The following is a 227,804-nucleotide window of genomic DNA, read 5'->3' on the forward strand; positions in this document are numbered from 1 at the left end:
GCCGAGGTCGAGCGTGACCTGGAGAGTCTAGAGCGGCGTATCGAGGAGGCACCCGAACGGCTGGCGGCGCTTGAGGAAGCGCTGCGCCAGAGTGAAGAAGGCGAGTCGCACAATCTAGCTGAGCTCGAGGGGCTGAAGATGCCGGCCGTCGAGCAGCGCCTGAGCGACGCCACCCGAGTGCTGCAGTCGACCCAGGATACCCTGACCAGTGTGCAGAGCCAGTTGCTGGGGGCCCAGACGCTGCCGGAGCGGGCGCAACAGGCCATCACCGAGGCCAATCGGGAGATGGATGAGGCGAGGGTCAAGCTCGAAGACCTCAATCGTCGTGACGTGCCGGAAGATGCCCCCTTGCGGGTGGCGGCGCGGGCGCGCCAGGCTCTGGCCGAGGCTCAGCTCGAGCTGCACCAGCGTCAGCTCAATACCAATACACGTATGCGTGAGGTGCTGCAGCAGCGCCTCGCGCTGTTGAAACTGGAGGCGGCAAGCGAGGAGGCCTGGGTCTCCGCGCTGCAGGGTCGGCTCGATCGACTGCGCCGCGAGCAGACCGAGCGGGCCATCGCCGAGGCGGTACGCGATGAGCCAGAGGCCATCTCACGGCATCCGGTGATTCAGGCGGCCCAGACCACCAACCGTCAGCTCTCCAAGGACTTGCTCAACGCCACCTCGCGAGCCAACGATCTGGTGCGTGACGGACTCGAAGTGCGTCGCCAGCTCGAACGGGTGCGTCGCCTGCAGCAGGGGCTGACCCAGAACATCGAGGCGGTGCGCGGCAGTGTACTGTTGTCGCGCATCCTGCGTGAGCAGCGAGGATCGCTGCCCGAAGTGCAGCCACGGCCGGGCCTGCGTGACGAGATCGCCGATGTACGCCTGGCGCAGTTCGAACTCGACAGCGAACGCGACGCCTTGCGCTCCCCGGAGGCACTGGCAAGGGAGGTGTTGGCGCAGGCCGAGGTGGACGAGCCCGAGCCCCTGGTGGAGCCGCTGGTGCAACTGTTCAATTCTCGGCGTGAGCTGATCAGCCAGCTAGAGCCCACCTACGGTCAGATCCTCACGGCTGCCATCGATATGCAGCTCAACCAGCAGCAGTTGCTCGACATCAGTGCGCAGTTGCGCACCAGCATCGACGAACAGCTGTTCTGGGTGGCTAACGCCAGGCCCATCGATCTCGGCTGGCTGATGAAGATCCCCCAGAACCTGATGATGGAGTGGCGGGAAGGCGAGTGGCGCCAGATCCTGCCTCACAACTGGCGCTGGCCGGGGCCTGGTGCCTGGGTAGCGGTCCCGGTACTGCTGGTGGTGTTGCTGCTGCTGGCGCTCAGGCGCGCGATCATGCGTCGCCTGGTCACCCTGCACGACCAGATCGGTCGACTTCGCTACGATTCTCAGCTGCATACGCCCAAGGCGGTGGCATTGAACGCCCTGGTGGCCGCACCGGGACCGCTGTGCCTGGTGGCCTTCGGCCTGCTGTTGACCCTCGGTGGCTCCGAGGTGGCAGCGGATGTCGGCTACTCGGTACTGCAGCTTTCACTGGCCTGGGGCGTGGTCGCCTGGTCGCGTCGCCTGCTGGTCAGCGACGGCGTGGCGACACGTCATTTCCACTGGCCGGTCAAGTACGTGGGCAAACTGCGCTGGTGGCTCTTGTGGCTTGGCGTCAGCATGGCGCCGGTGCTGCTGATCGCGCCGCTTGCCAGGGACGCTGCGGTGACCTTCAACCAGCGCCCGCTGGGGCTCGGACTGTTGCTGCTGGGTCTGATTGGGATGAGCGTGGCGCTCAGCAAGCTGATCATGGCCCACACCCCCTTCTTCGGGGTGAAGCTCTTTCGTCTGGTGCTGGGGCTGGCGCTGGCGATGGTGCCGGTGGTGCTGGGTGGTGCCGTGCTTTATGGCTACGTCTACTCGGCGTTGAGTCTGGTCAGCCGCTTCGTGATCTCGTTGTACCTGCTGGGCGTGTGGATCCTGGTCGAGGCAGCGGTGGTCCGCGGATTGGCGGTGGCTGCCCGACGCCTGGCCTATCGTCGTGCGCTGGCTCGCCGGCGAGCCCTGGCCCAGGACGACAACGACCGTGGCCTCGATATCGTCGAAGAGCCGCCGCTGGATATGGAGCAGGTCAACCAGCAGTCGCTGAGGCTGTCCAAGCTGCTGCTGACCATCGGCTTCGCCGCCTTGCTGTATCTGGTCTGGACCGATTTCCTCGGGGTCATCGGCTACCTCGATAACGTCACCCTGGTGGAAGGCGCCACCGGAGAGGGTGGCGAGGCGCTTGAGGACAACCTGAGTGTCGGCGACGTGCTGGTGGCCTTGTTCATCGCCGGGGTGACCATGATGCTGGCGCGCAACCTGCCGGGTCTGCTCGAGGTGATGGTGCTGTCGCGCCTGGAGCTCAAGCAGGGCAGCGCCTACGCCATCAGTTCGCTGTTGTCCTACACCATCGTCGGCACCGGTACGGTGATGACCCTGGGCGCACTCGGGGTGTCATGGGCCAAGTTGCAGTGGCTGGTAGCGGCGCTTGGCGTGGGTCTCGGTTTCGGTCTTCAGGAGATCTTTGCCAACTTCATCTCGGGTCTGATCATCCTGTTCGAGCGGCCTGTACGCATCGGTGACACCATTACCCTGGGCAACCTCACCGGCACGGTGAGCCGGATTCGTATCCGCGCGACCACGGTGACCGACTTCGATCGCAAGGAGATCATCATCCCCAACAAGACCTTCGTCACCGACCAGCTGATCAACTGGTCACTGTCGGACAGCGTGACGCGGGTGACGTTGAAGTACGGGGTCAGCCACGACGCCGATCGCAGCCTGGTGCATCGCCTGCTAGAGCAGGCCGCCGAGGAGAACGAGCGGGTGCTGTCCGATCCACCCCCGGAGATCTACTTCATGGCCTACACCGCCAGCACCATGGAGTACGAACTGCGCATCTACGTGAATGCCCTGGGGGATCGACTGCTGGCCACCGACGAGCTCAACGGCCGCATCGGCGACATGTTCTCCGAGCATGGCATCCGTATCGCCTTTGACCAGCTCGATGTGCACATCCGCCGCTCGGGGCAGCGCGACGTGTGGAAGGGCGTGCATCGGGTCAAGAGCGACCCTCAGGAAGGCCACCCGCCCCCCGGGGCAAAGGGTGACCCGGGTGACGTCGGTATCGGGGATGGCGGCGGCAGCGATGGGGGCGGAGACGCCGGCGGGCGCTGAGGGCGACCGAGCGCGGTCGCTGGCGAAAGGCTACATGGTCTGCTGTAAGGCTCGTTGCTAGCGCCGGCGGGCCTGTAGCAGAAACTCGCGGTTGCCATCGCCGCCGAGGATCGGACTTTCCTGCCAGTGCAGGATCTCGAAGCCGACCGAGGCGCAGCAGTCGCGGATGCGCTGCTCGACCTCGGCGTAGCGGCGGGGGTCGCTTACCACGCCTCGCTGATCCACCGCACCAGGCCCCAGCTCAAACTGGGGCTTCACCAGCGACAGCAGCAGGGCGTCCCGTGCCAGCAGCGTCGCCAGTTCCGGCAGGATCAGCGTCTGCGAGATAAAGGACACATCCATCACCGCCACCTCCGGCTGCCCTATCCGCTCCATCAGCGTCGCCAGTTCGCGGCTTTCACTCAGGTGGCGTGCGTTGAGCCCCTCCAGGCAACTGACGCGGGCGTCGCCCCGCAGGCTATCGTCGAGCTGTCCGTGGCCTACCTCGATGCCGATGACGTGGCGCGCACCGGCGGCCAGGGCGCAGTCGGTAAAGCCCCCGGTGGACTGGCCCACATCCAGTACCAGGCGGCCGTCCAGTGACAATTCCAGCGCCGAGAGCACCGCCTCCAGCTTGAGCCCGGCGCGGGAAACGTAGCGCTCCTCCGGGTCCTCGGCGACTACCAGAGCGAGGTCGTCGGGGCACTTCTCCCCGGGGCGTGTCAAAACCTTGCCGTCATCCCGGCGGGAGACACGGCCGTGGCGGATCAACCGCTGGGCGCGGGTGCGAGAGCGAACCAGGCCCTGGCTGACGAGGAGTTGGTCGAGACGTGGCATGGGGTGTTCCTGTGGCGCCTTGGTCGGGCTGTCTGGAGTTCAGGCAGAAAATGCCGGCGCATTATGCCACGGTGACGCTGCGTAGGGCGCGCACACCAGTCTCAAGCGCTATGAGCCGTCCACCACAGCCGTCCCCGCAGCTTTCCATCATATTCTGTCAGTTTCTACTCGCTAACCTGTTGTCCGCCTCTGGCTGGCACTCGTCTCCTTTCGACACCGACTAGTTTCGACACCGCCTAGGCTCTCACTACGTCGGGGACTAACCATTTTTAGCGCCACCTTCCGGTCGAAATGTCCAAGATCGCAGGCTATGCTGAAAATCAGCAAGTTTAATTAGGATCGCACAAGGCGACAGGTTCTGTGCGGAGTTGCGACAAGTGGCGGCGAGACAAGCAGTACGGCGAGGGAATGCTGTTCGAAAGGCATCATCGGGTGACAAGACAAAGCCATAACCTTGGCTTCTAGTACGTCATGTCACACCACGCGCAGCACCCAGTTCCAGCCTACGAAACTTGTGATATTTCCCCGCCAGAGAGTGATGACGTCGCCACCGTGATGTTCAGGGAAGGGACTTGCACGGATGGCATGTCCCCCCGGTAGGGTGCCCGAACGGTTTGTGTCGCCGCTCCCCACCGCTATCTCTCCGCCACCTGATCAATAACGATTGACTGCACTATGGGGAGGCCAGCAAGGGCCTCCTGACTGGTGCCGTAGTGCTCGCATCGAATCGTGGATCAAGTCTGTATATAAATACAGTTCATCAGTCTGCGCGCGGAACGCATGCATGGAATGACGAAAGTGAGTGCTCACTTTTTCGGCAGAGTCTCAAGATTCTGGCTTGAAAAGCAAGATGATAGAGAAAATGGCGATGCGATATTCTGCATGGTTACCGGGAAAAATGAGCATGCACACTTTTTGATTTCAAGACCTGATGGGTCCATAAATCGAACCGTGAGTTTTCAAGTGGATAAACAAAGATTTTGCGGGATCAGTCGCGGAAAATTCGAGCATGCATACGATTAAAAATGTTATATGCCTTTGAAGTTTTGGAGACCAAATGGATGTTCTCATTGCGCAAGAGATCGAGTTGCATCAATATGAAATACGTCAAAGTAAAACGGATATTGAGCGTCTAATCCATCCTAGTTTTGTGGAAGTCGGTAAATCAGGTGCGAGTTATGATTTCGACTCAATCATAGAAATGATGGAAGGTGAGGAATCCTCAAGCACTCGCATACATTCACAGAGGTATGAATGTATTCAGCTAGAACCTTCCGTCCTACTTCTGAGGTACGATTCAGCTCTGGTAAGTGAATTTGGCGAAGTTAGTGATTTTGCTAAACGTTGTTCAATTTGGGCATTTACCGGTACTTGCTGGCAACTCAAGTATCACCAAGGTACACCGTGCTCGCCGTTCGAGTTAGAATATAATTGAAGCTTAAGAGTACGGACATATAACAAAGCGTTCAAGAGGGACTCTCAACGCTTGGCGTTTTTAGGTTGTATCGGTTCTAGTGATTACGGCACAATGGTTTAGGTTGGGTGGTAGGCGTTGTTCACCCCTTAACGCGGCGTTAGAGTTTTAGGAGAGGCATGAGCATTCCCACTGATTTAGAGATTCTAAATACAGTTTATCGTTTATATTATTCAAGCTATGTTTCTTTCGAAGGTAGTGACGAGACTCGTGGTTCGAAAATCTATGTACCGGTGGATTGTAGGAAGATTGCTAACGAACTGAGAGTAGATGCCGATATCGTTTTTGGTCGGTTGTACTACCATTTAGATAAGAAGTACGGTTATAATCGAGAAGATGGGAGCAGTGTTCATCTTTTCGCTATTAAGGTCGGGAAAGATGCGAACTGTGTTAACTTCCCACTTATGAGTTCAGTATTGGCCGGACTTCGCCAGGAGCGAGGTAGATTTTGGATCGGGACTGTCATTGCCATACTTGCTTTGATCGTTTCATCCGTATCTTTAACCGTTTCAATCACACAGATGGAAAACTCTAACAAGTCAATGCAGACGACCGCTGAAGCGGCGTATGATTGAGGCGTTAGTCATATGGAAGCAACTCTGCGAATCCCACAGAAAACCGATTATGAGGCTATTGCTTCCTGGGTAGTCGATGAAAAGGCTTGTGCTCGCTGGGCTGGTCCATTGGTGCCGTTTCCGTTTGCGCCGGAGAGATTGCCTGAACTACTCAAGACGGAGGAATGCTTTAGCTACTGCTTGTCCACTAGCAACCGCAAGTGTATTGGTTTTGGTCAGTTTTGGGTGGCGGAGCAAGGTGCGGTGCACATAGGCAGAATAATTATTTCACCCGAAGCTCGGGGAATAGGTGCAGGTCGTCTACTGTGCGAGAAATTGATCGAAAAGGCGATTCGGTCAACTGGTGCCGCATACGTTACTCTTCGTGTATATCGGGATAACAATGCTGCGCGTTCTCTATACGAGAGCCTTGGCTTCTTGATTGTGGAATCAGAATCTACGGGCGACCTGTTGTTCATGCGTGCAGTGACTAACAAGACACGGAAGGTGGACGCGTGAGACGCGCCGCTTCGTTTTTGCGTTAGGCCGCACGGATGCGTACTGCTCGCTGGAGGCAATGAATGACCACATACAACGGTGGTTGTCTATGTGGTGCCATTCGAATTACGGCATCAGGCCCGCCCTATCGGGTCGGCCTGTGCCATTGTCTTGACTGCCGCAAGCACCATGGTGCCCTCTTTCACGCTTCGGCCGTTTTTCCCAGAGACGCAGTCATGATCGATGGCGAGACAAGAAGCTATGAGGAGCGTCATTTCTGCCCACAATGTGGCTCATCGGTCTATTCGTGCAGCGCAGATGAAATCGAGGTCAATCTAGGTTCGCTGGACTTTCCAGATCAACTAACCCCGACCTACGAACTCTGGACGAGCCGTCGAGAGTCTTGGTTGCCGGCGTTTCCATCTGTCCGGCACTACACCCAAGATCGTGACCCCACGAGCCGTGTTGAAGAATAGGCCGCCGATGAATCGTCGCGCTTCTTTTCACAATCATCAAAGGTTGAGCCAGTGTGGCCTAACCAGTTGCTGCAGGGGACGTTTGACCCGGCACCCGCTTTGCTATCGCAAAGCGCAAATGCCCCTGAGTTCATGTGTTAGGCTCCATGAGCCACGGAGGAATTGAGTGGAAATCAAGTGTATTGCAGGCTTTGCATCAATTACCAAAGACCCTGCGGCAAGTTCGTCCTTGTATGAGGATGCGCTAGGTCTGCCGCTAGAAAAGATGGACGATTATCGCTTCATGGATAAATTCCCAGGAGCGAATCATTTCGGGGTATGGCCCCTCGCTATGGCGGCCAAATCTTGTTTTGGGCAGGAGGAATGGCCTGACCATGTTCTTGAGCCGACAGCTACAATTGAATTTGAGTTGGCGAACGCAGCTGCAGTGGAAGCGGCAGTGAAAGAATTGAAGGAAAGGGGGCAGGAGTTCGTTCATGAATCCCGGACTGAACCCTGGGGGCAGACAGTTGCAAGGTTTATGAGCCCCGAGGGAGTGTTGGTAGGTCTGAGTTATGCGCCATGGCTTCATGAATAAGAGCCTAACCATAGCATCAACGCGGACTGGCTTTTCCGCTGACGCTGAAAAGCCAACCGGTTACGCTGGGCGTTATGCAGAAGGAGAGTGACAATGCAGTGTCCAAAGTGTGGATCTTTAAAGATTGACAAGCGGAATTATGGAAAGCGAGCCGGCGCTACCATCGGGGGGATGGGTGGAGCAGCCGGTGGGGCGGCAACCGCCGTTGCTGGCGCTGCTGCAGGAGGAAAGGCAGGTGCGGCAGTTGGCGTGATTGCTGGCCCTCTTGGTGCGGCAGCGGGAGCCTCGATTGGAACAGTGGCGGGAGCTATCGCGGGTGCCTTGGCAGGAGGCACAGTAGGTGCCACGGCTGGAGCGATGACGGGCAGGGCAGTAGACGAGAATATTCTCGATAATTTTAAGTGTTTGAGCTGCGAGCACGCATTTAATGAGGCTTAGTTGCGGTGTGACAAGTGGCTGAAGCCGCAAGAAGGTTGAGCACTTCCCATTCCTTCCATGTTGTGGTCGACATGTCGGTTATCTTTTCGATATGGAGTAAACTCGCCTAACCACCGCGTGAACGCGGGCAAGCTTTGTCGCTGCGCTCCATATTTCGCCGGTACGCTAAACGTCAAGCAGTAGGGGGAATTGTGTACGCAAATGTGTCCGGTTACGGAATCATCCTGAACTCCGAAAACTATTCGGATAGCGTTGCTTTTTATCGCGACCTATTTGGTCTTCCTCTGCTGTTCGAAAAAAATGATGATGGCTTTAAACTAGCCTGTTTCGAGTATGGAAGCGGTTACCTGATGGTTGAACAGGGGGGCAAGGCGAAGAAGGGAATCAAGTCGCCAAAAGAGTGCAGTTTCAAGTTGCGGTTCAACGTTGATGACCTGGAAGATGCGCTGAGGGAAATTAGGTCATTGGGCATCGAAGCTTCTATTACCGAGAGTGCATGGGGAAGAACCATCAATATCAGTGATCCTGATGGCAACCGAGTTGGAGTTCGGGATGAGTCCGGCTTTGTGCAACAGATCACTGCATAACGAATCGCGTCAGTACGGGGCCATTGGCTGCCACTGAAGTGGCGTCGCTTTGCTCAGCGTTATACGCAAAAGTGGAGAGGTGAATGTCGAAAGAGTTATTTTTTCCAGTTGTGGAAACTGAACGATTGGTACTTAGGCCTATAGCAATTGAGGACGCGGACAGCCTGCTGGGAATTTTCTCTGATCCTGAGGTCATGCGGTATTGGAATACTGCGCCTTGGGAAACCCTTCAGGACGCCATTGACTTCATCAATGCGAGTAATGATGCGATGCGACGTCAAACATCGCTCGTACTTGGCGTATATCTGAAGTCTACGGGTGAGCTGGCTGGTAAATGTATGTTGTTCAGCTATGACACGGAATCTAGGCGTGCCGAGATCGGATTTGGGTTGGGTCGCTCTGCTTGGGGAAGGGGTTACATTGGTGAGGCAGGCGAGGCATTGATTCAGTATGGTTTCAATTCATTGGGGCTACGGCGAATTGAGGCAGAGATCGACCCGGACAACCAGTCCTCTGCAAAAGCGCTAGAGAGACTCGGGTTTTCCCGAGAAGGCTTGTTGAGACAGCGTTGGGAAGTCAACGGCATTGTCTCTGACTCGGCGATGTATGGTCGACTGGCAAGCGACCCATCAGCAATGGCTAGCTGAGAATTGCACGTGGCAAGCGCATGATGGCGACGTTAATGAGCTAGACGACCTTGAATCCAGACATTCATGCACCGGCAGGCCCGGCAAGCCGAGTCGGGTGGCGGCGAGGGTAGCAGGTCCTCTGACACCGTGTGTTCGGTGTCTGTTGTGTCTGGACGACGATTCAAAAAGGTTTACACAGGTAGAAGGAAGGGCACTGGCCCGGACTTGGCGGAAGGAAGCACTCTTCCGCCAAGTCCGGGCCAGTGGCGTTTTAGACGCCCTCGTCGGCCTGTAGGCCACCTGCCGGGATGCGGTCGGCGCCCCAGCTTTCCTGAATCATGGCGACGACGCGGTCGAGTTCCTGCTGGTCGACCTGGGCCAGTTCGCCGTGCTCCAGTGGGTCGTAGTGGTAGATGTACAGACGCGAGGCGAACTGCTCGAAGGGCAGAGAGGCCTCGCCAAAGCGTTCTCCATGGCTGGAGGTGCTGACCTTTACGCCCATGCCCCAGTCCTGGCCGCTATCGTTGTTGGGGTTGAAGAAGTAGATGCGCATCTGTCCCGACGGATCCAGCGAGGCCCGCAACACGGTGATGGCATGCCAGCCGATGAAGCGCCCGGCGCTGTCGGTGACGGCGATGCCGGCGGGCTGGGGGTGAATCAGCGGCTGGTTACCGTTGTAGTAGGGGTGGTAGCTCGCATAGAAATGGCGCAGGAAGGTGTCCAGGTCGGTGAGCTGGCCGGTGGCCACGTCGACATTGATACGAAACCCGCGTCCTGCCCACCAGCCATGGAACTCCGGGTTGACCCAGCGGTGGGGATCACCCTCGCGGCCCAGGCAGCGACGCCCCATCTCGGCGTAGATACGGTCCAGGTGCGGCACCACCAGCAGCGACACTGGATCAAGGTCCAGCGGCAGGGTCTGGGCGACGCCGGAGATGCTCTCCTGAGACGAGATCGGCTGGCCTTCGAAGTGCATCAGGATCTCATCGTCGCGGGCGGCCCAGGCTACCATCTGCAACAGATAGTCCGGGTCGTTGTAGGCCCACATGGAGAGCGCCCGTGCCGACTGGCAGGTCGGATTGTTGCCCTGGCCGACCCCCAATGGAAGGCCCAGCATGCACAGCACTCCTTCCATCAGGCGGGCCCGGTAGGACACGCCATCACCGAAGGCGGCGTGGAGTCGCGCCTCGGACCAGTCGGATAGCTTGAGGCCAAGCTGCCGCCACAGTGCCGGCGCCACCGGTGGCTGGTAAAGGATGCCACGTTCCAGGGTCAGTGCCAGCCCATAGACGGCCTGGGCGGTCTCTGGATAGATGGCGGTGCGCACCATGGTGTGGACCAGATCGCAGTAGCACAGCAGGCAATCGCGGCCGGTGGACGAAAGCCCCAGCGCCTCGGACAGCAGGTTGTCACCAAAGTCGAGCAGGTGGCGCAGCAGCACCGGGTGATAGGGCGAGACCAGGCCGGTGTCGTGCATCGCCCTGGCAAAACCGCTGGCTTCGTACTGCAGGCCTCTCGCGTCCATGCTGGCTAGTCGTTCGCGGTAGACTTCGATGCCGGGGTCCTCACGGCAGCCCTGGGTCGGGCCAAACAGCGAGCTGACGAGGCGGTCCGCGCCCTGGCCACTGGCGCCCAGGTCGATCTCGGGGTTGGCCTGACACAGGGCGATCTGGGTGATCATCTGCTTGACCGGATCGACCTGGATCGGGCGCTGCTGCAGGATCCGCCAGATCTCGCTGATCAGCTCGTCGATGACGTGTTCGTAGCCGATGCGCTCGGCCAGGTACTGAAACAGCTGGCGGGGAATCTCGGCCAGACGGCCCTGGGTCTCACGCTCTGCCTCCGACGGGGCGGAAAACAGCAGCGGCAGATTGATCGCCATGACCTGGGTGAGGTAGTGGTGGGCCCCCTCATCGGAAATGAGGTGGTGGCGATAGCGTCCCTTGGCGACTGCCAGCATGCGCAACTCGCTCAAGGCCTCGATGACCACCAGCGAACTGTCGGCGCTCTTGAGCGACTGGGTGGTCAGGGAGGGGATCAGAATATGCGGGCTGGCCCAGTCCGATCCCAGAAACAGGCCTGCCTGTTCGAGGGTTTCGGCGCGCTGCTCGATTTCCGCGCAGCCTCCTGGCTGCATCAGCACACGGCGGCAGGTATCGATGACCCGAGGCAGCTTGGCCGGTTTGGCGAACTCCCGGGACTCGCCAAGGCTGGCGATCGCATCGTCCAGCTTGGTCAGCAGGCCCCGAAGCTTGTCGTTATCCGCGGGGGATGGAGTGTCTGGGTTGGTCACACCGGCTCCTTGTCGTCCTGAAGTTGGCTCCCGGAGGAGTTCCGGCAGCAGTCCCTACATCAGGGGGTCGAGTCGTGTCACGTCGAGCGGACGACGCCAGTATACGCATGCTCGGGCGGCGGCGTCGCCAATCCGGCGGCGCTGCCCCGACGGGGCAGCGCTTAACAGGCAGGCCTAGATGTAGTAGTCCTCGTCTTCCTGTGCCTTCAACAGGTCGCGCAAGGTATGGGCGTCGTCGCCCTTGAAGTAGACCAGGCCCCAGTGGGTACCGAAGGCGGTACGCTTGGTGACGGTCTCTTCCAGCGGCGCGGTCAGCTCGTGTGACTCGAAGTAGGGGTGGTCTTCCACCGACTCCGGGATTTCCAGGCGGCTGACCACACGGCGGCGCGGATAGACCCCGAAACAGCCGGCGAAGCCGTTGGCGTCGACCACTTCGCGCGGGAAGAACTCGGCGACTTCCTCGGGCGTGGTCTTGGGGTCGAACACCAGCATGCTGGCCTGGTAGGCGTTGAAGCCATAGACCCGCTCGAGCAGCTCGAACACCTTGAAGCCGGGCGGACGATAGGCCACTTCGCCGAAGTACATCTCGCCATCGCTGGTGACGAAGTACTCGGGGTGGATCAGGCCGAAATCGATGTCGAAGGCCTTGATCAGCTTCTCGATCTGCACGCGGATCTGCTCGCGGTAGCGCTCAAGCTCCGGCGAGGCCGGCACGAACACCGAATAACCCAGGGTCACGTACTCGGAGATGTTGAGAAAGGCGATCTTGCCATCATGGATCCAGGCCTCCACCGCGAACTCCCAGCCATCCAGGTGGGATTCCATCAGCACCGGAAATTCCTCTTCCGGGATGGTGTCGACCTCGTCGGGTGTACGGATCACCCGGTGGCCAAGGCAGCCAGCCTTGTCGAAGGCCTTGAGGTGGATCGGGTCGTTTGGGTCACCGTCGAGCTTGAGCAGGGTCTGGTTGACCCGCTTGAGGAAGCGGATGACGTCCTGGTGGTCGTGGGCTTCCTCGAAGATGCCGACGCGAATACCGCCGAGCTGCGCACGCCGCTTCATCAGGGCCTTGTCACGCAGCAGCAGCGACTGGCCGTAGAGGCGCGGATTGTCGAGTAGCACTGAGTTGATCGCTCCGGCCCACTCCACGGTTTCCTCGAATAGTGGAATGGACACGTCCACGCCCATGTCGCGCAGGGTCTCGGCGATTTCCAGCGAGCGGTCGTTGAGCCGTTCGAAGTTCCAGGAGACGTAGGGGATATCGTGCTGCTTGCAGTAGTCCTCGGCCCAGTCCGGGGCCACCACAACGTAGCGACGGTCGAAATTCTCGGCGGCCTCGATGGCGTTCAGGCTCCAGCCGAGTAGTGCGATGTAGCCTTTGTTGGGATCCTTGTTCATGCAGCGCCTCCTTGGAATGGGCGTTGGTGGGCGTAATGGTGCTGGTTGTTCGTGGTCGTCATCCTCAAAAAGTGACGCCTGGTGAGTATGAGCTCCCAGGCGTTAAGGTGCTTCCACCATACAGCTTCAGTGTAGAAGTCTCACATTTCGAGCGCTGCATGACTGTTGAGGCAAAGTCTACTGGGTTTACCCTTGTGGCCCGGGCATGACCTTGGTATAGTGCCCGCGTCCTGAGCAAGAGGCTGATTTTTCAGGCCTTGCCCGGTGACGTTTTCAGGCAGTCGACACTTCCTTGTTGTCGAGCTCGCCTCGCTGTGGTGGCCCTGTCGGTCCTCCCGCAACGCTAGACCGCAAACCCCGCCAGGCCCGGAAGGGAGCAACGGTAGTGGTGGACGCGTGTGCCGGGATGTGGCTGTCGGGGCCGCCTCCATTTCAGGCCATGCCTTTGATCCTGCAGGACCTTCTGCCTCATTGATCCCGCTGTTACACAACAGTGGTGCAAAGAGGCGGTACAAAGATGCCTGGATCAGAGCGTCCCGTGGCCCGCAACACCCTCCCTTCGTGCAATAGCTGCACACCCTCCAAGCGTTCCAGCGCCAGGCCTCCCAGCGCTCCCTATCTGTTCAGATCCCGTCACGGCATCCGGTACTTTCGCGTTGTTGTGCCGTAAAGGGCGCGGCAAGCCATAGGCAAGACCGAGATACGCCGTTCGCTAAGGACTCGCTGTCGTCGAGAAGCAATGGTCGCCGCGGCTGCACTACTGCTGGAGAGCCATGAACTGCTGACCCGGCACGCAGCCAACGAGGGCGATGACAAGGCTTGTGGTGGCGTGGTGCCTCTGGCGGCAATGACCAAGCCGACACCGATTCGCAGCGCAGGACCAGCAGAGCCAGTCGATCCGGGCTTATCAGAGCTTCTCGAGAGTTACCGCCGGCATCAGCAACGAGAAGGCGTCAGCTTCAAGACGCTGGAGGTGTTGTCCGGCTATTCAATGGGACCTTAAGTGGGACTGATCAGAGTCTAGCGCCTGATCGGATAACCAGGGGCCGCGTCGTCGTATGGCGGGTATAAACTGCAGGCACTTGACGAAGGTAATAAATGCAAGATGTCGGCGTGATTGGGACGTTCGCTTTTTCTTTAATTTAGGAACGTTTCTGCAGGTTGGTTCTGCATAAAACCAGCCATCTTGTTGCGGCTGCCGGCTGTACTATGATCCCTTGTCTGAGCGATGGCGCAGGGAGCGCTGCATATGTTCAATCCAGGGGATGGGGCAATTTTCGTTGGAGACTACAGCTCGCACGGTGGAAGAGTGGTCTCCGGTCAAGCGAATTACATTGTCCACGGGAAGCAGGTTGCTGTTGTTGGTGATATGGTCGCATGCCCGGTCAAGGGGCATGGTGTCTGCCCTATTGTCGAGGGGCACCCTACCATCACGGTCAATGGTAAATCTGTTGCCTTTGATGGCTGTCACACGGCCTGTGGGGCGACCCTGATTTCTTCCATGAATGGCGTGCATGCACTGGGGGATGATCGTCAGCCTTCCGCACAAGCCCATTACGACTCAGTGGTGTCACAACGACGACAGTACCCTGGTGCTGGAATCCGGCAGTCCTTCGCCAATACGGAACCGGCTGAGGCTCCCTGTAACCATCCTGACCAAGCACTGGACCTGGCTGCGTACATCGTAGACGAGATTCAGCGAAATACCGTGTCCCGGCCAGGCCGGATGATGTCAATCTGGAACGGGCAGAGCAGAGTGCTTTTCGTTGAAGGGTTCACCAAAGAGCTGAATGGCATGAGCGGCGAGTATCCCTCGCTGGCGAATATCCGTAACTTCCTGATGCCAAAAGTTCCTAGTAGGGCATTCGCTCTTGCCCTGTGGACGTTGATGGTGAGGGAAAGGGCTGATTGGGATCATAAAAGCAGGATCAGCAATAATGAAGATGGTGATTTCTCATCACTCGGTAAGTCCTCCTACCGATGGCACCACAAATACGGTGAATATGAGTGCTACTACGATATCTGGGCGAATATCCACTACGGCTACGTCAGCCTGTACTGTGGCTTTTCTGAAGGGCTGATGCTGGAAGGTGCAGGACTTGAGCAGGTGGGCTCCGACACTCTGCATGATGACCAGGACGTCACTTATAGATCGGAGATTCCTGGTTGGTGGCTCAGTCTGCGTAAGTTTGACGATGTGACAGATAACCTCTCAGTACGTTTAGGGTTCGAGCTATACCATGAATATCCTGAACCTTCCTCACTCACGGCTGACATCGTGATGCAGAAAGTAACCTCAGCGCCTTACCCAATAAGGGTGGCTTCAAAAGTACGTCACGACTGTGCATTAGCCAGAAGCCGGAGAATATAAACAATGAAAAAGAGAGTCGTCGGGGGTGTCGTACTGCTGCTTGTTAGTAGCCTGTTGGTGTATCTATGGCCAAGCCCCCCCCCGATGACGTCTTGGCTAAGATGGAAGGGATACTGGTTAAATTGGAAGAGATGTATGAAGGTGAGATGATCTTGATACGGTCGTATAATGCGGAACCTGATGGCCTTGATAGTGAAAGGATTAAATGGATTCGGAGAGAAATGCGGGAGGCGGGGTTAGGTATCGTATCACTTAGTTGTTCTGAACATAGTTGCCTATCAGTTTATGATATTGACAGGGGTTTTATTATCTTTGGTGACTATATTTATTACAAATATGATTCTGATAGCATGACCGAAGAAATAATAGTGGATAGCGTGGAGAAGGCGATAGAGGAAAACACTGAGGTTCATTACGCCTTCTGCGAGAGAACCCAAGTCGAACACTGGTTCTACTGTGAGAACAATCATTGATTGTAGGGATGTAACAAGACAAGGAAGCAACTGATATATTGACAGCACTCACCTACGACATCGAGGACATGCCCTCCTTCAAGAAGACATTGAGCAAGTGGCAGAGCCATAAAGTCAAGTATTACACCCAAAGAGTTGATCTTACCCAGCATTGGTATCCACCAATGCTGGGTAAGATCAAGTAGCCTCAGCGCCTTGTCCAACCAGGGTGGGTTCAAAAGTACGTCACGACTGTGCATTAGCCAGAAGCCGGAGAATATAAACAATGAAGAAGAGAGTCATCGGGGGTGTTGCATTACTGCTTGTTAGTAGCCTGTTAGTGCATCTATGGCCAAGACAACCTCCCGATGACGTCTTGGACAGGATGCAGGGGATACTTGGTAAGCTTGAGGAGATGTATGAAGGTGAGACAATTTTTATATGGCCATATACTGCAGAACCCGATGGTCTTGATAGCGAAAGAGTGAAGTGGATTCAAAGAGAAATGCGGAGATCGTGGCTTGCTCGCGTATCATTAAGTTGCTATAGGAGTAGTTGCCTATCAGTCCATTATGTTGGCAATGGATTTGTTGGTTTTGGGAACTCAAAGTATTATAAATATGTTCCCGATGACCTGCTGTACCTGATTGAAGAAGTAATGGTAGAGAGCGTTGAGAAGGCAATAGAAGAGAACACCGAAATTATTTACGGCTTCTGCGAGATAACCGAAGTCGAACACTGGTTCTACTGTGAGAACAATCATTGATTGTAGGGATGTAACAAGACAAGGAAACACCTAATATATTGACAGCACTCACCTACGACATCGAGGACATGCTCTCGCTCAAGAAGGTATTGAGCAAGTGGAAGATCCATAAGATCAGGTATCACACCCAAATAGCTGATCTTACCCAGCTTTGGTGTCCACCAAAGCTGGGTAAGGTCAAGTAGCCTCAGCGCCTTATCCAATCAGGGTGGCTTCAAAAGTGCGTCACGACTGTGCATGAGCCAGAAGCCGGAGAATATAAACAATGAGAAAGAGAGTCATCGGGGGTGTCGTACTGCTGCTTGTTAGTAGTCTGTTGGCGTATCTATGGCCAAGACAACCCCCCGATGACGTCTTGGTTAGGATGCAGGAAATATTAAGCGAACTTGAAGAGATTTATGATGGCCGATACATACGGGTCATGCCATTTTTCACTAAACCTAATAATGGTCTTAATGGTGAAAAGGTCAAGTTGATTCGCAGAAAATTACGTGAAGCTGGGATTAACAGTGCATCATTAAGTTGCTCAGAACGCAGGTGTTTATCAATATACTCGATTAACAGAAGTTTTAATGTTTTCCTAAACTATAGGTATTACGTCTATGACTCAGGCGACCTGCTTGAAGAGGTAATAGTAGATAACGTCGAGAAGGCGATTGAGGAAAACACTAAGGTTCATTACGCCTTCTGTGAGAGAGCTGAAGTCGAACACTGGTTCTACTGTGAGAACAATCACTGATTGTGCCGATGTAACAAGACAAGGAAACAACTGATATATTGACAGCACTCACCTACGATATCGAGGACATGCCCTCCCTCAAGAAGACATTGGGCAAGTGAAAAATCAGCAACATCAAGTACTGCACACAAGTAGTACAGTCGAACATACCATGATCTTCCAAGGTCGTGACCCTATACGTCAACGTAGTTGTCTGTGGCGACCATCTCGCCTGTCCCTGGTTCCCTTCCCGTCTTGGGTGGTCGGGGAGGTGATCTATCTTGTCTTTGATCTGGTGAAAGAGTTTTGGCGTCGCCTCGGGGTTGTCCCTGAAGATATATTCAACAATCCAGGATGCGTCTTCACGCGCCAAGACTGACTACTCAATCTTCACCATTGCGCTTGCTCTGTATCATGGCCTGGATATGGCTCATTTCATCATCGTGTGGGACGCCTTGGCGTGTATCAGCCGGCGCTTGATTGCCTTTGCAATACTTCGCCCAGCATGGTCTCGAACACCCGTGGCTCAAGTGTCTCATTGGCTGATATGGAAGGCACCGTGACGCTTCGCCTGAGCGGGAATGAGGCAATCAGGTTCTGTTGGGGGGCGAGGATGTCAGACCTGGGAGCGGAGGAGTAGGGGGCTATCGCAAGATAGACCGGGATCCAAGGGTGGTTGGCCGCAGCAACGGCGGCAAGCAGTGTGTCGTCCGTCAGATGCGCCGCCTGCGCTGCGATACCAGGAACTTCCTGTTTACACAGCGGAGCGCCTTGCTCGGCGCCCCTACCTGTCTTTCTCGTCTCGGCTCTTCCTCGCCCAGGCGGATACTGCCTTGCCTAGCGGATCTCGCGATCCAGGGCAAAGTAGTCATCGGACTTGAGTTTGGCGATTTCCGCCGAGAGGGTGGATTCTTCGTTGCGCGACAGCAGCACGCTGGCGACGGCGCTCAGCGAACACAGCACCTCCTTGCATTCGGTGCGGGTGCGCTGGATCGACTGGCGTGCCAGCAGCAGGCACATGGCCTGAGCGCGGGCAGGGCGCTTGATCAGGGTGCCGTAAAGGTTACCGATGACCACGCCGCTCAGCTCCTGGTCCTGGATCTCCCGATTGTCGTACTCACGGTAGAAGGCCTCTTCCTGACCGTCGGGGATGAAGTAGTGGATGAACTCCTTGTAGTCGGGGTCGTAGGCGATGCTACTGACGGCGTTGACCAGCTTCTTTTTCAGGGTGGCGTGCTCGGGATCCTGCTCGTCGACCTTGGAGAGCCGGCCGGCAATCTTGACCGCGCCTTCGAGCTCACGCAGCAGGTGGGCGTAGCCTGAGTTGATCTCGTCATGGCAGCGGGCGATATCATCGAAGTCGCTCTTGATGCTGGCGACCATGCCGTCGCCTTCGGGCAGGCTGCCGAGGACAGGGAACAGCAGGTACTTGTGGACGTGGCAGCTCTCGTAGTAGCGCGAGACCTCGTCCTTGAACGCCTGCAGGTATTCGCCGACCTCTTCCAGGTAGTCGTCGTTCTGCTCGATATGCCGCTGGACCGCATCCACACCATCCTGTTTCCACAGCCGGTTGAGGCGTCGTTCGATCTTGCCGGCGTTGGTGATCATGCTGTTGAAGTCTTTTGACAGCTGTATGGTGGTTTCCTGGACCTTGGTCACGGCGATGGCGCGGGCCTGGTCATTGATGCCGACCTCGCGAGCCATGCGCCGCTGACGGTGATTGTCCAGCGTCCAGGACACGAAGGCACCGAGGATCGCCAGACTGGTGGCGATGTCCACGCCAATCGATAGGTTGTCCACTGCGTTGTCTATCCTTTTTAGGGGTTATCGTTATGTGCTGGGAATCGCTTCCGGGGTTACCAGAAGCGATGGCCGTCTCGCGGGCATACTGGTGTAGCCTTAAACAGGTATGCTGAATCGGGCTAATACGATAGTAGTGGTTGTCGATGACGCTTAGAAGCGGAAATCCCGTCGTTTCGATGTGGGTTGTCAGTTTTTTATCAACATGATCGGGAGATTGCATGTCAGACGTCCTTCGTCGGCTCGAGCGGTTGCGGGCGCCAGCCATCGGCCTTGGCTGCATGAACGTGTCCCACGCCTATGGCAGTCCGTTGCCGGAAGCCGAGGCGGTCAGGGTGTTGCAGCACGCTTTCGAGGTGGGCTACCGCCACTTCGATACCGCCACTCTCTACGGCAAGACGGCCAATGAGCGAGTCGTGGGGCAAGCGCTTGCCGGTCGCCGTGAAGAGGTCTTCCTGGCCAGCAAGTGTGGCATGGCCTTCGACCCGGAGATCGGTGCCAAGCGCATCGACGGGCGGCCTGAGACGCTGCGCCGCCAATGCGAGCAAAGCCTTTCGCGACTGAAGACCGATCATCTGGATCTCTACTACCTGCATCGACGGGATCGTCAGGTGCCGATCGAGGAGAGCGTGGGAGAACTTGGACGACTCGAGCAGGAAGGCAAGATCGGCGGGGTCGGGCTGTCCGAGGTGTCGGCGGCGACGCTCAGGCAGGCCCGGCAGGAGCATCCCATCGCGGCGGTGCAGTCGGAGTACTCGGTGTGGACGCGCAACCCCGAGATCGCGCTGCTCGACGCCTGCCGTGAGTCGAATACCGTGCTGGTGGCGTTCAGCCCGCTGGGGCGCGCCTTTCTGACCGGTACCCTGCGTGACCCCGCCAGGCTCGACGAGGCCGACATGCGCCGAGGCATGCCGCGCTTTAGTGCCGACAACTACCCGCGCAATCTCGCCCTGCTGGCCGAGTTCGAGGCGCTGGCGCACCAGCGCGAGTGCACCCCCGCCCAGTTGGCGCTGGCCTGGCTGAGAGGGCAGGGGGCGGACGTGATACCGATCCCCGGATCGCGTACCGCTGCCCACCAGGAAGAGAACCTGGCTGCCGAGGCGCTGACGCTGGATGCTGGCACGCTTGCGCTGATCAACGCCATGATGACGCCGGATCAGGTGGTCGGTGCGCGTTACAGCGAGGCCCAGCAGGCGGATATCGATACCGAGGAGTTTGCAACGGCGCGTGGCGACGGGGATCACTGAAGCGTCGACAGTCCTCGGGAGGAGAAATTTGTTCGGCAGCCACGCCGAACTCTGGTCGAATCCTCCTGTCCACCGTGGCGGGCCGGCGCTATGCTGTTTAGCCCCCTGAATCTGCCGAGAGCCTTCGCCATGCGAAGGCTGGTCGCACAGCCATGCCGCAAGGAGAGACAGCCATGAGCCATTACAAGGTTACCAACCCGGCGACCGGAGAGGTCGAAGCCACCTACCCCGACGCCAGCGACGGCGAGATTCTGAAGGCCGTGGAGTCGGCGCATCAGGCGTATCTGGCCTGGCGTGACGTTACCCCCGCCGAGCGTGCGGCGCTGCTGCACCGGGTCGCCGACCTGCACGAACAGCGTCGTGACCAGCTCGCCGATATCATCGTGCGCGAGATGGGCAAGCCGAAGTCCCAGGCCCTGGGCGAAATGTCGGTGGTGGTGGACATCTACCGCTACTACGCCGACAACGGCCCGGCCTGGCTGGAGCCGGAGCCCATCGTCACCGGCGGCGCCAAGGCCGAGGTGCGCAAGCAGGGACTCGGGGTGCTGCTGGGCATCATGCCCTGGAACTTCCCCTACTATCAGGTGGCGCGCTTTGCCGGGCCCAATGTGCTCAACGGCAACACCATCCTGCTCAAGCACGCCCCCCAGTGCCCGGAATCGGCCAAGGCCATCGAGGACATCTTCACCGAGGCGGGGGCGCCCAAGGGGCTTTACACCAACCTCTACGCCAGCAACGAGCAGGTGGGCGAGCTGATCGCCGACCCACGGGTGCAGGGCGTGTCGCTGACCGGTTCAGAGCGTGCTGGCGCGGCGGTGGCCGAGCAGGCCGGTCGCCAGCTCAAGAAGGTGGTGCTGGAGCTGGGGGGCTCCGATCCCTTCCTGGTGCTGCCCGACGCCGATCTGGAACAGGCGGTCAAGCAGGCGGTGCAGGGACGTTTCGGCAACTGCGGTCAGGCCTGCAACGCGGCCAAGCGGATCATTGTCGACGACGCCGTCTACGATGACTTCCTGGCGGCCTTCCGCGAGGCGGTGGAGCAGATCAAGGTCGGTGATCCCATGGCGGACGATACCGTGATGGGACCGATGTCCTCGGAGCAGGCGCTGACCAACCTGGATGCTCAGGTCCAGGACGCGATCCGCCAGGGCGCGACCCTGGTCACCGGCGGCAAGCGCCTGGATCGCGCGGGCGCCTGGTACGCCCCGACTCTGCTGACCGGCGTGACCCGCGACATGCGCATCTTCCAGGAGGAGCTGTTCGGACCGGTGGCCGTGGTCTACCGCGCCGCCGATCTGGAGGACGCGATCGACCTGGCCAACGACACGCCCTATGGCCTGGGTGCAGTGATCCAGACCTCCAACCCGGAGGGAGCGCTCGAGCTGGCCAATCGTCTCGAGGTGGGCATGGTCCACATCAACGAGCCGCCCGGCAGTGAAGCCGAGCTGCCCTTCGGTGGCGTCAAGCGCTCCGGCTTCGGCCGCGAGCTTGGCAAGGATGGCATGGATGAGTTCGTCAACCGCCAGATGGTGAAGATGGCACGCTGACCCCGGGCCGACATTTGAGCCGACAGCGGGGTGCGCCGCTGAACCAGGACCCGCCAAGTTCGCTTGGCGGGTTCTTGCGTTCAGGAGGGCTCGATCCGCGAGGATAAATCAGGATGCCAAGGCTAGTGCCAGTGTCTATGGTGACGCCATGGGCCCTTGTCCGCGGTTGAATCGAGACGGCGGCTCGTATCCAGGGAACCTCGCCGTCGTCGAGCTTTCCAATGACCATCGACCAAGGAGGAGTGCGATATGAATGCCAAGTACCTGCTCGACCAACTGATGAAACAGGCCGGCGGTTCGTCTTCCGGCGGTTCGTCTTCCGGCAAGGGCGGCTTCGACGTGCAGGGGCTGATCAACAGCGTCTCGTCCCAGCTTTCCGGGGGATCGTCGTCGTCCAGCGGTGGCGGCGGCATGGACATGAAGAGCCTGCTCGGGGGCGGCGCGCTGGGCATGCTGATGGGATCCAAGCGCGGCCGCAGCATGGGCGGCAAGGCGATCAAGTATGGCGCCATCGCCGGCGTCGGCATGCTGGCCTGGAAGGCCTGGCAGAAGTCCCGTGGCGGTGATGAGGCCACCCCCGCGTCTCAGGGGGCTCAATCCGGTGAAGGAGCTCCGCTGGAGGAGCTCGGCGGCGAGGCCCAGGAACGGCGTAGCCTGGAGGTATTGCAGGCGGTGATCATGGCGGCCCGGGCCGACGGCCACATCGACGCCCAGGAGCGCGCCCTGATCAGCGAGCAGATTCAGCAGCTCGGGGCCGATGATGAGTTGCATGCCTGGGTCGAGCGTCAGCTCCAGGCGCCGCTGGACGCCCATGCCCTTGCCAGTCAGGCCGACTCGCCCCAGGCGGCGCGGGAGATGTACCTGGCAAGCGCCGCCGTGATCGACGACCAGAATGCCATGGAGCGTGCCTGGCTGGACGAGCTGGGCACTGCGCTGTCGCTGGACGAGAACGTGCGTCGCGAACTGGAACGCCAGCTGGAGGGGCAGGGCTAGGCTAGGGCCACGCACGACTGCTTGAGAAGCCCTCGGACAAGCAAGCCCTGACAAGAGCCCTGACAGAAAAGCCTCTTGATGATGAAGCCCGGCGCCGGTCGCCGGGCTTCCCTTGTTGACGGGCCTGGCGGCACAATGCGTACGCCCGATTTGCGCTGAAGGCGTTGTCGGTCACCCCGTCGCCGGTCAACAAAAGGAATAATGCAAGCATGCAGGTGTACCACAGTGAAGCGACCAAGCTGCGTCGTGCCAGGACCGAACTCCACGATGGCCAGCTGATGACCCCCTTCGAGTGCCCCGAGCGGGTCGACCTGGTGCTCGCACAGCTCCGTGACAGCGGTGTCGGACCGGTCGCCGCACCGAGGGAGCACGGCCTGGCGCCGGTGCTGGCGGTGCATGATGCAGCCTACGTCGAGTTTCTCTCGACCTGCTGGGATGAATGGCAGGCAGCCGGTCACGGCGGCGAGGCCATCCCTACCATCTGGCCGACGCGTACCATGCGCGAGGATCGTATTCCCGGCCATGTCGGTGGCAAGCTTGGTTACTATGCGCTCGGTGGCGACACCTCGATTTCCCCCGGTACCTTCGAGGCGGCGATGGCCAGCAAGGACGTGGCGCTGTCGGCCTACGAGCACACCGCTTCCAGCGGCCAGCCGAGCTTTGGCCTGTGCCGCCCGCCGGGTCATCACGCCGCCAGTGATCAGTTCGGCGGCTACTGCTTTTTCAACAATGCGGCCATCGTGGCCCAGCGTGCGCTCGACGATGGTCACGCTCGGGTGGCGATCCTCGACGTCGACTTCCACCACGGCAACGGCACCCAGCAGGTCTTCTATGGCCGTGACGATGTCCTGACCCAGTCGATCCACGGCGACCCGGACCAGTGCTTTCCCTACTATCTCGGCCACGCCGACGAGAAGGGCGAGGGGCCGGGGCTTGGCTACAACGTCAACTATCCGTTGCCGCCGGGTACCGACTATGCCACCTGGCGCGAGCGCCTGGAGCTTGCCCTGGCCGAGATCAGCGACAAGCAGGCAAGCCTTCTGGTGGTGTCGCTGGGTGTCGATACCTTCGAAGGCGACCCCATCTCGAGCTTCCGCCTCAAGAGCGATGACTTCCTCGACATGGGGCGGCGCCTGGCAAGCCTGGGCCTACCCACCGTCATCCTGATGGAGGGCGGCTACGCGGTGGAAGAGATCGGCGTCAATGTGGCCAAGGTGCTTCAGGGCTTCCAGGGCGCCTAGGCTTTCAGAGGGCGGCGTTCAGTCTCGCGACTCGACGTCTGCCTGGGGCGGCGGATGGATCACCCGCTCCGGTGCGGGTGGTGGTAGGCGAAGGGATGCCCCGGGCCGCGAATACAGCCCCTTGAACAGCTTCAGCCCAAGCCACAGAAACAGCAGCGGAATCACTAGGGTGCGCATCACAAACAGCGCCATCAACTGGAGGATGGCGTTGGTGCCCGATTCGATCCGGCTCTGAATGGCGCTGATGCTGAGGCCGTCGGTGAGGGCTCCGATGCGCTCGGCCAGGCCGTCGAACAGACCTTCGTCCGGGTCCTCGCCCGCCAGGCGGCGGCGCAGGGTATCGCGTTCGCGGTCCACTGCGGCGAGCTCGGCGAGCTGGCCCTCGCGCTCGTCGGTGAGCCCGGCCAGGCGCTGTCGCCGTTGGCCAAGCTGCTGTTCGAGGCGCTCGATCTCGGGGTTGTCGTGGAAGGGGTTGAGGCGCTCGGTCAGACTCAGCCGGGCGGTCAACAGCGACAGCCGACCGCGACTCTGTTCCACCGCGTCCTCGGCCTTGCCGATCTGTCGATTGGTCTCGATCAGCGATTCGCGCAGTTGCTGGCGCCGCTGGTCGGTATCGGACATCTCGGCCTCAAGCCGCTCGCGCTGCTGTGGCGTCAGGGCATCGCCGGCCTCTGCCAGGCCGGTGGCCTGGACCTCTTCGGACAGGCCCTGGACCTCGGCCATGCTGGCGCTGGTGCGCTCATCGAGAAAGGCCTGATCCACCAGGGTGCTGGCCACCAGTGTCATCAGCAGCAGAAACCGGCCGAGTCCGATCAGTGCGAAGGCCTTCCACGCCAGTGGCGTCAGCCGCCAGTCTCGCCACAGGCACAGGATCAGCAAGGCCCCGGCCAGGCTCAGGGCAATCTTGAACATCAGAGAGCCGGTGATTTCCAGCAGCAGGGTCTGGCCGATCAGTGAGCCGATGGCCAGCTTCATCACGCTGGCGTAGTCCTCCACCAGGTCGTTGAAGGGGTCCAGCGCCTCGAAGGGATGGGTCGACACGCCAACGCCCATCTCGGTCGACTGCAGCACCGAGATGCCCGCATTGAGCCCCCGGGCCGCAGCGAAGGCGAGCAGCGCCTGGGTAGTGGCGCCCTCGACCTGACGCTGGGTCGCACGATCGAGCACATCGAGCCAGGACAGTGCCATCACCGCGACGATGGCCAGCGTCAGCAGTACCTTCAGTCGCCGTGAGGGCGAAAGCCGTCGCTTCGCGGTGGGGGGCGTCTCATAGGAGGTGGGCGCGGAGTCAGACATGAAGGGTCCTGTGGCAATGGAAGGCGGGACGCTACCGTCGGTTGGCTGCGGGTACCTCTCACCAGTGGCGGATGCGAGCAACGCCAGACGGGCGCACAGGTGTGAGGTGCCGCTTCAACGGCGTGAACCCCCTTGGCCTTTGCGCCCAAGGCCCCACCCGGTAGAATGCCACGACCATCGGGCGGGAAACACCGTCGCGTGACCGCCACGCCGCCTCGCTCCCGCCGCGTTGTCTCAGCGGGTCGCCTGGCCCAAAGCCCAGCCGCAGGAAAGAACGTTCAATGAGCTATCAGGTACTGGCCCGCAAATGGCGGCCTCGCACCTTCCATGAACTGGTGGGGCAGGAGCATGTCCAGCGGGCGTTGGTCAATGCCCTGGACCAGGGCCGCCTGCACCATGCCTACCTGTTCACCGGGACCCGAGGTGTCGGCAAGACGACCCTGGCGCGTATCCTGGCCAAGTGCCTCAATTGCACCGACAAGGGAGAAGGTGACGACGGCGTGACCTCGACCCCCTGTGGCCGTTGCGATAGCTGTCAGTCCATCGACCAGGGCCGCTTCGTCGACCTGATCGAGGTCGACGCCGCCTCTCGGACCAAGGTCGAAGACACCCGCGAGCTGCTCGACAATGTTCAGTACGCGCCGACCCAGGGTCGCTACAAGGTGTACCTCATCGATGAGGTGCACATGCTCTCCACCAGCAGTTTCAATGCGCTGCTGAAGACCCTGGAAGAGCCGCCGCCCCATGTGAAGTTCCTGCTGGCGACCACCGATCCGCAGAAGCTGCCGCCGACGGTGCTGTCGCGCTGCCTGCAGTTTACCCTCAAGCATATGCCGCCGGAGCGTATCGTCGGCCACCTGTCCAAGGTGCTGGAAGCCGAGCAGGTACCCTTCGAGGAGTCTGCACTGTGGCTGCTGGGCAAGGCCGCCGCCGGCTCCATGCGCGATGCCATGAGTCTGACCGACCAGTCGATCGCCTTCGGCCAGGGTGAGGTACGCCACGCCGACGTCGCCGCCATGCTCGGTACCCTCGACCATCGCCACGTGCTGGCGCTGATCGAGGCGCTGGCCGAGGTGGACGCCGCGCGGCTGCTCCAGGAGGTGGCGAGCCTGGCCGAGCAGGGCCCGGACTTCGGCGCGGTGCTCGACGATCTGACGGCGGTGCTGCACCGCCTGGCGATCGGTCAGATGGTGCCGTCGGCGCTGGACAACGGCCACGGCGACCGTCAGGCGCTGCTTGAGCTGGCCGGACGCTTCGCCGCCGAGGACGTGCAGCTCTACTATCAGATCGGAGTGCAGGGGCGTGCCGACATGGCCCACGCCCCAGACCTGCGTACCGCCCTGGAAATGACCCTGCTGCGGATGCTGGCGTTTCGTCCCCAGGGCGTGCCCAGGCCCGCCCGGACGCCGCTGCCGATGCGCGGCGAGGCAGCGCCGCAGGCGGGTTCAGCGTCTACCGCGCAGCCTGACTCTAGGAGCGAACCGCAGCCCGAAGTTAAGACACAAGTTCAGAGCCAAGCCCAGAACCAAGCCCAGAACCGAGCTCAGCCTCACGGCCAGGTTCAGACTCAGCCCGAGGCTCAACCTCACGTTCAGCCCGCACCGCAGCCTGAACCACAGCCCGAGCCTGGTGCGCCATTCCCGTCCGAGACCCAGGCGCAGACGGCGGCGCCGGTCGAGGCCAGTGTCGATGCCGCGCCGGCGCCCGTCGATGGGCCTGCGCCCATGCCGGGTGAGGCGCCAGACAGTCGCGATGATAGTGGTGGCGAAGCCGACTATCGTGCGAACAACCACGCCAGTGACGTGCCGCCGCCCTGGGAGGGCGGTGCTCCCGAGGACCCTACGCCGGGCGCTGACGCGCCCACCGCCGTCGCCAGCGAGCCGGTCGGCCTGGCCGAGACGCCGTCCGCCGAGGCCCAGGCCGGGCAAGCGATGGCGTCCACACAGGACCAGCCGCTCCCGACCGAACCGCACCCGGTTGAACCGCACCTGGCCGAAACGCCTGCGGTCGCCGGGAGCGAAGCGAGTAGCGAAGAGCCCAGCCCTGAGCCAAGCTTTGGGCCAAGCGCAGAGCCCAGCCCCGAGCCAAGCCTTGAGCCCGACGCCGAGGTCGAGGAGAGGGCGGCCGAGGCGATGGTCGACGAGGCCTCGCAGCACCAGCAGCACGCCGCAGAGCTCGCCGCCGGCGAGACTACCGCGACGTCGACAGGGGCGCTGACTCACAGCGCTTGGCTGGCCCACTTCGATGATCTTGGCGTGTCGGGCCTGACCCGTAACCTTGCCGCCCACTGCGTGGTGGCCGCCGACGACGGTGAACGGCTACATCTGCATCTGGACCCGTCGCAATCGGCGATGAACGCCGAGGTTCACCAGAACCGGATTCGCGATGCCCTCGAGGCTCTGGGGTATCCCCGTCGACTCGAGATCGAGGTGCGTCAGCTCGACACCAGCGTCGAGACCCCGCGGCAGATGGCCGAACGCCTGGCAGCGGAACGCCACGCCGAAGCGGTTGAGGCCTTGAAGCGTGATCCCCATATTCAACAATTGCAGCAGACATTCGGCGCCAGGCTGGTGGAGTCCACCGTGACCCCCGCCGGCGAGACCCGCAAGGCCAGACGCTGAGCGTCTGCGCCTGACAGTTTAAAACGAGAGGATCGGACCATGATGAAAGGTGGAATGGGTAACCTGATGAAGCAGGCCCAGGAAATGCAGGACAAGATGCAGCGGGTCCAGGAAGAAATCGCCAAGGCCGAGGTGCTGGGTGAAGCCGGCGCCGGCATGGTCAAGGTGACCATGAACGGCCGCCATGACGTCAGCAAGGTCGAGATCGACCCGTCGGTGATGGAAGAGGACAAGGAACTGCTCGAGGACTTGCTGGCCGCTGCGGTCAACGACGCCGTGCGCAAGGTCGAGACCAGCTCCAAGGCCAAGATGGAAGAGGTGACCTCGGGCCTCAACCTGCCGCCCGGCTTCAAGATGCCGTTCTAAGCCGACCCTGACGCGACTCGGGCCAGCGACTGGCCCGGGCGAGAGTGTATCCGCCGGACGCAGTGTTTGCCCGGCGCTGGACGAGTTTGCCCATGAGTTTTTCTCCCCTGGTCGAGCAATTGATGGACGCACTCCGCGTGCTGCCGGGCGTCGGGCCCAAGACCGCCCAGCGCATGGCCATGCACCTGCTGGAGCGCCAGCGTGAAGGCGGCCAGCGTCTGGCCGAGGTGATGCGTGAGGCGGTCGAAAGGGTAGGCTACTGCCAGCGCTGCCGGACCCTGACCGAAGAGCCGCTGTGCGGGCTTTGTCAGAGCGCGCGTCGGGACGACAGCCTGCTGTGTGTGGTCGAGTCGCCGGCGGATATGCTGGCCATCGAGGAGGCCGGCGGCTTTCAGGGACGTTACTTCGTGTTGCACGGCCACCTGTCGCCGCTGGACGGTATCGGGCCCGAGGACATCGGTCTCGATCAGCTCGAGACCCTGATGGAAGAAGGTCTGATCGAGGAGGTGGTGCTGGCGACCAATCCCACCGTGGAAGGCGAAGCCACCGCCCACTATATCGCCACCCAGATCCAGCGCCACGGTGCACGTCTGTCGCGTCTGGCCTATGGTGTTCCCATGGGGGGTGAGCTCGAGTACGTCGACGGCGGGACCTTGAGCCGCGCCTTTTCCGGTCGCCTGCCCTTCGACAGTGAATAAGTCGGGCGAACGTTGTTGCCTCAAATGGATGCTTGAATGCCTGTAATCCCTGATATTCGATGGATCGATAGCGCCGACGCTCTCGACGACGCCTGCCAGGCGCTGTCCCAGGCACCGGTACTGGCGCTGGACACGGAGTTCTTTCGCGAGAAGACCTTTCACCCGGTTCCCGCACTGATCCAGATCTACGGTGGCGACGCCACCTATCTGATCGACCCGCTGGAGGTCGCCTGCACCGAGCGTTGCCGGCAACTGCTGACCAATGACGCCTTGAAGCTGCTGCACGCCAGCAGCGAGGACCTCGAGGTATTCGGCCACTGGGCCGGGGTCGCGCCGACGCCGCTGGTCGACACCCAGGTGGCCCAGGGGCTCCTGGGCGAAGACGCCGCCATGGGCTACCAGCGGCTGGTGGAGTTCTGGGTGGGCGAGACGCTGCCCAAGGAAGAGACCCGTTCGAACTGGCTGGAGCGCCCCCTGAGCGATTCCCAGCTGAGCTACGCGGCGCTGGACGTGGTCTACCTGCTGATGGTGTGGCAGCACCAGCGTGAGTCGCTGGAGCGCCACGGTCGACTCGAGTGGGTGCTGGAGGACTGCACCGACCTGGTGGCCCAGTCGCAGCGCTCCAGCGAAAGCGACGGCCAGTGGTACCTGCGCCAGCGTCAGCTATGGCGGCTGGCCCCGCGTCAGGTCGAGGCCTACCGTCTGATGACCACCTGGCGCGAGGGCGAGGCCCGGGCCAGGGACCTGCCGCGCAACTGGGTGATCCAGGATCGTGTGCTCTACGCCATCGCCGAGAAGATGCCGGCCAACCGTCATGACCTGGCGGCGGTGGAGGGCGTCAAGCCGACCCTGATCAAGCGAGAGGGCGACAACCTCTTGGCGATGGTCAAGCAGGCCGCTCACCGAGAGGCCTCGGAGCTTGCGCCTGCGCCGCTGGCACCGACCTTGCCGCCGTTCAAGTCGCGCATGAAGGCGCTCAAGAAGGTGGTCAATCTCGACGCCGAGTCGCTGGGCGTCGCCCCCGAGGTGCTGCTGCGCCGGCGTGAGCTGGAAGCCCTGGTCACCGCCAGCCTGCGCAACCAGCCGCTGCCGCTGCCCGGTGGCTGGCGTGGCGAGCGGCTCAATGAGCGCCTTGAAGGAGCCCTGGGGGAGTTGGCCCAAGCCGGCTAGAAAGAAGGACTCGACCAGGCTGACGAAACACTAACAGCAACGACGAGGCGTCCGATAAATCGAAAGGACGCCCACCAGACCGACAGGGCAGCCCAGGTGGCGCCCGATGAGACCGACATGACGACGATGCAGGGCAAGATGCTGTGCGAGATTTTCAAGAGCTCGCGCAAGGACGAGATGTAATTGTCAGAATGTCTGTAAACTGTTGATTAGAAATGGAAAGCCGGTTCTGTAAACCCTTGTAATCCATAAAGGTGATACAGAATGGCCTACCTAGTAAGAGATCGACATGGTACGTTCTACCTGAGAATGGTTCTTAATGACAGCCAGAGAAGCCTCTACGGCAAGAGGGAACTGCGCAGGTCATTAGGGACCAAACTCAAAAGGGAAGCCCTCAGAAGGCAGCCTGAAGCGTTTCTACAAGCCCTCTCGATGCTTGGGGAGGGTTCTCCTGTACGCCCTCCTAAGAAGCCCGCCAAGACGGATAAGAGACTTCTCTTGTCTACCCTCCTAGCAAAGCATGAACATCATCAGACTCTATCAGCGGTCCTCCCAAGCACCATATACAAGACTCAGTATGCTGTTAAGCTCCTCATTAGCCTTACACGAGATAAACAGGTAGATCGTTACACCAAGAATGATGTACGAACCTTCAGGGATAAAGCTTTGAAGCTTCCTAAGAAGGGGTATCCTGACCAGACCATATCTGTCACCACCTTCAACAATTACTGTTCTAATATCATTTCTTTCTTCAGTTGGTGTGAAAGGGAAGGGTATGTTGATAGCAATGTCTTTAGAGGCATCAAGATAAAGCGTAAGCAACAAGCATCCTCTTACCGTGATATATTCACCAGAGAAGACCTTAAGAGGATCTTCCTAACACTGGAAACAACACCTAACATTAGACCAGATAGATATTGGGTTCCTTACATTGCTTACTATACAGGCTGTAGAATCAATGAAGCATGTATGTTAAGCAAAGATGATATTTACAAGGTCAATGATGTATGGTGTATTCACTTCAGAGAAGATAAGCCTTACCAGAGACTGAAGAATGGTTATTCAGAAAGGTTAGTACCAATACACCAAGAACTGATTAACACTGGATTCATGGATTATGTTTCTTCTGTCAAGGATGAAAGGGTATTCCCTATGTTGAGAATAACCAAGAGTAATTCATTCTCCGCACAGTTATCACAGTGGTTTGGTAAGCTTCTTAGAAGCCTTGATATTGGTCCCAATAAGACTTTTCATAGCTTCAGACATACAGTAAGCCATTGTCTCAAGACAGAAGGTGTTGATGTATCCCTTGCAGCAGCCCTGTTAGGGCATTCTACTAATTCCATCACCTATGATATATATGGTAAGCGTTTGAATGATCCTAGAAGTCTGGTAGAGGTAGTTAATAAGATACCTTCACTACAGGATAGGGCTTAATATAACCCTAGAAGCTCCTATAAGGCTTTCTAAGCAACGATATATCCCAGCATGATAAATCACCCATGTTAAGTATAGAAACGCTTAGAGAGCCTTATAGAGAGTTTTAGAGCTATATAGGGTATTTTATACCCGTCAGGAATTCTAACACTGTAGGTAATAGGGTAATTCAAAAGGATATCTGGTGAAATGCGGGGAATTTATACCTCAAAAACGACGATCTATTCTGAGATGGTAAATTATGCCTCTTGGAAGATAGCAACAGAAATAGGGTATAGAATTGCCTAGAAATGGTTTTATAGGTTATTGGTAAGACATGTTGAAGGCTTGTCTCCGACAGGGACACAACAGGAGATACCAAGGGTATAAGAGTCTTAGAAGGATTCTTCTAATGGAACACGATGGTTGATGACATACAACCGTGTTCACCTTCTAAGGTGTTCTTAAGTATATTTAGAAGTATCTCTACAGATCACTGTCGTTAGACACGGTACTGTAGGTGTCTTCTAAGCAATCCTAAGAGAGACTTTCTAAGAGGGGAGGGGATTATATCCTGTTTCCCTCCCTTTTCTTCTAGTGTCCTCTCTAGTCCGTGGAACATCGTGCTAAGGTACTTGGCGTAAGCCATAGCTTTAGCAGAACCTTCCAAGAATCTTAAAACCTTATTACCCTTTCTAGGGATGTAGCATTTTTCACTTCTGACGAGATCGTGCTTATAAGTGTTTGTAAATAGACGCTAAAATTCACTATCTTCCAAGTACACTCTTCGTAAGGCTGAAATTCCAAAAGGCGGTTGTAGCATTTTTGAGGTGTCCTAGAAGGGTATTCAACAGATGAGAATCGTTATTAACTGTTGACAGAATACAATCTCTTCTGTACATTGACGGGTATAACGCGTAATAAAAGTATTGACAGATTTACGTTGTGACTGTTATGATATTCATAGATAAAAGAGAAAGAGTTAGCATCTAGCGTAAGAAATCTATTGACAATATTATGATATTGCCATATACTAATGACTAGATAGCGGTAAAAAATTAAACACCAGTCAACCAGATGATGTCTTCAAAAGGGGACTACATTCTGGTTATTCTTGTGTCTGAAATAAACTAATCGAGAATCTTTATCATATACACTGTGACTAGCCATCACTGGTGGGAGATTCCTATGCCATAAAAACTACAGGAGAGATTAACAATGAAAGTACAAGTTTTATCAGCAATCATGTCTTATGGGAAGTCCACTTCTGCAATCAAGATGATCAGTTCTGAGCCTGACAATTTCTACTTTGTCATGCTGCCATATCTTGATGAGGTGAAGCGTTACCAATGCGAAGAGAAGGGCGCTAACCAGTATCTTCCTGAAGGTAACAAGCTTGTTGAACCGTGTGATGAGAAGACAACCAAGTCTCAAGACCTTCTGAATATCCTTAAGCAGCGTCAAGGATCAGTGGTGACTACTCATGCGATGTTTGAGAATCTTACTCAAGAGCACTTCAACAGCATTAAGAATCTTCCCATGCGTCGTGGTGAGAAGGTGCTTGTACTTGATGAAACAATTGACCTTGTTAAGCCTGTCAATGACAACCGCCTTAGCAGTAAGGCTCTTCAGGCTGATGTAGAGAATGAATACATCATTGTTAACGAAGACACTGGCAAGGTTCAGTGGAACTCTTGTAAGGAATTTGAAGGGAATCAAGGTGCATATCATCACCATGAGCATCTAAAGAACCTTTGTGACACTGGTATGCTTTACTTCATTGAAGGTCGTTACGTGGTGATGGAAGTAAGCATTAATTTCCTTGAGTGCTTTGATCGTGTATTGGTCCTTACCTATCGGTGGGAATCATCCATCATGGCAAATTACCTCAAGGTCCAGGGTGTTGATGCTGAAATTCTAGACCTTGATGAAGATCGTGTTCTGGATATTTACAAGTACATTGCCGATCATCTGGTTATCCCTGATGACTACAGCATTGAAGAGTATCGTCTTAGCAAGGAAGGCATGAAGAACAATGTTGGTCCTATCCGTAGTGAGATCAACAAGCATATCAAGCAAGCCATGAAAGACTATGAGATTGGCCTTGATGAAACCTTGTTCACCACCTTCAAGAATCCAGATGGTGAGAGCACTATTGATTGGCTTAACACTATCAAGATCGGACAATACACCAAGCTGGACTCACAAGGTAAGGAGGTTCCTGCTTGTTTCCTGTCTCATACAACGCTTGGAACGAACGAGTACCGCCATTGTAGGTTGATGGTGTATGGCCTTGATAAGCGCATTCAACCGGCTGTACAGAGCTATTTCAGTCGCAATGGTTCATCTATGCCTGCTGCTGAATGGGAGCTTTCCAGCCTTATCCAGTGGCTTTTCAGGGGCTGTATTCGGGATCAGCAGAGTGGCAAGGAAATGATTGCAGTAATCCTCTGCCCACGTATGCGCAAGATGGCCCAAGACTGGCTTGAAGGAATCAAACGCCAAGTACGTGAAGGTAAGGTTGCTAAGGCTTCAGAAGCTATCAGCATTGATTCGAAAACACGGCGTACCAAGATGCAACAGTTTAACAAATGGAAAAAGAATAATCCCGGTGGTGAATCATTCAGTTTTGATGACTACTTAATCTATGGTGGTCCAAAGCTTAAGAGGATGCTTAAAGAAGCTGCCTAAGAAACATCCCCTATGAGTTGTGGGGTGTGGGGAATCGACTTATAGGGGAACCTAACAATGATGAATATCACAAAGAAAGAGATGTACAAAGCAACAGCAGTAATGGATGACACTGATGAAATTTACTCGTTATCTAAGGATTATAGGCACCTAAATCGTTCTGGTGCTCCAAAGTTCAGTAAGCCAAAGTACCAGCTTATCAAAGCTTTGATCAGTAAAATCTCCTACGAAAACGTAGTAGAGATCGAGGTTAAAGAACTTTGTGAGATGTTGGGCACTGATAGATCAAATCTTCATAGGCGTCTGAATATCGCTGGAAGCCTAATCGAATACGAATCATGCCGAGATAACAAGGAGATTGAGAAAGGTCAGTGTAGAATCCATATCAATCCAAATTATGCTTGGAAGGTGTCATATACGAAGTCTCGTGAACAAGCGATTAAAGAATGGTATCTCTTCAAAGACCTGTCAGAAGAGAGCAAGACAGACTTCTCAATCAATCCCGCCTATGTTGCTTTGAAAGACCTCAAGGTCTCTTAAGATTAGCCCTTTAGGCTATGCGGAGAATTGCCCACCAACTGCCAGGGTAGTTTTCAGCGTCCATTCTGCGTCCTCCTAAGCGCTATATGGGCACCTATTCAAATTTGAGAGCATGGTTCGTACTGGATAACAGGTTGTAAGAATCATGCCAGCCGTCGAACAGCCATGCTTTCAATGTGAACTATAAAGTCTGAGTAATCCTTGTGCGCTGGGCAACAGTCCTCGCCAATTTAAGGTGCTTGGCAGGGATGGCTTTATAGTTTGAAGTGGAGAGCCTTCCGTTCAGTTGCGGGGTAGGCTTTCGGCGTGCATTCGAGGGTGAGGCATCCTTACATGCACAACCTATTCAAAATGTTCTGTTAGGTTTTTTATCCTCCTACTAACAGAGCTAAAGCCGTCCTAAGTGGCTCTTAGGGCGCACCCTTCCAAAGATTAGCCTGATTGGTCTTGCTATCAATCCTCCTGTTTCACTTCGGTGATTTTCGGCAGAGATCCTTTTATTCCGTGTCTTCATAGGCGGGGGTCTCTGTCACCTTTTTGTCAGGACTTATCAGGGTGATCGTTTAAAGAAAGCCATATAAAAAAATAATTCTATGGAGAATTGAAGCAATGAACAAACAGAATATCTATATCTCACGTCAAGATGCCTTGCGACTTGGTTTCAAGTTCTATATCGGTGGGTTTTGCAAGAACTGCCAGCAGAATAAAACCATCCGTTATACCTGCAATAGCTGCTGCGTAAACTGCAATGGAAAGAAGAAGGGGGAAGAATGATGGATTACAACGCATTCGAAGGCATTCCCGATGCCATCATCTTCCTTTGTATGGTCTGTGATCAAAAGCCCCTTGAAGGTCTTCCTGTTGGTGTTAAATGCCTTGGTAAGAAGCGCTATGCGCCTTTCTACGTTCTTCCAAGTGGTAAGCACCATGTTGTTAAGAAGCCCCGTTGTAGGACTCCTGAAGACGCTCATAAGTATTACCAGTGGCTCATCCTCGATGCTGGGCAACGTTCGCTAGGTCAGTGGAAAGAAGAACCAACGTTCAATCTTCATCTCGCCAATTATATCTTGCACGGGATTCTTGAACCGCTTGCTAATGACTGGGAAGCGGGTAGGGAGACAGTATATGGCTAAGAGCGATTTTGAATTCACACCCTGCGAAGAGTGCCCATATTCATCAGTTGAAGATATTGGTGCGCTAGTTTTTATGGATAAACATTTCTCAGTGCCTGCTACAAAGGGCACTTTTGATTTTCTATCGCATCTATTCAACCACCACCCCTACGATCTACATTTTTTGTATTTGAAATCTCAGGAATACTACATGATTGAGAATTCGCAAAAGCGTATGTCCTTTGAACGATACGTAGCAAAAGTTCGACGGGGTTTAGAACAATACCAAGAGGAGCATAATGGCTAATTTTAGAACACTATCAACAGAACAAACACGCGTAGCAGACCTTACCAATGAAGTTATTGAGCTATCGCGTAAAGAGCTATCTCTCGATAACGCTTTCAAGACATTCTTTGAGATGGAGCAGAGCGAGCCTGTTCTTAATGCAGCCTTGATGTACCTCAAGAGTCTGCTGAACCGTGACTTCGAACTTGTCCCACATAAAGATTCAACAAATTTTGAAAAGAAAGTGGTGCAGGAGATCAATGATAGCTTTGACAACCTAGAAAGCTATACCAAGCGAGAATTTGTCGGAAATATTTTATCGTTTCTATCATATGGATGTGCCTTGTTCGAGTGTACATACAAGCGAGAGGGTGGAGTAACTTCAGTAAAGAATCTTACCCCTATTCGCGTACAGGACGTTGCTAAGTGGAGCTTCGACCAAGGTAAACTCGCCAAAGTAAAAGTAAACAATCCTTATGATGGTTCAGACATCATCGAATCTTTTAACTTTGAGCCCGTAGAAGTCAGAGGTGATAAGCTGGCATTCTTTAGGCTGTTCCCCTCTACAGACCGACCTTTGGGCTGCTCACTGCTCCAGTCTGCCTATGTTCCTTATAAGTCAAAGTCAGTGATTTCTCAGTATCAACTTATCGGAATTGCGAAATCATTCGGCAATACACTCTTGCTGAAGGCTCCTTCAGAGTATCTGAATAGTTATCTGACCAACGAAGGCGATGCAGATCAAGCCCAGTATATGCAATATCTGCTTGAGAGTATGGAGCTTCTTCATTCTGGTGCCCGTTCATACGCTGCTATGCCAAGTGACGTTAACCATGGTGGCCAATCAGAGTTTGATATTTCAACAATCTCAAAGATTCAAGCGAACGACTATACAGCAGACAGCACTATCGAACGATTGAACAGCGAAATGTTGATGAGTTTGATGGCAAATATTCTAGAGCTTGGTAATGGTGCCTCAGGTAGTTATTCTCTAGCTGAAGAAAAATCAAATATCGTGGCGCTCTTCGTGAAAACAATTCAAGCAACAATCTCTGATCAGCTTCTTAAGGTGATTAAGAAGTGCTTTGAATTGAACAGTCTCGACTATAAGCATCTTCCAAAGATTAAGTTTGAGAATGTCGAAGACCCTGACTTTGAGACAGTTTCCAAGTACTTCAATCGTCTAGCCATGGCAGGTCTAATTACTCCTGATCAGAATATCGAATCTTATCTTCGTGAAGTCGGCAATGCTCCGATGGCAGATTATTCAAAGACTCTCAATACAGAGAGTTCTGCTGATCCTGTTGAGCGGGCTGATGAGGAGAAGCAACTATGATTGATCCAACTTCAGACGTAGGGCGAATCAGACTTCTAACAGGTGATATTGACGAGCCTTACTACTTCGAGGATGACATTTACCTATATTACCTTAATGAGGGAATGTCAGAGCTTGAGGTTGCTATTGAGATAACCAATAACATCATTGCTTATCTAAGCCTTTCTCCAACACGCGAGAGAACGGGAAGTATTGAGGTATACCAACAGAACCTTACCTTCCTACAACAGCGCCTCAAGGACATGGAGAAAGATAACCAAGCGAAGAACAAAATCATTCCAGCGATTATCAACCCTGGACAAAAATCATGGTGTTGGCTTGATGAACTCTTTCAAAACAATAAGGGGTAAGGTTATGAGCATGATGGAATACATGCGTCAGTTTAGCGCATTCAAACAAGAGAAAGAGCTTGAAGAAGCTACACAAGCTGCCGAAGAGGCAGATCGGGAGTTCCTACGAGACAAGCTTATCAAGTTCGTCTACAAAGATGAAATTGTCGATCAGGTACTTCCTGCTATGGAACTTCTTCATCAGTACGAATTATCGGATTCAATTCTAGAGCTTCTTGCTTTCAAAGAATCTGAAATCCAGAAGCTTGTAGAACACAAAGAGTTCTTTGAGCAACAAACTTCCGAAGCTGACCATGAACTAGATGCGGAAGCTGAAGAAGAGCAGGATCTTGTTGATCTTGTTGACCAATATCTTAACGATAAATACAGCAATTGAGGTAATTAAAATGGCTAAAGTAGAAAGTAATATCGGTCGTAACGGTCCGAGTTTTATTATTGAAATGGGTGGTGAGCATGACGTAACTATGCGTCAGGTCGTCGTATCTGCTGACTTCAGTGAGGGCGACATTATCGAGAGCCCCAGTAGTGCTGTCTCTGCCACTTCGGATTCTGTTATGGGCATCGTCACCAAGGATTGTGTATCCGGCGACACCGTTTCTGTTCTCTCCAATGGACAGCCTACCACCGTGGATGGCTACAAGCTGGCGTATGGAGACGCCGATGAAGGCACCGTGAATGACCTCCTGCGAGCAATGCAGATTGTCGTCGTAAAGCTTTAATCACAAATAAAAATAGGAATCAATATTATGAGTATTCTGAGTAACACTGAAGTAGTTGATCGCACAGCCAGCATCGCAAAGGTGAAATCTCTGCCCACCCTCATCGGTAGCTTGGGCGTCTTCGGCTCTACACAGCTTGTCGGCAGCGACAGTATCCAGTTTGACGTTCAACAGGACGGCTCTCTGTACGTACTCGAAGACCATCTAATGGGCGTGCAAGAGAAGAACAGCACCACTGATACCAAATACGACATCCATACTCTGCCACTGATGCATCAGAGCGTTTCCAAGGCGCTTACCCGTCAGATGCTGAGCGGTGTTCGTGCATTTGGTCAGGAAGGTGAAGAACAGCTTTCACGGGCTATTGCTACCGAGCTTGAGAAGCAATCTAACCACCTGGACCTGACCAAAGAATATCTGATGGCTTCCGCGCTGATCAAGAATCAGGTCTCTTCCAACGTGCATGGGGTAGTGGACTTCTCTAGCGAGTTCTCCATCAGTCGTCCTACCGAAGACCTTACCGATGCGAACCTGCTTGGTGGTCTGCGTAGCGCTATGAAGAAGGCGCGAAGTGGCGTGAATGGTCGTGGCCTTGTGCAGGGCTATACGGCTCTGGTTTCCGAGCAGATGTGGGAATTTCTAGTCACTTCTAACGCCCTTAGCGAGACCTATCAAAATGGTCAGGCGTTCCCGAATGGCAATCCTCTGCTGCTGAACATCCCCGAGCTTAACGGGCATAGCGTGTTCCGCTGGGGAAATATCGACTTCATCCTCTATGACCAGACCTTCCAAGATCGTGCTGGTAACGTCGATCAAGTTCTTGCCGATGATACTGGTGTGATGTTCCCGAAGGTCACTGGCGGCAGCCTTGGCAGCTTCTTCGCTGGTCCCTCTAGCCGTATCGACTTCCAGTCTGCACCTCTGGCAGAGCGCTATGCATACTCGCAGATGGGTGCCAAGCGTCAGCATGTAGATGTCGAAAGTGAGAGTAATTGGCTACCCCTGATCACTGCGCCCGGAGCCGTGGTTGATCTGAGCTTTACTGCTGCTTGATCTTAAGTATCTAAAGAAAGGGGTGGGGCGCTTGCCTTGCCCCTTTTTTATTTGGAGGTATGAAATGGCTAATAACAAAAAGGAGCGTCCATATTCCCTAGCAATTGATCAGGACACTCTTTCAGATATTCCTTGTATTGCGCCACTAAGCGATAAACAAGAAAGCTTTGTGAATTGCAAGAGTAATTTTGTCTTTTATGGAGGTGGCCAGAACGCTGCAAAGACTTACTACAGTATCATGAATCTTCTAGTAGGCGCTGTTGACGATGAATATTTTACAGCAACGGTTATCCGTGATTCGTTGAGAAAGGTCAAGCAGAGTGGTGGACTATGGGATATGTCTAAAAAGCTTTTCCCTAAGTTCTCTGCGACCTCTAACGGCGTCGAGTATACGTTCAAATTCCCTATCGGTAGCTCTATTAAATATGGACATCTACAAGCCGGTAAAGCTGAAGAGCTACACCAGGGTTCTAACAATACAATGATTGTCGTTGATGAGATTTGTGATCCAGATATTACCGAAGATGACATCCTCTATCTGCTTAATCGTCTTCGTGGTTCATCTCGTCAAGCCAAGCAAATGAAGGCTACTGGGAATCCATCTTACCACTCATTTATGCGGGTATGGCTTGAGAAAGCTGGCTATGTTGACCCTGAGACAGGTTTTGAGATCCCCGAAAAGAACGGTAAGGAAGTCTTTTTTTCGGTAGTTAATGGTGAAGTGGTATTTGCTGATACCAAGAAAGAAATGAAAGAGCGCTTTGGCGAGGTCGCTGCTAAGAATGCGATGACCTTCACAGCGATACATGCTCGTATCTATGATAATCCTTTCGCTCTGAAATACGATCAGATGGCAGTCACTACTATGGAGAATTTCAAGCCCGATGAGCGCGACAGGCTTCTTCATGGCTGCTGGAAGAGTACTGATCATAAAGGCTACATCAAGAAAGAGATGTTTCACCTTATCGACCGTTCAGATGTACCTCTTACAGGTAACTTGGTAGAGGTTAGGGCTTGGGATTTCGCAGCCAGTCGTATTGGTGAGAATGGTGAAATGTCTCCTGATGCTACTGTGGGAATTAAAGGTAAGTACAGTCCTGACACTGGTGATATTTACATTACCGATATGGTTAGGATGTTCGAGTCTTTTGCAGTGGTTGAAGAAGTCATGCTTAGGACCGCTAGGGAAGATGGTAGACAGTGCGTTGTTAGTATTCCTGTAGATTCTGGTGCAGCAGGTAAACAGGTTGCGCTGCAAAGAAAAGCGAAGCTTCTCAAGTGCGGTAGCAAGACAGTACTCCAAAAGACAAGCAACTCTAAGATAAATCGTGCCATTCCCTTCATCCAAGCGGTACAGGAGGGCAGAGTACATGTTGTTCGTGGAGTCTTCGAAGATGACCAATGGCGAGAGCTTGAGTTATTCGATGGATCACGTTCAACAAGGTCAAGAAAAGATGATGTACCAGATAGCTGTGCGGACCTCGTTAACACCTTTCTCGATAAGCTAGTGATCCAAAGCAACGTCAAGATTGGTTCTGATCCTTCGGCACGTCAGAGGTTGAGCAGACTTGGCGGAAAAACACTACTTTGAGAGGTGAATTATGAGTAAGAAAATCGCATCGCTCTATGCTGATCTTAGCTATAGGGTTGACTATAAGGGGCTTCGACAGTTCCAGAAAAACCTAGAAAGCGCGAATAAGAAAGTCAGGGAATACGAAAAGAAACTTCATGACAATACCACCAAGCGTACCAAAGGCCAAATTGCAGGGTTGGTAGCTATTGAGAAGCGTCTGAACAGTCAGCGCGGAAAGCTTTATCAGCTACGCCAAGACTACATGAAGATCAATCGTGAGTACCACGCTGGTAACGTCTCCCTGGAGCGTCGTAACAGGCTGCTTGGCGAGATGAATACACGAATGCGTAGCCTCAGAAAGGCCAGTGTCGAAGCGAATACAGCCTTTAATCATGTGCGTTCTGGTGGAGCTTCTAGCGTTGCTGCTGGTAGGTCAGGTATTGGGCACTCTAGGGCAGCTACTATGGGTGCGACCATGGGCGGCGCTGCGAGGATGATGTCTGGACCAGCTATGGCGGGTGCTGCTGCTGCTGTGGGTACAGGTATGGCAATGTACTCGTCTAACGAAGCCTACCAGCGTCTTGAGTCTGTCAGGGCATCATTCACCGCTCTAGAAGGCTCTGTACAGGGTGCTAGCGAGCGTCTTAAGGATTTGTACGGCGTTGCTCAGTACTTCGGGCAGAGCTTTATGGGAGTAGCCGAAGGGTATCGCTCATGGTCTAACGCCCTAAAAGGCTCTTCTGTAGAGGGGCAGGCTATGGAGATGTTCACGCAGATGACTGCATGGGCAACCAGCATGGGTCTCTCACAAGATCGTGTTGCTTCTGTGCAGCTCGCACTAGGGCAAATCGGTGCAAATAATTTTTTGCAAGCTCAGGAAGTCAATCAGCTCACCGAACATGGTGTTTCTCGCCAAATGCTTGCAGAGTCTATGGGAATGACCATCCCTGAGTTTATGAATCAAATGGAAGCAGGAGCGATAAGCGCCCAAAAGCTTTTGCCAAGTTTGATGAATTTGATGGTAAGTCGTGCCAACGTAGGTGGTGCGCTAGATAGCAGGCGTACCAGTACAGCGGCAGAGCAACAGCGAGCAGGAAACGTTGCTTTTCTCTCAAATGCTACCGTGAATAAGCATGGTCTTGATAGCGCTATGCGTTCAATCTACACCGGGATGCAAGAGTCTCTTGGTAACATGAATAAGTTCTTTGAAGAGCTTGGTGAACTGTTTGACTATCTTGGTCCTATTGCTCGTGATCGTCTAAATGCCTTTGGCAATCTTTTGAATAGTATCGGTAATCTTTCCGAATCATTTGACGGAATTGACTTCGAAAATCCGCTTATGAATACCGCTGATGTGATGAATGACATTTCAGTATGGGTCAATAGGGTAGCAGATATTATCGACACCATTAGGTCTGATACATCTTGGGAAAGCAAGGTCAGTGGCATCTCAGATATTCTTGTAGATCACCTACAGGACATCGCAGAGAGATTTATCAATGGAGTGATCAACAAGATCAACTATGTACTACCGCCAGCTATGGAGTTAAGTCATGTGAGATTTGGGCCTTCATCAGGTTCCCTCTCTGCGGATATGCTGATGCTTAGTCCTAATGCTATCCAAGGTCTTTCTAGCAACATGGAACGTGCTAGACAAGCTATCGCGCCAATGCTTAATGCTCAAGGTGGTATCAGTGATCCTAATCAGGTTCCTTTCGGACCACCTATCGACCGCAATGGTCAGCCTATGAATGGTACAACCAACGTCTATCACCAGACCATCTCACCAACTCTAGAGATCAATGGTGCAAGTGATGTTGATAGCATCAAAGAAGAAATTTCTAACCATTGGACAGAGATTGTTCGTACTACAGCAGTATCTGGCACGATCTTAGAGAGGTAAACAATGCATATCAAGATTCTCTATGCTCTTGTAGCAACACTGTTCCTAGTGATTGGTCATGGTGCTTACACTGACCATCAAGATAATATCCTTCAACATGACTGGACAGATGGTGATGAGGTCTTCCAGAGTCAACAGATTGAAGAGATATTCGATAGGTTGTCAGTGTTGGAGCATGAATAGCGTTTGTTACATTAAGTGGTAAGTAGCTTGTAAGGGTACTGGTTAGTGACTAACTATCATTGATCAATACCCTTTGTTAATACCTTTAATAGTCGTTACATGTAAGGGAAGAGTGGTTCTATAGAGTATAAATAATATATATTGGGCTTGTCCCATAAAAATTGTGCGATTCAATCGATAATAATTGCTATCCAGTGTTGATGAGTCTTGATGAGTTATTAACAGAAATATCCCCAGTTTTTGCCAGTACCTTCGGCAGTAGGGGAGAGGTGCTTACCAACTGTTCTAAGCATGTGAGCTTTCTTATTTAACATAACAAATATTATTGGAACTGGTTTCGAGGTCTTTGCTACTACTTGAGAGGGTGTGGCAAGCAATTTCTATAGATTATTCTGTTACATTGCCAAGGGTTTTTAGATTCTTTGGTAAGGATGGCGTAGATTATGGAAATGGTTTCTAGAGGGGGTATTCGTGGGGGATTAACCCAAGTATAGGAATGGTTGAAAGCTGCTGTCGCATACAATGCTATACTGCTTAGTATATTTAGAGGAGGGTGGGGATGGAAATAGAAATTGATATTGACAAAGTGTCATCAGATTTGTCGCATAAAAGGACAGTGAGAGATTTCGCTGTCAGATACTATAAGTTTTCAAAGCTTGAAGGTGTTCTGCCTTGGTCTCTAGCTTATATTGCTAATAAAGTCTCTTTCGATACTTTCTTAGATGACCCTACTAGGGCATATATAAAATTCTTTCTTGAGGATGATCTGTTTTTGCAGAAATCTCAAGTTAAGCTGTCTCTTCTAGGATTGAAGAAAGAAATCATAAGATCGGAGGACTTTGTTGGTCAATTATTCCTGACAAAGCTTATCCAGTCATATGCCTTTGCTAAAGTTTGGTCTGATAGGGCAGTAAAGGATGCGAATGTTCTTTTGAGTGCCAAAGATAGTTTGATTGTTTACGACGAATTCGGTGATAGGCATGATTCTTCGTGGAAGGATCATTTATCATCATATGCCGAAGATAAATATCTAGATCGAATTTCCAGATTTTTAAGCAAAAACTTTAGAGAGGCGCGCATCTTTGCTTATAAAGTAATCGGTAATAATGTTGTTTATTCTATGCATGATTATTATGAATGCACTAAGTTTGATTATTACAAAACATGCTGGATAGAGTTTGCTTGTGAGTTAGTGGAGCGACAAAATTATAGTGACGACTTGATTCATGAAGATTCGATCCTATCTACAACTAACTCTAACAATATGCTTGAAGTGATGTCAGGCTGGGAATTTGAAAAGTACCTTGCTGCGCGTATTAATAATGAAACTACTATGCATGCCGAAGTGACCAAGGGTTCTGGTGATCAAGGTGCAGACTTGATAGTAAAGGGAATAGGCTTGTCAGCAGTTATTCAGGCGAAGCACTATAGTTCTAAAATCGGTAATAAGGCGGTTCAAGAGGCATTTTCAGCTAGACAGTATTATGGAACTGGTCTTGCAATTGTTGTTGCTAATGCTGGTTATACAAAATCAGCTTGGCAATTGGCAGAAAAGACAGGTGTTCTAGCCATGACAGAAGCGTCAATCCTCGATTTGCTCAAGGTTTTGTCGCGGTAGTGACCATGGCAGGGGCTGTACGAAGACTTGGGCAGCCCCCTATAGGTCTCTTGGTAGGGGGGAGTGTTGGGGACTAACCGTCATATTCAACTGAATATCCCACTGAATAGACCCCCTGCAAGGGTAACCGTCAGGGGGCTTTGTAGACTTCCCTATCAATCGCGGTAGGTCTCTACCACTACGCACTGAACATAGTCACCTACAACATCGTCAACGAGAACTACACAAGGATAAGTATCACCTCCATCATCGGGCTTTAATATCCAGTGATCAGAATCAATTGGCGATATATAACGGGCACCTACCTGAATATTGTTTGGGAATAAGCTCTTATGAATACTGGTTGTATCCCCTACATTCAGACGTACAGAGGAATGAACACCGTTCTCGTCAATGGGCATCTGGAATATCCTTATTGCCATGCATGAACCTGTAAATTAGGCAATGAGGATCAATAGGGATAGGTAGACCTTGGTAGGTGCTGGGCAGCATCCCTCTACAGGTCTCTTGGTGATCCACTTTGGTGATCCACTTTGCGCAGGACGATAGGGAGGGTCATTCAAAAGGTGACATGGTAAAATGCCCTCATAGGATCGGTGTTATCCATACGAATCAACAGGTTAATCTTAGTAGACCGACATGACGACGATGCAGGGCAAGATGCTGTGCGAGATCTTCAAGAGCTCGCGCAAGGACGAGATGTATCTCTACGTGGACAAGCGCGAGGGGCTCAAGCGGGTCCCCGAAGCGCTGATGGAACGCTTCGGCACGCCGGTATCGGTGATGACCATGATCCTCACCGCCGACAAGGCGCTGGCGCGCGCCAGCGGCGCCGAGGTGATGGCGGCGATCGAGGAAAAGGGGTTCTATTTTCAGATGCCGCCGGCCAAGGACGAGTATCTGCTGGACCTGTATCGCACCCCCACCGAAGCCCGCTACTGACGTGATGGCCGAGCTGAGAGAACGTTTCTGGGAGCGCTACGCGCTCGATGAGCTGACCCAGCAGGAATGGGAGGCGCTGTGCGATGGCTGCGGCCAGTGCTGCCTGCGCAAGCTCGAGGACGAGGACACCGGCGATCTGGCGGTGCTGGGCCTGTCCTGCCGGCTGCTCGATACCCACAGCTGCCGCTGCAGCGACTATGACAATCGCCTCGCCAAGGTGCCGGACTGCACCCAACTGACGCCCGAGCTCGCCCACCAGTTCAAGTGGTTGCCGCACTCCTGCGCCTACCGACGGCTGGCCGAGGGGCGCAAGCTCGCCGGCTGGCACCATCTGATCTGCGGTGATCCCGAACGGGTCCACCGCAAGGGTATCAGCGTGCGCAGCTTCGCCATCCCCGAGACCGAGGTGGACGAGGCCGACCTCGAAGACCATATCATCGCGGTGATCCCGGTCGAGGGCTGAACGCCTCTTGTGGCAACGCCACCTGCAATCTCTGATAGCGACCTCCTTCGGGAGGTCGCTTGCGTTGTGGCATGCCCTCGGCACCTGGCGTGCCGTCAGCCCGCCGCCATGGCCTCGATCAGGGCGTCGCGAAACGCTTGGGCTGGCGGCGACAGCGCTCGCTTGCGGTCCCAGGCGAAGCCCACGTCCATGGTCGGGATGGGGTCGGCCAGGTCGATGTGCTCGATGCGTCGGCCCTCCAGCGACCAGGGCCGATAGACCATGTCCGACAGGATGCTGACGCCCGAGCCGCTGGCGACAAGGGAGCGCACCGCTTCCACCGAGGATGTGCTGAACAGGGTCTGTGGACCGAGTCCCGATGGTGCCCAGTAGCGCAGTGCGGTCTGCTCGGCCTCGTCGACGTTGAGCATGATATAGGGCTCGCGGGCGACGTCGGCCAGGCCAACGTCGCGCCTGCCGTGAAGAGGGTGGTGGCTGGCGACCCACAGGCGGCGGGGCGATCGGATCAGCAGGTGCTGGGCCAGCGGGGCACCCGGTTCAAGGTTGGAGATCAGCATGATGGCCAGATCGAAGCGGCCGCCGAGCAGGCCGGCCTGGATCGTCGGCCTCGAGGCCTCGTGCAGGCGTACCGTCACACCGGGATAGCGACGTTGAAACTGTGCCAGCAGCGGCGGAAGAAAGTAACCCGCCACGGTATAGCTCATGGCCAGATCGAGGCGTCCCTCCAGCGTCGGCGAGTGCACCCGGGTCGAGTCGAAGGCCTCGTCCACCGCCTGGAAGACGTGTCTGACCCGGTCGAGAAAGCGGGTGCCTTCGCGGGTCAGCACCATGCCCTGGGCCTGTCGGTCGAACAGCTTGACGCCCAGCTCGTCCTCGATTTCCCGCACCCCGGTGGTGATCGACGACTGGGACACGTTCAGGTCCACCGCGGCCTGGGTCACCTTGCCGCTTTCCGCCACCGCCACGAAGTAGCGCAGCTTGCGAAGGGAAGGACTGCGCGCCATGTGACATCTCCCTCAAGTTCTGTTGTTCGAGCCTGTTGTTCGGATTTTTTGATAATGCCAAACAAGAATTGGTATTTCCAATCAGTGGCGTCTCTCATATACAACGATGGAACACCCGCGAGGAGACCCACAATGACAACACTGGACCTCAATGCCGACATGGGGGAAGGCTTCGGCGCCTGGCGCATCGGCGGAGACATCGACGATCGCATCATGGCCGGCATCAGTTCCGCCAATATCGCGACCGGCTTTCACGCCGGCGACCCCACCATCATGACCCATAGCCTGCGTCAGGCGGCGAAGCACGGGGTCGCGGTGGGGGCCCACCCCGGATTTCGCGATCTGGTCGGCTTTGGTCGCCGGCATATTCACGCCGCCGCCGATGAACTGGTCAATGACGTCATCTATCAGCTCGGTGCCCTGCGCGAACTGGCCGCCCGGGAAGGGCTCGGCCTTCATCACCTGAAGCTTCACGGGGCCCTGTTCATGCACGCGGCCAGGGACGAGGGCTTCGCCACGGCGCTATGTCGCGCACTGATGACCATCGACGCCAATCTACCGATCTACTGCCTGGCAGGGTCGGTGATCGATCGGGTCGCCGAGGCCGAGGGCATCCAGCGCGTCCACGAGTTCTACGCCGATCGTGACTACGACGATCAGGGTTCCATCGTCTTTGTCCGCCAGGTGCAGCGCCTCGACCCCGAAACGGTAGCCGAGAAGGTGCTGCTGGCGGCCCGCGAGGGCGTGGTCGAGACCGCCAGCGGCAAGCGTGTACCGGTCAGCTTTCAGTCGGTGTGTCTGCACAGCGATTCCCCCGGGGCGCTGGAGATGCTCGACGCCATCCGTCGCCGACTGACCGATGCCGGCATCGAGCTCAAGGCTCCCTGAGCCTGCGGCCGCCTGGCCACAGCCATCTTCGCCTTGACCGTGTTCAGCGCAATCCAATTCCAATGACAAGCGAGAGACCTCATGTCCCAGCAAACACAGCAAGCTCCCTTTCCCGGCGTCTTCTATCGCCGTCCCTCGCCCGAGGCCGAGGCCTTCGTGTCCCCGGGTGATAGCGTCCAGGCCGGCGACACCATCGGCCTGCTCGAAGTGATGAAGCAGTTCTGCGAACTCAAGGCCGAGGTGACAGGCCAGATCGTGTCCATCGAGGTGGACGACGGCGATGTGCTGGAAGCCGGTCAGGACATTCTGGTCATCGACGATTCGGAGGGCGAGGCATGAACGCGACCCGACTGTTGATCGTCAATCGTGGTGAGATCGCCGTGCGGGTGGTACGCGCCGCCCGCGAGCTCGGTCTGACCAGCATCGTCACCCACAGTGAGGCCGACGCCGACAGCCTGGCGGTCAAACTGGCCGATGAGGCGGTCTGTATCGGCCCGGCCCAGGCCGCCAAGAGCTATCTGAACATCGAGGCGATCCTGGCGGCAGCCCGGGAAGTCGGTGCCGAGGCGGTCCATCCCGGCTACGGCTTCCTGTCGGAGAGCGCCGACTTCGCGCGCCGTGTGGTCGAGGCCGGCATGATCTTCGTCGGCCCCGACGCCGAATTGATCGAGCGCATGGGCAACAAGGCCGAGGCCAGGCGCACCGCACTGGCCGCAGGTGTTCCGGTGGTGCCGGGGTCGCCGTCGGCGGTGGCCGACGTGGAGGAGGCGGTGAAGGTCGCACTCGAGGTCGGCTATCCACTGCTGATCAAGGCCGCCGCCGGCGGTGGCGGGCGCGGCATTCGCACCGCTGCCGACGAGGCGGAACTCCGTGCCCAGCTGCCGCTGGCCCAGAGCGAGGCGCGAGCCGCCTTCGGTGATGACAGCGTCTATCTCGAGCGCTTTATCGAGCGTGCACGGCATATCGAGGTGCAGATCCTGGCCGACGGCGAGCGCGCGGTGCACCTGTACGAGCGGGAGTGCTCGTTGCAGCGACGGCGCCAGAAGGTGTTCGAGGAAAGCCCATCGCCGGCGCTGGACGAGGCCGCCCGCGAGCGCCTCTGCGCCTCCGCGGTGGCGCTCGCCGAGCACGTCGGCTACAAGGCCGCCGGGACGCTTGAGTACCTGTACGACGATGACAGCGGTGAGTTCTTCTTTATCGAGATGAATACCCGCATCCAGGTGGAGCATCCGGTCACCGAGATGATCACCGGTGTCGATCTGGTGCGGGCGATGCTCAGGGTATGCCTGGGTGAGCCGCTGGGGGTGGCCCAAGACGATATCGCGATACGTGGCTGGGCCGTGGAGATGCGTATCAACGCGGAAGACCCGGACAATGGCTTCTTTCCGTCGCTGGGGCAGGTCGAGCGACTGACCTGGCCCACCGGCCCGGGGGTGCGCGTCGACAGCGCCCTGTACGAGGGCTACAGGATGCCGCCGTTCTATGACTCGCTGGTGGCCAAACTGGTCGTCTGGGACGAGGATCGCGCCTCGGCGCTGGTCCGTGCCGGTCGTGCCCTCGACGAATTCACGCTGGAGGGCTTCACCACCACGGCGGGGCTGCATCGTCGGCTGGTGGAAGACCAGGCAGTACGTCGCGGCGACTTCCATACCGGCACCCTTGAGCTCTGGCTGGACACAGCATCGGCGGCGTCAGCGCCATCAGTACAGGAGAAAGCGTCATGAAGCCATCCACCCAGCGTGACCCCGGGCAGGCCAAGCCCGCACGCTACAGCGCCGCTGGAGACGAGTTCCTGTTCGTCGAACTGTCCGAGGCGATGAACCTGGAAGCCTTCTTTCGTGGGGTGTCGATCACCAGTCGGCTTGCCGAGCGCAAGATCCCCGGGGTGACCGAGATCTGTCCCGCCAACGCCTCCTATCAGGTGCGCTACGATCCCGCCCGGCTGCCGCTGTCACGCTTGATCGAGACTCTGGAGCAGATCGATGCCGAGGTGCTCGGCCAGCAGGTGCAGCGCCTGGAGACCCGGGTGGTGGAGGTGCCGGTGCTCTACAACGACCCCTGGACCCACGAGACGCTGATGCGCTTTCGCGATCGCCACCAGGACCCGTCAGGCACCGACCTGGAGTACGCCGCCAGGATCAACGGCTTTGCCAGCGTCGATGGCTTTATCGAGGCCCACAGCGCCAGTCCCTGGTTCGTGTCCATGGTGGGCTTCGTCGCCGGCCTGCCGTTTATGTACCAGATGGTGCCCCGTGAGCGCCAGATCGAGGTGCCCAAGTACGTGCGGCCTCGTACCGATACGCCCAAGCAGACCGTTGGCTATGGCGGCTGCTTCAGCTGTATCTACTCGGTGCGCGGCGCCGGGGGCTATCAGATGTTCGGGGTGACCCCCATGCCGATCTACGATCCCAGCGGCAGCCAGCCCCACATAGATGACTCGATGATCTATTTCCGTCCCGGTGACATCGTCAAGCATCGGCCCGTCGATCGCAGCGAGTACGACGCCATGGTGGCCGCTGCCGAGGCCGGACGATTCCGTCCTAAAACTGCGCCATTCGTGTTCGACCTGGATGAATATCGCGAGGCCCCTGAAGCCGTGGCCCGTCGCGTCGAGGAGGTGCTCAATGAGCATTGAAGTGATCAAGCCGGGGCTTGCGACCTCGGTCCAGGATGCCGGACGCGCCGGTCATTACCACCTGGGCATTCCGCCGTCCGGCGCCATGGACCAGTTCGCCATGCGCTCGGCCAACCTGCTGCTGGGCAACGCCGAGGACGCCGCGGTGCTCGAGTGCGCCTTGATGGGACCGGAGCTGCGCTTTACCCAGGCCTGCCGTATCGCCACCGGCGGCGCCGAGATGGTGCCGAAGATCGATGGCCAGCCCCATCCCAACTTCGAGGTGCTCGAGGTGCCAGCGGGCAGCGTGCTGAGTTTCGACTTCGTGCGTGCCGGGGCGCGGCTCTACCTGGCGGTGGAGGGCGGCATCGATGTGCCCGAGCGTCTGGGTAGCCGCAGCACCTACGCGCTCGGCGCCCTCGGTGGCTACGAGGGGCGTCCGCTCAAGGCGGGCGATGTGCTGCCCGTCGGTCAATCGAACGCCGCAACCCGCGCGGCAGTCGGTCGGCGTCTTCCCGAGGCCTTTGTGCCGCGCTTTGCCAAGCACTATGAGCTGCGCGTTGTGCCTGGACTTTACGACCACCTGCTCGAGGAAGAGGCGAGGGAACGCTTCTATCAGGAGGACTGGAGCGTGGCCTCGGAGGCCGATCGCATCGGCTATCGCTTCAAGGGCGGTACACCGCTTCGGTTCATCGAGCGAGAGCCGCCCTTCGGAGCCGGTGACGACCCGTCCAACATCGTCGATGCCTGCTATCCCATCGGCTCGATCCAGGTGCCCGCCGGCAGCGAGCCGATCATTCTCCACCGAGACGCCGTGTCCGGCGGTGGCTACGCCATGGTTGGCACGGTGATCAGCGCCGACATGGATCTGGTGGGCCAGATTCAGCCCCATCAGAAGGTGCGCTTCGTGGAGGTGTCCCTCGAACAGGCGCTGGAGGCGCGCAAGGCCTACGCAGGGCGCCTGGAGGCGCTGCGTCAAGCACTGGGCGATGCCCGGGACCAGGCCCTCGGCCAGGCGCTCGACTAGCCGGCTGAAAAGGATCGAAGGCAAGAGCCTGAGTGCTTCGATCCCGTCTCACTTATTCCCGCAATTGCCACTTTGCCCGGCGGAGCCAGACGTCTCCGCCCGGGCTCCCCTTGCCCGGAATGTCACTCGAGCCCTGCCATCGAGGTATGGGCTGACTCTTCTGTCCAAGGGGCTTCGTCCAACCACAACAACAGCACGAGGCAACAACCATGAACGACACGACATCCCGCGAGAAGGGTGGGCAAGGCGCCGGCGACTTCGCCGACCGCCCCATGCCCCTGGATCAACGCATGCCCAGAGGCAATCTGATGATGGCCTGGTGGGCGGTATGCAGCGCCATCTTCTACATGGTGGTGGCCGCCGCCATGGCCCGCAGTTACGGCACCACCAACGCGCTGATCGGGATCGCCCTGACGGTGGTCTGCTACGGCGTCATCAATGCGGTGATCAGCCGCTATGCGATACGTACCGGGCTGACCGTGGCGCTGTTTTCCCGGGTCCTGTTCGGTCATCTGGGAGCGATGATCGCGACCCTGATCTTTTTTGCCACCGCGCTCTACTACGCGGTATTCGAAGGCTATGTGATGGCGCTGGTGCTGTCCGAGTGGTCGCCCTCGCTCGGCATGGCCAGCGCTACCCTGATCGTGGTGGTGGTCGGAGTCTCGCTGATCTTCGGCAGCGTCCAGCACTGGCTCGACAAGTTCAACGGCGTGCTGCTGCCGGTGTACATCGTCGGCATGCTGATCGCTGTGGGCATGGCGATGGCCGAGTTCGGCTATCCCTCCGGCTGGCTCTCCCGGGTGCCTGAAGGAGGCGCCAGTCCCTTCGGCTGGCTGTCCACCTTTGCCTACTACATGGGGGTCTGGGTGCTGATGATGTTTACCTTCGACTACGCCCGCTTCGGTCGCGTCGAGGATAGCCGCTTCCATGCCCGCGTCACCTTCGGCATTCCCTTTTATCTGATGACCTTCGTGTTCAGCGGAGTGGTGGGGATCCTGCTCGACGCCTGCCTGCCTACCGACGGCCTGTCGGAGGCGTCCATCGTGCTGGGACTGCTCGAGCTCATGGGGCTCGGTGGGCTGGCGCTGGTGTGGGTGACCCAGAGCCGTATCAATACCGCCAACTTCTACCTGGCGACGGTCAATCTCGAGGCCTTCGTCGGCAAGCTCACCGGCCTCAAGCTCAACAAGATCCTGGCCGGCTGTCTGGTGGGCGGGCTTGCCTACCTGCTGATGCGGGCGGACGTGTTCAGCTACCTGCTGGCGGCCCTGGCCTATCAAGGCGTGTTCGTGGTGGCCTGGGTGGGGGTGGCACTGGCCCATATCCTGTCGCCGGAGGGGCGTCTCGAGGTCGACCTGGACGCTGACATCAGCGCCTTCAACCCTGTGGGGCTGGCGGCCTGGGCCCTGGCAGCGATTGTCGGCATCGCGCTGATGCTGTCGCCGAGTCTGGCCGGAGCCTCGGCACCGCTGACCTTTGTGGTGGCCTGGGGGATCCATGTCCTGGGGCGTGGTCTGGCCAGGCATGGAGCCACCGCCGCCTGACCGGCTAGATAGGGAAACGACAGCGCCGGGCCTCGTGAAGAGGCCCGGCGCCTTGTCGGCAAAGAGGGCTTCGCCGAGTGTTGGCGATCAATTGCCGCTGTGGCTAGCGTCCGTCTGCCGGTCGTCGCCTTCTTCTTCTGTGCTTTCTCCTTCGTTGTCAGCCCGGTCGTCATCGCTACCTTGCGGTGCGGCAGCCGTAGAGGCTGCGTCGGGGTCGACCGCTGGCTCTGAGCGCTCGCTTTCCATCGCTTCTTCCATCTCGCCTTCCATGTCACCTTCGAGAGACCCCGACATGGCCCCCTCACCGGTGAACAGCGGACGGGCGTCATCGAGGCTGTTGAAGTCTTCGATCAGGACGGTGGCTTTCTCGGCCTCGCCTTCGTTGCCTTCGGCTTCGACGTAGCTGCTGCCGTCGAAGCGCAGGTGCAGGGCCTGAGCCGGCTGATCGGCGGCCAGGTGGCGCTTGACCACCAGGTCTCTCCAGCCCTCGTGAGAAGCTTCGCCAAGCTGGATCGGAGGCTGGGTGGTGGGCTGGGCGCTGATGACGCGGTAGGCGTCGTCCTGGGCTTCGAGGATCAGGGTATCGCAACCCCCGGTGCCGCAGACCATCGGGCCGACCACGTGGACCACGGCCTCGTCCTGACCATCGTCGTTCAGGTCACTCCAGCCGACCAGGTAGCGAATCTCGCCGAGCTGGGGATCAAAGTTGGCGCGCAGGGACTGCTCCAGTGCCTCGCGGCGATCCGCCTGGCTCATCTCCGAGATGTCGTCGCCTTGTTCGCCGCTGGTGTCGTCTTCACTGGCTGAGTCCGCGCTCTCGTTGCTGCCGCCACCGTTACCGGAGGTGACGTTTTCGCTCTGCTGTGACGCGCCCTCGGACGTCTCGGAATCGCTGTCGTCGGAGCAGCCGACGAGGGAGGTGCCGAGCCATAGCGCAGCGGTGAGGGCGAGCATCGGTTTGGCGTTCATGAAATTCCTTATTCTGAAAGTGGCCGCTAAAGCGGCCAAGGGCGTCCAAAGGTGCGGTCAGGCCTGCGGGCTCTCGTCGGTGGAGCAGGGATGGGGCCTTGGTGATTCGACCGGAGAGTTGTCCATCAGGTCCGCATTCACCAGGTCTGCATCCAGCAAGTCCAGGGCCCAGAGCACGAAGGCATCCTGGCGTGCCCCTTCGCGCCAGGCCTTGAAACGACCCGAGGCGCCGCCGTGACCGGACGTCATGTCGGTCTTCAATAGGGTTGTCCGGTTGGACAGTGCCGCCTGCTCGGTGTTCGCCAGGCTCAGGCGTGCGTAGAGCTTGGCCGGCTCCCAGTAGGGCACACGGCTATCGTGCCAGCCACCCTGGAGGAATACCGGCGGCCAGGCCTCGGCATCGAGGTTGTCCAGCGGTGAATAGCTGCCGATGCGTCGGGCGTCGGCGGCGTGGCTGGGATTGCCCCATTCGGTGTACTCCGCCGTGGTCAGCGGCAGCTCCGGGTTTTCCATGGTACGCAGGACGTCCACAAAGGGCACATCGAGTACCGCCGCGCAGAATGCCTGTGGCGCTCGATTGAGGCTGGCGCCCACCAGCAGACCGCCGGCGCTGGCGCCGTAAGCGACGATACGCTGGGGATTCGATACACCCGCGTCGACCAGGGCGTCACGTGCGGCCAGGAAGTCCTCGAAGCTGTTGGGCTTGTGCTCGAGCTTGCCGGCCAGGTACCAGGGCTCGCCGCGCTCACCGCCGCCTCGCACGTGGGCCACCGCGAAGGCCGCGCCACGCTGGAGCAGTTCCAGTCGGGATACCGAGAACCATGGGTCCAGCGCCTCGCCGTAGGCACCGTAGCCATACAGCAGCGTCGGCAGCGGCTGGTTCGCCAGGTCCTTGCGGCATACCACTGACACCGGCACCCGCTCGCCGTCGTGGGACTCGGCCCACAACCGTTGGCAGTGCAGGTCTTCCGGTGCCAGATCGCCGTGCAGAGGCTGCCGCTTGAGCAGTCGGCGCTCGCCGCTATCAAGATCCAGCGACCACCAGCTTGGCGGGGTGCAGAAGGATTCCTCGCGCAGGCGCAGTACCCGGTCGTCGAAGTGTGGGCTGTCGCCGAGCCCCAGGCTAAGCGGTGCGGGCGAGCAGGGCAGGGGGGCGTCGAGGGTGACGCTGTGGTCGCTGTCGAACTCGAGCCGACGCAGGCGCACCTGGGCCTCGAGGTGGTCGCGCTCGGCGATCACCAGGCCCCAGGCGTAGGCATCGACACCCTCCAGGGTGGTCTCCTGGCGATGGGGCACCAGTACTCGCCGCTGACCGGAGCGGTCCTCGTCCTCCACTTCCAGCTGAAAGTGCACCAGCCCTTCGTTGTGCAACACATAGAAGTGACCGGGACGATGATCGAGGGCGTACTCAACGCCCGGGCGACGGGGCTGAAAGCAGTGCGGGGGAGTCGCTGGCGCGTGGGCCGGAACCAGATGGGTCTCGCTGGTGTCCTTGGAGGCCGACTCGATGGTCAGCCAGGCCCGCGATCGGGTCTTGCCCAGACCGATCCAGAACTCGGCGTCGTCCTCGCGCAGGACCAGCTCGTCGGTCTCGACCCTGGCGTCTGCGCTGGCCGCATCCAGCGACAGGCTGAGCCGCCAGGCGCTGTCGGGTCGCTGGGTGGCGTCGTAGCGGGTGAACAGCAGGGTCTGGCCGTCCTCGGCCCAGCACAGCTCAGGGCCGATGTCGTCCAGCAGTCGATGCTCGGCGCCATCGGGCAGGCGCTTGATGAACAGGCGATAGGTCTCGTCACCCTGGGTGTCCTCGGTCCAGGCCAGCCACTGCTCGTCCGGGGACAGCGCCATGTCACCGAGTTCGAGGAAGGTGTGCTCCTGCGCTCTGGCCTCGAGGTCGAAGAACACCTCGCGCGACTGCGGGGCATCGTTGGGGTGGCGCCACCAGACCGGATAGTCGGCGTCGGCGGCGGTCTCGCTCCACAGGGTGAAGTGGTCCAGGCGACTGGGCAGCCCCTTGACGGCCAGCTCTCGCCGCGCCAGGTGGCCCTGGTAGAGCCGCTCGATCAAGGATTCCAGAGGGGCGAACCAGGCGTCGGCCTGGCGGTTGGCGGCCTCGAGAAAGTCACTCACGGCGGGGTCGTCGCGATTCTCGAGCCAGTGCCAGGCGTTATCGTCCTGACGCGTGAAGTCCAGGGCAGGGCCCCGAGTTGCTGCGGCCGGTGCATTTGGCGGCTGTGCTTTCATGGTGCGAGATGTACCATACTCAAGAGAAATTTCATCTGTGCGCGGCGCGCACGTCAGGTTGGAGCATGCAATGTTGATTTCGGATTCCATGTCCACGCTGTGGTTGATCTATGGCGCATTGTCGCTGGTCGTACTGTTGGCTGGCTACCTTGGACTGGCTTTTTTACCGCGCCTGCCACGCCTGGTGCTGACCTGGGCAGTGGCCGGCGTGATGTGGATGCCGTCGATGTTCGAACTGCCGTTGATCGAGGAAGGCCAGGTCTACAGCGGTCAGGCGCCGGCCATCATGGTGGCAGCGGTCGCCTTCATGGACGGCAACAATGGCGTGCTGGTGCCGGCGGCCACGCGCGTCATCGTCGGCGCGGCGATCGGTGCGCTGTTCGGACTGGCACTGTGGTGGAGTGGCCGTCGTCGCCGTCTGCGCAAGGCCGAGGCCGCTGCAGCGGCGCGTGACCAGGACGCAGAGGCTCATGGGACGTCGCGTGAAGAAGGGCGGGAGCGTCAGGAGCCGGTGCTCGGCTAGAAACTGCTGGCGACGTCGCTCTGGCCACCGTGAACGGTGAACCATCGATGAACACGTCGAAGGGGGATGTAAAAGACGTCCACCGCCCACGGCCTGGAGATTCCGGGCAAGTTCCAAGGAGGACACATGGCCAAGCGGGGCCAGCAACGCTGCGGGAAAGGGGTAATGATGGCGACAATCGTGGCGTTGTGCCTGTCGCCGCTGACGGCGCTTGCCCAGTCGGTGACTGGGCAAGCGGGCTCGGATGAGCCACCGGACGTTCGCGTCGTGGTGGACGTGTCCGGCAGCATGAAGACCAATGACCCCAATCGCCTGGCAGGCAGTGCGCTGGACATGCTGGTGGCGCTGTTGCCGAGTGGTGTCAGCGCCGGCATCTGGACCTTCGGCGAGTCGATCGACAATCCGTTGCCTCTGGGGCAGGTCGACGCCCAGTGGCGCGAGCGGGCCTTGGCGCTGCCGCCGGCGCTGGAACAGTATCAGCAGCATACCGATATCGAGGCGGCGCTGCGCACCGCGGCAGCAGCCGAGGGTGACGGCTGGCGCCACCTGGTGTTGCTGACCGACGGGGTGATCGACCTGTCGCCGGGCAGGGGTGCCAAGCCCGACGTGGACCTTGCCTCTCGCCAACGCCTGGTCGAGGCGATGGTGCCGGACCTGGCCAACCAGGGGGTGGCCATCCACGCCATCGCCTTTTCGCCAGGCGCCGACGTTGCCCTGGTCGAGCGACTGGCGCAGCGCACCGGGGGACTGGCGGCGGTGGTCGAGACACCGGACGCCCTGTTGGGCGCCTTTCTCGATATCGTCGAGCGCATCTTCCCGGTGGATCAGGTGCCGCTTGAGGACCGCCGTTTCACCGTCGATGCCGGCGTCGACGATTTTTCCGCGTTGATCTTCCATGACCCCGGCCAGGGAGAGGTGACCCTGGTGGCGCCGGACGGCACCCGTTACACCCGCGACACCGCACCCGCAGAGGTGCGCTGGCAGCGGGAACCACGCTTCGACCTGATCCGCGTACCCGACCCCGCCCAGGGGGAGTGGCGGATCGAGGGTCCTCTGGCGGCGGACTCGCGGATTACCGTCAACAGCGATCGCCACCTGGTGACGGAGGCGCTGCCCGCGACGCTGTATTCCGGCTTCGAGGTGCCGTTGGCGGTGCGTGTCGAAAGTGACGGCGAGGTGACGGTGCCCGAGGGGCTCAAGGTGACGGCGGAGCTGTCCGGCGAGGCGGTGGACGGCCTGCAGATCCTGGCGCTTGGCAACGATGATGGCGTGTTTCGCGGGCGGCTGCCGTCGCCGTCGGGCACCGGCGCGGCTGAGCTGGTGATCACCGCCGAGGGCGAGGACTTCCATCGCCGACGGGTGCAGGCGGTCAATGTGCTGCCGGCCGTCGGCGCGGCACTGGATGAATCCGGGCGTCGGGTGACGCTGGTGGCCGAACATCCGCGCCTTGGCCACGACAACACCCGCTTCGAGGCCGATCTGCTGGGCCAGTCGCTGGAGGTGGCCCCGGCAGACGCCAGGCGCTGGAGCCTGGAAATTCCGCCCCAGGAGGATGAGGTCAGCCGTCCGCTGCGGATCTCGGCGGTGGCGACGATCGACGGCAACGAGACCCGCTGGAACCTGCCGCCGCTGTGGATCAATCGCGATGGCGAGGTGGCCCTGGATCGGGCGCTGGCAGGCCCCACCCTGTCCGGTGAACGCTTCGCCGAAGCCAGTGAGCGACAGGCCGAGGAGGAGGCTGGCGAGGCGCTGGCCGACCAGTTTGTGGCGTTGGTGAATGAAGGCCCCGAGCGGCTGGTGCAGTGGTGGCGCGAGGGAAGGCCTGGTCTTGAGCCCGCCCTCGAGCGTGCTCGACATGATCCGCGCAGCTGGCTGGTAGCCGCTATCCTGGCGGTGGTGGTGATCGCCTGGCTGTTGTGGCGTCGCCGGCGCACTCGCCTGGCTGCGGCCGGGTCAACAAGAGAGGAACCCCATGTGTGAGCTTCTGGGCATGAGTGCTAATGTGCCCACGGATATCTGTTTCAGCTTTACCGGCTTTCTGCATCGTGGCGGCGGCACCGGCCCCCACCGTGACGGCTGGGGCATCGCTTTTTACGAAGAGGGGGGCTATCGCGAATTTCGCGACCCTCATCCTTCGGTGCACTCGCGAATCGCCCGGCTGATCTGTGAATACCCGATCAAGTCGAATATCGTCATCAGCCACATCCGCCAGGCCAATGTGGGTGGAGTGAAGCTGGCCAATACCCATCCGTTCGTGCGCGAGATGTGGGGGCAGCCCTGGTGCTATGCCCACAACGGCCAGTTGTCCGGCTGGGAGACGCTGGACCTCGCCAGCTATCGACCGGTGGGGTCCACCGACAGCGAGCACGCCTTCTGCCACCTGCTGGGTGAGCTCCGGCGGCGCTATCCAGACCCGCCGGAGGATCGTCGCGGTCTGTGGTCGTCGCTGCACGAGCTGTGCGAGAAGCTCAGAGGTCTGGGCGTCTTCAACCTGCTGCTGGCCGACGGCGAGTACCTGTACACCTATTGTTCCACCAAGCTCGCCCATATCACCCGCCGCGCGCCCTTTGGCGAGGCCAACCTGTCGGACGCCGAGATGGTGGTCAACTTTGTCGAGCACACCACCCCCGACGATGTGGTCTCGGTGCTGGCCACCGAACCGCTCACCGACAACGAAGAGTGGGTGCGCATGCAGCCGGGTGAGCTGCTGGTGTGGCGGGAAGGCGAGATCGTGGCCCGTTATCTAAGCGATGAATAGCGGGTTTTAAACGAAAGTTTGAATCAGGCGTATTACAGTCGCTGCGGGACTGGGCTATGGTAGCCAGTGTCGACACCACAATTTGATAATAAGAGGGGACCTGGTCCCCCGAATGGAGAACGCCCATGAGTGAGAACGCCGCTGCATCGATCGTTCGGGGGGAGGCCCTGGAAGGGCTCGATGACTATCATTCGGTGATGGATATCTTCCACCGCTCCGTCAAGCGCTACGACGAAAAGGTGGCCTTCTCGTGCATGGGCAAGTCCCTGACCTACGCCGAGCTTGACCGGCTGTCCGGTGATTTCGCCGCCTGGCTGCAGCACGAGACCAACCTTGAGCCCGGTGATCGGGTGGCGATCCAGTTGCCGAATCTGCTGCAGTTCCCGGTAGCGGTGTTCGGTGCCATTCGCGCCGGCATGGTGGTGGTCAACACCAATCCGCTGTACACCGAGCGCGAGATGACCCACCAGTTCAAGGATTCCGGCGCCAAGGCGATCCTGATCCTGGCCAACATGGCAGACAAGCTCGAGCGGGTGCTGGACAAGACCGACATCGAGCATGTGGTGATCACCGAGATCGGTGATCTGCACGACTTCCCCAAACGACCGCTGATCAACTTTGTGGTCAAGTACGTCAAGAAGATGGTGCCGCGCTACTCGATCCCCAAGGCGGTCGGGTTGCGTCAGGTGCTCAAGCAAGGCGCCTCCCTCGAGCACCGTGAGGTAGAACGCGAACTCGACGATATCGCCGCGCTGCAGTACACCGGGGGGACCACCGGGCTTGCCAAGGGCACCATGCTGACCCACCGCAATCTGGTGGCCAACATGCTTCAGGCCAAGCAGATCATCGGGGGTGGCTTGAGCGAGGGTAGTGAGGTGGTGGTCGCGCCGCTGCCGGTCTATCACATCTATACCTTTACGGTGAACTGCCTGTTCATGCTGGAAGGCGGCAACCATTCGCTGCTGATCACCAATCCGCGGGACCTCGATACCTTTATCAAGGAGCTCTCGAAGACGCGTTTCACCGGCTTCGTCGGGCTCAATACGCTGTTCAATGCGCTATGCAATCGTGACGACTTCAAGGCGCTGGACTTCTCCCACCTGCACCTGACCATCTCCGGTGGCATGGCGCTGACCAAGGCCGCGGCCAAGCGTTGGGAAGAGGTGACAGGCTGCCCCATCGCCGAGGGTTACGGCCTGACCGAGACCTCGCCGATCGTCAGCTTCAACCCGGTGGAGGCGATACAGCTGGGCACCATCGGCCGCCCCGTCGCCGGCACCGAGCTCAAGCTGTGCAACCCTGACGGTGGCGACCCCGAGCCGGGCGAGCCGGGCGAGCTGTGCGTGCGCGGCCCCCAGGTGATGAAGGGATACTGGAACCGCGATGACGAGACGGCCAAGGTCATCGATGCCGATGGCTTCTTCCACACCGGTGACATCGCGGTCATCCAGGACGATGGCTACGTGCGTATCGTCGATCGCAAGAAGGACATGATTCTGGTGTCCGGCTTCAACGTCTATCCCAACGAGATCGAAGACGTGGTCGCGGCCCACCCCAAGGTGGTCGAGTCCTGCGCCGTCGGGGTGCCCGACGATACCAGCGGCGAAGTCATCAAGCTGTTCGTGGTGGCCAAGGACAGCTCCTTGACCAGTGACGAGCTGCGCGCCTGGTGCAAGCAGGAGTTGGCCGGCTACAAGGTGCCCAAGCTGGTGGAGTTTCGTGACGAACTGCCCAAGACCAACGTCGGCAAGGTGCTCCGGCGCCAGTTGCGTGACGAAGGCAGCACCGAAACCGGGACCGGCACCGACGGCTGACGCCCGCCGACAAGGTCCGGGGAAGGGCAGGGGCCGGCGATTGGCCCTTGCCTTGGCTGCGGCGTTACAATAGCGCCCTTTGCGTTGCGGGAGCCTTCCCGCCCCGCGTCCGTGCGACGCGGCGCCCATGATCCACCCGGAGCCTTCGACCCCAACGTGAGTAGTTCTACGCCCACCGCCCAGCAAAACGCCGACGACGCCTCTCGCCTGAAGTTTCTGACCGAAGGACTGGAACAGGTGATGCTTCGCGATCGCCCGACGCTGGCCAAGCGTCTGGCCGGTCTCGAGCGTCGTCGACGCGACGGCAAGCCCATCGACCGGGGACTCAAGGAGGTCGAGCACCACTGGCAGCGCTCCCGTCAGACCCTGGCCTCGCGCCAGGCGCGCCCGGTCACGCTCGACTATCCCGAGCAGCTCCCGGTGGCGGCGCGGCGTGCCGATATCCTCAAGGCACTGGAGTCCCATCAGGTGGTGGTGGTGGCCGGCGAAACCGGCTCCGGCAAGACCACCCAGCTGCCCAAGCTGTGTCTGGAGCTGGGGCTTGGCCGTCGCGGGCTGATCGGCCACACCCAGCCGCGGCGCCTGGCGGCGCGCTCGGTGGCGACCCGTCTGGCAGAAGAACTGCAGGTGCCGCTGGGCGAGCAGGTGGGTTATCAGGTCCGCTTCACCGACCAGACCAACGACGACACCCTGGTCAAGCTGATGACCGACGGCATCCTGCTGGCGGAAACCCGCCAGGATCCGGACCTGCGCCGCTATGACACCCTGATCATCGACGAGGCCCACGAACGCAGCCTCAATATCGACTTCCTGCTCGGCTACCTCAAGCGCCTGCTCGATCGCCGCCCGGATCTCAAGGTCATCATCACCTCCGCCACCATCGATGTGGAGCGCTTCAGTCAGCACTTTGCCAGCCGAGACCAGGACGGCGGCGTGCGCCCTGCTCCGGTGGTGGAGGTCTCGGGTCGTACCTACCCGGTGGAGGTGCGTTATCGTCCGCTGATTCGCGACGAAGATGACGAGGAAGACCGCACCCTCAGCGAGGGTATCCTTCACGCGGTGGAGGAAATCGAGACCATCGAGCGCGAAAAGCGCTGGTTCCATGGTCCCCGCGATATCCTGGTGTTTTTGCCCGGTGAGCGTGAGATCCGCGAGACCGCCGACGTGCTCCGGCGCGCCGATCTCAAGAGCACAGAGATACTGCCGCTCTACGCCAGGCTTTCTAACGCCGAGCAGAACCGCGTGTTTGCTCCCCACAGCGGGCGGCGCATCGTGCTCGCCACCAACGTGGCCGAGACCTCGCTGACGGTGCCGGGTATCCGCTACGTGATCGACCCGGGGCTGGTGCGCATCAGTCGCTACAGCTATCGCGCCAAGATTCAGCGCCTGCCGGTGGAGGCGGTCAGCCAGGCCAGCGCCAATCAGCGCAAGGGCCGCTGCGGCCGGGTGGCGGAAGGCGTGTGCATCCGTCTGTATGACGAAGACGACTTCCTGGCGCGCCCTGAGTTTACCGATCCGGAGATCCGGCGCACCAACCTGGCCTCGGTGATCCTGTCGATGCTGTCGCTGAAACTGGGCGACATCCAGGACTTTCCCTTCGTCGATCCACCTGACTCGCGCTTCGTCACCGATGGCTTCAAGTTGCTCTATGAGCTGGGTGCGGTCGACGACAACAGCCGCCTGACGACATTGGGGCGACGGCTGGCGCGACTACCCATCGATCCGCGCCTGGCCCGCATGGTGCTGGCCGGGGTCGAGCAGCAGAGCCTACGCGAGGTGCTGATCGTGGTCTCGGCGCTGGCGGTGCAGGACCCGCGTGATCGACCCTCCGACAAGCGCGAAGCTGCCGATCAGGCCCACCGCCGCTGGCAGGATCCGGATTCCGACTTCGTGGCCCTGCTCAATCTGTGGCACGGCTTCGAAGCCGCCCGAGAGGAACTCTCGGGCAACCGGCTGCGTCGCTGGTGTCGCGATAATTTCCTGAATTACCTGCGCCTGCGCGAGTGGCACGATACCTTCCGCCAGTTGCGTCAGCTGCTCAAGGACATGGATATCCAGGTGCCGTCGGCCAGGCCCGCCATCGCCGCCGAAGGTGAAGATGACGATGGTCAGGCCAAGGAGCGAAAGCGTCAGCAGACGGTGGCCATGCACAAGGCGCTGTTGACGGGTCTGCTGAGCCATCTGGGCACCCTGACCGAGAACCGCGAGTATCTTGGGGCGCGCAATCGCAAGTTCATGATTCATCCGGCATCGGGGCTTTCGAAGAAGTCTCCGAAGTGGGTGATGGCGATGGAGCTGGTCGAGACCTCGAAGCTGTTCGCGCGCAGCGTGGCCAAGGTCGAGCCACAGTGGATCGAGCCTCTGGCGGGCCATCTGGTCAAGCGCAGCTACAGCGAGCCCCATTGGGAGATGAAGCGGGCCCAGGTGGTGGCCTTCGAGCAGGTCACCCTGTTCGGGCTGCCGATCGTGGCCCGGCGCAAGGTCCACTATGGCCCCATCGCCCCGGTCGAAAGCCGTGAGCTGTTTATCCGCCGGGCGCTGGTGGAAGGCGAGTTTCGCACCAAGGGCGAGTTCTTCGCCCACAACCGGGCACTGATCGACGAGGTCGAGGACCTCGAGGATCGCGCACGGCGGCGCGACATTCTGGTGGACGAAGAGCAGCTATTCGACTTCTACGACGCTCGCCTGCCTGAGGATATCGTCAACGGCAAGGGCTTCGAGGCCTGGCGCCGCAAGGCCGAGCGCAGTGACCCTGAGCTTCTCAAGTTCGACCGTCAGGCGCTGCTGGCACGGGAGGCGGATGACGTCACCGGTGACGCCTATCCTGACGAGCTTTCGATCGACGGTGTGCGCTATCCGCTGGCCTATCACTTCGCGCCGGGGGCCGAGGATGACGGTGTGACCATGACGGTGCCGGCGGCGATGCTGTCTCAGCTGTCGTCGTCTCGCCTCGAGTGGCTGGTGCCGGGATTGCTCCGGGACAAGTGCATCGCCCTGTTGAAGTCGCTGCCCAAGTCGATACGCCGACAGGTGGTGCCGATACCCGACTGGGTCGACGCGGCGCTGGAGGCACTGGTACCCGGGGACGGCAGCCTGACCGAGGCGCTCGGTGAATTTCTGCGGGTCAAGACCGGGCTGCGCCTATCGCCGGACGACTGGCGCCTCGATCAGCTCGAGCCCCACCTGGTGATGAACCTCAAGGTGGTCGACCACAGCGGCAAGGTGCTGGGCCAGGGCCGCGACCTGCGGGCGCTGGAGCGGCGTTTCGAGGCTGCCGCCAGTCAGGGTGCCCGGGCGCTGGCCAAGAGCGTGGAGAGCCAGTCCGAGCTGTCGGGCTTCCCCGAGCAGGCATTGCCGGAATCGCGGGTGACCTCCCAGGCCGGGATTCGTGTCGAGGCATTCCCGGCGCTGGTGCCTTCGTCGAGCGGGCTCAGCCTCGAGCTGTTCGATCATCCGGCCAAGGCCCATGAAGCGCATCGCCGCGGGGTGGTCAAGGCGGCGATGGAACGGCTGCCAGATCAAGTGAAGGCTATCGAGCGTACCCAGGGACTGTCGACCTGTGCTCTATTGTTCGCCAAGGTAGGCAGCAAGCGTGCACTGACCGAAGATGTGGTGACGGCCGTCTTCCGGCAGGTCGTGGCGGTGGACCCGCTGCCGCGCAGTGCCGAGGCCCTGGAACAACGCATTCAGGCGGTTCGCCAGGATATCGTTCCCCATGCCGACAAGCTGGTGGGGGTGCTCAAGCCGGCACTGGAGGGACATCTGGCGGTGACAAAGGCGTTGAAGGGTAACCTGAGCCTGTCGCTGGCGCTGGTATACAGTGATCTCAAGGCACAGATGCAGCGGCTGGTGTACCCGGGGTTCGTGACCGACGCCGGTGCCTGGCTCGAGGCTTATCCGCGCTACATGGAGGCCGCCCAGGTGCGCCTGGAGAAGGCCCCGCGCGAGCGCATGCGCGACCAGATGCTGATGCAGACGGTGCAGGACTTCGAGACGCGCCTCGAGACGCGTCGACAGGCCGAGCACCGAGGCGGCGTCGAAGATCCATCGCTGGTGGAGTTTCGCTGGTGGATCGAGGAGTTGCGGGTATCGCTGTTTGCGCAGCAGCTGGGTACCGCCATGCCGGTATCGGAGAAGCGCCTGGAGAAACGCTGGGCGGAATTGACCGGGCGGGGGTAAGGCCCCCGCGCCAAAGATGACGAAAGTGAGTGACCGCCCCGGGCGGTCGCGATCGACCGGCGGCACCGAGGTGCCGCATGAAGGAGAAGGGCATGACCCCAGCGAAGGTGCTTATTACCGGCAGCGGCCTGTATACCCCGGCCAACGCCATCGACAACGACGCCCTGGTGGCGTCGTACAACGCCTGGGTGGATGCCGAGAATGCCCGCCACCGCGAGGCGATCGAGGCCGGGGAACGTGACGCCCTGGCCCATTCCAGCAGTGAATTCATCGTCAAGGCCTCGGGTATCCACAGCCGCTACGTGCTGGACGCAGAGGGCATCCTGAATCCCGAGCGCATGCGCCCGAAGCTCGACGAGCGCGACAACGACAGCCCCGGCATCCAGTGCGAGATGGCGCTGGCCGCCTCGCACGAGGCGCTGGCCGCAGCGGGGGTCGAGGCCGCCGACATCGACCTGGTGATCGTGGCCTGCTCGAACCTGGAGCGCCCCTATCCGGCGGTGGCGGTGGAGTTGCAGCGTGCGCTGGGCACCGGGGGCTACGCCTTCGACATGAACGTGGCCTGTTCCTCGGCCACCTTCGCCATCGACAACGCCGCCAATGCCATCCGCTCCGGCGGCGTGCGCCGCGCCCTGGTGGTCAACCCCGAGGTGTGTTCGGCACACCTGAACTTCCGCGACCGTGACAGCCACTTCATCTTTGGCGACGCCTGTACCGCCCTGGTGCTGGAAAGCGACCAGGTGGCGACAGCCGAGACACGGTTCGAGGTGCTCGGGACCCGACTGGTGACGCAGTTTTCCAACGCCATTCGCAATAATGCGGGCTTTCTCAACCGCGTCACCGACGCCGACCCCCAGGCAGCCGACAAGCTGTTCGTGCAGGAAGGCCGCAGGGTCTTCAAGGAAGTCTGCCCGATGGTGGCACAGTTGATCCGTGACCACCTGGAGAGCCTGGATATCGCGCCTGGTACGCTGTCGCGGTTATGGCTGCATCAGGCCAATCGACACATGAACGATCTTATCGCACGACGGGTGCTGGGCCAGGAGCCTGCTCCGGATCAAGCGCCGATTATTCTTGACCGTTACGCTAATACAAGTTCTGCCGGTTCGATCATCGCGTTCCATCTGCATCATCAAGACCTGGAACCGGGCGCTACCGGGGTGGTGTGTTCCTTCGGCGCGGGCTACAGTGCGGGCTGCGTGGTGATTCGCAGGGACTGAGGCCGACCCTCCGGGGAACCGACAGCTGACTCGTCGGCGGAACCAGACGACTGCCGTACGCAGAGGCGTCGTCGCTGACGCTACCCGGAGTCCAACCCCGGACAACAGCGCCGATAGATTGACGATCGTGACAAGGACAGGCAAGGGAGGCAGTCGAACGATGAACGCGAACTACAGCGGTGCCCTGGGCAAGGGCATGCAGAGGGGTGTCCTGGTCATGGCCGTCGCCCTGGCGGCAAGTGGCTGCGCCAGCAGCGGCGTATCCAGCGAGCCCAATCCAGCGGACCCCTGGGAGGGCTTCAATCGCAGGGTCTTCGCCTTCAACGATGTGCTGGATCGCTATGCACTCAAGCCTGCCGCCCAGGGTTATCGCTACGTGACCCCGGACCCGCTCGAGCGCGGTGTCAGCAACTTCTTCGACAACCTCGGCGAAGTGCGCACGGTGCTCAACAGCCTGCTGCAGGGCAAGGGTGCCAATGCCGGCAACTCGAGCATGCGCTTTCTGATGAACACCACCTTCGGTCTGGGTGGTCTTCTGGATCCGGCGACCCACGCCGGCTTTATCGCCGACGAGGAAGACTTCGGCCAGACTCTGGCTGCCTGGGGCGTGGGCGAGGGGCCCTTCGTGGTGCTGCCGTTCCTCGGCCCCAGCACAGTGCGTGACACCAGCGCCTTGCCGGTCGACTGGTACACCTACCCGCTGACCTACGTCGAGGACGACACCGTGCGCTACTCGCTACGCGGTCTCGAGCTGCTCGACGCGCGTGCCAGCCTTCTCGATCAGGAGGATCTGATTCGCGGTGATCGCTACAGCTTCATTCGTGACGCCTGGCTACAGCGTCGTCGTTTCGAGGTCACCGATGGTGAGCTTGGTGACGACAGCTTTATCGACGATGGCTTTGACTACGACGAAGATGCCTTCGCCGAGTAAGGTGGCATCTGCATGCAAGCAGCCAAACCTCTGATCGGGGTAATCGACCACCCGGGCGAGCACCGCGACGCCCTGGTGGACGCGATTGCTCGCGACGGACTTGCGGTCTTTGCCGCCGCCAGCGCCGATGAGCTTCCCGGCTCCACGGCGCTGGTGGTAGCACATTCGCTGGCGGTACCGAGTCGCGAGTGGATGGTGCTGGCCGAGCGCTGGCCCACCCTGGTGGTCAGCGAGGACCGGCGAGACGACGATCTGCTCAAGGCCGTTGACGCGGGCCTTGTCGACTACGTGATCGACCCCTTGCGCCATGCCCATCTGCTCAGGCGGATGATCCGGCGTGTGGTGGACGTCAATCGTCTGGCCCGGGAGCGCGAAGAGGATCGAGCGCGACTGGAAGAGCTCAACGAGAGCCTGGAGACCCACCTGGCGATGCTCCGGCTCGACCAGCAGGCCGGCGGCCAGATCCAGCGTCGCATGCTGCCGCCGAGGCCGCAGCAGCTGGGGGCGATCGGCTGTGACTACTGGCTTGCGCCCTCGTTGTATCTGTCAGGCGACTTTCTCGATATCCAGGCGTACAATGAGCGCTATACATTATTCTATTTCGCTGATGTGTCGGGCCACGGAGCCTCGTCCGCCTTCGTGACGGTGCTGCTCAAGTATCTGTTCAATCGCTGGCAAGGCGAGTGGGACGGTGAGGCACCCGAGGCATTGCCGCCGCGCTGGCTGTCCCAGTTGAATCGGGAGCTGCTGGACACGGGGATCGGCAAGCACGCCACCCTGTTCGTCGGCGTGATCGACCAGCAGAAGCGCTATCTGCACTATTCTCTCGGCGCGCAGCTGCCGATGCCACTGTTGAAGTCCGACGAGGGCGTCACCACGCTGGCGGGAGAGGGCATGCCGGTCGGATTGTTTCCGGAGGTCAGTTATCCGGCACTGGGATGTGACTTGCCCGATGACTTTTCGCTCTGGCTTTGCTCCGATGGAGTGCTGGAGTGCTTGCCGGGGGACAGTCTCGAGGCGCGCCTTGACGATCTCAGGCAGCGGGTCGAAGACAGCGATTCCCTGGATACGATGCGTCGGGGGCTGGCCCTGGGGGCGCTCTCCAGCGATGAAGAAGCGCTGGAGGACCCCACCTCGGGGCGCGAAGAGCTGCCCGACGACTTGACGATCATGTTGGTGAGCGGGTTTGGCGATGAAAGTGCATGAAGGTCGACTGAAGGCGGCATTCGAGGCCGGTGTGTTCGTCCTGAAGCTATGTGGCGACGTGCGCCTGACCCTGTGTGCCACCCTGGATCTCCAGGCCCAGCAACTGGCCGACACGCCGGGACTCAAGGCGGTGATGATCGACCTGCGCGAGGCCAGCAACGTCGATTCCACGGCGCTTGGCTTCCTGGCCAAGGTGGCCATGGCGCTGCGCGGCAAGCTCGAGCAGGCGCCGACCATCGTGGCCGACAATCCCGACGTCAAGCGGATGCTCGAGGTGATGGGCTTTGGCGCTTTCTTTACCTTGCTGGAGCGTCCCATCGCCGAGGTCGACGACTTCGAGGAGCTCCCCGAAGTGCCCGCCGATGAAGAGGGGCTGCGGGAGCGCATCCTCGAAGCGCATCGTATCCTGATGCGCATGAACGAGCATAACCACGAACAGTTCCAGCCTCTGGTCGAGATGCTCGAGGCCCAGAACGACGCTTCGCACAAGGCCTGATCCCGCCCGTGCCGGGCCTGACGTCGACGCGCCGAAGGCGTGTTCAGCAGAAGGCGCCGAAGGCGTAGAAAATGGCGAACTCCGAAAGCGGAAAGCGGTGTCAGATCGCCGCAAGCTGGCAACCGCATAATGCAAGAGGGCGATCCATGGATCGCCCTCTTGATCATCTGCAGCCAGGCCCAGCCAGGCTTGCCGGTGGTGCGCCCTTGATCATCCCTGGCGCAGTTCGGTCAGCAGGCTTTCCAGCTTGCGCTGATCGGCCATGAACTTGCGGATGCCTTCGGCCAGTTTTTCGGTGGCCATGGCGTCTTCGTTCATGGCCCAGCGGAAGTCGTCTTCGGTCTGGGGCTCCGGTGCGCTGGTCTCGGCGTCGCTGCGGACGAGGCGGCGTTCGAGAGCGCCTTGCTGACCGTGCAATTCCTCGAGCAGTGCCGGCGAGATGGTCAGACGGTCGCAGCCGGCCAGCGCCTTGACCTCGTCGGTGTTACGGAAGCTCGCGCCCATCACGATGGTCGAGTAGCCGTGGCCCTTGTAGTGGTCGTAGATGCGCTTGACCGATTGCACGCCGGGATCGTTGTCGCCGCTGAAGTCGGCCTCCGGCTGCTGGGCCTTGTGCCAGTCGAGGATGCGGCCGACGAAGGGCGAGATCAGCGTGACCCCGGCGTCGGCGCAGGCCTGGGCCTGGGCGAAGCTGAACAGCAGCGTCAGATTGGTGCGGATGCCTTCTCGCTCCAGCGTCTTGGCGGCACGAATGCCTTCCCAGGTGGACGCCACCTTGATCAGGATGCGCTCGGCGCCGACGCCTTTGCGGGCATAGCGCTCGATCAGTGAATGGGCGCGGGCCAGGGTACCTTCGGTATCGAACGATAGCCGTGCGCTGACCTCGGTCGACACATACCCAGGCACCAGCTCGCTGATCTCGCTGCCGATGTCCACCGCCACGGCGTCGAGAGCGTCATCGATGTCGTTGGCCTCCTTGGCGATGGCGGCCAGGCGGGCGCGACGATCGGCGTGGCTGGCGGCCTGCAGGATCAGCGACGGGTTGGTGGTGGCGTCGGTGGGCTGGAAGCGACGAATGGCGTCCAGGTCGCCGGTGTCGGCGACCACCGTGGTCATCGCCTTCAGTTGGGTCAGCAGATCGTCTGCCATGTGGCAATCTCCGTAGTTGGGCGGTGGTGAGCTGGACCTACTGTACCAAGGCGTCGATGTGGACAACAGCCGCAGCGGCGTCACGATCAACCCGATGACAATTTTTCAAACCTTGTTCTTCATGGAGCGCCTGTGTCCCTGAATGCCCGGCGTGTCGCCCTGCTGGTGGCCGCCAATACCGCCCTTGCCCCCTTCGCCATCGACGCCTACCTGCCGGCCATGCCGGCGCTGGCCGAGTCGGTGGGGGCCAGTGTTCATCACACCGAGCTTTCACTCAGCGTGTTCATGGTCGGTTTTGCCGTGGGCCAGCTCACTTGCGGGCCGCTTTCCGACCGCATCGGACGCAAGCCGGTGCTGCTGGCCGGACAGATCCTGTTCTTGATCGCCAGCCTGGTGATCGTCAGCGTCGATTCGTTGACGGAGCTTCTGGTCTGGCGCTTTGTCCAGGCGCTGGGCGGCGGCGCCTGCGTGGTCAATTCCGCCGCGATCGTGCGCGACTGTTTCAGTGGCCGCGAGGCGGCCAAGGTCATGTCGACCATGGCGATGATCCTGATGCTGGCGCCGCTGGTGGCGCCGATGGTCGGTAGCCTGCTGCTGTACCTGGCCGACTGGTGGCTGATCTTCGTCTTCCTGGCGGTCTATGCCGCCTTCCTGATGTGGCTGCTCGGGGCCTTTCTGCCGGAGACCCGGCCTGCAGGGGCACCGGTGGCCTCGCCCCGTCAGGTGCTGCGCAACTACGCAAGTGTGCTGACCGATCGCCAGGCCATGGGCTACATCCTGGCGGTGGCGGCGTCCTTCGCCGGCATCTTTGCCTTCGTCACCTCGTCGCCGTTTCTCTATATGCAGCACTACGGGCTGTCGCCGGCGGCCTATCCCTTTGTCTTTGGTGCCAATGTGGTGGTGATGGCGCTGTCCAACCGGGTCAATATTCGCCTGCTGCGTCGGCGTACACCCCAGCAGAACCTGCGCCTTGGTCTCGCCATTCAGCTGGTCGCCGCCAGTGGCCTGTTGGTTGTAGTCGCCACGGGGACGGACTCGCTGTTCACTGTGGTGCCTCTGGTGATGGCGTTTCTGGGCGTGGTGGGGCTGATCTCGCCCAACGCCATTTCATCGCTGCTGGAGCGGTTCAGTCATATGAGCGCTACCGCCACGGCGCTGCTCGGCAGTATCCAGTTCAGCAGTGCAGCACTGTCCGGTGCCCTGGTCACCGCCTTTGAAATCGACTCTGCCTGGCCCATGGTGATCGCCATGGTCACGGTGGCGTTGATCGGCAACGTCGGCCTGCGCGTGCTCGCCGGACGTCCGCCTCGGGTCGAGGAGGCGGCGTCATGATGGCGTCGTTGCTGGCCGCAGTGCAGGACTGCGCAAGGGAGTGGTGGGTGCTCAGCGAGCTGACCCTCGGCTCGTGGCTGTGGGTGGGGGCAGTACTGGCGTTGGGGACCTTCGTCCAGCGTACCACCGGCTTCGGCATGGCGGTGGTGGGGGCGCCACTGATCCTGTTGAAGGCGCCGTCCCTGGTGCCGGTGGTGCTGGTGGTCTACGGCTTTCTGGTGTCCTGTCTGGTGGTACGCCGCTATCGCCGGGAAGTCGCCATGACCGATATCTCCATGGCCCTGGTGGGCAAGGTGCCGGGAACCCTGCTCGGGGTCTGGCTGTTGCTGGTGGCACCCATGGCGACGCTGGAGGTGATGATCGCCAGCATCGTGCTGTTTGCGGTGGTGGTGACGCTGTTCAAGCTGCGCCTGCCGGTCAACCGCTCGTCACTGTTTGGTGCTGGTTTTCTGTCGGGAGTGTTCGGTGCCGTGGCGGCGATCGGCGGACCGCCCATCGTGCTGCTGATGCATGGCATGCCGATGGACCGCCTGCGGGGCAACCTGGCGGCGTTCTTTCTTATCTCGTCGTTGATGACCCTGGCGAGCCTGGCCGCCGTGGGCAGGGTGCCGCTGTGGCTGTTGGGCGTGAGCCTCAGTTTCATGCCCATGGTGGTGGCGGGCCACGCCCTGGGGGCGGTGCTGGCGCCGAAGTTGCCTCGGCGAGTGTTGCAGGCGGCGTCCTTGACCCTGTGCGCCGCGGCGGCATTGGGGCTATTGATCAGCTGACCCGGTTGTTTCATGTTGTCGCTATCGAAGCGACACCAGATTGGCCGTCCGGCGCAAAGCCGGGCGGCCTTTTTTTGCGGCAGTTTCTTTTGTGTCCGCTCAGGTTGCCGTCGGCTGTAAAAGCGTGGCAATGACCGGGGTCGCGGTGACAGGGCCGTGACGCCGTCATGACATGGCCGGGCAGGAGGAGGGGCAGGGGGGAAGCGTAAGAGGTATCGGGAAGGCGTCAACCGGAGTGTGCTGTCATGAAGCTGTCATTTTTCTGCGGCATTGTGTGTTTCGCGAAGGTTGACCATCTCATCATCAGGAGCTTTCTCCATGAACCGCATCCTCAAGACCACCGCTATCGCCGCCGCCGTCATGGGCGTGGTGGGTGTCGCTCAAGCCCGCGATCAAGTCCGTATCGTTGGTTCCAGCACCGTCTACCCGTTCTCGAGCTACGTGGCCGAAGAGTTCGGTGCCACCACCGACTTCCCGACGCCGGTCATCGAGTCCACCGGCTCCGGTGGCGGCATGAAGCTGTTCTGCTCCGGTCTGGGTGACGATACCCCGGACATCACCAACGCCTCGCGTCGCATGAAGACTTCCGAGTTCGAGACCTGTGAAGCCAACGGTGTGACCGACATCACCGAAGCCTTCATCGGCTATGACGGCATCGCCTTCGCCCAGTCCGGCGACAACGAGGCGATGGACGTCACCCGCGAGCAGATCTTCCTGGCGCTGGCCGCCAAGGTGCCGGTCGATGGTGAGCTGGTCGACAACCCCTACACCAAGTGGAGCGACATCGATTCCTCGCTGCCGGATCGCGAGATCGCCGTCTATGGACCGCCCACCACCTCCGGTACCCGTGATGCCTTCGCTGAGCTCGTGATGGAAGCCGTTTCCGAGGACATGGAGGCCTACGGCGGTGAAGGTTACACCGACGTGCGCGCCGACGGTGCCTTCATCGACGCCGGCGAGAACGACAACCTGATCGTTCAGCGTCTGGCCGAGAACACCGATGCCTTCGGCATCTTCGGCTACTCCTTCCTGGAAGAGAACGCCGACACCCTGATCGGCTCCAGCATCGACGGCGTCGAGCCGACCCCGGACGCCATCGGCAGCGGTGAGTACCCGGTGTCTCGCTCCATGTTCTTCTACGTGAAGAACCAGCACGCCGAAGACGTGCCGGCCATGTACGAGTACGCCAACATGTTCATGAGCGAGCAGATGGTCGGTGACCTCGGCTACCTCAAGGGCATCGGCCTGATCCCGGCGCCGGAAGACGAGCGCGCCGAGGCTCGCAGTGCCGTCGAGAACCACGAGACCCTCGAGCTGGCCGACCTGAAGTAAGGGACACGGTCCTGATCACGCCGGCCGGCATCCTGCAACGGGTGTCGGCCGGTACACGTTCCGGCAAGCCTATGCTTGCTTGAGCACAGAACCCCGAGAGACACCCATGCAGACCAATCAACTCCTGGCGATGTTCAGCGGCTCGCTGCTTCTGCTCGGTCTGATCGCCTTCTTCCTGGCCCGCGGCAAGGCCGCCAGAGTCCGAGCCTCCGGCACCTCCATGTACGCCCAACCCGATCAGTACGGCTGGTTCACCGTCATGTCAACGGCGGGTCCGGCGCTGGTAGTCGGTGCCGTGGGTGGCTTCATCATGCTGCTCGTGGGTGCCGAGATTCCGCCGCTGCTGCTGCTGGCCAGTTGCCTGGTCATCGCCTGCATCGGCCTGGTGCTGGGCGTGGCGATGGTGCGCCCCGACTTCCACGCGCGTCAGGCGATCGAGCGGGTCATCCGCTTCTTTCTTGCCGGCGCGGCCCTGATCTCCATCTTCACCACCCTGGGGATCCTGCTGTCCATCGTCTTCGAGGCGATCCGTTTCTTCCAGATGCAGAGCTTCTGGGACTTTATCACCGGCACCACCTGGAACCCGGGTGCCAGCTTCCTCGAGGCCGCCGGTCGCGCCGAGGAAGGGGCCAGTGCCGCCAAGTTCGGTTCGGTGCCGCTGTTCGCCGGTACCTTCATGATCACCTTCATCGCCATGCTGGTGGCGATTCCGATCGGTCTGCTGGCGGCCATCTACATGGCCGAGTTCGCGCCGCCCAAGGTGCGCACCATCGCCAAGCCGGTACTCGAGGTGCTGGCCGGCATTCCGACCGTGGTCTACGGCTTCTTCGCCGCCATCACGGTGGCGCCGATCATCGTTGCCGTGGCCGGGTTCTTCGGTCTCGAGGCCTCGTTCAACAACGCCCTGGCCCCGGGCATCGTCATGGGCATCATGATCATTCCGTTCATCTCCTCGCTGTCCGATGACGTCATCAACTCGGTGCCCAACAGTATGCGCGAAGGCTCGCTGGCGCTGGGCCTGACCAAGGGCGAGATGATTCGCGACATCGTGGTGCCGGCAGCCCTGCCGGGCATCATTTCGGCCTCGCTGCTGGCGGTGTCCCGGGCGCTGGGCGAGACCATGATCGTGGTGATGGCGGCAGGCATGCGCCCCAACCTGACCTTCAATCCGCTGGAAGACATGACCACCGTGACCGTGCGCATCGTCGCCGCGCTGACTGGTGACCAGGAATTCGCCAGTGCCGAGACGCTGTCGGCATTCGCACTCGGACTGATGCTGTTCGTGGTGACCCTGAGCCTGAATCTGGTGTCGGTGATCATGATCCGTCGCTTCCGCGAAAAGTATCGCGTCAACAACCTGTAAGCCGTGGAGCCAAAGCCAATGAGACAATCCTTCGATGACATCAGCGCCCAGCTCCGCGCTCGCCACCGCAGGTCGGCCCGACTGAAGTGGGCGTCCATGGGAGCACTCGGCCTTGCCGGCCTGTTCCTGGTGCTGTTCTTTGCCGACATGCTGGTCAAGGGGCTGCCGGCCTTCCAGCAGGCCCAGATCCAGGTCGAGGTGGACTACTCCGAGCAGGCCAGCCAGATTCCCCTGGCGGCGGTTCAGGAAGACGTCCGCCCGCTGGTCAGTCGCGGCTATCTGCGTCTGATCCCGGGTCGCATGGAAGATAACCCGGACCTGCTCGGCACCACCCGCATGGAGTGGGTGCTGGCCGACGGCCAGGTGGACCAGTACCTCAAGGGCCACCACGCCAAGCTCAGCAACAAGGAAATGGCGGTGGTCGATCGGCTGAAAGAGGATGGGCGGGCCGAGCTGCGTTTCAACTCGACCTTCTTCTCCAGCGGTGACTCCAAGATGCCCGAGCTCGCCGGTATCGCTTCGGCGGCCATGGGCACCGTGCTGACTCTGCTGGTGACCCTGGCAGTAGCCTTTCCCATCGGCGTGATGACGGCGGTCTACCTGGAAGAGTTCGCGCCGGACAACCGCTTTACCCAGTTGATCGAGATCAACATCAACAACCTGGCGGCGATTCCCTCGATCCTGTTCGGTCTGCTGGGCCTGGCGATCTTCATCAACTTCTTCGGCGTGCCGCGTTCCTCCCCGGTGGTCGGTGGCCTGACCCTGGCGCTGATGACCCTGCCGGTGATCATCATCGCCACCCGGACCGCGCTTCGCAGCGTGCCCGACTCCATCCGTCATGCCGCCTTCGGCGTCGGCTGCTCACGCTGGCAGATGGTGCGCGATCACGTCCTGCCGGTGGCGCTGCCGGGCATCATGACCGGTTCGATCATCGGCCTGGCTCAGGCCATGGGCGAGACCGCTCCGTTGATCATCGTCGGCATGGTGGCCTTCATCCCCGATGTGACCAACTCCTTTACCGAGGCGGCCACCGTGCTGCCGGCACAGATATTTACCTGGGCGGGCGAGCCTGACCGGGCCTTCATCGAGAAGACGTCGGGCGGCATTCTGGTGCTGCTGTCGATCCTTATCACGCTCAACGCCACCGCGGTGGTGCTGCGCAAGAAATTCGAGCGGCGCTGGTAAACCGGCCCCCAAACAGGATACGTTGCCATGAACATGAAAGTTGCCCAGCGCGGAGAAAGCGTGATGAAGCAGGACCAGCCCGGCCAGCCGGTCACTCGCAACGAGGATGCCAACCACGAGTTGAGCATTCGAGTGAACGACCTGAATCTGTGGTACGGAGACTTCCACGCGCTGAAGTCGATCGACATGGATCTGTACCAGAAGAACGTGACCGCCCTGATCGGCCCGTCCGGTTGCGGCAAGTCGACCTTCCTGCGTTGCCTGAATCGCATGAACGATCTGATCCCGAGCGTGCGCGTCAAGGGCCTGATCGAGATGGACGGCCGCGACGTCTACGAGCCCAAGATGGACGAGGTCGCCCTGCGGCGTCGGGTCGGCATGGTGTTCCAGAAGCCGAACCCTTTCCCCAAGTCGATCTACGACAACATCGTCTATGCCCCGAAGATGCATGACCTGGTCAGCCGCAAGGCCGACCAGGACGAGCTGGTCGAGCGCGCCCTGCGTGACGCCGGCCTGTGGGAAGAGGTCAAGGACAAGCTGCACCAGCCCGGCACCTCGCTGTCCGGTGGCCAGCAGCAGCGTCTGTGCATCGCCCGTGCCATCGCGGTACAGCCGGACGTGATCCTGATGGATGAGCCGACCTCGGCGCTGGACCCGATCTCCACCGCCACCATCGAAGACCTGATGGACAAGCTCAAGCAGCAGTACACCATCATCACCGTGACGCACAATATGCAGCAGGCGGCTCGTGTCGCCGACTACACGGCGTTCTTCCACCTGGGAGAGGTCATCGAGTACAACGACACCAAGACCATGTTCTCGACCCCGCATACCAAGAAGGCCGAGGACTACATCACCGGTCGTTACGGCTAGGCCGAGAGGCGTGCGTGGTAGCGTTCACCGCGGTAGCAAAGGGAGGCCTTCGGGCCTCCCTTTTTACTACCTGTGAACCGGGGCCAGTAGCCGTGGTGGTCCGCTCTGGTGTCAGGATTGGGGTCAGGGTCAGGGTCAGGGTCAGGTGCAGGGGACTGGTGTCAGGGGGCTGGTGTCAGGAACTGGCAGGCTGGCGGCGGACGTAGGCGGCGACACCACGCATCGACCACAGTCCCAGCACCGGTCCGGGCAACAGTAGCCACAGCACGCTCAGTTCGTGCTCCTGCCACAGGCTGGCACCGAGCCAGATGCCGGGCAGGGTAAGGGTGAAGCCGATGGCGTTCATCACCGCCAGGGTCGCGCCGATGTGTGCCCTGGGGGCGGTGGCCGAGGCCAGTGACGAGAACTGGGCCGAGTCGGCGATGACGCTGAAGCCCCAGAGGTACAGCAGGCCCAGCAGTAACAGGGGGCTGGCCTGACCAAGCCAGGGGTAGATCAGGCACAGGGCGCCGGAGGTGGCGAGCGCCAGGTTGGCGGCGCTGGCGCTGCCGTGGCGTCGACTGAGGGCGCCGGCCAGGATGCAGCCCAGCGCCCCCACGGCGATGACCGAAAAGCTCAGCCAGGGCGCCCAGTCGGCTGGCGCCTGAAGGCGCGTGACCTCACGGCCGACCAGGAAGGGCACCAGCAGCCAGAAGGCGTAGAGTTCCCAGCAGTGGCCGAAGTAGCCGCCGGCGACGCTGAGAAAGTGGCGATCACGAAAGGCGGCAAGGCCATCCTTCAGCCTGGCGCGAGACGCGTTTGCTGGCAGGTGCGGGCCGTCGCCCAATAGCGCCACGGCGATGCCACCGGACACCGCCAGGGCCGAGGACAGGATCAGGGTCCAGGCCCAGGGGAGGTCCAGGGTGGCGCCGCGCAGCAGATGGGGCATGGCCGTGCCGAGTGTCAGCATGCCCACCAGCCAGGCCAGGGCGGCCCCGGTGTGACGCGGGGTCCAGCCGATCACCAGCTTCATGCCCAACGGGTAAATGCCGGCCAGGCAGAGCCCGGTGGCGAAGCGCAGCAGCAGGGCGAGGGCGTGGTGCTCGGCAACGGTGATAAAGGCGAGATTGACCAGAGCGCCTGCCAGGCTCGCGCTCAGAAAGATGCGGCTGGCACGGTAGCGATCGGCGAGTCCGCTGGCGGCGATCGTCAGGGTGCCGACGATAAAGCCGAGTTGCACTGCCAGGGTCAGGTGGCCGATTTCGGCCTCGCGAATGCCGAGGTCGCTTCCCAGCGAGGCGGCAACGCCGTTGATGCTGAACCACAGCGATGTACCGCACCACTGTGCCAGCACGATCAGCGGCAGGGCCAGGCGAGAGCGCTCCATGCGTGAGTCCTGTTGTGGATCCAGACCTGAGGTCAAAAAAGATGGCCGGGAGCGCCTGTGGGCGCCCCCGGCCATGCTGACCGCTTATCGGCGTGGAAGGCAAGCGTCGCGCCTGCCTTTCAGACTACGACGTTGGCTAACCAGGTCTCGACGTCAGTCGATCAGCTCTCGGCCTCAGTCGATCAGTTCCACCGCCACGGCGGTGGCTTCACCGCCGCCGATGCACAGGCTGGCGATCCCTCGTTTTCCGCCCTTGGTGCGCAGGGCGTGGATCAGGGTGGCGATGATCCGCGAGCCAGTGGAGCCGACGGGGTGACCCTGGGCGCAGGCGCCGCCGAAGACGTTGACCTTGTCGTGGGGTAGTCCCAGATCGTCCATGGCCATCAGGGTGACCACGGCGAAGGCTTCGTTGATCTCGAACAGATCCACATCGTCCACCGACCAGTCGAGTTTCTTCATCAGTGACTCGATGGCGCCCACCGGGGCAATGGTGAACTCGCTGGGGTGGCGCGAGTGGGTGCTGTGGCCAAGCATGCGGGCCAGCGGGGTGGCGCCGAGGCGATCTGCCGCTGCCCGGGTGGACAGGATCAGGGCAGAGGCGCCGTCGGAGATGGAGCTGGCGTTGGCTGCAGTGATGGTGCCGTCCTTGGCAAAGGCCGGCCTCAGGGTGCGAATCTTGTCCAGGCGAGCCTGGAAGGGTTGCTCGTCATGCTCGACCAGGGTGTCACCCTGACGGCTGGAGACCGTGACGGGGGCCATCTCGGCGGCCAGGTGGCCGGCCTCGGTGGCCTGCATCGCCCGCTCCAGTGAAGCGATGGCGAAGTCGTCCATGCGCTCGCGTTCGTAGCCGCGCTCACTGGCGACCTCCTGGGCGAAGCCACCCATCAGCTTGCCGGTCTCGGCGTCCTCCAGGCCATCGAGGAACATATGGTCCTTGAGCTCGCCATGGCCCAGGCGGTAGCCGCCACGGGCCTTGGTCAACACATGGGGGGCGTTGGACATGGACTCCATGCCGCCGGCCAGCATGACCTCGGCGGTGCCGGCCTTGATCAGGTCGTGGGCCAGCATGGTGGCCTTCATGCCCGAACCACAGAGCTTGTTGATGGTGGTGGCGCCGCGGTGGTCGGGAATGCCGGCCTGGCGCATGGCCTGACGGGCCGGCCCCTGCTTGACCCCGGCCGGCAGCACGCAGCCGAAGATCCCTTCTTCGATGGCGTCTGCCGGAATCCTGGCGCGCTCGATGGCGGCACGAATGGCGCAGGCGGCCAGTTCGGGGGCGGTCTGACTGGACAGGGAGCCCAGCATGCCGCCCATGGGGGTGCGGGCAGCGGCAAGAAAGACGATATCGGACTGACTCATGGCGTGACTCCTGAAACTTTTGCATGTCGATTCTGCGATCGAGCGGCAAGGTGTTGTGTTTGTGTGGGCCGTGGACACGGCGCTGTGATGTCAGTGTGGTTCAGTCCCCGGGGTTTCGCTCGCGACGCGAATCGCGTACGACAAGGTCAGCAAACGACGTTGACCCCGAGGGTGGGCTATGCTTTTCTCAACGAAACCAAGCAAGCGCTAGTGTAACTGTCGATGAATGTAATGAATGACTCGCCCCGTCGCAAGGAGCTGACCCGGCTCGCCGCTCAGCTGTTTGTCCAGGAAGGCTTCGATCGCACCACCGTGCGCATGCTGGCACAGGAAATGGGGATCAAGTCAGGAAGCCTCTTTCACCACTTTCGTGACAAGCAGGAGATTCTTGCTGCGGTCATCGAAGAGGGCACCCAGAACGCCTTGACGTTGGCTCGAGCCGCGCTCAAGGACAGTGCGCCCGACCCCTTGTCCAGGCTGCATGCCATGGCGCGGGCCCATCTGGATACGCTGTTGACCGACCGCAACGCCCACGTGGTAGCGCTGTATGAGTGGCGGCGCCTCGACGACGGCGCTCGGGACCACCTGACCCACCTGCGTGACGCCTACGAGGCGCTGTGGAACGAGGTGCTGGATGACGCCATCGCAGCGGATCTGGTCACCGGCGATCGTGCCCTGGTTTCGCGCTTTGTGCTGGGCGCCCTGAACTGGACGGTGCGCTGGTACGACCCGGACGGACCGCGTGACCCCGAACAGCTGGCCCACGAACTGGTCGTGATGATCACCCGCCGTCCTTGATCTGCCGAGGACAAGGTACCGACGGCCCGCTGTGATGGAAAGCTGGGGCGCGCCGTGTGCCTGGTAGTCGGTTCTGCTCGTCTTTTCTCTTTTTCTGCTGTTCTCCTCTTCCCATTCCCGCGTTGTCGTTGCCTCGATGAGGTTCATCCTTTCGCCGAGGGCGCGGGCACGTCCGTCGTGCTCGGTCGGTGCGGTACTTCGAGGTATTCCTAGACGATGGTCTAGCGCACTCTTGCTTGTGTCATGACGTTGAAGCCTCTAGCTTCAACCCTAGCGCTTGCTAGGTTGACGCTTACGTCAACGGAATATTGCTGCCGGGGTCACCCTGGAGAGCTTCATCAACAATCACAACGCAAGAGGCCCGTCATGAGCCACGTCACGCCCGTCGATGCCGAGAGCTATCGCGAGACCTTCGACATCCAGCAGGTGATCGATCGTCTGGACGACCACCAGGATGGATATCTCAACGCCTATCATGCCTGCTGTGGTCGACATCTAGGGCAGGGCAGAGGCGACGTCCTGGCGCTGGTGCATGAGGACACCGCCGGTCAGGTGAGCCGGTTGACCTATCGTGAGCTCGACCAGCAAAGCGCGCGTCTGGCGGGCTGGATGGCGGCTCGGGGGCTGGGTGTCGGTGACCGTATCGCCTGCATGCTGCCGCGTTCGCCGCAACTGCTGGTCGCCGTGGTGGCGACCTGGCGTCTGGGTGCGGTGTACCAGCCGCTGTTTACCGCCTTCGGGCCGGATGCGGTGGACTATCGCCTGGGACGCGCCGACACCCGCCTGGTCATCACCGACGCGGCCAATCGTCACAAGTTCGACGGCCTGGAAAGCTGTCCCCCGGTGCTGGCGCTGGGTGGGGCCAGCGAGACGCATCCGCAGGACCTATCCTGGGATGAGGCCTTGGCCAGCGAAGCGCTCCAGGACTCGCCGCCGCGGCTGTCGCCGGACGCCCCCTTTCTGCAGATGTTTACCTCCGGCACCGTCGGCAAGCCCAAGGGGGTGGCGGTACCGCTGTCGGCCATGCCGGCCTTTGCGCTGTATATGGAACTTGCCGTCGACCTGCGCCCCGAAGACCGCTTCTGGAACATGGCCGATCCAGGCTGGGCCTATGGCCTCTACTACGCCATCGCCGGGCCGCTGCTGCTGGGCGTCACCACCCACTTCTGCGAGGCGGGGTTCAGCGCCGAGGGAGCGCTTGCCTTCATGCAGCGCCATGACATCACCAACTTTGCTGCGGCGCCCACCGCCTATCGGCTGATGAAGGCCTCGGGTCTGTTCGACAATGCCCATGAGACGCTGTCGCTGCGCGCGGCGAGTTCAGCGGGCGAGCCGCTCAATACAGAAGTGGTGAGCTGGGTGGAGTCGGCGCTGGGCTGTCCGGTGATGGATCACTACGGCCAGACCGAGACCGGCATGACCTGCAACAACCACCACCGGCTCGAGCACCCGAAACACATCGGCGGCATGGGCGTACCCATGCCCGGCTACCGCCTGGTGATCCTCGATGCCGAGTACCAGGAGTTGCCCCCCGGTGAGCCCGGCGTGCTGGCGGTGGATATCGAGCGCTCGCCGGCGCACTTCTTCCCGGGCTATACCTGGCAGGAGAAGCATCCCTTCGCCGAGGGTTACTACCTGACCGGAGACGTGGTGGTGCGCAACGAGGACGGCAGCTTCCAGTTCGCCGGGCGCGACGACGACATCATCACCACCGCTGGTTATCGGGTCGGCCCCACCGACGTCGAAAACTCGGTACTGACCCACCCCGCGGTGGCGGAATCTGCGGCAGTGGGGCAGCCGGACGAGATCCGCGGCGAGATCATCAAGTCCTATGTGGTGTTACGTGACGGCTTCGAGGCCAGCGATGCCCTGGCCGACGAAATTCGTCAGCAGGTGCGAGAGCGCCTGTCGACCCACGCCTTCCCTCGGGTGATCGAGTTTGTCGATGAGTTGCCGAAGACCCCGAGCGGCAAGATTCAGCGCTTCAAGCTGCGAGCCGATGCCGCCGAAAAGGCCTGAACGAGCCGTCGGTATGGTGTCGGGCCAGGCATCCAGATAGACGTTTTTACCTTACGCCCCGAGCGAGTGCTCGGGGCTTGTTGCATGATTGATCAGGAGAATTCGCATGCGTATCGAGAACGCGACCTTTGTCATCACCGGTGCCGGCTCCGGCCTTGGCTCCGCCTGTGCCGAACGCCTGGTGGCCGCCGGTGGTCGAGTCGTGCTGTGCGACTTGAGCGAGGGCGTGCAGGACCAGGCCAGACGTCTGGGCGACGCTGCCATCGCGGTGCAGGGCGATGTCACCTCGGCGGATGACATCCAGGCGGTGATCGACGCGGCCCAGGCCCACGGTGACGGCCTTGCCGGAGTGATCCACTGCGCCGGTGTGGTCAGTGTGGCCAAGCTGGTGGATCGCCACGGCAACCCGGCCGACCTCGACGCCTATGCACGCACCGTGCAGATCAACCTGGTCGGGACCTTCAACGTCATGCGCCTGGCGGCGGCGGCCATGAGCCAGAACCCGCCGGGAGACGACGGTGAGCGTGGGGTCATCATCAATACCGCTTCGGTCGCCGCCTTCGATGGCCAGGTGGGGCAGTGCGCCTACAGCGCCTCCAAGGCGGGGGTGGTAGGCATGAGCCTGCCGGCCGCCAGGGAACTGTCGCGTCACGGCATCCGGGTGATGGCGATCGCGCCAGGCGTGTTCGAGACGCCGATGATGGCGGACATCCCCGAGGATGCCGTCGCCGCGCTGTCCCAGGCGGTGCCTTTCCCCAAGCGGCTGGGCAAGCCCGATGAATTTGCCCGCCTGGCGGAGCAGATCATCACCAACAGCATGCTCAATGGCGAAGTCATTCGCCTGGATGGCGGTATTCGCATGCAGTGAATCCTGCCCTGAAACGAACGCTTGACTTAGAGGGCGGTCGTCGCTACTTTCAAACACATGTTTGAAAGTGCGTCCTGGCGAGGTCCATCGCAGGCGCAGCCACCGAATCCAGGAGTGCCCCATGCCCGACTATCAGGCCCCGCTGCGCGACATGCGCTTCGTGATGGACGAACTGTTCGACTACCCGAGCCATTATGCTCGTCTTCCTGCCGGGGATGATGTCTCGCCCGACGTGGTGGCGGCGATCCTCGAGGAGGGCGCGCGCTTCGCCCGCGAGGTGCTGCTGCCTCTCAACCAGAGCGGTGATCGCGAGGGCTGTCGTCTCGAAGGTGGCGAGGTCAAGGCGCCGAGCGGTTTTCGCGAAGCCTATCGACAGTACGTGGAGGGTGGCTGGCCAAGCCTTGCCGCAGAGCCCGAGCACGGTGGCCAGGGCCTGCCGCCGTCACTGTCGATGCTGCTGTCGGAGATGATCTGTGGCTCGAACCTGGCCTGGGGCATGTATCCGGGTCTGTCCCACGGGGCGGCAGACGCGCTGCGACACCACGGCACCGAAGAGCAGCAGCGTGTCTACCTGACCAAGCTGGTGGAGGGGAGCTGGACCGGCACCATGTGCCTGACGGAGCCCCACTGCGGTACCGACCTCGGGCTGATCAAGACCCGCGCGCTGCCCCAGGATGACGGCAGCTACCGCATCAGCGGGACCAAGATATTCATCTCCGCCGGTGAGCATGATCTGGCCGACAACATCCTTCACCTGGTGCTCGCCAAGCTGCCGGATGCACCCGAGGGATCCAAGGGCATCTCGCTGTTTCTGGTGCCGAAATTTCTGCCAGATGGCCAGGGCGAAGCGGGGGAGCGCAACGGCGTGGTGTGCGGCTCTCTCGAACACAAGATGGGCATCCACGGTAACGCTACCTGCGTGATGAACTTCGACGGCGCCACCGGCTACCTGATCGGTGCGCCGAACAAGGGTCTGGCGTGCATGTTCACCATGATGAACGCCGCGCGTATCGGGGTCGGTATCCAGGGCCTGGGGCTCGCCGAGGCGAGCTTCCAGAACGCCCTGGCCTACGCCCGGGATCGACTGCAGATGCGCGCGCTGTCGGGCCCCAAGGCACCCGAAAAAGCCGCGGATCCGATCATCGTCCATCCGGACGTGCGGCGCATGCTGCTGACCCAGAAGGCTATCGCCGAAGGCGGCCGGATGCTGGTGCTGTATACCGCCCAGTTGGTGGACGTGGTCGAGCAGTGTTCGGCCGGCGAGGAGCGCGAGCGGGCCGAGACCCTGCTGGGCCTGTTGACCCCGGTCGTCAAGGCGTTCCTGACCGAGCTTGGTTTCGAGGCCACCAATGAAGGGGTACAGGTGTTCGGCGGCCACGGCTTTATCCAGGAATGGGGCATGGAGCAGATGGTGCGTGATGCACGCATCACACGGCTGTACGAAGGCACCACCGGGATCCAGGCGCTGGACCTGCTGGGACGCAAGGTGCTGATGAACCAGGGCGAGAGCCTGAAGGTCTTCACAAAGGAGATCCACAAGTTCTGTCAGGCCAATGCCGACGACGAGGCCATGGCGCCCTTTGTTGGCCCGCTGGCCAAGCTCAACAGTCAATGGGGCGAGCTGACCATGGGCATCGGCATGAAGGCCATGAGCGATCGTGAAGAAGTGGGGGCAGCCTCGGTGGACTACCTGATGTACTCGGGCTACGTGACCCTGGCCTATCTGTTCGCCCGGTCGGTCAAGTGCGCCCGGGAAGCGCTGGCGGACTCGCCCAGCGACGCCAGCTTCTACCAGGCCAAGATCCACACCGCGCGCTTCTACTTCGAACGGCTGTTGCCGCGCACCCGTACCCACGCCGCCCAGATGCAGGCAGGGGCCGAGGGCCTGATGGCGATGGACGCGGAAAGTTTCGGCCTTGGATTCGAGGTGTAAACGGGACTGCCTGTCGACACGATGTTTTGCTGAGCTCTCTCGATCGGGTGACTGATCGTTGATGGGCGGCGAGCCTGGCTCGCCGCCCTTTTTTTATCGTGGCGAAGCGAGTCCGGGGAGGCGTCTGTCGGAGCAGAAGACTGAGACACTTCATTAGCCGCCATACGGGTTTCATGGCATGATGCGTCGATACGCATATTCTTATAGTGAAGGTGATGCAAGACTCTCTACACCTGTCGATTCTCGCCAAGGAGGCATCATGAGCCGCCACCTGGGATTGGGGGTCAAGTCGTTACTTATCCCGTTGTTGTCCTTTCTGGTCGCACTGGTGCCGGTGCTGTGGATCGGCAGCCACGCGCTTCAGGACGTCGAGCGCCACTTCGGACAACGCTTCGCCGAGCAGTACAGCCAGCTGCATACCCAGCGCATGCTGACGCCTCTGTCCACCGAACTGGCCCTGGCCAGGCGCTTCGGCGATCTGACGGTCACCCGCGAGTGGCTCTCGGATATCGACAACGAGGAACGCAAGGCCCGTTTCTTCGCCGAGTCCGAGGGATTTCGCCAGCAGTTCGACGGTGACGACTACTTTGTGGTGCATCACGACAGCCGCCAGTTCTACTTCAACGACGGCAAGATGAGTCCGAGCCGTGCCCCCCGCAACCAGCTGTCACGCAGTGACAGTGAAGACAGCTGGTACTTCCGCATGATGGACAGTGGGGCGCCTACCCGGGTTCAGGTCGCCTATAGTCCGGCGCTGGACATCACCCGGGTGTGGATCAATGTTCGCGTCGACGGCGAGAACGGGCCCCTTGGCATGGTCGGTGGCGGCCTCAATTTCAACCGCCTTCTGGCCAGCAGCTTCGACGATCAGCCGTTGGGTGTGGCTTCCTTCCTGCTCGGCCGCGAAGGTCGGGTGCTGGCGATGGCAGAGGACGGAGAGCTCCAGGCGACCGACTTGAGCCAGGTCGATGAAGGCGGCGGCGTGCTTGATGCGGCGGTCGAGGATCCCGAGGCCCTCGCCGAGATGCTGGCATCGGCCCGAGAGAGCGGCGGAGAGGTAGAGACCCGCACCCTCGAGTGGTCCGGTGAGGAGCGAGTGGTGGCGGTCAGCTACATGCCGGAGCTCGACTGGTGGTTGGTGTCGGCGGTCGATCCCTACGCCGCCACCTTGCTGGAAAAGCGTTGGTTGTGGCCGCTGATGTTCGCCCTGGTGGCCAGCCTCGGGGTGGTGCTGCTGGTGGTGGTGATCGCCCTGCGGCGGCTGATCGTCAACCCGATGCGTCGCCTCAGTCAATCCGCCCAGGCGCTGGCCCAGGGCCGTTATGACACCAGGCTCGACAGTGACCGCGGTGACGAGATCGGCGATCTGTCACGCGATTTCCAGCGCATGGCCGATCAGGTTCAGGCCCATACCGAGGAGCTCGAGGAACGCATCCGTCAGCGCACCATGGATCTCACCCTGGCCAATCGGCAGATGAGCGAGGCCAAGCGTCAGATCGATGATTCCCTCGACTGCGCTCGGGTATTGCAGCAGGCGATCCTGCCCAGCCGCGACATGCAACGCTGCGCCGGGCTAAGGCACGGCGTGCTGTGGAGTCCCAAGGATACGGTCGGCGGCGACATCTTCGTGTTCCGGGACTTCGGTCATGACCGCGGCTATCTGCTGGGGGTCATCGACTGCGCGGGACACGGCGTGCCCGGCGCCCTGATGACCATGCTCGCCCGTGCGGCCTTCGACAACTCGGTCAACCAGGTGGGGCCCGAGAATCCGGCGGGTATCCTCGAGGAGATGGACCGGCGCATTCGCCGCACGCTCGAGGCCGACAGCGATGCCCACGGCGTGACGCCGCACATGGATGCGGGGCTGGTGTGGGTCGGCGCCGACCAGCAGCAATTGACCTTCTCCGGCGCCAAGCTGGATCTCTATGCCACCGATGGCCAGCGCCTGGAGGTACTGGCCGGTGGCCGACGCGCCCTGGCGTTCAAGCGTCGTGGGGAGTTCACCAATCAAACGTTGGCACTGGTACCTGGCTGGTCCTGTACGCTGTGCAGTGACGGCTTCCTGGATCAGGCAGGCGGCGAGCACGGGTTCGGCTTCGGCAGGCGGCGTTTCGAGGCCATGCTGCTGGAGCACGCCGGGCTCGATCCCAGGGCACAGGTCGCGGCCTTCCTGGATGCGCTGGCGCGATTCCAGGGCGAGGCGCACCAGCGAGACGATATCACCCTGCTGTGCTTCCAGCCGGCGGTCGAGGACGAGCAGGACGGCACCGCGTCCGCGACGTCCAACATTCACCACGGTCACGATGAGGGAATTCCATGGACCTCTTGACGCTGCGCGACCAATTCGACAAACAGCGCGTGCTGCTAAGCTTCAATGGCCCGATTTCCCATAGCCTGATCGAAGAGATCGGCAAGGCCATTCGCAACTACCTCAACAACGAATCTGCGGCACCATCGGCGGCGATGGACGTGTTCTCGACCTACATCGAAATGACCCAGAACATCAGCCATTACGCCACCGCCATGGGCTATGACGAACAGCGGGCCACCGCCACCGTTGCGGTGGCGCGGGGCGAGCAGGGGCACTATCTGGTGTCGGCGGGCAACGTGGTCGAGCATGCCGATGGCCAGCGTCTGATGGCGACCGTCGAGGAACTCGGTGAGATGGACGCGGTCGAGCTCAAGCGATGCTACAAGCAGCAACTCAGAAAGCCGCGTGAAGACGGCTCCCGGGGAGCAGGGCTGGGGTTGATCGACATGGCGCGCAAGTCCTGCCAGCCGCTTCAGTCGAACCTGACGCCGCTCTCCGATCAACAGAGCTTTTTCTGCATCACCGCCACTATCTGACGGAAAGTCGAGAAAATGATCAACGACATTGCGATTGACGGGACCCAGTCGACCCCTGACATTCGTTCTGACTGGGACGCCGGAACGCTGACCATGCGTGGCGATTCCTATCCCGAAAACACCTTCGAGCTCTACAGTGGCGTGCTGAACTGGGTAGATCACTACCTGCGAGACGGCGAGAGCCCCCTCGAAGTGTGCCTGGAACTGGTCTACCTCAACACCAGCTCGGTCAAGGCGATGATGGACATCTTCGACCTGATGGAGGAGGCTCACCTGGAAGGCAAGGCCTGCAGCGTGGATTGGCGCTACGATGTCAGAAACGAACGCATCGCCGAGCTGGCCGAGGAGTTCAAGGAAGACTGCAGTTTTCCGTTTGCGATCACCCCCGTCGAGGATCCCAGTTCATGACCGAAAGGGATCGTCAGCTGCTGCGGGACATCGAGGCGCTGCTGGCCTCGTCCGAGCATCAGGACAATCCACTGAAGGCACCGCTCGAAGCGCTCTACCGGCGGCATACCGAGCAGCTTGAGCGGCTAGAGCGCATGGCTGCCATTTCCGATGGCTTTCAGCGCAACGTCAAGAGCGACCTGTCCACCGCCGAACGCCGGCTGGAGCGACAGCAGCGTCGCCAGCACAAGCTGTCACGCATCGCCGATGGTTATCAGGAGCTGCTGTTCGAGCGCAAGCAGACGCTGGAAAGCGAGGTCATGCTCGATCCATTGACCAAGATCCCCAATCGTCGTGGCCTCCACACCGAGCTGCGTCGACTGATGGCCGCCTCCAGCCGACAGCAACGCCCTTTTACCCTGGCGATGGTGGACATCGACCACTTCAAGCGCTTCAACGACGAGCATGGGCATGATGTCGGCGATCAGGCGCTGCTGGTAGTGGCCAAGGTCCTCGACGACACCCTGCGTGGTGGCGATATCGTCGGTCGCTGGGGGGGCGAAGAGTTTCTGATCGCCTTGCCCGGCGCTTCGCTGTGGGCGGCTGAACCCCTGTTCGAGCGGCTCCAGGCCAAGCTGCGTACCACCCAGGTGGTGAGCGACGACCCCCTGACGCTGACCGTCAGCATCGGCGCGGCGGAGCACCGTCATGACGAGACCTACGAGCAGACCATGAATCGCGCCGACCAGGCGTTGTATCAGGCCAAGCGCAATGGGCGAGATCGCTGGGAGGCCGCCGAGTGACGGGCGTTCTGACTCAGCATCAGATGGTGTGTCGGCGTTGGAGGTTGCGCGGGTCCGGACCTGGCAGGCAGGAGGTGCCGGCAGCATGCTGAGGGTGTCCGAGAGGCTGTGGCTTGCGTCGATCGGCAAGGAACACTGTGACGCTCTGTGGCACGCCATCGACGCCAGCCGGGAGTCGTTGAGGCCCTGGCTGCCATGGGTCGATGCGACCCGCGAGCCGGGAGATTGCGAGGTCTTCGTCACCGCTGCCATGGCCGAGCGGCGTCTCGGCACCGCTCGACACTTTGTCTTGCTCGAGGACGACGAGCTGATCGGCGTCGTCGGCTTCAACCGCATCGTCGAGCGTCACCGCTGGGCGTCGCTGGGCTATTGGCTGCGCAGCGACTTCCAGGGTGGGGGGCGGATGACGCAGTCCGTGGCAACCCTGGTGGAATGGGGTTTCGACGAACTCGAGCTTCATCGACTCGAGATTCGTTGTGCCGAAGGCAATAGCCGTAGTCGCGCTATCCCCGAGCGACTCGGCTTTCGGCAGGAAGGCGTGCTGCGCGAGTGCGAATGGGTCGGCGGACGGGCGCTGTCCCATGTGGTCTATTCGCGTCTTGCCGGTGACCCCGCGCCGGGCTGACGGCCTCGCCTTCAGGCCCAGCGTTCCTCGGCGGTAAAAGCGACGGTAAACCAGCGGCGCTCGGGGGGAATGCTCAGTCGTGAGGATATCTCCTCGCGGATCTCGTCCATCTCTACCATGCCGCGCCCGGCGGCGAAGTTCGGCGCGGTGACGATATGAATCTCGATAAAGTGGCCCCGGCCACTCTTGGCCACATGACTGTAGTAGTGGCTGAGACCCTCTCTTTGCATGATCTCCTTCATCGCCGCGTGCACCTCACGATCGATGGCGCTGGGTGCCATCAGCAGGATGTCCTTGGCGGCTCGCCGAATGATGTTGATGGGCACCGGCATGAACACCAGGGTCAGCACCACCAGCAGCGCTGAATCGACGTAGGGTGTCCAGTGGTCGAGCGCGGTACCTTCCAGCATAAGGGCGATCACGAAGGCCACCAGCAGCGCGCCGGTGATCAGCGCCGCCATCAGCCAGTTCTTCTGATCGATTCGCAGAAACTCGGAGTTGGCCCTGCGATTGATCTTCTTGAGATACACCGCCATGGTGCTGCAGATCACCAGCACCACGGCGGCGTAGAGGGTGGCCGCGCCGAAGGCGAGGGCGTGGCCGCCGCCCAGCAATTCCCGCAGCGCGTTGAGAAAGGCGTAGAAGCACAAGAGCAGCAGAATGCCACCGTTGAGCGCCGCCACCATCGGCTCGAAGTGCCAGAAGCCATGCTGGAAGCGTGAGGTCGCCTCGCGCACGACCAGCCGCGATACCGCCAGCGCAAGCCCCGACATGGCGGCGTCAATGGTGGAAAAGACGCCATCGAAGAGGATCGACTGGGAGCCGGCCAGCAGGCCGAAACTGACCCCGAGCAGGGCGACGCCCAGGGTGGTGATGATCGAGAGCGACAGGGCCCGTTGTTCGAGTCGTGAATCCATGATCCGATGCAGTGTCGAGGAAAGCTCGACTATAGGGGCTGGCGTCGTTTGGCACCAGCCGGGGCGTTCGCGTCGGCTATCACAGGGCGTGGATCAACAGGGAGAACACCATGAGCAACAATCTCTACGCCAGGGCAGAGTGTGGCTGCGGCGCCATTGCGCTGCTGGTCGCCGGTGAACCCGAGGCCGTCGATCCTCGCCTGAGGCTGGCCTGGTGGCCGGAGACAGCGCTGCAGTTGACGCAAGGGGCGGACTGGCTCGAGCTCACGGATGAACGGCGCGGAGAGCATCGCTTGCTGGTGGAGAGTTGCCGCCGCTGTGGTGACCGGCTCATGGTCTCACGGGAGGGCTGGGTCGAGACGACGCTTGAATGGGTGGAGAGGCTGGGGCTGGAGGTATCGACGCTCCGTGCCAGTGATGCACTTCGAGAGAGCTTCGGGCATGCACGCCCCGTTGACTGAGTCGTCGTGATATCCGCCCATGGGCGCTCGCTGCCTGCGCGGTGAAGGGATCAAGGGTGCGCGTTGGCGAGGGAGGGGTAGCCCAGCAACTGCCCCAGGCGCTCGGCGTGAAGCGACAGCCAGTCGGGGTCGATCGGCCCCCAGTCATCGATGCGATAGTGACCGATATTGTGAGGCTTGCCTGGCTGATGCTCGAAGCGGCAGCGGATATCCAATTCCTCGAGGGCGGCGAGGGTGTCCTGAGCGGTACGTCTCGGCATGCCGGTGGCGGCGGTGATGGCCGGCACGCTATCGATGCCGGTGGCCACCAGATGGGCCAGGTAGAGGCGTCGATAGAAGCTGGTGCGGGTCTTGCTGAGGCTGGTCATGGGCTTTCGCTATCTCGTCAGGGGCCTTTGGTACCGATGGTTCAGCGTCACGTAAAAGCGCGGCCAGTGCAACAGAGGTTCGAGACTTTGATGCACGTCACAGGCGTGCCTGCCGGCACAGGCTAGAGTGTGGCGACACCGGGCGGTGCTTCATGAACTTCGTCATGGAAATGATTCTTGAAGCGCGAACGGTTCTCGCCATTTTCTATCCCGAGGTTCTCGCATGTCTGCATCGCCGATCTTTGACCGCTCCGCCCTGGCCGCCCTGGCCACCACCCTCTGTCTTGGTGTCTTTTCCAGCAGTGCCTCGGCGCTGGAGTATCCGATCGGCGAGCCCGAACTGGTCAACGGCATGGAAGTCGCCGCGGTCTACCTGCAGCCGGTGGTCATGGAGCCTGCCGGTGAGCTGGCCGCTGCCGAGGCCGATATTCATCTCGAGGCGGATATTCACGCCCTCGAGGACAACGACAACGGTTTTCCTCCTGGCGCCTGGATTCCTTTTCTGCACATTGACTATCGGTTGCAGAAGGAAGGCAGCGACAGTGTGATCGAAGGTAGCCTGATGCCGATGATCGCCAGCGACGGCACCCACTATGGTGTCAATGTGGCGCTCGAGGGCATGGGGCGCTATCACCTGAGCTTCCACATCGAAGCGCCGCACCTGATGCGTCACATCGACAAGGAAACCGGCGTGGCACCCTGGTATGCGCCCTTCGACGTCGAGTACGACTTTGTCTACGCCGGCGTGGGCAAGAAGGGCGGCTACTGAGAGGAGGCGGTCATGTTGCTGCTACGTCGTTCCCGTCTCTCGGGCGCGCTGATCACGGCGCCGTTGGTCGCGCTGTCGCTGATGACGCTGTGCGCCACCTCTGGTCAGGCAGAAGCCGGAGCGCTGCCTACCTACCGGTTGACCCTTGTTGACGGCAGGCTTGATCCCGTCGAACTCGAGGTCGTCGCCGGGCAGCGGTTCAAGATCGAACTGCATAATGCCGGAAGTACGCCGGTGGAATTCGAGAGTCGCCGGCTTCGCCAGGAAAAGGTGATGGGTCCCGGCGTTCACTCCTTCGTCGTGGTCCACCCGCTGAAGCCGGGGCGTTACGACTACTTCGACGAGTTTCACCTGCCCGATGCCCAGGGCGTGATCATCGCTCGGGAAGCCTCCGAGGAGGCACACCCATGAACGAAGCGGCCTTTATCGTGGTCCTGCGCGAGAGCCTGGAGGCCATCCTGGTGGTCGGCCTCGTCTACGCCTGGCTCGCCCGAGAGGGGCGTCGCGATGCCTTGAATTGGCTGTGGGGCGGTGTCGCGGCGGGTATCGCCCTGGCGGTGGTGCTGGGTGCTGTGCTGATGGGAGTAGGGCGCTGGTTGACCGGTGACGCCCAGACCCTGTTTCAGACCGCCATGTCGGCGCTGGCCGCCGCGTTGATCGTGCAGATGGTGGCGTGGATGCGCCGTCGCGGCGCCTCTTTCAAACGCTCCATGGAGTGTGACGCCATGCTGTGTCTGTCGCGCTCACGGCTGTGGGGCATTGCTACCCTGGTTGCCCTGGCGGTGGCTCGGGAAGGCGCCGAGACCCTGGTGTTTCTGTACGGTCTGGGTCTGGCCCAGTGGCGAGGCGGACAACTGACCTCCTTCGCCCTGGCCGCAGGTCTCGGCTTTGTCACGGCGGCTGCCTGCTTCGTGATGCTGCAGTGGTCCTCGCGACGACTGGCCTGGCGCGGGTTCTTCCGGGCCAGCGAGATCCTGCTGCTGCTGGTGGCGGCGGGCCTGTGGGTGGCGGCGCTCGAGCGTCTGATGAATCTGGGCTGGTTGCCGGTCGGGATCGATCCGCTGTGGGACACCAGTGTCTGGCTGGATGATGGCCAGGGAGTCGGCGGACTGCTGGCCAGTATCGCCGGTTACCGTGCCTGGCCTTCCTCGACGCTGGTGCTCGGCTACCTGTGCTATTGGGGCCTCGTCTACTGGTGGGTGGGCGGGCAGCGCCCGTCCCACAATGTCGTCGAGGGAGCGGTGTCGTGAACGAGGCGGCGGCAGTGCCGGCAACAGGGACGGCAACAGTGACGCCAGCAGTGATGCCAGAAGCCAGCGATCGCCGCTGCGGGTCTGTCAAGGACACTCGGCCAACCGTGGCTGAGAATCGGCATCCAGGCGCCCGCAAGACCCGACGCTGGGCGCGTCTGGGAGCCTGGCTGAAGCATCATCGGCGCTGGATTCTGACACTGCAGTGGGCCGTGGTGGCGTTCTACGCCGTGCTGCTGCTGGTGCCGCCCTTGTTGCCCCTGCCGAACCATGAGGCACGCATCCTCGATCACCTCACGGTGTTCGCCGAGTTCGTGTTCTGGGGTATCTGGTGGCCCTTTGTCATGGTCAGCATGGTGGTGGCGGGGCGGCTATGGTGCGGGATGATGTGTCCGGAGGGTGCCATCACGGAAGCCGCCAGCCGTGTCGGCATGGGCCGGGCGATACCGCGCTGGATGCGTTGGGGTGGCTGGCCGTTCGTGGGCTTCGCCATGACCACGATCTATGGGCAGCTGGTCAGCGTCTACCAGTATCCCAAGGCCGCGCTGCTGGTGCTGGGGGGCTCGACCCTGGCGGCGGCCGTGATCGGTCTGGTCTACGGAAAGGGCAAGCGCGTCTGGTGTCGCCATCTGTGTCCGGTCAGCGGCGTCTTTGCGCTGTTGGCCAAGCTGGCGCCGTTGCACTACCGCGCCGACCCCGAGGTGTGGACCGAGCACGGACGGCGCCAGCGCCGGCGCGAGGTGTCAAGAAGCCGGGCTCCGGACTGCCCGGTGCTGATCCCGCTGAAGCAGCTGGACAGCGCCAGTGACTGCCATCTGTGCTCGCGTTGTTCAGGCTACAAGGATGCTATCCATCTCGAGCTCAGGGCGCCCGGCATCGAGGTGGTGTCGCCACCGCCTCAGCGACCCGCGACCCTGTGGGAGTTCGTGCTGGTGGTGTTCGGCCTGCTGGGAATCGCGGTGGGGGCATTCCACTGGTCGGCGAGCCCCTGGTTTGTTGCCGCCAAGCAGCAGGCGGCCGTCTGGCTCTATCAGCACGGTTGGGGATGGCCGCTGGAAACCAGCGCACCCTGGTGGCTGCTGACCCACTATCCCGAACACAACGACGTCTTCACCCTGCTCGATGGAGCCCTGCTGCTGGGCTATATCGGCGTGACTACCCTGGTGCTGGGGGGGCTTGTCTCGCTGTCGCTGTCGCTGACCAACCGTCTGCTTGGCCGCTGGCGCTGGCAGCGCCTGTGGCACCTGTCCTACGCCCTGATACCCCTGGCCGCGGTCGGCGTCTTCCTGGGCCTGTCGATGACCACCCTGACCCTGCTGCGAGGCGATGGCCTGCTGATCCACTGGGCCAATGACGCCAGGGCGCTGTTGCTGGGGCTTGGCGTGCTGGCAAGCGCGGGGCTTGGATGGGGCATCCTCGGACGCTACGCCAGTGGCCCGCGTCGACTCGCTGCCATGCTGCCCATGCTCGCCGCCCAGGCGCCGGTGATCGGCGCCTGGTGGCTGCTGTTCTGGGGCTGGTAGAACGTGGTAGAGAGCCAACCATCGCCGCCCCTGTCCACTCATTATGCGTTTGCGGTGAAAGGTGCCCGTCCCTGGTAAAGCGGGGCCGCAATGATCTGGCGCATCTCGTCATCCGAGGTGATGCACTTTATGCGTTTGCTGTGAAAGGAGCCTTCATGGCCTTGATGATCTGGCGCATTTCGTCATCCGAGGTGATATAGGCAGGCGGGCTGGTAGAGAGCGAGCCAGCGCCGACCCTGACTATGCAGAAAGAAACGGCGCTTTCATTGCGGTGATGATCTGGCGCATTTCCTCATCCGAGGTGATATAGGCAGGCATGGTGTAAAGCCATCTGCCGAAGGACCTCAGCCACACGCCCTGTTCACGGGCGATGGCGGCGGCGCCTTTCAGCGCTTTACTGTCGTGCACCTCGATCACGCCGGTGGCGCCGAGCACACGGATGTCGGCCACCGCAGGGTGGGCGCGCAGGTCACTGTCGCCGGCGAGTTCCTGCACAAGGATGGCGTTGAGCCGAGCGATACGGCCCAGATAGTCGTCCTCCTCGAAGACCCTGAGGCTTTCCAGTGCCACGCGACAGGCCAGCGGATTGCCCATGAAGGTCGGGCCGTGCATAAAGGCGTGAAGCTCGCTGTCGCCGATAAAGGTGTCATGGACACGGTCGTTGGCCAGGGTCGCCGCGTGGCCAAGGTAGCCGCCGGTCAGCCCCTTGGACAGCACCATGATGTCCGGACTGACACCGGCATGGTCGGCGGCGAACATGCGCCCGGTGCGGCCAAAGCCGGTGGCCACTTCGTCGAACACCAACAGCACGTCGAACTCGTCACACAAGGCGCGAGCACCCTTCAGATAGTCCGGAGAGGTCATGTTGAGGCCACCGGCGGCCTGCAGCAGGGGCTCCATCAACAGCGCGGCGATCTCGTGGTGGTGGGCTTCCAGCACCGCTCGCAAGGCGTCGAGGTCGGCGGCGACCTGCTCTGGCGTGGCCGTATAGGGTGCCGTCGGCGCCGGGGCGAAATGGTGCTTCGGAAGAAAGCCGGAAAACAGCGAATGCATGCCCTCTTCGGGGTCACACACCGCCATGCAGCCGGCGGTATCACCGTGGTAGGCCTTCATCAGCGACAGCATGCGGTGCTTGTTGGGGCGGCCGCGCAGATGGTGGTACTGCACCGCCATCTTCATCGCCACCTCCATGCCCACCGAGCCGCTGTCGGAGAAGAACACGTGGTTGAGGCCCTCTGGCGTGACGCGAACCAGTTCCCGGGCGAGCTGGTCGGCGGGATCGTGGGTCAGTCCCCCAAGCATCACGTGACACAGCGTGGCAGCCTGCTCCTGAATCGCCTTGACCAGCCGTGGATGTCCGTAGCCGTGGATCATGCACCACCAGGAGCAGGTCGCGTCGAGCAATGATTCGCCGCTGTCCAGGGTAAAGCGGGTGCCCTGGCCGCCGACTACCCGGGGGGCAGGGGCCTGGGTCTTGAGATGGGCGTAGGGATGCCACACCGGAGAGGTCATGTCGGCTCCTGAAGGACGCTTGGTGGTAAACTGAGTGACGAGTTAAAAGTTTACCACTGCTGCTGCTACCGTCGCCAACGCCAGCGCTCGTACCCGGAAAACCGGGGTAGAGCGGGGCAGGCGAGGGCACAAGGAAGAGCGGTGCTTTTTCAGGGATGCTGGGCTCAGGGATGCTGGGCTCGGGGATGCTGGGCTCAGGGATGCTGGGCGTCGACACGTTCGAGAAAGCGTTCGAACAGGAACGCCTCGTCGTTTTTCAGCGAGCGACTCAGGCAGTCGATGAACTCTCGGCGCGGATAGGTGAAGATCCGCGGCGCCTTGTAGGCATCCAGATCGATGGCGATCACCTCTCCGTCGACGACCAGGAAGTTCTCGGTGTGCAGGCCACGACAGTGGATACGGTCACGGTACAAGGCTTCGAGAATGTCCAGGTAGCGGTTCTGCAGTTCCGGCGAGTCGAGGACCAGCTGTTTGAGCGCGATGCCGTGCACGTTGGCGGTGACCAGGCGATAGCGCTCTGCCGACAGGATTTTCGGTGTGGCGATACCCAGTCGCTCCAGTCGGCCGGCGACATAGCGAAAATTGTGGCCGGGGTAGCGCCGGATGCCCAGGCGGTAGCGCCAGCGATCGCTGGTCTTGGGCGTGAAGGTCTTGATGAAGGCGTCCTGGTCCGGATCGTAGTGGACCTCGGTGTACTTGCCGGTCTGGATCAGTTGCATGGCGTCCTTGGCAGGCAGGGGGTGGCGGTCAAAACAAGGAGAGGGAAGACGTCAGGCGTCTTCGTCGAAGCGTGCGTCGAACAGTGCCTCCAGAGCGTCCAGCACCGCGTCCGCGTCCTTGCCTTCGGCCTCCAGGGTCAGTTCCGTTCCGCAGGGGGCGGCCAGCATCAGCAGCGACATGATGTTGGCGGCGTCACCCGAGCGGCTGCCATGGTGGACGGTGACGGTGGCGTCAAAGGGTTGGCAGCAGGTGACCAGGCGTGTCGCGGCGCGTGCATGCAGGCCACGACGATTGGTCAGGGTCAGGGTGCGTCGGGCCACGCCTAGAGTCCTCCGCTGTCCAGTCGGCGTTGCTGGCCGAGTTCGCGGTGGCGTAGACGGACGCGGGGATGCTGGTCGGCCAGGGCCGAGGCGATTCCCTCGGCCAGGTAGACCGAACGATGCTGTCCTCCGGTGCAGCCCACCGCCACGGTGAGGTAGCTGCGCTGGCTTTGCTGATAGCGCGGTAGCCAGGTGCGCACCCAGGCGAGAATGTCGCGCTTCATGTCGGCGACGTCCTGATAGCGTTCGAGGAAGTCGATGACGCTGGGATCGCAGCCATTGGCATCACGCAGCGATGGTTCCCAGTAGGGATTGGGCAGACAGCGGGCATCGAACACGATGTCTGCATCCGGCGGCACGCCACGCTTGAAGCCGAAGGACTCCACGGTCAGGCTCAACTGGCCGCTGCGGTGGTCGGCGACCTGTTCGGCGATGCGCGAACGCAGTTCGTGCACCGACAGGCGAGAGCTGTCGATGACCAGATCGGCCAGGTCTCGAATACCCGAAAGGGCCTTCTGTTCGGACTCGATGGCTTCCGCCAGGGTCATGTCGCTATCACGGGTCAGGGGGTGACGGCGCCGCGTGTGGGAATAACGCTCGAGCAGAATTCGCGCATCACTGGTCAGGTAGACCACCTGGCAGTCGATCGGACTCTGCTTGAGGGACGCCAGCTGGGCGGGGAAGCGTTCCAGTGCCTCAGGCAGGTTGCGGGCGTCGACGCTGACGGCGATACGGCGGGAATGACCGTTTTCCAGCTCGTCCACCAGGGCGCCCAGCAAGGTCGCGGGAAGGTTGTCGATGGCGTAGAACCCCAGGTCCTCCAGGGCTTGAAGGGCCACGGACTTTCCCGAGCCGGAGCGACCACTGATGATCACGAGCTGCATGTCCTGTCTCCTTGGGCAGGCGTCCATTGCTGATGGCCTAGGCAAGGCCGCGATCAGGAGGGAGTGTCGTCCCCTGGCGCCTGTTGGCGGATGGCTTCCTGCAGGCGCTCGTGAAGCTCGCGCTGGGAGCTGGCGTGGCGCAGACGGTGACGTGTGTCGGCGTCGTTCATGACGCCGGCGACCTGGCCGAGCAGGGCGAGATGGGCGTCGTCGGCCTCTTCCGGTACCAGCAGTACGAACACCAGATCGACGGGCTCACCATCGATGGCATCGAAGTCGACAGGTTCCGCGAGTTTGAGGAAGCCGGAGATGGGCGCCTTGCAGTGGGGGTTGCGGGCATGGGGAATGGCGACGCCATTGCCTATGCCGGTACTGCCCAGGCGCTCACGTCCGATCAGCCGACTGAAGACCTCCTGGCTGTCCAGGCTCGGGGTGTTCTGCGCAATGAAGGTGCTGAAAAACTCCAGCACCCTCTTCTTGCTGCCTCCCGGGACATCGAACAATGTGCGCTCGGGAGGGAGAATGGCTTCCAATGTCATGAGAGTCAGCGAATTCCGGCGCCTTGGGCGCGGGCTTGGGATTTTTCCTTGTGCTTGACCAGCTGGCGGTCCAGCTTGTCGGCAAGGGCGTCGATAGCAGCATACATGTCGCCGTCCTGCGCTTCGGCATGCAGGTCGGCACCGGCGGCGTGAAGGGTGCAGGCGGCCAGCTGGCGTTCCTTTTCCACCGAGAGGGTCACCTGGACGTTGGTGATGTTGTCGTAGTGGCGCTCCACACGGGTGAGCTTCTCTTGTACGTAGTCACGCAGGGGATCGGTCAATTCGACGTGGTGGCCGGTGATGTTGACTTGCATGACAGGCTCCTTGCTCTTTCGGGTGGTGGCTTGATTGTAACCCTTTTTCCGATCCTGCAAACCCCCTCGACGCTACGCAGAAAGACGCAGATGTCATGCGAAATTTCAAGTGCTTGCGCTTTCCCGATAACTAGGCTAGCGACGCCGCAGCGCAAGGCCTCAGCGCAGTCGCTTGCGCTCGCTGGAAGACGGAATATTCATGGCTTCCCGGTACTTTGCCACGGTGCGTCTGGCGACATTGACGCCGTCTTCCGCCAGCAATTCCACCAGTTTGCTGTCCGACAGAGGTTTGCGGGCAGGTTCCTTTTGAATCAACGATTTGATCATGGCGCGGATGGCGGTACTGGAATGGGCGTCGCCATCCTGGCCGACCTGGCTCGAGAAAAAATACTTCAACTCGAACACGCCGCGAGGCGTGTGCACGAACTTCTGGGTGGTCACGCGGGAGATGGTGGACTCGTGCATCTCCACCTTGTCTGCGATATCGGCCAGCACCAACGGTTTCATGGCCGCTTCTCCCTGCTCGAGGAAGTCGATCTGACGCACCATGATTTCCCGGCCGACCTTCAGTAAGGTGTCGTTGCGGCTGGACAGACTCTTGATCAGCCAGCGCGCCTCCTGCAGGTGGTCCTTGAGGAACTGGTTGTCCTGGCTCTTGTCCGCGCGCCGAATCAGTGCAGCGTAGTCGGGCTGGATGCGCAGTCGGGGCATTGCATCCGGGTTGAGTTCAACGCGCCAGCCCTCTTCGGTGTGGCGTACCACCAGGTCGGGTATGACGTAGTCGTTATCGCTGTCACCGAACTGGCTGCCGGGACGTGGGTCGAGGCTCCGGATCAGCTCGATGACGCTGTCGAGTTGGTCGTCATCGAGTCCTAGTCGGCGCTTCAGCAGACGTCGGTCGCCGCTGGCCAGCGCCTCGAGAAACTGTCTTACCAGTCGTCCGGCCTGGGGCAGCAGGACGGTATCGCGAGGCAGGCTATCCAGTTGCAGCATCAGACACTCGCGCAGGTCGCGGGCGAACACTCCGGTCGGTTCGAACTGTTGCAGCCGAACCAGCACCGCCTCCACCTTGGCGAGGGGAGGGGGGCGACGACCGTCTTGCTCGAGCCCCTGGGCAATGTCATCCAGTGTCTGCTCGAGATAGCCGTCGGCGTTGACCGCGTCGAGCAGGCTCTCGGCGATCAGGCGCTCCTGGTCGCTGACGTCGAGCATCGCCAGTTGCCAGCTCAGGTGGCTGTGCAGTGACTGGGAGCTTGCCTGGCGCTCGAAATCCGGCGCCTCGCCACTGCCGGCGGGGGTGGTGCCCAGGTCCTGGTAGGTGTCGGACCAGTCGCTGTCCACACTGAGTTCCGAGGGAATCTGATCCGCCCAGTCATCTTCCACGGCTTCCCTGGTCTGCTGTTCGCCGAACTCGTCCTCGAGTTCGAGCATGGGGTTGGCCTCCAGCGCCTGCTGGACCTCCTGGCGCAGGTCCAGGGTCGAAAGCTGCAGCAGGCCGATCGCCTGTTGCAGTTGCGGGGTCATGGTCAGCTGGGTACCGATGCGCAGCTGCAGTGACGCCTTGAGGGCCATGGGTCGGGATCCACCAGTGTTGTCGAAAGGCTTTACCCTAACGACGAGTCATCAGACATGCAAGCATCTTGCCAAGTTGGTGTTTTTTGACCTGTGGGAGGGAGTGTAAAGGTCGATGTGGAACAACTTGGTAGGGGGGAGGTGCTTCTTTCGAGGGAGGCCCTGTGTGCAAGGTGAGGCCGACCCTTTCGGGGCCGGCGGTTGGATGCTGATGCTGGCAAGTGTTGCGGCCGCTTGATGCGACTGCGACTGCGACTGCGGCTGTCGGGCGGCCCTGCGGTCTAGAGGCGGAAGTTCTCGCCCAGGTAGACCTCCTTGACGCGCTGGTTGGCGAGGATGGACTCGGCGCTGCCCTCGGCGATGATCTGGCCGTCGCCGACGATGTAGGCACGATCGCAGATATCGAGGGTCTCGCGCACGTTGTGATCGGTGATCAGGACGCCGATATCGCGGGCCTTGAGTTGACGAATGATGGACTTGATCTCGCCCACCGAGATCGGGTCGACCCCGGCGAAGGGTTCATCGAGCAGGATAAAGGCCGGCTCGGTGGCCAGGGCGCGAGCGATCTCGACCCGGCGCCGCTCCCCGCCGGACAGGCTCATGCCGGGGTTGTCACGAATATGGCTGACGTGGAAATCCTCGAGGAGTTGCTCGAGACGTGCTTCTCGGCCCTCGCGGTCGAGGTCCTTGCGGGTCTCGAGGATCGCCATGATGTTGTCGGCCACCGACAGCTTGCGAAAGATCGAAGCCTCCTGAGGCAGGTAGCCGATACCGGCCAGCGCGCGCTGGTGCATGGCCGCGCGGCTCAGGTCCCGATCATCGATGCTGATGCTGCCGGCGTCGGCTCTGACCAGGCCGACGATCATGTAGAAGGAGGTGGTCTTGCCGGCCCCGTTGGGGCCCAGCAGACCGACGATGCTGCCCTGCTCGATCGACAGGCTGATGTCCTGGACGACGCGACGCTTCTTGTAGCTCTTGGCCAGATGGCGAGCGTGGAGAGTCTTCATCAGTTTCCTTGGCTTTCCGGCTCGAGGGTCATGCGAATGCGCTGTTCGCCCTGGACGCCCTGGGCGCTGGAGCGGGCCTGGACCACGCGGCGATCGAGGAAGTACTCCAGATAGGCACCGTCGAAGGTGTCATTGGCCTTGTGCAGCTCAGCCTGGTCGATCAGCTCCATGCGGCGTTCGGCCACGTGGTAGATCACCTTGCGGCCCCAGCCCTTGACCACCGGTTCTTCCGGGGATGGCTTCTGCTCGAGGTAGGCACGTGAGCCGGTCGCGGTCGCCAGTGACAGTTGTCCCTGGTCGTTGCGCTGGATCTCGACGCGTTCGCCGGTGAGGATCATGCTGCCTTGCACAATGCGCACGTCGCCGGTATAGACCGCGGTACCGGCGCGATCATCGAGATCCAGCTGGTCGGCCTCCACCTGAATCGGTGCGCTGCGATCACTTTCCAGCGCCAGGACACTGCTGCCGGTGGCGCCGGCGGCCAGGCCAAGGGCCAGGGCAAGCAGGAGGGCGGGACTTGGACGCATCATGGAAGGGGCTCCTTATTGAGGCTCTGGCGGATGATGACCGGTGACATTGTCGGTCAGGCGAGCGGTATTGTCATGGATCCAGGCGTCGAAGCGCTCCCCTTGCATCTGTTGAGGGGGTTGGCGTAGGACGGCTGGCGTTTCGCTCCAGACATGGCCACTGTCGCTGTCGTAGACCAATACCTCTGTATCAAGCTGCCAACGCTCCGCGGGGGCCTCGAGATGGGCGTCGCCCGACAGGGTCAGGGGGTTGCCGTCCGGACCCAGTTCACCGTTGTCGGCGTCGGCGATCCACTCTCGGCCGCTGTCGTCGATCAGCGCAAGGTCCGGCTGGTCCACCCGGGTGATGTCGTCGAGCGGTGTGTGCACAAGGCGTGGCGTATCGATGCGCTGATGGGGGGTGCCCTGGGCATCGAAGCGGGTCAGGCGGGCATCCACCAGGTAGTAGTCGGGCTCGCCGGCCTTGTCATTGGGTACCAGGTCGGGGACGTTGCTCTCGCGGGGGTCGAGCAACGTCAGGCCGCCACCGAGTACCAGCAGCAGGATGACCAGCCAGAAGCGAAAGCCTGGACGCAGTGCGCTCAGTTTCATGTCAGCGGTCCGTTGCTCAGGTAGCTGTCGATGATATCGTCGAGGCGGCCCTGGGCCATCAGCAGGGTGTCGGTGATCTCGCGCACCGCGCCATGTCCGCCGGCAACCTGGGTGACCCAGTCGGCGTGCTGACGAAGGTAGCAGGGGGCGCCTGGCACGGTGATGCCGACCGCACTGCGATGGATGCAGGGCAGATCCGGCAGGTCATCGCCGCAGTAGGCGACCTGGTCGAGGGTCAGGCCCAGCGAATCGCACAGCGATTCAAGGGCGGGCAGCTTGCGCTCGACCCCTTGCTGTACGTGCTCGATGCCGAGTGCTCTGGCTCTCTGGGTGACCATGGGGGAGCTGCGCCCGGTGATCAGGGCCACCTGGATGCCGGCGCGCTTGGCCAGCTTGAGGCCGTGGCCATCCAGGGTGTTGAACGCCTTCAACTCGGAGCCGTCGGCGTGGAAGTACAGTCGACCATCGGTCAGTACGCCGTCCACGTCCAGCGCCAGCAGCTTGATGTGGCGCAGGCGCTCCACCAGATCCGGCGCGAGGGAGGCGAGAAGCTCGTGAGACATGACGGCGTTCCTTGTAAAGGGATAAATGAGGCTCAGATGACACCGGCGGCCAGCAGGTCGTGCATATGCAGTGCACCGACTGGGCGCTGCTCGTCATCGACCACCGCCAGGGCGGTGATCCGGCCTTCTTCCATCAGCTTGACCGCCTCCGCCGCCAGGGTGGCGGGGCCGATGCGTCGCCCGGGGGTGGTCATCACGTCATCCACGGTAAGCGAGCTGAAGTCCTGATGGCGATCCAGGGTGCGGCGCAGGTCGCCGTCGGTATAGACCCCGGCCAGGGTGCCGTCGGGGGACACCACGCAGGTAAAGCCAAGGCCCTGGCGGGTGATCTCGAGCAGGGCGTCGCGCAGCGGTGAGCCAGACGGCACCGAGGGCAGGCGGTCGCCGGTGTGCATCAGATCGGCCACGGTCAACAGCAGTCGCTTGCCCAGGCTGCCGCCCGGATGGGACAGGGCGAAATCCTCGGCGGTGAAGCCGCGGGTCTCGAGCAGCGCCACCGCCAGGGCGTCGCCCAGCGCCAGCGCTGCGGTGGTCGAAGAGGTCGGGGCCAGGTCCAGCGGGCAGGCCTCGCGCTCGACCCCTGCGTATAGATGGGCCTCAGCGTGGCGGGCCAGGGTCGACTGTGCTCGGCCGGTCATGCTGATCAGTGGAATGCCCATGCGCTTGAGTAGCGGCAGCAGGGCAGTGACCTCGGCGGTTTCGCCGGAGTTGGACAGTGCCAGGACGACGTCGCCGGGCGTGATCATGCCCAGGTCACCATGACTGGCTTCACCGGGATGGACAAAGAAGGCCGGCGTGCCGGTGCTTGCCAGGGTGGCGGCGATCTTGCCGCCGACATGTCCCGACTTGCCCATGCCGGTGACGACCACCCGGCCGCGGCAGGCCAGCAGCAGTTGGCAGGCACGGTCGAAGTCGCCGTCGAGACGCCCGATCAGGGCGTCGATGGCGTCACGTTCCAGCTCCAGGGTGCGTCGTGCGATATCGCGGACGCTCAGGGTCGGCGTCTGCGCCGAGGAGGGGTGTTTGCTCATGGCCATGATTGTTGCCGTTTACTGCCGTTGTCACAAGGGGCCTGCCGCGACCGAAAGGCCGAGCCAGGTCAGATAAAGCGCATAGGTGCAGGCCAGCAGCGCGCCGATCCAGCGCCCCAGGCGCCCGCGGCGTTGCCACAGCAGCAGCGCCGCCAGCAGCAGCGTCAGGCCAAGCATTACCGGAAAGTCGCGGCCGGCGGCAGCGGGATCGGTGGCTCCCGGCGCCAGCAGCGCCGGTACCGGCAGTACCGCAAGCATATTGAACAGGTTGGAGCCGATGACGTTGCCGATGGCCAGATCGTGGTGGCGCTTCAGCGCGCTGGCCACGCAGGCGGCGAGTTCCGGCAGGCTGGTGCCGATGGCGACGACGGTCAGACCGATCACCAGCTCGCTTACGCCAAAGGTGCGTGCCAGCTCAGTGGCGCCCCAGACCAGGGCTCGGGAGCTGGCGATCATCACCGCCAGGGTCAGCACCAGCCAGCCGATGGCCTTGCCCAGTGCCATGCCGGGAATGTCGTCGGCCATCTCCTGTTCGGCCTCGTCGGCGCGAAACAGCCACCACAGGCTGAATACCAGCAGCGCGATCAGCAGGGCCGCGTCGAGGCGATCGAGGCTGCCATCGGCCAGGGCGTAGCCGGCGAGGCCGGTGGCGCCCAACAGCAGTGGCAGCTCGCGGCGCACGATGGTGAAGCGCACCGGGATCGGCACCACCAGTGCAGTCACGCCCAGTACCAGCGCGATGTTGGCGATATTGGAGCCCAGCGCATTGCCGGTGGCCAGGTCGGGGGCGCCATCCAGCGAGGCCATCACCGAGACCACGATTTCCGGGGCAGAGGTGCCGATGGAGACGATGGTCATGCCGACCAGCATGATGCTCATGCCGGCGCGGTAGGCGGTGGCGGCGGCGGCGCCGACAAAGCGATCCGCGCTCCAGAGCAGGCCCACCAGGCCCAGGGCGACGACGACAGACGGTAACAGCATGGAGAACGACTTGGTTGCAGAAAGGGCGCCCATTGAACCCTTAGATAAACCTGCGCGCAAGCGCGCAACCGGGGCACTGGCATGCTGCATTTGAGTTAAGATACGATGTTCGAAAACCGAGCGCGGCTCAAGGCGCTCTATTCTCAAGGTTCGGGCTCAGGTCTGGCCAGGCGTCGAATCCGAGGATTCGGGGCGGGCGTCCGGTCTGAACCGCCGGTTCACGGTGATACTGACTCTATAGGGACTGCGATGACGGCTTCCTCCTTGGTGGAGGTGGAGAATCTGCATTTCACGCGCGGCGACAGGGATATCTTTCGCGGCGTGGATCTCTCCATACCCCGCGGCAAGATCACGGCCATCATGGGGCCAAGTGGCACCGGGAAGACTACCCTGCTGAAACTGATCGGGGGGCAGCTCAACCCCAGTGGCGGACGCGTCCTGATCGATGGTCAGGACGTCCATCGCCTGTCGCGCAAGGATCTGTTCCAGATGCGTCGGCGCATGGGCATGCTGTTCCAGAGTGGCGCGCTGTTTTCCGATCTCAGTGTCTACGAGAACGTGGCCTTTCCGCTGCGGGTGCACACCGATCTGCCGGAAAGCATGGTGCGTGACGTGGTGCTGATGAAGCTCGAGGCGGTGGGGCTGCGTGGGGCCAGGGACTTGATGCCAGCAGAGCTGTCCGGCGGCATGACACGGCGTGTGGCGCTGGCGCGGGCGGTGGCGCTGGATCCTGAATTGATTCTCTACGACGAGCCCTTCGTCGGCCAGGATCCGATCTCCATGGGTGTGCTGGTCCAGTTGATTCGGCGGCTGAATCAGGCGCTGGGCTTGACGGCGGTGGTGGTCTCCCATGATATCAAGGAGACCCTGTCCATCGCCGACTACGTCTACGTGGTCGCCGACGGGCGGGTCATGGCCCACGGCACGCCGGCGTCGCTGGACGTGGAACAGGACGCCCGAGTCAGTCAGTTCGTGCATGGTGAGCCGGACGGCCCTGTGCCGTTTCACTACCCGGCCAACGATTTTCACGATGACATTCTGGGCCAGGGGAGCCGTCCATGATCGAACGAATCACCCATATGGGACGGCGCGGCTGCGACCTGCTGGAGGCCGTCGGCCGGGCCAGCATCTTTCTCGGCCAGTCCATGCTGGGGCGCCCCTCGGCAGAAGGGTTCAGCCTGTGGGTGGCCCAGGTCTATGCGGTCGGTGTGCTGTCGTTGGCCATCGTGCTGGTGTCGGGGCTGTTCATCGGCATGGTGCTGGCGCTTCAGGGTTACACCATCCTGGTCGGGTTCGGTGCCGAGGACGCGCTCGGCCAGATGGTGTCGTTGGCCCTGTTGCGTGAACTGGCGCCGGTGGTGGCGGCGCTGTTGTTCGCCGGGCGCGCGGGCTCGGCATTGACCGCCGAGATTGGCCTGATGAAGGCCACCGAGCAGCTGACCAGCATGGAGATGATCGGCGTCGATCCGCTGCGTCGTATCGTGGCGCCACGCCTGTGGGCGGGGTTCGTCTCGCTGCCGCTGCTGACCATCGGCTTCAGCGTGGTCGGCGTGTACGGCGGCTACCTGGTCGGGGTCGAGTGGCTCGGGGTGTTCGAAGGCTCGTACTGGGGCAACATGCAGGCCAGCGTCGGCTTCTTTACTGATATCGGCAACGGCGTGGTCAAGAGCATCGTGTTCGCCATAGTGGTCACCTGGATTGCCGTGTTCCAGGGGTATGATCTGGTGCCGACCTCGGAAGGTATTTCGCGGGCCACCACCCGTACCGTGGTGTATTCCTCCCTGGCCGTGCTGGGCTTGGATTTCGTTCTTACCGCCGTGATGTTCGGCGGGCTTTCCTGATTCTGCGGAGACTGTCCATGAAGCGCAGCAAGACGATGGAGTTTGGTGTGGGCCTGTTCATGCTGGCCGGTATCCTGGGGCTGGTATTCCTGGGGCTCAAGGTCAGCGGCCTGGACCTGCAACGTGCCGACGACACCTACGAGCTCCGGGCCAACTTCGCGAATATCGGTGGGCTCAAGCCGCGGGCACGAGTGACGATGGCCGGGGTGACCGTGGGACGGGTAGAGAGCATCGAGCTGGATACCGAGTTCTACGATGCCGTGGTGGTGATGTCGCTGGACAGCTCCCTGGCCGGCAAGCTGCCGGATGACAGCACCGCGGCGATCCTTACCTCGGGCCTGCTTGGCGAGCAGTACATCGGGCTGTCGGTCGGGGGATCACCGGAGATGATCGCCGAGGGTGAGGCGATTCGTGATACCCAGTCCGCGCTGGTGCTCGAGGAACTGATCCAGCAGTTCGTGTCCAATCTGACGAAAGACTGATCCGGCAGTTTCCGGAGATACAAGGAGGCAACCCATGACCCGTTCTTTGCCCGCAATGGTTCACCTGCGCCGCTGGTTGATGGCGCTGATGATGGTGCTGGCCAGTCTGCCGGCCATGGCCCAGCAATCCCCCGAACAGCTGATTCGCGACAGCGTCAATGATCTGATGGGGATGATCGGCGGCCGAGAGGCCTACTTCATGGACCGTCCCGACGAGCTCAAGCAGATGGTCGACGAGAGTCTGCGTGGCGTCGCCGACTTTCGCTACATCGGCGCCAGTGTGATGGGCCGCTACTTCAACAATGCCACGCCGGAGCAGCGTTCGCGCTTCGTCGAGGTGTTCAAGCAGACCCTGCTCGACACCTATGCCAAGGGCCTGGTGACCTTCGAGTACAAGGAAGTTCGCGTGCTCGATAACCAGTCCGCCTCACGCTATGACGATCAGGACAGCGTCGAGATGGAAGTGGTGGCCACCGATGGCACCATCTACCCGGTCAACTACACCCTGCGCAAGTCCAACGGCCAGTGGCGGGTGGTCAATGTCATCGTCAATGGCATCAATCTCGGTCTGACCTTCCGCAACCAGTTCGATCAGGCCATGCGTGACCACAACCGTGACTACGACGCCGTGATCAACAACTGGTCGCCGGATGTCGGCGTCGACGAACTGGAGCGCGGTGCGTGAGCGTGTTGATGGAAGTGGCGTCGGCCCGCCTGCTCGAGGACGGAAATACACTCCGGGTGTGTGGCAAGGTCGACTTCGACGGGGCCGCGGACATGGCCGAGGCAGGCCGTGAGTGGCTCCAGAGTCGGGCATCGGGCACCTCGGTGTGCCTCGACCTGAGCGAGGTGGAGCACGTCTCCAGCGCGGCGCTGACCATGATGCTCGAGTGGGCGCGTACCATTCGTCGGATCGGGCTGTCGCTCAACAGCATCAAGCTGTCGGCGCAGCTCAGGCAGTTGACCGAGCTGGCCGGTCTGGATGATCTGTTGCCTTCCAGCACCGTTACCGCCTAGCGGCGGTTGTCTGGCTGCTGGTGTCCGTGATGCGTCTGGTTCGACGTCTGAATCCAGCGCCTTGATCTGGGCTGCTCGTCCTCGCCGCTAGCCCTTCCGGCACCCCCGACCACCGCAAGGTGGCCGGGGGTGTCTTTTTTGTGACGGATGTATAGGTGGAAACCTCGCTGCGTCATCGCCAAGCGCGCCGCTTTTCTTTACCATATGCCCTTTGAGTTTTTTCGGGACGTCACGGCGAGGCCGTGGGCGTCTCCCGTCATTGGTCTGGTCAAGGAGCAGGTGCATGCAACCCAGCGACGTCAAAGCGCTGCTCGAGAGCCGTGTCGACGGCTGTGAATTTCATATCCAGGGTGAAGGCTGCAACTTTCAGGTGATTGCGGTGGGCGAACGCTTCGCCGAGCTGTCACCGGTCAAGCGTCAGCAGGTCATCTATGGTGCGCTGTCCGAGGAAATCGCCTCCGGCGCCCTTCATGCGGTCAGCATCAAGACCTATACCCCCGCACAGTGGCAGGCTGCCGCCGAAAACACCGGAGCCTGATGGTACCGCCTTCATGGACAAATTGATCATTACCGGCAACGGACCCGCCGAGGGCGACGTCTGGGCCAGTGGCGCCAAGAATGCAGCGCTGCCCATCCTGTGCGCCACCCTGCTGTCCGAAGAGCCGGTCACCATCGGCAATCTTCCCCATCTGCAGGACATCACCACCACCCTGGAACTGCTCGGCCACATGGGCGTGCAGGCGGTGATGGGCGAAAAGATGTGCATTCAGCTCAACGGAGCCCAGGTCAGCGATTGCCACGCGCCCTATGAGCTGGTCAAGAAGATGCGCGCCTCGATCCTGGTGCTGGGACCGCTGCTCGCCCACTTCGGCAAGGCCGACGTGTCGCTGCCGGGCGGGTGCGCCATCGGCTCGCGTCCGGTGGACCTGCACATTCGTGGCCTCGAGGCCATGGGTGCCGATATCCGGGTCGAGGGTGGCTACATCCGTGCTACCACGCCGGGCCGCCTCAAGGGCGCCACCATCTTCTTCGATACCGTGACCGTGACCGGTACCGAGAACCTGCTGATGGCCGCGACCCTGGCCGACGGCACCACGGTGCTCGAGAACGCCGCCAAGGAACCCGAAATCGTGGATCTGGCCGAATGCCTGATCAAGATGGGTGCCGATATCCGTGGTCACGGTACTGACACCATCACCATCGAAGGGGTGGAGCGGCTCCACGGGGCTCGCCACGACGTCATGCCGGACCGTATCGAGACCGGCACCTTCCTGGTCGCAGCGGCGCTCAGCCGTGGCCGCGTTCGGGTGCGTCGTACCCGTGCCGACATTCTCGAGGCGGTGCTGGCCAAGCTCGAGGAGGCGGGGGCCAGGATTACCACCGGTGAGGACTGGATCGAGCTGGACATGGAAGGGCGCAGGCCCAGGGCGGTCAATATCAGGACCGCTCCGTATCCGGCCTTTCCCACCGACATGCAGGCCCAGTTCGTGGCCATGAATGCGGTGGCCGAGGGCTCCTCGCGAGTGGTCGAGACGATCTTCGAGAATCGTTTCATGCACGTGCAGGAGTTGAACCGCATGGGCGCCAACATCGCCCTGGAAGGCAACACTGCCGTCATCGAAGGCGTCGAGCATCTGTCCGGTGCACCGGTGATGGCCACCGATCTGCGCGCTTCGGCCTCACTGGTGATCGCGGCGATGATGGCCAAGGGCGAGACCCTGGTCGATCGTATCTACCACATCGATCGCGGCTACGAATGCATCGAGGAAAAGCTCCACCTGCTGGGTGCTCGGATCAAGCGCGTCCCGGGCTGAGCTTTCTTCGCCCAGCCGGCTCGGACTGCCCGAGCCGGCGCGGGGAAACACGCCACATTGACTTCCAACCCGACAACCGGGCGAGACCATGAGCAAGCAATTGATAGTGGCGCTCTCCAAGGGGCGCATTCTCGACGAGACGCTGCCACTGCTGGCGGATGCCGGCATCCGGCCCGCCGAGGACCTGGGCAAGAGTCGCAAGCTGTTGTTCGACACCAATCTGCCAGACGTCAAGCTGGTGGTGATTCGTGCCACCGATGTGCCGACCTATGTGCAGCTGGGGGCGGCGGACCTGGGGGTGGCCGGCAAGGATGTGCTGCTGGAGCACGGTGCCGAGGGGCTGTATGAGCCGCTGGACCTCAATATCGCGCGTTGCAAGCTGATGACGGCTGGTATTCAGGGTGCCGAGCCCGCCCGTGCCCGGCGTCGGGTGGCGACCAAGTTCGTCAATGTGGCGCGGCGCTATTACGCCGAGCAGGGCATCCAGGCCGAGGTCATCAAGCTGTACGGTGCGATGGAGCTGGCGCCGCTGATGAACCTGGCCGACGAGATCGTCGATATCGTGGATACCGGCAATACGCTGCGTGCCAACGGTATGGAGCCACGGGAACTGATGGCCCATATTAGCACCCGGTTGGTGGTCAATCAGGCCTCGATGACCATCAAGCATGATCAGATCAAACCGCTGCTGCGCCGCTTGAGCGACGCCGTCGAGGCGCGGCGGCAGGCGGCAAGCTGAGCGCACCAGCCAACGGAACCCGAGGGTTCTCAACGTATGGCCAAGACAGAAGCGGAGATTTCCGACATGAGCCAAGACACGCCCCTGGTGGCCCGACTCTCGACCCGGGACGAGGATTTCGAGTCCCGTCTCACCGACCTGCTGGCGTGGGAAGGCGTGTCGGACCATGGTGTCCAGCAGGCGGTCTCCGAGATCATCAGCCAGGTGCGTCGGGAGGGGGATGCCGCCCTGGTGGCGCTGACCTGTCGCCTCGATCGCCTCGAGGCCTCGAGCATGGCGGATCTGACCCTGGGGGCTGATCGTCTCGAGGCCGCCTACGCGTCTCTGCCCGACGACCAGCGTCAGGCGCTGGCCACCGCCGCCGAGCGTATCCGCGTCTACCACGAACGCCAGAAGCCCACTTCCTGGCAGTACACCGAAGACGACGGCACCGTGCTGGGGCAGAAGGTCACGCCGCTGGATCGCGCCGGTATCTACGTGCCCGGCGGCAAGGCCGCCTATCCCTCATCGGTGCTGATGAACGCTGTGCCGGCCCACGTGGCGGGAGTGCGGGAGATCATCATGGTGGTGCCCACGCCCGACGGCGTGGTCAACGATCTGGTGCTGGCGGCGGCGCATCTAGCCGGGGTGGACAAGGTGTTTACCCTGGGCGGTGCCCAGGCCGTGGCGGCGCTGGCCTATGGCACCGAAAGCGTGCCCAGGGTCGACAAGATCGTCGGGCCGGGCAACATCTATGTGGCCACCGCCAAGCGCGCGGTCTTTGGTCAGGTGGGGATCGACATGATCGCCGGGCCTTCCGAGATCCTGGTGGTGTCCGACGGCCAGACCGATCCTGACTGGCTGGCCATGGACCTGTTCTCCCAGGCAGAGCACGACGAAGACGCCCAGGCGATCCTGGTCAGCTGGGACGTGGAGCATCTGGCGGCGGTGGAAGCGTCCATGGAACGGCTGCTGCCGACGCTCGAGCGCGAAGCCATCGCCGGGGCCTCGCTGCGTACGCGCGGTGCGCTGATCGCCTGTCGTGACGAGGGCGAGGCGCTGGAGTTGATCAATCGCATCGCGCCGGAGCACCTGGAGTTGTCGGTGGAGCACCCGGAGCGACTGGCGGAGCAGGTGCGCCACGCCGGAGCCATCTTCATGGGACGGCATACCGCAGAGGCGCTGGGCGACTACTGCGCTGGTCCCAACCACGTGCTGCCGACCTCGGGTACGGCGCGCTTCTCGTCACCGCTTGGCGTCTATGACTTCCAGAAGCGCTCTTCGATCATTCACTGCTCGCCACAGGGGGCGTCTACCCTGGGCAAGACCGCCTCGGTGCTGGCTCGTGGTGAATCGCTGACCGCCCACGCGCGTTCGGCGGAGTACCGCATCAAGGATTGAAGCGACGCAGGGCCGGTGGTCGTTGTGACCGAGCGCCCCCGGCCCCAGACAGGCATCCAGACATGAAAAGGCCCGGAGCAATTCCGGGCCTTTTCATGTCTGGACGGTGGGGCACGCTTGGACACTGCTTCTGCGTTACCCACCTCGGGGTGCGTCTCAGGGGGCTGACTGGCTGCTGCCGGTCTGCTGCGACTGGGATTGGGGCGTGGGGCGCTCGCCGACTTCCAGTTCCACCTCGATCGGCTTGCCGTCGCGGGCGACGCTGACGGTCAGGGTGGTGCCGGGAGCCACCGCAGCGATGTCGCTCATGGTCCGACGCGGATCGATCACCGCGCGACCGTCGACCTCGAGCAGTACGTCTCCGGGTTTCAGTCCCGCCCGGTCGGCCGGTCCCTGGGACACCACGCCGGCGATGATTACCCCGGCTGGCGCCTGCAGGCCGAAGGAAGCGGCCAGTTCCTGGTTCAGCTCCTGGGCCTCGATGCCGAGCCAGCCGCGGATGACCCGGCCGTGGGTGACCAGCTCGTCGAGGATGCTGCGGGCCAGGTTGGCCGGGATCGCGAAACCGATACCCTGGGAGCCCCCCGAGCGGGAGAAGATGGCGGTGTTGATGCCGACCAGGGCGCCGTCGGGGTTGATCAGGGCGCCGCCGGAGTTGCCCGGGTTGATCGCCGCATCGGTCTGGATGAAGTCCTCATAGGCGTTGAGTCCCAGATGGCTGCGACCGGTGGCGCTGATGATGCCCATGGTCACCGTCTGGCCGACCCCGAAGGGGTTGCCGATGGCCAGCGAAACGTCGCCCACCGCGACCTTGCGCGAGTCGGTCAGCTCGATCACCGGCAGGTCGCCGAGATCGATCTTGAGTACCGCCAGGTCGCTTTCGGGATCGGTGCCGATGACCCGGGCCAGGGTCTCGCGGCCGTCGCGCAGCGCCACCTGGACCTGGTCGGCGCCGCTGATCACGTGGTGGTTGGTCAGCACGTAGCCGTCCTCGCTGACGATGACGCCGGAGCCAAGGCTCGAAAGCATGCGTTGGCGCGACGGCACGTCATTGTTGCCAAAGAACTGGCGGAAGAAGGGGTCTGACATCAGCGGGTGGGTTTCCCGTTCCACGACCCGCGAGGAGTAGACGTTGACCACCGCGGGCGCGGCCTTCTCCACTGCCTCGGCGTAGCTCACGGGGCCGCCACGGCGGTCCAGCGGCGCAGCCTCCTTGACCTCGGGGGCAGGACGTTGCGGTGCCTGCTGCTCGGTGGTTGTCGCTGGTGGCGTGGCGGGAACTACCGTCAGGCTGTCACCGCTCGGTGACGGTAGTCTGCCGAGCCGTTCGGGGAAGGCATTGATCAGCACGATGGCGAGCAGAATGCCGATGAGGACCGGCCAGATATAGGTCGAGAGGGTGCGTCGCATGCGGCGATGATCCTTGGCGCTTGGCAGTGAGGCGGTCGCGGGCCGGCGGGGCGGTGCGTACAATGTGCGCCATTGTAGCATCGCCAACCTGATGCTTGTTTGGAGCTATTTCAGGAGATCTCATGATAGACCGCGACGAACTGGTATCGGCCTGCGAGCAGCTGCTGGAGGCCCGGCGCTTCAAGGACTACACCGAGAACGGGCTGCAGGTGGAGGGCGCACGCACGGTCACCCGTGTGCTCTCCGGCGTCACCGCCTGTCAGGCGCTGCTTGACGAGGCGGTGCGCTGGCAGGCCGATCTGGTGCTGGTGCACCACGGCTACTTCTGGAAGAACGAGCCGGTGGCGGTTACCGGCATGAAGCGCCGGCGGCTGTCGACTCTGCTGGCCAACGACATCAACCTGCTGGCCTACCACCTGCCATTGGACGCCCATCCCGAGCTTGGCAACAATGCGACCCTGGCGCAGCGCCTGGGGTGGACGGTGGAGGGAACGCTGGACGCGCCCATGGGCGAAGGGCTTCTGTGGCACGGTCGGCTGGAAAGGCCAATGGGCGTTGCCGAGCTGGCTGCCCAGGTAGGAGCGTCGCTGGCACGCGAGCCGTTGGTGATCGAGGCGCCTGGTACCGAGGCGGTGAGTCGAATCGCCTGGTGTACCGGCGGCGCCCAGGACATGATCATCCCGGCCGCCGAGGCCGGTGCCGAGGTGTTCGTTTCGGGCGAGATATCCGAGCGCACAACCCACCTGGCGCGGGAGATGGGGATCCACTATCTGGCAGCGGGTCATCACGCCACCGAGCGCTACGGCGTCCAGGCGTTGGGTGAATGGCTGGCGCAGCGCTTTGGTGTCGAGCACCGCTTCGTCGACATCGACAACCCTGCCTGAGCAGCAAGCGCCATCGACCGCTTGTGTCGCTGCCAACGCCAGAGCCCGCACCAGTGTGCGGGCTCTGTCATGGCGGGGTGGTCAGTAACGTGGCGGGCGCGGTTCTGCGTTCTGGTCGTCATTGGCCTGGCGCAGACCGAAGTCCTCTGACAGGGTGCCGCGGTTGCCGTCGGCGTAGTCCCGCGGAATGGCGATATCATCGCTGGTCTCGCCGGGTTCGCTGGGCGGTGTCACCTCGCCGCCGATGGCCTTGCTGCCAAGCTGGCGCGCCGACTCGTGAAGTTGGCGCTGCAGGGTGAGGGCGTCATCGCAGACCTGCCGGGCCAGGTCGTCCATCTGTTGCAGGTGGTCGTCGACACCGTCTTTCCACTCGGTCAGCTGGCGTTCCCGTTCGGTCAGCTTGAGGCGCAGCCTTTGGGCACTGCGTGCGCCGCCGTTGAGCAGGTGGTAGCCCAGTGCGCCGAGTCCAATTCCGGCCACCAGGCAAGCCGCCGCCAGGATCATGTTGAAGTTGCTTGGTTCCACGTAGTTCTCCCTGAGCTCTTTCGGACGACCCGCGGCCGCCGCCGGCCTGGCCGACGGCCCATTATAGAGGCGTTGGCTCATAAAGGGTCAATGGCCTGGGGCCTCCCTTGTCGTGCTGGCGTGATGCGCTGTTGCCGGTCGCGGCCTGGGACCTGCCATTCCTGTGTGGTCTGCGTATAATGCGGCTCCGAACTTGTTGACAGTCAGGACGCTACATGAGCTCTTCCCCGTCGAGCAGTGGTCGGCCAGAAACTCCGCTGGAACGCTACCGGCGCGACCTCCAACGTGATGATTTCACGGAGGATGCCGCCCAGGCCAATGCCGTGGCGCATCTGCAGCGACTGTATGACGAGCTGGTGGCAGCGCCCAAGGCCAAGGCGCCGGCGGCGGCGCGCGACGGCTGGGCGTCGAAGGTGAAGGGCCTGTTCGGGCGCAAGGAGGAAGAGCAGGAGCCGGCGCTGCCAGCCATCTCCGGGCTCTATTTCTGGGGCGGCGTCGGTCGTGGCAAGACCTACCTGGTCGACACCTTCTACGAAGCGCTGCCGTTTCCCCAGAAGATGCGCACCCATTTCCATCGCTTCATGCAGCGTGTCCACAACGAGCTGGATCACTGCAAGGGCGAGAAGAACCCGCTCCGGCTGATCGCCGGCAAGTTTGCCGAGGAGGCGAGGGTGATCTGCTTTGACGAATTCTTCGTCAAGGACATCACCGATGCCATGATTCTGGCCAATCTGCTCGAGGCGTTGTTCGAGCGCGGTGTGGTGCTGGTCGCCACCTCCAACATCGTGCCGGACGATCTGTACAAGGATGGCCTGCAGCGCTCTCGCTTTCTGCCGGCCATCGATCTGCTCAAGCGCCACTGTGAGGTGGTCAACGTCGATTCCGGCGTCGACTATCGACTGCGGGCGCTGGAGCGCGCCGAGATCTTCCATTCGCCGCTGGACGAGGCGGCGGATCAGGAGCTCGAGCGCAGCTTTCGCGAGATCGCCGGTCAGGCGGGGGAAGAGCAGGTGCCGGTGGAGATCAACCATCGCATCCTCAAGGCGCGTCGACTGCACGAGGACGTGGTCTGGTTCGACTTTCTCGAGCTGTGCGACGGGCCGCGCAGTCAGAACGACTACATCGAGCTGGCTCGCGAGTTCCACACGGTCCTGGTGTCCTGTGTGCGGCGCATGGACGCCGCCACCGACGATCAGGCCAGGCGCTTCATCAACATGGTCGACGAGTTCTACGACCGTGGCGTCAAGCTGTTGATGTCCGCCGAAGCGCCGGCAGAGGCGCTCTATGAGGGTGGCAAGCTGGAGTTCGAGTTCGAGCGCACTCTGTCCAGGCTTCAGGAGATGCAGTCCCGGGAGTACCTGGCGCTGCCCCACAAGCCTTGAGCCGACGGTGATTGCGTGTGTCCGAGGGGGTGACGGCACGCTTTCGCTCATGTAGAATGCGCGCTCGCTCGACCGTTGTGGCGGCATCGTCCGGATTTCCGGGTGCCGCGCAACCAAGAAAAATAGGGATGATCTCTTCGCGGCGTGGTCTCGCTGAACACCTGTCGGGTGTCCACAACACGACGAAAGGGATCCAACACATCGAATTGGTGATTTCATCCATGAAGACGTTCAGTGCTAAGCCGCAGTCCGTCCAGCGCGACTGGTATGTCGTCGATGCCGCGGACAAGACGCTCGGTCGTCTGGCTACCGAAATTGCTCGCCGCCTGCGTGGCAAGCACAAGCCGGAATACACTCCTCACGTTGATACCGGCGACTACATCGTCGTGATCAATGCCGAGAAGGTTAAGGTCACCGGCAACAAGGCCAGCGACAAGATGTACCATCGTCACACCGGTTACCCGGGTGGCCTGCGTTCCATGACCTTCAGCCAGCTGATCGACCACGCTCCCGAGCGTGTCATCGAAGGTGCCGTCAAGGGCATGCTGCCGAAGGGTCCGCTGGGCCGTGCCATGCACGCCAAGCTCAAGGTCTACGCCGGTTCCGAACATCCGCACGCTGCCCAGCAGCCGCAAGAACTGAACATCTGAGGGGATCTTCGCCATGACACAGCAGTATTACGGTACCGGGCGCCGCAAGACCTCAACCGCGCGCGTCTTCCTCAAGCCGGGCACCGGCAAGATCACCGTCAACAGCCGTGACCTGAACGAATACTTCGGTCGCGTGACTGGCCGCATGGTGGTTCGCCAGCCGCTGGAACTGACCGAGACCCTCGGCCAGTTCGACGTCTATGTCACCGTCAAGGGTGGCGGCGGCAGCGCCCAGGCCGGCGCCATTCGTCACGGCATCACCCGTGCCCTGATGCAGTACAACGAGGACTTCCGTCAGCCGCTGCGTGCTGCCGGCTACGTCACTCGTGACGCACGTGAAGTCGAGCGTAAGAAGGTCGGTCTGCGCAAGGCGCGTCGTCGCCCGCAGTTCTCCAAGCGTTAATCACCCACGCTTGCCGATCAACAACGCCCGGGCCATTGGCCCGGGCGTTGTCGTGTCCGGGGTTCGAAAAATTGTGTGCTGTAGTGCTCTGGTGGTGGGGATCATCGGGTCGCCTGGCGGCGCTTGTTTCCCTCGTTAATCTGTCATCGTCTATGCCTTTTGAGCCGCCCTGTCCCTCAAGGCGAACAGGCACAGTGGTATAAAGTTGTTCCACGTCAATTGTCTGGGGCTTGCGCAGGGGGTCTGGGTCAGCCGGCTTCTTGTGCCGGTGGGGGGGATTTCCTAACATACAATCCACTTGTATCCGTGGTCACGGACATTCAAGGGGCCGTGAAAACAACAACGGATAAAGTCTGATGGGAGAAACCAGATCATGGCAGACAACGGCGTGAACAAAGGGCGACGCCGTTTCCTCGTAGGGGCGACCTCCGTAGTTGGAGCAGTCGGCGCCGTCGGGGTAGCGGTACCCTTTGTGGCTTCCTGGCAGCCTAGTGCCAGGGCTCGGGCGGCGGGTGCGCCCGTTCAGGCGGATATTTCGAAGCTCGAACCCGGGCAGCGAATGACCGTCGAGTGGCGGGGCCGTCCTGTATGGGTCATCAATCGCACGCCGGAGATGATCGAACGTACCGAGGCGTTGACCGACGAGGTGCTGGCAGACCCGGATTCCGCCAAGCCGATGCAGCCGGACTATGCCGGCGGTTCGCTGCGCTCCATTCGGCCCGAGATCGGTGTGCTGGTTGGCATCTGTACGCATCTGGGCTGTTCACCGCTGTTCAAGCCGGAGCCCAACGCCGAAGGCGTCGGTGTCGATGACTGGCCCGGTGGCTTCTTCTGCCCGTGCCATGGTTCGCGCTTCGACCTGGCGGGCAGGGTGTTTCGCAATGTGCCCGCTCCGGTGAACCTGGAAGTTCCACCCTACTACTTTGTCAACGAGTCGGTCATCGTGGTCGGCGAAGACGGGGAGGGCGCATAATGGCGAATCCCAACAAGGCCAAGGCCGAACGCGGTTTCATGCGCTGGGTCGATGATCGCTTCCCCGCCACCCAGATGTGGCAGGAGCATCTGTCCGAGTACTACGCGCCCAAGAACTTCAACTTCTGGTACTTCTTCGGCTCCCTGGCGCTGCTGGTGCTGGTCAATCAGATCCTCACCGGTGTCTGGCTGACCATGAGCTTCAACCCCAGCGCCGAGGGTGCCTTCGCCTCCGTCGAGTACATCATGCGTGATGTCGAGTACGGCTGGCTGATCCGCTACATGCACTCCACCGGCGCCTCGGCGTTCTTCCTGGTGGTCTACCTGCACATGTTCCGCGGCCTGCTCTATGGCTCCTACAAGGCGCCGCGCGAGCTGGTGTGGATCTTCGGCATGGCGATCTACCTGGCGCTGATGGCCGAAGCCTTCATGGGCTATCTGCTGCCCTGGGGACAGATGTCCTACTGGGGTGCCCAGGTCATCATCTCGCTGTTCTCCGCCATCCCGAGTATCGGTCCCGACCTGGCCCAGTGGGTGCGCGGTGACTATCTGATCTCCGGGATCACGCTGAACCGCTTCTTTGCCCTGCACGTGGTGGCGCTGCCTATCGTGATACTGGCGCTGGTGGTGTTGCACATCATTGCCTTGCACGAGGTGGGGTCCAACAATCCCGACGGCATCGATATCAAGGCCAAGAAGGACGAGACCGGCAAGCCGCTGGACGGCATTCCCTTCCATCCGTACTACACGGTGAAGGATATCGTCGGAGTGGCGGTGTTCCTGTTCGTGTTCTGCGCGGTGATCTTCTACTTCCCCGAAGGCGGCGGCTACTTCCTCGAGAAGCCCAACTTCGAGCCGGCCAACCCGCTGAAGACGCCGGATCATATCGCCCCGGTGTGGTACTTCACGCCCTTCTACGCGATCCTGCGCGCCATCACCTTCTCGCTGTTTGGGCTGGACGCCAAGTTCCTCGGGGTCATCTTCATGGGGGCGGCCATTGCGGTGCTGTTCGTGCTGCCCTGGCTCGACCGCTCTCCGGTGCGCTCCATGCGCTACAAGGGCTGGATCTCCAAGGTGATGCTGGTGCTGTTCGCGATCAGCTTTGTCATCCTCGGGGTGCTCGGGGTGCTGCCGCCGACCGGCGCCAGGACACTGCTGGCCCAGATCTGCACCGTGATCTACTTCGCCTTCTTCGTGTTGATGCCCATCTATACGCGGCTGGAGAAGACCAAACCCGTTCCTGAAAGGGTGACTGGCTAATGAAAAAGCAACTGTTCGCACTGCTCTTCGCGCTGGTCCCGCTTTGCTCCTTCGCCGCGGGTGGCGAGGGGGTGCACCTGCGCAGCATGTCGCCGGATCTGGAGAACCAGGCCTCGCTGCAGAACGGGATGAAGCTCTACGTCAACTACTGCATGGGCTGTCATTCCCTGGAGTACCAGCGTTTCTCCCGCGCGGCCGAGGATCTGGGGATGCCCCAGGATCTGGTCGAGGACAATCTGATCTTCTCGCCGGAACTGGGGTACAACGACCAGATGCACAAGGCGATGAGCGCCGAGGATGCCGAGGTATGGTTCGGCAAGGCGCCGCCGGATCTGACCCTGGAAGCCAGGCTGCGCGGCACCGACTGGATCTACAGCTATCTGCTGAGCTTCTATCGTGACAGCGAGCGTGCCACCGGGGTCAACAATGTGGTGTTCCCGGCGGTGGGCATGCCCAACGTGCTCGAGCCGCTGCAGGGGGTGCAGGAGAAGGTCTGTGCAGCCTCCGACCATGCGGTCGGTGACGCCGAACTCGATCCGCTGACCGGCAAGTACCAGTCCTGCGAGACCCTGCAGGTGACGTCGCCGGGCAGCATGGAGCCCAAGGAGTTCGAGCAGGCGGTGTATGATCTGACCAACTTCCTGGCCTACGTGGGCGAGCCGTCCAAGCTGCATGCCCAGGCGTTGGGACCGAAGGTGCTGATCTTCATCCTGCTGTTTGGCATCATCGCCTACTTCCTCAAGCGCGAGTACTGGCGAGACATTCACTGACCGATTGGTCCACCATGGCGGGCGCGGGGTCGATGACCACGCGCCCGTTGCCTTTTCTGGTATCATCGTTGCGCCCGGGCGGACCCGCTGCGGGAGCAAAGATGTGCCCCTGATGCCCCCCCGAGAAGGGGGTTGTCGTGTTATCATCCCGGCTTGAACTGATGCGAGGATTGTTTCATGGGTGTAGTGGCCAAGCGGTCGTCGATGATCTTCTACTCCGGTGGCGAGGACCATTTCAGCCATCGTGTACGGATCGTGCTGGCTGAGAAGGGCGTGGCCGTGGATATTGTCGAGGTGACCGACGACAAGCATCCCGAGGAGTTGGCGGACCTGAACCCTTACAACAGCGTCCCCACGCTGTTGGATCGTGACCTGGTGCTCTACGAGTCCAAGGTCATGATGGAGTATCTGGACGAGCGTTTCCCGCACCCGCCGTTGCTGCCGGTCTATCCTGTCGCGCGTGCCCAGAGCCGACTGTGGATGCATCGTATCGAGCGCGAGTGGTGCCCGATGGTCGATCGCATCCTGTCCGGCAGCAAGAAGGAAGCCGACAAGGCGCGCAAGGAGCTGCGTGAAAGCCTGATCGGTATCTCGCCGATCTTCGAGGACATGCCCTTCTTCATGAGCGAGGAGTTCACCCTGGTGGACTGCTGCCTTGCGCCGATCCTGTGGCGTCTTCCTGCGCTCAATATCGAGCTGCCCGAGAAGCAGGTACGGCCGCTGATGGGCTACATGGAGCGCGTGTTCGCCCGTGATGGCTTCCGTGCTGCGCTGTCCGAGGCCGAGCGCGAAATTCGTCCCTGATGTTTTGCTTGAACGGAATGCCTGAGCCGTGTGTGTCCGGTCGCCACCGGAGTCGCCCGAGTTCCCATTCGCCAACCAAGAGGGCCATATCATGAAGTCGAGCCGTCCCTACCTGGCCAGGGCGCTGTACGAGTGGCTGCTGGATAATGAATTGACGCCGTATATCGTCGTCGATGCGGAGTACGAGAACGTCGAGGTTCCCAGGCAGTTCGTGCAGAACGGCCAGATCGTGCTGAACCTTGGCCCTACCGCCGTGCGTGATCTGGACATGGGCAACGACGTGATTCGTTTCTCGGCGCGCTTCAGTGGCAAGTCGGAGTTGCTGTTTGTACCGCTGCCTGCACTGATTGCCCTGTACGCCCGCGAGAACGGCGTCGGCATGGTCTTTGGTCACGAGCCTGAGCTTCCCGTCGAAGAGGCCAACGACGTCGATGCGCCGGCCCTGGAGAGCGTCAAGGATTCGTCAGAGGAGGAGTCTCCTGCCGCTTCCGATGAGGACGCAGGCGGTGAGTCCGATGGCGGCGATGGCGTGGATGAAGGTGTCGAGAGGTCCAAGCCGCCTCGCAAGGGGCGTCCATCCCTCAGGGTGATCAAGTAAGGCCATCGGGCGCATCGCGCTCTAAAGGTGGTCGGCGGCGAGCTGTCGTCGGCTTGATCTGCTGGAAAAGCGTGACCTCTTCACAAGCGGGACCTCTTCACAAGCGTGATCTCATAAAAAGCGGCGAGCCCTCAGGCTCGCCGCTTTTTTGTGCATCTTTTGCGCTTGAGGGGCGTGCCTTCTTGCGAGGGCACGCCTGTCGCCATCAGTCGATGTAGTCGAATACCTTGACGATACGCTCCATGCCGCCGGCGTTGGATACCACATTGACCGCACGGTCGGCCTCGGCGTGGGTCACCAGGCCCATCAGGTAGACGGTAGCGTTCTCGGTGACCACGGTGATGCGGCCGGAGTCGACCTGATCGCTGGTGGCGAGGGCGGTACGTGCCTTGGTGTCCAGCCAGGCGTCGTTGAGGCGCTGACTGGTGGGCAGGTTGGCCGCCACGCTGAGTTCATTGTGGACCCGGCGAACGTTGCGCACCTGGCTGACGATCTCTTCGGCGCGCTGCTTGAGCTCTTCGCTGGGGACCTGGCCGGTCAGCAGTACCACGCCGTTGTAGCTGTCGACGTTGATCCTGGCGTCCTTCAGGCGTGCATCGACGCGTCCCAGGTTGTGGGCGGCCTTGGTCTCGATGCTCTCGTCCTCGACGGTCGCGCCCAGGGTGCGCTCGCCGTAATCCTCGTCGATGGTGCCGGGGTTGGTCACCGAGGTTACGGTGGTGCAGCCGGCCAGCAGGGCGGACAGCAGCAGGGCGGTCATCAGGGGGCGTGTCGAACGGGAATCGCGTTGCGTCATGTTATTCACTCGCACCAAAGAGTTGTTCGTCGATAAGGTCACACAGGCAGTGGATCACCAGCAGGTGAACCTCCTGAATACGGGCCGTGGAGGTGGCCGGCACCCGGATCTCGCAATCGTCCTGTCCCAGCAGGGAGGCCATGTTGCCGCCGTCCCGTCCAGTCAGGGCCACCACCGTCATGTCACGGTCATGAGCGGCCTGGATGGCCTGGATGACATTGGCCGAGTTGCCGCTGGTGGAAATCGCCAGCAGCACGTCGCCAGGCTGGCCCAGGGCGCGCACCTGCTTGGAGAACACCTCGTTGTAGCTGTAATCGTTGGCGATGGAGGTCAACGTCGAGGTGTCGGTGGTCAAGGCCAGGGCCGGCAGACTGGGGCGCTCGCGCTCGAAGCGATTAAGCAGTTCGGAGGAGAAGTGCTGGCTGTCGCCGGCGCTGCCGCCGTTGCCACAGGCGAGAATCTTGCCGTCGGTGACCAGGCTCTGGACCATCATCTGGCTCGCGACCTCGATGAACGGTGGAAGCACTTCGCTGGCGTAGGTCTTGGTGTCGATACTGTCGTTGAACTGTCCGAGAATTCGGCTCTGGAAATCCATGCTGCCTTCCTGGTCCATGGGGGCTCGCCGGGAGCCCGCTGTGTCAGTTTGCTTCGAATGCACCGGCGATCCACTGGATGTCGAGGCTCGGTGACGAGCCGGTAACGGCCAGGACATCGAAGCGGCAAGGACATGATAGCCCGTTGCGGTGGAGATAAAAACGCGCCGCCTGGATCAGGCGGCGTTGTTTGGTGATGGTGATGGTTTCTGCAGGATGGCCGTGGCGGATGCTGCGGCGGTGGCGCACTTCGACGAACACCAAGGTCTCGCCGTCGCGCATCACCAGATCGATCTCGCCTCCCTTGGCGCGCTGGTTGCGCGAGATCGCTATCAGTCCACGCTGGCACAGCCAGGCCTCGGCGTGACGCTCGATGGCCTGGCCGCGGGCGACGGCGTCTATGGCGTCAGGGCGCCGCATCACCGAGGCCGTCACTGAACACGGGTGCCGGCACGCCGCTGCTGAACTGCGCCCATGGCAGTTCGCGGTAGATGCGGCCATCGCCGGCGGCGCTCAGGGTGCCGGTAGCGCCCTGCATGCGTGAACCCGGCAGGGCCTGGATCTGCGGCATGCGGCGTGCCAGTTCGTAGGCGTCGACGCCCATCGCCATCAGGCGGAAGATGGCTGGCTTGTTCTCGGCCTTGAGCTCTTGATAGGTGTCGTAGAATGGGAGGGCCTCGGCACCGCCCACGGCGGCGTCCGGAATGTTCCAGGGAATATCGGGGAACTGCACGCCGTCGAGGTCGCGGTCCAGGCGCGACTGAGGGGTGCCTTCGTAGAGGTGTGAGGTGGCGTACACCGGTAGATCGGAGGCCGAATAGTATTCCAGTGTCGGCGGCACCTGGCGGGCGAAGTCCGGCAGGGCCAGCAGGAACAGCATGTCCGGACGCGGGTTGCTGATGGCGCGGCGGGTGCTGTCGGTGGCCGAGGCGCCGGGGTTGTAGCGCACTGCCGTGGCGATATCGCCGCCCAGTTCGCTCCAGGTGTTCCAGAAGGCCTCGCCGACCCGCTGACCCCAGTCGTTGTCCGGTACCAGCATGGAGGCGCTGCGGTGGCCGTCCTGCCAGCCGCGGCGGGCCGCCTGGCGGGCTTCGTCTTCTGCCGACAGGCCGTACTCGTAGAGGTTCTTGGTCTGGTTGGAGGCGGACTGGCCGTAGTTCAGCGCCAGGGTCGGCAGGGGCACCTCGGCGCGGCTTTCGAGTCGGGTCACGTCGCTCTTGTCCAGCGGGCCGATGACCACCTGGGCGCCGCTGCTCTGGGCCTGCTGATAGAGTTCGTCGAGATTGCCGTTGGAGGCGTCGAAGAAGCTGAGCTGGGCCCCGTTTCCGCCGCCGTTGACCACATTGGCCTGGTGGCTGCGAATTCCCTTTTCGATGGCGTCGGCGACGCCGGAAAGCGGGCCCGACTCGGGCAGCAGTACCGCGATGCTCTGCACGCTCTTGCCACGCAGTTCACGCAACTGGGTGATCTGGGTAGGCAGGCGACGGTTGGCGGGGTGGTCCGGATTAGCCACGCGCCAGTCATCGAGACGAGCGAATAGTCTCTGGATGTCACCGCCGCTCTGGTTGACCAGGCGGGTCAGCTCGAGCCAGCCGGTGACGATGGCATTGCCGGGCTCTTCAAGTGCCTCGAGCTGGCGGCCGTTGAGTGCGCTCAACTGGTCCCAGATGGCGTCGTTGATGTCCTCGCGGCCGGTGGCGCTCTGCACCTGCATCAGCAGGCGAGCCGACTCGAGTGGTTCGCCCAGCTGGCCCAGCGCCAGCCCCTGGCGCAGGCGCAGCAGATTGGCTTCGTCGTTGGGCAGCTGCATCTCGTCGAGCACGCTGGCGGCTCTGACGACCGCCTGGGGATCGCCCTCACTGTCCCCCAGTTCGGACAGCAGCAGTGCCCACTGACGCCGGCTGTCGCCGGAGAGCTGGCTGTCGTCCAGGCTGTTGAGGACTTCCAGTGCCTGGGGGCGGCGTCCGGAGCGTGCTAGGATGTCGGCCGCCCTCAGCCGGGTCTGCGCCGCTTCGGTGCCTTGTTGCTGGGCGGCTTGCGCCAGTAGTTGGTCCGGGTCGTCGTCCATGGCCCGCTGTACGATGCTCGGCGTGAAGCTGCAGCCGGCCAGCGTGATGGCCAGTACAGCGGCGGCCACGGGGCCGCGAGTCAAAGTCCTCATGAATCCTTCCTTGTCCGTGTTCCGGATGGCAGCCCAGGGAGCCAAGATGTCAGAAGCGAAAGCTGGTTCATTGTACGTGGTCGCCACGCCAATTGGGAATCTGGAAGATCTCAGTCCCCGCGCCGCCCAGGTGCTGGGCCAGGTGGCGTTGGTCGCGGCGGAGGATACCCGCCACAGTGGCCGCCTGATGCGTCATCTCGGTCTGTCGCCGGCGATGATTTCCGTGCACGACCATAACGAGGCGTCCCGAGTCGAGACGCTCAGGCAGCGGCTCGCCCAGGGCGACGACGTGGCGCTGATCAGTGATGCCGGGACTCCCTTGATCAGCGATCCCGGCTACGTCGTGGTGCGTGAGCTCAGGGCGGCGGGTTTTCGGGTGGTGCCGATCCCCGGTCCCTGCGCCCTGGTCACTGCGCTGTGTGCCGCCGGGCTGCCTACCGATCATTTCAGTTTTCATGGCTTCCTGCCGGCCAAGGGTGCGGGGCGGCGAGCGCGCATCGAGGCCTGGAGGAATTCACCCGTCACCCAGGTCTGTTACGAGTCTCCCCATCGTATCCGCGACACCCTGGCCGATCTGGCCGCCGTACTGGGCGAGCGCAGAGTGGTGCTCGGGCGTGAGTTGACCAAGACCTTCGAAACCTTCCTCGACGGCAGCGCCGCGGAGCTGCTGACACTGATGGAGTCTGACCCTGATCAGGCGCGTGGCGAATTCGTGGTGATGGTGGCCGGGGCCTCGGGGCCGGCACCGGACCAGCGAGCGGTGGATGATGAAGCGCTGCTGCGCGCGCTGCTGGCCGAAGGGGTGGGGGTCAAGCAGGCCGCGGCCGTGGCCGCGCGCGTGCTCGGCGGGCCGAAGAAGCAGTGGTACGCCCAGGCGCAGGCGTTGAAGGACGCCGATTGAATCCAGTCCCGGTTCGCTGCCAGGTGGTCGTTAGGACGAGCTATGGGGTGTCCCGGGCCCGTCACGGCAAGGCGGGGATTGAGGGCGTCGAGAGGGCGTCGAGAGGGCATCGGGATCGATCGCCTGAAGAGGCTGGGGGTTGTCCCAGGCCCGTCACGGCAAGGCGGGGATTGAGGGGGTGGCAGGGCACTGGTATGCTTGCCGCGGGAGTTGGCCAGACAGTCGCCGCCGCTTGATGCGGGGGAGGAAAGTCCGGGCTCCATAGGGCGGAGTGCCAGGTAACCCCTGGGCGGCGTGAGCCGACGGAAAGTGCAGCAGAGAGTAGACCGCCTACGTCTCCCTCGGGAGGCCGGCAAGGGTGAAAGGGTGCGGTAAGAGCGCACCGCGCGCCTGGCAACAGTGCGTGGCACGGTAAACCCCACTCGGAGCAAGACCAAATAGGAACCCGTTGGCGTGGCCCGCGCTGGGTTCGGGTAGGTTGCTTGAGGGTAGTGGTGACACTGCTCCTAGAGGAATGACTGTCCTCGACAGAACCCGGCTTATCGGCCGACTCCCCATTTTTCTTGCGCGCTCGGGCCTGGCTCGAGCGGCGCGATCACTAGTTTGTGCGGCCAGGAGTCCAGTGGCGTGAGGGTTTTCCACCGCTGACGGCGCTGACGGCTGGCCGCGCGTAGGAACACCGCCGTCGAACGAGACCCGCATGCCGTCACCTTCCCCTGAATCCTCCGTGCGCGGCTTCGCTCATGAAAGCGTCCTGCTCGACGGTGCCGTCGACGCCCTGGTGCATGATCCCGCCGGCGTATATCTGGATGGCACCTTCGGACGAGGCGGTCATTCCCGCGCCATCCTTTCCCGCCTTGCACAAGACGGCGGCCTGCTGGCCCTTGATCGCGACCCCCAGGCGATCGCCGAGGCGGCCAGCATCGATGACCCACGCTTTACCATCGAACGTGCCGAGTTTGCGCGGCTGAGAGAGGTCGCCCGCGATCACGGCCTGGATGGCAAGCTGTCCGGTATCCTGCTCGACATTGGCGTGTCCTCGCCTCAGCTTGACGATCCCGATCGCGGTTTCAGCTTTCTGCGCGACGGCCCGCTGGACATGCGCATGGACCCGACCCAGGGCGAGAGCGCGGCCCAGTGGATTGCGCGGGTGGGCGAGGCCGAGATGGCTTCGGTGTTCAAGCGTTACGGCGAGGAGCGCTACGCTCGTCGGCTGGCGCGGGCCATCATCGCTCGGCGCCAGGAACGGCCTTTCACCCGCACGGCCGATCTTGCCGAGGTGGTCAAGGCCGCCCATCCCGCCTGGGAGAAGGGCAAGCATCCCGCCACTCGCGTGTTCCAGGCCATGCGTATCGAGATCAACGGTGAGCTCGATCAGCTCGATCAGGCGCTGGAAGCCGCGCTGGAGGCACTGGCGCCCGGGGGGCATCTGGTGGTGATCAGCTTCCACTCGCTGGAGGATCGACGGGTGAAGCGATTTATCCGCGATCACGTCAAGGGCGATACCCAGGTGCCCCGGGGTATACCGCTACGCGACGATCAGATCGCGCGACGGCTGGAGTCACTGGGCAAGGCGATGAAGGCCAGCGCCGAAGAGGTCGAGGCCAATCCACGCTCCCGCAGCGCCGTCATGCGCATGGCGCGCAAGCGCTACTGAGGACCTTCCATGGCTCAAGGACGACTGGATATCAACGCCTTTGGCTGGCCGCTGCCGCGCACCATGTCGCCACGCCTTTTGCTGGTGGTGGCGCTGCTGCTGGCATGCCTGGTGTCGGCGCTGGCGGTGATCAGCGTCAGTCACCAGACTCGCCAGCAGTATGCTCGGCTCCAGGAGCTGGAGCGTGAACAGCAGCAGTTGCAGACGGAGTGGGGGCAGTTGCTGCTGGAGGAGAGCGCCTGGTCGACGCCGTCGCGTGTCGAACGCCTGGCGGTGGAGCGTCTGGAGATGCGGCTGCCCGATATCCATGACATCGAGGTGATCACGCCATGACCGCGGAACTTCCCCGGGGCGTGACACCTCGCCGCCCGCCGCCGATGGAACCGATGGGGCGGGCGCGCTACGTGGTGATGATGACGCTGATCCTGCTGGGCCTGGGTCTGCTGGCCGGGCGGATCGTCGATCTTCACGTCATCGATCGCAACTTTCTTCAGGTGCAGGGGGACGCCCGTACCCTCAGAACCGATCCGATCCCCGCCCACCGGGGCATGGTCACCGATCGTCACGGCGAACCGCTGGCGATCTCGACCCCTGTGGTGACGCTTTGGGCCAACCCCCAGGATCTGCCCGCCGACGACATCCAGCGGTTGCGCCTGGCCCAGGCGCTGGGCCAGGACCTCGATGCCCTCAACGAGCGTATCGACCGCTACAGCGAACGGGAATTCATGTACCTGCGTCGGCGCATGACCCCGGCCCAGGCCGAAGAAGTGCTCAAGCTGCGGGTGCCTGGCGTCCACGCCCGGGAAGAGTACAAGCGCTACTATCCTGCCGGCGAGGTGACCGCCCAGCTGCTGGGGGTCACCAACGTCGATGACCAGGGCCAGGAAGGACTGGAGCTGGCCTATCAATCCTACCTGTCCGGTGAGCCCGGCAAGCGCCGCGTGCTCAAGGACCGCCGTGGACGTCTGGTGCGCGATCTGGAGGTGCTGCAGGAGGCAGAGCCAGGCGGCAACCTGACGCTGTCCATCGACCAGCGCCTGCAGTACATGGCCTACCGTGAGCTCAAGGCTGCCGTGGATGAAAACGACGCCGACGGCGGCGTACTGGTGATGATGGACGCGCGCAGCGGCGAGGTCCTGGCGATGGCCAACCAGCCCTCCTACAACCCCAATAATCGCGCCGGCCTGGACCCCCAGGGGCTGCGCAACCGGGCCATGGTCGACGTGTTCGAACCGGGCTCGGTGATGAAGCCGCTGGCCATGTCGGCGCTGCTCGAGACCGGTCGCTTTCCACGTGACACCGTGGTGGATACGTCGCCAGGCTGGATGCGAATCGACCGCTACACCATCCGCGACGTCTCCAACAATGGCGAGCTGACCCTGGCCGGGATCCTGCGCAAGTCCTCGAACATCGGCATGGCCAAGCTGACCCTGCAGCTCGACGACCCGGTGGTGCCAGATCGCTACCGCGCGCTGGGCTTCGGCCAGGCCCCGGGCACCGGCTTCCCCGGAGAGGCCACCGGCAACATGCCGGCGCCGGCGGTGTGGTCGAGCAGTCAGTGGGCCGCGCTGTCCTACGGTTACGGTCTGTCGGTCACCGCCTTGCAGCTGGCCAGTGCCTATACCTCCATCGCCAATCATGGCGAACGCCTGCCGCCGTCACTGCTGCGCCTCAACCGCGCCGCCCAGGGCGAGCCGGTCATCGAGCCCGAGGTCGCCGACCGCGTCCTGGCCATGATGGATGAGGTGGTGGCACCAGGCACCGGCGCCCGACGCGCGCTGGTGCCCGGCTACAGTGTGGCCGGAAAGACCGGCACCGTGCGCAAGAGCGGCAGCGGGGGCTACGAGCAGAACGCCTACCGGTCGTTGTTTGTCGGGATTACCCCGGTCTCCGACCCGCGCATCATCACCGTAGTAATGATCGACCATCCCCGGGGCGACGCCTACTACGGCGGCGCCATCGCTGCCCCGGTGTTCTCGCGGGTGGCGGGCAGTGCCCTGCGCATCCTCGACGTACCGCCGGATCGCCCCGAACAGGAGGGCGACAGCCCATGACGCAGAAGGCGACGGAATCCGCCATGACCTTATCCCTGGCGCGTCTTGACGACGTGCTGACCCAGTTCTGGAGTGAGCTTGCGCCGAACGCCGCGGTCGCCGGCGAGATGGCGACCTGGCTCACTACCGACAGCCGCGAGGTGTCGCCCGGCGCGACCTTTGTCGCGATCCCCGGCGTCGCCGCCGATGGCCGCGACTATATCGACAAGGCACTGGATGCCGGCGCCTGCCTGGTGCTGGCGGAAGGTCCGCAAGACGCCCCGCCGCGGGTCGATGGTCGCGTATTGTGGCTGCCCGGGCTGCGCGCCCGACTCGGCGAGCTCGCGCGCACCCTGTATCAGGTGCCCGATGGGCTCGAGCTGATCGGTGTCACCGGCACCAACGGCAAGAGCTCGGTGACCCACTATATTGCCGAGCTGTCCCGCGCCACGGGCAGCGACTGTGGCCTGATCGGTACCCTGGGTCACGGTCGCCCGGGTGCCTTGACCCAGGGCATGCTGACCACCCCCGAGCCAGTGGCGCTGCAGCGCCAGCTGGGTGAGCTCGCCGACCAGGGCATCACTCGGGTAGCCATGGAAGTTTCCAGTCACGCCCTGGAGCAGGAGCGGGTGGCGGGCTGTCGCTTCACTGCCGCGGTATTTACCAACCTGAGCCGCGACCATCTCGACTATCACGGCAGCATGATCGCCTACGCCGCCTCCAAGGCGAAGCTGTTCAAGCGCCCGGAGATCAGTCTGGCCGTGGTCAATGGCGACGATCCCCTGGCTCGGCTGATGCTGGCGGGCATCGGCGAGGGCACCCGGGTCCTGGCCTGTGGTGAAGACGATGCCGTCTCGCTCAGGGTGCTGGATGTCGAGCCCGACGTCGGTGGGCAGCGTGCGCTGATCGCCACGCCGGAAGGCGAGAAGGTGGTAGTGCTGCCGCTGCTTGGTCGCTTCAATCTCGACAACGTCCTGCTGGCCATGGCCAGCCTCTACGGTCTGGGTGTCGGCATCGACGAGCTGGTGACTGCCGCCGCGACCCTGACGCCGGTGCCGGGACGGATGCAGGCGTTGACCCGGCCCGGGGCTCCCACCGTGGTGATCGACTACGCCCACACGCCGGATGCGCTGGACAACGCCCTGGCGGCGCTTCGCGCTCACCTGCCCGGACGCGGGGCGCTATGGTGCCTGGTCGGCTGCGGCGGTGATCGCGACAGCGGCAAGCGCCCGCTGATGGCCCAGGCGGCCGCAGGCCAGGCCGATCGACTGGTGATCACCGACGACAACCCCAGAAGCGAGGACCCGGACGCCATTCGCCAGGCGATGCTCGCGGGGCTGGAGGGCCAGGCCCGCCAGCAGGCATGGAACATCGCCGGTCGCGGTGACGCCATCGCCCGTACCATCGCCGAGGCGAGCGCCGATGACGTGATTCTGATCGCCGGCAAGGGACACGAGGCCTACCAGGAGATTCAGGGCGTGCGCCACGACTTCTCCGACCTGGCCGAGGCCGAAGCCGCCCTGGACCAGCGTCGACAGGGGCGGGACCAATGAGCGCGCCTGGGCTCGCGTCGCTGGGGTCGGTGTGCCGGGCGCTGGGTGTCGATGAAGAGGGCCGCGGCCTTCAGGGGCTTGCCAACTCGCCGATAGCCGCCATCGTCACCGACACCCGTCGGGTGGTGGCGGACACGCTGTTCGTGGCCTTGAAGGGCGAGCGCTTCGATGCCCATGACTTTATTGCCAAGGCCCGCGAAGGCGGTGCCTTGGCGGCGGTGGTCGAGCACCCGGTGGACGACCCCTTGCCCCAGTTGGTGGTGGGCGATACCCGCATGGCGCTGGGGCTGCTGGCCCGCGAGCGGCGCCGGGCCTGGGGCGGTCCGCTGGTGGCGGTGACCGGCAACAGTGGCAAGACCACGGTCAAGCAGATGCTGGCGACATTGCTGGCTCGTCAGGGCGAGACCCTCGCCACCCACGGCAACCTCAACAACGATATCGGCGCGCCCTTGACGCTGCTGGCGCTTGCCTCGGATCACCAGAGAGCCGTGGTGGAGCTCGGCGCCAATCACCTGGGCGAGATCGCCTGGACGGTAGCGCTGGCCGAACCCCAGGTCGCCATCATCACCAATGTCACCGGGGCCCACGTCGGCGAGTTCGGTGGCATGGGGCGCATCGCCCAGGCCAAGGGGGAGATTCTCGGCGGACTCGGCCCCGAGGGCGTCGCCGTACTCAACCGTGACGACCGTTACTTCTCGCTGTGGCAGCGCCTGGCGTCGCCCCGTGAGGTGATCGATTTCGGACTGACGCCCGAGGCGCGCCTCCATGCCGGGGAGCTGGTCTGCGATACGCTCGGGCGCTATGCTTTCACGCTGACTTTCGACGCTCAGGTGCTGGGGCGTGTCGAGCTGCCGCTGATGGGCCGTCACAACGTGTCCAATGCCCTGGCGGCTGCGGCAGGGGCGCTGGCCATGGGACTTCCCGCCGCCGACGTGGTGGCGGGGCTTGGCGAGGTGGTGCCGACGCCGGGACGCCTGACCGTGGAGGAGGGGTTACGCGGTGCGCGGCTGCTCGATGATACCTACAATGCCAACCCGGGGGCGATGAAGGCGGCCATCGACGCCCTGCTGGGACTGCCCGGCCCGCACTGGTGCCTGCTCGGCGCCATGGGAGAGCTGGGTGAAGCGTCTGCCGATCTGCACGCAGAGATCGGACGCTACGCGCGGGAACGCGGCATCACATTTCTCGGTACTCTGGGCGAGGCGGCCGAGACCGCCGCCCGAGCCTTCGGCGAAGGCGGGTACCATTTTTCTGATCAGGCGGCGATGGTCCGCCATGTGCGTCAACATCTGCCCGAGGCGGCCAGCGTGCTGGTCAAGGGCTCCCGCGCCGCGGGGATGGAAGGCGTCGTGGCGGCCTTGCGGCCGGATGTTTCAAGGTGAACCTGATACATGTTGCTTTTCCTGGCTGAATTGTTGGCGAACTATCAAAGCGCCTTCAACGTCTTTGGATACCTCACCCTGAGGATGATTCTGGCGACCATCACCGCGCTGGTGCTGTGTCTGTGGTTTGGCCCCCTGATGATCCGCCGTCTGGTGGAACGTCAGATCGGCCAGGCGGTGCGCGACGACGGTCCCCAGTCCCACCTGTCCAAGGCCGGTACGCCGACCATGGGCGGCGCCATGATCCTGATGGCCATGGCCGTCAGTACCCTGCTGTGGGGCGATCTGACCAACCATTATGTGTGGGTGGTGCTGGTCGTCACGCTGGGCTTCGGCGCCATCGGCTGGGTCGACGACTATCGCAAGGTGGTGGAAAAGAACCCGCGCGGACTGCCGGCTCGCTGGAAGTACTTCTGGCAGTCGGTGATCGGCCTGGGCGCCGCCGTGGTGCTGTACCTGACCGCGGCCTCGCCGGTGGAAACCAGCCTGATCCTGCCGCTGCTCAAGGACTTCGTGCTGCCCCTGGGTGGCTTCTACATCCTGCTGACCTACCTGGTGATCGTCGGCTCCTCCAACGCAGTCAACCTGACCGACGGCCTCGACGGCCTGGCGATCATGCCTACGGTGATGGTCGCCATGGGCCTTGGCGTCTTCGCCTACGCCAGCGGCAACGCGGTATTCTCCGAGTACCTGCAGATTCCAATGATCCCCGGTGCCGGCGAGCTGGCGGTATTCTGCGCCACCATTTCCGGCGCCGGACTCGGCTTTCTGTGGTTCAACACCTATCCCGCCCAGGTGTTCATGGGTGACGTCGGCGCCCTGGCCCTGGGTGCGGCCCTGGGCGTGGTCGCGGTGATCGTGCGCCAGGAAGTGGTGCTGTTCATCATGGGTGGCGTCTTCGTCATGGAGACCATCTCGGTGATCCTGCAGGTCGGCTCCTACAAGCTGACCGGTCGTCGTATCTTCCGCATGGCGCCGCTGCATCACCACTTCGAGCTCAAGGGCTGGCCCGAGCCTCGCGTGATCGTGCGCTTCTGGATCATCACCGTGGTGCTGGTCCTGCTGGGTCTGGCCACCCTCAAGATCCGCTGAGGTGGCCATGGACGCCAGTCAGGATGTGCGACTGCCGCAACGCCATGTCGTGCCCGCCCACCTGAGCGTGGTGGTAGGGCTCGGCCTTTCGGGGATGGCGATCTGTCGCCATCTCAAGCGTGAAGGCCGCGATTTCATGGTGGTGGACACCCGCGAGGCACCGCCGGGACTCGACGTCTTCCTGGCGGACTTTCCGGGGGTGCCGGTGCGCCTGGGGCCGCTCGATGGATTGGTGCTGGACGACGCGCGGGAGGTGATCCTGAGCCCCGGCATCGACCCCCATCAGGCGTGCTTCGAGGCGCCGGCCAGGCGCATCGATCCAGACACCGGCGAGCCCCGTCTGGTGGGTGAGATCGCGCTGTTCCGGCGGGCCTGTCGCGCGCCGCTGGCGGCCATCACCGGTGCCAACGCCAAGTCCACCGTGACCACCCTGGTCGGCGAGATGGCCCGCGAGGCGGGGCGGCGGGTGGCCGTGGGGGGTAACCTCGGTACCCCGGCGCTGGACCTGCTGGTGCAGGAACCCGAGGCGAATCTCTTTGTGCTGGAGCTGTCCAGCTTTCAGCTCGAGACGACCCCGTGTCTGGGGGCCGACAGTGCCGCCTTCCTTAACCTCAGCGAGGACCACCTCGATCGCCACGGCGACATGGCCGGCTATCGCCGCGCCAAGCTCGCGATCTTTCGTGGTGCCAGGCACGCGGTGGTCAACGCCGAGGACCCCCTGACCTGGCCGGACGAGGCGTTGCCTGCACTGTCACGCTTCGGCGTGACGGCGCCGCAATCCGGCGACGACTGGGGCGTGGTGGAGCACCAGGGCGAGCCCTGGTTCTTCCACGCGGACCAACCACTGTTGCCGGTGGCTCGCATGCGCCAGAGTGGCCGTCACCACCAGGCCAATGCGCTGGCCGCCCTGGCCATGGGGCAGCGTCTGGGCTTTCCGCTGGAGGCCATGGCCCGGGTGCTCGAACGTTTCAGCGGGCTTGCCCACCGCAGCGAGTGGCTCGCCACCATCGACGACGTCGACTGGATCAACGACTCCAAGGGCACCAATGTGGGCGCGACCCTGGCCGCCATCGCCGGACTCGGCCCGACCCTGGATGGGCGTCTGGTACTGCTGGCCGGTGGTGTCGGCAAGGGTGCCGATTTCTCGCCGCTGGCCGCCCCCCTGTCGCGCTACGCCCGTGAGGTGGTGCTGTTCGGCCGCGACGCCGAGGCGCTGGCCCAGGCCCTGAAGGGCGCGGTCGCCATCACCCGCGTCGACGATCTGGACGCCGCCATGTGTCGCGCACGGGAGGTGGCCAGGCCCGGTGATGCGGTGCTGCTGTCACCGGCCTGCGCCAGTCTCGATCAGTTCGTCAACTATCAGGCCAGGGGAGACGCCTTTCGCGCCTGGGTGCAGGATCTTTCCAGCGGAGCCAAGCCATGAGCCGTCTCGCCCGATCTCGCCAGCGCCTCGGTGCCCTGCGCGAGCGTCTTTCCACCCGCGACCATGCCTTCGATGGCTGGCTGGTGGTGGCTACGCTGTCGCTTCTGCTGATCGGCTGGGTGATGGTGACGTCGGCCTCCACCGAGGTGGCGTCGAGCCTGACCGGCAACGCCTGGTACTTCAGTATTCGCCACGGCATCTTCGTGCTGGGCGGGTTGACCGTGGGGTGCCTGGCGCTGCGCGTCCCCCTGGCCTGGTGGAAGGCCAATGGCCCGCTGCTGCTAGTGGTGGGACTGGTGCTGCTGTTGCTGGTACTGCTGGTGGGGCGCGAGGTCAACGGCAGCCGCCGCTGGCTGTCGATCCCCGGGGTGCCCTTTAATCTACAGGCCTCGGAGGTCGCCAAGCTCTGCTTGATCGCTTACATGGCGGGCTATCTGGAACGCTTTCTGCCACAGGTCAGGCGTCAGTGGGGGGCCTTTCTTCGCCCCTTGGTAGTGGTCGGAGTGGTGGCCGTGCTGCTGATCCTCGAGCCCGACTACGGCGGTGTGGTGGTCATGACCAGCTGCGTCATGGGCATGTTGCTGATGGCCGGGGCGCCCTGGGGGCGCTTTCTGCTGTTGTTCGTGCTGGTGGGAACCCTGGGTGCCATCCTGGCGGTGGCCGAACCTTACCGCATGGCGAGACTGACAAGTTTCATCGATCCCTGGGCGGACCAGTTCGCCAGCGGTTACCAGCTGACCCAGGCGCTGATCGCCTTCGGTCGCGGCCACTTGATCGGCATGGGCCTCGGCAACAGCGTACAGAAGCTGTTCTACCTGCCGGAGGCCCACACCGACTTCGTCTTTGCGGTGCTCGCCGAAGAGCTCGGCATGGTCGGCGCGATCGCCGTGGTCGGCCTGTTCGCACTGCTGGTGTGGCGGGCCATGGCGGTTGGGCGTCGGGCCGAGCTTGCGAGGCTACCGTTTGCCGCCTACCTGAGCTATGGCATCGCCCTGGTGATCGGCGCCCAGGCCTTTATCAACATCGCGGTGAGTACCGGCATGTTGCCGACCAAGGGGTTGACCCTGCCGCTGTTGTCCTACGGTGGGTCGAGCCTGGTGGTGAGCTGTATCATGGTGGCGTTGTTGCTGCGGGTGGACATCGAGACGCGCGAGCGCCAGCGTCGGCAGTCGCCGGCGGCGCGGCGTGACCAGGCCCGCGAAGCGCCCAGGAGAACCAAGGCTGCAGGAGTGAAGCCGTGAGTGACACACAGGGAAGGCGAGCGCTGATCATGGCCGGCGGCACCGGGGGGCACGTCATCCCGGCGCTGTCGCTGGCCAGGGGATTGCAGCAGCAGGGCGTCGAGGTGGCGTGGCTGGGTAGTCCCAGAGGTATCGAGAATCGCCTGGTGCCCGAGGCCGGCATAGTGCTTCACCAGATCGCCATCAGCGGCCTCAGGGGCAACGGTCTGGCGGGCTGGCTCAAGGCGCCGGTGCGCCTTGGACGCGCCGTGTGCCAGGCGAGAAGCGTGATTCGCGAGTTCGACCCACAGCTGGTGGTCGGGCTCGGAGGCTTTGCCAGCGGCCCCGGCGGGCTTGCCGCCCGACTGTGCGGCAGACCGCTGGTCATCCACGAGCAGAACGCCGTGGCCGGGCTGACCAATCGTGCACTGTCGCACCTGGCCAAGCGAGTCTACGCCGCCTTTCCCCAGGCCTTCGGTGGCCGCGCCGAGGTCGTCGGCAATCCGGTCAGGGATGACATCGCCGCCCTCGGCGAGCATGCACGTGTGGCCGACCAGATGCGCGGACGACGCCTGCGGCTGCTGGTGGTCGGCGGCTCCCTGGGGGCGCTGGCGCTTAACCAGCAGATGCCCAGAGCGCTGGCCGAGCTGCCCCCCGAGTCGCGTCCCGAGGTGCGCCACCAGGCCGGTAGAGACAAGGACCAGGCGACCCGCGAGGGCTATCAGGCTGCCGGCGTGGAGGCCGAGGTCAGCGACTTTATCGGTGACATGGCCGGCGCCTACGATTGGGCGGATCTGGTGGTCTGTCGCTCCGGCGCGCTGACCGTGGCGGAGCTGGCGGCGGCGGCCAAGCCGGCGCTGTTCGTACCCTTTCCCCACGCCGTGGATGATCATCAGACGGCCAACGCCCAGGCGCTGGTCGGTGCCGGTGCCGCGGCGCTTATTCAGCAGCGTGACATGAATCCTTCGTCCCTGGCCGAACGCCTGGGGACCTTGCTTGAGCCCGACACCCTGGCGGCCATGGCGAGCAAGGCAAGGGCCGAGGCCCACCTTGACGCTGTGGAACGGCTGGTGGCGGGCTGTATGGAGACAGGTTTTGAGTAATTCGACCCAAGGGCCGGTCCCCGGCCAACTGAGCTCATCCGCTGCCACCAAGCCCGGTCTCGGCATGCGGCGCATTCGTCGTATCCACTTCGTCGGCATCGGCGGCGCCGGCATGTGCGGCATCGCCGAGGTGCTGGCCAATCAGGGCTACCAGGTCAGCGGCAGCGATCTGCGTCATTCGTCGGTGGTGGCGCGACTCGAACAGTGCGGCGCCCTGGTGTTCATCGGACACGCTGCCGAGCACGCCGCCGGTGCCGATGTGGTGGTGGTATCCACCGCCGTGGACGCGGACAACCCGGAGCTTGTGTGGGCCCACGAGCATCGCGTGCCGGTGGTACGTCGCGCCGAGATGCTGGCTGAGCTGATGCGCTTCCGTCACGGCATCGCCGTGGCCGGGACCCACGGCAAGACCACCACCACCAGCCTGACCGCCACCCTGCTCGGCGAGGGCGGGCTGGACCCGACCTTCGTCATCGGCGGCAAGCTGACCAGCGCCGGCACCAACGCCCAGCTGGGGCAGGGCGACTACCTGGTGGCCGAGGCGGACGAGTCCGATGCCTCCTTTCTGCACCTGCAGCCGATGGTCAGCATCGTCACCAATATCGATGCCGACCATATGAGCACCTATGGTGGCGACTTCGAGCGTCTCAAGCACACCTTCATCGAGTTTCTGCATAACCTGCCGTTCTACGGTCTGGCGATACTGTGCATCGATGATGACAACGTGCGTGGCCTGCTCGACCGCATCAATCGCCAGTTCGTCACCTACGGCTTCTCCGACGACGCCGACTATCGCATCGAGAACTTCACCCAGAGTGCCGGCGAAGTCCGCTTTACCGCAGTGCGGCCCGGCAACCTCGAGGATCTCGATGTCAGTCTGGCCATGCCGGGCCGTCACAATGCGCTCAATGCGCTGGCGGCGATCGCCGTGGCCAGCGACGCCGGGGTCGACGCCGAGGCGATTCTGCGGGGACTCGCGAGCTTTGCCGGGGTTGGCCGCCGCTTCCAGGTACACGGTCACTTCGCCGCGCCGAACGGTGAAGGTGAGGTGATGCTGGTGGACGACTATGGTCACCACCCCCGCGAGGTGGAGATGGTCATCAAGGCGGTGCGCGATGGCTGGTCCGAGCGCCGGCTGGTGATGGTCTACCAGCCCCACCGCTACTCACGCACGCGCGATCTCTACGAGGACTTCGTCAGGGTGCTGTCCGGCGTCGATACGCTGGTACTGCTCGACGTCTACAGTGCCGGCGAAGCCGCGCTGCCCGGCGCCGATGGTCGCAGCCTGGCGGGTTCCATCCGTCAGCGTGGCGAAGTCGATCCGATCTTCGCCCAGGACAAGGCGGAATTGCCGGCGCTGCTGGCCAAGGTGCTCAGACCCGGCGATATCCTGATTACTCAGGGCGCCGGTGACGTGGGTGGCATCTCCCAGCGTCTGGCGGATGCCCAGCTTCAGTTCGACGAGGTGATCCTGTGACACGACAAGTACAGTCCTACGGCCATGTGGTGGTCATCTACGGTGGCCATAGCGCCGAACGAGAAGTGTCGCTGAACAGCGGTGCCGCCGTGCTGGCGGCGTGTCAGCGCCAGGGCCTTGAAGTGACCGGCTATGACCTTGCCGAGGGCGGCGTCGCCGGGCTGCAGGCGCTGAACCCCGATCTGGTGTTCATTGCCTTGCACGGCAGGGGAGGGGAGGACGGCTGTCTGCAGGGGGCCCTTGAGCTGGCGGGAATCCCCTATACCGGCAGCGGTGTTCTGGCCTCGGCGCTGGGCATGGACAAGCTCAGGACCAAGGCGCTGTGGCAGACCCTGGGTCTGCCGACGCCCGAGAGCGTACTGCTGTCCCCCGAAGCCGACTGGAACGAGGTGGCCGACCGACTGGGTCTGCCGCTGGTGGTCAAGCCGGTCCATGAGGGTTCGACCATCGGCATCAGCATCGTCAACAGCCGTGATGAACTCGAAACTGCCTATCGTGAGGCCGCCACCTTCGATACTCGGGTGATGGCCGAGCGTTTTGTGTCGGGAGACGAATTTACCTTGTCGGTACTTGGCGACAGCGCGCTGCCGGCCATTCGCGTCGAGGTGCCCAGCGGCTTCTACGACTACGAGGCCAAGTACCTGTCCAACGAGACGCTTTACCACCTGCCCTGTGGTCTGGATGCCGAGCAGGAGACCGCGCTGGGCGAGCTGTGCCTGGCGGCGTTCGAAGCGGTGGGCTGTCAGGGCTGGGGCCGCGTCGATGTGATGCGCGACGCTGAAGGTCGGTTCTGGCTGCTCGAGGTCAATACCGTGCCCGGCATGACAGATCACAGTCTGGTGCCCCAGGCGGCGGCCCATGCAGGCATCGACTTCGACGAACTGGTCCTGCGTATTCTCGATACCGCCAGGGAGCGCGGCTGAGATGGCCAGGCGCGGCACCTGGCTTGGCGTCGTGCTGCTGGCTGCCCTGGTGGGCGCCGGTGGCAAGGCGCTGTGGTTGTGGCTGGATCGGCCCATCGAGCGGGTGTCCATCGGTGGTGAGTTGCACCACGTGGACGCCAGCTATCTCAAGGGCCAGCTGGCGCCGCTGGTCAGGGGCCGCACCTGGCTGTCGGTGGACCTGGAGGCGCTGCGTGAGCAGGCATTGCAGGTGGGCTGGCTCAAGGAGGTGCGTATTCGTCGCGAGTGGCCCAATGCACTGACCTTCGAGCTCGAGGAGCAGCGCCCGGTGGCGCGCTGGAACGACGATCAACTGCTCAACGGCGATGGCGAGCCCTTTGTCTTTGCCCCGGTGGAGCCGCCCATGGGACTGCCGGATATGGCGGGACCCGGTGGCGCCGGCCCCGAGGTGCTGGCCTACTTCGATGACCTGGGGCAGCGGCTGGACAAGATGGGGCTCGGGATCGACCAGCTACGTCTGGAAGCCCGCGGCGCCTGGCGCTTTCAGCTGGACAGCGGCGTCTGGATCATGCTCGGCCGTGGAGATCTGGACGCCCGCCTCGGGCGCCTCGAGGCGGCCTGGCGGCGTGAACTGGGTGAGGTCGCGTCGCACATTCGCTACATCGATCTGCGCTACCCCAACGGCGTCGCCGTGGCCTGGCATGGCGAGACGGAGCCGGTCGATGATGAGGCCGCGACTCGCGGTTAACGAAAAGACGGCATGGATCAGACGCGAGAACGGAATTATATGGCGACACTTTTCCGGCCATCGGCAAAGTTTTCTCGGTTTCTTTTGTTTAAATGTGTCCGTATCGTGGAATGAATGTACGCCCCGGGCTGGTCGAACAAGCGCTATTGTTCCTATAATCGTCCCAGGTTTTTTTATAACAGAGGCAGGTTCCGAGGTAACGGAATCCGTTCAAGGAGATTTCCCGGCTCATGGCAGGTCCATCCAACGTGTCCAATATGGTAGTCGGGCTGGATATCGGAACATCCAAGGTCGTCGCGATCGTGGGGCAACCCACCGACGATGGTGGTATCGAAATTGCCGGTATCGGCTCTCATCCCTCCCGTGGCATGAAGAAGGGAGTGGTGATCAATATCGAATCCACGGTCCAGTCGATTCAGCGTGCGGTTGAAGAAGCTGAGTTGATGGCCGGTTGCGACATACATTCGGTTTATGTGGGCATTGCCGGCAGTCATATCAGTTCCATGAATTCCGACGGGGTCGTGGCGATCAAGGAGCGCGAAGTTGCGCCTTCCGATATCGAGCGAGTGATCGACTCGGCGCGGGCCAGGGCCATTTCCGAAGGGCAGCGGGTGCTGCACGTGTTGCCCCAGGAGTTCGCCATCGACACCCAGGGTGGTATCCGTGAGCCGCTGGGCATGTCGGGGGTGCGTCTGGAGGCACGAGTTCATCTGGTGACCGCCGCGCTCAACGCGGTACAGAACATCGAGAAGTGCGTGCGTCGCTGTGGGCTCGACGTCGACGCCATCATCCTCGAGCAGCTGGCTTCCAGTCATGCCGTGCTGACCGAGGATGAGCGTGAGCTGGGCGTCTGCATGGTCGACATTGGCGGGGGCACCACCGATATCGCGGTATTCACCGAGGGCGCCATTCGCCACACTGCGGTGATACCGATCGCCGGTGACCAGGTCACCAACGATATCGCCATGGCGCTGCGTACCCCGGCTCAGTATGCCGAGGAGATCAAGGTCAAGTACGCCTGTGCGCTGACCCAGCTGGCTTCCAGCGACGAAATGATCAAGGTACCGAGTGTCGGCGACCGTCCCGCCAGAGACCTGTCTCGACAGTCGCTGGCCGAAGTGGTCGAGCCGCGTTACGAGGAATTGTTCACCCTGGTGCGCGACGAACTGCGCCGCAGCGGCTTTGAGGATCTGGTCGCCGCAGGGGTGGTGTTGACCGGTGGCACATCACGCATGGAAGGTGTGGTGGAGCTTGCCGAAGAGATATTTCACATGCCGGTCAGGGTCGCTTGTCCGCAGAATGTGAGGGGCCTGGCCGACGTGGTGCGAAATCCGATTTATTCGACGGGTGTCGGTTTGTTACATTACGCTCTACATGAGGCCCGTCAGGGTCGTGTCCACCAGGGGCAGGGTGGCACCATCTCGTCGCAATCGAGACGCGAGGACGTCTCCCGGCGTGGACCAGAGGAAAGGACTCCGGCGCTGGAAAAGATCAAAGGCTGGTTCAAAGGAAATTTCTGAAAGGGCCGCACAAGCGGCTCAGGAGACGGGGCAAATGTTCGAAGTCGTAGATAGCGCGCCCTCAAGCAGCGCGGTCATAAAGGTCATCGGCGTCGGTGGCGGCGGCGGCAATGCCGTCAATCACATGGTCGAGAGCAGCATCGAAGGGGTGGAGTTCATCTGCGCCAATACCGATGCCCAGGCGCTCAAGCGCGTCTCCGCCAAGACCGTGTTGCAGCTCGGCAGCGAGATCACCAAGGGGCTTGGCGCCGGTGCCAACCCCGAAGTGGGTCGTCAGGCCGCGATGGAAGATCGTGAGCGGATCGCCGAGTTGCTCGGTGGCGCCGACATGGTCTTCATCACCGCCGGCATGGGTGGTGGTACCGGCACCGGCGGGGCACCGGTGGTCGCCCAGGTCGCCAAGGAGCTGGGCATCCTGACCGTCGCGGTGGTCACCCGCCCGTTCCCCTTCGAAGGCCCCAAGCGCATGCGCGCAGCGGAAGAGGGCATGAAGGAGCTGTCCGAGCATGTCGACTCGCTGATCACCATTCCCAACGAGAAGCTTCTGTCCGTGCTTGGCAAGAGCGCGACACTGCTGACTGCCTTCAGCGCCGCCAATGACGTCCTGCTGGGTGCCGTACAGGGTATCGCCGAGCTGATCACCAGCCCGGGCATCATCAACGTCGACTTCGCCGACGTGCGCACCGTGATGTCAGAGATGGGCATGGCGATGATGGGCACCGGTGGTGCCACCGGCGAAAATCGCGCACGCGAGGCCGCCGAGAAGGCGATCCGCAGCCCGCTGCTCGAGGATATCGATCTGCACGGCGCTCGCGGCATCCTGGTCAACATCACCGCTGGGCCGGATCTGTCGATCGGTGAGTTCAACGACGTCGGCGCCACGGTGCAGGAGTTCGCCTCCCAGGACGCCACCATCGTCGTGGGTACCTCCATCGACATGGACATGACCGACGAACTGCGGGTCACCGTGGTCGCGGCGGGTCTCGACAATCAGGTGTCACGCCAGCAGAAGCCGGCGGCGCAGCAGCAGGTTCGTCGTCCCGAGGCGCGCCAGCGTCCTCAGCAGAGTGCGATCAATCGCGCCCAGGGCGGCGCCGGTGTGGCCGCAGCGAGCAAGCCAGAGGCGCAGGAATCACCGCGACCGCAGGCCGAGAAGCGCAAGTCTCAGGAGTTGGACGATTATCTCGATATTCCCGCCTTCCTGCGGCGTCAGGCGGACTGATCGAGAGCAGAGTGCGCGAAATTTCCGGGGTGCAGGGATCGAAAGGCGATGTTTTTTTGTTGAAACGTCCGTTTGGTGTTATAGTGAACGGTGTTTGATAACCAACGACTGCCTGGCGACTGCACAATGATCAGACAACGTACCCTCAAGAATGTCATCCGCGCCACGGGCGTGGGACTGCACTCCGGCAAGAAGGTCTACCTGACGCTTCGCCCCGCGCCGGTGGACACGGGCATTGTGTTCGTGCGCACCGACCTCGAGCCGGAGGTCCGCATTCCCGCCCAGGCGTTGAATGTGACCGACACCACTCTCTGCACCGCCCTGTCTCAGAATGGTGAGAAGGTCGCGACCGTGGAGCACCTGATGTCCGCCTTCGCGGGTCTCGGCATCGACAATGCCTACGTCGATGTGAGCGCGCCCGAAGTGCCGATCATGGACGGTAGTGCCGGACCCTTTGTGTTCCTGATCCAGTCCGCCGGGATCCAGGAGCAGAGCGCGGCCAAGAAGTTCATCCGCATCAAGCGTGAGATCAAGGTCAGCGAAGGCGACAAGGAAGCCGTCTTCCTGCCCCATCAGGGCTTCAAGGTCTCCTTTGCCATCGACTTCGATCACCCGGTGTTCGAGGACCAGAAGCAGACCGCCATGGTCGACTTCTCCACGACGTCCTTCGTCAAGGAGGTGTCTCGCGCGCGGACCTTCGGCTTCATGCGTGATCTCGAGTACCTGCGCTCGAACAACCTGGCGCTTGGTGGGAGCCTCGACAATGCCATCGTGGTGGACGACTACCGCATCGTGAACGACGGTGGTCTGCGCTACGACGACGAGTTCGTCAAGCACAAGGTGCTGGACGCCATCGGTGACCTTTACCAGCTCGGTCACAGCCTGATCGGCGAGTTCCGTGGCGTGAAGTCCGGTCACGCGCTGAACAACCAGCTGTGTCGTGCGCTCATCGAGCAGCCCGAGGCCTGGGAGATCGTGACCTACGAGAGCGAAGCCGAATCGGCGCCGATTTCCTACGCGGCACCGGCCATGGCGTGATGCGAGCCTCGGTGATGGCCAGGCCAAGGTTAGCCCCGCAGATCGCCAGTCTTCCGTAGCAACTTGTCTTCGGCCATCACTCGCTTGAACGCCGCCCCTCGGGGCGGCGTTCTGCTGTCTGGGGTTTCATATTCGCGTCATGTTCACGTCGTGTTCGGCGTCACCAAGCGGCGCGGGCAGGGTCGGGAGGCCGCGGCGATTCATGCGCGGGGAACGCCGATGGGGCTAGGCGTCGTCTTTTCCTGAAGGCGACTCGGCGTGGGCCGCCAGGCGCTCCAGGGCGCGCTTGAGTCGCGGATCCTCGACATCGGCGGCGCAGCTCGAGAGCTCGTCACCGGCCTGGGCGGGCAGGCGCCTTACCTGGCGCGGCGCCACCTTGGCCGGGCGCACCGGGCGTACCTTGAGGTGGAAGCCGGTCACCGCCTGGAACTCCGGCAACTGGTGCAGGCAGTCGAGCAGACGCGGCTGTTCGTAGCGCAGACGGGTCAGCCAGGCTGCGCCATCGGTGATCAGGGTCAGGCGGCCGTCACGGAAGCCACCGACAAACAGGTGTTCCGCCAGAGTGGGCGAGAGTTCATTGCGCAGATGCTCCTGAGCGCGCTCGATCAGGCGCGCCATGCGCATCAGTCCGCCCAGTTCGCCGCGGCCCTGAAGAAGCCCTGTCATGGACTGGGCGCGGAACCGCTTAACCTTTATACTCATGTGCTTGTGTCTTGGGATGCCCCAGGATCAATGAATTTGTCGCTCGGCGGCGTTCGTCTGTGGAACGCAGGTGTCATGGCCGTTTGCATGATGGCCGCTCGAGTGATGGGCAGCCGGCATGGCGCCGGCCCGAGACTAGCACGCCAGGGAGTTCCCCGACAGCATGACTGCCATCGACCCACATCGCTGCTGCCCCCGCGAGGCTCGTGCCCGTCGGGTGGCCAGATGGTGGTTGGCAGGGCTGCTGGTGGGCTGCCTGCTGCCGGCGAGCCTGAGCGCCGCCGAATCTCCCCGAGCCACCGAGCGACTGGTGCAGATCTGCATCATGGCGCCGGCGGTCATCCGGGCCCATACCATGCTCAAGGCCTGCCGCCATCGGCTGGCCCGACATCCCCTCAAGACCCTGCCCAAACCATCGTCCCCGTCGGTGGCCTGGGCGGCGCCAATGCTGGTGCCGGTGGCCGCCCTCGACGTGGTGTCCCGCCGGGGTCCTCCTGACATCGCCTGAATTCGATGAAGCGTGACGGTCGCCAATGCCTGGCGGCCTCTTTTTCAGGTTCCAGATTTCAGGAAGTTTCATGATCAATTCTCTGCTGCGTAAAGTCGTCGGCTCCAAGAACGACCGCGACGTCAAGCGCATGTCCCGCCAGGTTCGCGCCGTCAATGAGCTCGAGCCGAGCCTCGAAGCCCTCGACGACGCTGCGCTGGCCGCCCGCACCGCTGAGTTCCGTGAGCGTCTGGCGGCCGGTGAGTCGCTCGATGCCCTGTTGCCCGAAGCCTTTGCCACCGTGCGCGAGGCCAGCAAGCGGGTGATGGGCATGCGTCACTTCGACGTACAGCTGATCGGCGGCATGACCTTGAACCGCGGCCGGATCGCCGAGATGAAGACCGGTGAGGGCAAGACCCTGGTCGCGACCCTGGCGGTGTACCTCAACGCCTTGCCCGGCAAGGGCGTGCACGTGGTCACGGTCAACGACTACCTGGCCCGGCGTGACGCCAACTGGATGCGCCCCCTGTACGAGTTTCTCGGCCTGTCGGTAGGCGTGATCTACTCCGGCCAGACCTCCGAGGAGAAGCGTGACTCCTACGCCTGCGACATCACCTACGGCACCAACAACGAGTTCGGCTTCGACTACCTGCGCGACAACATGGCGTTTTCGCTGGAAGACAAGGTTCAGCGGGAACTGCACTTTGCCATCGTCGACGAGGTGGACTCCATCCTTATCGATGAGGCGCGCACGCCGCTGATCATCTCCGGTGCGGTGGACGAGAACACCGAGCTGTACAAGGTGGTGGATCGGCTCGCCAGGGAGCTCACGCCCTGCAGCGACGAGGAAGATCCCGAAAGCGGCGACTTTACCCTCGACGAGAAGCAGAAGCAGGTCGAGGTGACCGAGCGCGGTCACCACAAGGTCGAGGAGCTGATGCGCGCCCAGGGGCTGCTCGGCGAAGACGACTCGCTCTACGCCGCCCAGAACCTCAACCTGTTGCAGCATATGCACTCGGCGCTGCGTGCGCGCCACCTGTACCACCCTGACGTCGACTACATCGTCAGCGAGGGACAGGTGGTCATCGTCGACGAACACACCGGGCGTACCATGCCGGGCCGTCGCTGGTCCGAGGGCCTGCACCAGGCGGTGGAAGCCAAGGAGGGTGTGACCGTCCAGCGCGAGAGCCAGACCCTGGCCTCCACCACCTTCCAGAACTACTTCCGCCTGTACGAGAAGCTGTCCGGGATGACCGGTACCGCCGATACCGAGGCCTTCGAATTCCGTCAGATCTACGGGCTCGATGTGGTGGTCATCCCCACCAACAGGCCGCTGGCGCGCAAGGACATGAACGACCTCGTCTACCTCAGCGCCGAAGAGAAGTTCGAGGCGATCATCGAGGACGTCAAGGTCCAGGTCGAGGCCGGCCGTCCGGTGCTGGTGGGTACCGCGTCCATCGAGACGTCCGAATACCTGGCCGAGTTGATGCGCAAGTCCGGCATCGACTTCAACGTGCTCAACGCCAAGCAGCACCAGCGCGAGGCCGAGGTCATCGCCCAGGCCGGGCGCCCAGGTGCGGTGACCATCGCGACCAACATGGCCGGTCGTGGTACCGATATCGTGCTCGGCGGCAACTGGGAGGCCGAAGCGGCCAAGCTGGAGAACGCCAGCGACGCCGAGAGAGAGGCATTGAAGGAGGCCTGGCGCGAGCGCCACGAGGCGGTGCTGGCCGCTGGTGGCCTGCACGTCATCGGCTCCGAGCGCCATGAGTCACGGCGCATCGACAATCAGCTGCGTGGTCGTAGTGGCCGCCAGGGCGATCCGGGCTCGACCCGCTTCTTCCTGTCGCTGGAAGACAACCTGATGCGTCTGTTCGGTTCCGAACGGGTGCAGAAGCTGATGCAGGCGCTGGGCCTGGAGCGGGGCGAGGCCATCGAGCACAAGATGGTGTCCAACGCCGTCGAGCGTGCCCAGAAGAAGGTCGAGGGTCGCAACTTCGATATCCGCAAGCAGCTGCTCGAGTACGATGACGTGGCCAACGATCAGCGTCGCGTGATCTACGAGCAGCGCAACGAGATCCTGGCCGCCAGCGACGTCTCCGACAACGTCATGGGCATTCGTGAAGAGGTGCTGGACGAGGCCATCAGTGCCTACGTGCCACCCCAGAGCCTGCCCGAGCAGTGGGATCTGGCGGGGCTCGAGGCTCACCTCAAGAGCGAGTACCAGTTGGACGCGCCGGTGGTGCAGTGGGCCGAGGAGGACGAGCGCTTCCACGAGGAGCAGCTGCGCGAACGCCTGCAGACCCAGCATCGCGAGACCTATCAGGCCAAGGTCGCCATCGCCGGCGAGGAGCTGATGCGGCGCTTCGAGAAGCAGGTCATGCTGCAGGTGCTGGACACCCGCTGGAAGGAACACCTGCAGTCCATGGACCATCTGCGTCGTGGTATCCATCTGCGTGGCTACGCTCAGAAGAATCCGAAGCAGGAGTACAAGCGCGAATCCTTCGAGCTGTTCCAGAACCTGCTGACCAATATCAAGGCCGACGTCACCCGTATCCTCAGTCACGTGCAGGTGCGTGCCCCCGAGGAGGTGGACGCCCTGGAGCGTCAGCGTCGCGAGGCCCTGGCCCGCGAGAGCGCTCAGGCGGCCAGTCGCCACGACGCACCTGCCGCGACGGACGCCGAGATGGCCGACGAGGGCGGCGAGCGTCACGTCAACGAGGTTGCCGATCAGCGCCCGGTGCGTCGAGACGCCCCCAAGGTTGGCCGCAATGATCCCTGCCCCTGCGGCTCCGGCAAGAAGTACAAGCAGTGCTGCGGCAAGCTCAGCTGAGCAAGCCTCGCAACCCATGACGACGGCGACCCCGGGCTTCAAGGCCTGGGGTCGTCTTTGACGCAAGGAGAAAACAATGGCAGTCGGTGACAGCATTTTTCCGGCAATGGGGCCGATCCCCGGGGTTCGCCTGGGCAGTGCCATGGCAGGCATCAAGAAGCCGGGCCGGCGTGATCTGGTGGTGATCGAGGTGGCCCCGGGCGCCAGGGTGTCCGGCACCTTCACCCGCAACGCCTTCTGCGCGGCGCCGGTCCATGTGGCCCGCCAGCATCTGGCCGCGGGCGACGCGGTTCGCTACCTGGTCATCAATACCGGCAATGCCAACGCCGGCACCGGCGAGATCGGCATGCGCGACGCCCACGCCACCTGTCAGGCGCTGGCCGAACTCGCCGAGGTGTCGGCCGACCAGGTGCTGCCGTTCTCCACCGGCGTGATCGGCGAACCGCTGCCGATGGAGCGACTTCTCGGTGGCCTGCCAGAGGCGCTCGACCAGCTCGACGACGGTGGCGACGCCTGGGCTCGGGCGGCCGAAGGCATCCTCACCACCGACACCCGGACCAAGGGCGCGACCCGCCAGGTAACGCTCAAGCAGGGCACTGTCACCCTCAATGGCATCGCCAAGGGGTCGGGCATGATCCGTCCCGACATGGCCACCATGCTGGGTTTTGTCGCCACCGACGCGGCGATCGAGTCCGAGCGTCTTGATGCCCTGCTCAGGGAGGGCGTCAAGCGCTCGTTCAACAGCATCACCGTGGACTCCGATACCTCGACCAACGACGCCTGCATGCTGATCGCCACCGGCCAGGGCGCAGCACTCGCCGAAGACGATGACGAGCGGATATTTCGTCAGGCCCTCGATGAGGTGCTGGTGGAGCTGGCCCAGGCGATCATTCGCGACGGCGAGGGTGCGACCAAGTTCGTCACCCTGGACGTCAGCGGCGCCCTGAGCGTCGAGGAGGCGCGCGAGGTAGCCTTTACGGTAGCCCATTCGCCGCTGGTAAAGACCGCACTGTACGCCAGTGACGCCAACTGGGGCCGTATCCTCGCCGCGGTGGGGCGTGCCCGGGTCGAGGACTTCGATGTCGATCGGGTGACCATCGATCTGGGCGATGTGCGCCTGGTCGAGAACGGTGGGCGTGCAGAGGGCTACAGTGAGGACGCCGGCAGTGCGGTGATGGCGGCAGAAGAGATCACCATTGCCATCGATCTGGGGCGTGGTGACGCTGCCGCGCGGGTGTGGACCTCCGACCTGTCCCACGACTATGTTTCGATCAACGCCGACTACCGCAGTTGATTCCGCATGGGTTCGTCGGCGGCAGATGAATCTCGGCCAGTGAATCGGTATCCTGTGTCGTCTTTTTTGCCTGTCCGGTGGGTAGCGGTGGAGCCGATCCATCGGCGATGCATCAGCGGCAGATGAATCTCGGCGAGCGAATCGGTATCCTATGCCGACTTTTATCGCCCTCCCGACTGAAAACTGGTGCGGGCGTGGCCCGCGAACCGAAGCTGGTATTGTTGAATGAACACTATGGTGAAGAGAAGGGTGCACGTGGCGGCGGCCGCCATCATCAGCCCGAACGGTGACGAAGTGCTGCTGGCCCGGCGTCCTTCCAATGTGGACCACGGCGGCCTTTGGGAGTTTCCCGGTGGCAAGCTGGCGCCCTACGAGACCGGGCTTGAGGCGCTCAAGCGCGAGCTGCACGAAGAACTCGGCATCGAGATTCGTCGCGCCCAACCGCTGATTCGCATCCACCACGAGTACTCCGATAAGCACATTCTGCTCGACGTCTGGCAGGTCAAGGACTTCTCCGGTGAGCCCTTCGGTCGCGAAGGGCAGGCGGTACGCTGGGTGCCCATGGGCGAGCTGATTGGCTATCCCTTCCCGGCCGCCAACCTGCCGATCCTGCGTGCGGTGATGCTGCCCTCGGAATACCTGATCAGTGACGAGGAAGCCGACGAGGACGCCTTCGACGCCAAGCTCGAGCGGGCCCTCGAGGAAGATGGCGTGCGTCTGGTTCAGCTGCGCGCCAAGACCCTCGACGAGGACGCCTACGTGGCCCGTGCGGAGCGTGCCCTGGCGCTGTGCCGTCGATACGGTGCCAAGCTGATGCTCAACGGTGAACCGGAGCTGCTCGAGCGGATCGATGCCGATGGTATCCATCTGACCAGCGAGCGGCTGATGGGCCTGGAGCGTCGCCCCATCGCCGAGGCCAAGTGGTTGGCGGCCTCGACCCACGACAAGGCCCAGCTCGACCAGGCCCACGCCATTGGCTGCGACTTCGTGACCCTGTCACCGCTGCGCACCACTCCGTCCCATCCGGAAGTGGCACCGATCGGCTGGCATGACTTCCAGCAACTGGTCGAACGCGCCGGCATGCCGGTCTACGCGCTGGGTGGCATGACGCGCCACGACGCCAGCCATGCCCGCGCCGTGGGGGCCCAGGGGATCGCGTCCATCCGTGACTTCTGGCGCTAGGGCATTGGCGAAAAGGGCCAGCACCGGCCGTTAGCTACCAGATGCAAGAAACCCCGCCAGGGAGACCTGGCGGGGTTTCTTGCGTTCAGGGGCATGTCGTTCCATTGCCGCGTGGCTCTGTTCTAAAGCTCGACGAGCGTCGGCGCTTTTCGTACAAGCCCTGGGCTTTATGCGAGAAGTCGACGAAGCCCGGCTCTTTGGCGGCAAGCCCTAGTCGCGGTAGCGGCGGGTCAGATCTCCATAGGCGTCGATGCGCCGGTCCCGCAGGTAGGGCCAGATCCGCCGCACGTTTTCGCCATGGTCCAGATCCAGGGTCACCAGCAGGGTCTCGGGCTCGGTGCCGGCGTGGGCCAGCAGCTCACCCTGGGGCCCGGCGACAAAGCTGCCGCCCCAGAAGTCGATGCCTTCGCTGACCGTCGAGTGATCCTCCTCGTGGCCCACCCGGTTTGCGACCAGCACCGGGACACCGTTGGCCACGGCGTGGCTGCGCTGGATCAGCGTCCAGGCGTCCTTCTGGCGCGTCTTTTCGGCGTCGTCGTCGCCCGGCGCCCAGCCGATGGCGGTGGGGTAGAGCAGCAGTTCGGCACCGGCCAGGGCCATCAGGCGCGCGGCCTCCGGGTACCACTGATCCCAGCACACCAGTACCCCGAGCCGGCCCACCGAGGTGTCGATGGGGGTGAACCCTTGTCCGAGAGAGGCGTCATGATCTCCGGGGGTGAAGTAGAACTTCTCGTAGAAGCCCGGGTCGTCGGGGATATGCATCTTGCGGTAGTGACCCACCGCGCCCTTGGCGCCGTCGTAGACCACCGCCGTGTTGTGATAGATGCCCGGCGCGCGGCGCTCGAACAGCGAGCCCATCAGCACGATGTCGAGCTCCGCGGCGAGTTCGGCCAGTCGTGTGCCGGTGGGCCCGTCCAGCGGCTCCGCCAGGTCGAACAGCGCCGGATCCTCGTACTGACAGAAGTAGTGGGTGGCGTGGAGTTCCTGCAGCATCACCAGTCTGGCACCGCGGCCGGCGAGATCGCGGATGCTCGCTTCACTGGCGTCGAGGCTTCTGGCCTTGTCGGGCCAGGCGGGTTGCTGGACCAGGCCCACGGTCAATTGGCGTGTCATCGGCGGTCTCCTTCGGCGGTGGTGGTGGCGGCGGCGAGAGCCCCCTGGGGCCACTGCATGGTCAGGCAGTGCAGGCTGCCGTGTTGAACGATGGCGGCGCTGGCGTCCACCGGGATGACATCCCGGTCGGGGAAGGCCCCGGCCAGGGCGTCGAGCGCCGCCAGGTCGTGACGATCGCCGTAGACCGGCACCAGCACCGCCCCGTTGATGATCAGGAAGTTGGCGTAGGTGGCCGGCAGGCGGTGGCCATCCTCAGCGTCATGGCAGGCGCCAGGCCAGGGCAGCGGTACCAGGCGATAGGGCGAGCCGTCCGCGCGGGTCAGCGCCTTGAGTTCGCGCTCCATGGCGGCGAGCTCGGCGTAGTGCGCGTCGCTCGGATCATCGCAGCGCACATAGGCGATGGTCTGGGGATCACAGAAGCGCGCCAGGGTATCGATATGGCTGTCGGTATCGTCGCCTTCGAGATGTCCGTGGCAGAGCCACAGCACCCGTTGGATGCCCAGCGTCTCGGCCAGCCAGGTCTCGATATCGGCCCGCGACATCGAGGGGTTGCGGTTGGGATTGAGCAGACAGGCCTCGGTGGTCAGCAGCGTCCCTTCGCCATCGGTCTCCAGGGCGCCGCCCTCCATGATCACCGCGCTATCGCTTGTCGCGCAGGCGATCAAGCCGGCATCCTTGAGCTGGCGGGTCAGGGTGTTGTCGCGATCGGCCGGAAACTTGCCGCCCCAGCCGTTGAAGCCGAGGTCATGGAAGGTAACGCCGTTGCCGTCACCGGTCGCCAGCGGGCCATGGTCCCGGGCCCAGGTGTCGTCGGCGTCGACCACGGTCAGGCGCAGACGCTCGGGTGCCGCGCCTCGGGCCAGCAGGCGGCCTGACAGCGCCTCGCCGGTGTCACGGTCGGGCACCCCGATGATCACGCTCTGATAACGACTGATGATCAGGGCGAGCTGCTCGAGCATCGCCTCGATGGCGGGCAGCGTCGGCGCCCAGTCGCTGTCGCGGCGGGGCCAGGTCAGCTGGACGGCATCCTGAGGGTGCCATTCGGGTAGCAGGCGGGGCATGGGTGATGTCCTGGGGCCAAGAAACGGCGAAATGTAGGCGGCTGTGACCGAAGATGCAAGGATCTCGCAATTCCTCTGCCGTGGCGATGCAGTCGCTCGCAAAAAACCGTACCATGACGGCCCGCCGACAAGGAACGAGTCCATGCTTGATCGATTGCCCTTTCTGATCGGGTTGCGTTATGTGCGAGCCAAGCGACGCAACCACTTCATTTCGTTCATCTCGCTGACCTCCATGCTGGGTCTTACCCTGGGCGTGGCGGTGCTGATCCTGGTGCTCTCGGTGATGAACGGCTTCGACCGGGAGCTGCGCCAGCGGGTGCTGGGCATGGTGCCCCACACCCAGATCGAACAGGCCGGTGGGATGACCGACTGGCAGCCCCTGGCCGAGCGCCTGACCCAGCGCGAACATGTCATCGGGGCGGCGCCCTATATCCAGCAGCAGGGCATGTTCTCGGTGGCCGGGCGCAATCAGGGCGCCATGGTCAACGGCATCGAGCCCGAGTGGGAGAGCCGGGTGTCGATCGTCGACGAGAACATGTCGCGTGGCTCGCTGGACGACCTCAAGGCAGGGGAGTGGCACATCGTGCTCGGCTCCATCCTCGCCAACAACCTCAACGTCGACGTGGGGGACAGCGTGACCCTGCTGGTGCCGGAGGCCTCGATCACCCCGGCAGGCGTCTTCCCCAGGCTCAAGCGCTTCACCGTTAGCGGCATCTTCAGTGTCGGTGCCGACCTGGACGCCAACCTGGCCTACGCCAACATCGAGGACATGCAGACCCTGGCGCGCATGGGGGACAGCATTGGCGGGTTGCGTCTGGAGCTCGACGATCTGTTCCTGGCCGGTCAGGAGACCCAGGCCATCGTCAATGAGCTGGGCGGTGGCTATCGCGGCTACGACTGGACCTTCACCCGGGGCAACCTGTTCCAGGCGATCCAGATGGAAAAGCGCATGATCGGCCTGCTGCTGACCGTGATCATCGCCGTGGCTGCCTTCAATATCGTCTCGACCCTGGTGATGGTGGTGACCGACAAGCACGCCGACATCGCCATCCTGCGGACCATCGGTGCCACCCCGGGTTCGATCATGGGCATCTTCATGGTCCAGGGTATCGCCATCGGGGTGATCGGTATCGTCATCGGGGTCGCGCTGGGTATTCTGCTGGCGCTGACGGTGTCCGATATCATTGCCTTCGTCGAGTCGACCCTGGGTATCCACTTCCTCGACGCGGGGGTCTACTTCATCAGTGACCTGCCGTCCCAGCTGATCTGGAGCGATGTCTATCAGATCGTGGGGGCCGCCTTCGTGCTGACTTTCCTGTCCACCCTGTATCCGGCCTGGCGCGCGGCGCGGGTCCAGCCTGCCGAGGTGCTGCGCTATGAATGATTCGGTAATCGCCAAGCCTGGTGTCGAGGCGTCGACCCCCGCCGGCAACGATCTGATGCTCGAGTGCCGCGAGTTGTCCAGGGTCTACGATGAAGGTCCCGCCGACCTGGTGGTGCTCGACCAGCTCGAGCTCAAGGTGCACGCCGGCGAGCGAGTCGCGGTGGTCGGCAGTTCCGGCTCCGGCAAGACCACCCTGCTCAACCTGCTCGGTGGCCTCGACAGCCCCAGCGCCGGCGAAGTACGGGTGGCCGACACCGTGTTGCACAAGATGGGCGACGCCGAGATCGGGCGCTTCCGCAATCGCCACATCGGCTTCGTCTACCAGTTCCACCATCTGCTGGCGGAGTTCTCGGCGCTGGAGAACGTGGCGCTGCCGTTGATCATTCGCGGTAGCCGCAAGCGTGACGCCGAGGACAAGGCGCGTGCTCTGCTGGACAAGGTAGGGCTGGGCCCCAGGGCCGAACACAAGCCCGGCGAGCTGTCCGGCGGTGAGCGCCAGCGTGCGGCGATCGCCAGGGCCTTGGTCACCGATCCCAGCCTGATGCTGATGGACGAGCCCACCGGCAACCTCGACAAGCACACCGCCGCCAGCATCCTGGCGCTGATGGATGAGCTTGCCGCCAGCGCTCGCTGCGCCTTCGTCATCGTCACCCATGACCCGGCCCTGGCCGCCCATCAGGACCGCGTGCTGAGACTCGACAACGGCAAGCTGCACGCCGAGTAGGTCTTTCGCAGCGTCCAGAAGAAGCCAGAAGAAGGCCCCGATGCAATCGCATCGGGGCCTTCTTTCGTAGGGGATTGCTTGTCCGGGCTTTCTCGGCAGACCAGCGGGAACGGCGCCGGGCCGAGCAGGGCCTTTTGCGCAGGCTGAGTCAGGGCGGCTGGGGCAGTGTGGCTGGGTCGATGCGGTTGAGTCAGTGTGGTTGGTTCAGTGCGGCTGGGTCCTGCGGCGTCGCCGGCGCGCGCGTGCCTTCCAGCTGCGTGCCACCTGCCAGCGCCACAGCAGGCGTATCACCAGGTTGGCCAGGCCGCCGACGGCGATCGCCGCCACAAGCGAGCCGATCAGCAGGGACGGCAGGATGTCCAGCAACTGGGACTGCAGCCAGTCGGTGGTCAGCCGATGGGGCGCCTCCAGCGCCGGGCGTTGCATCAGCCAGGCGCCGAGACAGTAGTTGGCGTAGAAGATGATCGGCATCGTCAGCGGGTTGGTGATCCACACCAGAGCCACCGACAGCGGCAGATTGCAGCGTCCGACACGGGCGCCGAGGGCGGCGACGACCATCTGACACGGGATCGGCAGCAGCGCGCTGAACAGGCCAACGCTGAAGGCGTTGGCCACGCTGCGGCGCGTCAGCACCCACAGGGCGGGGTCGGCGATCAGGTGCGCCATGAAGCGTAGCGAGCGCTGCCGGCGCAGGGCGTCCGGCGAGGGCAGATAGCGCTTGAGTAGTCGACGCGGCATGGCGAATCAGCTCGAGGCTGCGGATGCGTGGCTATTATCCATACAAGCCGCCGCCCTTGCCATGACGTCGGCCAACGATGGGCATGCGTGACGCCGTCGACAGGCTGTCGGGCTTCGGGGCCCCAAGCCTCCAGGGCTCCAGAGAGAGGGCGATGGAATCTGACGAAAACTCGCAACGATCGATGCGTCGGCCGTCAGGCCGCCTCTGGCAAGGCACCTGTTCTCTCTCGCTGGCATGGGCGCTGGCCCTGGGCAGCGTCCTTGGAGGCGCCGGTCTGACGCTGCCCGAGGCCGCCCTCGGCCTGAATCTGCTGACAGCGGCGGCACTGGTATCACTGGCCTTGCGCCGGACGGCGGCGCTGCTGGTGTGTCTGGCCGGGCTGTGGGTGCTTGGCTGTCTGTTGCAGCAGCAGGCGGCCCGCTTGCCCTCGGGGCTTGCCGGGGTGCCGCTGACGGTCGAGGGGCGGGTGTTGGCAAGTCGCCAGAGCGATGGCCTGCAGCGTCTGACCATGAGGGTCGAGAGCTGCCGTCCGCTGGAAGCCGGACTGCCTGACTGCTCGGGACTCGAGCGGATACGGGTCAGTCGCTATAGCCCCATGGACGGCGAGGTCGGGGCCGCGTCGGCAACAGCGCACACGATGATGGCCGTCGGTGAGCGCTGGCGGTTCGATGTACGACTGCGCCCACCTGGTGGCCTCGCGAATCCCGGGCGCTTCGACTATCGCCGCTGGCTGTGGCGTGAAGGGATTCACGCCACCGGATCGGTCCTCGCACAACCGCCGCCGCAACGCTTGGCCGCCGCCCCCCAGGACCCACGCCGGGCGTTGCTGCGACAGCTCGATGGCCAGCCGCTGCATGAGACGACGCAGCGCTGGCTGGCGGCCTTGACCCTGGGCCGTGGCGAGCGGCTCGAGGCCGATGACTGGGCGCTGCTCAACGCCACCGGGACGACCCATCTGGCGGTGGTGTCCGGGCTGCACGTGGGCCTGGTGGCGGCGCTGGCGCTGACCCTGTCGCGACTGGTGGCGCGGTTGATTCAGCCGGGGCGCTGGCGGCTTTTGCGTTGGCCGTGGCTGGCCGCCGCAACGGCCACCACCGGCTTTGTCTGGCTGGTCGGCGCCGAACCGCCGGCGCTGCGGGCACTGGTGATGGTCCTTATCGCCCTTTGGGTGGCCGGGGGGCGGCATTCTCCTTCGCCGTGGCAGGGCTGGGCACTGGCCTGGGCGGTGGTCGTGCTGTGGGATCCTTTGGCGCTGTGGCGCCCCGGGCTTTGGCTGTCCTTCGGTGCTGTAGCCCTGCTGATCCTGATGTGGCAGGGCAGGCAGGTGCCGTCCGGGCTCAAGGGTGCCTTGGCGGCGCTATTGCGTACCCAGCTGTTGCTGGCGCTACCCATGGCGGGTCTGGTGCTGCTGGCGATGGGTCAAGTGGCGCCGTTGGCCCCCTTGGCCAATCTGCTGGCGGTGCCCCTGGTGACGCTGGTGCTGGTGCCGCTGGGGATGCTGGGCTGGGTGCTGTCGACGGTGTCGTCTGAGGCGGCGATGGCGAGCTGGTGGCTGTTCGAAGCGGGCCTTGAGGTGATGCTGGCGTCGTTGCGGATGTTCGCCGAACTGTCACCCGGTCAGTCACTGCGAGAAGGAGGGCGCTGGACGCTCGGCATTCTGCTGCTGGGCCTGGGCGCGCTGCTGTTGCTGCCTGGCCTGGGTGCCGGGCTGCGATCAGCAAGCCTCCTGGCACTTGTTGCGGCCATGGCGATGATGCCGGCCTTCGGTGGCAGGCCTGGACCGGGCGAGGTACGGCTGATGGTCTGGGACGTGGGGCAGGGGCTGATGGTGGAGCTGATCACCGCCCGTCATCGACTGCTGTACGACAGCGGTCCTCGCTTTCGCTCCGGCTTTACGCCGCTGGCGTCCATCTGGGCATCTCCGCAAGCCTTTGACGAGGTGGTGATCAGCCACGCCGACCAGGACCACGCAGGAGGACTCGCCAGCCTGGTGCGTGATCATCGGGTGGCTCATTGGTGGTACCCCGAGGGCGAGACGCTGGCGCTGTCGGCGCACACGCCGCGACACCCTTGTCATGCCGGGGAGGGGTGGCGCTGGGACGGTGTCGACTTCACCTTTCTGTGGCCGCCTGCCTCGGCCGGCAGCGCAACGGCAAGCGACGTTGCCGGGCATGGCAGCAATGATCGCTCCTGCGTGCTGCTGGTGAGTACCGCCGGTGGCAGCGTGTTGCTTACCGGCGATGCGGGAAAACGCGTCGAGCGCTTCCTGATCCCGCGCTTGCCGCTGGCGCCTGCGGTTCTGGTGGTGGGGCATCATGGCAGCGCGGACAGCACCGGCGAGGCCCTGGTGACGGCCAGGCCGCCCCGCCTGGCGGTGATTTCCCGCGGTGCCTACAATGGCTTCGGTCATCCTGCCGACCAGGTGGTGCGTCGCCTGCGACGCGTCGGCAGTTGCCTGATGGACACCGCTGTGGATGGGCGAGTGAACATCCTCCTGTCGCAGGTCGGGATAGCGGCGGCGCAGGGTATCCATCCCCGTCTGACCGGTGGCGGTGTCGAAGGCCCCTGCCATGGGGTAGAATCGCGGCACTGAATCTCACTGCCCTGTGTGTCGGCCGGCCAGGAGCGACGCCGCGTCCGCTGTCGGCGGCAGACGGCCGTGCGGGTCCTGGTGATCGCCACCTGGACCATCCGCGGCGGCCAGACAGGACCGATTCCCTCGCAACTGGAGCCAACGTGATCGAATACTCCGGCTGGACGCTCTACAAGCGTCTTCTTGGTTACGTCAAACCCTTCTGGAAGTCCTTTCTCGTCGCCGTGGTCGGCTACGCCATCTACGCGGCGTCCAGTACCGCCCTGGCCGAGATGATGAAGCGCCTGATCGATGGCATCCAGAATCCCGACGCCGCCTTTCGTCTGTTTCTGCCGCTGTTCGTCGTCGGCATGTTCGGCGCCAGGGGTGTCGGCACCTTTCTCGGCACCTACTTCATGAGCAACGTTGCACGCAACATGGTGCACGCGCTGCGCTGTGACGTCTTCAACCATATGCTGCGCCTGCCGGGGCGCTTCTTTGACAATCATTCTTCCGGCCACCTGATCTCGCGGGTGACCTACCATGTGGAGCAGGTGACCGGCGCAGGCACCAAGGCGATCACGGTAATCCTCCAGGAGGGCCTGTTTGTACTCGGCCTGCTGGGCTATCTGCTGTGGACCAACTGGATGCTGACGCTCTTGTTCATGGCAGTGACGCCGCTGATTGGTGGCGTGGTGAGCTACGCCAGCAAGCGCTTTCGGCGCATTTCCAAGCGCATCCAGCGCTCCATGGGGGACGTCACCCACGTCGCCTCCGAGGCCTTGACCGGCTACCGCGTGGTGCGTACCCACGGCGCCGAGAAATACGAGATGGGGCGCTTCCACGACGCCAGTGAAGTCAACCGTCGCCAGAGCCTGAAGGAGGCCCTGACCAAGGCCACCAGCACTCCGGTCATCCAGATGCTGGTGGCACTGTCGCTGGCGCTGCTGGTGTGGCTTGCCATGTCACCGGCGCTGATGGACAACATGACGCCGGGCGAATTCGTGGCCTTCATCACCGCCGCCTCGCTGATGGCCAAGCCGATTCGCTCGCTCAGCGAGATCAACGGCACCATCCAGAAGGGTATCGCTGCCTCCAGTGAACTGTTCGGGCTGCTCGACGAGCCTGAGGAACGCGACACCGGAACCCTGATGCCCGAGCGCCTGCAGGGGCGGATACAGCTCGAACAGGTGCGCTTCGCCTACGGAGACGATCAGCCCGAGGTGCTCAAGGGCATCGACCTGGACGTGCGCAAGGGCGAGATGGTAGCCATCGTCGGCCGCTCGGGCAGCGGCAAGTCGACCCTGGTCAGCCTGTTGCCGCGCTTCTACCGACCGACGGGCGGGCGTATCCTGATCGATGGCACCCCCATCGAGGAGTACCAGCTGACGGCGCTGCGACAGCAAATTGCGCTGGTGTCCCAGCAGGTGACGTTGTTCAACGCCACCATCGCCGAGAACATTGCCTACGGGGTCCCCGATGCCGATCCTGCTGACATCGAGGCGGCGGCCCGCGCCGCCCATGCCCATGAGTTCATCGAGCGCATGCCCGGCGGCTACCAGGCGCTGGTCGGAGACAACGGCGTGATGCTCTCCGGTGGTCAGCGTCAGCGCATGGCGATCGCTCGGGCGATCTTCAAGGATGCTCCCATCCTGATCCTCGACGAGGCGACCTCGGCGCTGGACACCGAGTCCGAGCGCCATATCCAGGCGGCCCTGGAAGAGGTCTGCAAGGATCGCACCACCCTGGTCATCGCCCACCGCCTGTCGACCATCGAACGGGCCGACCGCATCCTGGTCATGGAGCAGGGCGAGATCATCGAGCAGGGCTCCCACGCCGAGCTGCTGGAACGCGACGGCGGTGCCTACGCCGCGTTGCACCAGCTGCAATTCCAGGAGGCGTAGATGGGGCTTGGGCAGCGCTGGCTCGAGGCGGCCTATCGTGGGGCTCCCTGGCTTGCCGTCCTGCGGCCGCTGGAGGCGCTCTATCGCCGCGAGGTACGCCGGCGAGCCGACGCCTTTGCGCGTGGCGACAAGCCGGTGTGGCGCGCTTCGGTACCCGTCATCGTGGTCGGCAACCTGACTCTCGGCGGCACCGGCAAGTCGCCGCTGGTCGCCTGGATGGGGCGGCACCTGGCTGAACGCGGCTTTCGCCCCGGGATTCTGTCACGGGGCTACGGTGGCAAGGCCGATGGCTACCCGCTGCACCTTGCCGCCGATACACCAGTAGCGGCCAGCGGCGATGAGCCGCGAATGCTGGCCGATCAGACCGGACTGCCGGTGGTGGTCGACCCGGACCGCCCGCGTGGGGCCCAGTGCCTGATCGATGCCGGTTGTGACGTCATCGTCACCGACGACGGTCTTCAGCACCATGCCCTGGGGCGTGATCTCGAGGTGGTGGTGGTGGACGCCAAGCGAGGCTTCGGCAACGGGCGCTGCCTGCCGGCAGGGCCGCTGCGCGAACCGCTGGAGCGGCTGGAGCGCATCGACGCGCTGATCGTCAACGGCGAATCGTCGAGCGCGCTTGCCGCTGACGGCTTCACCATGCAACTGGAGCCCGCCTGCTGGCGCAGGGTCGGTGACGACGAGCGGCGTCCACTGACGCCGCTGCCTTTCGCCACGCCGGTCACCGCGGTGGCAGGGATCGGTCATCCGGAGCGTTTCTTTACCACCCTGTCGGAGCTGGGAGTCGCCCATCGACCGGCCCCCTTTTCCGACCATCACCGGTTCAGCCCGGCCGACCTGACGACCAGCGACCAGCGACCTGTGGTGATGACCGCCAAGGATGCGGTCAAGTGTCGAAGCTTTGTTCCCGACGATTGCTGGGCCCTGGATGTCGAGGCTAGACCCGAGGCGTCCTTCGTGGCCTGGTTCGATCGGCGAGTGTCCGCCTGGCGAGGCACCGACGATGCGCAGGTCGCTCATGATACCGGGATCGCGCAGCGGCAGAGTGACTGAGCACTGCCGCCGAAGGCTCAAATTCAACAGGAGAAACGATGATGGACAAGGAACTACTGGCGATGCTGGTGTGCCCCCAGTGCCAGGGCAAGCTGCGCTACGACCGCGATGCCGGCGAGCTGTGCTGCCAGTTCGATGGCCTGGCCTATCCGATCCGTGACGGCATCCCGGTGATGCTGGTCGAGGAGGCGCGGGTCATGGAGGTCGACGAGACCCTCAAGACCAACCCCGGGCGGGGCACCTCCAGCACGGACGAGACGTGAAGGAGCGCTAGACGATGCAGGATTTTATCGTTGTCATACCGGCGCGTTACGGCTCGAGTCGTCTGCCCGGAAAGCCGCTGGCAGATATCGCCGGCCGACCCATGGTCGCCCGGGTCTGGGATCAGGCCCGGCGCTCCTCGGCGAGCCGAGTGGTGATCGCCACCGACGATGCGCGCATCGAAAGCGTGATGCTCGAGCTGGGCGCCGAGGTAGTGATGACCCGCGAGGACCATACCACCGGGACCGATCGGCTGGCGGAGGTGGTCGAGCGCCTGGCGCTGCCGGACGAGGCGGTGCTGGTCAACGTCCAGGGGGACGAACCGCTGTTGCCGCCCGAACTGATCGATCAGGTGGCGGGGCGCCTGATGCGCGACGAGGGCGCCTCGGTCGCGACCCTGGCCGAGTCCATTGGCGACGTCGATACCTTGTTCAACCCCAATGTGGTCAAGGTAACCCGGGCCGCATCGGGCAGGGCGCTGAGCTTTTCTCGCGCCCCGATGCCCTGGGACCGGGAGGGCTTTCGTGAGCCTCCGACGCTGCTCACCACCGACGCTTGGCTACGCCATATTGGCCTCTATGCCTATCGAGCGAGCTTTCTGCGGGCCTTCAGCCAGTGGCTGCCGGCTCCCATCGAACAGCTCGAACAGCTCGAGCAGTTGCGTGCGCTGCACTATGGGCACGCCATCCAGGTGGCGCTGGCCGAGCAGACGCCCGGGGCGGGGGTGGACACCGCCGAGGATCTTGAGCGGGTTCGCGCCCATTTCGGCGGCCAGCAGACGTCGCCGGACCAGTGAAGGCCAACGATCAGGAGACAAGCATGCGGGTACTGTTCGTATGTCTGGGCAATATCTGCCGCTCGCCCACCGCCGAGGGGGTAGTGAGGCAGCGACTCGAGGAGCACGGTCTGGCGGACCGGGTGGTGCTGGATTCCTGCGGCACCGGGCCCTGGCACGTAGGTGAGCCACCGGATGCCCGCGCCCAGCAGGCCGCGCGCAAACGGGGTATCGACCTGTCGGCCCTGCGCGGTCGCCAGCTCGAGGCCGCCGATTTCGAAACATGTGACTACCTGCTGGCGATGGACGCCGACAACTTGAGCGTGCTCGAGCGCCAGGCGCCGGCGAATTGCCAGGCCCATATCGGCCTCTTGATGGAGCTCGCCGGGGAGCCCGGCGTTGCGGTGCCGGACCCCTACTACGAGGGCGGTTTCGATGGCGTCTACGCGATGATCGAGCGTGCCGCCGATGGCCTGGTGGCCACCTTGTCGCAGCGTCTGGGGGCGTCCTCTTGAGGCCCGTCATAGGCCTCGATCAGGACTTGACCCGAGCCAATACCCTGGGGCTGCCCTGTGTCGCCGAAGAGGTCGTCGACGTCTTCAGTCGTGATCAGCTCGCCTCCCTGATCAGGCAGGTCGGAGACCGCCGATTGACCCTGCTCTCCGGCGGCAGCAATCTGATTCTGCCCGACTATCTGCCGGGGATGACGCTGCGACCGCGGCTCGATTACTGGTGGGTCGAGCGGCGCGGACAGGATGCGCTGGTGCATGTCGGTGCCGGGGTCAACTGGCATCGACTGGTCATGGCGCTGGCGTCGAAGGGGTGGTGGGGCATCGAGAATCTGGCGCTGATACCCGGGCACTGTGGTGCGGCACCGGTACAGAACATCGGTGCCTATGGGGTCGAACTGGCCGATGTGCTTGAGTCGGTGACCCTGGTCCATCGCGACAGTGGTGCGGTGGAAAGCTTGCCGGCTGGTGCCTGTGGCTTCGGCTATCGGGAGAGCCGCTTCAAGGGGGAGTGGGACGGCAAGGTCATCATCACCGACCTCACCTTGAGGGTCAGCCGTCACGGCGCGCCGAAGCTTGGCTACGGCGATCTGGCGTCCCGGGTGGGGGAGAACCCCGGCCCTCTGGCGGTGGCCGAGGCGGTCTGCCAGGTGCGCCGCGAGAAGCTGCCCGACCCAGAGCAGCTCGGCAATGCCGGCAGCTTCTTCAAGAATCCTGTGGTCGAGGCAGCGCGTGCCGGGGCGCTGCGTGAGAGCTATCCGGGTATGCCGGCCTATGAACTGGAAGACGGACGGGTCAAGCTGGCGGCGGGGTGGCTGATCGATCAGTGCGGCCTCAAGGGCTGGCGACAGGGTCACTTTGGCGTCCATGATCGTCAGGCGCTGGTGCTGGTGCACCACGGTGGCGGCAATGCCACGGAATTGCTGGCGTTCGCCGACCAGGTGTCCGCGCGGGTCGCCGAACGCTTCGGTGTGACGCTCGAACGAGAGCCGCGTCTGGCCTGACCAGCATCTGGCCTGATTAGTAGCACCTGACTTGGCCAGCACCTGACTTGGCCGGCGCCGAAGGCGCTGTGTGACTATCGAAAGCGCATAAATGAAAACGCCCGCGTCCTTGGACGCGGGCGTTTTGCTTTCCGGCGAGTGATCAGCTGTTGTGGCCGTCACTTGCCTTTTCGGCCTCGAGCTTGCGACGCTCGCGCGGGTCGTTGTGGGCCCGGCGACGGCGACGGCGGCGAGGCGCCTGGCCATCATCAGTGGCGCCACTCAAGGCGTCGTCTTCTGCCTTGGCTTCTGTCCTGGCGTCGTCGGCCTTGGCGTCAGCCTTGGGCGCCTCGGCTTTCTCTTCCGCCTTGGTATCGGCCTTGGGTGCCTCCGCTTTCTCTGCAGCTTTCGCTACGGCTTTCTCTGCAGGTTGGGCGTCAGCCTTGGGAGTCTCGGCCTTTGGCGTCTCGGCCTTGGCTTCGGCTTTCGGCTCGGCTTTCTCTGTAGGCTTGGTGTCAGCCTTGGGAGTCTCGGCCTTTGGCGTCTCGGCCTTTGGCGTCTCGGCCTTGGGGACCTCAGCCTTGGCTTCGGCTTTCGGCTCGGCTTTCTCGTCAGCTTTCTCTGCAGGCTTGGTGTCAGCCTTGGGGGCCTCAGTCTTGGGAGCCTCGGGCTTGGGAGCCTCAGCCTTGGCTTCGGCTTTCGGTTCGGCTTTCTCTGCAGGCTGGGCGTCAGCCTTGGGAGTCTCGGCCTTGGCTTCGGCTTTCGGCTCGGCTTTCTCTCCAGGCTGGGCGTCAGCCTTGGGAGCCTCGGCCTTGGCTTCGGTCTTCGGCTCGTCCTTCTCTACGGGCTTGGCGTCGTCCGACTTGGGAGTCTCGGCGTTGGCGACGGCCTTGTCGTCAGCCTTGGGAGCCTCGGCTTTGGCACCGGCCTTGGCGTCAGCCTTGGCAGTCTCGGCTTTGGCATCGGGCTTGGCGTCAGCCTTGGGGGCCTCGGCTTTGGCATCGGCCTTGGCGTCAGCCTTGGGAGCCTCGGCCTTGGCGTCAGTCTTGGCGTCAGCCTTGGGGGCTTCGGCTTTTGTTTCGCCTTTTGTTTCGGCTTTTGCTTCAGGCTGGGTCTGTTCGGCCGTAGCTTCCGTAGCGCTTGCCTGGCCCGCATCGGGCTGAGCTTCCTGAGCCGCGGCCGCTTCCGCCTGCAGGCGTTGCTGCTCTTTCAGCGCCTCGGGGTTGATGGCCTGCTTGCGGCTCCGGTTGCGCGGATTGTTGCGGGTGCGCTTGGGCTTGCTGTCCTTGGCAGCATCGCTGCTGGCAGCATCTGCCTGCTGCGTTTCACCGCGGCTGGCCGAACGGGGCGACTTGTTGTCGTCGCTCTTGCGGCTATCCGGCTGGCGGCTTTCCTGTTGACGACCCTCCTGCTGACGACCCTCTTGCTGACGTCCTTCAGCCTGGCGGTTGTCCTGCTGACGATTGTCGTCACGGCGAGAGCGCTGGCGGTTGTCGTTGCCGTCATTTCTGTCGGCTCGAGTGTCTGCCTTGCTGTCGGTGCGTGTGTCGTTTCGAGTCTCGCTGCGGCCGTCGCTCTTGGCGGCCGGCTGGCGGCGATCCTGCTGGCGACGGTCCTGGCTGTTGCCATCGCTACGGTTGGATCTGTTGCTGCTCTGACGCTGGCCGTTCTGGCTGCCACCACGGCGATTGCGCTGTCGCGTGTCGCTACCGCGCTGCTGGCCGCTGTCGCTGCGCTGTTGGGCGCCGCGCTGAGCATTGTCGTCGCGACTCGGGGACTGAGTGCGAGTGCTGCTCGAGCCTTGGCTGCCGCTCGCGGCGCCGTTACTGGTTTCTTCCTCGCCGCCGAGGAAGCGAGCGAAGCCCTTGACCAGTCGACCGAACAGGCCGGCGTTCTGAACCGCCTGACGAGACTCTGCGGGGCTCTGACGGCCTGACTGGCGATTAGCCTGAGGGCTGCTCTGCCTGCGGCTGGACGACGAGGCCTGGCGACCGGATTGAGCGCCCTGAGCGCTGGGCTGACGACTGGGCTGTGCGGGCTTGTCCTCGCTGGCGGCCTCTTCCTGGCTCAAGGAAGCGGGGGCAGGGGCGTTGTGGACCACGCTCTTGACCGCGGCTTCGGCGCGTTGCACCGGCTTGCCGAAGGCGGCGTCGGGCTCCTTGCCGACCTCGGTGTCGGTGGACAGCTCGAAACTGGAGGCGTTGGCGGTGCCTTCCTCGTCGACGTGGTCGTCGCGCAGACGCTGGACGTCGTAGTGGGGGGTGTCCATGTCCGGGCTTGGCAGGATGACCACGCGGACGCCCTGGCGACGCTCGATATCGGCCAGGATGGCGCGCTTCTCGTTAAGCAGATAGGTAGCGACAGGCACCGGCAGGATGGCGCGGATCTGAGCGCTGCGCTCCTTCATGGCCTCTTCTTCGATCAGGCGCATGACCGACAGCGAGAGCGAACGCACGTCACGGATGGTGCCCTGGCCGTCACAGCGGGGACATACCACGCCGCTGGTTTCGCCGAGGGACGGGCGCAGACGCTGACGCGACATTTCCATCAGGCCAAAGCGCGAAATACGGCCGATCTGTACCCGGGCACGGTCGAGCTTGAGGGCGTCGCGAGCGCGGTTTTCGACCTCGCGCTGGTTGCGTGCTGGCCCCATGTCGATGAAGTCGATGACCACCAGGCCGCCGATGTCACGCAGGCGCAACTGGCGAGCGATCTCGTCGGCCGCCTCCAGATTGGTCTGCAGCGCAGTCTCTTCGATGTCACTGCCGCGTGTCGCTCGCGCCGAGTTGATGTCGATGGACACCAGTGCCTCGGTGTGGTCGATCACGATGGAGCCGCCGGAGGGCAGCTTCACTTCACGCTCGTAGGCGGTCTCGATCTGCGACTCGATCTGGAAGCGCGAGAACAGCGGCACCTCGTCGGCGTACAGCTTGATCTTCTGCTGGTAGGACGGCATCACCTGGCGAATGAAGGCCAGCGCCTCCTGGTGCACCTCGGGGCTGTCGATCAGTACCTCGCCGATATCCTGGCGCAGGTAGTCGCGCATGGCGCGAATGATGACATTGGACTCGCGGTAGATCAGGAAGGGGGCGGCGCGCTTGCCGGCTTCCTCGGTGATGGATTCCCACACCTGTACCAGATAGTCGAGGTCCCACTGCAGCTCTTCGGGCGACCGACCGATACCGGCGGTGCGCACGATCAGGCCCATCTTGTCGGGCACGCTGAGCTGGCCCATGGCTTCCTTCAGCTGGGCGCGTTCCTCGCCCTCGATGCGACGCGAGATGCCGCCTGCGCGGGCGTTGTTGGGCATCAGCACCAGGAAGCGGCCGGCCAGGCTGACAAAGGTGGTCAGGGCGGCGCCCTTGTTGCCACGCTCTTCCTTGTCGACCTGAACGATGACTTCCTGACCTTCCTTCAGTACTTCCTTGATGCTGGGGCGGCCGGAAGGCTCCTTGACGAAGTACTCGCGAGCAATTTCCTTGAGGGGCAGAAAACCGTGGCGTTCGGCGCCGAAATCGACAAAGGCGGCTTCGAGGGAGGGTTCCACGCGGGTGATCTTGCCGCGATAGATATTGGCTTTTTTCTGTTCCCTGGCACCGGATTCGATGTCCAGGTCGTACAGGCGTTGTCCATCCACCAGGGCGACACGCAGCTCTTCGGGCTGGGTCGCGTTGATGAGCATCCGTTTCATGTTGTCTCGCAATATGGGCGCGCCGGAGGGCGCCCATGGGCAACGGCAAGGGTGAACCGTTGGTGCAGCGTGCTTGTGCTCAGCGCATGTCGCGGAAGCTGCGCCCGGCCGCGACGTTACTTCATCAGGAACGTCACGGCATGATCATGTTGAGTACGGGGCGGAGGGAGGACGTGTCTCGGTGGGGCCTTGCCCATCCGGTCCTGCCGTCACCGCCAACACCTGGCATTCATCGATTCACCGCTGCCGGCCTCCGGCACGGTGTTGTACGTCTCCCGGCGACGGCCCACCCCTTCGGAAAGGTATCCAGCTGGGGTGGAGCGCGCCGGGCTCGGTGTTGTCACTTGACATCGGCGGCGGGACCTCTGTGGGTCGTCGCGGCCTCTGTGGCAAACGCTGTGTCAGTCACGTTTCGCTCGGGCCTGCGTGTCTAGTCGTGCAGGCGCTTGCAGGGGTCAATCGGACCCGGGGAGCGAACAAGCAATATAACAGCAATGCCAGGGGTCAGCAATTGGCGACAAGCTGCGCTAGAATGGCGCTTTATTGCGGGTTTCGAGTGGGGTGACAGCGTGGCCGAAGGGCGTGAAGTGCAGTGGGTGGAAGTGACCGAAGGCCAGGTCGGCCAGCGCGTCGACAATTTTCTGATGAGTCGCCTCAAGGGCGCCCCCCGTTCGCTGGTGTATCGCATCGTGCGCAAGGGTGAGGTGCGCGTGAACAAGAAGCGGGTCAAGGCGGATACCCGTCTGGCGCTTGGCGATCTGGTGCGTATTCCCCCGCTCAAGCTGGCACCGCAGGAGGCAGTGCGCGAGGTCAGCGATAATCTGCGTAATCTGCTGGTCGGCAGCGTGCTGCTGGAAGGGCCTGACTGGATGGTCTTGAACAAGCCGTCGGGACTGGCGGTGCACGGCGGCAGTGGTGTCAAGATCGGACTGATCGAGGCGCTGCGGCAGGTGCGCGAGGACCTGGACTTCCTGGAGCTGGTGCATCGGCTGGATCGGGATACTTCAGGGTGTCTGCTGCTGGCCAAGTCCCGGCCGGCGCTGCTTGCGCTGAACCAGTCGCTCAAGCAGCACAAGATGAACAAGCAGTATCTGGCGCTGGTGGCAGGCCGCTGGCCAGCCCGTCGGGATTTCGTCAGTGCCCGCCTGGATCGCTACGACGCCGGCAACGGCGAGCGTCGAGTCAGGGTCGATCCGCAGGGCAAGGTGGCTCGGACCCGCTTTGGTGTGCGTGAGACCTTTGCCCGTGCAACCCTGGTGGAGGCGGAGCCGATCACCGGGCGTACCCATCAGATTCGCGTCCACGCTGCCCACGCCGGACACGTGCTGTTGGGCGACGACAAGTACGGTACCCGAGAGGGCGCTCGCCTTGGGCGCGAACTGGGGCTGGATCGCCTGTTTCTGCATGCTGCCTCGCTGACCTTCCCCGAGCCGACCAGTCAGCGGCCGGTGCAGATTCGCGCTCCCCTCGACGATGCCCTGGAAACTGTGCTCGACAAGGCTCGGCGGCGACAGTGAAAGATGTCGCCGGCGGCCTTGCCTGGTGCCCGCCTTGTGGCAAGAAAGACTGAAATTACAGTGCGCTAAATGAGCAAGTGTGGGTGAATCGCTGTGTCTGGCGGACGTGGTGAGCCCGCGCTGGGCAGGCGAGCCAGGTTGCCAAACGATCGTCCTCGGCCAAGGATTCAGGTAAGGCATCGGCGGTTTGTGCCGGCGATGCGCCCATGAGTCTTCGGAGGGTAGGACGGTCATGCGTGTCATCAGCGAAAGAGAACAGTTTCCCGGTCACGACGGCAACCAGCTGGCGGCGAGGTTCGACCGGCCGGAGGTGGGTGAGCCCCAGGCGGTGGCGATCTTCGCCCATTGCTTTACCTGTACCAAGGATATCCTCGCCGCCAAGCGTATCGCCGCACGACTGGTGTCGCGGGGCGTGGCGGTATTGCGCTTCGATTTCACCGGTCTTGGTCATTCCGAGGGTGAGTTCGCCAATACCCATTTCAGCTCCAACGTCGATGACCTGGTGGCCGCCGCCAAGCATCTCGAGGGGCGTGGGCTGTCGCCGTCTCTGCTGGTCGGTCATTCGCTGGGCGGCGCGGCGGTGATCGCCGCTGCCGAGCGACTGCCCGGGGTCAAGGCGGTGGCCACCGTCGGGGCGCCTTACGACCCGGCTCATGTGGTGCATAACTTCGGCTCGAACCTCGACGTCATCGAGCGCGAAGGGGAGGCCGAGCTGGTCCTGGCGGGTCGTCCCTTTACCATCCGCAAGGCCTTTATCGAGGATCTCCAGAGTCAGCGTCAGCACGAGCGCATCGAGAACCTGGGGCGTCCGCTGCTGGTGCTGCACGCGCCCAACGACGAAACGGTGGAGATCGAAAACGCCTCGGCCATCTTCACCGCCGCCCGTCATCCCAGAAGCTTTGTTTCGCTGGATGACGCCGATCATCTGCTGACCCGGCCCCAGGACGCCGAGTACGCCGCCGAGGTCATCGTCGGCTGGGCGTCGCGCTATCTGGGCCTGGAGGCGCCGAAGCCCCCCGCGGGAGCGCCTGAAGGCGTCACCCGAGTATCCGAAGCCGATCCTGCAGGCTTTCGCCAGGACGTGGTCGCGGGTGCGCACCACCTTCTGGCCGACGAGCCGCTTTCCTACGGTGGGACCAATCTCGGTTTTACGCCGTACCAGTTGCTGGCGGCGGCGCTCGGCTCCTGCACGGCGATGACCGTGCGCAGCTACGCCAGGCGCAAGAAGCTGCCGCTCGATGATGTCACCGTGGACGTCTCCCATGACAAGATTCACGCCAAGGATTGTGGCGAGTGCGAGGCGACCAGTGGCAAAATCGACCACTTCGAACGTGTCCTTTTCCTGACGGGGGATCTCGACCAGGAGGCCCGCGACAAGCTCTTGGCCATCGCTGACCTGTGTCCGGTGCATCTGACGCTGGAGGGCAAGGCCAGGGTGGTGACTCGGCTGGCAGACTAGTCCTGACGGGCGCAGGCCGCTGTCACTGCTAGTCGTGGCGTCTGGTTCTCTGGTGCTGCGCCGAGCCGGTCTGCGTGCTTGAGTGACCCATCATCGGGGAAGAGGCATTTATCCATGGGCGATGGCGTGGACGCCGTCGTCTCTCGAGGAGTTGTCTCTTGCGCTATGACCTGACCATCTTTGACTGGGATGGCACCCTGATGGATTCCATCGCCCGGATCGTATCCTGCATGCAGGCGGCTGGCCGCGAGGCCGAGTGGGGCGAGCTGGGGGAGGGCGAGATTCGCGATATCATCGGTCTCGGCCTGCCGGAAGCCATCGCCACACTGTGTCCGGGTATCCAGCCGGAGCAGGCCGAGCGTTTGAAGGCACGCTATGCCTGGCACTTCGTCGAGGGTGATGCCACCCCGGTCACCTTCTATCCCGGCGTCGAGGCGGGTCTGGCCTCGCTATCCTCGACCTCGGCGCTGGCCGTGGCCACCGGCAAGAGCCGTCGCGGGCTCGATCGTATCTTCCGCCAGAGCGACACCGGTCGCTTCTTTCGTGCCAGTCGTACCGCCGACGAGACGCGTTCCAAGCCGGATCCCCTGATGCTGGTCGAGCTGCTCGAAGAGTGCGGCGTCGACGCCTCCCGCGCCGTCATGATCGGCGATACCGAGTACGATATGGAAATGGCGCGTGCCATCGGCATGCCGCGCATCGCTGTCTCGTATGGTGTGCACGATGTGCAGCGGCTGTCGCGCAGTGAGCCGCTGCTGGTGGCGGATCGCTTCGATCAGGTGCTGGATCATCTGGCTGGCTGAATCGCGTCGATCGTCTGGCAAATCGTTTTCTATTCCTGGTTGTCGCCAGGCTTGCAAGGAGTGGTGGGATGTCGGATACCCCCAAGGATGACCCCTGGACCCAGGGGGAGATGTCGTCTTCCAGCGGCAAGGGAGCGGCTGCGGCAGCCGGCGGTAGTGGGCCGGACAAGAGCGGCGGCAGCGGGCCGGCTGAACCCGGCGGCAACGGGCCGGTTGGATCGTCCGGCGGCAGCGGGTCGGCTGAACCCGGCGGCAGCGGGCCGGCTGAACCCGGCGGCAGCGGGCCGGCTGGATCGTCCGGCGGCAGCGGGCCGGCTGAATCGTCCGGCGACAGCGCCGAAGTATTGCGGGAGCGCCAGCGCCTTGCCCAGATCGAGAGCATGGACCGCTGGATCCAGAGCGTACTGGTCGAGCAGCGGCGCAGTCGGCGCTGGAAGCTGTTCTTTCGTTTCGCCTGGCTGGCGCTGCTGCTGGGAGTGGCGGCGCTGGTGGGCTTTGCACTGCTGATGGTGCCTGGCGATGAGCGAGAGCAGGCCAGGCATCTTGGGGTGGTCAAGGTCGACGGTGTGATCGATAGCGAGTCGCCGGCCAATGCCGAGCGCCTGATCGAAGGTATCGAAGCCGCCTGGGAGTCGCCCAGCAGCGCCGCGGTGGTATTGCATATCAACAGTCCGGGCGGCAGTCCGGTGCAGTCCCAGCGGGTCTACAAGGCGGTGATGGCCCTGCGCGAGCGCGGCGACAAGCCGATCGTCGCGGTGGTCGAGGACCTGGGGGCCAGCGGCGCCTATTACATGGCGTCTGCGGCGGACGAGATTGTCGCTGCGCCGTCCAGTCTGGTCGGCTCTATCGGCGTCATCTACGCCGGCTTCGGGCTGGAGGGGGCCATCGATGACCTGGGTGTGGAGCGGCGCGTCTTCACCGCAGGCGACAACAAGGCCTTTCTCGATCCCTTCTCCGAGATGCGTCCCGAACAGCAGGCGTTCTGGCAAGAGGTGCTGGATACGACCCATCAGCAGTTCATCGATGCGGTCAAGGCAGGGCGCGGTGATCGTCTGGCCGATGATCCCCGGATCTTCAGCGGCCTGATCTGGACCGGAGAGCAGGCGCTGGAGCTGGGCCTGGTGGATCGCCTGGGTACCCTGGACGAAGAGGCCCATGAATGGCTCGACCAGCCACGAATCAAGGACTACACCCCATCCCAGGACCCCTTCGACCGCCTGGCTCGGCGCTTCGGTGTGGGCGTGGCCCAGTGGATGGGGCTGCCGCAGGCGTCATCGCCGGTGCGTTATCAGTTGCCCTGATCGCCGTTCGCGACATCGGTGGCGGATGCCGCCAGGGGGTCGGCGCCAGCCTCGCGCAGCCACCGGCACAGCAGAATCAGAGGGAGGCCGATCAGACTGTTCGGGTCGTCACCCTCCAGGCGCTCGAACAGGGTGATGCCGAGACCCTCCATGCGAAAGCTGCCAGCGCACTGAAGCGGCTGCTCGCGGGCGACGTAGGTGCTGATCTCGGTGTCGGTGAGACGGCGAAAGACCACGTCATAGTGCTGGTAGCCGACCCAATGGCGATGCTCGGCGGTGTCGAGCAGCGCCAGTCCGGTGACAAAACGCACCCGTTGCCCCGAGAAGGCTCGCAGTTGTGCGCAGGCGCGCTCCTGGGTGTGGGGCTTGCCCAGGATCTGGTCGTCGAACAGGGCTACCTGGTCGGAGCCGATGATCAGGTGGCGCGAGTAGGCGTCGGCCAGCGCTTCGGCCTTGGTCAGCGACAGCCGCTGCACCAATGATGTGGGCGTCTCGTCCGTGCCGCGGGTCTCGTCGATGTCCGGGCTCGCCCAGGAGAAGGGCAGGCCCAGCCGTTCAAGCAGTTCGCGGCGCCAGGGTGAGCTGGAGGCAAGCACCAGTGGGGTCATGCGTCCTTCCTTGCAATGTGTGGAGTCGTGTCGGGGAGGCCCGCTATGGGCAGGTTGTGCTCGTCGGGTTCGAGCGGATCCCGGGACATGGTAACCTATTGAGCACAGGGCTTTGACAGGGGCGGAACGAGTGCCTATCATTGCGCGCCTATGTTGACCTCACGATTGCCCGGCCGGGTCGAGCCCTACAAGCTCGCCGCCCAAGCCGAACACCTCGAAGGCCTGGTGGCGCTGGCCGACATGAGCCGCCTGACCGAAGAGGTCGGCGCTCAACAGGGCGATGCCAGCGCCTGGCTGGAATTCGCCATCGACGCTCAGGGGCGTCGGGTGATCCGGGGGCGCCTGGAGGCCGATCTGCAGCTGCCGTGTCGCCGCTGCCTCGAGCCCATGGCCCAACATGTCACGAGCGACTTCCTGCTCGGGCTCGTCAGCAGTGACGACCTGGCCGCCGATCTGCCGAGCACCCATGAACCGGTGCTGGTGGAGAATGAACAGCTGGACCTGCTGGGCGTGGTCGAGGATGAACTTATCCTCAGTCTGCCCCAGGTGGTCTACCACGACGAGTCAGAGTGTCCTGTCTCGCGCGACCAGCTGAGCAGCGGGGCGGATGCCGAAGTCTCGGAAGCGCCCTCTGGCAGTCCCTTTGACGTGCTCAAGCGCCTCAAGGGCAACACCGATACCTGATCGATTTTTTGTGGAGTGATTTCCCATGGCAGTTCAGCAGAACCGTAAGACCCGTTCCAAGCGCGGCATGCGTCGTAGCCACGACGCCCTGAGTGCACCGACCCTGTCCCAGGACAAGGAGACCGGCACCACTCACCTGCGTCACCACGTCTCCCCGGACGGTTTCTATCGCGGTCGCAAGGTCGTCGACGTATAAGTTGACGACGCCTCGATAGCGCCTGGCCGCCGGGATGCGGATTGCCGTAGATGCCATGGGCGGGGACAAGGGTCCCCGCGCCACCGTGGCGGGGGCGGCCAGGGCAGTCATCGAGGACCCGCAGCTCGACATTCAGCTGTTTGGCCCTGCGGGCCTGCTGGATGACGAGATTTCACGCCTGCCGCGGCCTCTGGCCGCGGCGGCGTCGCATCTGCACCTGTGTGACGCACCCGATATCATCCCCGCCGATATGCGCGCCTCTCAGGCGCTGCGCCGAGGTCATGCTTCAAGCATGGCTCGCATGCTTGACTGTGTGGCGGCGGGTGAGGCCGATGTCGGCGTCAGTTCCGGCAATACTGGCGCCTTGATGGCGCTGTCGCGCCGCGCCCTTGGCATGGTTCCGGGCGTGCCGCGCCCGGCCATCAGTACCGCGATTCCGACGCGAGGCGACGGACGCTGCTATTTGCTTGATCTGGGTGCCAATGTGGATGTGTCGGCGGAGCGCCTGGTGGACTTCGCCCTGATGGGCGATATCATGGCGCGCCACGTCGACGGTCTGGCGGCTCCGCGGATTGCCCTGCTCAACGTTGGGGTGGAGTCGACCAAAGGCTCCTTGGCGGTACAGCAGGCCGATGCGGCACTGCGCCAGGTGGCCGGGATCGACTATCTTGGCTTTATCGAGGGCGATGGCGTGTTTGCCGGTCAGGCGGACGTCGTGGTCTGTGACGGCTTTGTCGGCAATGTGCTGCTCAAGGCCAGCGAGGGCCTGGCCAAGATGCTGGTCGGTCGCGTCCAGGCGACCTTCGAGGCGCACTGGGGGAGTCGGCTGGTGGGGATGCTGGCCCGTCCAGCGCTCAGACGATTGAAGAGTGAACTGGATCCGGTTCGCTACAACGGCGCCAGCCTGCTGGGGCTGGCGGGTATTGTGATAAAGAGTCATGGCAGCTGTGACGCTCAGGGTTTTTACTACGCCCTGAAGCGCGCCTCCCAGGAGGTCAGCCGTGACTTGCCGAGCCGGCTGGAGGCCGAGCTCGACCATCGTCGTCCATCTTCCGGTCCCTTGTCAGGGGGCAGTGTGGATATGGATGATGGCCAACAAGAGCTATAGGTGATCAAGATGACTCAACCGCTTGCCCTTATCTTCCCTGGGCAGGGGTCGCAACAGGTCGGCATGCTGCGCGATCTGGCCGAACGCTACAGCGTGGTGAGGACGACCTTCGAGGAGGCCTCGGAGGCGCTGGGTTACGACCTGTGGCAGGTGGTCCAGGAAGGTCCTGCGGAGGCGCTCAATGCCACCGCCTGCACCCAGCCGGCACTGTTGGCCTCCAGCGTGGCGATCTGGCGCGTGTGGCAGGAACTCGAGGGCCCGCGCCCCGGTGCCATGGCCGGCCATAGTCTCGGCGAATACAGCGCCATGGTGTGCGCCGGCGCGCTTTCCTTTGCGGAAGGGGTTCGTCTGGTTCGCCTGCGCGGCGAAGCCATGCAGCAGGCCGTGCCGGCCGGGCAGGGCGCCATGGCAGCGATTCTCGGTCTGGACGACGCGGCCGTCGAGCAGGCCTGCGCCAAGGCGGCCGACGGGGACGTGGTCTCTGCTGTCAACTACAATGCTCCCGGGCAGGTGGTGATCGCCGGCAGCAAGGCCGCCGTGGATCGTGCCATCGCCGCCTGTCAGGAGGCCGGGGCCAAGCGCGCGATGCCGTTGCCGGTATCGGTGCCTTCCCACTGTGACCTGATGCGGCCGGCCGCCGAGCGGCTAGAGCAGGCGCTTGGTGATATCGAGCTCAAGGCGCCGCGCTATACCGTGGTGCAGAACGTCGATGCCCAGGCCCATGCCGATGTGGCCACCCTGCGCACTCGCCTGATCGAGCAGCTCTACCAGCCGGTGCGTTGGGTCTCCTGCGTCGAGAAGATGGTCGACGGCGGTGCCGAGGTGTTCATCGAGTGCGGGCCCGGCAAGGTCCTCACCGGCCTCAACAAGCGTATTGCCCGGGGCAGTCGCGGACTGGCGGTGAATGATCCCGACAGTCTCAGTGCAGCCCTTGAGCTGGCTCGCGAGATCAACTGATCGAAAGCCTCCTGGCCCGGCGCTGTGCCGGGCGACAACGACGAAGCAATGGAAGTGACCATGACAACCGAGCCTAGAGTCGCCCTGATTACCGGGGCCAGCCGCGGTATCGGCCGTGCCATCGCCCACGAGCTGGGGCGGCAGGGTCGCATCGTGATCGGCACCGCCACCACCGATGCCGGTGCCGACCGCATCGATGCGGACCTCAAGGAGCAGGGGTTTCAGGGCGCAGGGCGCCGCCTCGACGTCACCGATCCGACCAGCGTCGAAGCACTGCTGAAGTCGATCAACGACGAGTTTGGTGCGCCGACCATCCTGGTCAACAATGCCGGTATCACCCGTGACAATCTGCTGATGCGAATGAAGGAAGATGAGTGGGATGGTGTACTCGACGCCAACCTCAAGTCGGTCTTTCGCCTCAGCAAGGCGTGCCTGCGTGGCATGAGCAAGGCCCGTTGGGGCCGTATCGTATCCGTCAGTTCGGTGGTCGCCACCATGGGCAACGCCGGCCAAAGCAACTATGCTGCCGCCAAGGCGGGCATGGAAGGCTTCACCCGGGCGCTGGCGCGCGAGGTGGCCTCCCGTGCCATCACCGTCAACGCCGTGGCGCCTGGCTTTATTGCCACCGACATGACCCAGGCGCTGTCCGAGGATCAGCAGACGATGCTCAAGGGGCAGGTGCCTCTGGCGCGTCTGGGGCAGCCCGAGGAAATCGCCGCGGCGGTCGGGTTCTTGACCAGCGATAGCGCAGCCTATATCACTGGCGAAACCCTGCACGTCAATGGCGGGATGAACATGCGCTGAATGCGCTTCCTGCGTGTGTTGCGTCGACCCGAAGGGGTCTATAAACTACCCCGCAGTTTACTTGCGGAATTAACCAGCTGGTCATCAGAACGGCTAACGTGAACGACTGGAGTATGTCTAAATGAGCACCATCGAAGAGCGCGTGAAGAAAGTTGTGGCAGAGCGCCTGAACGTCAAGGAAGAAGATATTCAGAACTCCTCTTCCTTCACCGAGGACCTGGGCGCTGATTCCCTGGACACCGTTGAGCTGGTGATGGCGCTGGAAGAGGAATTCGATACCGAAATTCCTGATGAAGAAGCCGAGAAGATTACCACCGTTCAGGAAGCGATCGACTACGTCAACGCCAACCAGTAAGACCGGCTCGGTGTTCCGAGTCAGTCTGCCGGTGGCGGCGATGGCCGCTTGCTGAAAGGCGGGGATGCAATCCCCGCGGAAGCCGTCCTGGTTCGCCAGGGCGGCTTTTGCGTGTCCAGGCCTCGAAGGCAGGGTCCTGTGCCAGCCTTCCCGGTAAAGCCTCGGCGCCGGGGGGAGCACAGCGGCCTGTGTCTCGGGTATAATGCGCGCAACCGACGGTCCTCCACAGTTGGGCCGTAACTTTTTGGATGTCTGGAGGAAAGCTGATGTCTCGTAGAAGGGTAGTGGTGACGGGCCTCGGCCTGGTCACACCGGTGGGCAACACCGTCAAGGAAAGCTGGGACAGCATCCTGGCCGGCAAGAGCGGTGTGGCGCCCATCGAGCACTTCGATGTCAGCGGCTTCAACACGCGCTTCGGCGGTTCGGTGAAGGACTTTGATATCAGCCCCTACCTGAACCCCAAGGATGCCAGGAAGATGGACCTGTTCATCCAGTACGGTATTGCCGCGGGGGCTCAGGCCATCGAGGACGCCGGTATCGAGTGCACCGAGGAAAATGCCGATCGCATCGGCGTGGCCATCGGCTCGGGGATCGGTGGGCTGCCGATGATCGAGCACAACCACAACGCACTCAACAAGAGCGGCGCCCGGCGTATCTCGCCGTTCTTCGTGCCCGGCTCCATCATCAACATGATCTCGGGCAATCTGGCGATTCAGCACGGCTTCCGTGGTCCCAATATCGCCATCACCACCGCCTGCACCACCGGTACCCACAATATCGGCTACAGCGCCCGCACCATCGCTTACGGCGACGCCGACGTGATGGTCTGTGGCGGTGCCGAGATGGCGACCACACCGTTGGGGCTGGGCGGCTTCTCCGCCGCGCGGGCACTGTCCACCCGCAATGACGATCCCCAGGCGGCCAGCCGCCCCTGGGACAAGGATCGCGACGGCTTCGTGCTGTCCGACGGCGCCGGCGTGGTGGTGCTGGAAGAGTACGAACACGCCAAGGCACGTGGGGCGACCATCTACGCCGAGCTGATCGGTTTCGGCATGAGCGATGATGCCTACCACATGACCCTGCCGCCGGAAGACGGTCGCGGCGCGGCGGCCTCCATGGCCAACGCGATCAAGGACGCCGGCATCGACGCCAGCGAGATCGACTACATCAACGCCCACGGCACCTCGACCGCCGCCGGTGACCTGGCCGAGAGCCGGGCGGTGGAGAAGGTCATGGGCAGCGCCGCCGAAAGCGTTGCGGTCAGCTCCACCAAGTCGATGATCGGCCACCTGCTCGGCGCCGCCGGTGCGGTGGAGGCGGTCTTCAGCATCCTGGCGATTCGTGATCAGGCGCTGCCGCCCACCATCAACCTGGACAATCCCCAGGAAGGGTGCGTGCTCGACTACGTGCCGCATACCGCCCGCGATGCCAAGGTCGACGTGACCCTGTCCAACTCCTTCGGCTTCGGCGGCACCAATGGCACCCTGGTGTTCAAGAAGGCCTGATGGATGAATAGGCCGCCCGAGCCGACATTGCCCCTGAGTGATCGGGGGCTGGCCTACGGCGATGGCCTGTTCGAGACGGTGCTGGTGCGCGATGGCACGCCGCTGTTGTGGTCTGAGCACCTGGCACGACTGCTGAAGGGCTGCCGGGTGCTCGACCTGCCCCCGCCCCGTACAGAGGCCCTGGCATCCGCCCTCGCTGGCGCGGGGCCGGGGCTTGGTGTGCTCAAGCTGGTCTACACCCGGGGCAGCGGTGGACGGGGCTACGCGCCGCCGGCGTCCTCAGACCCCAGGCTTGAGGCGGTGTGGTCGAGCTTCGCACCCGATCAACAGCGTTGGGCAGCCGGGGTCAGGGTTCGTCGCTGCCGCCTGCGCCTGGCACGCCAGCCCGTGCTGGCCGGGATCAAGCATCTGGCCCGCCTCGAGAACGTGCTGGCACGAGCGGAGTGGCGGGATCCCGACATCGCCGAGGGGCTTCTCGAGGATGATCGGGGCCAGCTTGTCGAAGCCACCGCCATGAACGTGTTCTTTCTCGCCCGGGGCGCCGAACAGGTATCGACCCCGCCGCTGGATCAGTGTGGCGTGTCAGGTACCCTGCGGGCCGCCTTGCTGGAACAGGGCGCGGTGGTGGAGGCGCCGTTGCTGGCCGACGAGCTTTCGTCCTGCGAGGCTGTATGGCTTGGCAACAGCGTCCAGGGGGTGTGGCCGGTCGCGCGGCTCGACGACAGCGAAGGGCAGCCCCAGCATGGCTGGGAGCTGAGTGATGTCCATCGCGCCTTTCAGCACCGAGCCCACCGCCTGCTGGGGTATGCCGGGGCCGACTGAGTCACCCGGGCGCTTCCGGCCGGGGTGCCTGCATCCGCTTTGCCGTACTATTCTGACCGCTTCAGACAAGCGCCGTGCGCCGGCGCGACCAGACTAAGGAACTTCCATGCGCACCGCGCTCAAGGTCTTGCTCACTCTTGTCGTCATTGCCGCTATTGGCGGCTACGGCGCTTATCACTATTGGCAGACGCGTCTGCAGGCCCCGATCACCCTCGATGAACCGATGCTCTACGAGGTGCCGCCCGGGGCCGGTTTCAATCGGGTGGTGGATGATCTCGAGGCCCAGGGTGTGCTGGCCGACGCCTGGGCCTTCAAGCTGTTGACGCGAGTGGAGCCTGATCGTGTGCCGTCGCTGAAGGTCGGCGAGTACTCGCTGGAGCCAGGCATGAGTGGCATGCAGGTACTCGATAAGCTCGCCAGCGCCGAGGTGGTCACCTACAGCGTGACCATTCCCGAGGGCTGGACCTTCCAGCAGATGCGCGCGGCCCTGGCCGAGGCCGAGAAGCTGGCCCACGCCAGTGCCGAGATGAGCGACGACGAGATCATGACGGCGCTGGGCCACGAGGGCGAGCATCCGGAAGGGCGCTTCTTCCCCGATACCTACACCTACCACAAGGGGGTGGAGGATCTGGAGATTTTGCGCCAGGCCAATCAGAGCATGGAAGCCCTGCTTGAGGAAGTGTGGGCCGATCGCGCCGAGGATCTGCCCATCGATACGCCGTATGAGGCGCTGATCATGGCCTCGCTGATCGAGCGTGAGACCGGCGCCCCCGAAGAGCGGCGTCAGATTGCCGGGGTGTTCAAGCGCCGCCTGGAGCGTGGCATGCGGCTGCAGACCGATCCAACGGTGATCTACGGCATGGGCGATCGCTTCGAGGGCAATATCACTCGGGCCGACCTGCGCGAGGCCACCCCCTACAACACCTACGTGATCGATGGCCTGCCGCCGACCCCGATCGCATTGCCGGGGCGGGCTGCACTGGAGGCCGCCGTCGACCCAGAGGAGGGCGACACGCTGTACTTCGTCGCCAAGGGAGATGGCACTCACCACTTCTCCCGCACGCTGCGTGAGCACAATAACGCCGTCAATCGTTATATTCGGCGCCGTTGACGCGGACGTCTCCCGAACCAGGAGTGGTATCCATGACGCAGACACAACCGGCCGAGCCCACCTCTGGCGCGCGCGGGCGCTTCATTACCCTGGAGGGCGGAGAAGGCGTCGGCAAGTCCACCAACCTGGCCTTCGTGGTCGCCGCCCTCGAGGCGCGTGGCATCGAGGTAGTACAGACCCGCGAGCCTGGAGGGACGCCTCGGGCCGAGGCCATTCGCGAACTGCTGCTGGCGTCCAGCGACGAGCCGCTGGACAGTGACGCCGAGCTGCTGCTGGTGTTCGCCGCACGGGCCCAGCATCTTGCCCAGCGCATTCGCCCGGCCCTGGAGCGCGGCGCCTGGGTGGTCAGCGACCGCTTCACCGACGCCACCTTTGCCTACCAGGGTGGCGGTCGAGGCCTGCCGTTCGAGCGCATCGTCCAGCTCGAACGTCTGGTCCAGGGAGAACTGACGCCGGATCTGACGCTGTTGCTGGACATGCCGCTGGACGCGGCGGAGCGTCGCCTGGCGGGTCGTCTGGACCGCACCGGCACGCGCAAGGATCGCTTCGAGCAGGAGCGCCGCGACTTTTTCGAGCGGGTGCGCCTGGCCTACCTGGCCCGGGCCGAGCAGGCACCGCAGCGGATGGTCAGGATCGACGCTGACGCCAGCCTCGAAGAGGTGCAGCGGCGGATCGCGCGGGTACTGGACGAGCGGGTGGCGCAATGGACGTGAATAGCAGCGTCGCCCAGCCGCCGATGCCCTGGCTGGCACCGCGCTGGCACGAACTGGTGCGACTGATGGACGCCGGTCGTCTGCCCCATGCCGTGCTGCTGTCGGGCCCCCGCGGGCTCGGCAAGCAGTCCCTGGCCGAGGCACTGATTGCCCGCGCCCTGTGTGCCCGTCCAGGAGAGACCGCCTGCGGAGAGTGCCACAGTTGCCATATGCTGGCCTCGGGCTACCACCCTGACCTGCTGCGGGTGGCGCCGGAGGAGGGCAAACGGATGATTCGCATTGACCCGATCCGTCAGGTCAATGGCTTCGTCTCCCAGACCGCTCAGCAGGGCGGGCACCGGGTCATCGAGATCCGTCCCGCCGAGGCGATGAACGTGGCCGCGTCCAACGCCCTGCTGAAGAGCCTGGAGGAGCCGGGGCAGGACACCCTGTTCGTGCTGGTCTCCGACATGCCGTCCCACCTGCTGCCGACGATCCGTTCGCGCTGCCAGCAGTGGACGCTCAAGCCGCCGGAACTCGAAGACTGCCTGGACTGGCTGTCGAAGGAACTCGGTTCCGAGGACGAAGCACGCTTCTGGTTTCGAGCCGCCGGTGGGTTGCCGCTGGCAGCGCGACAGCTGGCCGAGCCGGGCTCGCGGGCGCTGCGTCAACAGCTGCACGAGACCTTCGACGCCCTGGTACGTGGCGCCGAACCGGTGGCCGAGGCGGCCCGGCTGGACCGCCAGGCCATCGATGCCATCCTGTGGTACGGTATCGCCTGGCTGGAGGATCTGATTCGCCTGGGGCTTTCCGGCGAGCCTGAAGGCCTCAGAAACCCCGACCTGGCACCGCTCTATCGTCAGGCGGTGAAAAATGGCCGGGTGCGCGACTGGTTCCGCCTGCTCGACTACGCCCGTGAGCAGCGTCGGTTGCTCAGTGAAGGCGGCAATCCCAACCCGCAACTGGTGCTCGAGGCCTGGCTGGTCCGCTGGGCGGCCCTGTTGCGTTCCTGAGCGACGTCGTGTGCCCAGACGTCCTCCCCGGAGGCTCGCTGGCGTCTCTGATCATCGTCGCCGGTATTCGTCCCTGACATCCGTATTCAAGCCCCGAGAGATCTTCATGTTCGTCGATTCCCACTGCCATCTCGATCGCCTTTCTCCTGATACCCATGGCGGCGATCTGTCGCGGGCCCTGGACGCCGCCCGCGAGCGCGGCGTCCAGCAGTTCCTGGCCATCAGCGTGACCCTCGACGGCGTACCCGAACTGGCCGCAATTCGCCAGGCCCACGACGATGTGGTGATCTCCGCCGGGGTGCATCCGCTGCATCAGGTGGAGCACGAACCCGGCGTTGCCGAGATTGTCGCCTGCGCCAAGGAGCATGGCGCCGTGGCCATCGGTGAATCGGGACTGGACTATCATTACGACAGCGTTCCCGCCGAGGTGCAGCACGAGCGTTTCGCTCGCCATCTGCAGGCCGCCACCGAGCTGTCGCTGCCGATCGTGGTGCATACCCGGGAAGCGAGGGAGGACACGCTCTCGCTGATTCGTCAGTACAGCGATCCCGAGGTCGGCGGGGTACTGCACTGCTTCACCGAGGACCTCGAGATGGCGCGGGATGCGGTGCGCCTGGGCTTTTATATCTCCTTGTCGGGGATCGTCACCTTTCGCACCGCCGAGGCGCTGCGCGAGGTGGCCAGAAAAGTCCCGCTGGATCGTCTGCTGATCGAGACCGACAGCCCCTATCTGGCGCCGGTGCCGCACCGTGGCAAGCCCAACGAGCCGGCCTGGGTGGTCGACGTGGCCCAGTGCATCGCCGACGAGCGGGGAATCAGCGTGGAAGAGGTGGCGATGCAGACCACCGCCAACTTCTACCGGCTGTTTCCCAAGGCCCAGCCGGCCGCCCCGGAGGACCTCAAGCAGGCCCTTCGCGACGCGGGCTTTGTGGACCAGGGCTAAGCGGGCGTTGTGGACCAGGGCGAAGCAGGCTTTGTTGTGAACAGGGCCCATGGCCCCGGTCGGCACGGGCACCGGTCTGTTGGCCGGGCCTTGAGCGATAACTCGACGAGGTAGCCTCCATGCAACTCGATCACATCCTGAACGGCATCGCCGAGCTTGGTGAGCGTCCGCCCTTGTCTGACTGGCAGCCCGAACCGAGCGGCGAGATGGACCTGGTGATCGCCCGGGACGGGCGCTGGATCCACGAAGGCAGTCCGATCCAGCGTCCTGAGCTGGTGCGCCTTTTTGCGCGCATCCTGCGACGGGAGGACGACGGCCACCACTACCTGGTCACGCCTATCGAAAAGTGGCGGATCAGCGTCGAGGACACCGCCTTTGTGGTACTGGAGGCCGAGCAGGCAGACGCTCGGCTGGAAGGCCAGTCAAAAGGCCAGCCAGAAGACCACGTAGACAAGCGCTGGTGGCTGACCACCAACGTCGGCGAGCGTATCGCCCTGGGGCAGCAGCATCGACTATCACTGTCGACGACACCGGCGGGCGAGGAGGTGCCCCAGGTGTGCCTGCCCTATGGCGTGAGTGCTCGACTCGGGCGTAACGTCTTCTACCGTCTGGTCGAGCAGGCCGAAGCGTGCACCGAGCGCGGCGAGCTGGGGCTTACCAGCGACGGCGTGTGGCAGCCGCTGGGACGCCTGGAGGGTGACGCGCACTGATGGCTTCACCTGCATTGGAGCGGCTCGCGCTGACGCCCGAACAACGCTGCGTTGTCGCCCACCCGGCAGGCCACGCCAGGGTCGCGGCGGTGGCCGGAGCGGGCAAGACCACCACCCTGGTGGCCAGGGTGCTGCACCTGCTGTCCCACGGAGTCAGCGCCCGGCGCATGATGGTGCTGATGTTCAACCGCGCCGCCCGGGAAGACTTTCAGCGCCGTCTGGTGGCCATGGCCGAACCCGGCATGGAACTGCCGGAGGTGCGTACCTTTCACTCTCTCGGACATCGCCTGAGTCAGAGCCTGACCCGCTGGGGCGCGCTGCCACGGCGCGAACTGCTGACCGCAGACTGGCAGCAGGAGCGACTGCTGCGCCAGGCGACCCTGGAGGCGTTGGCCCAGGTCGACGAGGATCGCGACGCCGCGCTCGAGCCCGATCGCATCGAGGAACTCGCTCACTTCTGTTCGCTGGTCAAGGCCGAGGTGATCGACCCCCAGTTGCTGTATGAGCGGCTCGAGCTCGGCGAGGGGACTCGCCACTTCGTCGTCGCCCACCAGTGTCTCGAGACCTTGCTGGCCGATCACGGCGTGATGACCTATTCGGATCTGCTGTATCGACCGCTGCTGGCACTCGAAGGTGATCCCGCGCTGCGCCAGCGGGTTCAGGGCTTCCTCGACCATGTGATCATCGACGAGTATCAGGACATCAATGCCGCTCAGCAGCGGTTGTTGGCGGTGCTGGCCGGCGACCAGGCTTCGGTGATGGCGGTGGGTGACGCCAACCAGTGCATCTACGAATGGCGCGGCGCCCACCCGGAGGCCATGCTCGAGAACTTTACCCGGATCTTCGGTGCCGCCACCGACTACCCCTTGTCGACCACCTTTCGCCATGGTCACGCCTTGGCGCTGGCCGCCAATCATGCCATCGCCGGCAACCCGCGTCGCCCGGACCAGCTATGCCTGGCGGCGCCCACCAATCCGCGTACCGAGCTCAAGGTGGCACGGGGCGCCAGTGCCTTCCTCGATGGACTCAAGCGGTGGGTGGAAGCCGGCCGTCGTCTCGACGAAGCCTGTCTGCTGGTACGTAGCTGGACCCTGTCGGTGCCGATGCAGCTGGCGCTGTTGCGCGAAGGCATTCCCTTTCGCCTGGCCCGGGAGGATCGCTTCGTCTTTCGCCTGCCGCTGGTGGAGGCACTGGCCGGCTATCTATCGCTGGCGCTGTCGCCCGAGCAGCTGCGCGACCCTGGCGCGCTGATGCCGATGTTTGCCCAGCCGACCTGCTTCGTACCACGTGAAGTGCTCGCTGGCCTGGTGCAGCGCCTGGCCGACACCCAGACCTGGCCAGGGCCGGGCGACGCGCTGCTGGCGCGACTGAAGCCGCACCAGAAGCGCACCCTCAAGCGTCGCTGGCAACTGCTGTGCGAGCTGCCGAAGCTTGCCCATCTGTCCGCCGACGCGCTGCTCGAGCATGTGGTCGCGGAGGTCGAGGCGGAAAAGGTGCTCAAGCGCGCCGCCTCCCGCCGCGACAAGGGCGAGGAGGACGTGCGCCTGCTCGACGTCCTGATCGAGCAGGCTCGGGAGGTCGGTGACATCGCCACCTTCATCGAGCTGCTGCGGCGCCCGGTGCAGAACCGCGACGAAGGGGTGTTGATCAATACGGTTCATGGCGCCAAGGGCCTGGAGTGGCCGCTGGTGATGGTGGGGGCGGTCAATGAAGAGGACTTTCCCCACTACAGTCGTGACAACCCCCTGTCCCCCGAGCGTCTCGAGGAAGAGCGCAGGCTCTACTATGTGGCCATCACCCGGGCCATCGAACGCCTGGTCATCCTCCACGATGGCGGCGATCATCGTCCCAGCCGCTTTATCCAGGAGAGCGCCTGCCGCGACGCCAGCGCCGTGGCCAGGGCGCTGTACCGATGCGCTGACGGAGCCGACCCCGAGGAGGTGAGCGTCGCCGAGCCGGCACTGGTGGGGCGCTATCTGAATGCCCTGGGGCAGCCGCTGCCGATCAAGGCGCTTGAGCGAGCGCCAGGCAATGGCCATTACCAGGTGGGTGAGCGCATTCGCCACGGCGTCTTCGGTGACGGTGAGGTCGCCTTGGTGGAAGGCGACCCCGCCAATCCGGTCATCGAGGTGCGCTTCGATCGTGCCGGCAAGCGCCGCCTGATCGCCCATCGCGCCCCGATCGAGCGGCTGTCGAGCGCCTGATCAGGGCGCGGGCCACTTGTCGAGACGCGCGAAAGCGCTTCGATACGATAAGGCTCCGGTGCGATAAAGCCTTGCGTCACCAGACAGTGTTCTGACATGAGAAGGAGTTCGTCATGACCCATCCCTTGATCGACGCCGATAGCCTGCGACACGCGCTAGACGGCGACACCCCGCCGCTGGTGCTGGACTGCCGCGTGCGCTTGAACGACCCCGATGCCGGGGCGGCGCTGTGGCGTCAGGCCCATGTTCCCGGCAGTCTGCACCTGGATCTGGACCGTGACCTGTCCGGACCCAGGGACGCTGGCTCCGGGGCTGGCGGACGACACCCCTTGCCGAGCGACGCCGACTTCACCGCGACCCTTCAGCGACTGGGCGTTGCGCCTGAGCGCGAGGTGGTGGTGCTCGATGATGCCGGCGGCCAGCTGGCGGCGGCGCGGGCCTGGTGGATGCTGAGCGAGTGGGCCGGCCACCCGCGGGTGCGCCTGCTCGACGGTGGCCTCGCCGCCTGGGAGAGCATCAATGGCGACTGGGAGGTGGGGGAGGGGGCGCCTCCTGCGCCGTCGCAGTGGACACCCGAATTCGACGACAGTCGTTTCGTCGTCCTCGAGGAGATGGCGTCGACTGCAGCGCTGAAGGTGGACGCCCGGGCCGGTGAGCGCTATCGCGGCGAGGTCGAGCCGATGGACCCCCGAGCCGGGCATATCCCCGGTGCGGTCAACCGCCCCTGTAGCCTCAATCTCGACGACAATGGACGCTTCAAGTCGCCGGAGGCTTTAGCAAGAGAACTGCCCCAGACGTCGCAGCAGGATCCTGGCGTGATTGCCTACTGCGGCTCCGGCGTTACCGCCTGCCATGACATTCTCGCCTATCGCCTGGCGGGTCTGCCGGCCCCGCGGCTCTATGTCGGCTCCTGGAGCGAGTGGAGCGGCGATCCCGCACGCCCGGCCGAGACCGGCCCCGCCACCGCTTCCTGACGCCACTGCTGACGTCCCTTGCTGGCGCCGCCTTGTGGCGTCTGCAGCGGTCCTTCAGCGTCAACACCATCAACGAGCACGGCCCCGTCACCTGGTGACGGGGCCGTGCTCTTTGGACTATCAGCATGGCGCTGAATCAATCATCAGAACCTGGTCGAGGTGGGGCCTGGCTCTCCTGCGCAGCCGGGCCCTGTCGGCTCATCGTCTAGCGGCCGGCCTCGCTGGCGCCTGTCTGGCCAGAGTCTGGGTGGGCGGCTGGGTGGGCGGCATGGTGGCGGCCCTCCAGACGGCTCAGCAGCATGGCGTTGGCGGTATTGCCCATCACGTTCAGAGAGGTGCGGAAGCCATCGGTGAAGCGGTCCACCCCGGCGACGACGGCGACGCCCTCCAGCGGCAGCCCTGCAGCCGACAGCACGGTGCTCATGGCCACCAGGCCAGCGCCCGGCACGCCAGCGGTGGAGAAGGATACCAGCAGGCCGGTGGTAAAGATGGTGGCGGCCAGGGTCAGGGTCACCTCGACGCCGAAAAGCTGCGCCACGAAGAGCGCATTGAAGCCCTGGAGCACGGCGGCGCCGTCGCGTTTGAGGGCGGTCCCGAAGGGCAGGGCGAAGGCGCTGAGCTGGTGTGGTGCACCGTAGGCCCGGGCATTGTTGAGGGCGATCGGCAGGGTGGCGTTGGAGCTGGCGGTGCCAAGGGCAAAGCTCAGGGCCTCGCCGAAGTGGCGCAGGTAGGCCAGGGGCCGGGCACCTGTGATCGCCAGCAGGGCCAGATAGAACACCGCCATGGCGCCGATGGCCGCCAGCAGGCCGATCACGTATAGGCCGAGCTTCAACAGCAGGTCGAACCCCTGGGTGGCCACCACCGAGGCGATCAGCGCGAACACACCGATGGGCGCAAGCTTGAGTACCATCGACAGGATCTTGAGAGTCACGTCGTAGCCGCTCTGCAGCAGCGAGACCAGCGGCCGGCTCTGTTCCGGTAGCTGGCGGGCGGCCACGCCGACCAGGGCGGCGGCCAGGATGATCTGCAGCAGGTTGGCCTCGGCCAGCGCCTCGAAGGGGTTTTTCGGTACCAGGCCCACCAGCCACTGGGCCAGCGGGGTCGGGTCGCGGGCCTCGACGCCGGCGGCCTGAGCGCTGTCCACGCCGAGGCCCGGGGTCAGCCAGGCGGCCATGCCCATGCCGATGGCCAGGGCCACCGCGCTGGTCAGTACATAGAGCATCAGCAGCTTGCCGGCGTAGCGCCCGACGCTTTCGCTGCGATCGACCTGGGTAAAGCTCAGTACCAGAGCGCAGAACACCAGCGGCACCACGATAAACTGCAGAAGGCGCAGAAATACCTGACCCAGCGGGGTCAGCAGTTGGGTATCCAGGACGCCCGCCCACTGGGGCAGGAACAGATTGACGGCGCCGCCGGCCAGGATCCCGAGGATCAGGGCCAGCAGTATTTGACGGGTGTGGGCCATGGTATCTCCCTGTAGCGGCCTCGATCACGGCTGCCCTGTCGCTGTCCCTGGCCCTGGCCTGGAGTTCGGCCGGATAGGCCGATGACAAGGCGGGTGTTCGGCAGGGGGGGGCGATCGATAAGGGGACACACTATTAGGGCTCGGCGATGTCTTGGCAAGAAGCCCAATAGACCGATTTGTTATGACGTTAAGTGTATGCCCTGCAATAAAAAAACGGACGGGGCTGGGCCCGTCCGCTGAGGGTGTTGGCTAACGGGCGTGTCAACGCCCTGGGTCATGGTTGGGCCGCGTTCGGCAGCGACGCGGCCCGCCCGCGATCACATATTGGGATAGTTGGGACCACCGCCGCCTTCCGGGGCGACCCAGGTGATGTTCTGGGCGGGGTCCTTGATGTCGCAGGTCTTGCAGTGGACACAGTTCTGGAAGTTGATCTGGAAACGCGGCTGGCCATCGTCACCCTCAACCACTTCGTAGACCCCGGCGGGGCAGTAGCGCTGAGCGGGCTCGGCGTACTCCGGCAGGTTCTTGTGGATCGGAATTTCCGAATCCTCGAGCTTGAGGTGGCAGGGCTGGTCTTCCTCGTGATTGGTGTTGGACAGGAACACCGAGGAGGGCTTGTCGAAGGACAGCTTGCCGTCGGGCTTGGGGTAGTCGATCTTCTCGAACTCGCTGGCGGGCTTGAGCGCCGCATGGTCCGCAGTGGTGTCGTGGACCCTGGGCAGCTTGCCGCCGAGCAACTGATCGACGAAGTTGTAGGCGCCACCGCCCACGGTGCCGTACTTGTGGATCGCGGGACCGAAGCTGGCGGTCTGCTCGAGCTCCTTGTAGGCCCAGCTGTCCTGCCACCTGGCCTCGAACGCCTTGAGTTCGTCGCCGCCCTCGTTACCGTCCTTGAGCGACTCGAACACGCTTTCTGCCGCCACCAGACCGGACTTCATGGCGGTGTGGATGCCCTTGATCTTGGCGAAGTTGAGGGTGCCGGCGTCACAGCCGATCAGCAGCCCGCCGGGGAAGGTCATCTTCGGCAGGCAGTTGAGGCCGCCCTTGGCGATGGCACGGGCCCCGTAGGCCACCCGCTTGCCGCCTTCCAGGTAGCGCTTGAGCACCGGGTGGTGCTTCATCCGCTGGAACTCGTCGAACGGCGACAGGTAGGGGTTCTGGTAGGCCAGGTCCATGATCAGGCCGACCACCACCTGCTGGTTCTCGGCGTGGTAGAGAAACCAGCCGCCGTGGGTGTTCTTGTCCAGCGGCCAGCCGGAGCCGTGCAGCACCAGCCCTGGCTCGTGCTGTTCCGCCGGTACGTCCCACAATTCCTTGAGACCGATGCCGTAGTGCTGGGGATCCTTGCCCTCGTCCAGGCGGAATTCGCGGATCAGGCGCTTGCCGATGTGGCCACGGGCGCCCTCGGCGAACAGGGTGTATTTCGCACGAAGCTCCATGCCCGGTGCGTAGCCGCCTTTCTCGCTGCCGTCGGCGGCCACGCCCATGTCGCCGGTCAGGATGCCGCGTACCACGCCGTCCTCGACGATGGCGTCCTGGGCGGCGAAGCCCGGGAAGATCTCGACGCCCAGGGACTCTGCCTGTTCGGCCAGCCAGCGGCACAGGTTGCCGGCGCTGATCACATAGCGGGTGATGTCGCCACCGGTGTTGTGCATGCTCTTGGGCACCAGCGCGTTGGGCAGCTTCTGGGCCTTCTCGGCGTCCTTGAGCAGGTACAGCTCGTCACGCACCGCCGGGGTGGTCAGCGGGGCGCCACGCTCCTCCCAGTCGGGGAACAGCTCGAATAGCGCGCGGGGCTCGAGCACCGCTCCGGACAGAATATGGGCGCCCACCTCGGAGCCCTTCTCGACCACGCAGACGGTCAGCTCCTGCTCGGCCTCGTTGGCCTGCTGCATCAGTCGGCAGGCGGCGGCCAGTCCAGACGGACCGGCGCCGACGATGACCACATCGAACTCCATGGTGTCGCGTTCTACTTGTTCTGCCATCGGGTGCTTTCCTCCTCGGCGTGACGTCGGGGTGCCACCAACGTCGTACAGATTTTAAACGGTCGTTTGCTTCACGGTGTGTCCCATGATAGGCATAATAGCGTCGTCGGGTCATCCTTACGATGGTCGACCCTCCCCAATGGTCGACTCGGCATGCGGGGATTGTTGCCAAGGCCCGGCCTGTGGCACATTGAAGGTACGCACCGAGCCCCTATCAAACGCTTGCATGAAACGCATAAGGGCATAGCGAAAAGTTCTCAATCGTGGTGTCCTCTCGGGACACGCGATGCGTAAATCGATGCGGTGCCCGTCACCGCCAACGTGTTGATGGTTCCTTCCTTACATTCAAGGTTCCCCAGATGAACCAAGCGAGGACAACATGAAAGTACTCGTCGCGGTCAAACGCGTCATCGACTACAACGTCAAGATCCGGGTCAAGCCGGATGGCAGCGACGTTGACTTGACCAACGTCAAGATGGCCATGAATCCCTTCTGCGAAATCGCCGTGGAAGAGGCGGTGCGCTTGAAGGAGAAGGGCGTGGCGACCGAGGTGGTGGCGGTGACCGTGGGGCCGAAGGCGGCGCAGGAACAGCTGCGCACGGCCCTGGCGCTGGGGGCCGATCGCGCCATCCACGTCGAGAGCGACGAGCGCGTTGAATCGCTGGGCGCGGCCAAGGCACTGGCCAAGGTGGTCGAGAAGGAAGCGCCGCAGCTGGTCATCCTCGGCAAGCAGGCGATCGACTCCGACAACAACCAGACCGGCCAGATGCTTGCCGCGCTGACCGGCATGGCCCAGGGCACCTTCGCCTCCGAGGTGGAAGTCGAAGGCGAGACCCTCAAGGTCATCCGCGAGATCGATGGCGGCCTGCAGACGGTGTCGCTGAAGCTGCCGGCGGTGGTTACTACCGACCTGCGCCTGAACGAGCCGCGCTACGCCAAGCTGCCTGACATCATGAAGGCCAAGAAGAAGCCGATGGACGTGATGACCCCGGCCGATCTGGGCGTCGAGGTGGCCAGCCGTCTCAAGCTGGTCAAGGTCGAGCCGCCGGCCGAGCGCCAGGGTGGCGTCAAGGTGGGCTCGGTGGACGAGCTGGTGGACAAACTGAAGAATGAAGCGAAGGTGATTTCATGAGCATTCTGGTTCTGGCAGAACACCACGACGGCCAGCTGGCCGACGCCACCGCCCACGTGGTGGCCGCCGCCCAGGCTATCGGTGGTGATATCGACGTGCTGGTCGCCGGTCAGGACGTAGCCGCCGTGGCCGAGGCCGCCGCCAAGCTGGATGGTGTCAGCAAGGTGCGTGTCGCCGACAGCGAGACCTTCGCTCACCTGCTGGCCGAGCCCACCGCCGACCTGCTGGTGGCCCTGGCCGACGACTACAGCCATGTGCTGGCGGCCGCTTCCACCACCGGCAAGAACGTGCTGCCGCGCCTGGCGGCACTGAAGGACGTGGCCCAGATCTCCGAGATCATCGCGGTAGAGAGCGCCGACACCTTCAAGCGTCCGATCTACGCCGGCAACGCCATCGCCACCGTCCAGAGCGAGGACGCGCTCAAGGTCATCACCGTGCGTTCCACCGCCTTCGACGGCGTCGGCCAGGGTGGCTCCGCTGCCATCGAACCGGTCGAGGCGAGCATCGACAACAGCCTGTCGAGCTTTGTCGGTGAAGAGCTGGCCAAGAGCGATCGTCCCGAGCTGGGGGCTGCCCGCGTGGTCATCTCCGGTGGTCGCGGCATGGGCAGCGGCGAGAACTTCAAGATCCTCGACAACATCGCCGACAAGCTGGGCGCCGCCATCGGCGCGTCCCGTGCGGCGGTGGATGCCGGCTTCGTGCCCAACGACATGCAGGTCGGCCAGACCGGCAAGATCGTGGCGCCGGACCTGTACATCGCCGTGGGCATCTCCGGTGCCATCCAGCACCTGGCCGGGATGAAGGACTCCAAGGTCATCGTCGCCATCAACAAGGACGAGGAGGCGCCGATCTTCCAGGTCGCCGACTATGGCCTGGTGGCCGATCTGTTCGAGGCCATTCCGGAGCTCGACAGCAAGCTCTGAGTGCAAGATGTAGAAACGGTGTGCCGGCTAGGCCGGCAACGCTGACAAACGCCGTGGCGGCCAACGCCACGGCGTTTTTATTGGTGGGTGTCTGGCATCGATGTGCATGGCCGCCAACCCCTCGCCAGGCGTGCCGATCCGCTGTCGGACAGGGGCGTCGATGCCCTTGCTCGGGAGGTGTTGACAGCGATGAACTCGGGGTAGAGGCACCTTGCTCGCATTGATAACAATTCGTGTTTCGGGTACTGTCGTGGCATTTGACGCGGCGCCCCAAGGCGGCGCGAGAGCAGGTCGGAGGCCTTGGAATGGCGAACAAGCAGATCAACGGGCGGCCCTTCGCCGGGCCATCACAGGCTAGCCCCAGCGATGTGGTGACGGCTGGCGCAGCGGCAAGGAACAGCCTGCTGGGCGTCTCCTGTGCGCTGGCGCTGGCGCTGGGACACAGCGGGGTAGCCCAGGCACAGAACACGGCGGACAATCTCGGCGACGAGGCCCTGGCGGCACAGACCACCCAGGCCGAGCTGCAGGCGCGGATCGACCAGGCCGACGACGAGGTGCGTCAGCGTATCGAGGCGCTGCGCCAGGCCGAGCAGGAGGCCCAGCGGCTTCAGTCCTACAACCAGGCGTTGGCCCCCCAGCTCGAGCAGCTCAAGGCGACCCTCGAGCAGCGCAGTCAGGGCATGGCGACCATGGCCGAGACCCGCGACGCCCTGCCGGGCCTGTTGAACGACATGACCCGCCGCCTCGACGCCTGGGTCGATCAGGACGTGCCATTCCTCCATGGCGAGCGCAAGGCCCGGGTGGCGTCGCTCGAGGCCTCCCTAGCCAACCCCGAGCTGACCGCAGCCGAGAAGCTTGAGCGGGTGCTGGCGGCCTGGCGTGCCGAGCTCGACTATGGGCGCGATCTCGATGCCTGGCGCGGCACCCTGGAAGAGGGCGATCAGACCCGCGAGGTCGACTTCCTGCGACTGGGACGCGTGGGCTGGTACTACCTGACCCCGGATGGCCAGAATGGTGGCGTATGGAACGACGGAGATTGGCAGTCGCTGTCCGCTGCCGAGCGCGACCAGGTGGAGAAGGGCCTGCAGATCGTGCGTGACCAGCGTGCACCGGAACTGCTGACGCTGCCGCTGACCCAACCGATCGAGGAGCGTTCCTGATGGTGTCTTTGACGGATTTCCCGGTGTCGCTGAATCGGCACAACTCGATGGGCAAGGGCCTCGCCCGCAGGCTGGTGCTGGGTGCCGCCGTGACCGCGCTGCTGGCCGCCGCTGCGCCTGCCGCCATGGCCCAGCAGCACAGCGATAGCGACAGCGTACTGTCGAGCTTCAAGCTGGAGCGAGAGGCCGCCGAGGCGCGTGATCAGGCGAGGTTGGCCGAGCTGGTGGAGGACAGTGACGCGCTGTCGGCCGCGCTCGAGGAGGCCGAGGCCCGTCGTGACGCCGCCCGGGAAGAGCGTGAGCGTCTGGAGGCCGAGATGGCCGAGGCGCGTCAGGCGCTGGACGAGATCGGTGCACAGCGTGATGCCGAGGGCGGCGACCTCAACGCGGTGTTCAGCGCGGTGGCCGGCACCAGTGGTGAACTGAGAGACGATCTCGGCCAGAGCCTGCTGACCCTGGGCGCCGACGTCGATTTGCCGCCGCGGCTGGACGACGACGCCATCCTGACCGTCGCCCAGATCGAGACCCTGGCCGACAGCCTGATGGGGCTGACCGCCGAGACCGGGCTGGTGCGTCGATTCGAGGCGCCGGTGGCCGCAGGCAGCGGTGAGGTCGCGCCACGTCAGGTGACCCGTGTGGGTGACCTGATGGCCTTTGGCGGCGGCCAGTTGCTCGAGCGGGTCGGCGAAGAAGGGCGGCTCTCCGCCCTCGAACACACCCCTGAGCGCGTCGGCGCTGTGCTCGACGCTTATCAGTCAGGCGATGGCCAGCTGCTGCCGGTGGATCCTGCCGACGGACGGGTGATCGAGGCGCTGTCGCGCCAGCCCACGCTGCTCGAGCGCTTCCATCAGGGCGGCGCGGTCGGCTATGTGGTGGTCGCCCTGGGCGCCCTGGGCCTTTTGATCGCCCTTGGCCAGTATCTGTACCTGCTGCGGGTCAGCATGACCACCCGTCGCCAGCTCGCCAACATGGATGAGCTGTCCAATGACAACCCCCTGGGCCGGGTGCTTCAGCGCTTCCACGCCTTTGGTGCAGGCCATGCTCCCGAAGCCCTGGAGGCACGTCTGGACGAGTCGATGCTGGCCGAGCAGCCGCGTCTCGAGCGCGGCCAGGCACTGGTCAAGATGCTCGCTGCGGTGGCGCCGCTGCTGGGCCTGCTGGGCACGGTGACCGGCATGATCGTGACCTTCCAGTCGATCACGGTGTTCGGCACCGGCGATCCCCAGTTGATGGCCGGCGGTATCAGTCAGGCGCTGGTGACCACGGTGCTGGGCCTGATCACCGCGGTACCGCTGCTGTTCGCCCATACCGCCATGTCGTCACGCTCGCGCGCCCTGATCGGCACCATGGAAGGCCGCGCCAGCGCGGTGCTGGCCGACCGTCTGGAAGCCGATCGCAAGGCGCTGCAGCCGGCCACCGACGCAAAGCAAGGAAGCAGGCGCCATGCCGATGCACCCCTGGCTTGATCCCCTCGTCCGGCTGATCGACGCCGGCGGGCCGGTGCTGGTGGTGATCGCCGTGGTGGCCATGCTGCTGTTCTCGGTGGGGCTCGAGCGCTGGTGGTTCTTTCGCTTCCACTATCGCCCGGCCCGGGCCGAACTGATGCGCCGCTGGGTCGAGCGGCCCGACCACCAGAGCTGGAGTGCCCGCACCCTGCGCGAGGTCTGGGTAACGGAGTTGATCCGACGGCTGCGTGGCCCCTTGCCCTGGTTGAAGCTCCTGGTGGTGATCTGCCCGCTGCTCGGGCTGCTCGGCACCGTGACCGGCATGATCACGGTATTCGACAGCCTGTCCATGGCCGACAGCAACCAGGCCCGCGCCATGGCCGACGGCGTCGCCCGGGCCACCTTGCCGACCCTGACCGGGATGGCGGTGTCGGTGGTGGGGCTTCTGTTCATTACACGGCTTGAACATATCATTCGGCGCGAGGATCAGCGGCTGCACGACCGCCTTGCCCGCGCCGCGGAGGATGCACATGCGTAGACGTCGACTGTCCGCCGGCGCCGAAGAGGCCAGCGAGGTCAACCTGACCCCGATGCTGGACGTGGTCTTCATCATGCTGATCTTCTTCATCGTGACCACCAGCTTCATCAAGGAGAGCGGGGTAGAGATCGAGCGGCCCGAGTCCAGCGCCGCCTCTTCCCGTCCCGACGTCCAGGTGCTGGTGGCGATCACACCGGAAGGCGCCTTGTGGGTGGACGGTGAGCCGGTGGACATCCATCGCGTCGGCACCACCGTCGCCGGCATGCTCTCCGAGGATGGCTCGGTGGTGATCCAGGCCGATCGCAACGCCGCCACCGGGGTGCTGATCGAGACCATGGACCGGCTGCGCGACGCCGGTGTCGAAAAGGTTGCCGTCGCCGCCGAAAGGAGCTCCGACGCATGAGGCGAGTGGTCTCTCTGGCGGCGGGTAGCCTGCTGACCCTGGTACTGTTCGCCCTGCTGGCGCTGCTGGTGGTGCCACCGGAGGCCGAGCCTGAGCTGCGCGAGGAAATCACTCTGAGCCTGGCCGAGGCGGTGGCGCCCCAGGCCGAGGCCCCGGCGGAGGCCTCCGCTGCTTCGGCATCGGCGCCGCCACCTCCACCGCCGGTGGCCGCCGCGCCGCCGCCGCCGAGCCCGGCCCAGACCGCTGTCAGCGAGATCCAGTTGCCGGACCCCGAGGTGGTACCGCCGCCACGAGAGCCCAAGGCGCTGGACAGCGCCTTGCCGGAGCTGACCGAGACGCCGCCAGAACCTGAACCTGAGCCCGAACCGAAACCCCGGCCGGAGCCGACGCCGCAGCCTGAGCCCGCACCGCAGCCCGAGCCCGCACCGCAGCCCGAGCCCGCACCACAGCCAACGCCAGCGCCCAGCGTGGCCACCAATGCGACCAGCAACACGGGCAGCGCCAGTGCGGCGGGGGCCGGCGCCGCCGCGCCTGCCTCCAACGAGCCGGTGGACGTGGGCACCTCGGCCCGGGCCACGCGCAAGGTGCCGCCGGAGTACCCGCGCCGGGCCCAGCGTCGTGGGCTCGAGGGCTATGTGGTGATGCAATTTATCATCCGCGCCGACGGCAGCGTCGATCGCGGCAGCATTCAGGTACTCGAGGCCAGCCCCCGCCGGGTATTCGAGGACGCTGCGCGTCAGGCCATCGCCGGCTGGCGCTTCGAGGCGGCCTCCGGGCTTCGGCGGGCGCGTCAACGACTAGAGTTCCAGTTGAGATAGATGTCGAGATAGCCACACAAGGGGTCGATCGCCATGGCAGTACTGTTGAAGACCACCCCGCTGGGGCGCTACCTGCAAGGCACTGGTGCCGCCCTGGCGCTGGGCCTGATGGCGGGTCTGGCCGGCGCACTGGCAAGTCCTGCGGGAAGCGCCGCGCCGACCCTGTCCGGTGGCATCATCGCCGACCTCAAGAGCCTCGAGCAGCGCCTGGCCGACGACCCGGCAGGGGTCGAGGCCAAGGCCGAGAGCCAGGCCGAGCGGCTCACCGGAGGCAACGCCTCGGACCGCTGGGCCAGGGCGCTGTACCTGCAGCTTGCCGCCGGGGCGGCGTCGGCCCAGAACCGGTCCGAGGAGGCCGCCGATCACCTGGCCAGCGCCCGTCGGATCGATGGGGTCGAGCAGGCCCAGCGGGATCGCTGGCTGCGCCAGGAGATTGAACAGCGTATTCAGGCGCAGCAACGTCAGCAGGCGCGGGCGCTGCTGGAGGACTGGCTATCGCGCCACGAGGATGTCGAGGCGCTGTGGACCCTGGCCGAGCTGGCGGCCGCCGACGAGGACTGGGAGGCCGCCGCCGACGGGGTCGAACGGGCCAAGGCGGCGGACCCGCAGCCGAGTCAGGCGCGGCTCGATTTCGCCGGTGGCGTGATGCACAAGAGCGGTCGTCTCGATCAGGCCCTGGCGGCCCTGGAGGCGCGGCTTGCCACCGATCCTGCTGATGCCGATGCCTGGCGCCGAGCCGCGGCCATGGCCCAGCGCCTGGGTGATCCGGTTCGGGCCGCGGCGCTGTGGGAGGCCGGCTGGCGTCAGGGCGCCCTGTCCTGCAACGATGACCTTGAACGTCGCATCGAGCTCCACCTGGCCGCCGGTACCCCCGCACGCGCCGCCGAGCTGCTCGAACGGGCGCTGGCGGAAGGCGTCCTCGAGGATAGCGAGCCACGTCGCCGGTTGCTGGCCGAGGCCTGGTTTCAGGCTCGCGACCATGACCAGGCGCTGGACGCCTGGCAGACTCTTGCCGAGCGTTCCGACGCTGGCTCGGACTGGCTCCGGTTGGGACAGATTGCCGCAGGCTGGGGCCGCGAACAGACCGCGCGCGAGGCATTGAACCGCGCACTCGCCAAGGGCGAGGACGAGGCGCAAACCTGGCTGGGCGCGCTGTCCGCGGGCTCGCAGACGGGGCAGGGCGCGGCCGCTGAACCTGGCGCTGGCGCCACGAATTCACCTCGAACCTCCGATGAAGGCGCTGGCTGAGGCGGCTCGCTGCCTTGTGGCAAAAATGACCCTCAGCGTAGAATTCGCCCCATGAAGAATTCCAGAAGCCTCATATTGCTGGTCATCGTTCCCGCGGTGGCCGTGGTGCTGCTCGGGGCGGCCATCTTTGGCTCCCAGGCGATGTCCGACAGCCGTCTGGACGATGACGCGCGCGCCGCCCTGGCGGCGTCACTTCAGACCTCGGCACCGATCGAGCTCGCCAACTTGCAGGAGGTGCGCTACGGCTATGGCGTGTGCGGCTCCTATCGGCTGGCATCGGACGAAGGCTTTGCCTCCTTCTATCTTGATACCCAGAGCGGCGAGGTGGAGCTGGACGTCAACTCCCGTCGTTTCAATACCCACTGTGGCCTGTCGGCGCTGTGCTGATGGTATCCATCGACGGTGACCGGTGTTGGTTGGCGTTTGACGACTGAGCGACCTTCGTCGACACAGGCTCGTGCCGGCACTTTCTCAAGGAGACGTTTTCATGCGCATGTTCAAGGGCACCCTGGTTGCCGGATTGCTGTCGCTGCTGGCGACTACCCCGGTGCTTGCCGCCGAGCTAGAGATCAGCGACGCAAGGCTGCGCATGCTGCCCGGCGACCGCCCCGGTGCCGGTTACTTCAAGCTCTACAATGCGGGCGACGAGCCGGCAGCGGTGGTTGGAGCAGAGACCGACGCCTACGCCTCGGTGGAGCTGCACATGAGCATGGAGAAAGGCGGCATGGCCATGATGCACGGCGTCGAGCGCTTCGAAGTGCCCCCCGGCGAGACCCGCGAGTTCGCCCCCCAGGATTATCACCTGATGTTCATGAAGCCGCAACAGTCGCTGAACATTGGCGATGAAGTCGAGGTCCGCCTGATCCTCGAAGGGGACGAGCGCATCGAGACGACCTTCGAGGTGGTCTCGCCGGCAGCGCTGTAACGACGCTCTTGAGACAGCTGAGACAGCTGAGACAGTTAGGTCGGCAAAGTGATGTCGAGAGAACGGTGTCGGGAGCAGGGGCTGCAAACTAGAGCCGAGACAACGGCCCATGAATTGAAAGCGACGAGGTTGGCAATGCGACAGGGCAGGACCGGCGGCAATGGCAGGGTGCAGAGAAGGGGGGCTGGTGCGAGCCAGGCAGTCGCCAGGGCTGGTGCGGCACTGCTGCTGACGGCTGCGCTGTTTGCCCTTGCCGGCTGCGAGGACGTCAACTGGCGTGGCACCGACATCTCCGACGCCATGCCGGCGCTGGACTTCGAACTGATCGACGAGAACGGCCAGCAGGTCGATGAGGGTGACTACGCCGGCAAGACGACACTGGTCTACTTCGGCTTCACCCACTGCCCGGACGTCTGTCCCACCGCGCTGGCGCGCTTGTCAGCGGCGATCCGTGAACTCGACGAGCCGACCAGAGACGCCGTCCGGGTGCTGTTCGTCTCGGTGGATCCCGAGCGCGACAGCCCCGAGGTGCTCGACGCCTATACCGAAGCCTTCGGACCGCGGTTTATCGGTCTTACCGGCGACAAGGCGGCACTCGACGCGGTCACCAACCGCTACCGCGTCAGCTATCGTCTGGGCGAACCCGAGGCCGACGGCAGCTACGACGTCGACCATTCCAGCGCCATCTTCGCCTTCGATTCAGGCGGCGACGCCCGTCTGTTGATGCGCGACACCGACCCGGTGGACTCCATCGCCGCAGACATCCGAAGGCTGGTGGAGAAGGGGTAGAGGTCCCCATCTTCTTGCAAAAATGCAGCTGGAAAAGCAAAGGGCCACCTGAAGTGGCCCTTTCGCGTCTCGATGGTAACGCGCCTTCACGCCTCGCTGCGTGGCAGCTTGATGCAGTCTCTGGTGCCGCGCGTGGTGTTGTGAAGTTCTAAAGATCCAGTTCGGTCCACACCGGGGCGTGGTCCGAGGGTTTTTCCATGGCGCGCAGGTCGTAGTCGATGCCGGCGTCGGTGACGCGCTCGGACAGCGATGCCGTGGTCAGGATATGGTCGATGCGAAGGCCCCGCTTGGGTTCGCGATCGAAGCCCTTCGAGCGATAGTCGAACCAGCTGAAACGATCGTCCACCTCGGGGTAGAGGCGGCGATAGCTGTCCTCGAGGCCCCAGGCCTTGATGCCATCCAGCCATTCGCGCTCGATCGGCTGAAAGCTGGTCTTGCCTTCGCGCAGCCAGCGCTTGCGGTTGGCCTCGCCGATGCCGATATCGATGTCGGCGGGCGAGATGTTGAAGTCGCCCATCACCGCCAGGCGTTCGCTGGGGGAGTGGTCCTCGTCGAGCAGGCGCTGGAGCTGGGCGTAGAAGGCGCGCTTGTGGGGAAACTTGGTCGGGTGCTCGATGTTCTCGCCCTGGGGGAAATAGCCGTTGTAGACCCATACAGGCTCGCCGTCGGCGGCGCGCAGACGCACGCCGATCATGCGGCGCTGGGCGTCTTCACCGTCGTCGGGAAAGCCATAGCGAACCTCCTCCGGGGCCTCGCGGGTCAGCATGGCGACGCCGTAGTGACCCTTCTGGCCATGGAAGTGCACCTGGTAGCCCATGGCTTCCACCGCCTCGCGGGGGAATTCACTGTCCTGGACCTTGGTTTCCTGCAAACCGATCAGGTCGGGCTGGTGGGAGGCGATCAGCGCCTCGAGCTGGTGCAGGCGTGCGCGGATGCCGTTGATGTTGAAGCACACCAGGCGCATTACTGCTCTCCCTTGTTGCTGTCGCTGTTACTGCTGTCCGGCCCCTTGCCTTCGGGGTGAATCTCGATCGACGGGGCGGCGCGCATGCGCTCCAGCCGGCGTGCGGCCTGGGCCTTGCGCTGCTGGCGCTTCTTGGCGGAGAAGCGCCGTGATGAGGTGACCTCATCGGGATTTTCGTGGCGCCACTGCTTGTAGTCCTTGCGCCGACCGGTACGGATGGTCACCTTGTCGGCCAGGGAACGGGTCTTCTTGCGGCGTGTCATGACGCGGGGCTCCTGTATTCAATGGGCACATTCTATCAGTGCGGGGCCGCCAGGACAGCCGCTAGACACGATTCGATGCGCATCGGGCAAGCCCAAACGGCCAGACGCTGGTACAATACCCGGCTTGAGGAAACTCGAGGGGGCCCTGTGCCGTTGCCTCGACGCTTTCCGCTTTCCTTCAACTTCTCTTCGAGACGGACACACAGCACAGCCTATGAGCGAGTCGGAACAGACCACCGCACCGGCCGAGAGCCGCAAGCCCAAGCGTCGTCGCCGCAAGCCGAGGCGCCGCCAGTCCAACTGGGATCTGCGCCAGTTTCAGGTGCCCGCCGTGGCGGGCAAGTGGCGGTTCCACGACTTCGATCTGCCGCTGCCGCTGATGCGCGCCATCCATGCGCTCGGGTTCGAGTACTGCACGCCGATTCAGGCCGAGGCCCTCACCCACACCCTGATGGGTGGAGACGTGGTGGGCAAGGCCCAGACCGGTACCGGCAAGACCGCCGCCTTCCTGATTTCCATGATGGCCTACTTCCTCGAGGAGGAGGTGCCGGATGGCCAGAAGCCGGGGACGCCGCGCGCACTGATCGTGGCGCCGACCCGCGAGCTTGCCTTGCAGATCGAGAAGGACGCCAAGGCCCTGGCGCGCTTCACCTCGCTCAAGGTGACCAGCGTCGTCGGTGGCATGGACTACCAGAAGCAGCGCGAGGGGCTTGCCGGCAACGTCGATATCCTGGTGGCCACTCCGGGCCGCCTTCTGGACTTCCAGCAGAAGCGAGACATCGACCTCGGTCAGGTCGAGGTGCTGGTGCTGGACGAGGCCGATCGCATGCTGTCGATGGGCTTCATTCCCGACGTCAAGCGCATCATCCGCTACACGCCGAAGACCGAAGAGCGGCAGACCTTCCTGTTCTCCGCGACCTTCACCGAGGACATCCTCAACCTGGCCAGCCAGTGGACCCATCAGCCGGCCCACGTCGAGATCGCGGTCACCGTGGATAACGCCGCCGATATCGATCAGCGGGTGTACATGGTGGGCGACGAAGACAAGCAGCGACTGCTGGTCAACCTGCTGCAGCAGGAGTCGTTCGACCGGGTGATGGTGTTCGGCAATCGCCGCGATCTGGTGCGCAAGCTGCTGGAGCTGCTGAAGAAGGCCGACATCAATGTGGCCATGCTGTCCGGCGATGTGCCGCAGAACCAGCGCATCCGCACCCTGGAGCAGTTCCGCGAGGGCGAGATTCAGGTGCTGGTGGCCACCGACGTGGCCGGCCGTGGCATCCATATCGAGGACGTCAGCCACGTGATCAACTACACCCTGCCCGAGGATCCGGAGGACTACGTCCACCGCATCGGGCGCACCGGCCGTGCCGGCGCCAAGGGCGTGTCGATCAGCTTCGTGGGTGAAGAAGACGCCTTCTCGCTGCCCGAAATCGAGCGCTTCATCGGCGACAAGCTGCCCTGCGAGCATCCGCCGGAAGGGCTTCTGTAAGCCCGTCAGGCGTTTGACGCTTGTACGCAGTCAGGGCCGGCCCAGCGCCGGCCCTTTGCGTCTCTTCCCCCTGTCCTTTTTCTCAATTGTCGTGGACCCGCCATGCTAGACGACGCCCTCAAGAGCGAGATTCAAAGCGCCTATCGTCGGGTGCTGGAGGCGCTGGAGCTGACCCCGCGCTACGGCCAGCGACTGATGATCGCCGAGATCTCCCGCACCCTGGCCGGCATCGAGACCGACGAGGATGGCAAGCGGGTGAGCGACGAGCACGTCTGCGTGCTGGAGGCGGGCACAGGTACCGGCAAGACCCTGGCCTACCTGCTGGCGGCGTTGCCGGTGGCCAAGGCGCGCGGCAAGCGCCTGGTGCTGGCCACCGCCACGGTGGCGCTGCAGGAGCAGGTGCTGCACCAGGACCTGCCGTCGCTGAAGGCCCACAGCGGATTGTCCTTCGACTTTGCCCTGGCCAAGGGGCGCGGGCGCTACGTGTGCGTGGCCAAGCTCGACGCGGCCATGGACGGCGCCGAGGAAAACCCGACCCTGTCGCTGTTCGAGCAGAGCCTGGACGCCGCCACCGGCGATGACTTCAAGGCGCTGGTGGCTGCCATGGGAGACGCCTATGGCAACGGTCGCTGGGAAGGGGATCGCGATAGCTGGGGCGAGGCCATTGACGACGGCCATTGGCGGCGACTGACGGTGGATCACCGCCAGTGCACCAATCGCCGCTGCGGGCACTTCGGTGCCTGTGCCTTCTTTCGTGCTCGGCGCGACCTGGATCAGGCCGACGTCATCGTCGCCAACCATGATCTGGTGCTGGCGGATCTGGCGCTCGGCGGCGGCCTGGTGCTGCCCGACCCTGCCGACTGTATCTACGTCTTCGACGAGGGCCACCACCTGCCGGACAAGGCGATCTCCCACTTTACCCATCGCTTCAGCGTGGGCGGCGGGCTGCGCTGGCTGAGAAACCTCAGGGGCTCCTTGACCGAGCTGAATACGGCCCTGGGCGTGCAGCCGACCCTGGCGCGACTGCTGGGCGCACTGCCCACCGCGATGGAAGCGCTGGAGCCACGCCTGGGCGAGGTGTTTGCGCTGGGCCACCAGCTGGCCGAGCGGCCCCATGGGCTCAACGACGACGAGGACGGTGCTCAGCACCGCTTCGAGATGGGGCGTGTGCCCGAGGCCCTGCGGGCCCAGGCCGAGGCGCTGGTGGTGCCCTTCGCCGAGCTCTGCCGTCTGCTCGAGTCGATGACCGACATCCTGCGCGAGAGCCTGGACCCGGAGAAATCCACCGGCCTTGCCCGGGAGCAGGCCGAGGCCTGGCTGCCGCTGCTGGCGCTGCTGCACGGCCGGGCGCTGGAGGCCCACGCCCTGTGGCAGGCCTTTGCCGAGGGCGATCCGGCGGACGCGCCGCCGCGGGCACGCTGGCTGACCCTGGAGCGCTTCCAGGGCGAGCCCGAGCTGATCTTCTCGGCCAGCCCGGTATCTGCCGCCCATACCCTGGCGCGTTCGTTGTGGGGGCGCTGTCACGGCGCTGTGGTGACCTCGGCCACCCTGACCGCCCTGGGCCGTTTCGAGCGCCTGCAGGAGAGGGCGGGGCTGGCCAACCGCTATCGCTACCAGCGTCTGCCGAGTCCCTTCGACTATTCCCGAGCGGTGCTCAGCGTGCCCCGGGAGGCGGTGGACCCCGCCGACCGTGACGGCCACGAGCGGGCCATCGTCGACTTCGTCGAGGCTCTCGACGACAAGGAAGCGGTGCTGGTGCTGTTCTCGTCCCGGGCCCAGCTGCGCGGGGTGGAGAAGGCCCTGTCGCGGGAGCGTCGAGAGCGAGTGCTGGCCCAGGACCGTCTGCCCAAGCGCGAGCTGGTCAGCCGCCATCGCCAGCGTATCGACGCCGGCGAGGGCAGCATCCTGTTCGGTCTGGCGAGCTTCGCGGAGGGCATCGACCTGCCCGGCGACTACCTGACCCATGTGGTGATCACGCGGCTGCCGTTCGCCGTGCCGGACGACCCGGTGGGAGCGACGTTGGCGGAGTGGATCGAGAGCCAGGGCGGCAACCCGTTCATGCGCATCAGCGTGCCGGATGCCTCGATCAAGCTGGTCCAGGCCTGTGGTCGGTTGATCCGCAAGGAGGCCGACCGTGGCCGCATCACCTTGCTGGATCGCCGCGTGCTGACTCGCCGCTACGGCCGCGCGCTGCTCGACGCATTACCGCCCTTCGTGCGCGAGATCGACGGCGTAAGCCAGGCCGGCTGAGGGAAGCCGCGCCTCGCGAGCAGGCGTGATACACCGGCCAAAAACAAGGAGCCCGCCAACTTGGCGGGCTCCTTGCTGTCGTGGGCGTTGCTTCTGCAGGCGTCGCTGGCGCTGGGGATGATGGCGCCGCTGGCGCCTGGCGTCGGGGCCTTTCAGCCCCTTGTCCCGCACCAGGGACGAATCAATTCACCCGCTTTGCCAGCTCCGGGGCCAGGCGTTCGTTCATGCTGCGGAAGGCCTCCACGGTGGTGTCCCAGTCGATGCAGGCGTCGGTCACGGAGACGCCGTAGGCCATTTCGCTCAGGTCCTCGGTGATCTTCTGGTTGCCCCAGCCGATGTTGGACTCGACCATCAGGCCGATGATCGAACGGTTGCCGTCGAGAATCTGGTGGGTGACGTTGTCGAGCACCAGCGGCTGCAGGGCGGCGTCCTTGTTGGAGTTGGCGTGGGAGCAGTCGATCATGATGTTGGGCTTGACCCCGGCCTTCTTCAGCTCCTGCTCGGCCAGCGCTACGCTCACGCTGTCGTAGTTCGGCTTGCCGTTACCCCCGCGCAGCACCACGTGAGCATAGGCGTTGCCACGGGTGCGGATGATCGCCACCTGGCCCTGCTGGTCGATGCCCAGGAAGTTGTGCGGGTGAGCGACCGACTGCAGCGCATTGACGGCCACGTCGAGGCTGCCGTCGGTGCCGTTCTTGAAGCCCACCGGGCATGACAGGCCGGAGGACATCTCGCGGTGGGTCTGGGACTCGGTGGTGCGGGCGCCGATGGCCGACCAGCTGATGCAGTCCTGCAGATACTGGGGCGAGATCGGGTCGAGTGCCTCGGTGGCCAGCGGCAGGCCCAGCTCGGAGAGCTCCACCAGCAGGCGACGGGCGATGTGCAGGCCTTCCTCGATCTCGAAGGAGCCGTTCAGGTGGGGGTCGTTGATCAGGCCCTTCCAGCCCACGGTGGTGCGCGGCTTCTCGAAGTAGACGCGCATCACGATGTACAGGCTGTCCTTCACCTCGTCGGCCAGGCGGCGCAGGCGACGAGCGTAGTCCAGCGCGGCGTCCACATCGTGGATCGAGCAGGGGCCCACCACCATCAGCAGCCTGGGATCGGTGCCGTCGAGGATGTTCTGCACGGTCTTGCGGCCCTCGATCACCGTGGCCTCGGCCTCGGGAGAAAGAGGAATTTCCTGCTTCAACTGCTCAGGAGTGACGAGAACATCCTGGGCCAGGACGTTGAGGTTGTTCACCTGCTTGTCGGACATGAGGTCTACCTGTGTGTATCGTGTCAGCGCTGACGTTTCTGCGTGGCTCTACTATCCCTTGAGGGAGGGGTAAATTCAATCGCCTGAGGGAACCTTGTCGCGCACCCGATGTCGGAGCGGCGTCGAGAGATGCACTCAGAGAACGCTTGATGCGAGCCAAGGAAACAGGAACACTTGTGCCTTTTATCATGACGAGACCCATGACCTATACATCGCCGACAGGCGAAAGGTGGCACCCTGTTGCCAAGGGCCAGACCGAGGGTCCGGCGTCGTCAGCCCGACATCGTCGGGGAGGAGAGACATGACGCCCAAGGAAACGGACCAGCAGCTGGTGGCGCGCGCGCAGAAGGGCGATACCCGAGCCTTTGACCTTCTGGTCAAGAAGTACCAGCACAAGATACTGGGCCTGATCGGCCGCTATATCAGCGACCATGCCGAGGTGCAGGACGTGGCCCAGGAAGCCTTCATCAAGGCTTACCGGGCGCTTGGCAAGTTTCGCGCCGAGAGCGCCTTCTATACCTGGATGTACCGCATCGCCATCAACACCGCCAAGAATCATCTGGTGTCCCGCGGGCGTCGTCCGCCGGGCAGCGATCTGGATATCAATGACGCCGAGATCGTCGACATGAGTGGCCGGCTGGCCGATATCGAGACACCGGAGGCGTCCATCGCCAGGGACCAGCTCGAGGCGGCGGTATTCGAGGCGATCGAGAATCTTCCCGATGACCTGCGCACCGCCATCACCCTGCGCGAACTCGATGGTCTTTCCTATGAAGACATCGCCCAGGTCATGCAGTGCCCGGTGGGTACCGTGCGCTCGCGCATCTTTCGCGCCAGGGAGGCGGTGGATCAACATATTCAGCCGCTGATGACGACCTCGCGAAACGCCGAGTCACTTTCCTGATTCGCTATCGCGAGCCTGCGAGCTGGTCGTGGGCGCAGGGGTGAGGCAGGGCGACCCCTTTTGTTGCCGAATTCCCCATTTTTTTCAAATTGGGATGAACTGTTCGCCAGATTGGGCGTCTTACCCAGTGACCGGCCCGATGCAATAATCAACGACGGTCGTCACCTGGCGCTCGAGCCGGTGGCGAGTAACCGAGAATCGGTGGCGGAACCTGGCGCATCTCCGGTGGTCTATGGAGCTGGAGGCGCGACGCTTCGTCGAAATGAGGTGTGGAGAATGAGTCTGAACGCACGGGAATCGCTTTCAGCCCTGATGGACAATGAAGGTGACGAGCTGGAATTGCGTCGAGTGCTGAAGTCGCTCGAGAGCGACCAGGACAGCGCCGAGAGCTGGCGTCGTTACCATTTGATGCGTGCCGCGCTGCGCCGCGAGACCGATAGTGACCCCTCGGTGGATCTGTCCGCCGGTATCCTGGCTCGCCTCGAGGATGAGCCTGCGCCGCAGATGGAGGCTCCCGCCGACGGCGCGGTCGCCAAACGCGGCGGAATGGGGCTCGCACGCGGTGCCGGTATTGCCGCGGCGGTCTCGTTGATGGTGATCAGCGGGGTTCAGTTCTACAACGGCGCCTTCGATGGCTCCATCGACGGTTCCGGTGCCGGTGTGGCCAGCAGCGGGGCTGCGGGTGGCGTAAGCGGCGGCGTAAATAGCGGCGCAGCACAGACAGCGTCCGCCGTGCCAGGTGCAGAGCTCGCCAGCGTAGCGGCGTCTCGGCCTTCGCTGATGGATCTGCCGATGTTTCAGTCCGGCACAGGCTCCAGCAATGGCCTGATGACCGTCGGCGCCCAGGTGGCCTCGCCGATGATGCTGTCGCCATCTGCCCAGCAGTCGCGGGTCAGTGACCAGGCGCAGGCCCAGTTGTTGCAGTCGTACCTCGATCGTCATGCCCAGGGGGCGGCCTTCAGCAGTGCCGACAACTGGATGCCGATGCTGCGCAGCACCCCGGCGGAAGCCCGTTGAGGTGATCGATCTGGCATCGAGATAGCAATGATCTGCTCGGCCCTGAGGGGCCGAGCGCATTCTCAGCAGTGCCTGTCAGGACATGATTTCTATGCCACATCAGGGGTCGCTTGCAGCGTTGGCCGGCTGGCTGACGCTTTCCCTTGTCTGTCTTTCTCTTCCCGCCCAGGCCGTTGCCGACCCTGGTGTCGACGCCGTAGCGGCGAACGCCAAGGCCTCGGCTGACTCGGTAGCTGACCCGAATAGTATCCAGAGCGTCTACGACTGCAGCGCCTTGACCGCCTTGTCACCCCCCGAGTCTCCGGGAGACTGGTTCGAGCGCAGTGTCTGGGCTTCCCATTGCTACCAGTATCAGGCGCGCGCCGTTCGCATCGTCGATGAAGAGGTGGTGACGCTGTCGGTGGCCCGCGACATCCAGCAGGGCGTCGAGCGCGATCGCCTCCACTTCCTCGATGGCCCCAGTCGCTCGCTGCTGCGAGAGGGGGGCGCCTTTCGCTTCGAGCTCGGTGATAGCCAGGGGGCGGCGCCGGCCTCTCCCCAGGCGCTGGTCGAGCACCTGTCACGCTTCTATCGGCTGCGCTTCGACGGCGAGGAGCGCATCGCCAATCGTCACGCGATCCGTCTGGAACTGTTGCCGCTTGACGCCATGCGCTACGGCTATCGCATCTGGCTCGACCGCGAGACCGCCATCCCCTTGAAGCGCACCCTGATCGACGAGCGGGGCCAGGTGCTGGATACCTTCCAATTGGTGGCGATGACGCCGCCGGAACGCTACGACGGCAAGGTGGAGCTGCGCCGGCCGCCGTCCTCGGCCAGGCTCGACTGGCGCGCAGGCTGGCTGCCTCGCGGCTTTGTTGCCCAGCCGCTGATGGCGATGGCATCGGACAGCGATGGGCCTCGCCGCCACAAGTTGTACAGCGACGGCCTGTCGACCATCAGCCTGTTCGTCGAACCGGTAGCGGGTTCACGGGTACTAAGGCCGGGTGTCCATCGACTGGGTGCCAGTCACGCCGCGGTGCGCCGAGTGCAGCGTGAAGGCCAGTTGCTTCAGGTGGTGGCCGTCGGCGAACTGCCCCCCAGCGTGCTGGTCAAGGTGGCCGAAACCCTTGAACTGGCCGAGGGGCAGTCGCAGGGCGTTAGCGATGGTGCGCGCCCTGAGGCGGTGAGCAATGTCCATCAGGAAGCGTCGTCATGAGCACCGACTGCTCGACCGCAGAGGCGCGAGTGGTGGGCTGGACGACCGCAGGGGTCAGGGTAGCGCTGGCGGCAACCGGCGGCTGCGGGCGCTGCGCTGCTCGGGGCGGCTGCGGGGCGCGTTGGCTGCTGCGCAGGAGCGACGATCGGCGTGAGCTCGAGATCGATACCGAGCAGCGTCCCGCCATCGGGCAGACGGTGACCCTGGCCCTGTCCCGGACGAGCCTGGTGCGCGCCAGCGTGCTGGTCTACGGCCTGCCGCTGTGGTTGGCGCTGGGGGCGACCCTTGCCGTCAACGTGCAGTCGCCGGATCACTGGTCGCTGCCGCTGGTGTTTATCGCGGGCCTGGCCCTTGGCGGCGTGGTGCTGCGTCGGCATCTGCGCCGCCGCGCCGAGGCGTATCGCCCCACCTTGGTGTCGTAGCCCCGTTGTGATAGCTCGTATCCCGAACACTTCACGGGCCCTTGTCGCGTTATTTTGCCCGCTAATGACTGAACCTTTTGGCGGCGTGACGGTACTACAAGAAGCGACCCTCGAGGTTGCGTTCGATGCACTCTGAGTCCTATCTGAGTCTTACGCAGGAGCCTTGCATGAAGCCAATGACTCGCACCCTGTCCATGTGGATGACGCTGGTGGTGGGAATGGTTGTCGCCCAATCCAGCCTGGCCAGGGATCTTCCTGATTTTACCGAACTGGTCGAAGAGGCCGCCCCCGGCGTGGTCAACATCTCGACGACGCGGGTCACCGAGGGCTACTCCACGCCCTTCGGCGATTTCGGTGGCCAGGAAATCCCCGACATCTTCCGTCATTTCTTCGGTGATCGCTTCCCGGTGCCGCCCGGCGGAGGCGGTGGTCGCACCGAGGAACGTCAGTCGCTGGGCTCCGGCTTCGTCATCGACGCGGACGGCTACATCATGACCAACGCCCACGTGGTGGAGGGCGCCGACGAGATCATGGTGCGCCTCAATGACCGTCGTGACCTCAAGGCCGAGCTGGTCGGGGCCGACGAGAAGACCGACGTGGCGGTACTGAAGGTCGATGCCAGCGATCTGCCGACGCTATCCCTGGGTGACTCCGACGACCTCAAGGTGGGGGAGTGGGTGGCCGCCATCGGTTCGCCGTTCGGCTTCGATCACTCGGTCACCGCAGGCATCATCTCGGCGATCAACCGCACCCTGCCGCGTGACGCCTATGTGCCCTTCATCCAGACCGACGTGGCGATCAACCCGGGTAACTCCGGTGGACCGCTGTTCAACCTCGACGGCGAGGTGATCGGCATCAACTCCCAGATCTTCACCCGTAGCGGTGGCTTCATGGGGCTGTCCTTCGCCATTCCGATCAATGTCGCCATGGACATCGCCGACCAGTTGCGAAGCGAAGGTCACGTCACCCGGGGCTGGCTCGGTGTGATGATTCAGCCGGTGTCCAAGGACCTGGCCGAGTCGTTCGGCATGGACCGCCCCGAGGGTGCCCTGATCGCCGACGTCGATCCCGACGGACCGGCGGCGCGTGACGGCGTCCAGGCCGGTGACATCGTGCTCGCGGTCAATGGCGAGACGGTGGAGCGCTCCAGCAACCTGCCGCGGTTGATCGGCCGTGTCGCTCCGGACAGCGAGGTCGAGTTGACCGTGCTGCGCGCCGGGGATCGCAAGACCCTCAGCGTCACCGTTGGCGACTGGCCCGAGGAACTGGCCGGTGGCAGCGGTCAGTCGTCCGGCAGCGCGTCGCCGGCACGCCTGGGTCTGGCGGTGCAGTCGCTGTCCGACGCCGAGCGTGACAAGTACGGCATCGACGCCGGCGTGCGGGTCAGCGACGTCGATCCGCGTGGCGTGGCGGCGGCTTCCGGTATCCGGCGTGGCGATATCATTGTCAGCGTCAACCAGGTCGCGGTGGGAAGCGGTCGCCAGCTTAGCCAGCTGGTGCGTGAGCTGCCTGCCGATCAGGCGGTGCCGGTCCGTCTGTACCGTGATGGTCGCTCGTTGTTCGTGGCGCTGCGACTGGCCGACGACTGAGGCGCGTCCCGCTGACCGACGACGCCCGAGGGCCGCCATGGCCCTCGGGCGTTGTCGTCCTGTGATATCGAATCGAGCCGCCGCAACGGCTTGGGATGCGCGGGGCAGGGGATGCCGGTACAATAGCGCCAACTTTTTTTTCCGCGTCATCGGGGCAGGGCGAGCCTGTCGCTGTCCGGTGCGTTCTCAAGATGGAATCATCCTGCATGTCTGATCCTGATAACCGCAAGGTAATCAATAATATACGTAACTTCTCGATCATCGCTCACATCGACCATGGCAAGTCCACCCTGGCCGATCGCCTGATCCAGAGTTGCGGTGGCCTGTCAGAGCGGGAGCTCAAGGATCAGGTGCTGGACTCCATGGATCTGGAACGCGAGCGCGGCATCACCATCAAGGCCCAGTCGGTGACGCTGGACTACCACGCCAACGATGGTGAGACCTACCAGCTCAACTTCATCGATACCCCGGGGCACGTCGACTTCTCCTACGAGGTGTCGCGCTCGCTGTATGCCTGCGAGGGCGCACTGCTGGTCGTGGACGCCGCCCAAGGTGTCGAGGCCCAGTCGGTGGCCAACTGCTACACCGCCATCGAGCAGGGGCTAGAAGTGTTGCCGGTGCTCAACAAGATGGACCTGCCCCAGGCCGACCCCGACAAGGTCGCCCACGAGGTCGAGGAGATCATCGGTCTCGACGCCACCGACGCCTGTCAGGTGTCGGCCAAGAGCGGTCTGGGCATCGATGCGCTGCTCGAGCGGCTGGTGCGCGATATTCCGCCGCCCAAGGGCGACCCCGAAAAGCCGCTGCAGGCGCTGATCATCGACTCCTGGTTCGACAACTACCTGGGCGTGGTATCGCTGGTACGGATCTTCGACGGCGTGCTCAAGAAGGGCGACAAGATTCGCATCCTGTCCACCGGACGTGACTGGCAGGCCAACGAGGTCGGCATCTTCACCCCGCTGCGCAAGGAGACCGACATCCTGCGCGCCGGTGAAGTGGGCTTCGTGGTGGCCGGTATCAAGGACATTCAGGGGGCTCCGGTGGGGGATACCATCTCCCACGCCAAGACGCCGGACGTCAAGCGGTTGCCGGGCTTCCAGAAGGTCAAGCCCCAGGTCTATGCCGGCATGTTCCCGGTCAGCGCCGACGACTACGAAGACTTCCGCGACGCGCTCGAGAAGCTGGCGCTCAACGACGCTTCGCTGGACTACGAGCCGGAAAACTCCGACGCCCTGGGCTTCGGTTTCCGCGTCGGCTTCCTCGGCACCCTGCACATGGAGATCGTGCAGGAGCGTCTGGAGCGCGAGTACGACCTGGACCTGTTGACCACCGCGCCGACGGTGGTCTACGAACTGGCGATGAAGAACGGTGACGTCAGCTACGTCTCCAACCCGTCCAAGCTGCCGGATATGGCCGACGTCGAGGAGATGCGCGAGCCCATCGTGCGCGCCAGCATCCTGGTGCCCCAGGAATTCGTCGGCAACGTCATCAGCGAGTGCGAGCTGCGTCGCGGCACCCAGAAGGACATGCTGTTCCTGGGTAGCCAGATCCAGCTGACCTACGAATTGCCGATGAGCGAAGTCGTCATGGACTTCTTCGACCGGCTCAAGTCCATCTCCAAGGGCTATGCTTCGCTCGAGTACAACTTCGAGCGCTTCGAGGCGGCCAAGCTGGTACGCCTCGACGTGCTGATCAACGGCGACCGGGTCGATGCCCTGGCGGTGATCATCCATCGCGATCACGCCCACAGCCGTGGTCGTGTGCTGGTCGAGAAGATGAAAGAGCTGATCCCGCGTCAGATGTTCGACGTGGCGATCCAGGCCGCCATCGGTGGCCAGGTCGTGGCCCGTTCCACGGTCAAGGCGCTGCGCAAGAACGTGACCGCCAAGTGCTACGGCGGCGACATGACCCGCAAGAAGAAGCTGCTCGAGAAGCAGAAGGCCGGCAAGAAGCGCATGAAGCAGGTCGGTCGCGTGGAGATCCCTCAGGACGCCTTCCTCGCCGTGCTCAAGGTGAACGACTGATGCCCCAGCGGCGGTCGATCCGTCCCGGTGTGACGCCGGGACGGCTTGCCCCTCCCTCAGATACCGACTTACAAGCCACCTGGAAACACTGATATGGACTTCTCCCTGCTGCTGGTGATCGCGGTCGCCGTCACCGGTCTGATCTGGCTGCTCGACCTGGTCTGGTGGCGCCCCCGGCGTCAAGCCGTCACCGCAGCCGCCGAAACCGGCACCACCGAAGGCGTGGATCTGTCCGCTCAGGAGCTTTCGCGCAAGGACCCCTGGCCGGTCGACTACGCCAAGTCGTTCTTTCCGGTGCTGCTGGTGGTGCTGGTGCTCAGAAGCTTCGTGGTGGAGCCGTTTCAGATTCCGTCAGGCTCCATGCGTCCGACGCTGGAGGTCGGGGATTTCATCCTGGTCAACAAGTTCACCTATGGCCTGAGGCTGCCGGTGGCCAACACCAAGATCCTCGATCTGAACGAGCCGGAGCGGGGTGACGTCATGGTCTTCCGCTATCCCCAGGACCCGGCGGTGAATTTCATCAAGCGCGTGGTGGCACTGCCCGGCGATACCCTGCGCTACGTCGACAAGCAGCTCTACGTCAACGGCGAGCCGGTGCCCAAGACGCTGCTCGACGACGCTCCGGAGAGCGCGCCAGGTGAGCTGCTGTTCTCCGAGCAATTGGGCGAACATCAGCATCAGATCTACAATAATCCCCGCGATCGCGGCCCGTTGGTCCACGACGTCGTGGTGCCCGAGGGCATGTACTTCGCCATGGGCGACAACCGGGACCACTCCAATGACAGCCGCTACTGGGGCTTTATCCCGGAAGCCAACATCGTCGGCAAGGCCTTCGCGGTATGGATGCATTGGGACGGTGGACTGCCGAGCTTTTCCAGCGTGAGGACGATCCCGTGATCGCTTCAACGCCGCTTGGTTCTTCCATCGTCAGCACAAAGAGTTAACAGGAGCGTCGTGAGCAATTCCCTGACCCCCTTCAGTCGCCGCATCGGCCATGAATTCCAGGACGCGAGTCTGCTGGAACTGGCCATGACCCACCGCAGCTTCGGTGGGCGCAACAACGAACGCCTCGAGTTTCTGGGTGACTCGATCGTCAACTTTGTCATCGCCGAGGCGCTGTTCGAGCGCTTTCCCGAGGCCCGTGAAGGCCAGCTTTCGCGCCTGAGGGCGCGCCTGGTCAAGGGCCAGACCCTGGCGGAGCTGGCCCGGGAGATGCGCTTTGGCGAATGCCTGCGCCTGGGTTCCGGCGAGATGAAAAGTGGCGGCCATCGGCGTGAATCGATCCTCGCCGACGCCGTCGAGGCGGTGATCGGTGCCATCTACCTGGACGCCGGCATGGACGCGGTACGCACGCGGGTGCTGGCCTGGTTCGAGGAGCGCCTGGCGCGCATCGACCTCAAGCAGTCCCAGAAGGACCCCAAGACCCGCCTGCAGGAGTTTCTGCAGTCCCGGCAGGCACCGCTGCCTCGCTACGAGGTGACCTCGGTGGAAGGCGAGGCCCACGCCCAGACCTTTACCGTGGAGTGCCACGTCGAGATGCTCGACGAACACACCGTCGGCACCGGCGCCAGCCGCCGCCACGCCGAACAGATGGCCGCCGAAAGCGCCCTGCAACGCCTCGATCCCAAGGGAGTCAGCGCATGAGTCAGACCTGTGGATTCGTGGCCATTGTCGGCCGTCCCAATGTCGGCAAGTCCACCCTGATGAACCGTATTCTCGGACAGAAGATCTCGATCACCTCGCGGCGGCCGCAGACCACCCGCCACCAGGTGCTGGGGATCAAGACCGAAGGCGACGCTCAGGCCATCTTCGTCGACACCCCGGGTATCCATATCCTCGGCAAGGACCGCAACAAGGCGATCAACCGCTTCATGAACCAGGCGGCGGTGCAGGCCCTGCGGGACGTGGACTGCGTGGTCTTTCTGGTCGACCGCACCCGCTGGACCGAGGAAGACCAGATCGTGCTGGACCGCCTGGCCAACGTCGAGGCGCCGGTGATCCTGGCGGTCAACAAGGTGGACCGCCTGCAGGACAAGGCCACCCTGCTGCCGTGGTTGGCCGAGCTCGGCAACAAGCGCGAGTTCGCCGCGGTGGTGCCGATCGCCGCCCAGCACGGCACCAATGTGCCGGAGCTCGAGGCCGAGATCGACAAGCACCTGCCCGAGGGTATCCACTTCTTCCCGGAAGATCAGGTCACCGACAAGAGCATGCGTTTTCTGGCTGCCGAAATGGTACGCGAGAAGGTCATGCGCCAGCTCGGCGACGAGCTGCCTTATCAGATGACCGTCGAGATCGAGGAGTTTCGTGACGAGGCCCGGGTGGTGCACATCAGCGCGCTGATCCTGGTCGAACGTCAGGGCCAGAAGAAGATCCTGATCGGCGACAGCGGCGATCGCATCAAGAAGATCGGCCGCGAGGCACGCCTGGATATGGAGCGGGCGCTGGACAAGAAGGTTATGCTCAACCTGTGGGTCAAGGTCAAGCGTGGCTGGTCCGACGACGAACGCGCCCTCAAGAGCCTCGGCTACGACCTCGACTGAGCCGTTCCCCCGCGCCCCGGCAGGATCATCGACGACGATGGTCCTGTTGTGATCCTGTTGCCCCGACGTCGGGATCCCCATGCAGCCCCAGCCCGCCTTTCTGCTCCACAAGCGTCCCTACCGCGAGACCAGTGCATTGGTCGAACTGCTGACCCTGGGCCACGGGCGTGTGCGCGCCGTGGCCCAGGGCGTGCAGCGTCCCGGTAGTCGCTCGCGCAGTCAGATGCAGCCGTTCGCGCCCCTGCACCTGACCTGGCAGGGCGATCGCGAGCTCAAGCGGCTGCGATTGATCGAGTCCCGTGGCCCGGCGGCGATGCTCGCCGGCGAGGGGCTGCTGTGCGGTCTCTACGCCAACGAATTGCTGACCCGCCTGCTGCCGGTGGAGTTGCCGGTGGGGCAGGTGTTCGCCTTCTACACCTCGGCGCTGGACGAGTTGGCGACGCCGGCCTCCCGCGCTGCGGCCCTGCGTCGGCTCGAATTTGCGCTACTCGATGCGCTGGACGCCGCGCCGCGTTTCACCACGCCCGACGGTGGCGGCCTGGATCCCCAGCGGCGCTACCGCTTCGAGCCCGGCAGTCGGGCCTTTGTCGTCGCAGAGCGCGGCATCGACGGGCGCACCCTGCGCCTGCTGGCCGGGGCCGACTGGGGCGAGGCCGGGCTCGCGGGGCCGGCCAAGGCGCTATCGCGTGCGGCCCTGGCGCCGCTGCTGGGCGACCGGCCGCTGCGCTCCCGTGCGCTGATGGTCGCCATGGCCGAGCGTCGCCGCCAGTCGCTCTGACGCTCCCGCGCGCTGATATCGCCATGGCCGATCGCTCTCATCAGTCGCTCTGACACTCCCGTGCGCTGATGGTCGCTCTGATATCGCCCGGCCGCGGGTGACCGCCGGCCTGTCGGCGGTGCTACCATAGGGCTCGTCTTTCATCCCCATGACGGAGAACCTTGATGCATCCCCCTCGACTGCTGCTCGGCGTCAACATCGACCATATCGCGACCCTGCGCCAGGCCCGCGGTACCCGCTATCCCGACCCGATTCAGGCGGCCCTGGTCGCCGAAGAAGCCGGCGCCGATGGCATCACCGTCCATCTGCGGGAGGACCGCCGTCATATCCAGGAACGCGACGTGCGCCTGCTGGCCGAGGTTCTCAACACCCGCATGAATCTCGAGATGGCCGTGACCGAGGAGATGCTGGCGCTGGCCGAAGAGGTACGTCCGGCCCACGTTTGTCTGGTGCCGGAGAAGCGCGAGGAGCTGACCACCGAAGGTGGCCTGGACGTGGTCGGCCAGTTCGACGCCATCGAAGCCGCCTGTCGCCGACTGGCCGCCGTGGGGGCAGAGGTATCGTTGTTCATCGATCCCGATCCGGATCAGATCGCCAGCGCCAGGCGCGCCGGTGCTCCGGCCATCGAGCTGCACACCGGCGCCTTCGCCGAGGCCGATAACGACAGCGATCGGGCTCGCGAGTACCAGCGCATCGTGGCCGCTGCCGAAATGGGCGTCGAGCTCGATCTGATCGTCAACGCCGGTCACGGCCTGCATTACCACAACGTCGAGGCCATCGCCGCCATCCCCGGCCTCAACGAGCTCAATATCGGTCACGCCATCATCGCCCGGGCGCTGTTCGTCGGCCTCAAGGAGGCGGTGGCAGAGATGAAGCGACTGATGCTGGCCGGCTACGAGGCGGGGCTGGTCGCAGCCATCGACGAATTTGAGCAAGAGCACGAGCATGAGCACGACCATCAGCACTGAAGTGTCGCCGATGTCAGCGCCGGCTCGAGGAGGCCTGTCTGTCGGGACCTTGCCAGGGAATACCGGGTCTGTCGGAGCCCTGGCATGATCCTCGGCATCGGCACCGATATCGCGCGGATCGAACGCTTCGATGCGGCCATTGCGCGCCATGGCGCGCGCTTCGCCGAGCGCATCCTGGGGCCGCTGGAAGCCGAGCGCTACACCGAGGCGCCACGGCCTTCGGCCTTTCTGGCCAAGCGCTTCGCCGCCAAGGAGGCCTGGCTCAAGGCACTGGGCACCGGTCTTCGCCACGGCATGCGCTGGACCGAGATACAGGTGGTCAACGATCCCCTGGGGCGGCCGGAGCTGGTGGTCTCGGGGGAAGCGCTACGTCTGGCCGACCAGGCGGGCGTCGGCGCCTGTCACCTGAGTCTCAGCGACGAGAGCGATGTGGCACTGGCCTTCGTGGTGCTCGAAAGGCGTTGATCGTTGCGGGGGGGGGGCTGCCCGAAGTGCGAGCGACAGTTGTCCGCGTCGGCTAAACCGGTCCCTTCAGTGGGGTTTCTCCGCTGTCCTGCTGCCAGCGCTCGACCTGGGTCATGGCCTGCTCCAGGGTGGGCAGCAGCGGACGAACCCCGTCGATCCCGCGTGAGCGAAGTCGGGTCTCGAGGGTTTCCACCAGCAGCGCCATGCGCGGCACACCGCAGTAGCGGCAGGCACCGTTGAGGGCGTGGATGGTATCGAGCAGGGCCTCTTCGTCCTCGGCCGCCAGCGCCGCCTCGATCTCTCGACGGGTCTCGTCCAGCGATGCCCCCAGGCTCGCCAGCAATTGCCTGGCCAGCGCTTCGCGCCCACCCGCCAGGCGGGTGCCCAGGGCGATGTCGATGTCGGGCAGGTCGTTGCCCTGGTCATCGCTGTTGTCACGGGGCTGGCCCTGGTCCTTGCCAAGGTTCTTGCCAAGGTTCTTGCCATGCTCCTTGCCTTGCTCCTTGCCATGGGCCTGGTCTCGGACGGCCGGTTCGACCGAGTCATCAGCGTCACTGGCGTCCTGTCGATACTTGTCGGTGACCGGCGAGTTCGGCGCCGTGGTCGTCTCCGTCAGGCCGCTGCCCAGCCTTTCTCTAAGCAGGCGGTCGAGGCACTCGGTGTCGAGTGGCTTGATCAGCACATCGTCCATGCCGCTTTGCAGAAGCGCTCGGCGCTGGTGTTCCAGCACGTGGGCGGTCACCGCGATGATCGGTCGCTTCGCCCAGGCGGGGCTGAGTTGGCGGATCGCCTGGGTCGTCTCCACACCGTCCATGCCACCCATGCGAATATCCATCATTACCATGTCATAGAGCTGCTGCTGGGCCAGCGCCAGGGCTTCTTCCCCACTGGTGGCCAGGGTCACGCGCCGCTCCGGGCCTTCCACCAGTTCTCGCAGCAGCAGGCGGTTGGTCTCACTGTCATCGACGATCAGCAGGCTGGCCATGGAGGTTTGCGTGTCCGGCGAAGGCGGTGGGGTCTGCGAGTTGTTCCACTGGGGCGGTGCAGCCGGGGCCGCTGTCGACGTCTCGTCGGGCACATAGGGCTGGCGAGACGGTAGCGCCGGCGGGGACGTCGGTGCAGGCAGGCTCGGCCTGTGGCGAGTACCGGCGAGGGCGCCCTCCACCGCTTCCGCCAGGGTCTGGCGAGCCAACGGCTTGGACAGTACGCTCGAGCCATCGGGCAGGCCCAGTCCGGGCACATCCGGAAGTCCTGCATTGATCAACAGCAGGGTGGGGCAGTTGCGCTGCCTGAGTCGTGCGCGCAGCTCGCCGATGCGGCCCTCTTCGAGCTCCTCGATGGCGATGGCTTCCAGTGCCAGCGCAGCCTGCTGAGGGCTCGCCACAACCCGGGCGTCCCACTGTTCGAGCATATGCAAAAGGGCCCTGCGGGTGGGGCCGTGGGGTTCCTCGACAAAGATCGAGGCCTGGTCGAGCGCCAGTTCGGGCGCACGCACCTGGCTTGCGGTGCTGGTCAGGGGCAGGGTGAAGTGGAAGGTGGAGCCGTGGTCGAGGGTGCTGTCAACGCCGATGGTGCCGCCCATCTGCTCGATCAGCTGCCGCGAGATGGCCAGCCCCAGGCCGGTGCCGCCGTACTGGCGACTGTGTCCGGCGGTGGCCTGGCGGAAGGCCTGGAACAGCCGTCGCTGCTGGCTGTCACTGAGGCCGATGCCGGTATCGCTGACGCTGATGCGCAGGGTGAAGCGCTCGTGGCGGGACTGTTCGACCATGACCCGCACGATGATCTCGCCGCGGTCGGTGAACTTGATGGCATTGTTGACCAGGTTGGTGATGATCTGGCGCAGTCGCAGCGGATCACCGGTGATTTCCGCCGGTACGTCGTCATAGATCAGGCTGAGCAGCTGCAGGCCCTTCTGCTGGGCCAGTGGCGCCTGCAGCCCCAGCACCTCGTCGACCAGCGACTGGAGGTCCACCGGCACCTGTTCCAGCACCAGACGACCGGCTTCCAGCTTGGAGAAGTCGAGCACATCGTTGACCAGCGACATCAGGTTGTCGCAGGCCCGTTGCACCTGGTCGAGCCACTCGCGCTGACGCGGGTCCAGCGACGAGCGCCCCAGCAGCCGGCAGAAGCCGATGATGCCGTTGAGCGGCGTGCGGATCTCATGGCTCATGTTGGCCAAAAACTCCGACTTGACCCGGTTGGCCTCCACCGCCTGGCGATGGGCCATGTCGAGCTCGATGTTCTGCACCTCGATGGTCTCCATGGACTCCTGAAGTTCCGAGGTGGCGTGTTCGATCTGCTGCTGCAGGTCTTCGCGCGCCCGCGCCTGGTGGTCGATCAGGGCGTTGACCCGGCGCCCCAGCTCGGCCAGCTCCAGCGGGTGGTCCAGCGGCAGGTGGTGGGGCTGACGACCGGCGGCCAGCTGGTCGAGCAGGTGGGCGATGTCATCCAGCGGCTGGGTCAGGCGGCGGCCCAGGGTGAAGGCCACCAGAAACAGCAGAAGGCCGCAGACCAGCAGGATCATGGCGCCCCTGGCGATATCGCTGTAGGTGGCGAGCAGCAGCAGCGAGGCGTCGATATCGAGGATCAGGTAGGCGCCGTCCACCGCTGTGATCGGCGTCGTCAATACCCACTGGCGATAGTGCTGGGTCAGCAGCCCCTGGCCGGGAGCCTCGACGTTCAGGGCTTCGGCCCGCAGCCGACCGAGTTCAAGCACCACCTGATCCTGCTGCACCAGGCGCAGGGCACGGACGCTGGGAATATCCATCAGGCGATTGGCAGCCGCCTGAACGCCGGCGATATCGTCCAGCGACAGGGCTTCGCCCATCTCCGGGGCCACCAGCCGGGTGGCGGTAGAGAGGTTTTCTTCCATGGCGGCCTCGCGCAGGCCATGGTCCTGATACAGGGCGAGACTGATCGCCAGCCCCAGCAGCAGCAGCGGCAGCCCCACGAGGGCTAGCATCAACCGTGTTCTCAAACTCATAGGCGCTGCGTTCCTGGCCGGGAATAGGCGCGGACGAAGAGCGGCCACCGCCGCCTCGTACGTCTCCATGTCACCCCATGGGACCATGCCTGTCCAGTGGCGAGGGGCGTCGATATAATGGCGTCAGATGACGTTACAAGGAAAGTCTTATGGAATTCCCCTACCTCGACCAGCTGGTCGGCAAGACCCCGCTGGTCCGCCTCAAGCGCATCAGCGCCGGGCGCAACAATGTGCTGCTGGCAAAGCTCGAGGGTGACAATCCGGCGGGCTCGGTCAAGGATCGGCCGGCCCTGTCGATGTTCGACGAGGCCGAAAAGCGCGGCGAGATCGCCCCCGGCGACACCCTGATCGAAGCGACATCCGGCAATACCGGCATCGCCCTGGCCATGGTCGCGGCGATGAAGGGCTATCGCATGGTGCTGATCATGCCGGAGAACGCCTCCAGCGAGCGCAAGCAGGCCATGGCGGCCTATGGTGCCAGGCTGATCGAGGTCAGCAAGGAAGGCGGCATGGAAGAGGCCCGGGACCTGGCCGATACCATGGTCGCCCGAGGCGAGGGCAAGTCGCTGGACCAGTTCGCCAATCCCGACAACCCGCTGGGTCACTATCGCACCACCGGCCCCGAGCTGTGGCAGCAGACCGACGGTCGGATCACCCACTTCGTCAGCTCCATGGGGACCACCGGCACCATCATGGGGGTGTCGCGTTACCTGAAGGAGCAGCGCGCCGACATCGAGATCATCGGCCTGCAGCCCGAGGACGGCGCCAGCATCGCCGGGATACGTCGCTGGCCCGAGGCCTACCTGCCGAAGATCTTTGAACCCCAGCGGGTCGATCGGGTACTGGACATCGGCCAGCACGAGGCTGAAGAACACATGCGCCGACTGGCCCGGGAAGAAGGAATCCTGGCGGGGGTGTCCTCGGGAGGCGCCCTGGCCGGGGCGCTCAGGGTGGCCGAAGAGGTCGAGAACGCGGTGATCGTGTTCATCGTCTGCGACCGGGGGGACCGTTATCTCTCCACCGGTCTGCTGGCGCCGGAGTCCTGAGGTGGCTGGACTGGGAAAACGCCGCCCGCCGCGTCAGCGCTCCGGTGTCTCGGGGCTTGCTCACAAGCGCCCGTCGGACACTCGCCGGGCCTACCAGACCGACACGTCCGATGAGCTGCCCGACGAGCTCGAGATTCAGGGGCTGTCCCACGATGGCCGCGGGATTGCCCGTTCGCCCGCCGGCAAGACCCTGTTTGTCGAGGGGGCCTTGCCCGGCGAGCGGGTCAGGGTGGCGGTGCATCGCACCCGCAAGCGCTACGACGAGGCCCACCTGCGTGAGTTGATCGAGGCCGCGCCGACCCGGGTGACGCCGCCCTGTCCCTACATCGAGCGCTGTGGCGGCTGTGATCTGCAGCATCTGGAACTCGACGCCCAGCGTCGTCACAAGGCCGTCGTACTGTCGGAGCTGCTGGCCCGTCAGGGCGTCGAGGTCGACCTCGAACGCATCGAGGTGCTGGCCAGTGATGACGTCGCCTATCGCCGCCGTGCTCGGCTGGGGGTCAGGGTCGATGCCGACGGCGGCATCCATCTGGGCTTTCGCGCCAGGCGCAGTCACCGGCTGGTATCGGTGGAGAGCTGCACCGTTCTGGTGCCGGAGCTGTCGTCGCTGCTGGCACCGTTGCACCAGCAGCTGGCGAGCCTCGAGGCGCCACGCCAGGTCGGCCATCTGGAACTGCTGGCCAGCGACGGCCAGGTGACCCTGGTGATCCGCCAACTGCGCGAGCAACCCGCGGACCTGGCACGCTGGCGTGCATGGGCCGATGAGCGAGGCATCGCCGTCGGCGTGCTGGCAGGCCGTGAACAGGTTCGCTTCGAGTGGCTGGTGACCCCGCCCCGACGACTCCAGGTGACGGTCCCGTCTGCGCGTGGCCCGCTCAGCCTCGGCGTCGGACCGAGCGACTTCCTGCAGGCCAACGCCCAGGTCAACCAGCGCATGATCGAGACCGCGCTGGATTGGCTGGGAACACCTCGCCGGGTCGATGAACCCCTGCTGGATCTGTTCGCCGGGATCGGCAATTTCAGCCTGCCGCTGGCGGCGTCGGGCTACGCGGTGAGCGCGGTGGAAGGCTCGCCGGAGATGACCTCACGCCTGGCCGACAACGCCGCGGGCGCGGATTTGGACGTCGCTGCCCTCCAGGGCAACCTGCATGACGAAGGGCAGGTGGCGAGGCTGTTGCGTACCCATGATGCCGAGGTGGTGGTACTGGACCCACCGCGCGAAGGGGCCGAGGCGCTGTGCCGGGCACTGGCCAAAAGTACGGTGTCCCGGGTCTTGTATATTGCCTGTGATCCCGCCACGCTTTCTCGCGATGCGGCACACTTGTTGCAGGGGGGTTATTGTCTGCAACGGGTCGCCATGGCGGACATGTTCGTGCACACCTCGCACCTCGAGTCGATGGTACTGTTCGAACGCCAGGGGCCGTCGCCACGCCAAGGAGTCAGGAAAGATGGTTAAAGTGCGGGAAGACCAGCCGTTGACCGCGGATGGTCGGGTCGATATCGATCAGTGGGTCGCGCGGCTGCAGGACGACGTCAAGCTGGCCGACGCCGGTGAACTGGTCGAGGCCTGCCAGCTGGCGCAGTCGCTGGAGCAGGCCTCCGAGCGGCCCCACAAGTCCTGGTTGAAGGACGGCTCGAGCTTTCGCATGGGCCTCGAGATGGCCGATATCCTCGGTGAGCTGCGCCTGGATCAGACCGCCATCGAAGCCGCCGTGCTGTATCGCGCGGTGCGTGAGAACCTGATCAAGCCCGAGCAGGTGGCCAAGCGTTTCGGCCGCGAGGTGGCGAGCCTGATCGAAGGCGTGCTGCAGATGGCCGCGATCAGCAATACCCAGGCCACCACCGCCGGCCTGCAGCAGCAGGATCAGCAGGACAACCTGCGCAAGATGCTGGTCAACATGATCGACGACGTCAGGGTGGCGTTGATCAAGATCGCCGAGCGCACCTGCGCCCTGCGCCAGGTCCGCGATGCCCCGCGCGAGAAGCAGGTGCGGGTGGCCCGCGAAGTGTTCGACATCTATGCCCCGCTGGCCCACCGCCTGGGCATCGGCCACCTCAAGTGGGAGCTCGAGGACCTGTCCTTCCGCTACCTCCACGAGGACGACTACAAGACCGTCGCCCGGCAGTTGGCCGAGAAGCGCCTGGATCGCGATCGCTACATCCAGGAGGTGGTGGAGACCCTGAAGTCGCTGATGTCGGCCCAGGGCATCCACCAGTTCCAGGTGGACGGTCGGGCCAAGCACATCTTCTCCATCTGGCGAAAGATGAAGCGCAAGCGCATCGACTTCTCCCAGGTCCACGACGTACGCGCGGTGCGCATCCTGGTGCCCACGGTGCAGGACTGCTACACCATGCTCGGCATCGTTCACTCGCGCTGGCACACCGTGCCCGATGAGTTCGACGACTACATCGCCAACCCCAAGAAGAATGGCTACCAGTCCCTGCATACGGCGGTCATCGGCCCCGAGAACAAGGTGCTGGAAATCCAGATCCGCACCTTCGCCATGCATGAAGAGGCCGAACTCGGGGTCTGCGCCCACTGGCGCTACAAGGGCCACGATACCAATGCCCGCAGCGACAGCTACGAGGAAAAGATCGCCTGGCTGCGTCAGGTGCTCGAGTGGCACGAGGAGATCGGCGAATTCGGCGACCTGCGCGAGGGCCTGACCAGCGACGTGGCGCCGGATCGCATCTATGTGTTCACCCCGGACGGTCACGTCATCGACCTGCCCAGGGTCGCCACCCCCATCGACTTCGCCTACCGCGTGCACACCGAGGTGGGCCACCGCTGTCGCGGCGCCAAGGTCAATGGTCGCATCGTGCCGCTGACCTACAAGCTCAAGACCGGTCAGCAGGTCGAGATCCTCACCGCCAACAAGAGCGCCCCGAGCCGTGACTGGCTCAACCCCAACCTGGGCTTCGTGCGCACCTCCCGGGCCAGGGCCAAGATCCAGTCCTGGTTCAAGCACCAGGCGCGTGACCAGAACCTGGAAGAGGGCAAGGCGCTGTTCGAGCGCGAGATGAAGCGTCTCGACGTCCACGACATGGACCTCGCCACCCTGGCCCAGAAGGTCAACTACGCCAATGCCGACGACATGTACGCCGCGCTTGGTGCCGGCGACCTGCGTATCGGTCAGGTGCTGCACCAGGCCCAGCAGCTGTTCGGCGACAGCGACGAGCAGGAGCACCTCGACCGGCTGCTGGCCAAGCCGCGTCAGAAGCCGGCCAAGACCCCGGACGGCGAGATTACCGTGCTGGGCGTCGGCAACCTCAAGACCAACATGGCCAACTGCTGTCATCCGGTCCCCGGCGAGCCGATCGTCGGCTTCATCACCCAGGGCCGTGGCGTGTCGATCCATCGCCA

The 227,804-nt window shown here is 63.2% G+C and carries 210 protein-coding genes and 2 other RNA genes (2 of these 212 running past the window's edge); 167 read left to right on the forward strand and 45 right to left on the reverse strand.

The window, feature by feature from the left end; genetic code table 11:
• On the forward strand, positions 1–3,195 hold the 3' portion of the coding sequence (mscK, locus tag C9F12_RS00250; protein WP_108447607.1) for a mechanosensitive channel MscK. 240 nt of this gene lie to the left of the window's left edge; the window shows 3,195 of its 3,435 coding nt (coding positions 241–3,435); its start codon lies beyond the left edge, outside the window; it ends in the stop codon at positions 3,193–3,195.
• Positions 3,196–3,252: 57 nt separating this feature from the next.
• Here mscK and C9F12_RS00255 read toward each other — a convergent pair whose 3' ends face one another.
• A complete protein-coding gene (locus C9F12_RS00255; RefSeq protein WP_108447608.1) occupies positions 3,253–4,011 on the reverse strand; it encodes a TlyA family RNA methyltransferase in 759 nt (252 codons plus the stop codon).
• A 1,057-nt stretch (positions 4,012–5,068) separates the two neighbouring features.
• On the opposite strand from C9F12_RS00255, the gene C9F12_RS00260 reads away from it, so the two are divergent.
• The 7 genes from C9F12_RS00260 to C9F12_RS00295 all read left to right on the forward strand — a co-directional run bounded on the left by C9F12_RS00260 (position 5,069) and on the right by C9F12_RS00295 (position 9,262).
• Entirely contained in the window at positions 5,069–5,446 is a 378-nt protein-coding gene (locus C9F12_RS00260) for a DUF4440 domain-containing protein (RefSeq protein WP_108447609.1), read from the forward strand.
• Positions 5,447–5,604: 158 nt separating this feature from the next.
• Positions 5,605–6,060, forward strand: coding sequence for a hypothetical protein (locus C9F12_RS22380; protein WP_162816342.1), 456 nt, complete (start codon positions 5,605–5,607; stop codon positions 6,058–6,060).
• Positions 6,061–6,072: 12 nt separating this feature from the next.
• Positions 6,073–6,558, forward strand: a complete 486-nt coding sequence (locus C9F12_RS00270; RefSeq protein WP_108447610.1) for a GNAT family N-acetyltransferase — start codon at positions 6,073–6,075, stop codon at positions 6,556–6,558.
• Positions 6,559–6,620: 62 nt separating this feature from the next.
• The gene (locus C9F12_RS00275) at positions 6,621–7,013 is read left to right on the forward strand and encodes a GFA family protein (protein WP_108447611.1); all 393 of its coding nucleotides are present in this window, start codon (positions 6,621–6,623) and stop codon (positions 7,011–7,013) included.
• 166 nt (positions 7,014–7,179) lie between these two features.
• Positions 7,180–7,590, forward strand: a complete 411-nt coding sequence (locus C9F12_RS00280; protein ID WP_108447612.1) for a VOC family protein — start codon at positions 7,180–7,182, stop codon at positions 7,588–7,590.
• 572 nt (positions 7,591–8,162) lie between these two features.
• A complete protein-coding gene (locus tag C9F12_RS00290) occupies positions 8,163–8,615 on the forward strand; it encodes a VOC family protein (RefSeq protein ID WP_240184118.1) in 453 nt (150 codons plus the stop codon).
• Positions 8,616–8,698: 83 nt separating this feature from the next.
• Complete coding sequence (locus C9F12_RS00295) at positions 8,699–9,262, forward strand: GNAT family N-acetyltransferase (RefSeq protein ID WP_108447615.1); 564 nt, start codon at positions 8,699–8,701, stop codon at positions 9,260–9,262.
• 253 nt (positions 9,263–9,515) lie between these two features.
• Here C9F12_RS00295 and C9F12_RS00300 read toward each other — a convergent pair whose 3' ends face one another.
• On the reverse strand, positions 9,516–11,537 hold the full coding sequence (locus C9F12_RS00300; protein ID WP_045993196.1) for a hypothetical protein: 2,022 nt from the start codon (positions 11,535–11,537) through the stop codon (positions 9,516–9,518).
• Positions 11,538–11,711: 174 nt separating this feature from the next.
• Positions 11,712–12,935, reverse strand: coding sequence for a carboxylate--amine ligase (locus tag C9F12_RS00305; protein ID WP_045993197.1), 1,224 nt, complete (start codon positions 12,933–12,935; stop codon positions 11,712–11,714).
• A 324-nt stretch (positions 12,936–13,259) separates the two neighbouring features.
• Here C9F12_RS00305 and ffs point away from each other — a divergent pair.
• The 5 genes from ffs (at position 13,260) to C9F12_RS22390 (ending at position 16,524) form a co-directional block, all read left to right on the forward strand.
• Positions 13,260–13,356: signal recognition particle sRNA small type (gene ffs, locus C9F12_RS00310), an RNA gene on the forward strand.
• A 264-nt stretch (positions 13,357–13,620) separates the two neighbouring features.
• The gene (locus C9F12_RS00315) at positions 13,621–13,938 is read left to right on the forward strand and encodes a hypothetical protein (RefSeq protein ID WP_345840256.1); all 318 of its coding nucleotides are present in this window, start codon (positions 13,621–13,623) and stop codon (positions 13,936–13,938) included.
• Between the two features lie 246 nt (positions 13,939–14,184).
• Positions 14,185–15,306 (forward strand): PAAR domain-containing protein, encoded by a 1,122-nt coding sequence (locus tag C9F12_RS22385; protein ID WP_162816343.1) that lies wholly within the window; start codon positions 14,185–14,187, stop codon positions 15,304–15,306.
• Positions 15,307–15,371: 65 nt separating this feature from the next.
• Entirely contained in the window at positions 15,372–15,779 is a 408-nt protein-coding gene (locus tag C9F12_RS00325) for a hypothetical protein (RefSeq protein ID WP_108447617.1), read from the forward strand.
• Between the two features lie 265 nt (positions 15,780–16,044).
• Positions 16,045–16,524 (forward strand): hypothetical protein, encoded by a 480-nt coding sequence (locus tag C9F12_RS22390; protein WP_157033062.1) that lies wholly within the window; start codon positions 16,045–16,047, stop codon positions 16,522–16,524.
• Positions 16,525–18,079: 1,555 nt separating this feature from the next.
• Here C9F12_RS22390 and C9F12_RS00335 read toward each other — a convergent pair.
• Positions 18,080–19,042: a hypothetical protein gene (locus C9F12_RS00335; protein WP_108447619.1), complete on the reverse strand. Its 963-nt coding sequence runs from the start codon at positions 19,040–19,042 to the stop codon at positions 18,080–18,082.
• A gap of 221 nt (positions 19,043–19,263) precedes the next feature.
• On the opposite strand from C9F12_RS00335, the gene C9F12_RS00340 reads away from it, so the two are divergent.
• The 4 genes from C9F12_RS00340 to C9F12_RS00355 all read left to right on the forward strand — a co-directional run bounded on the left by C9F12_RS00340 (position 19,264) and on the right by C9F12_RS00355 (position 24,067).
• Entirely contained in the window at positions 19,264–20,289 is a 1,026-nt protein-coding gene (locus C9F12_RS00340) for an aldo/keto reductase (protein WP_108447620.1), read from the forward strand.
• Positions 20,290–20,462: 173 nt separating this feature from the next.
• On the forward strand, positions 20,463–21,833 hold the full coding sequence (locus tag C9F12_RS00345; RefSeq protein WP_108132613.1) for an NAD-dependent succinate-semialdehyde dehydrogenase: 1,371 nt from the start codon (positions 20,463–20,465) through the stop codon (positions 21,831–21,833).
• Between the two features lie 249 nt (positions 21,834–22,082).
• A complete protein-coding gene (locus tag C9F12_RS00350) occupies positions 22,083–22,826 on the forward strand; it encodes a tellurite resistance TerB family protein (RefSeq protein ID WP_108447621.1) in 744 nt (247 codons plus the stop codon).
• Positions 22,827–23,035: 209 nt separating this feature from the next.
• Positions 23,036–24,067: a histone deacetylase family protein gene (locus C9F12_RS00355; RefSeq protein WP_108447622.1), complete on the forward strand. Its 1,032-nt coding sequence runs from the start codon at positions 23,036–23,038 to the stop codon at positions 24,065–24,067.
• 18 nt (positions 24,068–24,085) lie between these two features.
• Here the strand turns inward: C9F12_RS00355 and C9F12_RS00360 are convergent, their stop codons facing one another.
• Positions 24,086–25,363 carry a hypothetical protein gene (locus tag C9F12_RS00360; RefSeq protein WP_108447623.1) on the reverse strand — a complete coding sequence of 426 codons (1,278 nt, stop codon included), beginning with the start codon at positions 25,361–25,363 and terminating at the stop codon, positions 24,086–24,088.
• 281 nt (positions 25,364–25,644) lie between these two features.
• Here C9F12_RS00360 and dnaX point away from each other — a divergent pair, with 281 nt between their 5' ends.
• The 18 genes from dnaX (at position 25,645) to C9F12_RS00450 (ending at position 44,998) form a co-directional block, all read left to right on the forward strand.
• Positions 25,645–27,984 carry a DNA polymerase III subunit gamma/tau gene (gene dnaX, locus C9F12_RS00365; RefSeq protein ID WP_108447624.1) on the forward strand — a complete coding sequence of 780 codons (2,340 nt, stop codon included), beginning with the start codon at positions 25,645–25,647 and terminating at the stop codon, positions 27,982–27,984.
• Between the two features lie 39 nt (positions 27,985–28,023).
• Positions 28,024–28,350, forward strand: coding sequence for a YbaB/EbfC family nucleoid-associated protein (locus C9F12_RS00370; RefSeq protein WP_045993209.1), 327 nt, complete (start codon positions 28,024–28,026; stop codon positions 28,348–28,350).
• 92 nt (positions 28,351–28,442) lie between these two features.
• A complete protein-coding gene (gene recR, locus C9F12_RS00375; RefSeq protein WP_045993210.1) occupies positions 28,443–29,048 on the forward strand; it encodes a recombination mediator RecR in 606 nt (201 codons plus the stop codon).
• Between the two features lie 36 nt (positions 29,049–29,084).
• The gene (rnd, locus tag C9F12_RS00380; protein WP_108447625.1) at positions 29,085–30,218 is read left to right on the forward strand and encodes a ribonuclease D; all 1,134 of its coding nucleotides are present in this window, start codon (positions 29,085–29,087) and stop codon (positions 30,216–30,218) included.
• Positions 30,219–30,482: 264 nt separating this feature from the next.
• Positions 30,483–31,655: a site-specific integrase gene (locus C9F12_RS00385; RefSeq protein WP_108447626.1), complete on the forward strand. Its 1,173-nt coding sequence runs from the start codon at positions 30,483–30,485 to the stop codon at positions 31,653–31,655.
• Between the two features lie 1,197 nt (positions 31,656–32,852).
• Positions 32,853–34,325 carry a hypothetical protein gene (locus tag C9F12_RS22395; protein WP_162816344.1) on the forward strand — a complete coding sequence of 491 codons (1,473 nt, stop codon included), beginning with the start codon at positions 32,853–32,855 and terminating at the stop codon, positions 34,323–34,325.
• A 57-nt stretch (positions 34,326–34,382) separates the two neighbouring features.
• Complete coding sequence (locus C9F12_RS00400; RefSeq protein ID WP_108447629.1) at positions 34,383–34,865, forward strand: hypothetical protein; 483 nt, start codon at positions 34,383–34,385, stop codon at positions 34,863–34,865.
• Between the two features lie 770 nt (positions 34,866–35,635).
• Positions 35,636–35,998 (forward strand): hypothetical protein, encoded by a 363-nt coding sequence (locus C9F12_RS22400; RefSeq protein ID WP_162816345.1) that lies wholly within the window; start codon positions 35,636–35,638, stop codon positions 35,996–35,998.
• On the forward strand, positions 35,991–36,284 hold the full coding sequence (locus C9F12_RS22405; RefSeq protein ID WP_162816346.1) for a hypothetical protein: 294 nt from the start codon (positions 35,991–35,993) through the stop codon (positions 36,282–36,284). The genes C9F12_RS22400 and C9F12_RS22405 overlap by 8 nt, the downstream gene beginning before the upstream one ends.
• Positions 36,277–37,599 (forward strand): hypothetical protein, encoded by a 1,323-nt coding sequence (locus C9F12_RS22410; protein ID WP_162816347.1) that lies wholly within the window; start codon positions 36,277–36,279, stop codon positions 37,597–37,599. The genes C9F12_RS22405 and C9F12_RS22410 overlap by 8 nt, the downstream gene beginning before the upstream one ends.
• Complete coding sequence (locus tag C9F12_RS00415; RefSeq protein ID WP_108447632.1) at positions 37,596–37,949, forward strand: hypothetical protein; 354 nt, start codon at positions 37,596–37,598, stop codon at positions 37,947–37,949. Before C9F12_RS22410 ends, C9F12_RS00415 begins: the two co-directional genes overlap by 4 nt.
• A 4-nt stretch (positions 37,950–37,953) precedes the next feature.
• Complete coding sequence (locus tag C9F12_RS00420) at positions 37,954–38,325, forward strand: hypothetical protein (protein WP_108447633.1); 372 nt, start codon at positions 37,954–37,956, stop codon at positions 38,323–38,325.
• On the forward strand, positions 38,288–38,668 hold the full coding sequence (locus C9F12_RS00425) for a hypothetical protein (protein WP_162816348.1): 381 nt from the start codon (positions 38,288–38,290) through the stop codon (positions 38,666–38,668). The genes C9F12_RS00420 and C9F12_RS00425 overlap by 38 nt, the downstream gene beginning before the upstream one ends.
• 27 nt (positions 38,669–38,695) lie before the next feature.
• Positions 38,696–39,721 carry a major capsid protein gene (locus C9F12_RS00430; RefSeq protein ID WP_108447635.1) on the forward strand — a complete coding sequence of 342 codons (1,026 nt, stop codon included), beginning with the start codon at positions 38,696–38,698 and terminating at the stop codon, positions 39,719–39,721.
• 64 nt (positions 39,722–39,785) lie between these two features.
• Positions 39,786–41,312 (forward strand): terminase family protein, encoded by a 1,527-nt coding sequence (locus C9F12_RS00435; protein ID WP_108447636.1) that lies wholly within the window; start codon positions 39,786–39,788, stop codon positions 41,310–41,312.
• Between the two features lie 10 nt (positions 41,313–41,322).
• Positions 41,323–43,197, forward strand: coding sequence for a tape measure protein (locus tag C9F12_RS00440; protein ID WP_108447637.1), 1,875 nt, complete (start codon positions 41,323–41,325; stop codon positions 43,195–43,197).
• Between the two features lie 3 nt (positions 43,198–43,200).
• Positions 43,201–43,380, forward strand: a complete 180-nt coding sequence (locus C9F12_RS00445) for a hypothetical protein (protein WP_108447638.1) — start codon at positions 43,201–43,203, stop codon at positions 43,378–43,380.
• 559 nt (positions 43,381–43,939) lie between these two features.
• Positions 43,940–44,998, forward strand: a complete 1,059-nt coding sequence (locus tag C9F12_RS00450) for a restriction endonuclease (protein ID WP_108447639.1) — start codon at positions 43,940–43,942, stop codon at positions 44,996–44,998.
• A 155-nt stretch (positions 44,999–45,153) separates the two neighbouring features.
• Here the strand turns inward: C9F12_RS00450 and C9F12_RS22415 are convergent, their stop codons facing one another.
• On the reverse strand, positions 45,154–45,399 hold the full coding sequence (locus tag C9F12_RS22415) for a hypothetical protein (protein WP_162816349.1): 246 nt from the start codon (positions 45,397–45,399) through the stop codon (positions 45,154–45,156).
• Positions 45,400–45,637: 238 nt separating this feature from the next.
• Between C9F12_RS22415 and C9F12_RS00455 the strand changes: the two genes are divergently transcribed.
• Positions 45,638–45,940: a YcgL domain-containing protein gene (locus tag C9F12_RS00455; RefSeq protein ID WP_083970450.1), complete on the forward strand. Its 303-nt coding sequence runs from the start codon at positions 45,638–45,640 to the stop codon at positions 45,938–45,940.
• Position 45,941: 1 nt separating this feature from the next.
• Entirely contained in the window at positions 45,942–46,403 is a 462-nt protein-coding gene (locus C9F12_RS00460; RefSeq protein WP_108447640.1) for a YcgN family cysteine cluster protein, read from the forward strand.
• A 95-nt stretch (positions 46,404–46,498) separates the two neighbouring features.
• On the opposite strand, the gene C9F12_RS00465 is transcribed toward C9F12_RS00460, so the two are convergent.
• Positions 46,499–47,407 (reverse strand): LysR substrate-binding domain-containing protein, encoded by a 909-nt coding sequence (locus C9F12_RS00465; RefSeq protein ID WP_045993213.1) that lies wholly within the window; start codon positions 47,405–47,407, stop codon positions 46,499–46,501.
• 132 nt (positions 47,408–47,539) lie between these two features.
• Between C9F12_RS00465 and C9F12_RS00470 the strand changes: the two genes are divergently transcribed.
• The 6 genes from C9F12_RS00470 (at position 47,540) to C9F12_RS00495 (ending at position 53,480) form a co-directional block, all read left to right on the forward strand.
• Positions 47,540–48,295, forward strand: coding sequence for a 5-oxoprolinase subunit PxpA (locus C9F12_RS00470; RefSeq protein WP_108447641.1), 756 nt, complete (start codon positions 47,540–47,542; stop codon positions 48,293–48,295).
• An 81-nt stretch (positions 48,296–48,376) separates the two neighbouring features.
• Complete coding sequence (locus C9F12_RS00475; RefSeq protein WP_108447642.1) at positions 48,377–48,634, forward strand: acetyl-CoA carboxylase; 258 nt, start codon at positions 48,377–48,379, stop codon at positions 48,632–48,634.
• On the forward strand, positions 48,631–50,019 hold the full coding sequence (locus C9F12_RS00480) for an acetyl-CoA carboxylase biotin carboxylase subunit (RefSeq protein ID WP_108447643.1): 1,389 nt from the start codon (positions 48,631–48,633) through the stop codon (positions 50,017–50,019). Before C9F12_RS00475 ends, C9F12_RS00480 begins: the two co-directional genes overlap by 4 nt.
• The gene (locus C9F12_RS00485) at positions 50,016–50,930 is read left to right on the forward strand and encodes an allophanate hydrolase subunit 1 (protein ID WP_108447644.1); all 915 of its coding nucleotides are present in this window, start codon (positions 50,016–50,018) and stop codon (positions 50,928–50,930) included. The genes C9F12_RS00480 and C9F12_RS00485 overlap by 4 nt, the downstream gene beginning before the upstream one ends.
• Entirely contained in the window at positions 50,920–51,936 is a 1,017-nt protein-coding gene (locus tag C9F12_RS00490) for a biotin-dependent carboxyltransferase family protein (RefSeq protein WP_108447645.1), read from the forward strand. The genes C9F12_RS00485 and C9F12_RS00490 overlap by 11 nt, the downstream gene beginning before the upstream one ends.
• A gap of 209 nt (positions 51,937–52,145) precedes the next feature.
• On the forward strand, positions 52,146–53,480 hold the full coding sequence (locus tag C9F12_RS00495; RefSeq protein WP_108447646.1) for an allantoin permease: 1,335 nt from the start codon (positions 52,146–52,148) through the stop codon (positions 53,478–53,480).
• Positions 53,481–53,567: 87 nt separating this feature from the next.
• Here the strand turns inward: C9F12_RS00495 and C9F12_RS00500 are convergent, their stop codons facing one another.
• The gene (locus C9F12_RS00500) at positions 53,568–54,449 is read right to left on the reverse strand and encodes a hypothetical protein (RefSeq protein ID WP_108447647.1); all 882 of its coding nucleotides are present in this window, start codon (positions 54,447–54,449) and stop codon (positions 53,568–53,570) included.
• 57 nt (positions 54,450–54,506) lie between these two features.
• The gene (locus C9F12_RS00505; protein WP_108447648.1) at positions 54,507–56,690 is read right to left on the reverse strand and encodes a prolyl oligopeptidase family serine peptidase; all 2,184 of its coding nucleotides are present in this window, start codon (positions 56,688–56,690) and stop codon (positions 54,507–54,509) included.
• A gap of 70 nt (positions 56,691–56,760) precedes the next feature.
• Between C9F12_RS00505 and C9F12_RS00510 the strand changes: the two genes are divergently transcribed.
• From C9F12_RS00510 to C9F12_RS00550, 9 genes are all read left to right on the forward strand, one after another.
• Positions 56,761–57,213: a hypothetical protein gene (locus C9F12_RS00510; protein ID WP_045993220.1), complete on the forward strand. Its 453-nt coding sequence runs from the start codon at positions 56,761–56,763 to the stop codon at positions 57,211–57,213.
• Between the two features lie 165 nt (positions 57,214–57,378).
• Complete coding sequence (locus C9F12_RS00515) at positions 57,379–59,193, forward strand: vWA domain-containing protein (RefSeq protein WP_045993221.1); 1,815 nt, start codon at positions 57,379–57,381, stop codon at positions 59,191–59,193.
• Positions 59,186–59,971 (forward strand): class II glutamine amidotransferase, encoded by a 786-nt coding sequence (locus tag C9F12_RS00520; RefSeq protein ID WP_108132628.1) that lies wholly within the window; start codon positions 59,186–59,188, stop codon positions 59,969–59,971. Before C9F12_RS00515 ends, C9F12_RS00520 begins: the two co-directional genes overlap by 8 nt.
• Before the next feature lie 125 nt (positions 59,972–60,096).
• Entirely contained in the window at positions 60,097–61,785 is a 1,689-nt protein-coding gene (locus tag C9F12_RS00525; protein ID WP_108132629.1) for an AMP-binding protein, read from the forward strand.
• Between the two features lie 207 nt (positions 61,786–61,992).
• Positions 61,993–65,964, forward strand: coding sequence for an ATP-dependent RNA helicase HrpA (gene hrpA, locus C9F12_RS00530; RefSeq protein ID WP_275886748.1), 3,972 nt, complete (start codon positions 61,993–61,995; stop codon positions 65,962–65,964).
• Positions 65,965–66,056: 92 nt separating this feature from the next.
• The gene (locus tag C9F12_RS00535) at positions 66,057–67,184 is read left to right on the forward strand and encodes a beta-ketoacyl-ACP synthase III (protein ID WP_108447649.1); all 1,128 of its coding nucleotides are present in this window, start codon (positions 66,057–66,059) and stop codon (positions 67,182–67,184) included.
• Between the two features lie 160 nt (positions 67,185–67,344).
• Positions 67,345–68,115, forward strand: coding sequence for a VacJ family lipoprotein (locus C9F12_RS00540; RefSeq protein ID WP_240184119.1), 771 nt, complete (start codon positions 67,345–67,347; stop codon positions 68,113–68,115).
• A gap of 12 nt (positions 68,116–68,127) precedes the next feature.
• A complete protein-coding gene (locus C9F12_RS00545; RefSeq protein WP_045993226.1) occupies positions 68,128–69,321 on the forward strand; it encodes a SpoIIE family protein phosphatase in 1,194 nt (397 codons plus the stop codon).
• Entirely contained in the window at positions 69,308–69,817 is a 510-nt protein-coding gene (locus C9F12_RS00550) for an STAS domain-containing protein (RefSeq protein WP_045993227.1), read from the forward strand. The genes C9F12_RS00545 and C9F12_RS00550 overlap by 14 nt, the downstream gene beginning before the upstream one ends.
• Positions 69,818–70,027: 210 nt before the next feature.
• Here C9F12_RS00550 and tal read toward each other — a convergent pair whose 3' ends face one another.
• Complete coding sequence (gene tal, locus C9F12_RS00555) at positions 70,028–70,966, reverse strand: transaldolase (RefSeq protein ID WP_108447650.1); 939 nt, start codon at positions 70,964–70,966, stop codon at positions 70,028–70,030.
• Between the two features lie 132 nt (positions 70,967–71,098).
• On the opposite strand from tal, the gene C9F12_RS00560 reads away from it, so the two are divergent.
• The 6 genes from C9F12_RS00560 to pstB all read left to right on the forward strand — a co-directional run bounded on the left by C9F12_RS00560 (position 71,099) and on the right by pstB (position 77,818).
• On the forward strand, positions 71,099–72,298 hold the full coding sequence (locus tag C9F12_RS00560; RefSeq protein WP_108447651.1) for a Bcr/CflA family multidrug efflux MFS transporter: 1,200 nt from the start codon (positions 71,099–71,101) through the stop codon (positions 72,296–72,298).
• Entirely contained in the window at positions 72,295–73,065 is a 771-nt protein-coding gene (locus C9F12_RS00565; RefSeq protein ID WP_345840221.1) for a sulfite exporter TauE/SafE family protein, read from the forward strand. Before C9F12_RS00560 ends, C9F12_RS00565 begins: the two co-directional genes overlap by 4 nt.
• Before the next feature lie 318 nt (positions 73,066–73,383).
• Positions 73,384–74,397 (forward strand): substrate-binding domain-containing protein, encoded by a 1,014-nt coding sequence (locus C9F12_RS00570; protein WP_045993230.1) that lies wholly within the window; start codon positions 73,384–73,386, stop codon positions 74,395–74,397.
• Positions 74,398–74,503: 106 nt separating this feature from the next.
• A complete protein-coding gene (gene pstC, locus C9F12_RS00575; protein WP_045993231.1) occupies positions 74,504–75,760 on the forward strand; it encodes a phosphate ABC transporter permease subunit PstC in 1,257 nt (418 codons plus the stop codon).
• 18 nt (positions 75,761–75,778) lie between these two features.
• Positions 75,779–76,945: a phosphate ABC transporter permease PstA gene (pstA, locus tag C9F12_RS00580; RefSeq protein WP_045993232.1), complete on the forward strand. Its 1,167-nt coding sequence runs from the start codon at positions 75,779–75,781 to the stop codon at positions 76,943–76,945.
• Positions 76,946–77,008: 63 nt separating this feature from the next.
• Positions 77,009–77,818, forward strand: coding sequence for a phosphate ABC transporter ATP-binding protein PstB (pstB, locus tag C9F12_RS00585; RefSeq protein ID WP_045993272.1), 810 nt, complete (start codon positions 77,009–77,011; stop codon positions 77,816–77,818).
• A gap of 175 nt (positions 77,819–77,993) precedes the next feature.
• Here pstB and C9F12_RS00590 read toward each other — a convergent pair whose 3' ends face one another.
• Together C9F12_RS00590 and C9F12_RS00595 are read right to left on the reverse strand one after the other, a co-directional pair.
• A complete protein-coding gene (locus C9F12_RS00590) occupies positions 77,994–79,184 on the reverse strand; it encodes an MFS transporter (protein ID WP_108447652.1) in 1,191 nt (396 codons plus the stop codon).
• 174 nt (positions 79,185–79,358) lie between these two features.
• A complete protein-coding gene (locus C9F12_RS00595) occupies positions 79,359–80,543 on the reverse strand; it encodes an acetyl-CoA C-acyltransferase (RefSeq protein WP_108447653.1) in 1,185 nt (394 codons plus the stop codon).
• A 231-nt stretch (positions 80,544–80,774) separates the two neighbouring features.
• Here C9F12_RS00595 and C9F12_RS00600 point away from each other — a divergent pair, with 231 nt between their 5' ends.
• From C9F12_RS00600 to C9F12_RS00640, 9 genes are all read left to right on the forward strand, one after another.
• On the forward strand, positions 80,775–81,341 hold the full coding sequence (locus C9F12_RS00600) for a TetR/AcrR family transcriptional regulator (RefSeq protein ID WP_045993235.1): 567 nt from the start codon (positions 80,775–80,777) through the stop codon (positions 81,339–81,341).
• 366 nt (positions 81,342–81,707) lie between these two features.
• Positions 81,708–83,360 (forward strand): AMP-binding protein, encoded by a 1,653-nt coding sequence (locus tag C9F12_RS00605; RefSeq protein WP_045993236.1) that lies wholly within the window; start codon positions 81,708–81,710, stop codon positions 83,358–83,360.
• 106 nt (positions 83,361–83,466) lie between these two features.
• A complete protein-coding gene (locus C9F12_RS00610; RefSeq protein WP_045993237.1) occupies positions 83,467–84,228 on the forward strand; it encodes an SDR family NAD(P)-dependent oxidoreductase in 762 nt (253 codons plus the stop codon).
• 121 nt (positions 84,229–84,349) lie between these two features.
• Positions 84,350–86,161, forward strand: a complete 1,812-nt coding sequence (locus C9F12_RS00615) for an acyl-CoA dehydrogenase C-terminal domain-containing protein (protein ID WP_108447654.1) — start codon at positions 84,350–84,352, stop codon at positions 86,159–86,161.
• Positions 86,162–86,420: 259 nt separating this feature from the next.
• A complete protein-coding gene (siaA, locus tag C9F12_RS00620) occupies positions 86,421–88,490 on the forward strand; it encodes a biofilm regulation protein phosphatase SiaA (RefSeq protein WP_162816350.1) in 2,070 nt (689 codons plus the stop codon).
• On the forward strand, positions 88,478–89,008 hold the full coding sequence (gene siaB, locus C9F12_RS00625) for a biofilm regulation protein kinase SiaB (RefSeq protein WP_045993240.1): 531 nt from the start codon (positions 88,478–88,480) through the stop codon (positions 89,006–89,008). The genes siaA and siaB overlap by 13 nt, the downstream gene beginning before the upstream one ends.
• Before the next feature lie 15 nt (positions 89,009–89,023).
• Positions 89,024–89,416 (forward strand): biofilm regulation phosphoprotein SiaC, encoded by a 393-nt coding sequence (gene siaC, locus C9F12_RS00630; protein WP_275041601.1) that lies wholly within the window; start codon positions 89,024–89,026, stop codon positions 89,414–89,416.
• Entirely contained in the window at positions 89,413–90,198 is a 786-nt protein-coding gene (locus C9F12_RS00635; RefSeq protein WP_108447656.1) for a diguanylate cyclase, read from the forward strand. Before siaC ends, C9F12_RS00635 begins: the two co-directional genes overlap by 4 nt.
• An 85-nt stretch (positions 90,199–90,283) precedes the next feature.
• The gene (locus C9F12_RS00640) at positions 90,284–90,823 is read left to right on the forward strand and encodes a GNAT family N-acetyltransferase (protein WP_162816351.1); all 540 of its coding nucleotides are present in this window, start codon (positions 90,284–90,286) and stop codon (positions 90,821–90,823) included.
• An 11-nt stretch (positions 90,824–90,834) separates the two neighbouring features.
• Here the strand turns inward: C9F12_RS00640 and C9F12_RS00645 are convergent, their stop codons facing one another.
• Positions 90,835–91,740 (reverse strand): cation diffusion facilitator family transporter, encoded by a 906-nt coding sequence (locus tag C9F12_RS00645; protein ID WP_045993243.1) that lies wholly within the window; start codon positions 91,738–91,740, stop codon positions 90,835–90,837.
• Between the two features lie 110 nt (positions 91,741–91,850).
• On the opposite strand from C9F12_RS00645, the gene C9F12_RS00650 reads away from it, so the two are divergent.
• A complete protein-coding gene (locus tag C9F12_RS00650) occupies positions 91,851–92,201 on the forward strand; it encodes a hypothetical protein (protein ID WP_045993244.1) in 351 nt (116 codons plus the stop codon).
• A 50-nt stretch (positions 92,202–92,251) separates the two neighbouring features.
• Here C9F12_RS00650 and C9F12_RS00655 read toward each other — a convergent pair whose 3' ends face one another.
• A complete protein-coding gene (locus C9F12_RS00655) occupies positions 92,252–92,569 on the reverse strand; it encodes a winged helix-turn-helix domain-containing protein (protein ID WP_045993245.1) in 318 nt (105 codons plus the stop codon).
• A 223-nt stretch (positions 92,570–92,792) separates the two neighbouring features.
• On the opposite strand from C9F12_RS00655, the gene C9F12_RS00660 reads away from it, so the two are divergent.
• From C9F12_RS00660 to C9F12_RS00675, 4 genes are all read left to right on the forward strand, one after another.
• A complete protein-coding gene (locus C9F12_RS00660) occupies positions 92,793–93,338 on the forward strand; it encodes an iron transporter (RefSeq protein ID WP_108447658.1) in 546 nt (181 codons plus the stop codon).
• A gap of 12 nt (positions 93,339–93,350) precedes the next feature.
• Positions 93,351–93,749, forward strand: a complete 399-nt coding sequence (locus tag C9F12_RS00665; protein ID WP_231498632.1) for a cupredoxin domain-containing protein — start codon at positions 93,351–93,353, stop codon at positions 93,747–93,749.
• Positions 93,746–94,588 carry an FTR1 family protein gene (locus C9F12_RS00670; protein WP_045993246.1) on the forward strand — a complete coding sequence of 281 codons (843 nt, stop codon included), beginning with the start codon at positions 93,746–93,748 and terminating at the stop codon, positions 94,586–94,588. Before C9F12_RS00665 ends, C9F12_RS00670 begins: the two co-directional genes overlap by 4 nt.
• A gap of 107 nt (positions 94,589–94,695) precedes the next feature.
• Positions 94,696–96,111, forward strand: a complete 1,416-nt coding sequence (locus C9F12_RS00675; protein ID WP_239452563.1) for a 4Fe-4S binding protein — start codon at positions 94,696–94,698, stop codon at positions 96,109–96,111.
• 240 nt (positions 96,112–96,351) lie between these two features.
• Here the strand turns inward: C9F12_RS00675 and bioA are convergent, their stop codons facing one another.
• The 13 genes from bioA to C9F12_RS00740 form a co-directional block, all read right to left on the reverse strand.
• Complete coding sequence (bioA, locus tag C9F12_RS00680) at positions 96,352–97,623, reverse strand: adenosylmethionine--8-amino-7-oxononanoate transaminase (protein WP_108447659.1); 1,272 nt, start codon at positions 97,621–97,623, stop codon at positions 96,352–96,354.
• 194 nt (positions 97,624–97,817) lie between these two features.
• A complete protein-coding gene (locus C9F12_RS00685) occupies positions 97,818–98,342 on the reverse strand; it encodes a hypothetical protein (RefSeq protein ID WP_045993248.1) in 525 nt (174 codons plus the stop codon).
• Between the two features lie 51 nt (positions 98,343–98,393).
• Positions 98,394–98,663 carry an HPr family phosphocarrier protein gene (locus C9F12_RS00690; RefSeq protein WP_045993249.1) on the reverse strand — a complete coding sequence of 90 codons (270 nt, stop codon included), beginning with the start codon at positions 98,661–98,663 and terminating at the stop codon, positions 98,394–98,396.
• A gap of 2 nt (positions 98,664–98,665) precedes the next feature.
• Positions 98,666–99,547, reverse strand: a complete 882-nt coding sequence (gene rapZ, locus C9F12_RS00695) for an RNase adapter RapZ (protein ID WP_045993250.1) — start codon at positions 99,545–99,547, stop codon at positions 98,666–98,668.
• 53 nt (positions 99,548–99,600) lie between these two features.
• A complete protein-coding gene (gene ptsN, locus C9F12_RS00700) occupies positions 99,601–100,086 on the reverse strand; it encodes a PTS IIA-like nitrogen regulatory protein PtsN (protein ID WP_045993251.1) in 486 nt (161 codons plus the stop codon).
• A 5-nt stretch (positions 100,087–100,091) separates the two neighbouring features.
• Positions 100,092–100,400 carry a ribosome-associated translation inhibitor RaiA gene (gene raiA, locus C9F12_RS00705; protein WP_108447660.1) on the reverse strand — a complete coding sequence of 103 codons (309 nt, stop codon included), beginning with the start codon at positions 100,398–100,400 and terminating at the stop codon, positions 100,092–100,094.
• 159 nt (positions 100,401–100,559) lie between these two features.
• Entirely contained in the window at positions 100,560–101,972 is a 1,413-nt protein-coding gene (locus C9F12_RS00710) for an RNA polymerase factor sigma-54 (RefSeq protein ID WP_108447661.1), read from the reverse strand.
• Between the two features lie 281 nt (positions 101,973–102,253).
• Positions 102,254–102,979, reverse strand: a complete 726-nt coding sequence (gene lptB / locus C9F12_RS00715; protein ID WP_045993254.1) for an LPS export ABC transporter ATP-binding protein — start codon at positions 102,977–102,979, stop codon at positions 102,254–102,256.
• Positions 102,979–103,509, reverse strand: coding sequence for a lipopolysaccharide transport periplasmic protein LptA (gene lptA / locus C9F12_RS00720; protein ID WP_083970449.1), 531 nt, complete (start codon positions 103,507–103,509; stop codon positions 102,979–102,981). Before lptA ends, lptB begins: the two co-directional genes overlap by 1 nt.
• A gap of 12 nt (positions 103,510–103,521) precedes the next feature.
• Positions 103,522–104,097 carry an LPS export ABC transporter periplasmic protein LptC gene (lptC, locus tag C9F12_RS00725; protein ID WP_108447662.1) on the reverse strand — a complete coding sequence of 192 codons (576 nt, stop codon included), beginning with the start codon at positions 104,095–104,097 and terminating at the stop codon, positions 103,522–103,524.
• Positions 104,094–104,660 carry an HAD hydrolase family protein gene (locus C9F12_RS00730; RefSeq protein WP_108447663.1) on the reverse strand — a complete coding sequence of 189 codons (567 nt, stop codon included), beginning with the start codon at positions 104,658–104,660 and terminating at the stop codon, positions 104,094–104,096. The genes lptC and C9F12_RS00730 overlap by 4 nt, the downstream gene beginning before the upstream one ends.
• Before the next feature lie 32 nt (positions 104,661–104,692).
• Positions 104,693–105,691, reverse strand: a complete 999-nt coding sequence (locus C9F12_RS00735) for a KpsF/GutQ family sugar-phosphate isomerase (protein WP_108447960.1) — start codon at positions 105,689–105,691, stop codon at positions 104,693–104,695.
• 30 nt (positions 105,692–105,721) lie between these two features.
• Entirely contained in the window at positions 105,722–106,672 is a 951-nt protein-coding gene (locus C9F12_RS00740) for a calcium/sodium antiporter (protein ID WP_108195019.1), read from the reverse strand.
• A 249-nt stretch (positions 106,673–106,921) separates the two neighbouring features.
• Here C9F12_RS00740 and C9F12_RS00745 point away from each other — a divergent pair, with 249 nt between their 5' ends.
• The 9 genes from C9F12_RS00745 to hisD all read left to right on the forward strand — a co-directional run bounded on the left by C9F12_RS00745 (position 106,922) and on the right by hisD (position 113,945).
• Positions 106,922–107,734, forward strand: a complete 813-nt coding sequence (locus C9F12_RS00745) for an ATP-binding cassette domain-containing protein (protein ID WP_045993258.1) — start codon at positions 106,922–106,924, stop codon at positions 107,732–107,734.
• Complete coding sequence (mlaE, locus tag C9F12_RS00750) at positions 107,731–108,513, forward strand: lipid asymmetry maintenance ABC transporter permease subunit MlaE (protein ID WP_045993259.1); 783 nt, start codon at positions 107,731–107,733, stop codon at positions 108,511–108,513. The genes C9F12_RS00745 and mlaE overlap by 4 nt, the downstream gene beginning before the upstream one ends.
• Before the next feature lie 17 nt (positions 108,514–108,530).
• Complete coding sequence (mlaD, locus tag C9F12_RS00755; protein ID WP_045993260.1) at positions 108,531–108,995, forward strand: outer membrane lipid asymmetry maintenance protein MlaD; 465 nt, start codon at positions 108,531–108,533, stop codon at positions 108,993–108,995.
• Positions 108,996–109,029: 34 nt separating this feature from the next.
• Positions 109,030–109,680, forward strand: coding sequence for an ABC transporter substrate-binding protein (locus C9F12_RS00760; protein WP_045993261.1), 651 nt, complete (start codon positions 109,030–109,032; stop codon positions 109,678–109,680).
• The gene (locus tag C9F12_RS00765) at positions 109,677–110,012 is read left to right on the forward strand and encodes an STAS domain-containing protein (protein WP_240184120.1); all 336 of its coding nucleotides are present in this window, start codon (positions 109,677–109,679) and stop codon (positions 110,010–110,012) included. Before C9F12_RS00760 ends, C9F12_RS00765 begins: the two co-directional genes overlap by 4 nt.
• Positions 110,013–110,295: 283 nt before the next feature.
• Positions 110,296–110,550 (forward strand): BolA family protein, encoded by a 255-nt coding sequence (locus tag C9F12_RS00770; protein ID WP_045993263.1) that lies wholly within the window; start codon positions 110,296–110,298, stop codon positions 110,548–110,550.
• 13 nt (positions 110,551–110,563) lie between these two features.
• Complete coding sequence (gene murA / locus C9F12_RS00775; RefSeq protein ID WP_045993264.1) at positions 110,564–111,826, forward strand: UDP-N-acetylglucosamine 1-carboxyvinyltransferase; 1,263 nt, start codon at positions 110,564–110,566, stop codon at positions 111,824–111,826.
• 88 nt (positions 111,827–111,914) lie between these two features.
• Entirely contained in the window at positions 111,915–112,565 is a 651-nt protein-coding gene (gene hisG / locus C9F12_RS00780; protein WP_045993265.1) for an ATP phosphoribosyltransferase, read from the forward strand.
• A gap of 66 nt (positions 112,566–112,631) precedes the next feature.
• Entirely contained in the window at positions 112,632–113,945 is a 1,314-nt protein-coding gene (gene hisD, locus C9F12_RS00785) for a histidinol dehydrogenase (protein WP_108447962.1), read from the forward strand.
• Between the two features lie 156 nt (positions 113,946–114,101).
• On the opposite strand, the gene C9F12_RS00790 is transcribed toward hisD, so the two are convergent.
• The gene (locus tag C9F12_RS00790; protein ID WP_045993360.1) at positions 114,102–115,355 is read right to left on the reverse strand and encodes a Do family serine endopeptidase; all 1,254 of its coding nucleotides are present in this window, start codon (positions 115,353–115,355) and stop codon (positions 114,102–114,104) included.
• A 122-nt stretch (positions 115,356–115,477) separates the two neighbouring features.
• Here C9F12_RS00790 and C9F12_RS00795 point away from each other — a divergent pair, with 122 nt between their 5' ends.
• Positions 115,478–116,239 carry a Nif3-like dinuclear metal center hexameric protein gene (locus C9F12_RS00795; protein WP_108447664.1) on the forward strand — a complete coding sequence of 254 codons (762 nt, stop codon included), beginning with the start codon at positions 115,478–115,480 and terminating at the stop codon, positions 116,237–116,239.
• Between the two features lie 81 nt (positions 116,240–116,320).
• Here the strand turns inward: C9F12_RS00795 and C9F12_RS00800 are convergent, their stop codons facing one another.
• Positions 116,321–116,764 carry a DUF1043 family protein gene (locus C9F12_RS00800; RefSeq protein ID WP_052704392.1) on the reverse strand — a complete coding sequence of 148 codons (444 nt, stop codon included), beginning with the start codon at positions 116,762–116,764 and terminating at the stop codon, positions 116,321–116,323.
• A 215-nt stretch (positions 116,765–116,979) separates the two neighbouring features.
• Between C9F12_RS00800 and zapE the strand changes: the two genes are divergently transcribed.
• The 8 genes from zapE to C9F12_RS00840 all read left to right on the forward strand — a co-directional run bounded on the left by zapE (position 116,980) and on the right by C9F12_RS00840 (position 123,603).
• Complete coding sequence (gene zapE / locus C9F12_RS00805; protein ID WP_045993362.1) at positions 116,980–118,146, forward strand: cell division protein ZapE; 1,167 nt, start codon at positions 116,980–116,982, stop codon at positions 118,144–118,146.
• Positions 118,147–118,367: 221 nt separating this feature from the next.
• Positions 118,368–118,796 (forward strand): 50S ribosomal protein L13, encoded by a 429-nt coding sequence (rplM, locus tag C9F12_RS00810; RefSeq protein ID WP_045993422.1) that lies wholly within the window; start codon positions 118,368–118,370, stop codon positions 118,794–118,796.
• A gap of 13 nt (positions 118,797–118,809) precedes the next feature.
• A complete protein-coding gene (gene rpsI / locus C9F12_RS00815) occupies positions 118,810–119,199 on the forward strand; it encodes a 30S ribosomal protein S9 (RefSeq protein ID WP_045993363.1) in 390 nt (129 codons plus the stop codon).
• Positions 119,200–119,572: 373 nt separating this feature from the next.
• Positions 119,573–120,172, forward strand: a complete 600-nt coding sequence (gene petA, locus C9F12_RS00820; protein ID WP_045993364.1) for a ubiquinol-cytochrome c reductase iron-sulfur subunit — start codon at positions 119,573–119,575, stop codon at positions 120,170–120,172.
• The gene (locus C9F12_RS00825; protein ID WP_045993365.1) at positions 120,172–121,431 is read left to right on the forward strand and encodes a cytochrome bc complex cytochrome b subunit; all 1,260 of its coding nucleotides are present in this window, start codon (positions 120,172–120,174) and stop codon (positions 121,429–121,431) included. The genes petA and C9F12_RS00825 overlap by 1 nt, the downstream gene beginning before the upstream one ends.
• On the forward strand, positions 121,431–122,201 hold the full coding sequence (locus C9F12_RS00830; protein WP_045993366.1) for a cytochrome c1: 771 nt from the start codon (positions 121,431–121,433) through the stop codon (positions 122,199–122,201). Before C9F12_RS00825 ends, C9F12_RS00830 begins: the two co-directional genes overlap by 1 nt.
• A gap of 177 nt (positions 122,202–122,378) precedes the next feature.
• On the forward strand, positions 122,379–123,005 hold the full coding sequence (gene sspA, locus C9F12_RS00835) for a stringent starvation protein SspA (RefSeq protein WP_045993367.1): 627 nt from the start codon (positions 122,379–122,381) through the stop codon (positions 123,003–123,005).
• 91 nt (positions 123,006–123,096) lie between these two features.
• The gene (locus C9F12_RS00840; protein WP_045993368.1) at positions 123,097–123,603 is read left to right on the forward strand and encodes a ClpXP protease specificity-enhancing factor; all 507 of its coding nucleotides are present in this window, start codon (positions 123,097–123,099) and stop codon (positions 123,601–123,603) included.
• A gap of 205 nt (positions 123,604–123,808) precedes the next feature.
• Here the strand turns inward: C9F12_RS00840 and C9F12_RS00845 are convergent, their stop codons facing one another.
• Genes C9F12_RS00845 through C9F12_RS00860 form a run of 4 tightly spaced genes read right to left on the reverse strand, consistent with a single transcriptional unit; the run spans position 123,809 to position 127,153 of the window.
• The gene (locus C9F12_RS00845; RefSeq protein WP_108132656.1) at positions 123,809–124,399 is read right to left on the reverse strand and encodes a BON domain-containing protein; all 591 of its coding nucleotides are present in this window, start codon (positions 124,397–124,399) and stop codon (positions 123,809–123,811) included.
• Position 124,400: 1 nt separating this feature from the next.
• Positions 124,401–124,994, reverse strand: a complete 594-nt coding sequence (locus tag C9F12_RS00850) for a phosphoheptose isomerase (RefSeq protein ID WP_045993370.1) — start codon at positions 124,992–124,994, stop codon at positions 124,401–124,403.
• A gap of 43 nt (positions 124,995–125,037) precedes the next feature.
• The gene (locus C9F12_RS00855) at positions 125,038–125,412 is read right to left on the reverse strand and encodes a YraN family protein (RefSeq protein ID WP_108132657.1); all 375 of its coding nucleotides are present in this window, start codon (positions 125,410–125,412) and stop codon (positions 125,038–125,040) included.
• Positions 125,399–127,153, reverse strand: a complete 1,755-nt coding sequence (locus C9F12_RS00860; protein ID WP_108447665.1) for a penicillin-binding protein activator — start codon at positions 127,151–127,153, stop codon at positions 125,399–125,401. Before C9F12_RS00860 ends, C9F12_RS00855 begins: the two co-directional genes overlap by 14 nt.
• A 46-nt stretch (positions 127,154–127,199) precedes the next feature.
• Between C9F12_RS00860 and rsmI the strand changes: the two genes are divergently transcribed.
• The 17 genes from rsmI (at position 127,200) to lpxC (ending at position 146,424) form a co-directional block, all read left to right on the forward strand.
• A complete protein-coding gene (gene rsmI, locus C9F12_RS00865; protein WP_108447666.1) occupies positions 127,200–128,054 on the forward strand; it encodes a 16S rRNA (cytidine(1402)-2'-O)-methyltransferase in 855 nt (284 codons plus the stop codon).
• A 206-nt stretch (positions 128,055–128,260) separates the two neighbouring features.
• An RNA gene (gene rnpB, locus C9F12_RS00870) (RNase P RNA component class A) lies at positions 128,261–128,612 on the forward strand.
• Positions 128,613–128,754: 142 nt separating this feature from the next.
• Positions 128,755–129,711 (forward strand): 16S rRNA (cytosine(1402)-N(4))-methyltransferase RsmH, encoded by a 957-nt coding sequence (gene rsmH / locus C9F12_RS00875; RefSeq protein ID WP_045993374.1) that lies wholly within the window; start codon positions 128,755–128,757, stop codon positions 129,709–129,711.
• Positions 129,712–129,720: 9 nt separating this feature from the next.
• A complete protein-coding gene (gene ftsL / locus C9F12_RS00880) occupies positions 129,721–130,044 on the forward strand; it encodes a cell division protein FtsL (RefSeq protein ID WP_052704393.1) in 324 nt (107 codons plus the stop codon).
• Positions 130,041–131,765: a penicillin-binding transpeptidase domain-containing protein gene (locus C9F12_RS00885; RefSeq protein WP_108447667.1), complete on the forward strand. Its 1,725-nt coding sequence runs from the start codon at positions 130,041–130,043 to the stop codon at positions 131,763–131,765. The genes ftsL and C9F12_RS00885 overlap by 4 nt, the downstream gene beginning before the upstream one ends.
• 23 nt (positions 131,766–131,788) lie before the next feature.
• A complete protein-coding gene (locus C9F12_RS00890; protein ID WP_108447963.1) occupies positions 131,789–133,297 on the forward strand; it encodes a UDP-N-acetylmuramoyl-L-alanyl-D-glutamate--2,6-diaminopimelate ligase in 1,509 nt (502 codons plus the stop codon).
• On the forward strand, positions 133,294–134,679 hold the full coding sequence (gene murF / locus C9F12_RS00895; protein ID WP_108447668.1) for a UDP-N-acetylmuramoyl-tripeptide--D-alanyl-D-alanine ligase: 1,386 nt from the start codon (positions 133,294–133,296) through the stop codon (positions 134,677–134,679). Before C9F12_RS00890 ends, murF begins: the two co-directional genes overlap by 4 nt.
• 9 nt (positions 134,680–134,688) lie before the next feature.
• Entirely contained in the window at positions 134,689–135,771 is a 1,083-nt protein-coding gene (gene mraY, locus C9F12_RS00900; RefSeq protein ID WP_108132663.1) for a phospho-N-acetylmuramoyl-pentapeptide-transferase, read from the forward strand.
• A gap of 7 nt (positions 135,772–135,778) precedes the next feature.
• Positions 135,779–137,194, forward strand: a complete 1,416-nt coding sequence (gene murD, locus C9F12_RS00905; protein WP_108447964.1) for a UDP-N-acetylmuramoyl-L-alanine--D-glutamate ligase — start codon at positions 135,779–135,781, stop codon at positions 137,192–137,194.
• Positions 137,191–138,435 carry a putative lipid II flippase FtsW gene (ftsW, locus tag C9F12_RS00910; RefSeq protein WP_045993378.1) on the forward strand — a complete coding sequence of 415 codons (1,245 nt, stop codon included), beginning with the start codon at positions 137,191–137,193 and terminating at the stop codon, positions 138,433–138,435. Before murD ends, ftsW begins: the two co-directional genes overlap by 4 nt.
• A 29-nt stretch (positions 138,436–138,464) precedes the next feature.
• Positions 138,465–139,517 (forward strand): undecaprenyldiphospho-muramoylpentapeptide beta-N-acetylglucosaminyltransferase, encoded by a 1,053-nt coding sequence (gene murG / locus C9F12_RS00915; protein WP_108447965.1) that lies wholly within the window; start codon positions 138,465–138,467, stop codon positions 139,515–139,517.
• A gap of 64 nt (positions 139,518–139,581) precedes the next feature.
• Complete coding sequence (murC, locus tag C9F12_RS00920; protein ID WP_108447669.1) at positions 139,582–140,994, forward strand: UDP-N-acetylmuramate--L-alanine ligase; 1,413 nt, start codon at positions 139,582–139,584, stop codon at positions 140,992–140,994.
• A complete protein-coding gene (locus C9F12_RS00925; RefSeq protein ID WP_108132664.1) occupies positions 140,991–141,917 on the forward strand; it encodes a D-alanine--D-alanine ligase in 927 nt (308 codons plus the stop codon). Before murC ends, C9F12_RS00925 begins: the two co-directional genes overlap by 4 nt.
• Position 141,918: 1 nt before the next feature.
• Positions 141,919–142,644 (forward strand): cell division protein FtsQ/DivIB, encoded by a 726-nt coding sequence (locus tag C9F12_RS00930; protein WP_108132665.1) that lies wholly within the window; start codon positions 141,919–141,921, stop codon positions 142,642–142,644.
• A 230-nt stretch (positions 142,645–142,874) separates the two neighbouring features.
• A complete protein-coding gene (ftsA, locus tag C9F12_RS00935; protein ID WP_045993382.1) occupies positions 142,875–144,164 on the forward strand; it encodes a cell division protein FtsA in 1,290 nt (429 codons plus the stop codon).
• Positions 144,165–144,198: 34 nt separating this feature from the next.
• The gene (gene ftsZ, locus C9F12_RS00940; RefSeq protein ID WP_045993383.1) at positions 144,199–145,386 is read left to right on the forward strand and encodes a cell division protein FtsZ; all 1,188 of its coding nucleotides are present in this window, start codon (positions 144,199–144,201) and stop codon (positions 145,384–145,386) included.
• 126 nt (positions 145,387–145,512) lie between these two features.
• On the forward strand, positions 145,513–146,424 hold the full coding sequence (lpxC, locus tag C9F12_RS00945; RefSeq protein WP_045993384.1) for a UDP-3-O-acyl-N-acetylglucosamine deacetylase: 912 nt from the start codon (positions 145,513–145,515) through the stop codon (positions 146,422–146,424).
• 225 nt (positions 146,425–146,649) lie between these two features.
• Here lpxC and C9F12_RS00950 read toward each other — a convergent pair whose 3' ends face one another.
• A complete protein-coding gene (locus tag C9F12_RS00950) occupies positions 146,650–147,126 on the reverse strand; it encodes a DciA family protein (protein ID WP_045993385.1) in 477 nt (158 codons plus the stop codon).
• Between the two features lie 163 nt (positions 147,127–147,289).
• On the opposite strand from C9F12_RS00950, the gene C9F12_RS00955 reads away from it, so the two are divergent.
• The 4 genes from C9F12_RS00955 (at position 147,290) to C9F12_RS00970 (ending at position 152,922) form a co-directional block, all read left to right on the forward strand.
• Positions 147,290–147,634: a hypothetical protein gene (locus C9F12_RS00955; RefSeq protein ID WP_108132666.1), complete on the forward strand. Its 345-nt coding sequence runs from the start codon at positions 147,290–147,292 to the stop codon at positions 147,632–147,634.
• A gap of 70 nt (positions 147,635–147,704) precedes the next feature.
• Positions 147,705–150,446 carry a preprotein translocase subunit SecA gene (gene secA / locus C9F12_RS00960; protein WP_108132667.1) on the forward strand — a complete coding sequence of 914 codons (2,742 nt, stop codon included), beginning with the start codon at positions 147,705–147,707 and terminating at the stop codon, positions 150,444–150,446.
• 76 nt (positions 150,447–150,522) lie between these two features.
• Positions 150,523–151,740: a bifunctional glutamate N-acetyltransferase/amino-acid acetyltransferase ArgJ gene (gene argJ, locus C9F12_RS00965; RefSeq protein WP_108447670.1), complete on the forward strand. Its 1,218-nt coding sequence runs from the start codon at positions 150,523–150,525 to the stop codon at positions 151,738–151,740.
• 234 nt (positions 151,741–151,974) lie between these two features.
• Positions 151,975–152,922 (forward strand): Nudix family hydrolase, encoded by a 948-nt coding sequence (locus tag C9F12_RS00970; RefSeq protein WP_045993389.1) that lies wholly within the window; start codon positions 151,975–151,977, stop codon positions 152,920–152,922.
• A 210-nt stretch (positions 152,923–153,132) separates the two neighbouring features.
• Here the strand turns inward: C9F12_RS00970 and C9F12_RS00975 are convergent, their stop codons facing one another.
• Both C9F12_RS00975 and C9F12_RS00980 read right to left on the reverse strand, forming a co-directional pair.
• Positions 153,133–154,035: a carbon-nitrogen hydrolase gene (locus C9F12_RS00975; RefSeq protein WP_108447671.1), complete on the reverse strand. Its 903-nt coding sequence runs from the start codon at positions 154,033–154,035 to the stop codon at positions 153,133–153,135.
• Positions 154,032–155,096 (reverse strand): agmatine deiminase family protein, encoded by a 1,065-nt coding sequence (locus C9F12_RS00980; RefSeq protein ID WP_108447672.1) that lies wholly within the window; start codon positions 155,094–155,096, stop codon positions 154,032–154,034. Before C9F12_RS00980 ends, C9F12_RS00975 begins: the two co-directional genes overlap by 4 nt.
• Positions 155,097–155,238: 142 nt before the next feature.
• Between C9F12_RS00980 and C9F12_RS00985 the strand changes: the two genes are divergently transcribed.
• Together C9F12_RS00985 and C9F12_RS00990 are read left to right on the forward strand one after the other, a co-directional pair.
• A complete protein-coding gene (locus C9F12_RS00985) occupies positions 155,239–156,480 on the forward strand; it encodes a lipoprotein-releasing ABC transporter permease subunit (RefSeq protein WP_045993392.1) in 1,242 nt (413 codons plus the stop codon).
• Complete coding sequence (locus tag C9F12_RS00990; RefSeq protein ID WP_045993393.1) at positions 156,473–157,204, forward strand: ATP-binding cassette domain-containing protein; 732 nt, start codon at positions 156,473–156,475, stop codon at positions 157,202–157,204. The genes C9F12_RS00985 and C9F12_RS00990 overlap by 8 nt, the downstream gene beginning before the upstream one ends.
• Positions 157,205–157,408: 204 nt before the next feature.
• Here the strand turns inward: C9F12_RS00990 and C9F12_RS00995 are convergent, their stop codons facing one another.
• Positions 157,409–157,942, reverse strand: coding sequence for a DUF2062 domain-containing protein (locus tag C9F12_RS00995; protein ID WP_045993394.1), 534 nt, complete (start codon positions 157,940–157,942; stop codon positions 157,409–157,411).
• A 152-nt stretch (positions 157,943–158,094) separates the two neighbouring features.
• Here C9F12_RS00995 and C9F12_RS01000 point away from each other — a divergent pair, with 152 nt between their 5' ends.
• The 7 genes from C9F12_RS01000 (at position 158,095) to murB (ending at position 166,021) form a co-directional block, all read left to right on the forward strand.
• Positions 158,095–160,536, forward strand: a complete 2,442-nt coding sequence (locus C9F12_RS01000; RefSeq protein WP_240184121.1) for a DNA internalization-related competence protein ComEC/Rec2 — start codon at positions 158,095–158,097, stop codon at positions 160,534–160,536.
• Between the two features lie 146 nt (positions 160,537–160,682).
• Positions 160,683–162,419 (forward strand): lipid A export permease/ATP-binding protein MsbA, encoded by a 1,737-nt coding sequence (msbA, locus tag C9F12_RS01005; RefSeq protein ID WP_045993428.1) that lies wholly within the window; start codon positions 160,683–160,685, stop codon positions 162,417–162,419.
• A complete protein-coding gene (lpxK, locus tag C9F12_RS01010) occupies positions 162,420–163,472 on the forward strand; it encodes a tetraacyldisaccharide 4'-kinase (RefSeq protein ID WP_108447673.1) in 1,053 nt (350 codons plus the stop codon).
• Positions 163,473–163,513: 41 nt separating this feature from the next.
• Complete coding sequence (locus C9F12_RS01015; RefSeq protein WP_108132807.1) at positions 163,514–163,735, forward strand: Trm112 family protein; 222 nt, start codon at positions 163,514–163,516, stop codon at positions 163,733–163,735.
• A gap of 14 nt (positions 163,736–163,749) precedes the next feature.
• Positions 163,750–164,529 (forward strand): 3-deoxy-manno-octulosonate cytidylyltransferase, encoded by a 780-nt coding sequence (gene kdsB, locus C9F12_RS01020; RefSeq protein ID WP_108132673.1) that lies wholly within the window; start codon positions 163,750–163,752, stop codon positions 164,527–164,529.
• A gap of 23 nt (positions 164,530–164,552) precedes the next feature.
• The gene (locus C9F12_RS01025; RefSeq protein WP_108447674.1) at positions 164,553–165,023 is read left to right on the forward strand and encodes a low molecular weight protein-tyrosine-phosphatase; all 471 of its coding nucleotides are present in this window, start codon (positions 164,553–164,555) and stop codon (positions 165,021–165,023) included.
• Between the two features lie 26 nt (positions 165,024–165,049).
• The gene (gene murB / locus C9F12_RS01030; protein WP_240184122.1) at positions 165,050–166,021 is read left to right on the forward strand and encodes a UDP-N-acetylmuramate dehydrogenase; all 972 of its coding nucleotides are present in this window, start codon (positions 165,050–165,052) and stop codon (positions 166,019–166,021) included.
• 142 nt (positions 166,022–166,163) lie between these two features.
• Here the strand turns inward: murB and C9F12_RS01035 are convergent, their stop codons facing one another.
• Positions 166,164–169,691 (reverse strand): Rne/Rng family ribonuclease, encoded by a 3,528-nt coding sequence (locus C9F12_RS01035; RefSeq protein WP_205254605.1) that lies wholly within the window; start codon positions 169,689–169,691, stop codon positions 166,164–166,166.
• Positions 169,692–170,260: 569 nt separating this feature from the next.
• Here C9F12_RS01035 and C9F12_RS01040 point away from each other — a divergent pair.
• The 4 genes from C9F12_RS01040 (at position 170,261) to sppA (ending at position 174,771) form a co-directional block, all read left to right on the forward strand.
• Positions 170,261–171,208, forward strand: a complete 948-nt coding sequence (locus C9F12_RS01040) for an RluA family pseudouridine synthase (RefSeq protein ID WP_108447677.1) — start codon at positions 170,261–170,263, stop codon at positions 171,206–171,208.
• Positions 171,209–171,440: 232 nt separating this feature from the next.
• The gene (locus C9F12_RS01045) at positions 171,441–172,667 is read left to right on the forward strand and encodes a bifunctional alpha/beta hydrolase/OsmC family protein (protein ID WP_045993401.1); all 1,227 of its coding nucleotides are present in this window, start codon (positions 171,441–171,443) and stop codon (positions 172,665–172,667) included.
• 158 nt (positions 172,668–172,825) lie between these two features.
• A complete protein-coding gene (locus C9F12_RS01050; RefSeq protein ID WP_108447678.1) occupies positions 172,826–173,470 on the forward strand; it encodes an HAD-IA family hydrolase in 645 nt (214 codons plus the stop codon).
• Between the two features lie 68 nt (positions 173,471–173,538).
• Positions 173,539–174,771 (forward strand): signal peptide peptidase SppA, encoded by a 1,233-nt coding sequence (gene sppA / locus C9F12_RS01055; protein WP_240184123.1) that lies wholly within the window; start codon positions 173,539–173,541, stop codon positions 174,769–174,771.
• Here sppA and C9F12_RS01060 read toward each other — a convergent pair.
• A complete protein-coding gene (locus tag C9F12_RS01060; RefSeq protein WP_108132680.1) occupies positions 174,759–175,379 on the reverse strand; it encodes a nucleoside triphosphate pyrophosphatase in 621 nt (206 codons plus the stop codon). The two genes, sppA and C9F12_RS01060, sit on opposite strands and share 13 nt — an antisense overlap.
• A gap of 150 nt (positions 175,380–175,529) precedes the next feature.
• Between C9F12_RS01060 and C9F12_RS01065 the strand changes: the two genes are divergently transcribed.
• The 15 genes from C9F12_RS01065 to C9F12_RS01135 all read left to right on the forward strand — a co-directional run bounded on the left by C9F12_RS01065 (position 175,530) and on the right by C9F12_RS01135 (position 189,457).
• Positions 175,530–176,063, forward strand: a complete 534-nt coding sequence (locus C9F12_RS01065) for a YceD family protein (RefSeq protein WP_045993405.1) — start codon at positions 175,530–175,532, stop codon at positions 176,061–176,063.
• Positions 176,064–176,088: 25 nt separating this feature from the next.
• Entirely contained in the window at positions 176,089–176,259 is a 171-nt protein-coding gene (gene rpmF / locus C9F12_RS01070; RefSeq protein WP_010627954.1) for a 50S ribosomal protein L32, read from the forward strand.
• Between the two features lie 34 nt (positions 176,260–176,293).
• Positions 176,294–177,367 carry a phosphate acyltransferase PlsX gene (plsX, locus tag C9F12_RS01075; RefSeq protein WP_083970469.1) on the forward strand — a complete coding sequence of 358 codons (1,074 nt, stop codon included), beginning with the start codon at positions 176,294–176,296 and terminating at the stop codon, positions 177,365–177,367.
• A gap of 9 nt (positions 177,368–177,376) precedes the next feature.
• Positions 177,377–178,324, forward strand: a complete 948-nt coding sequence (gene fabD / locus C9F12_RS01080) for an ACP S-malonyltransferase (RefSeq protein ID WP_045993431.1) — start codon at positions 177,377–177,379, stop codon at positions 178,322–178,324.
• A 60-nt stretch (positions 178,325–178,384) separates the two neighbouring features.
• Positions 178,385–179,128, forward strand: a complete 744-nt coding sequence (fabG, locus tag C9F12_RS01085) for a 3-oxoacyl-ACP reductase FabG (protein ID WP_045993432.1) — start codon at positions 178,385–178,387, stop codon at positions 179,126–179,128.
• Positions 179,129–179,249: 121 nt separating this feature from the next.
• On the forward strand, positions 179,250–179,483 hold the full coding sequence (gene acpP, locus C9F12_RS01090) for an acyl carrier protein (protein WP_021820799.1): 234 nt from the start codon (positions 179,250–179,252) through the stop codon (positions 179,481–179,483).
• A gap of 266 nt (positions 179,484–179,749) precedes the next feature.
• Positions 179,750–180,988 (forward strand): beta-ketoacyl-ACP synthase II, encoded by a 1,239-nt coding sequence (fabF, locus tag C9F12_RS01095; RefSeq protein ID WP_108447679.1) that lies wholly within the window; start codon positions 179,750–179,752, stop codon positions 180,986–180,988.
• 3 nt (positions 180,989–180,991) lie between these two features.
• Entirely contained in the window at positions 180,992–181,810 is an 819-nt protein-coding gene (pabC, locus tag C9F12_RS01100) for an aminodeoxychorismate lyase (RefSeq protein ID WP_108447680.1), read from the forward strand.
• A gap of 106 nt (positions 181,811–181,916) precedes the next feature.
• Positions 181,917–182,921: an endolytic transglycosylase MltG gene (gene mltG, locus C9F12_RS01105; protein WP_108447681.1), complete on the forward strand. Its 1,005-nt coding sequence runs from the start codon at positions 181,917–181,919 to the stop codon at positions 182,919–182,921.
• Between the two features lie 32 nt (positions 182,922–182,953).
• The gene (gene tmk, locus C9F12_RS01110) at positions 182,954–183,634 is read left to right on the forward strand and encodes a dTMP kinase (protein WP_108447682.1); all 681 of its coding nucleotides are present in this window, start codon (positions 182,954–182,956) and stop codon (positions 183,632–183,634) included.
• Positions 183,635–183,657: 23 nt separating this feature from the next.
• On the forward strand, positions 183,658–184,626 hold the full coding sequence (locus C9F12_RS01115) for a DNA polymerase III subunit delta' (protein ID WP_045993433.1): 969 nt from the start codon (positions 183,658–183,660) through the stop codon (positions 184,624–184,626).
• Between the two features lie 106 nt (positions 184,627–184,732).
• Positions 184,733–185,569 carry a TatD family hydrolase gene (locus C9F12_RS01120; RefSeq protein WP_108447683.1) on the forward strand — a complete coding sequence of 279 codons (837 nt, stop codon included), beginning with the start codon at positions 184,733–184,735 and terminating at the stop codon, positions 185,567–185,569.
• Positions 185,570–185,688: 119 nt separating this feature from the next.
• Positions 185,689–186,279, forward strand: coding sequence for a DUF1285 domain-containing protein (locus C9F12_RS01125; RefSeq protein WP_108447684.1), 591 nt, complete (start codon positions 185,689–185,691; stop codon positions 186,277–186,279).
• The gene (locus C9F12_RS01130) at positions 186,279–188,483 is read left to right on the forward strand and encodes an ATP-dependent helicase (RefSeq protein WP_108447685.1); all 2,205 of its coding nucleotides are present in this window, start codon (positions 186,279–186,281) and stop codon (positions 188,481–188,483) included. Before C9F12_RS01125 ends, C9F12_RS01130 begins: the two co-directional genes overlap by 1 nt.
• Positions 188,484–188,596: 113 nt before the next feature.
• Entirely contained in the window at positions 188,597–189,457 is an 861-nt protein-coding gene (locus C9F12_RS01135) for a sulfurtransferase (protein ID WP_108447686.1), read from the forward strand.
• A gap of 205 nt (positions 189,458–189,662) precedes the next feature.
• Here the strand turns inward: C9F12_RS01135 and C9F12_RS01140 are convergent, their stop codons facing one another.
• The gene (locus C9F12_RS01140) at positions 189,663–190,922 is read right to left on the reverse strand and encodes a dicarboxylate/amino acid:cation symporter (protein ID WP_108132690.1); all 1,260 of its coding nucleotides are present in this window, start codon (positions 190,920–190,922) and stop codon (positions 189,663–189,665) included.
• Between the two features lie 317 nt (positions 190,923–191,239).
• Positions 191,240–192,907: an electron transfer flavoprotein-ubiquinone oxidoreductase gene (locus C9F12_RS01145; protein ID WP_045993415.1), complete on the reverse strand. Its 1,668-nt coding sequence runs from the start codon at positions 192,905–192,907 to the stop codon at positions 191,240–191,242.
• 379 nt (positions 192,908–193,286) lie between these two features.
• On the opposite strand from C9F12_RS01145, the gene C9F12_RS01150 reads away from it, so the two are divergent.
• The 11 genes from C9F12_RS01150 to C9F12_RS01200 all read left to right on the forward strand — a co-directional run bounded on the left by C9F12_RS01150 (position 193,287) and on the right by C9F12_RS01200 (position 202,288).
• Positions 193,287–194,039: an electron transfer flavoprotein subunit beta/FixA family protein gene (locus C9F12_RS01150; RefSeq protein ID WP_045993416.1), complete on the forward strand. Its 753-nt coding sequence runs from the start codon at positions 193,287–193,289 to the stop codon at positions 194,037–194,039.
• A complete protein-coding gene (locus C9F12_RS01155; protein WP_108447687.1) occupies positions 194,036–194,962 on the forward strand; it encodes an FAD-binding protein in 927 nt (308 codons plus the stop codon). Before C9F12_RS01150 ends, C9F12_RS01155 begins: the two co-directional genes overlap by 4 nt.
• A 305-nt stretch (positions 194,963–195,267) precedes the next feature.
• On the forward strand, positions 195,268–196,122 hold the full coding sequence (locus tag C9F12_RS01160; RefSeq protein ID WP_083970470.1) for a DUF3450 domain-containing protein: 855 nt from the start codon (positions 195,268–195,270) through the stop codon (positions 196,120–196,122).
• On the forward strand, positions 196,122–197,588 hold the full coding sequence (locus tag C9F12_RS01165) for a MotA/TolQ/ExbB proton channel family protein (protein ID WP_240184124.1): 1,467 nt from the start codon (positions 196,122–196,124) through the stop codon (positions 197,586–197,588). Before C9F12_RS01160 ends, C9F12_RS01165 begins: the two co-directional genes overlap by 1 nt.
• Positions 197,566–198,105 carry a MotA/TolQ/ExbB proton channel family protein gene (locus tag C9F12_RS01170; RefSeq protein ID WP_045993418.1) on the forward strand — a complete coding sequence of 180 codons (540 nt, stop codon included), beginning with the start codon at positions 197,566–197,568 and terminating at the stop codon, positions 198,103–198,105. The genes C9F12_RS01165 and C9F12_RS01170 overlap by 23 nt, the downstream gene beginning before the upstream one ends.
• Positions 198,098–198,508, forward strand: a complete 411-nt coding sequence (locus tag C9F12_RS01175) for a biopolymer transporter ExbD (RefSeq protein WP_045993419.1) — start codon at positions 198,098–198,100, stop codon at positions 198,506–198,508. The genes C9F12_RS01170 and C9F12_RS01175 overlap by 8 nt, the downstream gene beginning before the upstream one ends.
• Positions 198,505–199,326, forward strand: a complete 822-nt coding sequence (locus C9F12_RS01180; protein ID WP_108447688.1) for an energy transducer TonB — start codon at positions 198,505–198,507, stop codon at positions 199,324–199,326. Before C9F12_RS01175 ends, C9F12_RS01180 begins: the two co-directional genes overlap by 4 nt.
• Positions 199,327–199,359: 33 nt before the next feature.
• The gene (locus C9F12_RS01185) at positions 199,360–200,574 is read left to right on the forward strand and encodes a hypothetical protein (protein WP_205254606.1); all 1,215 of its coding nucleotides are present in this window, start codon (positions 199,360–199,362) and stop codon (positions 200,572–200,574) included.
• A 51-nt stretch (positions 200,575–200,625) separates the two neighbouring features.
• On the forward strand, positions 200,626–200,961 hold the full coding sequence (locus C9F12_RS01190) for a hypothetical protein (protein ID WP_045993471.1): 336 nt from the start codon (positions 200,626–200,628) through the stop codon (positions 200,959–200,961).
• A gap of 100 nt (positions 200,962–201,061) precedes the next feature.
• On the forward strand, positions 201,062–201,499 hold the full coding sequence (locus tag C9F12_RS01195) for a copper chaperone PCu(A)C (RefSeq protein WP_108447689.1): 438 nt from the start codon (positions 201,062–201,064) through the stop codon (positions 201,497–201,499).
• Positions 201,500–201,634: 135 nt separating this feature from the next.
• Complete coding sequence (locus C9F12_RS01200; protein WP_345840251.1) at positions 201,635–202,288, forward strand: SCO family protein; 654 nt, start codon at positions 201,635–201,637, stop codon at positions 202,286–202,288.
• A 148-nt stretch (positions 202,289–202,436) separates the two neighbouring features.
• Here the strand turns inward: C9F12_RS01200 and xthA are convergent, their stop codons facing one another.
• Both xthA and C9F12_RS01210 read right to left on the reverse strand, forming a co-directional pair.
• Positions 202,437–203,252: an exodeoxyribonuclease III gene (gene xthA / locus C9F12_RS01205; protein ID WP_108447690.1), complete on the reverse strand. Its 816-nt coding sequence runs from the start codon at positions 203,250–203,252 to the stop codon at positions 202,437–202,439.
• Positions 203,252–203,515: a hypothetical protein gene (locus C9F12_RS01210; RefSeq protein ID WP_045993474.1), complete on the reverse strand. Its 264-nt coding sequence runs from the start codon at positions 203,513–203,515 to the stop codon at positions 203,252–203,254. The genes xthA and C9F12_RS01210 overlap by 1 nt, the downstream gene beginning before the upstream one ends.
• A 214-nt stretch (positions 203,516–203,729) precedes the next feature.
• Here C9F12_RS01210 and rhlB point away from each other — a divergent pair, with 214 nt between their 5' ends.
• On the forward strand, positions 203,730–205,004 hold the full coding sequence (gene rhlB, locus C9F12_RS01215; protein ID WP_045993475.1) for an ATP-dependent RNA helicase RhlB: 1,275 nt from the start codon (positions 203,730–203,732) through the stop codon (positions 205,002–205,004).
• 102 nt (positions 205,005–205,106) lie between these two features.
• Positions 205,107–207,254, forward strand: coding sequence for an ATP-dependent DNA helicase DinG (gene dinG, locus C9F12_RS01220; RefSeq protein WP_108447691.1), 2,148 nt, complete (start codon positions 205,107–205,109; stop codon positions 207,252–207,254).
• Between the two features lie 181 nt (positions 207,255–207,435).
• Here dinG and C9F12_RS01225 read toward each other — a convergent pair whose 3' ends face one another.
• Entirely contained in the window at positions 207,436–208,509 is a 1,074-nt protein-coding gene (locus tag C9F12_RS01225; RefSeq protein WP_045993477.1) for a 3-deoxy-7-phosphoheptulonate synthase, read from the reverse strand.
• Between the two features lie 301 nt (positions 208,510–208,810).
• On the opposite strand from C9F12_RS01225, the gene rpoE reads away from it, so the two are divergent.
• The 12 genes from rpoE to acpS all read left to right on the forward strand — a co-directional run bounded on the left by rpoE (position 208,811) and on the right by acpS (position 220,411).
• Positions 208,811–209,413 carry an RNA polymerase sigma factor RpoE gene (rpoE, locus tag C9F12_RS01230; protein WP_108447692.1) on the forward strand — a complete coding sequence of 201 codons (603 nt, stop codon included), beginning with the start codon at positions 208,811–208,813 and terminating at the stop codon, positions 209,411–209,413.
• 276 nt (positions 209,414–209,689) lie between these two features.
• On the forward strand, positions 209,690–210,430 hold the full coding sequence (locus C9F12_RS01235) for a sigma-E factor negative regulatory protein (RefSeq protein WP_045993479.1): 741 nt from the start codon (positions 209,690–209,692) through the stop codon (positions 210,428–210,430).
• Between the two features lie 91 nt (positions 210,431–210,521).
• The gene (locus C9F12_RS01240) at positions 210,522–211,625 is read left to right on the forward strand and encodes a MucB/RseB C-terminal domain-containing protein (protein WP_162816352.1); all 1,104 of its coding nucleotides are present in this window, start codon (positions 210,522–210,524) and stop codon (positions 211,623–211,625) included.
• Positions 211,622–212,047, forward strand: a complete 426-nt coding sequence (locus C9F12_RS01245) for a SoxR reducing system RseC family protein (RefSeq protein ID WP_108447694.1) — start codon at positions 211,622–211,624, stop codon at positions 212,045–212,047. Before C9F12_RS01240 ends, C9F12_RS01245 begins: the two co-directional genes overlap by 4 nt.
• 167 nt (positions 212,048–212,214) lie before the next feature.
• Entirely contained in the window at positions 212,215–213,636 is a 1,422-nt protein-coding gene (locus tag C9F12_RS01250) for a DegQ family serine endoprotease (RefSeq protein WP_108447695.1), read from the forward strand.
• Positions 213,637–213,842: 206 nt separating this feature from the next.
• Entirely contained in the window at positions 213,843–215,660 is a 1,818-nt protein-coding gene (gene lepA / locus C9F12_RS01255; protein WP_045993482.1) for a translation elongation factor 4, read from the forward strand.
• A gap of 93 nt (positions 215,661–215,753) precedes the next feature.
• The gene (gene lepB, locus C9F12_RS01260) at positions 215,754–216,557 is read left to right on the forward strand and encodes a signal peptidase I (protein WP_108447696.1); all 804 of its coding nucleotides are present in this window, start codon (positions 215,754–215,756) and stop codon (positions 216,555–216,557) included.
• A gap of 57 nt (positions 216,558–216,614) precedes the next feature.
• Entirely contained in the window at positions 216,615–217,304 is a 690-nt protein-coding gene (gene rnc, locus C9F12_RS01265; RefSeq protein WP_045993484.1) for a ribonuclease III, read from the forward strand.
• A complete protein-coding gene (era, locus tag C9F12_RS01270) occupies positions 217,301–218,200 on the forward strand; it encodes a GTPase Era (RefSeq protein WP_045993485.1) in 900 nt (299 codons plus the stop codon). The genes rnc and era overlap by 4 nt, the downstream gene beginning before the upstream one ends.
• A gap of 79 nt (positions 218,201–218,279) precedes the next feature.
• A complete protein-coding gene (gene recO, locus C9F12_RS01275; RefSeq protein ID WP_108447697.1) occupies positions 218,280–218,978 on the forward strand; it encodes a DNA repair protein RecO in 699 nt (232 codons plus the stop codon).
• A gap of 164 nt (positions 218,979–219,142) precedes the next feature.
• Positions 219,143–219,946 carry a pyridoxine 5'-phosphate synthase gene (gene pdxJ, locus C9F12_RS01280; RefSeq protein ID WP_108132703.1) on the forward strand — a complete coding sequence of 268 codons (804 nt, stop codon included), beginning with the start codon at positions 219,143–219,145 and terminating at the stop codon, positions 219,944–219,946.
• An 84-nt stretch (positions 219,947–220,030) separates the two neighbouring features.
• Positions 220,031–220,411 carry a holo-ACP synthase gene (acpS, locus tag C9F12_RS01285; protein WP_108132704.1) on the forward strand — a complete coding sequence of 127 codons (381 nt, stop codon included), beginning with the start codon at positions 220,031–220,033 and terminating at the stop codon, positions 220,409–220,411.
• A 52-nt stretch (positions 220,412–220,463) separates the two neighbouring features.
• Here the strand turns inward: acpS and C9F12_RS01290 are convergent, their stop codons facing one another.
• Positions 220,464–223,373, reverse strand: a complete 2,910-nt coding sequence (locus C9F12_RS01290) for an ATP-binding protein (RefSeq protein WP_162816353.1) — start codon at positions 223,371–223,373, stop codon at positions 220,464–220,466.
• A 170-nt stretch (positions 223,374–223,543) separates the two neighbouring features.
• Here C9F12_RS01290 and cysM point away from each other — a divergent pair, with 170 nt between their 5' ends.
• The 3 genes in view from cysM to relA are tightly spaced (at most 1 nt apart) and all read left to right on the forward strand, a layout consistent with a single transcriptional unit that may run on beyond the window.
• Positions 223,544–224,440 (forward strand): cysteine synthase CysM, encoded by an 897-nt coding sequence (gene cysM, locus C9F12_RS01295; RefSeq protein WP_045993187.1) that lies wholly within the window; start codon positions 223,544–223,546, stop codon positions 224,438–224,440.
• Between the two features lies 1 nt (position 224,441).
• Positions 224,442–225,896 carry a TRAM domain-containing protein gene (locus tag C9F12_RS01300; protein ID WP_108447699.1) on the forward strand — a complete coding sequence of 485 codons (1,455 nt, stop codon included), beginning with the start codon at positions 224,442–224,444 and terminating at the stop codon, positions 225,894–225,896.
• Positions 225,889–227,804, forward strand: partial view of a GTP diphosphokinase gene (gene relA, locus C9F12_RS01305; RefSeq protein WP_045993189.1) — the 5' portion only. 343 nt of this gene lie beyond the right edge of the window; 1,916 of the gene's 2,259 nt are visible here — the first part of the coding sequence; the start codon lies at positions 225,889–225,891; its stop codon lies off the right edge, out of view. The genes C9F12_RS01300 and relA overlap by 8 nt, the downstream gene beginning before the upstream one ends.

The sequence above is a fragment of the Halomonas sp. BN3-1 genome, from assembly GCF_003056325.1.
In the GTDB taxonomy this organism is placed as follows: Bacteria; Pseudomonadota; Gammaproteobacteria; order Pseudomonadales; family Halomonadaceae; genus Halomonas; species Halomonas litopenaei.

Excerpts from the sequence above, each read along its gene's own strand:
- C9F12_RS00255 (WP_108447608.1), bottom strand. The coding sequence starts at position 4,011 with ATGCCACGTCTCGACCAACTCCTCGTCAGCCAGGGCCTGGTTCGCTCT.
- C9F12_RS00260 (WP_108447609.1), top strand. The coding sequence starts at position 5,069 with ATGGATGTTCTCATTGCGCAAGAGATCGAGTTGCATCAATATGAAATA.
- C9F12_RS22380 (WP_162816342.1), top strand. The coding sequence starts at position 5,605 with ATGAGCATTCCCACTGATTTAGAGATTCTAAATACAGTTTATCGTTTA.
- C9F12_RS00270 (WP_108447610.1), top strand. The coding sequence starts at position 6,073 with ATGGAAGCAACTCTGCGAATCCCACAGAAAACCGATTATGAGGCTATT.
- C9F12_RS00275 (WP_108447611.1), top strand. The coding sequence starts at position 6,621 with ATGACCACATACAACGGTGGTTGTCTATGTGGTGCCATTCGAATTACG.
- C9F12_RS00295 (WP_108447615.1), top strand. The coding sequence starts at position 8,699 with ATGTCGAAAGAGTTATTTTTTCCAGTTGTGGAAACTGAACGATTGGTA.
- C9F12_RS00305 (WP_045993197.1), bottom strand. The coding sequence starts at position 12,935 with ATGAACAAGGATCCCAACAAAGGCTACATCGCACTACTCGGCTGGAGC.
- C9F12_RS22385 (WP_162816343.1), top strand. The coding sequence starts at position 14,185 with ATGTTCAATCCAGGGGATGGGGCAATTTTCGTTGGAGACTACAGCTCG.
- C9F12_RS00325 (WP_108447617.1), top strand. The coding sequence starts at position 15,372 with ATGGCCAAGCCCCCCCCCGATGACGTCTTGGCTAAGATGGAAGGGATA.
- C9F12_RS22390 (WP_157033062.1), top strand. The coding sequence starts at position 16,045 with ATGAAGAAGAGAGTCATCGGGGGTGTTGCATTACTGCTTGTTAGTAGC.
- C9F12_RS00340 (WP_108447620.1), top strand. The coding sequence starts at position 19,264 with ATGTCAGACGTCCTTCGTCGGCTCGAGCGGTTGCGGGCGCCAGCCATC.
- C9F12_RS00345 (WP_108132613.1), top strand. The coding sequence starts at position 20,463 with ATGAGCCATTACAAGGTTACCAACCCGGCGACCGGAGAGGTCGAAGCC.
- C9F12_RS00350 (WP_108447621.1), top strand. The coding sequence starts at position 22,083 with ATGAATGCCAAGTACCTGCTCGACCAACTGATGAAACAGGCCGGCGGT.
- C9F12_RS00355 (WP_108447622.1), top strand. The coding sequence starts at position 23,036 with ATGCAGGTGTACCACAGTGAAGCGACCAAGCTGCGTCGTGCCAGGACC.
- C9F12_RS00360 (WP_108447623.1), bottom strand. The coding sequence starts at position 25,363 with ATGTCTGACTCCGCGCCCACCTCCTATGAGACGCCCCCCACCGCGAAG.
- dnaX (WP_108447624.1), top strand. The coding sequence starts at position 25,645 with ATGAGCTATCAGGTACTGGCCCGCAAATGGCGGCCTCGCACCTTCCAT.
- C9F12_RS00370 (WP_045993209.1), top strand. The coding sequence starts at position 28,024 with ATGATGAAAGGTGGAATGGGTAACCTGATGAAGCAGGCCCAGGAAATG.
- recR (WP_045993210.1), top strand. The coding sequence starts at position 28,443 with ATGAGTTTTTCTCCCCTGGTCGAGCAATTGATGGACGCACTCCGCGTG.
- rnd (WP_108447625.1), top strand. The coding sequence starts at position 29,085 with ATGCCTGTAATCCCTGATATTCGATGGATCGATAGCGCCGACGCTCTC.
- C9F12_RS00385 (WP_108447626.1), top strand. The coding sequence starts at position 30,483 with ATGGCCTACCTAGTAAGAGATCGACATGGTACGTTCTACCTGAGAATG.
- C9F12_RS22395 (WP_162816344.1), top strand. The coding sequence starts at position 32,853 with ATGAAAGTACAAGTTTTATCAGCAATCATGTCTTATGGGAAGTCCACT.
- C9F12_RS00400 (WP_108447629.1), top strand. The coding sequence starts at position 34,383 with ATGATGAATATCACAAAGAAAGAGATGTACAAAGCAACAGCAGTAATG.
- C9F12_RS22400 (WP_162816345.1), top strand. The coding sequence starts at position 35,636 with ATGATGGATTACAACGCATTCGAAGGCATTCCCGATGCCATCATCTTC.
- C9F12_RS22405 (WP_162816346.1), top strand. The coding sequence starts at position 35,991 with ATGGCTAAGAGCGATTTTGAATTCACACCCTGCGAAGAGTGCCCATAT.
- C9F12_RS22410 (WP_162816347.1), top strand. The coding sequence starts at position 36,277 with ATGGCTAATTTTAGAACACTATCAACAGAACAAACACGCGTAGCAGAC.
- C9F12_RS00415 (WP_108447632.1), top strand. The coding sequence starts at position 37,596 with ATGATTGATCCAACTTCAGACGTAGGGCGAATCAGACTTCTAACAGGT.
- C9F12_RS00420 (WP_108447633.1), top strand. The coding sequence starts at position 37,954 with ATGAGCATGATGGAATACATGCGTCAGTTTAGCGCATTCAAACAAGAG.
- C9F12_RS00430 (WP_108447635.1), top strand. The coding sequence starts at position 38,696 with ATGAGTATTCTGAGTAACACTGAAGTAGTTGATCGCACAGCCAGCATC.
- C9F12_RS00435 (WP_108447636.1), top strand. The coding sequence starts at position 39,786 with ATGGCTAATAACAAAAAGGAGCGTCCATATTCCCTAGCAATTGATCAG.
- C9F12_RS00440 (WP_108447637.1), top strand. The coding sequence starts at position 41,323 with ATGAGTAAGAAAATCGCATCGCTCTATGCTGATCTTAGCTATAGGGTT.
- C9F12_RS00445 (WP_108447638.1), top strand. The coding sequence starts at position 43,201 with ATGCATATCAAGATTCTCTATGCTCTTGTAGCAACACTGTTCCTAGTG.
- C9F12_RS00450 (WP_108447639.1), top strand. The coding sequence starts at position 43,940 with ATGGAAATAGAAATTGATATTGACAAAGTGTCATCAGATTTGTCGCAT.
- C9F12_RS22415 (WP_162816349.1), bottom strand. The coding sequence starts at position 45,399 with ATGCCCATTGACGAGAACGGTGTTCATTCCTCTGTACGTCTGAATGTA.
- C9F12_RS00455 (WP_083970450.1), top strand. The coding sequence starts at position 45,638 with ATGACGACGATGCAGGGCAAGATGCTGTGCGAGATCTTCAAGAGCTCG.
- C9F12_RS00465 (WP_045993213.1), bottom strand. The coding sequence starts at position 47,407 with ATGGCGCGCAGTCCTTCCCTTCGCAAGCTGCGCTACTTCGTGGCGGTG.
- C9F12_RS00470 (WP_108447641.1), top strand. The coding sequence starts at position 47,540 with ATGACAACACTGGACCTCAATGCCGACATGGGGGAAGGCTTCGGCGCC.
- C9F12_RS00475 (WP_108447642.1), top strand. The coding sequence starts at position 48,377 with ATGTCCCAGCAAACACAGCAAGCTCCCTTTCCCGGCGTCTTCTATCGC.
- C9F12_RS00480 (WP_108447643.1), top strand. The coding sequence starts at position 48,631 with ATGAACGCGACCCGACTGTTGATCGTCAATCGTGGTGAGATCGCCGTG.
- C9F12_RS00485 (WP_108447644.1), top strand. The coding sequence starts at position 50,016 with ATGAAGCCATCCACCCAGCGTGACCCCGGGCAGGCCAAGCCCGCACGC.
- C9F12_RS00490 (WP_108447645.1), top strand. The coding sequence starts at position 50,920 with ATGAGCATTGAAGTGATCAAGCCGGGGCTTGCGACCTCGGTCCAGGAT.
- C9F12_RS00495 (WP_108447646.1), top strand. The coding sequence starts at position 52,146 with ATGAACGACACGACATCCCGCGAGAAGGGTGGGCAAGGCGCCGGCGAC.
- C9F12_RS00500 (WP_108447647.1), bottom strand. The coding sequence starts at position 54,449 with ATGAACGCCAAACCGATGCTCGCCCTCACCGCTGCGCTATGGCTCGGC.
- C9F12_RS00505 (WP_108447648.1), bottom strand. The coding sequence starts at position 56,690 with ATGAAAGCACAGCCGCCAAATGCACCGGCCGCAGCAACTCGGGGCCCT.
- C9F12_RS00510 (WP_045993220.1), top strand. The coding sequence starts at position 56,761 with ATGTTGATTTCGGATTCCATGTCCACGCTGTGGTTGATCTATGGCGCA.
- C9F12_RS00515 (WP_045993221.1), top strand. The coding sequence starts at position 57,379 with ATGATGGCGACAATCGTGGCGTTGTGCCTGTCGCCGCTGACGGCGCTT.
- C9F12_RS00520 (WP_108132628.1), top strand. The coding sequence starts at position 59,186 with ATGTGTGAGCTTCTGGGCATGAGTGCTAATGTGCCCACGGATATCTGT.
- C9F12_RS00525 (WP_108132629.1), top strand. The coding sequence starts at position 60,097 with ATGAGTGAGAACGCCGCTGCATCGATCGTTCGGGGGGAGGCCCTGGAA.
- C9F12_RS00535 (WP_108447649.1), top strand. The coding sequence starts at position 66,057 with ATGACCCCAGCGAAGGTGCTTATTACCGGCAGCGGCCTGTATACCCCG.
- C9F12_RS00540 (WP_240184119.1), top strand. The coding sequence starts at position 67,345 with ATGAACGCGAACTACAGCGGTGCCCTGGGCAAGGGCATGCAGAGGGGT.
- C9F12_RS00545 (WP_045993226.1), top strand. The coding sequence starts at position 68,128 with ATGCAAGCAGCCAAACCTCTGATCGGGGTAATCGACCACCCGGGCGAG.
- C9F12_RS00550 (WP_045993227.1), top strand. The coding sequence starts at position 69,308 with ATGAAAGTGCATGAAGGTCGACTGAAGGCGGCATTCGAGGCCGGTGTG.
- tal (WP_108447650.1), bottom strand. The coding sequence starts at position 70,966 with ATGGCAGACGATCTGCTGACCCAACTGAAGGCGATGACCACGGTGGTC.
- C9F12_RS00565 (WP_345840221.1), top strand. The coding sequence starts at position 72,295 with ATGATGGCGTCGTTGCTGGCCGCAGTGCAGGACTGCGCAAGGGAGTGG.
- C9F12_RS00570 (WP_045993230.1), top strand. The coding sequence starts at position 73,384 with ATGAACCGCATCCTCAAGACCACCGCTATCGCCGCCGCCGTCATGGGC.
- pstC (WP_045993231.1), top strand. The coding sequence starts at position 74,504 with ATGCAGACCAATCAACTCCTGGCGATGTTCAGCGGCTCGCTGCTTCTG.
- pstA (WP_045993232.1), top strand. The coding sequence starts at position 75,779 with ATGAGACAATCCTTCGATGACATCAGCGCCCAGCTCCGCGCTCGCCAC.
- pstB (WP_045993272.1), top strand. The coding sequence starts at position 77,009 with ATGAAGCAGGACCAGCCCGGCCAGCCGGTCACTCGCAACGAGGATGCC.
- C9F12_RS00590 (WP_108447652.1), bottom strand. The coding sequence starts at position 79,184 with ATGGAGCGCTCTCGCCTGGCCCTGCCGCTGATCGTGCTGGCACAGTGG.
- C9F12_RS00595 (WP_108447653.1), bottom strand. The coding sequence starts at position 80,543 with ATGAGTCAGTCCGATATCGTCTTTCTTGCCGCTGCCCGCACCCCCATG.
- C9F12_RS00600 (WP_045993235.1), top strand. The coding sequence starts at position 80,775 with ATGAATGACTCGCCCCGTCGCAAGGAGCTGACCCGGCTCGCCGCTCAG.
- C9F12_RS00605 (WP_045993236.1), top strand. The coding sequence starts at position 81,708 with ATGAGCCACGTCACGCCCGTCGATGCCGAGAGCTATCGCGAGACCTTC.
- C9F12_RS00610 (WP_045993237.1), top strand. The coding sequence starts at position 83,467 with ATGCGTATCGAGAACGCGACCTTTGTCATCACCGGTGCCGGCTCCGGC.
- C9F12_RS00615 (WP_108447654.1), top strand. The coding sequence starts at position 84,350 with ATGCCCGACTATCAGGCCCCGCTGCGCGACATGCGCTTCGTGATGGAC.
- siaA (WP_162816350.1), top strand. The coding sequence starts at position 86,421 with ATGAGCCGCCACCTGGGATTGGGGGTCAAGTCGTTACTTATCCCGTTG.
- siaB (WP_045993240.1), top strand. The coding sequence starts at position 88,478 with ATGGACCTCTTGACGCTGCGCGACCAATTCGACAAACAGCGCGTGCTG.
- siaC (WP_275041601.1), top strand. The coding sequence starts at position 89,024 with ATGATCAACGACATTGCGATTGACGGGACCCAGTCGACCCCTGACATT.
- C9F12_RS00635 (WP_108447656.1), top strand. The coding sequence starts at position 89,413 with ATGACCGAAAGGGATCGTCAGCTGCTGCGGGACATCGAGGCGCTGCTG.
- C9F12_RS00640 (WP_162816351.1), top strand. The coding sequence starts at position 90,284 with ATGCTGAGGGTGTCCGAGAGGCTGTGGCTTGCGTCGATCGGCAAGGAA.
- C9F12_RS00645 (WP_045993243.1), bottom strand. The coding sequence starts at position 91,740 with ATGGATTCACGACTCGAACAACGGGCCCTGTCGCTCTCGATCATCACC.
- C9F12_RS00650 (WP_045993244.1), top strand. The coding sequence starts at position 91,851 with ATGAGCAACAATCTCTACGCCAGGGCAGAGTGTGGCTGCGGCGCCATT.
- C9F12_RS00655 (WP_045993245.1), bottom strand. The coding sequence starts at position 92,569 with ATGACCAGCCTCAGCAAGACCCGCACCAGCTTCTATCGACGCCTCTAC.
- C9F12_RS00660 (WP_108447658.1), top strand. The coding sequence starts at position 92,793 with ATGTCTGCATCGCCGATCTTTGACCGCTCCGCCCTGGCCGCCCTGGCC.
- C9F12_RS00665 (WP_231498632.1), top strand. The coding sequence starts at position 93,351 with ATGTTGCTGCTACGTCGTTCCCGTCTCTCGGGCGCGCTGATCACGGCG.
- C9F12_RS00670 (WP_045993246.1), top strand. The coding sequence starts at position 93,746 with ATGAACGAAGCGGCCTTTATCGTGGTCCTGCGCGAGAGCCTGGAGGCC.
- bioA (WP_108447659.1), bottom strand. The coding sequence starts at position 97,623 with ATGACCTCTCCGGTGTGGCATCCCTACGCCCATCTCAAGACCCAGGCC.
- C9F12_RS00685 (WP_045993248.1), bottom strand. The coding sequence starts at position 98,342 with ATGCAACTGATCCAGACCGGCAAGTACACCGAGGTCCACTACGATCCG.
- rapZ (WP_045993250.1), bottom strand. The coding sequence starts at position 99,547 with ATGCAGCTCGTGATCATCAGTGGTCGCTCCGGCTCGGGAAAGTCCGTG.
- ptsN (WP_045993251.1), bottom strand. The coding sequence starts at position 100,086 with ATGACATTGGAAGCCATTCTCCCTCCCGAGCGCACATTGTTCGATGTC.
- raiA (WP_108447660.1), bottom strand. The coding sequence starts at position 100,400 with ATGCAAGTCAACATCACCGGCCACCACGTCGAATTGACCGATCCCCTG.
- C9F12_RS00710 (WP_108447661.1), bottom strand. The coding sequence starts at position 101,972 with ATGGCCCTCAAGGCGTCACTGCAGCTGCGCATCGGTACCCAGCTGACC.
- lptB (WP_045993254.1), bottom strand. The coding sequence starts at position 102,979 with ATGAAGACTCTCCACGCTCGCCATCTGGCCAAGAGCTACAAGAAGCGT.
- lptA (WP_083970449.1), bottom strand. The coding sequence starts at position 103,509 with ATGATGCGTCCAAGTCCCGCCCTCCTGCTTGCCCTGGCCCTTGGCCTG.
- lptC (WP_108447662.1), bottom strand. The coding sequence starts at position 104,097 with ATGAAACTGAGCGCACTGCGTCCAGGCTTTCGCTTCTGGCTGGTCATC.
- C9F12_RS00730 (WP_108447663.1), bottom strand. The coding sequence starts at position 104,660 with ATGTCTCACGAGCTTCTCGCCTCCCTCGCGCCGGATCTGGTGGAGCGC.
- C9F12_RS00735 (WP_108447960.1), bottom strand. The coding sequence starts at position 105,691 with ATGAGCAAACACCCCTCCTCGGCGCAGACGCCGACCCTGAGCGTCCGC.
- C9F12_RS00740 (WP_108195019.1), bottom strand. The coding sequence starts at position 106,672 with ATGCTGTTACCGTCTGTCGTCGTCGCCCTGGGCCTGGTGGGCCTGCTC.
- C9F12_RS00745 (WP_045993258.1), top strand. The coding sequence starts at position 106,922 with ATGACGGCTTCCTCCTTGGTGGAGGTGGAGAATCTGCATTTCACGCGC.
- mlaE (WP_045993259.1), top strand. The coding sequence starts at position 107,731 with ATGATCGAACGAATCACCCATATGGGACGGCGCGGCTGCGACCTGCTG.
- mlaD (WP_045993260.1), top strand. The coding sequence starts at position 108,531 with ATGAAGCGCAGCAAGACGATGGAGTTTGGTGTGGGCCTGTTCATGCTG.
- C9F12_RS00760 (WP_045993261.1), top strand. The coding sequence starts at position 109,030 with ATGACCCGTTCTTTGCCCGCAATGGTTCACCTGCGCCGCTGGTTGATG.
- C9F12_RS00770 (WP_045993263.1), top strand. The coding sequence starts at position 110,296 with ATGCAACCCAGCGACGTCAAAGCGCTGCTCGAGAGCCGTGTCGACGGC.
- murA (WP_045993264.1), top strand. The coding sequence starts at position 110,564 with ATGGACAAATTGATCATTACCGGCAACGGACCCGCCGAGGGCGACGTC.
- hisG (WP_045993265.1), top strand. The coding sequence starts at position 111,915 with ATGAGCAAGCAATTGATAGTGGCGCTCTCCAAGGGGCGCATTCTCGAC.
- hisD (WP_108447962.1), top strand. The coding sequence starts at position 112,632 with ATGAGCCAAGACACGCCCCTGGTGGCCCGACTCTCGACCCGGGACGAG.
- C9F12_RS00790 (WP_045993360.1), bottom strand. The coding sequence starts at position 115,355 with ATGCGACGCACCCTCTCGACCTATATCTGGCCGGTCCTCATCGGCATT.
- C9F12_RS00795 (WP_108447664.1), top strand. The coding sequence starts at position 115,478 with ATGATAGACCGCGACGAACTGGTATCGGCCTGCGAGCAGCTGCTGGAG.
- zapE (WP_045993362.1), top strand. The coding sequence starts at position 116,980 with ATGAGCTCTTCCCCGTCGAGCAGTGGTCGGCCAGAAACTCCGCTGGAA.
- rplM (WP_045993422.1), top strand. The coding sequence starts at position 118,368 with ATGAAGACGTTCAGTGCTAAGCCGCAGTCCGTCCAGCGCGACTGGTAT.
- rpsI (WP_045993363.1), top strand. The coding sequence starts at position 118,810 with ATGACACAGCAGTATTACGGTACCGGGCGCCGCAAGACCTCAACCGCG.
- petA (WP_045993364.1), top strand. The coding sequence starts at position 119,573 with ATGGCAGACAACGGCGTGAACAAAGGGCGACGCCGTTTCCTCGTAGGG.
- C9F12_RS00825 (WP_045993365.1), top strand. The coding sequence starts at position 120,172 with ATGGCGAATCCCAACAAGGCCAAGGCCGAACGCGGTTTCATGCGCTGG.
- C9F12_RS00830 (WP_045993366.1), top strand. The coding sequence starts at position 121,431 with ATGAAAAAGCAACTGTTCGCACTGCTCTTCGCGCTGGTCCCGCTTTGC.
- sspA (WP_045993367.1), top strand. The coding sequence starts at position 122,379 with ATGGGTGTAGTGGCCAAGCGGTCGTCGATGATCTTCTACTCCGGTGGC.
- C9F12_RS00840 (WP_045993368.1), top strand. The coding sequence starts at position 123,097 with ATGAAGTCGAGCCGTCCCTACCTGGCCAGGGCGCTGTACGAGTGGCTG.
- C9F12_RS00845 (WP_108132656.1), bottom strand. The coding sequence starts at position 124,399 with ATGACGCAACGCGATTCCCGTTCGACACGCCCCCTGATGACCGCCCTG.
- C9F12_RS00850 (WP_045993370.1), bottom strand. The coding sequence starts at position 124,994 with ATGGATTTCCAGAGCCGAATTCTCGGACAGTTCAACGACAGTATCGAC.
- C9F12_RS00855 (WP_108132657.1), bottom strand. The coding sequence starts at position 125,412 with ATGCGGCGCCCTGACGCCATAGACGCCGTCGCCCGCGGCCAGGCCATC.
- C9F12_RS00860 (WP_108447665.1), bottom strand. The coding sequence starts at position 127,153 with ATGAGGACTTTGACTCGCGGCCCCGTGGCCGCCGCTGTACTGGCCATC.
- rsmI (WP_108447666.1), top strand. The coding sequence starts at position 127,200 with ATGTCAGAAGCGAAAGCTGGTTCATTGTACGTGGTCGCCACGCCAATT.
- rsmH (WP_045993374.1), top strand. The coding sequence starts at position 128,755 with ATGCCGTCACCTTCCCCTGAATCCTCCGTGCGCGGCTTCGCTCATGAA.
- ftsL (WP_052704393.1), top strand. The coding sequence starts at position 129,721 with ATGGCTCAAGGACGACTGGATATCAACGCCTTTGGCTGGCCGCTGCCG.
- C9F12_RS00885 (WP_108447667.1), top strand. The coding sequence starts at position 130,041 with ATGACCGCGGAACTTCCCCGGGGCGTGACACCTCGCCGCCCGCCGCCG.
- C9F12_RS00890 (WP_108447963.1), top strand. The coding sequence starts at position 131,789 with ATGACCTTATCCCTGGCGCGTCTTGACGACGTGCTGACCCAGTTCTGG.
- murF (WP_108447668.1), top strand. The coding sequence starts at position 133,294 with ATGAGCGCGCCTGGGCTCGCGTCGCTGGGGTCGGTGTGCCGGGCGCTG.
- mraY (WP_108132663.1), top strand. The coding sequence starts at position 134,689 with ATGTTGCTTTTCCTGGCTGAATTGTTGGCGAACTATCAAAGCGCCTTC.
- murD (WP_108447964.1), top strand. The coding sequence starts at position 135,779 with ATGGACGCCAGTCAGGATGTGCGACTGCCGCAACGCCATGTCGTGCCC.
- ftsW (WP_045993378.1), top strand. The coding sequence starts at position 137,191 with ATGAGCCGTCTCGCCCGATCTCGCCAGCGCCTCGGTGCCCTGCGCGAG.
- murG (WP_108447965.1), top strand. The coding sequence starts at position 138,465 with ATGGCCGGCGGCACCGGGGGGCACGTCATCCCGGCGCTGTCGCTGGCC.
- murC (WP_108447669.1), top strand. The coding sequence starts at position 139,582 with ATGCGGCGCATTCGTCGTATCCACTTCGTCGGCATCGGCGGCGCCGGC.
- C9F12_RS00930 (WP_108132665.1), top strand. The coding sequence starts at position 141,919 with ATGGCCAGGCGCGGCACCTGGCTTGGCGTCGTGCTGCTGGCTGCCCTG.
- ftsA (WP_045993382.1), top strand. The coding sequence starts at position 142,875 with ATGGCAGGTCCATCCAACGTGTCCAATATGGTAGTCGGGCTGGATATC.
- ftsZ (WP_045993383.1), top strand. The coding sequence starts at position 144,199 with ATGTTCGAAGTCGTAGATAGCGCGCCCTCAAGCAGCGCGGTCATAAAG.
- lpxC (WP_045993384.1), top strand. The coding sequence starts at position 145,513 with ATGATCAGACAACGTACCCTCAAGAATGTCATCCGCGCCACGGGCGTG.
- C9F12_RS00950 (WP_045993385.1), bottom strand. The coding sequence starts at position 147,126 with ATGAGTATAAAGGTTAAGCGGTTCCGCGCCCAGTCCATGACAGGGCTT.
- C9F12_RS00955 (WP_108132666.1), top strand. The coding sequence starts at position 147,290 with ATGACTGCCATCGACCCACATCGCTGCTGCCCCCGCGAGGCTCGTGCC.
- secA (WP_108132667.1), top strand. The coding sequence starts at position 147,705 with ATGATCAATTCTCTGCTGCGTAAAGTCGTCGGCTCCAAGAACGACCGC.
- argJ (WP_108447670.1), top strand. The coding sequence starts at position 150,523 with ATGGCAGTCGGTGACAGCATTTTTCCGGCAATGGGGCCGATCCCCGGG.
- C9F12_RS00970 (WP_045993389.1), top strand. The coding sequence starts at position 151,975 with ATGGTGAAGAGAAGGGTGCACGTGGCGGCGGCCGCCATCATCAGCCCG.
- C9F12_RS00975 (WP_108447671.1), bottom strand. The coding sequence starts at position 154,035 with ATGACACGCCAATTGACCGTGGGCCTGGTCCAGCAACCCGCCTGGCCC.
- C9F12_RS00980 (WP_108447672.1), bottom strand. The coding sequence starts at position 155,096 with ATGCCCCGCCTGCTACCCGAATGGCACCCTCAGGATGCCGTCCAGCTG.
- C9F12_RS00985 (WP_045993392.1), top strand. The coding sequence starts at position 155,239 with ATGCTTGATCGATTGCCCTTTCTGATCGGGTTGCGTTATGTGCGAGCC.
- C9F12_RS00990 (WP_045993393.1), top strand. The coding sequence starts at position 156,473 with ATGAATGATTCGGTAATCGCCAAGCCTGGTGTCGAGGCGTCGACCCCC.
- C9F12_RS00995 (WP_045993394.1), bottom strand. The coding sequence starts at position 157,942 with ATGCCGCGTCGACTACTCAAGCGCTATCTGCCCTCGCCGGACGCCCTG.
- C9F12_RS01000 (WP_240184121.1), top strand. The coding sequence starts at position 158,095 with ATGGAATCTGACGAAAACTCGCAACGATCGATGCGTCGGCCGTCAGGC.
- lpxK (WP_108447673.1), top strand. The coding sequence starts at position 162,420 with ATGGGGCTTGGGCAGCGCTGGCTCGAGGCGGCCTATCGTGGGGCTCCC.
- C9F12_RS01015 (WP_108132807.1), top strand. The coding sequence starts at position 163,514 with ATGGACAAGGAACTACTGGCGATGCTGGTGTGCCCCCAGTGCCAGGGC.
- kdsB (WP_108132673.1), top strand. The coding sequence starts at position 163,750 with ATGCAGGATTTTATCGTTGTCATACCGGCGCGTTACGGCTCGAGTCGT.
- C9F12_RS01025 (WP_108447674.1), top strand. The coding sequence starts at position 164,553 with ATGCGGGTACTGTTCGTATGTCTGGGCAATATCTGCCGCTCGCCCACC.
- C9F12_RS01035 (WP_205254605.1), bottom strand. The coding sequence starts at position 169,691 with ATGAAACGGATGCTCATCAACGCGACCCAGCCCGAAGAGCTGCGTGTC.
- C9F12_RS01045 (WP_045993401.1), top strand. The coding sequence starts at position 171,441 with ATGCGTGTCATCAGCGAAAGAGAACAGTTTCCCGGTCACGACGGCAAC.
- sppA (WP_240184123.1), top strand. The coding sequence starts at position 173,539 with ATGTCGGATACCCCCAAGGATGACCCCTGGACCCAGGGGGAGATGTCG.
- C9F12_RS01060 (WP_108132680.1), bottom strand. The coding sequence starts at position 175,379 with ATGACCCCACTGGTGCTTGCCTCCAGCTCACCCTGGCGCCGCGAACTG.
- C9F12_RS01065 (WP_045993405.1), top strand. The coding sequence starts at position 175,530 with ATGTTGACCTCACGATTGCCCGGCCGGGTCGAGCCCTACAAGCTCGCC.
- rpmF (WP_010627954.1), top strand. The coding sequence starts at position 176,089 with ATGGCAGTTCAGCAGAACCGTAAGACCCGTTCCAAGCGCGGCATGCGT.
- plsX (WP_083970469.1), top strand. The coding sequence starts at position 176,294 with ATGCGGATTGCCGTAGATGCCATGGGCGGGGACAAGGGTCCCCGCGCC.
- fabD (WP_045993431.1), top strand. The coding sequence starts at position 177,377 with ATGACTCAACCGCTTGCCCTTATCTTCCCTGGGCAGGGGTCGCAACAG.
- fabG (WP_045993432.1), top strand. The coding sequence starts at position 178,385 with ATGACAACCGAGCCTAGAGTCGCCCTGATTACCGGGGCCAGCCGCGGT.
- acpP (WP_021820799.1), top strand. The coding sequence starts at position 179,250 with ATGAGCACCATCGAAGAGCGCGTGAAGAAAGTTGTGGCAGAGCGCCTG.
- fabF (WP_108447679.1), top strand. The coding sequence starts at position 179,750 with ATGTCTCGTAGAAGGGTAGTGGTGACGGGCCTCGGCCTGGTCACACCG.
- pabC (WP_108447680.1), top strand. The coding sequence starts at position 180,992 with ATGAATAGGCCGCCCGAGCCGACATTGCCCCTGAGTGATCGGGGGCTG.
- mltG (WP_108447681.1), top strand. The coding sequence starts at position 181,917 with ATGCGCACCGCGCTCAAGGTCTTGCTCACTCTTGTCGTCATTGCCGCT.
- tmk (WP_108447682.1), top strand. The coding sequence starts at position 182,954 with ATGACGCAGACACAACCGGCCGAGCCCACCTCTGGCGCGCGCGGGCGC.
- C9F12_RS01115 (WP_045993433.1), top strand. The coding sequence starts at position 183,658 with ATGCCCTGGCTGGCACCGCGCTGGCACGAACTGGTGCGACTGATGGAC.
- C9F12_RS01120 (WP_108447683.1), top strand. The coding sequence starts at position 184,733 with ATGTTCGTCGATTCCCACTGCCATCTCGATCGCCTTTCTCCTGATACC.
- C9F12_RS01125 (WP_108447684.1), top strand. The coding sequence starts at position 185,689 with ATGCAACTCGATCACATCCTGAACGGCATCGCCGAGCTTGGTGAGCGT.
- C9F12_RS01130 (WP_108447685.1), top strand. The coding sequence starts at position 186,279 with ATGGCTTCACCTGCATTGGAGCGGCTCGCGCTGACGCCCGAACAACGC.
- C9F12_RS01135 (WP_108447686.1), top strand. The coding sequence starts at position 188,597 with ATGACCCATCCCTTGATCGACGCCGATAGCCTGCGACACGCGCTAGAC.
- C9F12_RS01140 (WP_108132690.1), bottom strand. The coding sequence starts at position 190,922 with ATGGCCCACACCCGTCAAATACTGCTGGCCCTGATCCTCGGGATCCTG.
- C9F12_RS01145 (WP_045993415.1), bottom strand. The coding sequence starts at position 192,907 with ATGGCAGAACAAGTAGAACGCGACACCATGGAGTTCGATGTGGTCATC.
- C9F12_RS01150 (WP_045993416.1), top strand. The coding sequence starts at position 193,287 with ATGAAAGTACTCGTCGCGGTCAAACGCGTCATCGACTACAACGTCAAG.
- C9F12_RS01155 (WP_108447687.1), top strand. The coding sequence starts at position 194,036 with ATGAGCATTCTGGTTCTGGCAGAACACCACGACGGCCAGCTGGCCGAC.
- C9F12_RS01160 (WP_083970470.1), top strand. The coding sequence starts at position 195,268 with ATGGCGAACAAGCAGATCAACGGGCGGCCCTTCGCCGGGCCATCACAG.
- C9F12_RS01165 (WP_240184124.1), top strand. The coding sequence starts at position 196,122 with ATGGTGTCTTTGACGGATTTCCCGGTGTCGCTGAATCGGCACAACTCG.
- C9F12_RS01170 (WP_045993418.1), top strand. The coding sequence starts at position 197,566 with ATGCCGATGCACCCCTGGCTTGATCCCCTCGTCCGGCTGATCGACGCC.
- C9F12_RS01175 (WP_045993419.1), top strand. The coding sequence starts at position 198,098 with ATGCGTAGACGTCGACTGTCCGCCGGCGCCGAAGAGGCCAGCGAGGTC.
- C9F12_RS01180 (WP_108447688.1), top strand. The coding sequence starts at position 198,505 with ATGAGGCGAGTGGTCTCTCTGGCGGCGGGTAGCCTGCTGACCCTGGTA.
- C9F12_RS01185 (WP_205254606.1), top strand. The coding sequence starts at position 199,360 with ATGGCAGTACTGTTGAAGACCACCCCGCTGGGGCGCTACCTGCAAGGC.
- C9F12_RS01190 (WP_045993471.1), top strand. The coding sequence starts at position 200,626 with ATGAAGAATTCCAGAAGCCTCATATTGCTGGTCATCGTTCCCGCGGTG.
- C9F12_RS01195 (WP_108447689.1), top strand. The coding sequence starts at position 201,062 with ATGCGCATGTTCAAGGGCACCCTGGTTGCCGGATTGCTGTCGCTGCTG.
- C9F12_RS01200 (WP_345840251.1), top strand. The coding sequence starts at position 201,635 with ATGCGACAGGGCAGGACCGGCGGCAATGGCAGGGTGCAGAGAAGGGGG.
- xthA (WP_108447690.1), bottom strand. The coding sequence starts at position 203,252 with ATGCGCCTGGTGTGCTTCAACATCAACGGCATCCGCGCACGCCTGCAC.
- C9F12_RS01210 (WP_045993474.1), bottom strand. The coding sequence starts at position 203,515 with ATGACACGCCGCAAGAAGACCCGTTCCCTGGCCGACAAGGTGACCATC.
- rhlB (WP_045993475.1), top strand. The coding sequence starts at position 203,730 with ATGAGCGAGTCGGAACAGACCACCGCACCGGCCGAGAGCCGCAAGCCC.
- dinG (WP_108447691.1), top strand. The coding sequence starts at position 205,107 with ATGCTAGACGACGCCCTCAAGAGCGAGATTCAAAGCGCCTATCGTCGG.
- C9F12_RS01225 (WP_045993477.1), bottom strand. The coding sequence starts at position 208,509 with ATGTCCGACAAGCAGGTGAACAACCTCAACGTCCTGGCCCAGGATGTT.
- rpoE (WP_108447692.1), top strand. The coding sequence starts at position 208,811 with ATGACGCCCAAGGAAACGGACCAGCAGCTGGTGGCGCGCGCGCAGAAG.
- C9F12_RS01235 (WP_045993479.1), top strand. The coding sequence starts at position 209,690 with ATGAGTCTGAACGCACGGGAATCGCTTTCAGCCCTGATGGACAATGAA.
- C9F12_RS01240 (WP_162816352.1), top strand. The coding sequence starts at position 210,522 with ATGCCACATCAGGGGTCGCTTGCAGCGTTGGCCGGCTGGCTGACGCTT.
- C9F12_RS01245 (WP_108447694.1), top strand. The coding sequence starts at position 211,622 with ATGAGCACCGACTGCTCGACCGCAGAGGCGCGAGTGGTGGGCTGGACG.
- C9F12_RS01250 (WP_108447695.1), top strand. The coding sequence starts at position 212,215 with ATGAAGCCAATGACTCGCACCCTGTCCATGTGGATGACGCTGGTGGTG.
- lepA (WP_045993482.1), top strand. The coding sequence starts at position 213,843 with ATGTCTGATCCTGATAACCGCAAGGTAATCAATAATATACGTAACTTC.
- lepB (WP_108447696.1), top strand. The coding sequence starts at position 215,754 with ATGGACTTCTCCCTGCTGCTGGTGATCGCGGTCGCCGTCACCGGTCTG.
- era (WP_045993485.1), top strand. The coding sequence starts at position 217,301 with ATGAGTCAGACCTGTGGATTCGTGGCCATTGTCGGCCGTCCCAATGTC.
- recO (WP_108447697.1), top strand. The coding sequence starts at position 218,280 with ATGCAGCCCCAGCCCGCCTTTCTGCTCCACAAGCGTCCCTACCGCGAG.
- pdxJ (WP_108132703.1), top strand. The coding sequence starts at position 219,143 with ATGCATCCCCCTCGACTGCTGCTCGGCGTCAACATCGACCATATCGCG.
- acpS (WP_108132704.1), top strand. The coding sequence starts at position 220,031 with ATGATCCTCGGCATCGGCACCGATATCGCGCGGATCGAACGCTTCGAT.
- C9F12_RS01290 (WP_162816353.1), bottom strand. The coding sequence starts at position 223,373 with ATGCTAGCCCTCGTGGGGCTGCCGCTGCTGCTGCTGGGGCTGGCGATC.
- cysM (WP_045993187.1), top strand. The coding sequence starts at position 223,544 with ATGGAATTCCCCTACCTCGACCAGCTGGTCGGCAAGACCCCGCTGGTC.